General features: G+C 58.8%; 201 protein-coding genes, 4 tRNA genes and 5 pseudogenes (1 of these 210 running past the window's edge). 59 read left to right on the forward strand and 151 right to left on the reverse strand.

What is annotated here, in order from left to right; translation table 11 throughout:
• Positions 1-35, forward strand: the 3' portion of a protein-coding gene (gene htpX / locus ACM6IK_RS26015) for a protease HtpX (protein WP_007973520.1). The gene continues 856 nt to the left of window position 1, outside the view; 35 of the gene's 891 nt are visible here — the last part of the coding sequence; its start codon lies beyond the left edge, outside the window; its stop codon occupies positions 33-35.
• Between the two features lie 179 nt (positions 36-214).
• Here htpX and ACM6IK_RS26020 read toward each other — a convergent pair whose 3' ends face one another.
• Positions 215-871 (reverse strand): thiopurine S-methyltransferase, encoded by a 657-nt coding sequence (locus tag ACM6IK_RS26020; RefSeq protein WP_414876588.1) that lies wholly within the window; start codon positions 869-871, stop codon positions 215-217.
• Between the two features lie 102 nt (positions 872-973).
• Here ACM6IK_RS26020 and ACM6IK_RS26025 point away from each other — a divergent pair, with 102 nt between their 5' ends.
• Entirely contained in the window at positions 974-1,741 is a 768-nt protein-coding gene (locus ACM6IK_RS26025; RefSeq protein WP_414876589.1) for a DODA-type extradiol aromatic ring-opening family dioxygenase, read from the forward strand.
• Between the two features lie 133 nt (positions 1,742-1,874).
• Here ACM6IK_RS26025 and ACM6IK_RS26030 read toward each other — a convergent pair.
• Positions 1,875-3,582: pseudogene (locus tag ACM6IK_RS26030) on the reverse strand (DEAD/DEAH box helicase).
• A 388-nt stretch (positions 3,583-3,970) separates the two neighbouring features.
• On the opposite strand from ACM6IK_RS26030, the gene ACM6IK_RS26035 reads away from it, so the two are divergent.
• The gene (locus ACM6IK_RS26035; protein ID WP_414876590.1) at positions 3,971-4,762 is read left to right on the forward strand and encodes a crotonase/enoyl-CoA hydratase family protein; all 792 of its coding nucleotides are present in this window, start codon (positions 3,971-3,973) and stop codon (positions 4,760-4,762) included.
• Between the two features lie 106 nt (positions 4,763-4,868).
• On the opposite strand, the gene ACM6IK_RS26040 is transcribed toward ACM6IK_RS26035, so the two are convergent.
• Positions 4,869-5,624, reverse strand: a complete 756-nt coding sequence (locus tag ACM6IK_RS26040; RefSeq protein WP_218427722.1) for a spermidine synthase — start codon at positions 5,622-5,624, stop codon at positions 4,869-4,871.
• Between the two features lie 150 nt (positions 5,625-5,774).
• On the opposite strand from ACM6IK_RS26040, the gene ACM6IK_RS26045 reads away from it, so the two are divergent.
• Positions 5,775-7,121: a class II 3-deoxy-7-phosphoheptulonate synthase gene (locus ACM6IK_RS26045; RefSeq protein ID WP_108219634.1), complete on the forward strand. Its 1,347-nt coding sequence runs from the start codon at positions 5,775-5,777 to the stop codon at positions 7,119-7,121.
• A 136-nt stretch (positions 7,122-7,257) separates the two neighbouring features.
• Here the strand turns inward: ACM6IK_RS26045 and ACM6IK_RS26050 are convergent, their stop codons facing one another.
• Complete coding sequence (locus ACM6IK_RS26050) at positions 7,258-8,487, reverse strand: winged helix-turn-helix domain-containing protein (protein WP_414876591.1); 1,230 nt, start codon at positions 8,485-8,487, stop codon at positions 7,258-7,260.
• A 64-nt stretch (positions 8,488-8,551) separates the two neighbouring features.
• Positions 8,552-8,767 carry a DUF1127 domain-containing protein gene (locus tag ACM6IK_RS26055; protein ID WP_108219636.1) on the reverse strand — a complete coding sequence of 72 codons (216 nt, stop codon included), beginning with the start codon at positions 8,765-8,767 and terminating at the stop codon, positions 8,552-8,554.
• A 95-nt stretch (positions 8,768-8,862) separates the two neighbouring features.
• Between ACM6IK_RS26055 and ACM6IK_RS26060 the strand changes: the two genes are divergently transcribed.
• Complete coding sequence (locus ACM6IK_RS26060; RefSeq protein ID WP_108219637.1) at positions 8,863-9,717, forward strand: LysR substrate-binding domain-containing protein; 855 nt, start codon at positions 8,863-8,865, stop codon at positions 9,715-9,717.
• Here ACM6IK_RS26060 and ACM6IK_RS26065 read toward each other — a convergent pair.
• Positions 9,707-10,456 carry a sulfite exporter TauE/SafE family protein gene (locus ACM6IK_RS26065; RefSeq protein ID WP_414876592.1) on the reverse strand — a complete coding sequence of 250 codons (750 nt, stop codon included), beginning with the start codon at positions 10,454-10,456 and terminating at the stop codon, positions 9,707-9,709. The genes ACM6IK_RS26060 and ACM6IK_RS26065 overlap by 11 nt on opposite strands.
• A 111-nt stretch (positions 10,457-10,567) precedes the next feature.
• Between ACM6IK_RS26065 and ACM6IK_RS26070 the strand changes: the two genes are divergently transcribed.
• From ACM6IK_RS26070 to ACM6IK_RS26085, 4 genes are all read left to right on the forward strand, one after another.
• Positions 10,568-11,524 carry a LysR family transcriptional regulator gene (locus tag ACM6IK_RS26070; protein ID WP_414876593.1) on the forward strand — a complete coding sequence of 319 codons (957 nt, stop codon included), beginning with the start codon at positions 10,568-10,570 and terminating at the stop codon, positions 11,522-11,524.
• Positions 11,525-11,591: 67 nt separating this feature from the next.
• Entirely contained in the window at positions 11,592-12,053 is a 462-nt protein-coding gene (locus ACM6IK_RS26075) for a MarR family winged helix-turn-helix transcriptional regulator (RefSeq protein WP_008017203.1), read from the forward strand.
• Positions 12,054-12,413: 360 nt separating this feature from the next.
• On the forward strand, positions 12,414-12,833 hold the full coding sequence (locus ACM6IK_RS26080) for an organic hydroperoxide resistance protein (protein WP_414876594.1): 420 nt from the start codon (positions 12,414-12,416) through the stop codon (positions 12,831-12,833).
• A 34-nt stretch (positions 12,834-12,867) separates the two neighbouring features.
• Positions 12,868-13,881: an alpha/beta hydrolase fold domain-containing protein gene (locus ACM6IK_RS26085; RefSeq protein ID WP_414876595.1), complete on the forward strand. Its 1,014-nt coding sequence runs from the start codon at positions 12,868-12,870 to the stop codon at positions 13,879-13,881.
• A 186-nt stretch (positions 13,882-14,067) separates the two neighbouring features.
• Here ACM6IK_RS26085 and ACM6IK_RS26090 read toward each other — a convergent pair whose 3' ends face one another.
• Together ACM6IK_RS26090 and earP are read right to left on the reverse strand one after the other, a co-directional pair.
• The gene (locus tag ACM6IK_RS26090; RefSeq protein ID WP_007943632.1) at positions 14,068-14,637 is read right to left on the reverse strand and encodes an elongation factor P; all 570 of its coding nucleotides are present in this window, start codon (positions 14,635-14,637) and stop codon (positions 14,068-14,070) included.
• Positions 14,638-14,685: 48 nt separating this feature from the next.
• Positions 14,686-15,828, reverse strand: a complete 1,143-nt coding sequence (earP, locus tag ACM6IK_RS26095) for an elongation factor P maturation arginine rhamnosyltransferase EarP (RefSeq protein WP_414876596.1) — start codon at positions 15,826-15,828, stop codon at positions 14,686-14,688.
• A 124-nt stretch (positions 15,829-15,952) separates the two neighbouring features.
• On the opposite strand from earP, the gene ACM6IK_RS26100 reads away from it, so the two are divergent.
• Both ACM6IK_RS26100 and ACM6IK_RS26105 read left to right on the forward strand, forming a co-directional pair.
• On the forward strand, positions 15,953-16,363 hold the full coding sequence (locus ACM6IK_RS26100; RefSeq protein ID WP_414876597.1) for a hypothetical protein: 411 nt from the start codon (positions 15,953-15,955) through the stop codon (positions 16,361-16,363).
• Between the two features lie 2 nt (positions 16,364-16,365).
• Positions 16,366-16,848: a GreA/GreB family elongation factor gene (locus tag ACM6IK_RS26105; protein ID WP_108219643.1), complete on the forward strand. Its 483-nt coding sequence runs from the start codon at positions 16,366-16,368 to the stop codon at positions 16,846-16,848.
• Positions 16,849-16,864: 16 nt separating this feature from the next.
• Here ACM6IK_RS26105 and cysB read toward each other — a convergent pair whose 3' ends face one another.
• The 5 genes from cysB to ACM6IK_RS26130 all read right to left on the reverse strand — a co-directional run bounded on the left by cysB (position 16,865) and on the right by ACM6IK_RS26130 (position 20,818).
• Positions 16,865-17,839, reverse strand: coding sequence for an HTH-type transcriptional regulator CysB (gene cysB / locus ACM6IK_RS26110; protein WP_414876598.1), 975 nt, complete (start codon positions 17,837-17,839; stop codon positions 16,865-16,867).
• A gap of 112 nt (positions 17,840-17,951) precedes the next feature.
• Positions 17,952-18,455, reverse strand: coding sequence for a universal stress protein (locus tag ACM6IK_RS26115; protein WP_414876599.1), 504 nt, complete (start codon positions 18,453-18,455; stop codon positions 17,952-17,954).
• Positions 18,456-18,550: 95 nt separating this feature from the next.
• The gene (locus ACM6IK_RS26120; protein WP_110659447.1) at positions 18,551-19,456 is read right to left on the reverse strand and encodes a 5'-nucleotidase; all 906 of its coding nucleotides are present in this window, start codon (positions 19,454-19,456) and stop codon (positions 18,551-18,553) included.
• A gap of 25 nt (positions 19,457-19,481) precedes the next feature.
• Positions 19,482-20,435: a putative 2-dehydropantoate 2-reductase gene (locus tag ACM6IK_RS26125; protein WP_414876600.1), complete on the reverse strand. Its 954-nt coding sequence runs from the start codon at positions 20,433-20,435 to the stop codon at positions 19,482-19,484.
• Positions 20,432-20,818, reverse strand: coding sequence for a thioredoxin family protein (locus ACM6IK_RS26130; RefSeq protein WP_414876601.1), 387 nt, complete (start codon positions 20,816-20,818; stop codon positions 20,432-20,434). Before ACM6IK_RS26130 ends, ACM6IK_RS26125 begins: the two co-directional genes overlap by 4 nt.
• Here ACM6IK_RS26130 and ACM6IK_RS26135 point away from each other — a divergent pair.
• Both ACM6IK_RS26135 and ACM6IK_RS26140 read left to right on the forward strand, forming a co-directional pair.
• Entirely contained in the window at positions 20,817-21,260 is a 444-nt protein-coding gene (locus ACM6IK_RS26135; protein WP_414876602.1) for a PilZ domain-containing protein, read from the forward strand. The genes ACM6IK_RS26130 and ACM6IK_RS26135 overlap by 2 nt on opposite strands.
• A 187-nt stretch (positions 21,261-21,447) precedes the next feature.
• Positions 21,448-22,524, forward strand: a complete 1,077-nt coding sequence (locus ACM6IK_RS26140) for a 3-deoxy-7-phosphoheptulonate synthase (protein WP_007983549.1) — start codon at positions 21,448-21,450, stop codon at positions 22,522-22,524.
• Between the two features lie 71 nt (positions 22,525-22,595).
• Here the strand turns inward: ACM6IK_RS26140 and ACM6IK_RS26145 are convergent, their stop codons facing one another.
• The gene (locus ACM6IK_RS26145) at positions 22,596-22,883 is read right to left on the reverse strand and encodes a GNAT family N-acetyltransferase (RefSeq protein ID WP_057397257.1); all 288 of its coding nucleotides are present in this window, start codon (positions 22,881-22,883) and stop codon (positions 22,596-22,598) included.
• 638 nt (positions 22,884-23,521) lie between these two features.
• Between ACM6IK_RS26145 and oprI the strand changes: the two genes are divergently transcribed.
• Positions 23,522-23,773, forward strand: a complete 252-nt coding sequence (oprI, locus tag ACM6IK_RS26150) for an outer membrane lipoprotei OprI (protein WP_003199355.1) — start codon at positions 23,522-23,524, stop codon at positions 23,771-23,773.
• Between the two features lie 122 nt (positions 23,774-23,895).
• Here oprI and ACM6IK_RS26155 read toward each other — a convergent pair whose 3' ends face one another.
• From ACM6IK_RS26155 to ACM6IK_RS26165, 3 genes are all read right to left on the reverse strand, one after another.
• Entirely contained in the window at positions 23,896-24,870 is a 975-nt protein-coding gene (locus tag ACM6IK_RS26155; protein WP_414876603.1) for a L,D-transpeptidase family protein, read from the reverse strand.
• 1,117 nt (positions 24,871-25,987) lie between these two features.
• On the reverse strand, positions 25,988-26,281 hold the full coding sequence (locus tag ACM6IK_RS26160; protein WP_003226812.1) for a hypothetical protein: 294 nt from the start codon (positions 26,279-26,281) through the stop codon (positions 25,988-25,990).
• A 56-nt stretch (positions 26,282-26,337) separates the two neighbouring features.
• The gene (locus tag ACM6IK_RS26165) at positions 26,338-26,943 is read right to left on the reverse strand and encodes an arylesterase (protein WP_008049055.1); all 606 of its coding nucleotides are present in this window, start codon (positions 26,941-26,943) and stop codon (positions 26,338-26,340) included.
• Between the two features lie 10 nt (positions 26,944-26,953).
• Between ACM6IK_RS26165 and ACM6IK_RS26170 the strand changes: the two genes are divergently transcribed.
• From ACM6IK_RS26170 to greB, 3 genes are read left to right on the forward strand one after another with little or no spacing between them, the layout of a single operon-like run.
• Complete coding sequence (locus tag ACM6IK_RS26170) at positions 26,954-27,637, forward strand: ABC transporter ATP-binding protein (protein WP_414876604.1); 684 nt, start codon at positions 26,954-26,956, stop codon at positions 27,635-27,637.
• Positions 27,637-30,141 (forward strand): ABC transporter permease, encoded by a 2,505-nt coding sequence (locus ACM6IK_RS26175; protein ID WP_414876605.1) that lies wholly within the window; start codon positions 27,637-27,639, stop codon positions 30,139-30,141. The genes ACM6IK_RS26170 and ACM6IK_RS26175 overlap by 1 nt, the downstream gene beginning before the upstream one ends.
• Before the next feature lie 34 nt (positions 30,142-30,175).
• Positions 30,176-30,673 carry a transcription elongation factor GreB gene (greB, locus tag ACM6IK_RS26180; RefSeq protein WP_115947228.1) on the forward strand — a complete coding sequence of 166 codons (498 nt, stop codon included), beginning with the start codon at positions 30,176-30,178 and terminating at the stop codon, positions 30,671-30,673.
• Between the two features lie 3 nt (positions 30,674-30,676).
• On the opposite strand, the gene ACM6IK_RS26185 is transcribed toward greB, so the two are convergent.
• From ACM6IK_RS26185 to ACM6IK_RS26195, 3 genes are all read right to left on the reverse strand, one after another.
• Positions 30,677-30,985, reverse strand: a complete 309-nt coding sequence (locus ACM6IK_RS26185) for a hypothetical protein (RefSeq protein ID WP_008001428.1) — start codon at positions 30,983-30,985, stop codon at positions 30,677-30,679.
• 245 nt (positions 30,986-31,230) lie between these two features.
• On the reverse strand, positions 31,231-31,665 hold the full coding sequence (locus tag ACM6IK_RS26190) for a DoxX family protein (protein WP_115947229.1): 435 nt from the start codon (positions 31,663-31,665) through the stop codon (positions 31,231-31,233).
• Between the two features lie 103 nt (positions 31,666-31,768).
• Entirely contained in the window at positions 31,769-33,187 is a 1,419-nt protein-coding gene (locus tag ACM6IK_RS26195; protein WP_414876606.1) for a transglycosylase SLT domain-containing protein, read from the reverse strand.
• Positions 33,188-33,424: 237 nt separating this feature from the next.
• Between ACM6IK_RS26195 and ACM6IK_RS26200 the strand changes: the two genes are divergently transcribed.
• The 3 genes from ACM6IK_RS26200 to ACM6IK_RS26210 all read left to right on the forward strand — a co-directional run bounded on the left by ACM6IK_RS26200 (position 33,425) and on the right by ACM6IK_RS26210 (position 36,513).
• A complete protein-coding gene (locus tag ACM6IK_RS26200) occupies positions 33,425-34,234 on the forward strand; it encodes a TatD family hydrolase (RefSeq protein ID WP_414876607.1) in 810 nt (269 codons plus the stop codon).
• A gap of 202 nt (positions 34,235-34,436) precedes the next feature.
• Positions 34,437-35,918 carry a methyl-accepting chemotaxis protein gene (locus tag ACM6IK_RS26205; protein WP_414876608.1) on the forward strand — a complete coding sequence of 494 codons (1,482 nt, stop codon included), beginning with the start codon at positions 34,437-34,439 and terminating at the stop codon, positions 35,916-35,918.
• Between the two features lie 229 nt (positions 35,919-36,147).
• Complete coding sequence (locus ACM6IK_RS26210; RefSeq protein ID WP_414876609.1) at positions 36,148-36,513, forward strand: terminase; 366 nt, start codon at positions 36,148-36,150, stop codon at positions 36,511-36,513.
• Here the strand turns inward: ACM6IK_RS26210 and ACM6IK_RS26215 are convergent, their stop codons facing one another.
• The 3 genes from ACM6IK_RS26215 to ACM6IK_RS26225 form a co-directional block, all read right to left on the reverse strand.
• Positions 36,514-37,311, reverse strand: coding sequence for an acyl-CoA thioesterase (locus ACM6IK_RS26215; RefSeq protein ID WP_414876610.1), 798 nt, complete (start codon positions 37,309-37,311; stop codon positions 36,514-36,516).
• Positions 37,312-37,469: 158 nt separating this feature from the next.
• Positions 37,470-38,228 carry a CHAD domain-containing protein gene (locus ACM6IK_RS26220; protein ID WP_414876611.1) on the reverse strand — a complete coding sequence of 253 codons (759 nt, stop codon included), beginning with the start codon at positions 38,226-38,228 and terminating at the stop codon, positions 37,470-37,472.
• Between the two features lie 100 nt (positions 38,229-38,328).
• Positions 38,329-38,607, reverse strand: coding sequence for a hypothetical protein (locus tag ACM6IK_RS26225; RefSeq protein WP_008000319.1), 279 nt, complete (start codon positions 38,605-38,607; stop codon positions 38,329-38,331).
• Positions 38,608-38,828: 221 nt separating this feature from the next.
• On the opposite strand from ACM6IK_RS26225, the gene ACM6IK_RS26230 reads away from it, so the two are divergent.
• Positions 38,829-39,866, forward strand: a complete 1,038-nt coding sequence (locus tag ACM6IK_RS26230; protein ID WP_414876612.1) for a patatin-like phospholipase family protein — start codon at positions 38,829-38,831, stop codon at positions 39,864-39,866.
• Positions 39,867-40,037: 171 nt separating this feature from the next.
• On the opposite strand, the gene ACM6IK_RS26235 is transcribed toward ACM6IK_RS26230, so the two are convergent.
• The 6 genes from ACM6IK_RS26235 to kdpF form a co-directional block, all read right to left on the reverse strand.
• Entirely contained in the window at positions 40,038-40,727 is a 690-nt protein-coding gene (locus tag ACM6IK_RS26235; protein ID WP_414876613.1) for a response regulator, read from the reverse strand.
• Between the two features lie 48 nt (positions 40,728-40,775).
• Positions 40,776-43,427: a DUF4118 domain-containing protein gene (locus ACM6IK_RS26240; protein ID WP_414876614.1), complete on the reverse strand. Its 2,652-nt coding sequence runs from the start codon at positions 43,425-43,427 to the stop codon at positions 40,776-40,778.
• 130 nt (positions 43,428-43,557) lie between these two features.
• Positions 43,558-44,103, reverse strand: a complete 546-nt coding sequence (gene kdpC / locus ACM6IK_RS26245) for a potassium-transporting ATPase subunit KdpC (RefSeq protein ID WP_414876615.1) — start codon at positions 44,101-44,103, stop codon at positions 43,558-43,560.
• Between the two features lie 135 nt (positions 44,104-44,238).
• A complete protein-coding gene (kdpB, locus tag ACM6IK_RS26250) occupies positions 44,239-46,296 on the reverse strand; it encodes a potassium-transporting ATPase subunit KdpB (RefSeq protein WP_414876616.1) in 2,058 nt (685 codons plus the stop codon).
• Between the two features lie 10 nt (positions 46,297-46,306).
• Positions 46,307-48,001: a potassium-transporting ATPase subunit KdpA gene (kdpA, locus tag ACM6IK_RS26255; protein WP_414876617.1), complete on the reverse strand. Its 1,695-nt coding sequence runs from the start codon at positions 47,999-48,001 to the stop codon at positions 46,307-46,309.
• Positions 48,002-48,009: 8 nt separating this feature from the next.
• Positions 48,010-48,099 carry a K(+)-transporting ATPase subunit F gene (kdpF, locus tag ACM6IK_RS26260; protein ID WP_007899818.1) on the reverse strand — a complete coding sequence of 30 codons (90 nt, stop codon included), beginning with the start codon at positions 48,097-48,099 and terminating at the stop codon, positions 48,010-48,012.
• Positions 48,100-48,444: 345 nt separating this feature from the next.
• Here kdpF and rfbB point away from each other — a divergent pair, with 345 nt between their 5' ends.
• The 6 genes from rfbB (at position 48,445) to ACM6IK_RS26290 (ending at position 53,975) form a co-directional block, all read left to right on the forward strand.
• On the forward strand, positions 48,445-49,527 hold the full coding sequence (gene rfbB, locus ACM6IK_RS26265; RefSeq protein WP_414876618.1) for a dTDP-glucose 4,6-dehydratase: 1,083 nt from the start codon (positions 48,445-48,447) through the stop codon (positions 49,525-49,527).
• On the forward strand, positions 49,524-50,399 hold the full coding sequence (gene rfbA / locus ACM6IK_RS26270) for a glucose-1-phosphate thymidylyltransferase RfbA (protein WP_414876619.1): 876 nt from the start codon (positions 49,524-49,526) through the stop codon (positions 50,397-50,399). The genes rfbB and rfbA overlap by 4 nt, the downstream gene beginning before the upstream one ends.
• A gap of 46 nt (positions 50,400-50,445) precedes the next feature.
• A complete protein-coding gene (rfbD, locus tag ACM6IK_RS26275) occupies positions 50,446-51,315 on the forward strand; it encodes a dTDP-4-dehydrorhamnose reductase (RefSeq protein WP_414876620.1) in 870 nt (289 codons plus the stop codon).
• Between the two features lie 260 nt (positions 51,316-51,575).
• The gene (gene eat / locus ACM6IK_RS26280) at positions 51,576-52,940 is read left to right on the forward strand and encodes an ethanolamine permease (protein WP_414876621.1); all 1,365 of its coding nucleotides are present in this window, start codon (positions 51,576-51,578) and stop codon (positions 52,938-52,940) included.
• Between the two features lie 142 nt (positions 52,941-53,082).
• Entirely contained in the window at positions 53,083-53,250 is a 168-nt protein-coding gene (locus tag ACM6IK_RS26285) for a DUF2897 family protein (RefSeq protein ID WP_414876622.1), read from the forward strand.
• Between the two features lie 167 nt (positions 53,251-53,417).
• Positions 53,418-53,975 (forward strand): TetR/AcrR family transcriptional regulator, encoded by a 558-nt coding sequence (locus ACM6IK_RS26290; protein ID WP_414876623.1) that lies wholly within the window; start codon positions 53,418-53,420, stop codon positions 53,973-53,975.
• Here ACM6IK_RS26290 and fabF (ACM6IK_RS26295) read toward each other — a convergent pair.
• A complete protein-coding gene (fabF, locus tag ACM6IK_RS26295; RefSeq protein ID WP_414876624.1) occupies positions 53,972-55,246 on the reverse strand; it encodes a beta-ketoacyl-ACP synthase II in 1,275 nt (424 codons plus the stop codon). The two genes, ACM6IK_RS26290 and fabF (ACM6IK_RS26295), sit on opposite strands and share 4 nt — an antisense overlap.
• A 1,326-nt stretch (positions 55,247-56,572) precedes the next feature.
• On the opposite strand from fabF (ACM6IK_RS26295), the gene ACM6IK_RS26300 reads away from it, so the two are divergent.
• The 3 genes from ACM6IK_RS26300 to ACM6IK_RS26310 are packed head-to-tail and all read left to right on the forward strand — an operon-like array spanning position 56,573 to position 60,373.
• Entirely contained in the window at positions 56,573-57,922 is a 1,350-nt protein-coding gene (locus ACM6IK_RS26300) for a lipopolysaccharide biosynthesis protein (RefSeq protein WP_414876625.1), read from the forward strand.
• A gap of 10 nt (positions 57,923-57,932) precedes the next feature.
• Positions 57,933-58,844, forward strand: a complete 912-nt coding sequence (locus tag ACM6IK_RS26305; RefSeq protein ID WP_414876626.1) for a glycosyltransferase — start codon at positions 57,933-57,935, stop codon at positions 58,842-58,844.
• Positions 58,841-60,373, forward strand: coding sequence for a hypothetical protein (locus tag ACM6IK_RS26310; protein ID WP_414876627.1), 1,533 nt, complete (start codon positions 58,841-58,843; stop codon positions 60,371-60,373). Before ACM6IK_RS26305 ends, ACM6IK_RS26310 begins: the two co-directional genes overlap by 4 nt.
• Here the strand turns inward: ACM6IK_RS26310 and ACM6IK_RS26315 are convergent.
• The 7 genes and pseudogenes from ACM6IK_RS26315 to ACM6IK_RS26345 form a co-directional block, all read right to left on the reverse strand.
• The gene (locus ACM6IK_RS26315) at positions 60,370-61,488 is read right to left on the reverse strand and encodes a glycosyltransferase (RefSeq protein ID WP_414876628.1); all 1,119 of its coding nucleotides are present in this window, start codon (positions 61,486-61,488) and stop codon (positions 60,370-60,372) included. The genes ACM6IK_RS26310 and ACM6IK_RS26315 overlap by 4 nt on opposite strands.
• The gene (locus ACM6IK_RS26320) at positions 61,485-62,462 is read right to left on the reverse strand and encodes an NAD-dependent epimerase/dehydratase family protein (RefSeq protein WP_414876629.1); all 978 of its coding nucleotides are present in this window, start codon (positions 62,460-62,462) and stop codon (positions 61,485-61,487) included. Before ACM6IK_RS26320 ends, ACM6IK_RS26315 begins: the two co-directional genes overlap by 4 nt.
• A 166-nt stretch (positions 62,463-62,628) precedes the next feature.
• Positions 62,629-64,623, reverse strand: coding sequence for a polysaccharide biosynthesis protein (locus tag ACM6IK_RS26325; protein WP_414876630.1), 1,995 nt, complete (start codon positions 64,621-64,623; stop codon positions 62,629-62,631).
• A 183-nt stretch (positions 64,624-64,806) separates the two neighbouring features.
• A pseudogene (locus tag ACM6IK_RS26330) lies at positions 64,807-64,923 on the reverse strand (UDP-N-acetylglucosamine 2-epimerase (non-hydrolyzing)); the annotation flags it as partial.
• A gap of 638 nt (positions 64,924-65,561) precedes the next feature.
• Positions 65,562-65,801 carry a DUF1049 domain-containing protein gene (locus ACM6IK_RS26335; protein ID WP_414876631.1) on the reverse strand — a complete coding sequence of 80 codons (240 nt, stop codon included), beginning with the start codon at positions 65,799-65,801 and terminating at the stop codon, positions 65,562-65,564.
• A 27-nt stretch (positions 65,802-65,828) separates the two neighbouring features.
• A complete protein-coding gene (ihfB, locus tag ACM6IK_RS26340) occupies positions 65,829-66,125 on the reverse strand; it encodes an integration host factor subunit beta (RefSeq protein ID WP_108215432.1) in 297 nt (98 codons plus the stop codon).
• 145 nt (positions 66,126-66,270) lie between these two features.
• Positions 66,271-66,548 (reverse strand): annotated as a pseudogene (locus ACM6IK_RS26345) (hypothetical protein).
• Positions 66,549-66,745: 197 nt separating this feature from the next.
• On the opposite strand from ACM6IK_RS26345, the pseudogene ACM6IK_RS26350 reads away from it, so the two are divergent.
• A pseudogene (locus ACM6IK_RS26350) lies at positions 66,746-67,045 on the forward strand (group II intron reverse transcriptase/maturase); the annotation flags it as partial.
• Positions 67,046-67,846: 801 nt separating this feature from the next.
• Positions 67,847-69,217, forward strand: coding sequence for a hypothetical protein (locus ACM6IK_RS26355; RefSeq protein ID WP_414876632.1), 1,371 nt, complete (start codon positions 67,847-67,849; stop codon positions 69,215-69,217).
• A gap of 385 nt (positions 69,218-69,602) precedes the next feature.
• Here ACM6IK_RS26355 and ACM6IK_RS26360 read toward each other — a convergent pair whose 3' ends face one another.
• The 20 genes from ACM6IK_RS26360 to mtnA all read right to left on the reverse strand — a co-directional run bounded on the left by ACM6IK_RS26360 (position 69,603) and on the right by mtnA (position 92,998).
• On the reverse strand, positions 69,603-69,938 hold the full coding sequence (locus ACM6IK_RS26360; RefSeq protein WP_414876633.1) for a ComEA family DNA-binding protein: 336 nt from the start codon (positions 69,936-69,938) through the stop codon (positions 69,603-69,605).
• Positions 69,939-70,050: 112 nt separating this feature from the next.
• Positions 70,051-72,045 carry a polysaccharide biosynthesis protein gene (locus ACM6IK_RS26365; protein WP_414876634.1) on the reverse strand — a complete coding sequence of 665 codons (1,995 nt, stop codon included), beginning with the start codon at positions 72,043-72,045 and terminating at the stop codon, positions 70,051-70,053.
• 101 nt (positions 72,046-72,146) lie between these two features.
• Positions 72,147-73,172: an MraY family glycosyltransferase gene (locus ACM6IK_RS26370; protein WP_414876635.1), complete on the reverse strand. Its 1,026-nt coding sequence runs from the start codon at positions 73,170-73,172 to the stop codon at positions 72,147-72,149.
• Between the two features lie 64 nt (positions 73,173-73,236).
• Positions 73,237-74,199 (reverse strand): UDP-glucose 4-epimerase family protein, encoded by a 963-nt coding sequence (locus tag ACM6IK_RS26375; protein ID WP_414876636.1) that lies wholly within the window; start codon positions 74,197-74,199, stop codon positions 73,237-73,239.
• A gap of 19 nt (positions 74,200-74,218) precedes the next feature.
• Entirely contained in the window at positions 74,219-75,346 is a 1,128-nt protein-coding gene (gene wecB, locus ACM6IK_RS26380; RefSeq protein ID WP_414876637.1) for a non-hydrolyzing UDP-N-acetylglucosamine 2-epimerase, read from the reverse strand.
• Positions 75,339-76,349, reverse strand: a complete 1,011-nt coding sequence (locus ACM6IK_RS26385) for a polysaccharide biosynthesis protein (protein WP_414876638.1) — start codon at positions 76,347-76,349, stop codon at positions 75,339-75,341. Before ACM6IK_RS26385 ends, wecB begins: the two co-directional genes overlap by 8 nt.
• 33 nt (positions 76,350-76,382) lie before the next feature.
• The gene (locus ACM6IK_RS26390; protein WP_414876639.1) at positions 76,383-77,240 is read right to left on the reverse strand and encodes a dTDP-4-dehydrorhamnose reductase family protein; all 858 of its coding nucleotides are present in this window, start codon (positions 77,238-77,240) and stop codon (positions 76,383-76,385) included.
• Positions 77,237-78,481, reverse strand: coding sequence for a glycosyltransferase family 4 protein (locus ACM6IK_RS26395; RefSeq protein WP_414876640.1), 1,245 nt, complete (start codon positions 78,479-78,481; stop codon positions 77,237-77,239). Before ACM6IK_RS26395 ends, ACM6IK_RS26390 begins: the two co-directional genes overlap by 4 nt.
• A 3-nt stretch (positions 78,482-78,484) precedes the next feature.
• Positions 78,485-79,297, reverse strand: coding sequence for a glycosyltransferase (locus ACM6IK_RS26400; RefSeq protein ID WP_414876641.1), 813 nt, complete (start codon positions 79,295-79,297; stop codon positions 78,485-78,487).
• 50 nt (positions 79,298-79,347) lie between these two features.
• Positions 79,348-79,539: an asparagine synthase-related protein gene (locus tag ACM6IK_RS26405; protein WP_414876642.1), complete on the reverse strand. Its 192-nt coding sequence runs from the start codon at positions 79,537-79,539 to the stop codon at positions 79,348-79,350.
• Between the two features lie 11 nt (positions 79,540-79,550).
• A complete protein-coding gene (locus ACM6IK_RS26410) occupies positions 79,551-79,691 on the reverse strand; it encodes an asparagine synthase-related protein (RefSeq protein ID WP_414876643.1) in 141 nt (46 codons plus the stop codon).
• A gap of 370 nt (positions 79,692-80,061) precedes the next feature.
• Positions 80,062-80,343 (reverse strand): hypothetical protein, encoded by a 282-nt coding sequence (locus ACM6IK_RS26415; protein WP_414876644.1) that lies wholly within the window; start codon positions 80,341-80,343, stop codon positions 80,062-80,064.
• A gap of 209 nt (positions 80,344-80,552) precedes the next feature.
• On the reverse strand, positions 80,553-82,244 hold the full coding sequence (gene rpsA / locus ACM6IK_RS26420) for a 30S ribosomal protein S1 (protein WP_007973639.1): 1,692 nt from the start codon (positions 82,242-82,244) through the stop codon (positions 80,553-80,555).
• Positions 82,245-82,364: 120 nt separating this feature from the next.
• On the reverse strand, positions 82,365-83,054 hold the full coding sequence (gene cmk / locus ACM6IK_RS26425) for a (d)CMP kinase (protein ID WP_008049002.1): 690 nt from the start codon (positions 83,052-83,054) through the stop codon (positions 82,365-82,367).
• Positions 83,051-85,258 (reverse strand): bifunctional prephenate dehydrogenase/3-phosphoshikimate 1-carboxyvinyltransferase, encoded by a 2,208-nt coding sequence (locus ACM6IK_RS26430; RefSeq protein ID WP_414876740.1) that lies wholly within the window; start codon positions 85,256-85,258, stop codon positions 83,051-83,053. The genes cmk and ACM6IK_RS26430 overlap by 4 nt, the downstream gene beginning before the upstream one ends.
• A 28-nt stretch (positions 85,259-85,286) precedes the next feature.
• Positions 85,287-86,399 carry a histidinol-phosphate transaminase gene (gene hisC / locus ACM6IK_RS26435; RefSeq protein WP_414876645.1) on the reverse strand — a complete coding sequence of 371 codons (1,113 nt, stop codon included), beginning with the start codon at positions 86,397-86,399 and terminating at the stop codon, positions 85,287-85,289.
• A gap of 13 nt (positions 86,400-86,412) precedes the next feature.
• Complete coding sequence (gene pheA, locus ACM6IK_RS26440; protein WP_218427606.1) at positions 86,413-87,507, reverse strand: prephenate dehydratase; 1,095 nt, start codon at positions 87,505-87,507, stop codon at positions 86,413-86,415.
• Complete coding sequence (gene serC / locus ACM6IK_RS26445) at positions 87,507-88,592, reverse strand: 3-phosphoserine/phosphohydroxythreonine transaminase (RefSeq protein WP_414876646.1); 1,086 nt, start codon at positions 88,590-88,592, stop codon at positions 87,507-87,509. The genes pheA and serC overlap by 1 nt, the downstream gene beginning before the upstream one ends.
• A gap of 249 nt (positions 88,593-88,841) precedes the next feature.
• Complete coding sequence (gene gyrA, locus ACM6IK_RS26450; RefSeq protein WP_414876647.1) at positions 88,842-91,496, reverse strand: DNA gyrase subunit A; 2,655 nt, start codon at positions 91,494-91,496, stop codon at positions 88,842-88,844.
• Between the two features lie 425 nt (positions 91,497-91,921).
• Entirely contained in the window at positions 91,922-92,998 is a 1,077-nt protein-coding gene (gene mtnA / locus ACM6IK_RS26455; protein WP_414876648.1) for an S-methyl-5-thioribose-1-phosphate isomerase, read from the reverse strand.
• Between the two features lie 108 nt (positions 92,999-93,106).
• Between mtnA and ACM6IK_RS26460 the strand changes: the two genes are divergently transcribed.
• The 5 genes from ACM6IK_RS26460 (at position 93,107) to ACM6IK_RS26480 (ending at position 98,072) form a co-directional block, all read left to right on the forward strand.
• Positions 93,107-94,441: a TRZ/ATZ family hydrolase gene (locus ACM6IK_RS26460; RefSeq protein ID WP_414876649.1), complete on the forward strand. Its 1,335-nt coding sequence runs from the start codon at positions 93,107-93,109 to the stop codon at positions 94,439-94,441.
• A gap of 57 nt (positions 94,442-94,498) precedes the next feature.
• Positions 94,499-95,197, forward strand: a complete 699-nt coding sequence (gene ubiG, locus ACM6IK_RS26465) for a bifunctional 2-polyprenyl-6-hydroxyphenol methylase/3-demethylubiquinol 3-O-methyltransferase UbiG (protein ID WP_007985381.1) — start codon at positions 94,499-94,501, stop codon at positions 95,195-95,197.
• Positions 95,198-95,201: 4 nt separating this feature from the next.
• Complete coding sequence (gene mupP / locus ACM6IK_RS26470; protein ID WP_414876650.1) at positions 95,202-95,873, forward strand: N-acetylmuramic acid 6-phosphate phosphatase MupP; 672 nt, start codon at positions 95,202-95,204, stop codon at positions 95,871-95,873.
• Positions 95,874-96,040: 167 nt separating this feature from the next.
• Complete coding sequence (locus tag ACM6IK_RS26475; protein ID WP_414876651.1) at positions 96,041-96,781, forward strand: YciK family oxidoreductase; 741 nt, start codon at positions 96,041-96,043, stop codon at positions 96,779-96,781.
• 364 nt (positions 96,782-97,145) lie between these two features.
• A complete protein-coding gene (locus tag ACM6IK_RS26480; protein ID WP_414876652.1) occupies positions 97,146-98,072 on the forward strand; it encodes a GGDEF domain-containing protein in 927 nt (308 codons plus the stop codon).
• Between the two features lie 134 nt (positions 98,073-98,206).
• On the opposite strand, the gene ACM6IK_RS26485 is transcribed toward ACM6IK_RS26480, so the two are convergent.
• The 7 genes from ACM6IK_RS26485 to ACM6IK_RS26515 form a co-directional block, all read right to left on the reverse strand.
• On the reverse strand, positions 98,207-98,968 hold the full coding sequence (locus ACM6IK_RS26485; protein ID WP_414876741.1) for a TenA family transcriptional regulator: 762 nt from the start codon (positions 98,966-98,968) through the stop codon (positions 98,207-98,209).
• A 76-nt stretch (positions 98,969-99,044) separates the two neighbouring features.
• The gene (locus ACM6IK_RS26490) at positions 99,045-101,504 is read right to left on the reverse strand and encodes an EAL domain-containing protein (protein WP_414876653.1); all 2,460 of its coding nucleotides are present in this window, start codon (positions 101,502-101,504) and stop codon (positions 99,045-99,047) included.
• Positions 101,505-101,673: 169 nt separating this feature from the next.
• Positions 101,674-103,491, reverse strand: a complete 1,818-nt coding sequence (locus tag ACM6IK_RS26495; RefSeq protein WP_414876654.1) for an ABC transporter ATP-binding protein — start codon at positions 103,489-103,491, stop codon at positions 101,674-101,676.
• Positions 103,484-104,119: a DsbA family protein gene (locus tag ACM6IK_RS26500; RefSeq protein ID WP_414876655.1), complete on the reverse strand. Its 636-nt coding sequence runs from the start codon at positions 104,117-104,119 to the stop codon at positions 103,484-103,486. Before ACM6IK_RS26500 ends, ACM6IK_RS26495 begins: the two co-directional genes overlap by 8 nt.
• A 3-nt stretch (positions 104,120-104,122) precedes the next feature.
• Positions 104,123-105,064: a rhodanese-related sulfurtransferase gene (locus ACM6IK_RS26505; protein WP_414876656.1), complete on the reverse strand. Its 942-nt coding sequence runs from the start codon at positions 105,062-105,064 to the stop codon at positions 104,123-104,125.
• 102 nt (positions 105,065-105,166) lie between these two features.
• The gene (locus tag ACM6IK_RS26510; RefSeq protein WP_414876657.1) at positions 105,167-105,466 is read right to left on the reverse strand and encodes a BolA family protein; all 300 of its coding nucleotides are present in this window, start codon (positions 105,464-105,466) and stop codon (positions 105,167-105,169) included.
• A gap of 12 nt (positions 105,467-105,478) precedes the next feature.
• On the reverse strand, positions 105,479-106,003 hold the full coding sequence (locus ACM6IK_RS26515) for a DUF2059 domain-containing protein (RefSeq protein ID WP_414876658.1): 525 nt from the start codon (positions 106,001-106,003) through the stop codon (positions 105,479-105,481).
• Between the two features lie 192 nt (positions 106,004-106,195).
• Between ACM6IK_RS26515 and ACM6IK_RS26520 the strand changes: the two genes are divergently transcribed.
• Positions 106,196-107,590 (forward strand): class II fumarate hydratase, encoded by a 1,395-nt coding sequence (locus tag ACM6IK_RS26520; protein ID WP_414876659.1) that lies wholly within the window; start codon positions 106,196-106,198, stop codon positions 107,588-107,590.
• Positions 107,591-107,689: 99 nt separating this feature from the next.
• Here ACM6IK_RS26520 and ACM6IK_RS26525 read toward each other — a convergent pair whose 3' ends face one another.
• From ACM6IK_RS26525 to pap, 3 genes are all read right to left on the reverse strand, one after another.
• Complete coding sequence (locus ACM6IK_RS26525; protein WP_115947237.1) at positions 107,690-108,649, reverse strand: DMT family transporter; 960 nt, start codon at positions 108,647-108,649, stop codon at positions 107,690-107,692.
• Positions 108,650-108,912: 263 nt separating this feature from the next.
• Positions 108,913-110,097: a thiolase family protein gene (locus ACM6IK_RS26530; RefSeq protein ID WP_414876660.1), complete on the reverse strand. Its 1,185-nt coding sequence runs from the start codon at positions 110,095-110,097 to the stop codon at positions 108,913-108,915.
• A gap of 102 nt (positions 110,098-110,199) precedes the next feature.
• Entirely contained in the window at positions 110,200-111,723 is a 1,524-nt protein-coding gene (gene pap / locus ACM6IK_RS26535) for a polyphosphate:AMP phosphotransferase (RefSeq protein ID WP_414876661.1), read from the reverse strand.
• A 344-nt stretch (positions 111,724-112,067) separates the two neighbouring features.
• On the opposite strand from pap, the gene mnmC reads away from it, so the two are divergent.
• From mnmC to ACM6IK_RS26560, 5 genes are all read left to right on the forward strand, one after another.
• Positions 112,068-114,047 (forward strand): bifunctional tRNA (5-methylaminomethyl-2-thiouridine)(34)-methyltransferase MnmD/FAD-dependent 5-carboxymethylaminomethyl-2-thiouridine(34) oxidoreductase MnmC, encoded by a 1,980-nt coding sequence (gene mnmC / locus ACM6IK_RS26540; RefSeq protein ID WP_414876662.1) that lies wholly within the window; start codon positions 112,068-112,070, stop codon positions 114,045-114,047.
• Between the two features lie 170 nt (positions 114,048-114,217).
• The gene (locus ACM6IK_RS26545; RefSeq protein ID WP_414876663.1) at positions 114,218-115,990 is read left to right on the forward strand and encodes an N-acetylglutaminylglutamine amidotransferase; all 1,773 of its coding nucleotides are present in this window, start codon (positions 114,218-114,220) and stop codon (positions 115,988-115,990) included.
• 3 nt (positions 115,991-115,993) lie between these two features.
• Positions 115,994-117,742, forward strand: coding sequence for an N-acetylglutaminylglutamine synthetase (gene ngg, locus ACM6IK_RS26550; RefSeq protein ID WP_414876664.1), 1,749 nt, complete (start codon positions 115,994-115,996; stop codon positions 117,740-117,742).
• A gap of 121 nt (positions 117,743-117,863) precedes the next feature.
• Positions 117,864-119,054, forward strand: a complete 1,191-nt coding sequence (locus ACM6IK_RS26555) for an osmoprotectant NAGGN system M42 family peptidase (RefSeq protein WP_414876665.1) — start codon at positions 117,864-117,866, stop codon at positions 119,052-119,054.
• A gap of 200 nt (positions 119,055-119,254) precedes the next feature.
• Positions 119,255-119,482 carry a YheU family protein gene (locus ACM6IK_RS26560; protein WP_414876666.1) on the forward strand — a complete coding sequence of 76 codons (228 nt, stop codon included), beginning with the start codon at positions 119,255-119,257 and terminating at the stop codon, positions 119,480-119,482.
• 5 nt (positions 119,483-119,487) lie between these two features.
• Here the strand turns inward: ACM6IK_RS26560 and csrA are convergent, their stop codons facing one another.
• The 13 genes from csrA to ACM6IK_RS26625 form a co-directional block, all read right to left on the reverse strand.
• Complete coding sequence (csrA, locus tag ACM6IK_RS26565) at positions 119,488-119,673, reverse strand: carbon storage regulator CsrA (RefSeq protein WP_414876667.1); 186 nt, start codon at positions 119,671-119,673, stop codon at positions 119,488-119,490.
• A 153-nt stretch (positions 119,674-119,826) separates the two neighbouring features.
• Positions 119,827-120,159, reverse strand: a complete 333-nt coding sequence (locus tag ACM6IK_RS26570; RefSeq protein ID WP_008004345.1) for a YnfA family protein — start codon at positions 120,157-120,159, stop codon at positions 119,827-119,829.
• 64 nt (positions 120,160-120,223) lie between these two features.
• Positions 120,224-121,039, reverse strand: coding sequence for an SDR family oxidoreductase (locus tag ACM6IK_RS26575; RefSeq protein WP_414876668.1), 816 nt, complete (start codon positions 121,037-121,039; stop codon positions 120,224-120,226).
• A gap of 200 nt (positions 121,040-121,239) precedes the next feature.
• Entirely contained in the window at positions 121,240-123,333 is a 2,094-nt protein-coding gene (locus tag ACM6IK_RS26580) for an LTA synthase family protein (RefSeq protein ID WP_414876669.1), read from the reverse strand.
• A 337-nt stretch (positions 123,334-123,670) separates the two neighbouring features.
• Positions 123,671-124,276, reverse strand: a complete 606-nt coding sequence (locus tag ACM6IK_RS26585) for an START domain-containing protein (protein WP_414876670.1) — start codon at positions 124,274-124,276, stop codon at positions 123,671-123,673.
• 96 nt (positions 124,277-124,372) lie between these two features.
• Entirely contained in the window at positions 124,373-124,627 is a 255-nt protein-coding gene (locus tag ACM6IK_RS26590) for a YkgJ family cysteine cluster protein (RefSeq protein ID WP_108215386.1), read from the reverse strand.
• 166 nt (positions 124,628-124,793) lie between these two features.
• Positions 124,794-125,276: a translation initiation factor 2 gene (locus ACM6IK_RS26595; RefSeq protein WP_414876671.1), complete on the reverse strand. Its 483-nt coding sequence runs from the start codon at positions 125,274-125,276 to the stop codon at positions 124,794-124,796.
• 80 nt (positions 125,277-125,356) lie between these two features.
• The gene (locus ACM6IK_RS26600; protein ID WP_008050371.1) at positions 125,357-126,796 is read right to left on the reverse strand and encodes a PLP-dependent aminotransferase family protein; all 1,440 of its coding nucleotides are present in this window, start codon (positions 126,794-126,796) and stop codon (positions 125,357-125,359) included.
• 201 nt (positions 126,797-126,997) lie between these two features.
• On the reverse strand, positions 126,998-127,810 hold the full coding sequence (locus ACM6IK_RS26605; protein ID WP_108215384.1) for an OmpA family protein: 813 nt from the start codon (positions 127,808-127,810) through the stop codon (positions 126,998-127,000).
• Positions 127,807-128,163 carry a DUF4398 domain-containing protein gene (locus tag ACM6IK_RS26610; protein WP_414876672.1) on the reverse strand — a complete coding sequence of 119 codons (357 nt, stop codon included), beginning with the start codon at positions 128,161-128,163 and terminating at the stop codon, positions 127,807-127,809. Before ACM6IK_RS26610 ends, ACM6IK_RS26605 begins: the two co-directional genes overlap by 4 nt.
• Positions 128,164-128,172: 9 nt before the next feature.
• Positions 128,173-129,009 (reverse strand): substrate-binding periplasmic protein, encoded by an 837-nt coding sequence (locus tag ACM6IK_RS26615; protein ID WP_414876673.1) that lies wholly within the window; start codon positions 129,007-129,009, stop codon positions 128,173-128,175.
• 225 nt (positions 129,010-129,234) lie between these two features.
• Entirely contained in the window at positions 129,235-130,164 is a 930-nt protein-coding gene (locus tag ACM6IK_RS26620; protein ID WP_414876674.1) for an electron transfer flavoprotein subunit alpha/FixB family protein, read from the reverse strand.
• 16 nt (positions 130,165-130,180) lie between these two features.
• Positions 130,181-130,930: an electron transfer flavoprotein subunit beta/FixA family protein gene (locus tag ACM6IK_RS26625; protein ID WP_414876675.1), complete on the reverse strand. Its 750-nt coding sequence runs from the start codon at positions 130,928-130,930 to the stop codon at positions 130,181-130,183.
• A 548-nt stretch (positions 130,931-131,478) separates the two neighbouring features.
• On the opposite strand from ACM6IK_RS26625, the gene ACM6IK_RS26630 reads away from it, so the two are divergent.
• Positions 131,479-133,143, forward strand: coding sequence for an electron transfer flavoprotein-ubiquinone oxidoreductase (locus tag ACM6IK_RS26630; RefSeq protein ID WP_414876676.1), 1,665 nt, complete (start codon positions 131,479-131,481; stop codon positions 133,141-133,143).
• Between the two features lie 178 nt (positions 133,144-133,321).
• On the opposite strand, the gene ACM6IK_RS26635 is transcribed toward ACM6IK_RS26630, so the two are convergent.
• Entirely contained in the window at positions 133,322-134,212 is an 891-nt protein-coding gene (locus tag ACM6IK_RS26635; protein WP_414876677.1) for an AraC family transcriptional regulator N-terminal domain-containing protein, read from the reverse strand.
• Between the two features lie 178 nt (positions 134,213-134,390).
• Here ACM6IK_RS26635 and ACM6IK_RS26640 point away from each other — a divergent pair, with 178 nt between their 5' ends.
• Positions 134,391-135,443 carry an NAD(P)-dependent alcohol dehydrogenase gene (locus ACM6IK_RS26640; protein WP_414876678.1) on the forward strand — a complete coding sequence of 351 codons (1,053 nt, stop codon included), beginning with the start codon at positions 134,391-134,393 and terminating at the stop codon, positions 135,441-135,443.
• Here the strand turns inward: ACM6IK_RS26640 and ACM6IK_RS26645 are convergent.
• From ACM6IK_RS26645 to ACM6IK_RS26670, 6 genes are all read right to left on the reverse strand, one after another.
• Positions 135,440-136,243: an IclR family transcriptional regulator gene (locus ACM6IK_RS26645; RefSeq protein WP_414876679.1), complete on the reverse strand. Its 804-nt coding sequence runs from the start codon at positions 136,241-136,243 to the stop codon at positions 135,440-135,442. The genes ACM6IK_RS26640 and ACM6IK_RS26645 overlap by 4 nt on opposite strands.
• 60 nt (positions 136,244-136,303) lie before the next feature.
• Positions 136,304-137,614 (reverse strand): MFS transporter, encoded by a 1,311-nt coding sequence (locus ACM6IK_RS26650; protein ID WP_414876680.1) that lies wholly within the window; start codon positions 137,612-137,614, stop codon positions 136,304-136,306.
• A gap of 171 nt (positions 137,615-137,785) precedes the next feature.
• The gene (dgoD, locus tag ACM6IK_RS26655) at positions 137,786-138,934 is read right to left on the reverse strand and encodes a galactonate dehydratase (protein ID WP_414876681.1); all 1,149 of its coding nucleotides are present in this window, start codon (positions 138,932-138,934) and stop codon (positions 137,786-137,788) included.
• Positions 138,935-138,982: 48 nt separating this feature from the next.
• Positions 138,983-139,603 carry a 2-dehydro-3-deoxy-6-phosphogalactonate aldolase gene (locus ACM6IK_RS26660; protein ID WP_414876682.1) on the reverse strand — a complete coding sequence of 207 codons (621 nt, stop codon included), beginning with the start codon at positions 139,601-139,603 and terminating at the stop codon, positions 138,983-138,985.
• A gap of 19 nt (positions 139,604-139,622) precedes the next feature.
• The gene (locus ACM6IK_RS26665) at positions 139,623-140,615 is read right to left on the reverse strand and encodes a 2-dehydro-3-deoxygalactonokinase (protein ID WP_414876683.1); all 993 of its coding nucleotides are present in this window, start codon (positions 140,613-140,615) and stop codon (positions 139,623-139,625) included.
• 213 nt (positions 140,616-140,828) lie between these two features.
• Positions 140,829-141,311, reverse strand: coding sequence for a GNAT family N-acetyltransferase (locus ACM6IK_RS26670; protein ID WP_057400335.1), 483 nt, complete (start codon positions 141,309-141,311; stop codon positions 140,829-140,831).
• Between the two features lie 341 nt (positions 141,312-141,652).
• Between ACM6IK_RS26670 and ACM6IK_RS26675 the strand changes: the two genes are divergently transcribed.
• The 3 genes from ACM6IK_RS26675 (at position 141,653) to ACM6IK_RS26685 (ending at position 143,663) form a co-directional block, all read left to right on the forward strand.
• Complete coding sequence (locus ACM6IK_RS26675; RefSeq protein WP_414876684.1) at positions 141,653-142,858, forward strand: MFS transporter; 1,206 nt, start codon at positions 141,653-141,655, stop codon at positions 142,856-142,858.
• Positions 142,859-142,939: 81 nt separating this feature from the next.
• On the forward strand, positions 142,940-143,263 hold the full coding sequence (locus ACM6IK_RS26680; RefSeq protein ID WP_414876685.1) for a hypothetical protein: 324 nt from the start codon (positions 142,940-142,942) through the stop codon (positions 143,261-143,263).
• Positions 143,264-143,282: 19 nt separating this feature from the next.
• Entirely contained in the window at positions 143,283-143,663 is a 381-nt protein-coding gene (locus ACM6IK_RS26685) for a Rho termination factor N-terminal domain-containing protein (RefSeq protein ID WP_218427514.1), read from the forward strand.
• A 205-nt stretch (positions 143,664-143,868) separates the two neighbouring features.
• Here the strand turns inward: ACM6IK_RS26685 and araH are convergent, their stop codons facing one another.
• The 22 genes from araH to ACM6IK_RS26795 all read right to left on the reverse strand — a co-directional run bounded on the left by araH (position 143,869) and on the right by ACM6IK_RS26795 (position 163,994).
• Positions 143,869-144,837 (reverse strand): L-arabinose ABC transporter permease AraH, encoded by a 969-nt coding sequence (gene araH / locus ACM6IK_RS26690; RefSeq protein ID WP_218427512.1) that lies wholly within the window; start codon positions 144,835-144,837, stop codon positions 143,869-143,871.
• A gap of 12 nt (positions 144,838-144,849) precedes the next feature.
• A complete protein-coding gene (gene araG / locus ACM6IK_RS26695) occupies positions 144,850-146,388 on the reverse strand; it encodes an L-arabinose ABC transporter ATP-binding protein AraG (RefSeq protein WP_414876686.1) in 1,539 nt (512 codons plus the stop codon).
• A gap of 65 nt (positions 146,389-146,453) precedes the next feature.
• Positions 146,454-147,458 carry a substrate-binding domain-containing protein gene (locus ACM6IK_RS26700; RefSeq protein WP_414876687.1) on the reverse strand — a complete coding sequence of 335 codons (1,005 nt, stop codon included), beginning with the start codon at positions 147,456-147,458 and terminating at the stop codon, positions 146,454-146,456.
• A gap of 141 nt (positions 147,459-147,599) precedes the next feature.
• The gene (locus tag ACM6IK_RS26705; protein WP_414876688.1) at positions 147,600-148,418 is read right to left on the reverse strand and encodes an SDR family oxidoreductase; all 819 of its coding nucleotides are present in this window, start codon (positions 148,416-148,418) and stop codon (positions 147,600-147,602) included.
• A gap of 272 nt (positions 148,419-148,690) precedes the next feature.
• Entirely contained in the window at positions 148,691-149,566 is an 876-nt protein-coding gene (locus ACM6IK_RS26710; protein ID WP_414876689.1) for an SMP-30/gluconolactonase/LRE family protein, read from the reverse strand.
• A gap of 129 nt (positions 149,567-149,695) precedes the next feature.
• A complete protein-coding gene (locus tag ACM6IK_RS26715; RefSeq protein ID WP_056727210.1) occupies positions 149,696-150,412 on the reverse strand; it encodes a FadR/GntR family transcriptional regulator in 717 nt (238 codons plus the stop codon).
• 190 nt (positions 150,413-150,602) lie between these two features.
• Positions 150,603-151,163: a DUF1285 domain-containing protein gene (locus ACM6IK_RS26720; RefSeq protein ID WP_414876690.1), complete on the reverse strand. Its 561-nt coding sequence runs from the start codon at positions 151,161-151,163 to the stop codon at positions 150,603-150,605.
• 16 nt (positions 151,164-151,179) lie between these two features.
• Positions 151,180-151,788 carry a DUF4823 domain-containing protein gene (locus ACM6IK_RS26725; RefSeq protein ID WP_414876691.1) on the reverse strand — a complete coding sequence of 203 codons (609 nt, stop codon included), beginning with the start codon at positions 151,786-151,788 and terminating at the stop codon, positions 151,180-151,182.
• 184 nt (positions 151,789-151,972) lie between these two features.
• Positions 151,973-152,941: a GTP 3',8-cyclase MoaA gene (locus ACM6IK_RS26730; RefSeq protein ID WP_414876692.1), complete on the reverse strand. Its 969-nt coding sequence runs from the start codon at positions 152,939-152,941 to the stop codon at positions 151,973-151,975.
• A 137-nt stretch (positions 152,942-153,078) separates the two neighbouring features.
• Positions 153,079-153,717: a TetR/AcrR family transcriptional regulator gene (locus ACM6IK_RS26735; RefSeq protein ID WP_108215361.1), complete on the reverse strand. Its 639-nt coding sequence runs from the start codon at positions 153,715-153,717 to the stop codon at positions 153,079-153,081.
• Between the two features lie 387 nt (positions 153,718-154,104).
• Positions 154,105-154,893, reverse strand: a complete 789-nt coding sequence (locus ACM6IK_RS26740) for a TatD family hydrolase (RefSeq protein ID WP_414876693.1) — start codon at positions 154,891-154,893, stop codon at positions 154,105-154,107.
• A gap of 73 nt (positions 154,894-154,966) precedes the next feature.
• Entirely contained in the window at positions 154,967-155,953 is a 987-nt protein-coding gene (locus ACM6IK_RS26745) for a DNA polymerase III subunit delta' (protein WP_414876694.1), read from the reverse strand.
• On the reverse strand, positions 155,946-156,578 hold the full coding sequence (gene tmk / locus ACM6IK_RS26750; RefSeq protein WP_218427495.1) for a dTMP kinase: 633 nt from the start codon (positions 156,576-156,578) through the stop codon (positions 155,946-155,948). The genes ACM6IK_RS26745 and tmk overlap by 8 nt, the downstream gene beginning before the upstream one ends.
• A 19-nt stretch (positions 156,579-156,597) precedes the next feature.
• A complete protein-coding gene (gene mltG / locus ACM6IK_RS26755; protein ID WP_414876695.1) occupies positions 156,598-157,830 on the reverse strand; it encodes an endolytic transglycosylase MltG in 1,233 nt (410 codons plus the stop codon).
• A 3-nt stretch (positions 157,831-157,833) separates the two neighbouring features.
• Entirely contained in the window at positions 157,834-158,649 is an 816-nt protein-coding gene (pabC, locus tag ACM6IK_RS26760; protein WP_414876696.1) for an aminodeoxychorismate lyase, read from the reverse strand.
• Complete coding sequence (gene fabF / locus ACM6IK_RS26765; protein WP_108215355.1) at positions 158,649-159,893, reverse strand: beta-ketoacyl-ACP synthase II; 1,245 nt, start codon at positions 159,891-159,893, stop codon at positions 158,649-158,651. Before fabF (ACM6IK_RS26765) ends, pabC begins: the two co-directional genes overlap by 1 nt.
• A 108-nt stretch (positions 159,894-160,001) precedes the next feature.
• Positions 160,002-160,238 carry an acyl carrier protein gene (acpP, locus tag ACM6IK_RS26770; RefSeq protein ID WP_003175607.1) on the reverse strand — a complete coding sequence of 79 codons (237 nt, stop codon included), beginning with the start codon at positions 160,236-160,238 and terminating at the stop codon, positions 160,002-160,004.
• A 197-nt stretch (positions 160,239-160,435) separates the two neighbouring features.
• Complete coding sequence (fabG, locus tag ACM6IK_RS26775; RefSeq protein ID WP_007997043.1) at positions 160,436-161,176, reverse strand: 3-oxoacyl-ACP reductase FabG; 741 nt, start codon at positions 161,174-161,176, stop codon at positions 160,436-160,438.
• Positions 161,177-161,192: 16 nt separating this feature from the next.
• Entirely contained in the window at positions 161,193-162,131 is a 939-nt protein-coding gene (gene fabD, locus ACM6IK_RS26780) for an ACP S-malonyltransferase (RefSeq protein WP_414876697.1), read from the reverse strand.
• A gap of 124 nt (positions 162,132-162,255) precedes the next feature.
• Positions 162,256-163,266 carry a phosphate acyltransferase PlsX gene (plsX, locus tag ACM6IK_RS26785; protein ID WP_414876698.1) on the reverse strand — a complete coding sequence of 337 codons (1,011 nt, stop codon included), beginning with the start codon at positions 163,264-163,266 and terminating at the stop codon, positions 162,256-162,258.
• A 4-nt stretch (positions 163,267-163,270) separates the two neighbouring features.
• Positions 163,271-163,453 carry a 50S ribosomal protein L32 gene (rpmF, locus tag ACM6IK_RS26790; RefSeq protein ID WP_003179396.1) on the reverse strand — a complete coding sequence of 61 codons (183 nt, stop codon included), beginning with the start codon at positions 163,451-163,453 and terminating at the stop codon, positions 163,271-163,273.
• A 13-nt stretch (positions 163,454-163,466) separates the two neighbouring features.
• Complete coding sequence (locus ACM6IK_RS26795; protein ID WP_008050439.1) at positions 163,467-163,994, reverse strand: YceD family protein; 528 nt, start codon at positions 163,992-163,994, stop codon at positions 163,467-163,469.
• Between the two features lie 105 nt (positions 163,995-164,099).
• Here ACM6IK_RS26795 and ACM6IK_RS26800 point away from each other — a divergent pair, with 105 nt between their 5' ends.
• Positions 164,100-164,678: a Maf family protein gene (locus tag ACM6IK_RS26800; protein WP_414876699.1), complete on the forward strand. Its 579-nt coding sequence runs from the start codon at positions 164,100-164,102 to the stop codon at positions 164,676-164,678.
• A gap of 131 nt (positions 164,679-164,809) precedes the next feature.
• Here ACM6IK_RS26800 and ACM6IK_RS26805 read toward each other — a convergent pair whose 3' ends face one another.
• From ACM6IK_RS26805 to rluC, 3 genes are read right to left on the reverse strand one after another with little or no spacing between them, the layout of a single operon-like run.
• Positions 164,810-165,799, reverse strand: coding sequence for a S49 family peptidase (locus ACM6IK_RS26805; protein ID WP_414876700.1), 990 nt, complete (start codon positions 165,797-165,799; stop codon positions 164,810-164,812).
• A gap of 24 nt (positions 165,800-165,823) precedes the next feature.
• Positions 165,824-166,486 (reverse strand): HAD-IA family hydrolase, encoded by a 663-nt coding sequence (locus tag ACM6IK_RS26810; protein ID WP_414876701.1) that lies wholly within the window; start codon positions 166,484-166,486, stop codon positions 165,824-165,826.
• The gene (gene rluC, locus ACM6IK_RS26815) at positions 166,473-167,435 is read right to left on the reverse strand and encodes a 23S rRNA pseudouridine(955/2504/2580) synthase RluC (RefSeq protein WP_414876702.1); all 963 of its coding nucleotides are present in this window, start codon (positions 167,433-167,435) and stop codon (positions 166,473-166,475) included. Before rluC ends, ACM6IK_RS26810 begins: the two co-directional genes overlap by 14 nt.
• 702 nt (positions 167,436-168,137) lie before the next feature.
• Here rluC and rne point away from each other — a divergent pair.
• Positions 168,138-171,389, forward strand: a complete 3,252-nt coding sequence (rne, locus tag ACM6IK_RS26820; protein WP_414876703.1) for a ribonuclease E — start codon at positions 168,138-168,140, stop codon at positions 171,387-171,389.
• Between the two features lie 307 nt (positions 171,390-171,696).
• Positions 171,697-172,584: a LysR family transcriptional regulator gene (locus ACM6IK_RS26825; protein WP_414876704.1), complete on the forward strand. Its 888-nt coding sequence runs from the start codon at positions 171,697-171,699 to the stop codon at positions 172,582-172,584.
• 15 nt (positions 172,585-172,599) lie between these two features.
• On the opposite strand, the gene ACM6IK_RS26830 is transcribed toward ACM6IK_RS26825, so the two are convergent.
• From ACM6IK_RS26830 to ACM6IK_RS26900, 15 genes are all read right to left on the reverse strand, one after another.
• Positions 172,600-173,496, reverse strand: coding sequence for a hypothetical protein (locus tag ACM6IK_RS26830; protein WP_414876705.1), 897 nt, complete (start codon positions 173,494-173,496; stop codon positions 172,600-172,602).
• The gene (locus tag ACM6IK_RS26835; protein ID WP_414876706.1) at positions 173,496-174,413 is read right to left on the reverse strand and encodes a DMT family transporter; all 918 of its coding nucleotides are present in this window, start codon (positions 174,411-174,413) and stop codon (positions 173,496-173,498) included. The genes ACM6IK_RS26830 and ACM6IK_RS26835 overlap by 1 nt, the downstream gene beginning before the upstream one ends.
• An 11-nt stretch (positions 174,414-174,424) precedes the next feature.
• Complete coding sequence (locus tag ACM6IK_RS26840; RefSeq protein WP_414876707.1) at positions 174,425-175,567, reverse strand: acyltransferase; 1,143 nt, start codon at positions 175,565-175,567, stop codon at positions 174,425-174,427.
• 416 nt (positions 175,568-175,983) lie between these two features.
• A complete protein-coding gene (locus ACM6IK_RS26845; protein WP_414876708.1) occupies positions 175,984-176,574 on the reverse strand; it encodes a nucleotidyltransferase family protein in 591 nt (196 codons plus the stop codon).
• Positions 176,571-177,554 carry an XdhC family protein gene (locus ACM6IK_RS26850; protein ID WP_414876709.1) on the reverse strand — a complete coding sequence of 328 codons (984 nt, stop codon included), beginning with the start codon at positions 177,552-177,554 and terminating at the stop codon, positions 176,571-176,573. The genes ACM6IK_RS26845 and ACM6IK_RS26850 overlap by 4 nt, the downstream gene beginning before the upstream one ends.
• Complete coding sequence (locus tag ACM6IK_RS26855; protein ID WP_414876710.1) at positions 177,554-179,875, reverse strand: molybdopterin cofactor-binding domain-containing protein; 2,322 nt, start codon at positions 179,873-179,875, stop codon at positions 177,554-177,556. The genes ACM6IK_RS26850 and ACM6IK_RS26855 overlap by 1 nt, the downstream gene beginning before the upstream one ends.
• Positions 179,872-180,342, reverse strand: a complete 471-nt coding sequence (locus tag ACM6IK_RS26860) for a (2Fe-2S)-binding protein (protein ID WP_414876711.1) — start codon at positions 180,340-180,342, stop codon at positions 179,872-179,874. The genes ACM6IK_RS26855 and ACM6IK_RS26860 overlap by 4 nt, the downstream gene beginning before the upstream one ends.
• A 296-nt stretch (positions 180,343-180,638) precedes the next feature.
• The gene (gene murB / locus ACM6IK_RS26865) at positions 180,639-181,658 is read right to left on the reverse strand and encodes a UDP-N-acetylmuramate dehydrogenase (protein WP_414876712.1); all 1,020 of its coding nucleotides are present in this window, start codon (positions 181,656-181,658) and stop codon (positions 180,639-180,641) included.
• Entirely contained in the window at positions 181,655-182,119 is a 465-nt protein-coding gene (locus tag ACM6IK_RS26870; RefSeq protein WP_414876713.1) for a low molecular weight protein-tyrosine-phosphatase, read from the reverse strand. Before ACM6IK_RS26870 ends, murB begins: the two co-directional genes overlap by 4 nt.
• Positions 182,119-182,883 carry a 3-deoxy-manno-octulosonate cytidylyltransferase gene (gene kdsB, locus ACM6IK_RS26875; RefSeq protein WP_414876714.1) on the reverse strand — a complete coding sequence of 255 codons (765 nt, stop codon included), beginning with the start codon at positions 182,881-182,883 and terminating at the stop codon, positions 182,119-182,121. The genes ACM6IK_RS26870 and kdsB overlap by 1 nt, the downstream gene beginning before the upstream one ends.
• Entirely contained in the window at positions 182,880-183,065 is a 186-nt protein-coding gene (locus tag ACM6IK_RS26880; protein WP_003179363.1) for a Trm112 family protein, read from the reverse strand. The genes kdsB and ACM6IK_RS26880 overlap by 4 nt, the downstream gene beginning before the upstream one ends.
• A gap of 24 nt (positions 183,066-183,089) precedes the next feature.
• On the reverse strand, positions 183,090-184,100 hold the full coding sequence (gene lpxK, locus ACM6IK_RS26885) for a tetraacyldisaccharide 4'-kinase (RefSeq protein WP_414876715.1): 1,011 nt from the start codon (positions 184,098-184,100) through the stop codon (positions 183,090-183,092).
• Positions 184,100-184,528, reverse strand: coding sequence for an ExbD/TolR family protein (locus tag ACM6IK_RS26890; RefSeq protein WP_414876716.1), 429 nt, complete (start codon positions 184,526-184,528; stop codon positions 184,100-184,102). Before ACM6IK_RS26890 ends, lpxK begins: the two co-directional genes overlap by 1 nt.
• Positions 184,525-185,160 carry a MotA/TolQ/ExbB proton channel family protein gene (locus ACM6IK_RS26895; RefSeq protein ID WP_414876717.1) on the reverse strand — a complete coding sequence of 212 codons (636 nt, stop codon included), beginning with the start codon at positions 185,158-185,160 and terminating at the stop codon, positions 184,525-184,527. Before ACM6IK_RS26895 ends, ACM6IK_RS26890 begins: the two co-directional genes overlap by 4 nt.
• A 98-nt stretch (positions 185,161-185,258) precedes the next feature.
• Positions 185,259-187,493: a DNA internalization-related competence protein ComEC/Rec2 gene (locus tag ACM6IK_RS26900; protein WP_414876718.1), complete on the reverse strand. Its 2,235-nt coding sequence runs from the start codon at positions 187,491-187,493 to the stop codon at positions 185,259-185,261.
• A 134-nt stretch (positions 187,494-187,627) separates the two neighbouring features.
• On the opposite strand from ACM6IK_RS26900, the gene ACM6IK_RS26905 reads away from it, so the two are divergent.
• Positions 187,628-188,143, forward strand: a complete 516-nt coding sequence (locus ACM6IK_RS26905; protein ID WP_223530346.1) for a DUF2062 domain-containing protein — start codon at positions 187,628-187,630, stop codon at positions 188,141-188,143.
• Positions 188,144-188,313: 170 nt separating this feature from the next.
• Here the strand turns inward: ACM6IK_RS26905 and ACM6IK_RS26910 are convergent, their stop codons facing one another.
• From ACM6IK_RS26910 to ACM6IK_RS26925, 4 genes are all read right to left on the reverse strand, one after another.
• The gene (locus tag ACM6IK_RS26910) at positions 188,314-189,093 is read right to left on the reverse strand and encodes an ABC transporter permease (protein WP_008054107.1); all 780 of its coding nucleotides are present in this window, start codon (positions 189,091-189,093) and stop codon (positions 188,314-188,316) included.
• On the reverse strand, positions 189,090-190,022 hold the full coding sequence (locus ACM6IK_RS26915) for an ABC transporter ATP-binding protein (protein WP_223459634.1): 933 nt from the start codon (positions 190,020-190,022) through the stop codon (positions 189,090-189,092). The genes ACM6IK_RS26910 and ACM6IK_RS26915 overlap by 4 nt, the downstream gene beginning before the upstream one ends.
• A 133-nt stretch (positions 190,023-190,155) precedes the next feature.
• A complete protein-coding gene (locus ACM6IK_RS26920) occupies positions 190,156-190,779 on the reverse strand; it encodes a glutathione S-transferase family protein (RefSeq protein ID WP_414876719.1) in 624 nt (207 codons plus the stop codon).
• 43 nt (positions 190,780-190,822) lie between these two features.
• Positions 190,823-191,482, reverse strand: a complete 660-nt coding sequence (locus tag ACM6IK_RS26925; protein ID WP_108215329.1) for a transglutaminase-like domain-containing protein — start codon at positions 191,480-191,482, stop codon at positions 190,823-190,825.
• 204 nt (positions 191,483-191,686) lie between these two features.
• On the opposite strand from ACM6IK_RS26925, the gene ACM6IK_RS26930 reads away from it, so the two are divergent.
• From ACM6IK_RS26930 to ACM6IK_RS26950, 5 genes are all read left to right on the forward strand, one after another.
• Complete coding sequence (locus ACM6IK_RS26930) at positions 191,687-194,134, forward strand: acyl-CoA dehydrogenase (protein WP_414876720.1); 2,448 nt, start codon at positions 191,687-191,689, stop codon at positions 194,132-194,134.
• Between the two features lie 74 nt (positions 194,135-194,208).
• Entirely contained in the window at positions 194,209-194,616 is a 408-nt protein-coding gene (locus ACM6IK_RS26935) for a PA2817 family protein (protein ID WP_007991629.1), read from the forward strand.
• A gap of 566 nt (positions 194,617-195,182) precedes the next feature.
• On the forward strand, positions 195,183-196,406 hold the full coding sequence (locus tag ACM6IK_RS26940; RefSeq protein ID WP_414876721.1) for a type II and III secretion system protein family protein: 1,224 nt from the start codon (positions 195,183-195,185) through the stop codon (positions 196,404-196,406).
• Positions 196,407-196,525: 119 nt separating this feature from the next.
• Positions 196,526-197,239 (forward strand): tetratricopeptide repeat protein, encoded by a 714-nt coding sequence (locus tag ACM6IK_RS26945; RefSeq protein WP_414876722.1) that lies wholly within the window; start codon positions 196,526-196,528, stop codon positions 197,237-197,239.
• An 18-nt stretch (positions 197,240-197,257) separates the two neighbouring features.
• Entirely contained in the window at positions 197,258-197,527 is a 270-nt protein-coding gene (locus ACM6IK_RS26950) for a DUF3613 domain-containing protein (RefSeq protein WP_414876723.1), read from the forward strand.
• A 194-nt stretch (positions 197,528-197,721) separates the two neighbouring features.
• Here ACM6IK_RS26950 and ACM6IK_RS26955 read toward each other — a convergent pair whose 3' ends face one another.
• From ACM6IK_RS26955 to ACM6IK_RS27015, 13 genes are all read right to left on the reverse strand, one after another.
• A complete protein-coding gene (locus ACM6IK_RS26955; RefSeq protein ID WP_414876724.1) occupies positions 197,722-198,687 on the reverse strand; it encodes a type II secretion system F family protein in 966 nt (321 codons plus the stop codon).
• 29 nt (positions 198,688-198,716) lie between these two features.
• Positions 198,717-199,703 carry a type II secretion system F family protein gene (locus tag ACM6IK_RS26960; RefSeq protein WP_414876725.1) on the reverse strand — a complete coding sequence of 329 codons (987 nt, stop codon included), beginning with the start codon at positions 199,701-199,703 and terminating at the stop codon, positions 198,717-198,719.
• Positions 199,700-201,142: a CpaF family protein gene (locus ACM6IK_RS26965; RefSeq protein WP_414876726.1), complete on the reverse strand. Its 1,443-nt coding sequence runs from the start codon at positions 201,140-201,142 to the stop codon at positions 199,700-199,702. The genes ACM6IK_RS26960 and ACM6IK_RS26965 overlap by 4 nt, the downstream gene beginning before the upstream one ends.
• A gap of 3 nt (positions 201,143-201,145) precedes the next feature.
• Positions 201,146-202,366 carry an AAA family ATPase gene (locus tag ACM6IK_RS26970; RefSeq protein WP_414876727.1) on the reverse strand — a complete coding sequence of 407 codons (1,221 nt, stop codon included), beginning with the start codon at positions 202,364-202,366 and terminating at the stop codon, positions 201,146-201,148.
• Positions 202,360-202,854 carry a TadE/TadG family type IV pilus assembly protein gene (locus ACM6IK_RS26975; RefSeq protein WP_414876728.1) on the reverse strand — a complete coding sequence of 165 codons (495 nt, stop codon included), beginning with the start codon at positions 202,852-202,854 and terminating at the stop codon, positions 202,360-202,362. Before ACM6IK_RS26975 ends, ACM6IK_RS26970 begins: the two co-directional genes overlap by 7 nt.
• Positions 202,854-203,333 (reverse strand): TadE/TadG family type IV pilus assembly protein, encoded by a 480-nt coding sequence (locus tag ACM6IK_RS26980; RefSeq protein WP_414876729.1) that lies wholly within the window; start codon positions 203,331-203,333, stop codon positions 202,854-202,856. Before ACM6IK_RS26980 ends, ACM6IK_RS26975 begins: the two co-directional genes overlap by 1 nt.
• An 8-nt stretch (positions 203,334-203,341) precedes the next feature.
• A complete protein-coding gene (locus ACM6IK_RS26985) occupies positions 203,342-204,694 on the reverse strand; it encodes a Tad domain-containing protein (protein ID WP_414876730.1) in 1,353 nt (450 codons plus the stop codon).
• A gap of 67 nt (positions 204,695-204,761) precedes the next feature.
• Positions 204,762-205,571: a Flp pilus assembly protein CpaB gene (cpaB, locus tag ACM6IK_RS26990; protein WP_414876731.1), complete on the reverse strand. Its 810-nt coding sequence runs from the start codon at positions 205,569-205,571 to the stop codon at positions 204,762-204,764.
• 15 nt (positions 205,572-205,586) lie between these two features.
• Entirely contained in the window at positions 205,587-206,915 is a 1,329-nt protein-coding gene (locus ACM6IK_RS26995) for an AAA family ATPase (RefSeq protein ID WP_414876732.1), read from the reverse strand.
• A 15-nt stretch (positions 206,916-206,930) separates the two neighbouring features.
• Entirely contained in the window at positions 206,931-207,449 is a 519-nt protein-coding gene (locus ACM6IK_RS27000; protein WP_414876733.1) for an A24 family peptidase, read from the reverse strand.
• Between the two features lie 31 nt (positions 207,450-207,480).
• Positions 207,481-207,675 (reverse strand): Flp family type IVb pilin, encoded by a 195-nt coding sequence (locus ACM6IK_RS27005; RefSeq protein ID WP_414876742.1) that lies wholly within the window; start codon positions 207,673-207,675, stop codon positions 207,481-207,483.
• A 59-nt stretch (positions 207,676-207,734) separates the two neighbouring features.
• Positions 207,735-207,929 carry a Flp family type IVb pilin gene (locus ACM6IK_RS27010; protein ID WP_414876734.1) on the reverse strand — a complete coding sequence of 65 codons (195 nt, stop codon included), beginning with the start codon at positions 207,927-207,929 and terminating at the stop codon, positions 207,735-207,737.
• A 59-nt stretch (positions 207,930-207,988) separates the two neighbouring features.
• Entirely contained in the window at positions 207,989-208,183 is a 195-nt protein-coding gene (locus ACM6IK_RS27015) for a Flp family type IVb pilin (RefSeq protein ID WP_414876735.1), read from the reverse strand.
• A 409-nt stretch (positions 208,184-208,592) separates the two neighbouring features.
• On the opposite strand from ACM6IK_RS27015, the gene ACM6IK_RS27020 reads away from it, so the two are divergent.
• Positions 208,593-209,462: a helix-turn-helix domain-containing protein gene (locus ACM6IK_RS27020; protein WP_414876743.1), complete on the forward strand. Its 870-nt coding sequence runs from the start codon at positions 208,593-208,595 to the stop codon at positions 209,460-209,462.
• Positions 209,463-209,520: 58 nt separating this feature from the next.
• Here ACM6IK_RS27020 and ACM6IK_RS27025 read toward each other — a convergent pair.
• The 4 genes from ACM6IK_RS27025 to ACM6IK_RS27040 form a co-directional block, all read right to left on the reverse strand.
• Positions 209,521-209,596 (reverse strand) — tRNA-Gly (locus tag ACM6IK_RS27025).
• Positions 209,597-209,599: 3 nt separating this feature from the next.
• Positions 209,600-209,675, reverse strand: a tRNA-Glu gene (locus ACM6IK_RS27030).
• Between the two features lie 104 nt (positions 209,676-209,779).
• A tRNA-Gly gene (locus ACM6IK_RS27035) sits at positions 209,780-209,855 on the reverse strand.
• A 2-nt stretch (positions 209,856-209,857) separates the two neighbouring features.
• Positions 209,858-209,933: transfer RNA gene (locus ACM6IK_RS27040), tRNA-Glu, on the reverse strand.
• Between the two features lie 384 nt (positions 209,934-210,317).
• On the opposite strand from ACM6IK_RS27040, the gene ACM6IK_RS27045 reads away from it, so the two are divergent.
• Positions 210,318-211,076 carry a hypothetical protein gene (locus tag ACM6IK_RS27045; RefSeq protein WP_414876736.1) on the forward strand — a complete coding sequence of 253 codons (759 nt, stop codon included), beginning with the start codon at positions 210,318-210,320 and terminating at the stop codon, positions 211,074-211,076.
• A 184-nt stretch (positions 211,077-211,260) separates the two neighbouring features.
• Here the strand turns inward: ACM6IK_RS27045 and ACM6IK_RS27050 are convergent, their stop codons facing one another.
• From ACM6IK_RS27050 to ACM6IK_RS27060, 3 genes and pseudogenes are all read right to left on the reverse strand, one after another.
• The gene (locus ACM6IK_RS27050; RefSeq protein ID WP_414876744.1) at positions 211,261-212,142 is read right to left on the reverse strand and encodes a methyl-accepting chemotaxis protein; all 882 of its coding nucleotides are present in this window, start codon (positions 212,140-212,142) and stop codon (positions 211,261-211,263) included.
• Positions 212,122-213,225: pseudogene (locus ACM6IK_RS27055) on the reverse strand (HAMP domain-containing protein); the annotation flags it as partial. The gene ACM6IK_RS27050 and the pseudogene ACM6IK_RS27055, both read right to left, overlap by 21 nt.
• A gap of 108 nt (positions 213,226-213,333) precedes the next feature.
• Entirely contained in the window at positions 213,334-214,719 is a 1,386-nt protein-coding gene (locus ACM6IK_RS27060; protein ID WP_414876737.1) for a PLP-dependent aminotransferase family protein, read from the reverse strand.
• Positions 214,720-214,856: the final 137 nt, after the last annotated feature.

Here is a 214,856-nt window from a genome sequence, read left to right on the forward strand (position 1 = left end):
AGCGTATCGACGCACTGGCTCGTCGCCGGGGCTAAGAGGCTCTACCTTGAATAGAAAGGCCCGCAGCGATGCGGGCCTTTTTTTGTCTGCTAATTATTGGTATGTGTGAGGGCCTCATCGCGAGCAAGCTCGCTCCCACAAGGTTTTGTGAACGACGCAGGTCCCTTGTAAGAGCGAGCTTGCTCGCGATGAGGCCAGCAAAAACAACACAGTTTTACCGACTGGAAACCCGATACACCCGCTCCTCAAGCCGCGTGACACCCGCCTCCAGGAATTTCCCGCCTTCACTCAACACATCCTGATCTTCCAGGATCTTCAGCGTCCAGGAATCCCCGAACAACCGCCGCACCTCATCATCGAGTACAGCAAACGGCGGGCCGGGCATTTGCGCCTGGTCATAGTCCAGGGTAATCATCAGGCCAAGGGACTCCTTCGGCAGTATCCGCCTCAAATGGGCGGCGTAGCGCTCGCGCATTTCCGCTGGCAACGCGATCAACGCCGCGCGATCATAAAGCGCGGAGCAATCGGCAACATCGCCTGCCGTCAGCTCGAAGAAATCACCGCACCACAGCTCAATGGAACCTGCCCGATAAACCTTGAACGGCCCCTGCTCGCTGACAGCCGGATCAAAGCCATGTTCGCTGAAAAACTCCTCGACGGCTTTTTCCGACAGTTCGACTCCCAAGACCTCATGGCCTTGATGGGCGAGCCATAGCAAATCCAGGCTCTTTCCACATAACGGCACCAACACGCGCGCGCCTTCTTCAAGGCTTAACGCCGGCCAGAACCGCTTCAGATGAGGGTTCACCTGCGGCAGGTGAAAGCCGATCTGGTTCGCCGCCCACTTTTTGTGCCAAAACTCCGGCTGCATAAATAACCCCGAAAATTCGATCAAAACACCCTAAAACTTATATTAGATTTAGATTAATGATCTGACTGAAGATGTTGCATCTTAACTCTCAGGAGCTCATTCATGTTCCCCAGCCTGTACATTTCCCACGGCTCCCCCATGCTCGCCCTGGAACCCGGCGCCAGCGGGCCGGCACTCGCCCGCCTGGCCGCCGAGATACCGAAGCCAAAAGCCATCGTGATTGTTTCCGCACACTGGGAAAGCAATGAGCTGCTGGTCAGCGGCAATCCACAACCGGAAACCTGGCATGACTTCGGTGGCTTTCCCAAAGCCCTGTTCGAAGTGCAGTACCCAGCCCCAGGCGACCCACGACTCGCCGCAGAGGTTGCCGGGTTATTGAAAACCGCTGGCTTTCCAGCACGTATCGACAGCAATCGGCCTTTCGACCATGGCGTCTGGGTGCCTTTATCGCTGATGTATCCGCAGGCAGACATTCCGATTGTCCAGGTTTCGCTGCCCACCCGTGGCGGCCCCACCCTGCAGACCCGCGTTGGCCACGCGCTGGCCAGCCTGCGCGAGCACGGAGTCCTGCTGATCGGCTCAGGCAGTATCACCCACAACCTGCGGGAACTGGATTGGCATGCCGGCCCCGAGAGTGTTGAGCCCTGGGCCCTGGCGTTTCGCGACTGGATGATCGACAAACTCGCGGCGAACGACGAAGCCGCGCTGCACGACTATCGTGCGCAGGCGCCGAATGCCGTGCGCAACCATCCCAGCGACGAACACTTGTTACCGCTGTACTTTGCCCGGGCCGCCGGTGGGCCGTTCAGCATTGCCCATCAGGGGTTCACCATGGGTGCGCTGGGCATGGACATCTACCGATTCGGCTAGCCCATGGACCGAGTTGCTCCCTTCGCGAGCAGGCTCGCACAGGGCTCAAGCGTCGGCCACAAATCAGCAGGCAAAAAAAATCCCCGAACCAGTCGGGGATTTTTCATGTTCGATCAATCAGCCCGAAAGCGGATCAATCTTCGCGGTAGCGACGCAGCTTCAACTGCTTGCCGGCAACACGAGTGTCCTTCAGCTTGGTCAGCAACTTCTCAAGACCATCTTCCGGCAACTCGACGAGGCTGAAGCTGTCACGGACCTGGATGCGACCGATCGCTTCACGTGCCAGACCACCTTCGTTGAGGATGGCGCCCAGCAGGTTCTTGGCAGCGATACCGTCACGCGCGCCCAGCGCGGTACGGCAACGGGCACGACCTTCAGCCAGAGGTATCGGAGCGCGACGCTCGCGGTCACCACGCTCAGGACGATCACCGGAACGCTCTGGACGATCGCCACGCGGTGCGTTGTTCGGCACCAGTGGACGCTCTTTCTCGATTGCGGCCAGGTTCAGCGCCTGACCGTTGGTTGCCTTGCGCAGCAGGGCTGCGGCCAGGGCACGCGGGCTGCAACCGATGTCGGCGGTCAGGCGATCGAGCAGATCACCGTGAGTCGATTCGGAATCGGCCACCAGCGGCGACAGGCTGTTGGTCAGTTTCTTGATGCGCGCATCCAGAACGGCTTGAGCGTCCGGCAGGCGAACTTCAGCAACCTTTTGACCGGTTACACGCTCGATCACTTGCAGCATGCGGCGCTCACGCGGAGTCACCAGCAGCAGTGCACGACCTTCGCGACCGGCGCGGCCGGTACGGCCGATACGGTGAACGTAGGACTCCGGGTCGTACGGCATGTCAACGTTGAACACGTGAGTGATGCGCGGAACGTCCAGGCCACGGGCAGCAACGTCGGTCGCCACAACGATGTCCAGACGGCCATCCTTGAGGGAGTCGATCACGCGCTCACGCTGGTTCTGGGCGATGTCACCGTTCAGCGCAGCGGCTTTGTAGCCTTTGGCTTCCAGGGCACTGGCCAGGTCCAGGGTCGCTTGCTTGGTGCGCACGAACATGATCAGGGCGTCGAAATCTTCCACTTCCAGCAAGCTGAGAACGGCCGAAGTCTTCTGGTCAGCGTGAACCAGCAGGTGAGCCTGCTCGATCGCGGTAACGGTCTGGGTCTTGGTCTGGATCTTCACGTGTTGCGGATCGCGCAGGTGGCGTTCGGCAATGGCACGGATCGACTGCGGCAAGGTGGCCGAGAACAATACGGTCTGACGGGTTGCAGGCAGAGCCTTGAAGATAACTTCCAGGTCGTCCATGAAGCCCAGCTTGAGCATTTCGTCGGCTTCGTCGAGAACCAGGTGGTTCACGGTCGCCAGTACTTTTTCGTCGCGACGCAGGTGGTCGCACAGACGGCCCGGAGTGGCGACAACGATCTGTGCGCCATTACGGATTGCTTTCAGCTGTGGGCCCATCGGCGCGCCGCCGTAGACAGCCACAACAGTTACGCCCGGCATTTGCTTGGCGTAGGTTTCGAAAGCGGTTGCAACTTGTAGCGCCAACTCACGAGTTGGGGCCAGGATCAGGGCTTGCGGTTCGCGCTTTGCAGGATCGATGCGATGCAGGATCGGCAGGGCGAACGCAGCGGTTTTACCCGTACCGGTTTGCGCCTGACCAATCATGTCGTGACCGGCCATGATGATCGGGATCGATTGCTGCTGAATAGCCGATGGTTCTTCGTAGCCAGTCGCGGTGACGGCTGCAAGAATATTCGGATTAAGATTAAAAGCGGCGAAGCCGCCGGTTTCCTGGGTCATGGGTCTGCCTCTAAGTGCATCCGCAAAGACCCATGCTCCAAAGCTGCGCGTGCCGTGTTGAGACTCAAGAGTCGCCCTGGCAGCTTTGTCGGCGGGGATTTGCGAAAACGAATGAATGAAAAGAATCGTCAAGGGAGAGTCCGCAGTACGGACGTGCAGCCGAAGCTGACTTCGGGGAATTGCTCTACCTAAACGCGGCCCGGCTAAAGGCCGGCGCGCACTATACCGGAATTTGCCCAAAAAGGGAGCTTTTTTTATCGGAAATCCACCGGATACACCGTTGTGTCACAGGCTTTGCGAATAATCGATCAGCCGTCTACTTTTCAAAGGCCCGGCCTTGCGGGTGATGGCGCTAAAACGGTTCACCCTTTGCCGTGCAGACCGCCGGTCCGGCACGCCTTTCCCACCCCGAGGATCACTCCATGAATCAGCCCAGCTCCAGTCGAGTCAGCCGCGAACGGCATGGTCATGTGTTCATGATCGGTCTGGATCGGGTGGCCAAGCGCAACGCCTTCGATCTCGACCTGCTCAACGCATTGAGCCTGGCCTATGGCGAGTTCGAAGCCGACAGCGAGGCGCGCGTGGCGGTGGTGTTCGCTCATGGCGAGCACTTTACCGCCGGGCTCGACCTGGTCAATGCCAGCGTTACACTCGCCGAAGGCTGGCAGGTACCCGCTGGCGGCTGTGATCCGTGGGGGGTGTTCGCTGGCCCCAGGGTCAGCAAACCGGTAATCGTCGCCGCCCAGGGCTATTGCCTGACCATCGGCATCGAGTTGATGCTGGCCGCTGACATCAACCTGTGCGCCAGCAACACCCGGTTCGCGCAGATGGAAGTGCAACGCGGGCTCTTCCCGTTCGGCGGCGCCACCCTGCGCCTGCATCAAGTCTCCGGTTGGGGGAACGCCATGCGCTGGTTGTTGACCGGTGATGAATTCGACGCCCGTGATGCCTTGCACTTGGGATTGGTGCAGGAAGTCATGGCCAGTGAAGACTTGCTGCCCCGGGCGATTGAACTGGCCGAGCGGATCGCCCGGCAGGCGCCGCTCGGCGTTCAAGCGACGCTGATGTCTGCGCGACAGGCCCGGTATGAAGGGGAAACCGCTGCTGCACAAGCATTGCCTCTGCTAGTCAAGAAGTTGATGGCTAGCGAGGATGTCAAAGAAGGTGTGCGGTCGATGGTGGAGAAGCGGCCTGGAGTGTTCAAGGGGCTTTAGCCCTGTATTGCCAGCTAGAAAGCCATCGCGAGCAAGCTCGCTCCCACCGGGGATCGCAGTCAAATGCGGGAGCGAGCTTGCTCGCGATGGGGCCATCACTGACAATTCAGGTCGCCGGGCGAATGCACTTGATCAACGATTGCAACGAATACCCCAACCGTGGCCCCAGCGCTTCGGCGCGGGCGATCAGGCCGTCCATGTCCAGTTCCTGATCCAGCTCCGACGGCACGATCAGAATCACGTTGCCCTCCTTCACCGGCAGCTCCCAGTAATGTCGGTGGTACAAACCACGCAACAACGCGGCGCCCAAGGGTTTGCCATCGTCGGTAGCCCATTGATTAATGACCAGCCATCCCCCCGGATTCAATCGCTTCTGGCAGTTTTCCAGAAAGCTCCAGGCCAGGTGCCCGACACCCGGGCCGACATCGGTATAAAGGTCGACGAAAATCAGGTCGGCCGACTCAGCCGTGTCGAGCAGTTCCAGGGCATCGCCAACGCGAATGTACAGGCGCGGATCGTCATCCAGCCCCAGGTATTCAATGGCCAGACGCGGTACGTCCGGGCGCAGTTCGATGGCTTCGACATCTTCCAGCGGCAGGAACTTGAGGCAGGCCTGAGTCAGCGTACCGGCGCCGAGACCGAGAAACAGCGCACTTTCCGGTTGCTCGTGGCACAACGCGCCGATCAGCATCGCCCGGGTGTAGTCGTACTCGAGCCAGCTCGGATCGGCCGTGAACACGCAGCTTTGCTCGATGGCATCACCGAACTCGAGAAAACGGTAATCGGCCACTTCCAGCACACGAATCACGCCGAACTCGTCCTGTACCTCGGCGAGCAGATGCTCGACGCGCTCCTCAGTCATTTCATCTCCTGATCGTCACCGGGGCCGGTAACGCAATAACACCGCGTATAGAGAGCGGCAAAGGCGAGATTGTCGGCGAAGCGACGGGAACAGGTCACGCACTAATTTGCTGATAACATGCAGGTCCGAGCGAAAACACTAGAGACCGTGATGAGCCAACCCTGGAGCCCTGACAGCTGGCGCGCCCTGCCGATCCAGCAACAACCCCAATACCCCGACGCCGCGCATTTGCAGCAGGTCGAACAGACTCTGGCCAGCTATCCACCACTGGTGTTTGCCGGTGAAGCCCGGGAGTTGCGCCGTCAGTTTGCCGAGGTGACCCAAGGCCGCGCGTTTCTGTTGCAGGGTGGCGACTGCGCCGAAAGCTTCGCCGAATTCTCCGCGGCGAAAATCCGCGACACCTTCAAAGTGTTGTTGCAGATGGCGATCGTGATGACTTTTGCCGCCGGCTGCCCGGTGGTCAAGGTCGGGCGCATGGCCGGGCAGTTCGCCAAGCCCCGCTCGGCCAACGACGAAACCATCGATGGCGTGACCCTGCCTGCCTACCGTGGCGACATCGTCAACGGCATCGGTTTCGACGAAAAAAGCCGCGTGCCGGACCCGGAGCGCCTGCTGCAGTCCTATCACCAGTCCACTGCCACCTTGAACCTGTTGCGCGCGTTCGCCCAGGGCGGTTTTGCCGATCTGCATCAGGTGCACAAGTGGAACCTGGACTTCATTGCCAACTCGGCACTGGCAGAAAAGTACAGCCACCTTGCCGACCGCATCGATGAAACCCTGGCGTTCATGCGTGCCTGCGGCATGGACAGTTCGCCGCAATTGCGCGAAACAAGTTTCTTCACCGCCCACGAAGCGCTGCTGCTGAACTACGAAGAAGCCTTCGTGCGTCGCGACAGCCTGACCAACGATTACTACGACTGCTCGGCCCACATGCTGTGGATCGGCGACCGTACGCGCCAGCTCGACGGCGCCCACGTCGAATTCCTGCGCGGGGTGAACAACCCGATCGGGGTCAAGGTCGGCCCGAGCATGAACCCCGACGACCTGATTCGCTTGATCGACGTGCTCAACCCGGATAACGACCCGGGTCGCCTGAACCTGATCGCGCGGATGGGCGCGAACAAGGTCGGCGATCACTTGCCGCAGCTGATCCGCGCCGTCGAGCGGGAAGGCAAGCAGGTGCTGTGGAGTTCCGACCCGATGCACGGCAATACGATCAAGGCCAGCAGCGGCTACAAGACCCGCGACTTCGCGCAGATCCTTGGCGAAGTGAAGCAGTTCTTCCAGGTACACGAAGCCGAAGGCAGTTATGCCGGCGGTATCCATATCGAAATGACCGGGCAGAACGTCACCGAATGCATCGGTGGTGCACGGCCGATTACCGAGGACGGTTTGTCGGATCGCTACCACACCCATTGCGACCCGCGGATGAATGCCGATCAGTCGCTGGAGCTGGCGTTTTTGATTGCTGAAACTCTGAAGCAGGTTCGGCGCTAGTTTTTGCTTCTCCGATAGACCGCCATCGCGAGCAAGCTCGCTCCCACATTGACTGCGTCGCTCACAGATTTTGTGTGCGGTGCGGATCCTGTGGGAGCGAGCTTGCTCCGGGCGGCGCTCCGACGATGGCGTCAGATCAATCACCGCCAATTTGTGTGAATGCCACCCGCAACCTTGCCGCACTCGCCCGTGGGCAATTCAGTTGAACCTGCGCCAGTCCCAGCCAATCCGCCATCTGCCGCAGATTGACCGCCAGCGCCAGCATCCCCTCGTCATCCAGTCCCGCCTCCTCCTCATGCACCGCGTGCACCGCCAAACGTCCAGCCTCCCGCTCGGCGCGCAGATCGACTCGCGCGGCAATCCGCTCGTTGTGCAAAAAAGGCAGGACGTAATAGCCGTACACCCGTTTGTCCTGCGGCGTGTAGATCTCCAGCCGATAGCGAAAATCAAACAGCCGCTCGGTCCGGCTGCGCTCCCAGATCAGCGAATCGAACGGTGAGAGCAATGCACTGGCCGCGACTTTGCGCGGCACTTTTGGCTCGGGCAGACAATAGGCCGGTTGCCGCCAGCCCTCGACTTCGCAGGTCAGCAACTCACCGGCCTCGACCAACTCAGCCAATCGTGGGCGACTGTCCGCAGGGTTCAAGCGGAAATAGTCGCGCAAGTCCTTCTCCGTACCGACACCCAGGGCCGTTGCCGCATGCCGCAACAGGCCGCGCTGGGCTTCCTCTTCGCCCAGAATGGGTTGTGCAAGCACCGCCGAGGGAATCACCCGCTCCGGCAGATCGTAGAGCCTTTCGAATCCGCGCCGTCCGGCAACGGTCACTTCACCGGCAGCGAACAACCATTCCAGCGCATGCTTTTCCGCGCTCCAGTCCCACCAGGGACCGGCCCGTTCCTGACGGGTCGACAAACTCCCGGCACCCAGCGCGCCCTGCTGCTCAACAGAAGCCAGCACCCGACGAATCGTGTCTTGCTGTTCACGTCCAAAGCGCGCCAATTGCTGATAAATGTCTTCGCCACGGCTCGCACGCTGCATGCGCCAACACAGCAACGGGTACATGGAAAGAGGCAATAACGAGGCTTCATGGCCCCAGTACTCGAACAACGTACGGCGCCGGCCCTGACTCCAGGCGGCCTGGTCGAGTAAATCGGAAGAATAGTTACCGAGACGGGAAAACAGCGGAAGGTAGTGCGAACGCACCAACGCATTGACCGAATCGATCTGCAAAATGCCCAGCCGTTCGATCAGGCGATTGAGCGCAGCAGCCTTGATCGCCGCTGACGGCTGCCGCCCGTTGAACCCTTGGGCGGACAGCGCCAGACGCCGAGCCTGTTTGAGGGTAAAGGACAATGTTGCGGGCATGGGCGTCTCCTTGTCTGCTCGCAACCTACCTCACCGGTAAGGGGTTTGTGTAGTTTGGGACTCATCATTTATGCATCGGGTCATTCCAGAACGGTTTGATCGACTCGTTCTCCACATCCGCGCGGCTCATGCCGATGTCCTTGAGTGCTTCGTCGCTCAAGCTCGCCAGCATTTCGCGCTCGCGATGCAGTTCGTACCAGCGGCTGACCTTGTGCAGCAGATCGGATATCACGTGAATCGAGTGTTTTTCTGCACCGTGGAATTCATGTTGACCTTTCATCTTGTTGCCCTCCGTTTGGATGGCTCCAGTCTCGCGCCGGGTCTAAGATCAATCCAACGAATGTTTCTGATGTCACATATCTCGGAGATTGATGGATGTCTGCCTACCCGAGTATCGATACCGAAGTGTTGCGCACCTTCGTCGCCATCGCCGACCAGGGCGGCTTTACCCGCGCCGGTGAAATGGTCAACCGTACCCAGTCAGCCGTCAGCATGCAGATGAAACGGCTGGAAGAAGATGTGCTGCAGCGCCAGTTGTTCCAGCGCGACGGGCGGCAGGTGCGGCTGACGGCCGAAGGCCAGGTGTTGCTCGGCTATGCGCGGCGGATTCTCAAGCTGCACAGCGAAGTGTTCAACACCCTGCGCGAACCCGACATGGTCGGCACTGTGCGCATTGGCACGCCGGACGATTATGTGATGCGGTTCCTCCCGGGGATTCTGCGCCGATTTGCCCAGTCCTACCCGCTGATTCAGATCGAAGTGCACTGCGAATCATCCAAACAACTGCTGATGCGCCAGGACCTGGACCTGTCCATCGTGACCCGCGAACCGGGCAGCGAAATCGGGCAGTTGTTGCGCAAGGAGCGTTTTGTCTGGGCCGAGGCGCAATGCTATAGCGCCCATGAGCAGACGCCGCTGCCGCTGGCGATGTTCAACAGTGATTGCTTCTGCCGTCTGTGGGCCTGCAATGCACTCGATGCCATGGGTCGCGATTACCGGGTGGCGTACAACAGCGACAGCCTGTCGGCGATCATGGCGGTGGTCAGCGCCGGCCTGGCCGTCACCGCGCAACTTGAAAGCCTGATTACCACGGACATGCGCATCCTCGGTGAGGCCGAGGATCTGCCGCTGCTGCCCGAGGCCAGCATCATGCTCGTGCGCAACCTGCATAACCCATCGCCGATCACCGAGTGTCTGGCCGAGCACATTGTCGAAGGTTTCAAACCTTGAAGGCGAGCATCGCCGCACAGAACACCAGGAACCCGCAAAACAGCCCGCGCAGCAACCGCTCCGGCAATGCGTGGGCAACCTTCACGCCCCAACTGATGCTCATCAGCCCGCCGACCGCCAAGGGCAAGCCGATCACCCAACTGACCTGATGGTGCACGGCGTATGTCACCAGCGTCACCCCGGTGCTCGGCAAGGCCAGCGCCAACGACAACCCCTGCGCAACCACCTGGCTGGTGCCGAACAGACTGGTCAACACCGGAGTCGCCACCACCGCGCCCCCCACGCCGAACAACCCGCCCATCGTGCCGGATGCAGCGCCAAGCACGCCCAGCCAGGGCCATGAGTAGTTCATCTGCGAAGCCGGCGCAGCGCTGACGGCGAACAGGCGAAGCAAGTTGTAGGCCGCAAGTGCAATTAGAAACGCGACAAAACCTATGCGCATGGTTTGCGCATCAATGCCCACCGCCCAGATCGACCCGAGCCAGGCGAAGCAGAACCCCATGATGGCCAACGGTAGCGCGTGGCGCAGTTCGATCCGGTTGCGCTGATGATAGCGCCACAGCGCCAGCATCACGTTCGGCACCACCATCACCAGTGCAGTGCCTTGGGCAATCTGCTGATCGAGCCCGAACAGCACACCCAGCAGCGGAATGGCGATCAGGCCGCCGCCGATGCCAAACAACCCGCCGAGCGTGCCCAAGGCAGCGCCGAACACCAGATACATCAAGAACTCAATCACAGCATTTTCTCCGTTGCCGTCAGGCCCTTGATCCTACGCAGTTGCTTCTGGCGCGGAAACGCACAGCGACGCACAATGGTTGTGCCAAATTCGCACAAGCGCAAACCTGCCATGAACCCCAATCAACTGACCGACCAACTGGCTGTGTTCCTCGATGTGCTGGAAACCGGCAGTTTTTCTGCCGCCTCGCGCCGTCATCCGCTGACCCCTTCGGCCGTGGCACGGCGTATCGACAGCCTGGAAAACGCGGTCGGCAGCCAGTTGTTCATCCGTAGCACGCATGCGGTACGCGCCACCCCGGCGGGATTGGCCTTTGCCGAGCGAGCACGGCGGATCGTCGCCGAGTTGCGCCTGGCTCGAGCCGAGGCGGTGTCCCTGAGCAGCGTGCCGGAAGGTCTGATTCGTATCGATGCACCAGCAGCCTTTGGGCGTCGGCATCTGGCACCGGTGATTGCCGATTTCCTCATGCTGTATCCCGGGCTCGATGTGCAATTGCACTTGATCGACAGTTTCGTCGACATGCAGGGACAGAACCTCGGCAAGGTCGATCTGGTGCTGCGCGCCGGCCAATTGGCCGACACCCGACTGGTGGCCACGCCGCTGGCGAGCATCGTGCGTATCGCCTGCGCCAGCCCTGAATATTTGCGGTGTCGCGGCGTACCGACCGATCCGTCACAACTGAATGAACACGACGGACTCGATTGGGATGGCCTGGCCCCGCTGTTCGCCTGGCGCTTCGAGCGGGATGGGCAAATGCAGCTGCACCGGCCGGCGCGGGTCCGCATGAGCGCCAACAATGCCGAGGCGCTGGTCTGCGGCGCGCTGGCCGGACTGGGTATCGCGCACCTGCCAACCTGGCTGGCCAGCGAGTACCTGTTGCGGGGTGAGTTGCTGCCGTTGTTCTGCGAAAGCGGCCTGCCGAGACCTGAAAGCGCCGGCATCTATGCCTTGCGCCTGGAACAACAACCCAACTCCCGCAGTCGATTGTTGCTGGAGTACCTGAAAACCCGCTTCAGCCCGGTTCCACCCTGGGATCTACTGCTGCAAACCCATTTGCAACAGCACTGATCAAATTTATCTGGCGCATTAAAGATTCGCCCGCTAGATTCCTAAGATCACAGATCAAGGCTTCGACATGACCACCGAGCGCAACACCCCGGACAACTGCGACAACCTGCTGCTGGACAATCAGGCCTGCTTCGCCCTGCATTCCACTTCGCTGATGATGACCAAGGTCTACAAACCCTTGCTGCAAGCGCTGGGCCTGACCTACCCGCAATACCTGGCGATGATGGTGTTGTGGGAACGGGACGGTTTGACCGTAGGCGAAATCAGCACGCGGTTGCTGACCGATCCAGGCTCGTTGACGCCACTGCTCAAGCGCCTGGAAGCCGAAGGTTTGCTCAGCCGCACCCGCAGCCGCGAGGACGAGCGCGTGGTGATCGTCGAACTCACCGAGCAGGGCCGAGCCTTGCGCGACAAGGCCCGGGATATCCCCCAGTGCATCCTCGGCGCTAGCGGAATGACGCTGGAGCGCCTGCAGAACCTGCAAGCGGAGCTGCAAGAACTGCGTCGTCACCTGCAAGACAGCCTCTAGTCTCCAAACCACCACACATCCCTTGTGGGAGCGAGCTTGCTCGCGATGGCAATGTGACATTCAGCCTCTACTTTGACTGACACACCGTAATCGCGAGCAAGCTCGCTCCCACATTTGTTTTGTGCAGTATTGGAAAACCGGGTCCGCCACCTCCTCCTGATAAAAATCCCCACTCCCCCCCTCGATAGCTCTAGCTCAGCACTTCCAGCCAAAACGCCCTCGCTGCCTTTTCGTTTTTTTCAAATTTCTTTGAAAAATTATCTTGCGTGCTAAATTTTTGCGCGATACATTCATCTCGCACTTACTTAGCGCGCAAACATTTAGCGCAAAACAAACCAAACCCTGAACGAGGCTTTCACCATGCAAACTCTCTACACCGCAATCGCAACTTCCACCGGTGGCCGTGACGGTCGTGCGGTTTCCAGCGACAACGTCCTCGACGTCAAGCTCGCCACGCCGAAAGAACTCGGCGGTGCCGGCGGCGCAGCCACCAACCCTGAGCAACTGTTCGCCGCCGGCTACTCCGCCTGCTTCATCGGCGCCCTGAAATTCGTGGCCAGCCAGACCAGGCGCAGCATCCCGAACGACGCCTCGATCACCGCCCATGTCGGCATCGGCCAGATCCCCGGCGGCTTCGGTCTGGACATCGACCTGCACATCAGCCTGCCGGGGCTTGAACAAGCCGATGCACAAGCACTGGTCGACGCGGCCCACCAGGTCTGCCCGTACTCCAACGCCACCCGTGGCAACGTCGATGTGCGTCTGCACGTGACCGTCTAAGCGCTGACTACCCAGGCCCGAACAGGAAACGAACATGAACACTTTCAGCAAAGTCTTGACCGGCACCCTTCTCGCCTTGTCCATCAGCAACGCGTTTGCAGGTACCGGGGTTGAACACAACACCCAGGCATTCCTCGACGTTCTGAACGCCGGTACCGGCAAGCCGATGGAGCAAATGACGCCCGCCGAGGCCCGCGCCGTTCTGGTAGGCGCGCAGGCCGGGGTGAAGCTGACGCTGCCAAAAGCCGATGTCAGCCAGAAGACCATTCAAGTCGACGGCCAACCGATCAGCCTGACCATCGTCCGGCCGGCCGGGGTCAAGGGTGAGCTGCCGGTGTTCATGTTCTTCCACGGCGGTGGCTGGGTACTGGGAGATTTCCCGACCCACGAGCGGCTGGTACGTGACCTGGTGACGGGTTCGGGTGCAGCGGCTGTCTTCGTGAACTACACGCCGTCGCCGGAGGCGCATTACCCGGTGGCGATCAACCAGGCTTACGCCGCGACCCGTTGGGTGGCCGAGCACGGTAAAGAGATCAACGTCGATGGCAAACGCCTGGCGGTAGCCGGCAACAGTGTCGGCGGCAACATGGCGGCGGTGGTTGCGCTGATGGCCAAGGATAAGGGCACACCGGCGATCAAGTTCCAGGTGCTGCTGTGGCCGGTGACTGATGCCAACTTCGAAACGGCGTCCTACAACCAGTTTGCCGAGGGGCACTTCCTCACCAGGAACATGATGAAGTGGTTCTGGGACAACTACACCACCGACGCCAATCAACGGAACGAGATCTACGCCTCACCACTGCGCGCGACCACCGCCCAGTTGAAAGGACTGCCTCCAGCGCTGGTGCAGACCGCCGGAGCCGACGTGTTGCGCGACGAAGGTGAAGCCTACGCCCGTAAACTCGATGAAGCCGGTGTGCCGGTGACCTCGGTTCGCTACAACGGCCTGATCCACGACTACGGTTTGCTCAACGTGGTGAGCCAGGTGCCAGCGGTGCGTTCGGCGATGCTGCAGGCGTCTGAAGAGCTCAAGCAACACTTGAAATAACACCGCCCAACTGTAGGAGCGAGCCTGCTCGCGATGGACGCCCAGACAACGCGGGCATTCAGGAAGCTCGCGTTATCGTTAACGCCCATCGCGAGCAGGCTCGCTCCTACAGGAGAACTGGATGTTTCATCCAGGCACAAAAAAGCCCGACTCAATGGTCGGGCTTTTTCATTCCTCAAGCGGTGCTTATTTGGCACGGCCTTTGTAGGAACCGCCTTCGCGGGTATCGATCTCGATCATGTCGCCGATTTCGATGAAGTCAGCAACCGACAGCTCGGTACCGTTCTTCAGTTTGGCAGGCTTCATTACCTTGCCGGAAGTGTCGCCGCGAGCGGAACCTTCGGTGTAGTCAACCTGACGCACGATGGTGGTCGGCAGCTCTACGGAAACCAGACGCTCTTCGAAGAAGATCGCTTCGCAAACATCGGTCATGCCTTCTTCAACGAAAGGCAGAACGGCTTCGATGTCTTCAGCGTTCAGCTCGTACATGGTGTAGTCGGTGGTGTCCATGAACGTGTAGGTATCGCCGCTGATGAAGGACAGGGTCGCTTCTTTGCGGTCGAGGATTACGTCGTCCAGTTTGTCATCGGCGCTGTAAACGATCTCGGTCTTGTAACCGGTCAGCAGGTTCTTCAGCTTGGTCTTCATGATCGCGCTGTTACGACCGGACTTGGTGAATTCAGCTTTCTGAACCAGCCAAGGATCGTTTTCGAGACGAATCACGGTCCCGGGTTTCAGTTCTTTACCAGTTTTCATTGCGAATATCCGAATTTGGATGGGATTTACAAAAATCTAGGCCGCGTATCATATCCAATTTCCATAAAACTGTACCAGCGCCGTGGCAAGATCGGCCTGCAAGGCCTGCTCCAGACACCACGCCTCGGCGTGTTTTTCCAGCTCTGGCCAGTGTTTACGGGTGAATTGCCAGTGGTCGGTCATTTTCTCACCGGCGTTCCACGCGCGCCAGAGATCGCTGATCGCGTCCCGCGCAGGCTCAGAAAGCCCTTTTATATAGACTTCGAGGAAGGCCTCGAGTTTGTCCAGATGGATATCTTCTTCCTGCCGGTAGATGTGCCAGAGAAATGGTCGGCCGGCCCATTGAGCGCGCACAAAGGAGTCTTCGCCGCGCACGGCATTGAAATCGCAACACCACAGCAACAAGTCGTATTGGTCCTGGCGGACGAACGGCAGCACTTGCACGGTCAAGGCATCACGCACATGCACGGCACCGGCCGCCAAACCCTCCACACCGAGCCAACGTTCTACGTCGCCGAGAATCCGCCCTTCCGGTACCAGCAGATGAGTGGCCGTAGAATCGCCAGCCATCGCATCGAGCCAACTGGCCAGCCCGGTGTTTTCGTAGGCAAACAATGAGATCAACTGCGCACCGGGTGCAGGATCAATCCCCAAACCTTGCAGGAACTCTCTTTGAGCCTGCGGGTTTTGCTGAAATTGCCGACGACGCTCAAGCAACCCGCGCTCACGTAACAACCCCCCAGTGCCCTTCTGGAACCCCGGAAAGAAAAAGAACTTCTGCACGCTTTTGTACTTCACCGAGGGCAGACCGTGGCAGCCGATGACCCAGTCCTCGGCACTCAGGTAGTCGAGGTTCATCCACAGCGGCGTCTTTTCCCGTTCGGCCATGGCCTCCATATAGGCGCTCGGCAACTGGCAGGCAAATGCAGCAATCACCACATCGGCGGCTTCGGTCGGCTGCCACTCGGCCGGCCATTGGCGCACTTCGACGTCTTGCTGCCACTGCTGCGCAGCATGGATGTCGATTTCCGGGCACAGGCGCTCGAACGCTCGCAGATCATCGACCCACAGGCGCACCGCCACTCCATGCTCGGCCACCAGTTGCCGGGCCAGTCGCCAGGTCACGCCGATGTCGCCGAAGTTGTCGACCACGGTGCAAAAAATATCCCAGCGGGTTTTCATTTCAGGCATTGCGGGCTCCCGTTGGCAAAGGCGCCGATTGTCCGCATAAATTACCCCGTGCAGAAGAGCCGACGGCGATTATTCTTCATGCGACAATCGCCACTCGCCAGTGACCTTTCGCCAAGAGGCAACCATGCCCCACCGCCCCACTCCGCGCCGTTCTTTCCCGATCAGCCTCAACGCCCTGCAACTGACCGGCAGCATCGCCCTGGGCATATGGCTGGGATTCATTGCCATTGTGCTGACCTGCTGGCTCGCTTCGCGCCTGCTTTTCAGCGAACAATTGACATCTGTGGCGGCAGCTGTGGAACAACTGGCCAAACCACCGGTGGTGACTCAACCAGTGCCGGACATCGCGCCACAGAGCCCGCTGTTCGAGCAATATGAAGAAAACCTGCGCAAGAACGAGCAGCAGCAACGGCTCGATCAGGTGCGCAGCAGCGGTCGCAACCTGTCCAACCCAAGCTGCCAGTTCTGGCTGCAACAGGACCGGACTGCACCCAGCGAAAAAAGCCGCGCCAACGTCCAGCAATTCTGCGATTGATCATGAATAAGCATACCGTCCACCAACTGATTCTCGACAAGCTGCGAATCGATCTCGACATCTCTGAACGGGCCGCACAAACCGCCTACGAAACGGCGACCCATGAAGAAAACATCGCCGAGAACAAATACGACACCCTGGGGCTGGAAGCCTCCTATCTCGCGGCAGGGCAAGCCAGGCGGGTCGAGGAAATTCGCCAGTCACTGAGCCTCTGCCAGAACCTGGCCCTGCGCCCGTATGACGATCAGCGGGGCATCGAAGTGGGCGCGCTGCTCGGGCTCGAGGACGAAAAGGGGCGCGAACAATGGTTGTTTCTTGCCCCCGATGCAGCCGGATTGAAAGTCGATCTGGTGGGGCAACTGATAACCGTCATCACCCCGCGCTCACCGCTGGGCAAAAGCCTGCTGGGCAAGTTCGAGGGCGATGAGGTGGAGATTATGGTGGCGGGCGCTCGGCAACAGTTCGCTGTCACCGAGGTGATTTGACCGGCAGGAAACGCTATCAGTGAACGGGCAGTTCGACGCCGTCGAACAGCTCTTCCAGTTCCTGCTTGTTGTGGCATTGAATGGCCTTGGCCATGACTTCGCGGGTCAGGTGCGGCGCGAACTTCTCGATGAAGTCGCACATGAAACCCCGCAGGAAGGTGCCGCGACGGAAACCTATCTTGGTCACGCTGGACTCGAACAACTCACTGGCATCGAGCACGACCAGGTCGCTGTCGAGTTTGCTGTCGACGGCCATTCTCGCCACGATGCCCACGCCCAGACCCAGGCGAACGTAGGTCTTGATCACGTCGGCGTCGGCGGCGGTGAACACCACTTTCGGCGTCAGGCCACGATGGCTGAACGCTTCGTCGAGTTTCGAACGACCGGTAAACCCGAACACGTACGTCACGATCGGGTACTCGGCCAGCGCTTCGAGGGTCAGTTTCGACAGTTTGGTCAACGGATGCCCTTGAGGCACGACCACGCAACGGTTCCAGCGGTAGCACGGCATCATCACCAGATCACCGAACAGCTCGAGCGCTTCGGTGGCAATGGCGAAATCCACGGTGCCATCAGCGGCCATTTCGGCGATTTGCATCGGCGACCCCTGGTGCATGTGCAGGGCAACGTCCGGGTATTGCTTGATGAAATTGCTGATCACCGGCGGCAACGCATAACGCGCCTGGGTGTGAGTGGTGGCAATCGACAGGGTGCCTTTCTTCTCATTGGAGAATTCCTGGGCGATCTGCTTGATGCTTTCAACCTTGCGCAGAATCTCGCCAGCGGTGGTGATGATGCGCTCGCCGGCCGGGGTAACGCGGGTCAGGTGCTTGCCGCTGCGGGCGAAAACCTCGACGCCCAGTTCGTCTTCCAGCAGACGGATCTGTTTACTGATGCCCGGTTGAGAGGTGTAAAGACTTTGGGCTGTAGCGGAAACGTTGAGGTCGTGGTGCGCCACTTCCCAGATGTAGCGCAATTGTTGAAGCTTCATATGAATCCCTCAAAGCAGGTAGACGCCACGGGCATCAGCGACGGTATATAACTATATTAATGGTACGAAGAATAAATCTAGAACTTTTTTATCAAATTGCCATTATTCTGTTCTAGCGATCCCCTTGCCGACGACGTTGCATCAGCGGCACCAGATAGACCGGTACCTTGGACAGTTGCAGCACACGGGCGGCGGTTCGCCCCAGAGGCGTTTCCGCACCCGCACCGTGGCTGTGACTTCCTACGATCAACAAATCCACGGAGAGTTTCTGCGCCTGGTCCAGAATCACCTGCGATGGGTCGCCCTGCACCACCCGTACTGCCTGAATCCGCTCCAGATCGTGCTCCCCTTCATCCCCCAACTCCTCACGAAAACTGTCGAGCACCCGCTGCTCGATACTGGCAATCACTGTATTCAGGCCCTGGCTGTGAAATTCATTCAGCGCCTGTTCATCGAGATAACTTTCCAGCACCGACTCGGCAAACAACCCCATGGGTTCAACCGCATGCACCACATACAAATCGGCATTGAAGATCCGGGCCAGTTCCAGGGCATGCTGCATCACCACGGGCGCGTACAGGCCAAGGTCAGTGGCATACAGCATCGAACGAATCATATGACCTCCTCGACTGCCAACATGGCGGAGATTTGATTCAGCTTAGCAGTGCCTTGGCGACTGCGACGTGCGGCGCAACGCATTGAACGGCGGGCTTAAACCTTTTGCTCGTTGCTTATGCCATGGGGCACATGACCGGTGGCGACAACTTCACGGGCCAATTCGCAATGGCCCGCCTGATCGTCGAAAAACACATCGGCCGCGAAGGCTTCGAGAAAGGCTGACTTGGTCAGGCCGCCGAGGAACAGCGACTCGTCGAGACGGATGTCCCATTCGCGCAACGTGCGAATCACTCGCTCATGAGCCGGCGCCGATCGCGCCGTGACCAGCGCGGTGCGGATCGGACAGGCGTCCTCCGGGAACTCACGCTGCAACAGATTGAGGGCGGCGAGAAAGCCCTTGAACGGCCCACCGCGCAACGGCTCGCGGGCGGCCTCACGCTCGCTGGCCTGGAACGCCTCCAGACCACCGGCCTGATAAATGCGCTCCGACTCATCGGAAAACAGCACCGCGTCTCCGTCGAAGGCAATGCGTAACTCGTCGCTGGCCGCACGGCTGGCACCGCCCGACAGAATGGTCGCCGCGGCGAACCCAGCGTCCAGTGCATTGCGTACGTCTTCGGCGTGGGTCGAGAGAAACAGGTCGCAGCCAAAGGCCTTGAGGTAGGGATACGGACTGCGCCCGCCGACAAAGGCCGCGCGCGAGATTGCCAGGCCGTAATGGTCAATCGAGTTGAATACCCGCAACCCGGTGTCGGCGCTGTTGCGCGACACCAGAATCACCTCGACCCGGGCGCGGCCGAGGCTGTTGTTGAGGTTCAGGAGCTTCTGCACCAACGGGAAGGCATCGCCAGGCTCGAGGATTTCGTCTTCATGTTCGATCTGATATTGCCGGTAGGCTTCGACGCCACTCGACAGGTAGACCTTGTGGCTTTCGCTCAGGTCGAACAGCGCCCGCGAAGAAATCGCCAGCACCAGTTTGTCGTCAATTGCCTTTGGCATGCCTTTCCCCCTCAGGTCGGTCGACTCAGGTGTTGCGTCGATCAATGAAACTCAAACTGCGATACAAGGCCTCGGTGCGCGGCATCTCACACCCGGCTGCCTTTGCCGCGGCCAAAGGCCGGGCGTAGATCGCGGTCAGTTCCAGCGGTCGCTTGTGCAAATAATCGTGGTACATGCTCGGCCAGTAGTCGGGCATTTTTTCGGTCACCATGAACAAGTGCTCGGCATACCCTGCCGGTACACCGTGCCCGCACGCGACTGCGCCTTGCACCACTTCAGCCATCAGCGCCTTGATCAGTTCGCGACTGTCGGCATCGGCCATCAACGGTGTGGTGCTCGCTCCCAGCAACACCGAGAGACCGTTGTACGGGATATTCCAGACCAGTTTTTGCCAACGCGCCTGATACAAATTCGCCATGGCCTGGGAATCGAGGCCGGCGTTGCGAAACAGCCCGACACCCTCATCGACAATCGCAGTGCGTGCCGGCCCGTCGGCGGGACCGCTGTGATAACCAACGTGCACTGCGCCCAGCGCCTGATGGGTAATGACGCCCGGCGCCTCGCGATGGACGCAGATGTAGCAGAGCCCGCCGAGCACATGCAGCGAATCGGGGAGCAACTCACGCAGGCTGTCCTCGACGTCCAGACCATTTTGCAACAGCAGTACCCTGGCGTTCGGTGCCGCCGCTTGCAGGATGGCGGGTGCCAGGCCGGCATTGCTGGTGGTTTTCGCGCCCACCAGCAGCCAGTCGCAGGGCGGCATGTCTTCGGCGTTCGAATAAGCCTGCACCGGGTTCAGTTTCAGCGCACCGTGGGGCGCGCTATCGACTTGCAACCCATGCTCGGCCACGGCGCAAAATTCGCTGCGCAGCAGAAAATGCACATCAAAACCGGCACGCGCCAGCATCACCCCGTAGAAACCGCCGATTGCGCCGGTCCCGATAATGCCGATTCTCGGCCTGGCAACTGTCCCCATCATGGCAACTCCTCTGCTGTTCGACTCAACGCCTGGCGCACCGCCCGATTGAGCTCGGTGTCGGTCAGGCGGGATTTCAGTGCCCCAAAGAATTCGCCGTCGCATACGACAAACAGCGCCGGCAAGTGAAAGACCTGATAACGCTCGACCACCCCGCCGTTGTTGCCGGCATCGATCCAGCACAGTCGATCGACTGCCAGATCGAGTGTCGGCAATTGCTCACGGGCAAAACGGCAACCGGCGCAGCCGACACTGGTGAAAATGACCAGCGACACGCCGCTCATCGCCAGCAGCCGCTGGTCGGCGTCAAAATCGGTCAGTTCCAATTCGACCACTATACTGGGGGAAACAATGTCAGATGGCTGACACATGGAGTCTGTGTTCATGGGACGTTTTATTCCTCACCCTGACGATGTGCCCGTCGAACTAACGTTGCTGAAACCTGAGTGTATTTCGCGACGACAGCTGCACACTATCAGTCTCGGGGGCATGGCTTGCAATTATCACCGCGCGTGGCGCCACGGCACGGCGCTGGAGGTACGCATGCCAACCGTGAACCCGGACATGCGCTACCTGGGCTATGTCGCCTGGTGCCTGCGACGCAAGCGCGGTTATCTGGTGGGCATCGCCTTCGTTGATGAACAAACGCTGTTCAGCGCCCGGATGGGCGAGCAGGTGTGCCAGATCGAACACTACTGCCGCCTGCATGACGCCCACGACGACTTGCAGGATATCCAGGCCTTGGCCCTCGAATGGGTCCAGGAGCATGCCGACGAGTTTTCTCACGATTCGGTGCAAAAGGCTTTTGCCGAGTCTGTGCCGGATTAGGGGCATTGCCGAAAGGTTTGCCGGTCACGCTGAGGAAACTCACTGAGAATGGCCCCCAAACCGGTGTCTGCCCATTGTCGAGCCACGGTGTAACGCGCTAAGGTTCGGCTTCCCGACGCGCTTAATTTGCTGTGCTCCGCCGCGCGGGTTCGCTGGCGGCCGGCACCCGTGACCTGACGAGTAAACGATGGCTGATTTACCGATCAACGACCTAAACGTCGCCTCCAACGAGACGCTGATCACTCCCGATCAGCTCAAGCGCGATATTCCCCTGAGCGACGCCGCACTGCGCACCGTCACCAAGGGCCGCGAAGTCATTCGCAACATTCTGGATGGCACCGACCACCGCCTGTTCGTCGTCATCGGGCCTTGCTCGATCCACGACATCAAGGCCGCCCACGAGTATGCCGAGCGCCTGAAGGTTCTCGCTGCCGAAGTGTCCGATACCCTGTATCTGGTCATGCGCGTGTATTTCGAGAAGCCACGCACCACCGTCGGCTGGAAAGGCTTGATCAACGACCCGTATCTGGACGACTCTTTCAAGATCCAGGACGGCTTGCACATCGGTCGCCAGTTGCTGCTGGACCTGGCCGAAAAAGGCCTGCCGACCGCCACCGAAGCCCTCGACCCGATCTCCCCGCAATACTTGCAGGACCTGATCAGCTGGTCGGCCATCGGTGCGCGCACCACCGAATCCCAGACTCACCGTGAAATGGCCTCCGGCCTGTCCTCGGCCGTCGGCTTCAAGAACGGCACCGATGGCGGCCTCACCGTGGCGATCAACGCCTTGCAGTCGGTTTCCAGCCCGCACCGCTTCCTGGGCATCAACCAGGAAGGTGGCGTATCGATCGTGACCACCAAGGGCAATGCCTACGGTCACGTGGTGCTGCGCGGCGGCAACGGCAAGCCGAACTACGATTCGGTCAGCGTTGCGCTCTGCGAACAGGCGTTGAACAAGGCGAAGATCAAGCCGAACATCATGGTCGATTGCAGCCATGCCAACTCAAACAAGGATCCGGCCCTGCAACCGCTGGTGATGGAAAACGTCGCCAACCAGATCCTCGAAGGCAACAAATCGATCATCGGCCTGATGGTTGAAAGCCACCTGAACTGGGGCTGCCAGGCGATCCCGAAAGACCTCGCCGACCTGCAATACGGTGTGTCGATCACCGACGCCTGCATCGACTGGACCGCGACCGAAAACACCTTGCGCAGCATGCATGCCAAGCTCAAGGATGTATTGCCTAAACGCGATCGCAGCTGATCGCTTTTAGCGAACACACAAAAACGCCGGACTAAACCCGGCGTTTTTTTATGCGTTCGTTTTATTGAAGGTCACTGACTCAGCTTGGCCGCATGCCGCTGGTGACGCTCCATGTAGCGCTCGACGTAGGAACACGATGGAATGACGGTGTAGCCCATTTCCTCGGCATACTCCAGCGCCTTCTCGGTCAAGGCTGCCGCAATACCGCGACCACGCAACGCGTTGGGCACGAAGGTGCGATAGATATCCAGGGTTTGCTTCCCCAGATCCATGTAGGTCAGATAGGCACGATGACCGTCCACAATGGTCTCGAACTGATGACCAGCCTGGTCATGGTGGATGGACAACGCCTCGCTCATCACTACTCCTCGCGGGTCTGGAATTCCGACCCCTACCTTACCGATGTTTTTCCGACGAAGGAACATCTACGCCACCCCGTGCCTGAATGGACACCGAGAAGAGCTGCACCGATCTCGCGCTACCGAGCACGTACAAATAGTAGGCACCATTGACAGAAATGCTCAAGGTGCGCTCGTCATCATGCAGGTTGGCAGGTGCTGCTCCGGATCACGCAGGAATGGCTCGACCGAAGATCACTCCGGGTCGATAGCCTGAACATTGCCGGATGTTGAGACTTAAGACGAGCGCCCATTGTTAAAGTCACCTGAACATCGAGAAAGATATTGAGGGGCGCTACGCAAAAGCCGAACAAAAGTGTAGGCGAATCCATGTAGGCGGCTCTAGCCAGACTGGAAAAAGAGCGGTACACCCAAGGAACTTTTTCTCGCAAGCTGGCTCAGCCACGGGCCTTGCAGCTGGATGTTTTTTAATCAATTCAGTTAAAAGTTGCTCGAAAAAGAATCAACGCCTACAATTTTTTTTGCTTCTTGCGTCACGTCAGTTTTACTTACTACAAGTAATAGGTAGTATGTACGCCGGCTATTTCCTCAATCGGAGGAGATAGCTACTTAATAGAAAGTCCTTGAAGGGGAACACGATGAACAACGTTCTGAAATTCTCTGCTCTGGCTCTGGCCGCAGTTCTGGCTACCGGTTGCAGCAGCGCATCGAAAGAAACTGAAGCACGTCTGACCGCTACTGAAGACGCAGCTGCTCGCTCCCAGGCTCGTGCAGACGAAGCTTACCGTAAAGCTGATGAAGCTCTGGCTGCTGCTCAAAAAGCACAACAGACTGCTGACGAAGCTAACGAGCGTGCTCTGCGCATGCTGGACAAAGCTAGCCGCAAGTAATAGTCCTTCGGGATTGTTATCAAGCCGATCCATTTTTTGGGTCGGCTTTTTTATTGCCCGGCGTTTCTCCAGGCAATAAAAAACCCGTCGACGCGGTCCGCGCCGACGGGCTCTTTACAAGCTTACTGCATCGGGTCGACCGGAGTGCTCGACACCATCGGTGCGACGTTGTTGCCCGGCACGGCAATCTCCACCGGCAGGCCATCTTCAGCGGCAACCACATCACGCACCACATCCCAGTTCATGCGCAGGTTGTTAGTGATGTCTTCACGCTTGAGCATCGCGTTGATGACCGCGGTGTGCTTGTCGACCACCGACGGGTTGCCCTTGTCGTCCAGCGGCGTATGCGCCTCCAGATAGACCTTGCCGCCACTCAAGCCAAACTTGTACGGGTCGTTGATGATCCGCACCGACGTACCGACCGGTACCATGCCCGCCATTTCCAGCACGTTGTTGTTGAACATGCGGAAGCAACCGTGGCTGGTGCGCATGCCGATACCGAACTTCTTGTTCGAACCGTGGATCAGGTAGCCCGGTGTGCCCAGGGTGAACTTGAACGGCCCCAGCGGGTTGTCAGGGCCGGCCGGTACGACGTTGGGCAGCGGATCACCGTCGGCTGCGTGTTCGGCCTTGATCGAAGCCGGAGGCGTCCAGGTCGGGTTCGGCGTCTTGGCGGTGATGCTGGTGTGGGCAATCGGCGAGCCCCAGCCTTCACGACCGATACCCAGCGGGAACGTGTACACCACGTTTTTGCCTTTCGGGTAGTAGTAGAGGCGGTACTCGGCAAGGTTGATCACGATGCCTTCACGCGGGCCTGGTGGCAGGATGAAGCGGGTCGGCAGAATGATTTCCGTGCCGACGCCTGGCAACCAGGCATCGACACCCGGGTTGGCCGCGACCATTTCCGTGTAGCCCAGATCGTAGGCGGTACCAAGGTCGGCGAAAGTATCTTCGTACTTGGCCTTGATCACCTGCACCTGGCCGATGATGTCTTCACCGGGCGGTGGCAGGGGAAACTCCAATGCTGCAACGGGACCGGCCACCAAAAGGGCGGCAAGTGTCAGGCAGCGGGTGACGGCAGGAAAGCGCGACAACATCCGGAAAATCCTTCGCATGATCAACTGAGAGTATAAGAACGCGATTGTACACCGCTGTCCGTTATTTCGGGGAGATGGCCCGATTGCAGGTAATGCAAGGAGATTTTGCGATTGTCCTCGATCCCGTGTGGGGGTGAGCCTGCTTGCGATGGCTGTGTGCTGGGCGATGAGTGTTTTGTAGGTGTACATATCCGTTGCTGCGGTAACGGCCTCTGGCGGTTCCGCTCTTACAGCGGGTCACTTTGAAAAGCGCAAAGTAACCAAACGCTCTTGCCCCTGACATTCGGTGCCTCGCTTAGGCTCGGCATGCCCTCGCTCCGGTCCTGCTCCGTGGGCCCGCCGCGATCGGCCATCCATGGCCGTGCGCGGCTAACCCGGCATCCATGCCGGGTTGCCCACTGCTCAGAACCGGAACGAAGCCTCACGAGGGGGCGTACACCGCAACAGCGTCCGAGGCGGCCTACCGGCCGGCCTGTTCGCGGCTTCCGTTCGTCTGGGAGGTACCTGGTCGGCTGTCAGGCCGCTATCGCGAGCAAGCTCGCTCCCACAGGTACTCAGTACATCTGCAAGATTTCGGTCGACTGGCAGGCCGCCTTCGCGAGCAGGCTCGCTCCCACAGTTGGTCCGGGTATGTCTGCAAGAGATTGGTCGGCTGACAGGCCGTCATCGTCGGAACGCCGCCCGGACCAAGCTCGCTCCCACAGAAGAGCAAAGGCAGATCGGCGTACACCCACGCTCTTCACCACTCATCAGGCCGAGCGTTAGCTCGCCTGCAGCTTTTGATCTTGATCCACCCGCCCCCTCGGCAGGCTGAGTGGAGGTGTTCATCCGGGGATGGGCGCGCAGCGCCGTTCGACGCAGTCGAACTCATTGCATGTAGGTCGAAGCGAAGCCGACCGGAGGGCAATGCCCCCGGATGAATACCGCAGCGAAGGAACGCCGAGCCTCAGCGAGGGGCCGTACGTAAGGGGCGAGACTTTTTGGTTCCTTTTGTGTCGTTTGACAAAAGGGACTCGCCGTAAGGGCGAAACCCTAAGTCGCCGTTACCGCAGAAACGGATATGTACTCAGTCAACAAAGCAAAGGCCGGCTATCAGGCCGCCTCGACTCCCAGCGGATCAAAGCTCGAACCGCAACTCCGGCCAGATCGGCGACGTCCCCCGCTTCTGCGACTCAAGAATGGCCCGGCACAACGAACACAGACGCTGGTCCTGAAACACCCGGCGATCGACACTGGACCAGCGCGGCTGTGCCGGCAACAGGCTGCCACACAAGGTGCGATCCGCCGAACCGCCCAGCTCCAGTTGACGGGTTACCAGATGTACCCGAACTTCCTGGCAGGCGAACAGATCCAGCTGTTCGTCAGGCTCGATCAGTTGGTAGGCAAATAGTGACCAGGCAGGACGCGGCATCGGGGGCTCCAAATCGGGGGCGCCACCTTAGCCGAAAGCCTGCTTCTAGAAAAGTGTCATAACAGTGGTTTTAGAGTAGGCCAGACATTTTCCAGCAACTTGTCCTGGGCCCCGGCCGCCGGGTGTATGCCGTCGGCCTGCATCAAGTCCGGATGGCCGCCCACGCCATCGAGGAAAAACGGCACCAGCGGGATCTTTTTCTCGTCGGCCAGGTTGCTGTAGACCTCGGCGAACGCCTTGGTGTAACGCGCACCATAATTGGGTGGCAATTGCATGCCGAGCAGCAACACCTTGGCACCGCTGGCACGGGAGCTGTCGATCATCGAAGCAAGATTTTGTTGCAATTGAGTTGGCAGCATCCCGCGCAGGCCGTCATTGCCGCCCAACTCGAGGATCACCAGTTCCGGTTTATGCTCTGCAAGCAGCGCGGGCAGGCGCGCCTGGCCTCCGGCACTGGTGTCGCCACTGATGGACGCATTGATCACTTTATCGTCGAAACCTTCGCGCCTGAGCCGTTGCTCAAGCAGCGACACCCACCCCAGCCGGGTATCCAGCCCGAAACCGGCGCTGATACTATCGCCAACGATCAGGACTGTACCCGCCGCTGCGTTTTGGGCCATGCACATCAAGGCCAGGCCAGCACTCAAAAACCACACACGCATCGGACTCTCCATGGGCGCAAGCATTCTCATCGCGAAGGACCTTAGCAAAGTGGTCCCCAGCGCGGAAGGTGAACTGACCATCCTGCACCAACTCAGCCTGGAACTGAACCAGGGCGACAGCCTGGCCATCGTCGGCGCTTCGGGCTCCGGCAAGTCCACCCTGCTGGGCCTGCTCGCCGGCCTCGACCTGCCGAGCAGTGGCGAGGTCACTCTCGCCGGGCAAGGCCTGAGCAACCTCGATGAAGACCAGCGTGCGCGCATCCGCGCCGAGCACGTGGGTTTTGTCTTTCAATCGTTTCAGCTGCTCGACAGCCTCAATGCCCTGGAAAACGTCATGTTGCCACTGGAGCTCGATGGCCGCAAAGACGCCCGCGAACGCGCCACCCAATTGCTGCAGCGAGTGGGACTGGGCCAACGCCTGACTCACTCGCCGCGCCAGCTCTCCGGAGGCGAGCAACAGCGCGTGGCGATCGCCCGCGCGTTTGCCGCAGAGCCCGATGTGCTGTTCGCCGACGAACCGACCGGCAACCTCGACAGCCACACCGGCGAGCGCATCAGCGACTTGCTGTTCGAGCTTAACAAGGAGCGCGGCACGACCCTGGTGCTGGTGACTCACGATGAACGCCTGGCCCATCGCTGCCGGCGCCTGATCCGTCTTGAAGCCGGCCTGCTGGTCGCCCCCGTGGAGCCTTGATGGCACGTCTGCCGCTGTTGCGCCTGTTCAGCCTCGCCATCCGCCAATTGCTGCGCGACGCCCGTGCCGGTGAATTGCGCGTGTTGTTTTTCGCCTTGCTGGTGGCCGTGGCCGCCAGCACCGCCATCGGTTACTTTGGCGCGCGCCTGAACGGCGCCATGCTGCTGCGCGCTACCGAGTTTCTCGGTGCCGACCTGCTGCTCGAAGGCAGTTCGCCTGCGCGCCCCGAACAGATAAGAAGCGGCACCGAACTGGGTCTGGAACACGCTCAGGTGGTGGAGTTTTCCAGCGTCATCGCCACCGATAACGGCATTCAGCTGTCCAGCATCAAGGCGGCCGATGACACCTACCCGCTACGCGGCGAATTGAAAAGTGCACCCGCCCCCTTCGCCACGGAAACAGTCGGTGGCGGACCGCAACCCGGTGAAGCCTGGGTCGAGGCACGCCTGCTGACCGCCCTGGACCTGAAGATCGGCGATAGCATCGATGTCGGCATGAAAACCCTGAAACTGGCGCGGGTGCTGACTTACGAACCCGATCGCGCCGGCAATTTCTACAGCCTGACGCCGCGGGTGCTGATCAACCTCGACGACCTTGCGGCCACCGGCGTGGTGCAGCCCGGCAGCCGGGTCAGCTATCGCGAACTGTGGCGAGGCAACGCTCAGGCACTCGAGACCTATCGGCAACTGATCAAACCGGGGCTCGCCGCCAACCAGCGTTTGCAGGACGCCCGCGACGGCAATCGACAGATCGGTGGCGCCCTGGGCAAGGCCGAACGCTACCTGAACATGGCCAGCCTGGTGGCGGTATTGCTCTCCGGCGTGGCGGTGGCGCTGTCGGCAACCCGTTTCGCCACCCGCCGATTCGATGCCAGTGCCTTGCTGCGCTGCCTCGGGCTGTCGCGCCGGGAAACCATGGTGTTGTTCAGCCTGCAACTCACTGTGCTCGGGCTGCTGGCGAGCATCAGCGGCGCCCTCCTCGGCTGGCTCGCACAACTGGGATTGTTTGCCCTGCTGCATGACTTGCTGCCGACCGACGTGCCTCCGGGCGGGCTGTTTCCGGCCGTTGCCGGGATCGGCACAGGACTGGTGGCGCTGGCCGGTTTCGCCTTGCCGCCGCTGGCGGCCTTGGGCCGGGTTCCGCCATTGCGCGTGCTGCGTCGGGATATGCTGCCGATCCCTTCCAGCACCTGGATGGTCTACGGTGTAGCGCTGGGCGCCCTGGGCCTGATCATGTGGCGCCTGAGCCTGGACCTGGTGCTGACCTTTGCCCTGCTCGGCGGCGGCGTGATTGCAGCGCTGGTGCTGGGCGGCTTGTTGTTGCTGCTGCTGAAAAGTCTGCGGCGCATGCTCGCGCGTGCATCCTTGCCTTGGCGTCTTGGACTCGGGCAATTGCTGCGTCATCCGCTCGCTGCTGCGGGCCAGTCCCTGGCGTTTGGCCTGATTCTGCTGTCGATGGCGCTGATCGCCTTGCTACGTGGTGAGTTGCTGGATACCTGGCAAAACCAGTTGCCGAAAAACGCCCCCAATTACTTCGCCCTGAACATCCTGCCCGCCGATAAACAGGCCTTCACCGACCACCTGATCGCCGTGTCGGCGCAATCGGCACCATTGTACCCGGTGGTGCCGGGGCGCTTGATCAGCATCAACGGCGAGCCGGTGCAACAGATCGTCACCAAGGAATCGGCGGGTGATCGGGCGATTCAGCGCGACCTGAGCCTGACCTGGGCCGCGGACTTGCCGTCAGGTAACAAACTCACGGCCGGCAATTGGTGGAACGAACAAACACCGGACGATGTTCCCGGCGTGTCGGTAGAAGGCAAGGTCGCCGAAAGCCTGAAAATCAAGCTCGGCGACCACCTGATTTTCAGCGTTGGCGGGGTCAATCGCGAGGCGAAAGTCACCAGCCTGCGGGAGATCGACTGGGACAACTTCCAGCCGAACTTCTTCATGATCTTCCAGCCCGGCACCCTGAAGGATCTGCCGGCGACTTACCTGACCAGTTTCTACCTCGCACCCGGTCACGACCAGCAGATCGTCGACCTGTCCCGGGCGTTCCCGGCGGTGACGATCCTGCAGGTCGAAGCCTTGCTGGAGCAACTGCGCAGCATTCTCGCCCAAGTGACCCTGGCGGTGGAGTACGTGTTGTTGTTTGTGTTGGCAGCGGGGATGGCAGTGCTGTTCTCCGGCCTGCAAGCGACGCTGGATGAACGCATTCGCCAGGGCGCGTTGCTGCGTGCGCTGGGGGCGGAACGGCAATTGCTGGTCAAGGCGCGGCGCATCGAGTTCGGATTGCTGGGCGCAGTCAGTGGTTTGCTGGCGGCATTGGGATCGGAACTGGTGAGCCTGGTGCTCTACCGCTACGCCTTTGACCTGCCGTGGCATCCGCATCCATGGCTGATGTTGCTGCCACTGCTGGGTGCCGTGCTCATTGGAGGTGCCGGGGTGTTCGGCACCCGTCGGGCGTTGAACGCCAGCCCGCTGACAGTCCTGCGCGAGGGTTGATAGACTCCAGTCATCCTCACCACAAGAAGCTGTCATGAGCCGTTACCGCCCTCCCCGCACTGCCGGCACCGCGCTGATCACCCCCGAGGGTGAAGCGCGGATGCGCGCCGAGTTCCATGAGCTGTGGCATGTACGTCGGCCCCAGGTTACCCAGGCTGTCAGCGAAGCCGCGGCCCAGGGTGATCGCTCGGAGAACGCCGAATACACCTACGGCAAAAAGATGCTGCGAGAGATCGACAGCCGCGTGCGCTTTCTCACTAAACGCCTGGAAGCGCTGAAAGTCGTCAGCGAAAAACCCAGCGATCCGAACAAGGTCTATTTCGGCGCCTGGGTCACGATCGAAGACGAGGATGGCAAAGAGTCGCGCTACCGCATTGTCGGGCCCGATGAACTGGACCTCAAACTGGGCCTGATCAGCATTGATTCGCCGTTGGCCCGCGCCCTGATCGGCAAGGCACTGGACGCCGAAGTTCGAGTCCAGACACCGACCGGTGAGCAGTGTGTGTATATCGTGGCAATCGACTACCCATAAAACTCAACGGCGGGTGATCAGCCCTTGCCGGGCAACGCGGGTCAGTTGCCGGATCACTTCAGGAGCATCTTCAAGGCTGGGGGACTGAATCACTGCCAGATCGAAACTGTCATCAGCGAAACGAGCGAGCGATTCACCGTCTTCGACAAACTGGATCAGGAAGGCAGCGGGACCGCCGGTACGACGTGGCCAGCCATCGAGATAACGCAGGAGCGTCGGCTGATGTTTGCCGCCAAGCAGGATTTTTGGATTGCGCTGGGTGAGATGTGCCGTGATCGGCGCGGGACGTACAACGGGGTTTAGTGCATTCATTGTGTCGTGTCTCTGCCTCAAAAGTCTGCATGGCAGGTGAGAGGCAACACCGAACCAGCGCTTTAGCGGTATTTCGAAGCCTGTCCGGCTTCTATCGGCAACTGGATGAGTCACCTGGCGCCCCGCAAGTAGCTGTTTAAATCGGCGCATAGGCAACATCCTAGAGAAGCTGACTGGACAGTGTCAAGAATGACGCTCAACGAAAAGGCCCGCATGATGCGGGCCTTTTCGTTGAGCCAGAGCGGTCAGCCGGCGATGACACGGTCCGCCGAGAGTTTGCCCGCACCTTCGATCAATACCGCGATACTGCCACCGAGCAATGCCAGGGCGAATTCATAACCGTTGTTGGCCATGAACAGACCATTGCTGATGTGCACCGAGAAAATCGCCACCAGCGACAGGAAGATCAGGCCGAGCGCGGCCGGGCGAACCAGCAAGCCGACGATCAGGGCCAGGCCGGCGAAGAACTCGGTGCCGCCCGCCAGTGCTGCCATCAGGTAACCCGGCGTCAGTCCGAGGCTTTCCATGTACTGCGCGGTTCCAGCCAGACCATAGCCACCGAATGCCCCGAAGAGCTTCTGCGAACCGTGGGCGGCGAAGACGATACCGACAACGATACGCAGAACCGTCAGGCCGTAGCCAGCGCGGGTAGACAGTACCTTGTTGATCAGAGTGCTCATGCTGTTTCATTCCTTGTAAGTGTGTGTTGGTTGGCCGCTATATTAATCAGTTAATTGCATGTTAAAAGCGCAAAAAACCCACCATTACAATCAGATTAGTTGATCATTTGCGTGAAGCAACCTTTTGCTCCTGGGGCTCCAACGACTCTCGCTCCCGGTCAAATGCCAAGTAATACTTGTTCACGCTATTAACATAGCTGACAGGCCCCATACCCACTTGCTCCATGGCAACGCGTTCGACCTGGAAGAACCACTGGTTGGGATTCAATCCTCGCCGCCGGGCTTCTGCGCGCATGCCCTGAACCCGCTCCGGCCCGATGTTGTAGGCTGCCAGCACGAAGGCCATGCGTTCGCGTTCGTTGAGTTTCGGGCTGGCAAAAAACTTGCGCCGGATCATCGCCAGGTACTTGGCCCCGGCCTGCACATTGCCGTCTACGTCCTGAATATTGTTGACCCCCACCCGCTGCGCCGCAGCAGGCGTGATCTGCATCAGCCCGGTCGGGCCACCGCCACTGCGTGCTGTGGGCTGCAATGCTGATTCCTTGAAAGCCAACGCCGCCAGGTTCAGCCAGTCCATGCCCTGGGCATCGGCGTGTTTTTGCAGTACCGGGCGAAGTTTTTCCAGGCGCTGCCGGTCCGCCTTGGCCAGCGGATAGTGCACTTGATAGAGACGCCGATAGATCCGCAGGAACGCGGCGTCCTGGTCCGACGGTTTTTTGTAGGCAGTGAGGAAGCGATCGATGCTGGCCCGCAGCATCGAGGCATCACGGCGCACGAACCAGAACTCTTCCCCCGGATCGCTGATGAGTACCTGTTTGTCGAAACGCAGCCTGGGCAGGATCTTGCCCCAGCGTTCGGCAATCGGCTGCTCGACGATGGTCAGGTGGTAGATCCCGCCCTGCACCATCTCCAATACGTCCTCGACGGCAAGGCTCGGATCGACCCACTCGATTGTGACCGGTGGCAGTTTGTGCAGGGCAAGCTTTTGATTGATCTGGCTGACAGCATCCCCGGCAGCGCTGCCGGCGGGTAACGCCAGGGTCTTGCCGGAAAGCTGTTCAAGCCGGGTGTAGCGGCGCTCGCCCTTGATGCCCACCAGGACCAGCGGGATGTTGCTGGCAATCGGCTCACTGGTGCTGACGGCGAAACCCGCTTGCAGATCGAGCAACTCGCCTGGCGCCACCAGATCGCCCTCCCCGCGCTGCAATGCGCCGAGCAATTGATCCTTGGCCTTGGGAATGATCTTGAGGGTGATTTCCTGACCGTCACGGGCATAGCCATTGAGGTATTGCTCGAACGCTCTCAAGCGGTGATATTCGACCCCGATCGCCTGCCCCTGAACTTCGCCGGAACTGTTGCGGCTCTGGTTGACCAACACCCGCAGCACACGACTGCTGCGGATTTGCGCAAGGTCCCGTACCTCGCTGGCCGGTACGGCTTGCAGTGGCCCGGGCAGACGCGCGACTGCCGACATCGGCAGTAGCAGCGAACAGCACAGCAGCAAAACCGAGGGACGAATCATCCACTCTCCGGAAAGAATATGAGGCGCGCACCAATGACGAATGGCATCAAGCGCAGCGACAAAAACAGAGCGCCCAAGGCGCTGGCAACGTGCGCAAGACTGGCACAATGATGGCAAAACTACCAACCCGGTCTGGCCCGCGGTTCAAGAGACAGCGTTAACCCGTTGTAGTTCTTGGCTTTTCTTATAAATCCATGGCTCTGATATGCTTTCCGGCCTTTGGGCCGAGGTAGCACCATGCAACTCATCGATATCGGCGTCAACCTGACCAACGCCAGTTTTGCCGACAAACACCAGGCCGTACTCGACCGCGCCTATGCGGCCGGCGTGTGCCAACTGGTGCTGACGGGCACCAGTGTCGAGGGCAGTGAACAGGCTCTTGAGCTGTGCCAACAACTGGACGAAAGCGCTCAACGCCTGTTCGCCACCGCCGGTATTCACCCTCACTGCGCCAGCGACTGGAACGCCGACAGCGCCCGACGGTTGCGCAGTTTGCTCAAGGAGCCGAATGTGGTGGCTGTGGGCGAATGCGGGCTGGATTTCAACCGTGATTTCTCGCCGCGTCCACAGCAGGAGAAGGTCCTGGAAGAACACCTGGCCATGGCCGTCGAATTGCAGTTGCCGGTTTTCCTGCACGAACGCGATGCCAGCCAGCGTTTGCTGGAGATCCTGCACGACTTTCGCGATCAACTGCCGGCTGCCGTGGTGCACTGTTTCACCGGAGAACAGAAGGCACTGTTCAGCTATCTCGACCTTGACCTGCACATCGGCATTACCGGCTGGATCTGCGACGAACGCCGGGGCACGCATTTGCATCCGCTGGTCAAGGAGATCAAGCGCGGGCGCCTGATGCTCGAAAGCGACGCACCGTATCTGCTGCCGCGCAGCCTGCGCCCCAAGCCGAAAAACGGGCGAAACGAACCGGCATACCTGACCGAAGTATTGCGTGAAGTGGCGCTGCACCGCGCAGAAAGCCAGGAAGATCTGGCGGCGCATACCACCGCGTGCGCACGGGTGTTCTACGGCTTGCCATCAATCCCCCAGTAATCACAAATGTGGGAGCGAGCCTGCTCGCGAAAGCGGTCTGTCATTCAACTTGATGCTGGCAGACACGACGCCTTCGCGAGCAGGCTCGCTCCCACAGGGGGTAATGGTGCAGCCGTTGATCTGCATCAAGAATCAGCCACCTGAGTAGCGGCACAATGATGGCACCTTGCCAAAACTGTTTCCGCTATCAGAGAAGACCTCCATGGGTGCCTGGCTTAGCAATATTTCGCTGAAATACAAATTCTGGGCGGTCAATGCCGTCGCTTTCGTCACCACCCTGTTGCTGGTGCTATACGCGGTGCAGCTCGAACAGCAGGCCCGCAGTCATGCCAACCAGGCTTCGGCCCAGGCCCAGGCGCGACTGCTCGAAGCCTGGCCCGCAACGCAGCCGCTGCCCAACGCCGAAAACCTGCTGATGTACAGTCGCGGGCAGGCGCCCACGCTCGATGGGCAACCCGTGCCGGAACTGGCCGATGCGAATGGCTGGGTCGAAATCAACGCGATGCCGCTGTTCGGTGACAACCCGCTGATGGGCGCCGAAGTCTTTACCCGCATTGGTGGCCAGCAGGTGGCTGTGATTGCCCACGGCCCAAGTCTGAGCCAGGTGTTCCGCGAGCGCTTCGCCAACTACGCGTTGGCCGTGTTCATCCTGATGCTGGCAATGCTCGGCGCATCGCAGTTATTGATCCGCTTCCTGCTCAGCCAGCTCAACACCTTGAAGGACGTCATGTTGCACGTGGAGAAAACCGGCGACCTGTCGGCCCGCGTGCCGTTGGCTTGCAGTGACGAAGTCGGGCAGATGGCCAATGCTTTCAACGCCATGCAGGCCGGGTATCAACGAGTGGTCAATACTGTCGCCAGCACCGCCCGGCAACTGGATGATGGTGCCGCGCGGCTGGCGGCCAGCATGAATGAAGTGCGCCACGGCATGCTGGGCCAGCAAAGCGAAACCGATCAGGCGGCCACGGCGATCAATGAAATGACGGCCACGGTCTATCACATCGCCCAACATGCAGGTGCCACCCGTGACCTTTCGCAATCGGCCGATACCCTGGCCGGCAGCGGCCAGGAGGTCGTGACGCGGGTGCAGCGGTCGATCGCCGGACTGTCCACCGGCGTCCAGCAGACCGCCGAGATGATTCAACGCCTGGCCGAGGACAGCCAGAAGATCAACGGCGTGGTCAACGTGATTCACAGCATCGCCGAGCAGACCAACCTGCTGGCACTGAACGCCGCCATCGAAGCGGCCCGGGCCGGCGAGATGGGGCGCGGGTTTGCGGTGGTTGCCGATGAAGTGCGCAACCTCGCCAAACGCGTACAGGCCTCCACGGACGAAATCACGATCATGGTGTCGGCGTTGCAGGCCGGCACACGGGACGCGGTGGACTTCATGCAAGAGAGTTCGTTCAAGGCCGACGATTGCGTGCAACAGGCGCAAGAAGCCGGGGCAGCTTTAGCCGAGATCACCGGCGCGGTGGCGCAGATGCGTGAAAGCAATACGCAGATCGCGGTGGCGGCCGAGCAGCAGAGCCAGGTGGCGGAAGAGATGAACCGGGCGGTGGTGAGCATCCGTGACGTGACCGAGAACACGGTGCAGCAGACAGTGACTTCGGCGATCACCAGCAATGAATTGGCGGCGCTGGCCGGGGAGTTGAGCAAGGCCATCGGTCAGTTGAAACTTTGAGGGCCCTTTCGCGAGCAGGCTCGCTCCCACAAGGGATCTATGTATGCCCAGAATCTGATGGTCACCGTAGATCAATGTGGGAGCGAGCCTGCTCGCGAAGGCGTCAGAACTGGCACCATAAAGTCCAGTCATGGTACCTATCAAGCCAATAGCCAGCCTTGATTCGCCGCCAGCATTGACCGGGCCTATTCTTCCTACATGTGTTCAACATGGATCGAGGATCGGCATCATGGGCAAACGTCACCCCAACCTTCCCGCCTGGCAATGGCGAGCGTACCCGAACAATCATCAGCACCCGACCAATCTGGTGCTGCACCTGATCGCGGTGCCGTTGTTCATCGTGGCGTTTCTGCTGATCGTGTCCGGGGTGTTCAGCCTGAGCCTGGCGGACATCGCCATCGGCGTGATCGGTGTGATTGCGGCGCTGGCCTTGCAACGCCACGGCCACAGCCTGGAGACCCAGGCCTCCGAGCCGTTCAGTGACCGCAAAGATGCGATATCGCGCTTGTTGGTCGAGCAGTTCCTGACGTTTCCGCGGTTCTTCCTCAGCGGTGGCTGGTGGCGCGCCTGGCGTGAGCGCCACCGCCGTCACTGATCAGGCAAACACCGTCACCGTCTGTCGGCTCATGGCGATCAATCGGCCATCCGCGCTCCACATTTTCGCCGCGGCATGTCCGTAGCCGTCAGCGGCGTGCTCGGTTTCGACGAGGTATTTGCACCAGTCCAGGGTGTTCAGTTCCAGCAGCGGTTGCACGAATTCGATGGTCCAGGTCAGCGTGCTGCCCATCGCCGGCTTCTTCAAAAACGGCATCAGGGCCGGCGGCCAGGCGTCCACCAGCGCCAGGATGTGCGCCTCGCTCAAGGCCTCTTCCTTTACGTCACCGCGCAAACGCACCCAGCCGCCCATTTGCCGGGATGTACTACCGCTGAACGGCAGCCCGCCAACACTCCAGCGCATCGCCAGATGCCGCATGAATTCCGGGATGACGCCTTCGACAAAAGGCAATTCCTGGCACTCGTCCCAGTGCTTCATTTCAGGTGCCGGCTCAGCGGCCACCGCCACTTCCGAGGGGCGTGAGGCACCAAAACTGCCCTGGATCAATGTCACCACCTGCCCCTTCTGCATCACCCGGCCCAACACTTGGCTGACGGCCTTGCCTTCGCGCAGCACGTCGACTTCAAAACTGACCGGAACCTGGGGTTCGACCGGGCCGACAAAGGTGATTGCCAGCGAGCGCACCGGACGATCCGCTGGCACCCGGGCACGCATGGCTTCGTACTGCAGGGCGGCCACCAGGCCACCGAAACTGGCGCGCCCCTGGGCCCAGGAGGCCGGGATAGACAGCTCATGCGGCTGGCTACGGACAGCGTCGAGCAGTTCGGAAAAACGCATGAAAACCTCAGGGATCGGAAAAAGATCAAGGGATCTTACCCAGCCGGAGAAGGCTATACAGCACCCATTCCGGCCAAATTGACTGACAGATGAGCCGTGCTCGGTTCCAACACAAAATCCATACCTGACATTGAGCCCACAATGGATCTCCGGTGTTTTCAGGATTTGAAGCAATCGCGGCTCAGCTTTTCCAGCACAAGGTCCGCACGCTGTTCAGCCTCGGCCATGGTAGTTTTCCAGATCGCAACACAGGGCTGCAAATCCGCTTCCTGTTCAGCCATGGCCAGCCATTGCACGCAATCGTGCCAATCGCCCAGTGCGCTCTGGGCCGATTTCAACCGGGGCATGGCCGCTTTCGGCAAACGGTCCAGCTCGGGGTAAGCATCGATGCCATAGCGCACGCGCTTGATCAGCAGGCGCAGCCGATGACGGTCGTGGGCCGGGTCGTGCAGTGCCCCGTTGAGTTTTTCCCACTGCTTGCCCAGGCGTTTTTCGATGCGCTTGCGCAAGCCCTTAAGCAATCCCTGGCGCTGGGCGGCACGCAGAAAACGCGGAAATGCATCGAGGACGATCAGCAATTGCGCAAGTTCAGGGCTGGCCGCCACGGCCGGATAGGCCTCGGCCATTTGCGCCGTGCGTCGCCGCGCGGCTTGGGGTTGATGGTGCTGGAGCAGGTACGCCGCCAGCACCTCACGATCACGTAACGGTGTGGTCAGGTCGCCCACCCGGGAGGCGGCCGCTTCCAGTTGCTCGACACCGGGCTGTCCGCGCAAGGGGCGCAACAGGCTGCGTAACCGACGCATGGTTGTGCGCAGATCGTGTAACGCTTCAGGGTCTGTACGGTCTTTCAAGCGGGCCTGACAGGCCAGCAGACGAATTTCCAGGCCCAGGACACGAGCCACCAACCGATCGATCATGGGGGTTTACTCCGTAAACAGCGCCAGGCTGCAAGCTACGAGCTGCAAACCCGATGAGTCTTGCAGTTCATAGCTTAGAGCCTGCAGCTATTTTTCGCCTTCAACGCCCCGCGCGCGACTCACGAATATAGAAACGGGCCTTCTCGGCTTTAGTGGTGCAGCCTTCGAATCCCTCGAATTGCTGCTGGGTCTTGGCCGCGGTCAGCAGCGACAAGGCCTTGGAGTAGCTGACAGTGCCGGCGAAACCTTCGGCCTTGGCCAGGTCCAGTTCATGCCATGCAGCATCCAGGTTACTACCGCAACTGTCGCGATAAGCGGTTTTGCCGGCACAACCGGCGAGCGCCAAGGCAATCAATGGTACGCAGATCCAGGCTTTCATCACTCACTCCTTAAAGATAGGTCAACAGTCGTGCAGATAAGACGGTGCGGCACCTGAAAAGTGCCGTTGGTCCGCTGTGCAAACTATAGCGCTGACGAGAATAACCATGTGCCGCCATGGAGTGTCGAAAATACGACGCTCCCGCCCCATCGAACGACCATGGCGATTGAAGCATGACCCTCGATGGGTGCATTGTTGAACCATTCGAACGAGGGCGATTCATGAAAAAGCGTGTCGCGCTGGTATTGGGCTCGGGTGGAGCGCGGGGTTATGCGCATATTGGGGTCATTGAAGAGATCGAACGGCGCGGCTATGACATTGCCTGTATCGCCGGTTGCTCCATGGGCGCGGTGGTGGGCGGGATCTACGCCGCCGGCAAACTCAATGATTACCGTGACTGGATCGAGAGCCTGGATTATCTCGACGTCTTACGCCTGGTGGACGTCAGTTTTCGTCTGGGAGCGATTCGTGGCGAGAAAGTCTTCGGGCAGATCCGCAAGATCGTTGGCGAGATCAACATCGAAGACTTGCGTATCCCCTACACCGCGGTTGCCACCGACCTGACCAACCAGCAGGAAATCTGGTTCCAGGAAGGTTGCCTGCATCAGGCCATGCGCGCCTCGGCAGCGATTCCCAGCCTGTTTACCCCGGTGATGCAGGGCAACCGCATGCTGGTGGACGGCGGCATTCTCAACCCGCTGCCGATCGTGCCCGTCGTGTCGAGCCATTGCGATTTGATCATCGCGGTCAACCTCAACTCCACCAACCAGCGCCACTATCAATTGCCGGTCATCCAGCGTCCCGCCGCCTTCAAGACCCGCTTCGACAGCCTGATCAACTCCGTCGGCTCGAAGTTGCCGTTCCGGCGCAAACAGGCTGAACAATTGTTGGTTCTGGAACAGGAAGCCTTGAAGGCCGAAGGTGCGGACTTCAACCCGTGGATCGAATCCGCCGAGCCCGAGGCGCAGCAACCCACGGCAGCTCCGCAAACCAGCGGTGCACCCCGCTCTGCCACCGGTTCGTTCATCATCGACAACGTCGGACCGGCGTCCTTGCTGGATTTGATCAACCAGAGTTTCGAGGTGATGCAGACGTCGCTGGCGCAGTACAAGATTGCCGGGTATCCGCCGGACATCCTGATCAACGTGCCCAAACGCGTGTGTCGGTTTTTCGAGTTCTACAAGGCGCCGGAGCTGATCGCGCTGGGACGGGAGATTGCGCGGGATACGCTGGATCGGTATGAGAATGAGCAGAACTGAACGTCTGAAAGTTCTCGATCGAATGTAAGGGCCTCATCGCGAGCAAGCTCGCTCCCACAATGACCGCGTCGGTCAAAAATCATGTGTACGACGCAAACCCTGTAGGAGCGGCGGTGCGGCGATCCGACTTGCCCGCGAAAGCGCCAGATCAGTCACCACAAAAATTCAAAACTATTCACTCAACAACCGATACCCCACACCAGCCTCAGTGACGATGAACCTGGGTTGGGTCGGGTCATCCGCCAGTTTCTGGCGCAAGTGCCCGACCACGATGCGCAGGTAGTGAGTGTCTTCGGTGTGAGTCGGCCCCCAGATGTCCTTGAGCAATTGCTGCTGGGTGATCACCCGCCCGGGATGCCGCGCCAGTTGCGCCAGCACGGCGTATTCCTTGCGAGTCAGGGCGACTTCGACATCGTCGAGCATCACCCGGCGATACGCCAGGTCGACCGTCAACGGACCGAAGGTCAGCGCCGCTTGTTGAACCTCGCCGACGGGCGCCTGGCGCAACAACGCACGAATCCGTGCCAGGAATTCCTGAATGCCGAACGGCTTGGTCACGTAGTCATTGGCACCGCCATCCAGGGCTTCGACCTTCTGCCCTTCACCGGCGCGCACCGAGAGCACCAGCACCGGCACCGTCGACCACTCGCGAAAATCGCGCAATACCTGTTGGCCGTCCATGTCCGGCAAGCCGAGATCAAGCACCAGCAAGTCCGGTTTGTTCAACGCAGCTTGTACCAATCCTTCACTGCCGGTGCCGGCCTCCAGCACTTTATAGCCTTGGGAAACGAGGCTGATGCGCAGGAATTTGCGGATCTGCGGTTCGTCGTCGATGACCAAAATGGTCGCGGTCTGGCTCATGAATTCACATCAACACAAAGAAGTGGCAAGAGAGTAGCGCATGCACGATCAGGCTTCATTCTCGTATCCCGGCTGAGCCTGTAGCGGCAGGTGCAACGTGATGCAGGTGCCGCGCCCCTCGATACCGTCGGCAACGCTGATGCGCCCGCCATGAGCACCGACCATGCCCTGACAAATCGCCAACCCCAGCCCGGTACCCTGCCCGCCACGATCACCCCGCACCGCGGTGTAGAACATGTCGAAAATCTTCGCTCGCTCCTCCTCCGGAATCCCCGGTCCCTCATCGCTGACCGAGAAAAACAGCTCGCTGTCATCGGCCCCGGCGCGCAATTGCAAACGCCCGCGGTGCGGCGAAAACCGCGCGGCGTTTTCCAGTACGTTGACCAGTGCCTGTTCGATCAGCGCGGCATGGACGAACAGCAGCGGCAATTGCGCCGGTACTTCGGTACTGACCTGCAGCGACGCGAGTACCGCGCGCAAGCGATTGAGCGCACTGGCGACGATATCGGCCGGCGACACCCAGTCCCGCGCCAGCTTTAGCGCACCGTGGCCGAGCCGGGTCATGTCAAGCAGGTTTTGAATGTAGCGGTCGAGACGTTCGGCTTCATCGCGGGTGCCTTCGAGCAACTCACGTCGATCCTCCAGCGGGATCGCCTCACCCAGCGCCAGCAGGCTGTCGATACTGCCGCGCATGGACGTCAACGGTGTGCGCAAATCGTGGGACACCGAAGCCAGCAAGGCGCTACGCAACTGCTCGGTTTCGCCATGCAGCCGCGCCGCTTCCAGATCATCAGCCAGTTGCGCCCGGGCCAGCGCCTGGGCCAGCGGCTGGCTCAGCGCGGTCAACAAGCGTCGGCGCTGGCCGCTCAGGGTCTGGCCTTCCCTGGCGCATACGCCGAGCAACGCCAGCGGGCCGTCCTCCACCGATAACGGCCACCACCACCAGCGGCCGAACGGCAAGGTGCCGGTGCCCGCACCCGCCGGTTGATCGTGCTGCCAGGCCCAATCGGCAGCGGCACGTTCGGCTTCGGAGAACTCCAGCGGGCCACCGGTTTCGACTTTCCAGCCACTCTGCCCGTCGCGATTGAGCAGGCACAGTTGCACATCGCTCCATCCGTTGAGGTGTTGGGCAGCCGCGCTGACCACGGCCTGGCGGTCGGTGGCGGCGGTGAGCTTGCGTGACAGGTCGAGCAATTCGGTGGTCTCTTCCTGGGTATCGCGCAGGGCCTGCAATTGCCTGCGCTGGCGCGCCGCGAGGTTACCGGTGAGGGCCGCCATCAGCAGGAAGAACAGCAAGGTCAGCACGTCTTCTTCGCGCTGGATGCTGAAAGAGAAATTCGGTGGAATGAACAGGAAGTCATAGGTCAGAAACGATAGCGCCGCACAGGCCAGCGCCGGCCCGAGACTGCTGCGCACCGCCACCAGCAACACGGCGGCGAGGAACACCAGCGAGATGTTCGGCAACGGCAGAACACTCGCCACGGCCCACGCCAGGGCGCTGGCCAGAACCGTCGCCACCACCGCCAATGCGTAGTCGAACCAGACCAGTGAATGCATCGACCGCTGATGAGGTTGATGCGGTTGGTGATCGCTGTCGAGTACGTTGATTTCCAGTCCGCGCGCATTGCGCAGCAGCCGCGCCGCCAGCCCGCCCCCGAACAGACGCCGGCGCAAACGCGGCCGGGACTGACCGACCAGCACCAGGCTGGCGCGGCGTTCGGCGGCATGCTGGATCAGGGTCTTCGCCACTTCACCGGCGCGCAGCAACACCACTTCGCCGCCCAACCGTTCGGCCAGTTGCTGGGCGCTTTGCAGGCGCAGGCGCGACTGTTCGTCACGCACGCGGCCGTTGTCCACGTGCACCAGGCTCCAGGGCAGGTGCCGCCGCTGGGCCACGCGGCTGGCATGACGCACCAGACGCTCGGCCTGGACATCGCCGTCGACGCCTACCAGCAAACGCCCGCGTACGGCCGGCGCCGCTTGCCCCAACTGACGATACCCTTGGGCCAGATCGTTATCGACCTGAGCCGCCGCGGTTTGCATCGCCAGTTCGCGCAAGGCCGTGAGGTTGGTCTGGGAAAAGAACGCGTCGATGGCCGCCCGCGCCTGCTCCGGCACATAGACCTTGCCGTCGCGTAGTCGCTCCAGCAGCTCCCGTGGCGGCAAGTCGATCAACAATAGTTCGTAGGCTTCCTGCAACACCCAGTCCGGCAGGGTTTCGCGGACCTGCACGCCGGTGATGCCGCGCACTTGGTCGTTGAGACTTTCCAGATGCTGGACATTGACCGTGGTGTACACGTCTATGCCGGCGGCGAGCAGTTCCTGAATGTCCTGCCAGCGTTTTTCGTGACGGCTGCCGGGGGCATTGGTGTGCGCCAGTTCGTCGACCAGCACCAGTTTCGGTTTGGCTTTGATCAGACCGTCGAGGTCCATTTCTTCGAGCAACACGCCACGGTACTCGGAACGCACCAACGGCTGCTGCGGCAAGCCGCCGAGCAGGGCTTCGGTTTCGGCCCGGCCATGGGTTTCGACGACGCCGGCGATGACTTTCACCCCTTGGCGTAACTGGGTGTGGGCCGCTTGCAACATGGCGTAGGTTTTGCCGACACCCGGCGCGGCCCCGAGAAACACTTTGAGCCGGCCGCGGCCATCGCGGGGCAGGTCTGCTAACAGCGCGTCGGCGCGGCCGGAGTTGCTCATGCTTGGGGATCTCATTTTTCAGATGTTGATGTGGCGATGGTGAGGCCGTCTTCGCGAGCAGGCTCGCTCCCACAGGTGTACGCATTCCAATGTGGGAGCGAGCCTGCTCGCGAATGGCAGCGCCACCGACCTACAATTTTTCCAGCGCCAGATTCAACTCAAGCACATTTACCACCGGCGGGCCTACCAATGGCTGTTCGATGTGGGCGTCCAGCAGTTGTTGCAGTGTCGCTACCGGCAGGTTGCGCGCCGTCGCGACACGCGCCAGTTGATAGGCAATCGCTGCCGGTGGCAAGTGCGGATCCAGACCGCTGCCGGACGCAGTGACCAGCGCCAATGGCACCGGCCCCTGGCCTGGCACCAGCAACTTGCTGGCATCGTCTATCACCCGTGTGGCCAGGGCCGGGTTGCTCGGCGACAGGTTGCTGGCGCTGCTCGACACGGTGGCAAAGGCACCGGCCGAAGGACGCGGGTGGAACCAGGCGTCGCCAACGAAATCCTGGGCGATCAGCGAGGAACCGCGGATCTTGCCCTCGGCATCACGCACCAGGCTGCCGTTGGCCTGATCCGGGAACGCGATCTGGGCCACGCCGGTGACCACCAGTGGATAAGCGACGCCAGTGATCAGCGTCATCAGGACCAGCAAGCTCAGGGCCGGGCGTATCAATGTGGACATTTCAAAATCCTCGAATTCACAAGTCAGGTGCACCGTGGCGCATCCATCGCGAGCAAGCTCGCTCCCACAGGGTATGGGGTGCTTTTGTGGGAGCGAGCTTGCTCGCGATGGCGGCTTATCTGGCACACCAAGCAGTCAAACCAGATGCAACGCCGTCAACAGCATGTCGATGGCCTTGATACCCACGAACGGCACCAGAATCCCGCCCAGGCCGTAAATCAGCAGATTGCGTCGCAGCAACGCCGCCGCACTCGCCGCGTGAACCCGCACACCGCGCAGCGCCAGCGGAATCAGCATCACGATGATCAGGGCGTTGAACACAATCGCCGAGAGAATCGCGCTCTGCGGACTGCTCAGGTGCATCACGTTGAGCACGCCCAGTTGCGGGTAGATCGCGGCGAACAGCGCCGGCAGAATCGCGAAGTACTTGGCCACGTCGTTGGCGATGGAAAAGGTCGTCAGCGCACCGCGGGTCACCAGCAATTCCTTGCCGATCTGCACCACGTCCAGCAACTTGGTCGGGTCGCTGTCGAGGTCGACCATGTTCGCCGCTTCACGGGCTGCCTGCGTACCGTCGTTCATCGCCATGCCGACATCTGCCTGGGCCAGTGCCGGGGCGTCGTTGGCGCCGTCGCCGCACATGGCGACCAGGCGACCGTCGTTTTGTTCGTGACGAATGCGCGCCAGTTTTTTCTCCGGCGTGGCTTCGGCCAGCACATCGTCCACCCCTGCTTCAGCGGCGATGGCAGCGGCGGTCAACGGGTTGTCGCCGGTGACCATGACAGTACGGATTCCCAGCTTGCGCAGCTCGGCGAAACGCTCGCGGATACCGGGCTTGACCACGTCCTTGAGGTGGATCGCGCCAAGTAGCTTGCCATCGGCACACACCAGCAACGGAGTGCCACCGCTTTGGGCAATCTTGTCGATTTCACGGGACAAGGCCGGTGCCAGATCAGCACGCTCGAGGCCGACGAACGCCAGCAACGAGTCCACTGCGCCTTTGCGGTACACACGCCCCTGATAGTCGACACCGGAAAGGCGGGTTTCGGCACTGAATGGCACGGCTGTCAGCATCTGAGCGGATGGTTCCGGTTGCGGATGAATGCCACGCAGGTACTCGACGATCGACTTGCCTTCCGCGGTGTCGTCGGCCAGCGAAGCCAGCAATGCGCCTTCGGCCAGTTCCCTGGCAGTCACACCTGGTGCGGCATACACCGCCGAGCAACGACGGTTACCGAAGGTGATGGTGCCGGTCTTGTCCAGCAGCAGCACGTGCACGTCCCCCGCCGCTTCCACCGCACGACCGGACTTGGCGATCACGTTCAGCCGCACCAGGCGATCCATCCCGGCGATACCGATGGCCGACAGCAAGCCGCCGATGGTGGTCGGAATCAACGTGACCAACAGCGCCACCAGGAACACCAGCGGCAGGTTGCCATTGGCGAAGTGGGCGAACGGTTGCAGGGTCACGACCACCAGCAGGAAGATCAGGGTCAGGCCGATCAGCAGGATGTCGAGCGCCACTTCATTCGGGGTTTTCTGCCGTTTGGCGCCTTCGACCAGGGCAATCATGCGGTCCAGGGTCGACTCACCGGGGTTGGCGGTAATCTTCACCAACAGCCAGTCAGACACCAGCCGCGTGTTGCCGGTGACGGCCGAGCGGTCGCCACCGGACTCACGGATCACCGGCGCCGATTCACCGGTAATCGCCGCTTCGTTGACCGCCGCGATGCCTTCAATCACTTCGCCGTCACCGGGGATCATTTCCCCGGCTTCGACGCGCACCACATCGCCTTTGCGCAGGCTGGCGGCGGGCACCACCTGAAAGCTGCCGTTGCCGGTCTTGCGCCGGGCGCTGAGGCCTTCGCTACCGGCCTTGAGGCTGTCGGCGCGGGCCTTGCCGCGGCCTTCGGCCAGGGCTTCGGCGAAGTTGGCGAACAGCACGGTGAACCACAGCCACACCGCAATTTGCGCGGCGACGAAGGTCGGCACGGCCGTGTCGGGCACGAAGCACAGGACGGTCGTCAGGATCGCGGTCAGTTCGACCACCAGCATCACCGGCGCACGTTGCAACTGCCGTGGGTCGAGCTTGACGAAGGCTTGCAGCAGCGCCGGGCGCCAGAGGGCCGAGATTGCGGTTTTCGGTTGCTCCGCTGCCTTGACGGCGGCAGGCTTGATTGCAGGCATATTCATGATGGTTTCCTTAGAATCCCATGCTCAAATGTTCAGCGATTGGGCCCAGTGCCAAAGTCGGCAGGAAGGTCAAACCACCCACCAGCAAAATGGTCACGGTCAGCAGGGTCACGAACAGTGGGCCGTGGGTTGGGAAGCTGTTCTGCCCGATCGGCGCGGTTTTCTTCATCGCCAGGCTGCCGGCCAGGGCCAGAACCGGAAGGATGTAGCCGAAGCGACCGATCAACATGCCCAGGCCCAGCATCAGGTTGTGGAACGGGGTGTTGGCGCCGAAGCCACCGAAAGCCGAACCGTTGTTGGCACTGGCCGAGGTGTAGGCGTAGAGCAACTGACTGAATCCGTGAGGCCCCGGGTTGCTCACGGCGGCCACCGGACCTGGCAGGCTGGCGGCGATCGCGCCGAGCACCAGTACACCAATCGGCATGACCATCAGGGTCATCACCAGCAATTGCACTTCCCTGGCCTGCAGTTTCTTGCCGAGGTATTCCGGGGTGCGGCCGATCATCAGGCCGGCGAGGAACACCGCGATCAGCACGTTGAGCAACATGCCGTAGAGCCCGGCACCGACGCCGCCGAAGATCACTTCGCCGACCATCATGTTGACCAGTGCCACCATGCCGCTCAGCGGGTTGAGGCTGTCGTGCATGCCGTTGACCGAACCGTTGGACGCAGCCGTGGTGGTCACCGACCACAACACGGTGGCGGTGGTGCCGAAGCGCGCTTCCTTGCCTTCCAGCGGCGCGGCCTGCTCGACGGCGACGTTGTTCAACGCCGGGTTCGGTTGGTATTCAGCCCACAGCGAGGTCGCACCGCCGATCAGGAACAGCGCCAGCATGCAGGCGATGATCGCGCGGCTCTGGCGCAGGTCCTTCACGTAATGGCCAAAGGTGAAGACCAGCGCGACGGGGATCAGAATGATCGAGGTCATTTCAAACAGGTTGCTCCACGCCGTCGGGTTCTCGAACGGATGCGCCGAGTTGACGCCGAAGAAACCGCCACCGTTGGTGCCCAGTTGCTTGATCGCAATCTGACTGGCCGCCGGGCCCAGGGGAATGACCTGGTCGACGCCTTGCACCGTCACCGCATTCACATACTGCGCGAAGGTTTGCGGCACGCCCTGCCAGACCAGGTACAGCGCCAGCAGCAGGCACAGCGGCAGCAGGCCATAGAGGGTGGCGCGGGTCATATCGACCCAGAAGTTGCCAAGCGACGCCGTGGATTTGCGACCGATGCCGCGGCACAGCGCAACCAGTACGGCCAGACCGGTGGCGGCGCTGACGAAGTTCTGCACGGTGAGGCCGACCATTTGGCTCAAGTAGCTCAGGGACGCTTCGCCGCTGTAGGCCTGCCAGTTGGTGTTAGTCATGAAGCTGACGGCGGTGTTGAACGCCAGCGTCCACTCCTGGCCCGGCAGATTTTGCGGGTTCAGCGGCAAGTGGCCCTGGAGCAACAGGATCGCGAACAGCAACAGGAAACCCGCGAAGTTGAAGGCAATCAAGGCCAGGGCGTATTTCTGCCAGCTCTGTTCGGCTTGCGGATCGACGCCGGCCAAACGATAACAACCGTGTTCGACCGGACCGAGAATCGGCGTCAGCCAAGTACGCTGCCCCTCCATCACCTTGTAGTAGAAGCGCCCGAGAAATGGCGCCGGGACCAATACCAGGGCGAAAAACCCGAGGATCAGCCAATAGTCATAACTGTGCATAGCCGCTCCTAGTTCCGGTCCGCGCGCAGCAGCGCAACCAACAGATAAATGAACAGCCCCACTGCCAGCAGCAGCGACACCCCGTCCAGAACGCTCATGGAAGTTCTCCGTGTTACGGCGTATTGCCGCGTGTGGAGTCATTGTCGGAAAGGAGGCTGTAAAGGAACGAGATCGAAGGTGCGGGAGAGGCATAAAGAAAGCGTAAAGAGTGGATTAGCGCGGGGGGTTACAGGGTGCAGGAAGGCGCTCCGGTACGGAGAAAACCGGACGTGTTGTAATTAGTGCTCCAAATTGCGCGCGAGAGTAGTGAGTGACGGCTGCAAGTCATGGATAATCCAGCCTGATTGGCGCGACGCAACCCTATGGGGTCAAGAACTCTTGCACCTCCTCGCTCGCGCCTGCAAGCTACCGCCATTCGCATTACTGAAAAAGGCTGGCCCAACGTGCGTATCCTTATTACCGGCGGAGCCGGTTTCATAGGCTCGGCCCTTGTCCGCGAGCTGATTCGACACACTGAGCATGAAGTGCTCAATCTGGACAAACTGACCTATGCTGGCAATCTCGAATCGCTGACCAGCATTGCCAACGACACTCGCTACGAGTTCGTTCAGGCCGATATCGTTGATCAGGCGACCGTCGGTGCAGTGCTGGCGCGTTTCCAGCCTCACGCGATCATGCACCTGGCAGCAGAGTCCCACGTCGATCGTTCCATCGACGGGCCATCGGAATTCATCCAGACCAATATCGTCGGCACCTACAGCCTGCTCGAAGCCGCCCGCGCCTATTGGCAAGCCCTGCCAGAGCCTGAGAAAAGCGCCTTTCGCTTTCATCACATTTCCACTGACGAGGTTTACGGCGACCTGCACGGTGTCGACGATCTGTTTACGGAAACGACGCCCTACGCGCCGAGCTCGCCCTACTCCGCCAGCAAGGCAGCGTCCGACCACCTGGTCCGCGCCTGGCAGCGAACCTATGGCTTGCCGGTGTTGCTGACCAATTGCTCGAACAATTACGGGCCGTTCCACTTCCCCGAGAAACTGATTCCGCTGGTCATTCTCAATGCCTTGGCGGGCAAGCCGCTGCCGGTGTATGGCAATGGCCTGCAAGTGCGCGACTGGCTGTTCGTCGAAGATCACGCCCGGGCACTGCTCAAAGTGGTGACCGCCGGCACCGTCGGCGAGACCTACAACATAGGCGGGCACAATGAGCAAAAGAACATCGACGTGGTGCGGGGCATCTGCGCCCTGCTTGAAGAACTGGCACCGCACAAGCCCGATGGCGTCGCGCACTACGCCGACCTGATCACGTTCGTCCAGGATCGTCCTGGTCATGACTTACGTTATGCCATCGATGCCAGCAAGATTGAACGCGAGCTGGGCTGGGCGCCCGAAGAGACCTTCGAAACCGGCCTGCGCAAAACCGTTCAGTGGTACCTGGACAATATGCAATGGTGCCGACGTGTTCAAGACGGCAGCTATCAGGGTGAACGCCTTGGCGCCATCAATCCCAAGGAGCTGCTCGCATGATGAAAGGTATCGTTTTGGCGGGTGGCTCGGGCACGCGCCTGCACCCGATCACACTCGGCGTATCGAAACAGCTGTTGCCGGTCTACGACAAGCCAATGATCTACTATCCGGTGTCGGTGCTGATGCTGGCCGGCATCAAGGATATTCTGCTGATTTCCACCCCGCAGGATCTGCCGCAGTATCGCAATCTGCTGGGGGATGGCAGTCAGTTCGGGGTGAACTTCAGCTTTGCCGAGCAACCATCACCGGATGGTCTGGCCCAGGCTTTTCTGATTGGCGAAGAGTTCATTGGCGATGACCCTGTGTGTCTGATCCTGGGTGACAACATCTTCCATGGTCAGCACTTTGGCGAGCAATTGCAGAACGCGGCAAAACGCTCCTCCGGCGCCACCGTGTTCGGTTACTGGGTCAAAGACCCCGAGCGCTTCGGTGTCATCGATTTCGACAGCGACGGCCGTGCGCTTTCGATCGAAGAAAAACCGAAAAAACCGAAATCCAGTTATGCCGTTACCGGCCTGTATTTCTATGACAACGATGTGATCGAGATCGCCAAGGCGGTGAAACCTTCGCCTCGCGGCGAGCTGGAGATCACCGACGTCAACAATGCCTATCTGCAACGTGGCGATCTGCAGGTCGAGCGTTTTGGTCGAGGTTTCGCCTGGCTCGACACCGGTACCCACGATAGCCTGCTCGAAGCTTCTCAATACGTACAAACCATCGAACACCGCCAAGGCCTGAAAGTCGCCTGTCTCGAAGAGATAGCCTATGAAAACGACTGGATCAACCGCGAACAGTTGCTGGAGCGCGCCCGATACTTCGGCAAAACCGGATATGGCCAGTACCTGGCCAAACTGGCAGGGGAAGAGCAATGAGCCTGTGCGAACCCGATTTGCCCGGTAACGAGACGGGACTGCGCCCGTGAAAATACTCATCAATGGCCGGCACGGTCAGGTTTCACATGAGTTGCAACGGCGCCTGGGGGCTGTTGGCGAACTGATCGTATTGGGTCGCGATCAGCTCGATCTCGCGCAACCCGATCAGATTCGCCGTCAGGTGCAAAATCTCCGGCCCGACCTGATCATCAACGCTGCGGCCCATACAGCGGTTGATCTGGCAGAAAGTGAACCGCTATCAGCCTTTGCCATTAACGCGACCGCTCCCGGCATCCTCGCCGAAGAAGCGCTGGCTCTCGACATCCCGCTGATACATTACTCCACGGACTATGTATTCGACGGGAAGAAAGCCGGCCCTTACAACGAGGACGACACGCCCAATCCGCTCGGGGTGTATGGCAAGAGCAAACTGGCAGGTGAGCAGGCCATCAGGGACGTGCAAGGTAAACACCTGATCCTGCGCACAAGTTGGGTCTATTCAACTCATGGCCGTAACTTTCTGCTGACGATGCAACGTTTGCTGCAAGAGAAACCGGAGTTACGTGTAGTCGCCGATCAAATCGGAGCACCTACCTGGGCCGGCACAATCGCCAACAGCACCCTTGCCCTGATCGAACACTGGCAGGCGAACGAAGTTACCAACTGGGGGACCTATCACCTGACCGCTCAAGGTGAGACCTCCTGGTTTGGCTTCGCCCAGGCAATCGGCGAAGCACTGCGACAACAAGGCAAGCCCTGCGCCAACCTGATTCCGATCCCGTCCAGCGACTACCCGACACCCGCAGCCCGGCCGCTCAACTCGCGCCTGGATTGCAGTCGCTTGCAGCGCGATTGGGGTGTCAGTCAACCTGACTGGCAAACGGCGTTGCGCGAGTGCCTCACTCAGCAAACCTGAGCATCAACCGCTGCCCGCACCTGCATCGATATACGAAGTTTGCGCGCAGCAGCGGTGTCGGGTAGCGGGCATGCGGGCTTGCTCGCGAAAGCGGCATTTAAATCCGCAGCGCCCCTGACTGACGCACAAAATTCGCGCATCCTGCGGCGAACATCCCCGATACGACGCCTTTCATCCCATTACGACGCACCATCGTGAAATGGCACGCCCACTGCACTGGCCTCTCCCCGAGCTTTCCAAACCACTCAGGGAGCAAACGCATGAACACACAACTCAAACCCACGCTGGGCACCTTGCATCTGTGGGGCATTGCGGTCGGGCTGGTGATTTCCGGAGAATATTTCGGCTGGAGCTATGGCTGGGGCGTGGCCGGGACTTTAGGCTTTCTGCTGACCTCGTTCATGGTCGCCACCATGTACACCTGCTTCATCTTCAGTTTCACCGAACTGACCACCGCCATTCCTCACGCCGGCGGTCCCTTTGCCTACAGCCGTCGCGCCTTTGGCGAAAAAGGCGGGTTGATCGCCGGGCTGGCGACACTGATCGAATTCGTCTTCGCCCCGCCAGCGATTGCCCTGGCCATCGGCGCCTACCTCAATGTGCAGTTTCCAGCCCTGGACCCGAAACACGCAGCAGTCGGCGCCTATATCGTGTTCATGGGCCTCAACATCCTCGGCGTGAAACTGGCGGCGACCTTCGAGCTGGTGGTCTGCGTATTGGCGGTCGTCGAATTACTGGTGTTCATGGGCGTAGTCGCCCCGGCGTTCAGCTTCAGCAATTTCGCCCTCAATGGCTGGGCCGGTTCCGACGTGTTCGGCGCCCCGGCGATTGCCGGGATGTTCGCGGCGATCCCTTTTGCCATCTGGTTCTTCCTTGCCATCGAAGGCGCAGCCATGGCCGCCGAAGAAGCCAAGGACCCGAAACGCACGATTCCCAAGGCTTACATCAGCGGAATTTTGACCCTGGTGCTGCTGGCGATGGGGGTGATGTTCTTCGCCGGTGGCGTCGGCGACTGGCGCACCCTGTCAAACATCAACGACCCGCTGCCGCAGGCAATGAAAACCGTGGTCGGCGAAAGCTCGGGCTGGTTGCACATGCTGGTATGGATCGGCCTGTTCGGCCTGGTGGCGAGTTTCCATGGGATCATCCTTGGCTACTCGCGGCAGTTCTTCGCCCTCGCACGGGCCGGTTACCTGCCCGCGTCCCTGGCCAGATTGTCGCGCTTTCAAACCCCGCACCGGGCAATCATCGCCGGCGGTGTCATCGGCATTGCAGCCATCTACAGCGATGGCGTGATCAACCTCGGCGGCATGACACTGACCGCTGCGATGATCACCATGGCCGTGTTCGGCGCTATCGTGATGTACATCATGAGCATGCTCAGCCTGTTCAAACTGCGTAAAACCGAGCCGAACCTGGAACGCACCTTCCGTGCCCCTTGCTACCCGCTGGTGCCGTTCATTGCATTGATGCTGGCGGTGGTGTGTCTGATGGCGATGGCCTGGTTCAACACCTTGATCGGTCTGATCTTTCTGGGCTTCATGGTGGCAGGTTTCGTGTATTTCATGCTCACCGCACAATTGCGCGCCGACGCTCCGGCGGATGCGATGCTGACCGGACATTAAAAGCGTTCGAGTGAACCTTGAATAACAGGCATAGAATGGGAGTGACAGCAATGGAACTGCGATGAAACCCCATCACTCATAATGATATGTACGATCGGTTGGCGAACCCTCGCCAACCCGCCTGCTTTTCAAGGAGAGTCCTATGCCCTGGTATGCCTGGCTGATTCTGGTCGTTGCCATCGGCTCGATCGTTGGTGGTCTGATGCTGCTGCGCGACACTGCCAACAAGGTCGAACTGACCGAAGAGCAACGCAAGCGCGTCGCCGAACGCAATGCGCAAATGGACGCAAAGGAAGCGCAGGACCGCTGACTGAAAACCCCGCCTGTAACGGCGGGGTTTGTTTTTGTGTGGAATCTCCTTAAATCATGCTGCTTTGTAGCCATATCGAAGCATCTGCATGCTTTTTAGAAGTAGAAGTACAGTCACCATGCAATTTTCATTGGTTAATATGGGCCGCATTGATGCGGAGATATCAGATGCGTTATTCGCAGGACCATAAAGCCCAGACCCACCAACGCATAATCAGGGAAGCTTCAGCGCGATTTCGACGCGACGGTATCGGCGCAACCGGGCTGCAACCCTTGATGAAGGCACTGGGTTTGACCCATGGTGGCTTTTACTCACACTTCAAGTCCAAAGACGAACTGGTGGAGAAAGCCTTGCAAGAGGCTGGCGTACAGGTCGACCAGTTGTGCGCGCAAATCTTCGCCGAGGAACACCCACTCGAAACCTTCATCGACACCTACCTGTCCGAATGGCATCAAACCTCGCCTCACGAGGGCTGCCCGCTGCTGACCATTTCTTCGGAACTCGGGCTGCGAGGGCAACCGAGCCCAACCAGCGACGTCGTGCTCCAGGCGCGACTCGATCAGATCCAGCACACCCTCGACGGAGAGCGCAGCGCCGAGCGCAGCATCGTCATCATGTCGACGCTGGTCGGCGCCTTGCTGTTATCGCGCAGTGTCGCCGACGCCGAGTTTGCCCAACGGATCCTCGACGTCGCACGCGAACACCTCAAACACTCACAGGATTAACCCTGCCAACGCTTGAACAGCACACTGGCATTGACCCCGCCAAATCCGAAGCCGTTGGATAACGCGTATTCGATGGCCATCGGCCGCGCGCTGCCATGAACGATGTCGACACCTTCAGTGGCAGGGTCCGGGTTCTCGAAATTGAGAGTCGCCGGCACGATCTGGTCACGAATCGCCAGCAGCGTAAAGATCGCCTCGATCCCCCCCGCTGCACCAAGCAAATGCCCGGTCGCCGACTTGGTCGATGTCACGGCGATGCCGTTTTGCGCACCGAACAACGCCTTGATTGCCGCCAACTCACCCAGATCACCCACCGGAGTCGAGGTTGCATGAGCATTCAAATGCTGAACCTGAGCCGGTGAAACACCGGCCTGTGCCAATGCCAACGACATCGCTCGCCGCGCACCACTGCCGTCCTCGGGGCCCGCGGTCAGGTGATAGGCATCTGCGCTGGTGCCGTAGCCGACGAGTTCCGCCAGCGGCTGAGCGCCGCGAGCCAGCGCATGTTCCAGAGACTCGATGACCAGCAGCCCGGCCCCTTCTCCCATGACAAAGCCATCGCGACCACTGTCAAAAGGTCGCGAAGCGCGCTCAGGCGTTTCGTTGTAAGCGCTGGACAAGGCACGAGCAGCCGCAAACCCGGCAAGGCTGACCCGATCGATTGCTGCTTCCGCACCACCGCACACCGCGATATCCGCCTCACCCGCGCGAATCAGCCGCGCCGCATCGCCGATAGCCTGAACCCCGGCGGCACATGCCGTGACCGGCGCGCCTAATGGTCCCTTGAAGCCATGCTGGATCGACACATGACCTGCCGCGAGGTTGACCAGAAATGAAGGGATAGTGAATGGAGACAAACGTTTCGGACCACGACTATCGGTGGTGCGCACCGCGTCGGCAATCGCACCAAAACCACCTACGCCTGAACCGATGATGGTGGCCGTGCGCTCCTGGGCATTGGCGTCCAGCGCTTGCCAGCCGGCCTGCGCCAGTGCCTGACGCGCCGCTTCCATGGCGAACAGAATGAAGCGATCCATTTTCTTCTGTTCTTTGGGTGGGGTTGCGAGGTCCGGATCGAACCCTGCTTCCGGATCATCGGCCAGCGTCTGCACCGTCCCCCCAACCTTGGCCGGCAGATCGGCAACCACCTCTTGCGCAAGATTGCGCAGCCCGGAACGCCCGGCCAGCAGCCGCTCCCAGACCGCTTCGACACCGCACCCCAGCGGCGACACCAGGCCCATGCCCGTTACAACTATACGACGATGATTCATACCGCAATACCTCAGTCAATTAGGGGCGTTTCATTTGTAACTCGCAGCGCCTTTACTTTTGGAACGATTGGGGGCCATCACATGCCGTGCCGCAACATAAGGCATCTCGGTCGGCGGCATCAGGTAGCGAAGCAATGGTGATGAGGGCGGTGCCTTGGGACTGAATGGACGTCATGACTTGGCTCCTGGGAGATGCCAGAAGGATAGACAAGCGACTGAATCTCAGCCTGCCTGGACGAGCCGCGCATTTATTATACACATAATTTAATATGGTATATTACAGTCGTAATTTTTTATTGCCGACAGAAGTCAAAACCCGCTGCAGTCACCAAAAACTAAAAAAAAGCCGGTCAATGACCGGCCTCCAAGACTCATTTACAAGCTTAGTTCAACCGGGACTTCTCGCGATTCTTATCTGGAAGGGCCTTGTCGATACCCTTCACTTCGAACAACTCGTCGGACACAAACAGACCAATATTTTCGCGATACGCAACAATCGCCAGAGCCTTGGTCTCCCCCCTACACCGGTTAACTCACACCGCAGAGTCGGCGCATCGGCCCTGCCAAGATCCACTGTGCCGGATTGCACATTCGCTGAATGCCTTCCATCACCACCGCAACCTTGGCAGATCCGGATTCGCTGCAGGCTCTGCCTGGCGGTAAAAGAGGCGCTGGTAAGCAAAGCAAAACCTGGGAGTAGAAATAGCCCGCACGCATAAATGGCGCTCCATGACATCGGCTGAAGAAGCAGCATTTCTGAATGCTACTCCTCAAATCAGGCGCCGTGGGAGAATGTCAAGAATGCGTCTGTTGCGAAAAATGAAACAATCAAAGGTCGAGATGAAGGAACTTGGCCAAATAACAGTTGGTCACTGTAAACACTGGAGCTGACAGTACGATTCCAGCAGCTGCGTGAAGAGCGAAGAGCGTCTCAACAAAATTTACTTAAATCGTGAGTCACTTCGAATAAATTATCCAGCAATAGCGGGACATTAAATACAAACAGATATTTTAACTATAAAAGTCGCGTGTAACTTCTTGAGAAGATGCATCATCAATAGGTCAATGGCACGATTGTAACAAGGTAGCGCTTCGTGAAAAGGCAGTGAGTGGAACTGATTCCGCCCCTTTAGCGTTGCTAAAATAGCCCATTGATTGCCGAGTCACCAACCGTTGCATCTTCCAGGCAAGCAAGTTTGGTCAGCCGCGGCAGAAATCACAGCTTCCGCCGATCGGTTAGAACTGGAGGACCCTGGCTGTAGACAGGGGATTGAAAAAACGTGAAAATCGGCAGCTGCATTATGACCTGCTGCGAAATCTCAATAAATGACTGCGAAGAAAAATATCAGCGCTCTATCCTCTCCAGTGGCTGCGAGTGCTGCAGCCATCATCGGTCGATTTCTCCTGCTTGGTACGGGGGCCCTGACCGGAGTTCTACTGCCACTCACTATGAAGCAAGAGTCCGTGGGCTTGTTTTTTTTGTGCCAATCCATAATAGCAGCGCTTGCCACTTTGGGTCAGTTAGGTTTAAGCATTACAGCTCCGGCTATTATCTCCAGAGCCATCGGTGATAAAGACACTGCCAGGATAAAGCAAACTTTACGGCGCACTTTAATCATTGGATGCTCAGCGGCAAGTCTGTTCGCGGTTACTTTTTTGATAACTCTAACGATACTGGAAAACCTGTTGCACTCAGAGTTGACAGGCGCGCTGCAGAAATTAGCACCACTTATCTCAATCAGTATGATGTTAGCTGCCACGGTAACTTTACTATCCGAGCAACACCGGGTTTTAGGACACTTTGTTCAGGCGAGTTTCCTGGTAGTTGGTACTGGTGTCGCCAGCGCTGCCGCCGTCATTATTGCCTGGCAGTCAAAGATAACACTGTCATTGGACACCCTTCTCTTTTCGGGAGTTCTTGGTGTTTTATGTACCGCATTACTGGGTGGATATTCCCTGTGGCGCTGGCATAATACTCATGATGGGGAAACCAAAGAAACTGTAAGTTATTCCGAAATACTGTGGCAAACCATACCTAACCTTACCACCACAAGCGTGCTATTTATCATAGCTCAAGCAGACTTGTGGATCATTGTTTTCTTTGGCAGCACCGCTGACGTAGCAATCTATGGCCTGGCATCACGGCTTGCTATCTTGGTGATAATTCCCTTGGCAGTAGTCAATACAGTCATCGCACCATCAATTGGGCGTCTGTGGGTTCGACGAAAAAAACGTTACTTGCAAAAAGTGATGGGTATCGGTGCGGGTGTAGCAACAGGAATGGCAATTACGGGCTATCTATTATTTGCCATTCTAGGTCAACTCATTATTGCAATGGCTTGGCCAGAAGAGTATTCAGAAGCTTACTTTCTATTTATCATTCTCGGCTTCGCTCAAGTTATTCAGACCTTCGCTGGAACCGCCGGCATGGTCTTGGTCATGTTGCAAAAACAACATATTACCATGCGAATCTCTATTGTCAGCGGTGTACTGATGATCGCCGGAGGAAGTGTGGCATTCATATATTTCGGCATAATTGGATTAGCCATCGTTTATAGCTCGGGCAGTATTATTCAGTCAGCCCTGATGATTCATTATGTAAATCGAATATTCAACCTGAAAACAACTGCCAACTTTAAATCAACAATCAAATTCAGCCAATCCTATTTTCACTAAGAGAATCCACATGGACGATAAAATGACGACACTGCCGAAAGTCACTATTGTCATCCCCACGTACAATACTGCTCGATATTTGTTGGATGCAATTGATAGCGTCAAAAAACAAACCTATCAAAATATCGAGCTGATTGTGGTTGATGATGGATCAACCGATGACACTCCGAATTTGCTGAAGAATCATCCTATGCAGTTTTCGCATTTCAGACAAGAAAATGCTGGACAAAGCGCTGCCATGAATTTCGGATGGAAACAAAGTTCCGGCGATTTGTTGGGTTATCTAAGTGCTGATGACAGATTACACCCTACTGCAATCGAGACGATGGTCTCGCGAATGGCGTTGTCACCTGAAGCAGTATTGGCATACCCGGACTTTTGCGTAATCGACGAAGACTCAAATTACGTTAGAACCATTACAGCCCCCGAATATTCTGAAAATCTGCTCATTGCCAACTTCCAATGTTTACCTGGTCCAGGCGCGCTATTCAAACGGACAACATGGGCGCTAGTAGGCGACTGGAATACTGGGTTAAGAAACATTCCAGACATGGACTTTTTTCTGCGCTTTTGTCAACACGGCCCATTCATCCGCGTCCCAGAGGCACTCGCAGATTTTCGCATTCACTCGGGGTCAACTACCTATAACCCCTCCAGTGCGCAACGTTCAGACGAGCCAGTTACCGTTATTAAAGATTTTTATAATACAAATGGTTTACCCAAAAGGTTTCTTCGCTGGAAAAAAAGGGCTATGGCAAACGCCTATCTGCTGTCTGGATTCATGCACGGTTTCTCCGGCCGTTACCTCATCGGTTTAAAGCAGATGTTTCGGGCCGCAATACTAAGTCCCTCATCAATATTTTCTCGCAAGATGATCAGTTATGTAATCGGTATTTGTAGATCCGGATCGGTAAAAAAATGAACAGGACCTCAGAAGGCTATTTTGATAATAAAGCGACTACAACATGGATTGTCGCCACAGCGACTTTACTTAGCATATGGGCAGGTTTCTATTACCCAGGCATGATCGCTTTATTTGCAACCTATTGCACATTGAGCATTGCCATAATATATGCCACGATTAAAAATCGACCGAAAAGCTACTTCATATTTTTTCTATTTTCTTTTTTGATTTTAGGTTGCTGGGCAAAAATCACTTTACACTTGCTCATTGGAAACAATTTCATAGAGCCTATAGGAGGCTTTGATGAATCGCCAGCCGCATGGAACAACGCCATTGTAGTGTTGATCACAGCATTTAGCGCACTGCTTATCTGCTACTTCATTGTCGTGGCCGGCTTGCAAAAAAGAAAAGAACTGGAAACCAATATAAACACAAAGCCATTATCAACACTCTTGGGCATGGCAATCATCTTCACAATTGCCTCTCTAATTTTTAACTATTACTATTCAATTCTAAAAGTTGGATACGAACCAACTTTAAAACTGAATAGTTATATTTACGTAGTCTTTTCCTTCATGGTCGCCTGGGGAAACTCTATTGCTCTTTTCACCTTGGCTTACTGGTTGGTAAAAAGCGGAAAATTAACTCCGAACATGCTTTTTTATATCGTCATTATTGAGGGTGCACTGACATCAATTTCGATGGGCAGTCGTGCACAAATGATCCTTCATGTTTCGGCCCCTTTTATTGCTTACCTGATACAAGGGAGAAAATTAGAGTGGAACATATCAAAAATTGGCTGGATAAAGATTTTTTCGACGACCGCTTTATTGTTTGCATTTTCGATAATTTCCGTATCAGTCGACCGCCTTTCTTCATTTGCAAAGGCAGTACCTTATACAGAAAAAACCATCGTGAAAGGAAATCTGGAAGAATCCAGGACGTCGTTGAAATTATCCGAAAAAGCTTTAATACACGACGTCACCCCAGAACCATACGTCGCCCCGCATCAACTGTCACTCGAACTGAAGTTCAAACGAATCGCAAACGAATTGAGCAAGCTAATCGTAGACCGATGGATTGGCGCTGAAGGAGTTTTAGCAGTAACGAGTAATCATCACCTGAATTTAGATCTTTTTATCAGAGGCTTAAAAGAAGATCCAGCACAAGGCACACAAGCAATATATCAGCGAATATCCAATGCACAGTATGAAAGATTAGAAAATTTCACATTCATGACAATCCCTGGTCCAATAGCAGTACTGTATTACAGCGGCAATCATCTCGTGCTTTTTGCTGGCATGGCACTATTATTCTTCTTGGGTTATAGCATCGAGCTTGCCGCTAAACGGTTACTGAATAATGTTATGACAAGCGCTACTATTGGCGTTGGAATGGCATACTTGATAGTGCAAATTAATTTCCCCAGAGCGTTTCTATTTTTCGTGATTGAGATAACCGCTTTTCTTATAGGGTTAATTGTGCTGAGAAGGATACTAAATAAACAAAAGCATCCCATCAACTCTTTACATCAACAAGCACTTTAATTGTCCTGAATAAAACCTTCAAAATAATCGACCATATTAGTTACAATTACATGCCAACTATAATGGTCGATTATAAACGACTTAAGTCGTTGCCCTTTAAGCGTCAAATCGTCGATCTCTGAAAACATGACCTGCAGCCCTCTACCGATACCAGCGGCTGTCGGTTCGACTACTCTTCCCCCGTTGATCGTCTGTACTTCGTCAAAGCCACATGTATTTGTCAGTAATACCGGCAAACCTGTGATTCCTGCTTCCAGAGCAACAAGTGACATGGCTTCCGATCTGGAGGGAATGACAAGCATCAATGCATGTTGATAAGCTTCATTCCGCTGGGCTTCATTGAGAAATCCAATAAAATGAACCTGATGAGCTATTTCATGACCAATCAAAGAGGCCTCAAGCTCGGCTTGCATTCCGAAGTCTGGCCCGGCAAGCACTAAAGGATAATGGTGGGCCGCCTTTGTAGAGAGATAGGCTTTAATAAGCAAATCCGGGCCTTTGACAGGAGCAAGCCTACCCATAAATAAAATATACGGCTCTTCGGGCAGATTCTGCAGTGTACGTATTGGGGTTAACGCGGGCTCCGTCACCCCATTCGGAAACACCGGGATACGATCCGGCAAAAAGCCTGTAACTTCTGCAATTAGTACTCGCTCTAACTGAGTAATTGCAATAAACCCCGACGCCCTTTTTATAAGTGATTTACCCAACAATAAATGAAACAGCTTCTTAACTGGACTAGGCTTTCCGATGGAAGCAAACTCACCCGCGGGGCAAAGTACATAAGGAGTCCGCGCGATCCAGGCGAAGAAGCCGGTAATAATGCTCAACAAATTCCAATAGCCCATGATATGGATAATGTCAGCTGACTTCACCGCTTTCCACAGACGCATAAAATTGACCAATGGGATTGGAAAGTGTTGACCAACTTTTCCAGTAATGTAGGTTTTAACACCTCGATTATTAAATTCTGATTGCCAGGAGTCACCGGACATCGCGATGACTTCACAACGACAGCCTTTATCCGCAAGGGTATTGGCTAAGTGTCTTGTGCGTTCCGCAGTCCCTCCCCCACGCTGTGCATCAAGAGAGATATTAATCAATAAAACATTCATACCGTAGCCCTCAAGTGACTCAAGTAACCTTTAAGGCGTTGGGTGAACAGTGCAGAATCTGCCAATCCAAGTTGCAACAATCGATCTTCTTGGAAGCGACGCATTGGATCGGTATTACTAATCCCTCTGGCATTTAATACCAAACGCAGCACTCGCGAGGGGAGGTAAGGAATATGCAATACTGCAGTACGATTGAATACTTCCAGCAAACAATCCTGAAGATAAGCGAAATTATTATTAGCGTCAGCGTCTTCAGTCACTACAATAATTTCCCCCTGAATTATTGGTGCCGCCGTTGTAACAAACAATAAAACCTCGACTACTTTTTCAACGCTGACCAAATGCATTCGCCGTGCACCGTACAATGAACGGCGCAATGCGAGTTTCCAGCCAGGCGCACTCGAAACTTCCCTTACGAATGAAACAATATTTAATCCTCCGACACCAAATACCGCGCCAAGGCGCAAAATCAAGGTTTCGAAATGCTCGGCATTGACAGCGCTCACAAACTTTTCAGCAGCGGCATGCTCACGTTCATAAGGCGTGATAGGTACGATCTGTGAAGCCGAAGTACAAATGCTGTCCTGGCTTGCTCCAAAAACGTCAATACTTGAAACATGGATATAGCGTTTAACACGTGCATTGCCACAAGCGCGCAAAATATTCTTGATCGCTGACAAGAACCATCCGGCACCATCTGGCCGCAGCAAATTCAAAACAATGCTGCCGCAATTCAAAATTTTCTCTAACGACGCGCTATCTTCCAAGTCAAAATGTCGAACCTGTATAGGCGATTCTGTTAACCAATGCGGTTCCTTTCGATGGACCGCAAAAATAATTTCGAACTCTTTGCTGCAATCAACTAAAGAATTGAGTAAATGCTGTCCAACAAAGCCAGTTCCACCTATCACGACGATACGCTGCTCAATGGTTGCGTGGACTTGGCTTTCAGTATCACTTATCTCAAGATTCAAGATGACTCACTCCCTAAATACACAAACAATTCAGGCCCTAGTATTCGAACCAATGCCTTTAAAAATATAAAACAGCTTAAAAATATATAATACATCAATCCTGCAGGCCTATTCTGCCCAGCGCGAATCCCAGCTTACTTTCAGTAACATCCGTAATATAACCGGCTTAATGATCAAGACGTCGTTGCTCGTAAATCCAATCCACTATCTCTCCTTGAGGGGTGTATCCATGGACTGTTTCTCTCAATAATTGTCGAACGAGGGAGTAATCATCCTCATCAAGCGCTGCAAGCAAATGCGTCAGTTTGACCTTGAGGACATCCCAGTCCAAATAATCCTCGTGAGCACTCATGATCATCGAGTGTTGAGTTGCAACTACATTGTCACCAATCAGCAGTTCTTCGTAGAGTTTTTCTCCAGGGCGTAACCCAGTAAACTCAATGGAGATGTCACCGTGCGGATTTTTTTCTGAACGAACACTTAAACCAGACAGATGAATCATTCTCTCTGCCAGTTCAACAATTTTTACAGGCTCCCCCATATCCAGCACGAAAACATCACCTCCCATCCCCATAGAGCCCGCCTGAATAACCAGTTGCGCCGCCTCTGGAATGGTCATGAAGTAACGAGTGATTTTAGGGTGAGTAACTGTGAGCGGACCACCTGATTTTATTTGCTTGTGAAATAATGGTATCACCGAGCCGGAAGAACCTAAAACGTTTCCAAAACGAACCATCGTAAATCGGGTTCGATTGACTCTAGGTATGCTTGCAGTGTCACCAAATAGTACTGGTGCTGGTTCCTTGCTGAGAGCTTGAAGCGTCAGTTCGGCAAGACGCTTAGTGCTACCCATGATATTTGTAGGCCGAACAGCTTTATCCGTCGAAATCAATACAAAATTAGCCACATTTGCCTGGATTGCCGCTTGAGCCGCATTAAGTGTACCTATTACATTATTAAGTACACCCTCGGCAATATTATGTTCGACCATCGGAACGTGTTTATAAGCCGCAGCATGATAGACGGTCGCTACACGCCACGTTGACATTACATCTAAAATTTTAGCCTTATCACGAACCGATCCAAGAATCGGAAGAATTTTCGTAGACAACGACTCCCGAACAATTCGTTGCTCAAGCTCCGATAAAATACTGTAGAGATTAAACTCACTATGTTCGAGCAATAAGAGGACCGTAGGTTGCAATGACAATATTTGCCGACACAACTCAGAACCTATAGACCCACCAGCCCCGGTAACAAGTACGACCTGTTGCTTGATGCAATGTTCGAGTAATTCATGCTGGGCAGAAACCACATCACGCCCCAATAAATCGGCGATATCTACTTCTTGAATATCATCAACCTTTACGCGCCCGCTTGCCAAATCCATGAAACCTGGGACAGTACGAACATGAAGGGGGTATCTCTCCAGAAAACCAAGTATTTCTCGCCGACGCCCACGCGATGCGGAAGGTATCGCCAATAATATTTCCTGCACACCCGTAGCTTCAATCATTTCCTGGATATGCTTTGGTTTATAAACTTTCAGGCCAGAAATAACTCGACTGGCAATACCTCCATCGTCATCGATAAAGGCAACCGGACGCATGACTCGCCCCATTCGCAAAGCTGCAACAAGCTGATTTCCGGCAGCTCCTGCTCCATAAATAGCTACCTTAGGTAATCCATTATCCCTGTTAGTGAAAGGAACATGTTGAGCTGCAGAAAACCAATCACCGAGGAAATATTGACGCATAAACAGTCGAAGACCGCCGACCATGACCAAGCTTAGCCACCAATAATTAAAAATTATTGACCGCGGCACAATATTCTGATGATTGCTATACCAATACATAACAACGCCGAGAATTAACGATGACAAACTTACCGCTTTGATGATCGCAATAAGGGCATCATTACCAAAATAGCGCGTGACCGCACGATACATTCCAAATTGAAAAAAAAGTGGAATTGCTATAAACGGCGCGCTCAAAAAAAGCCAGAAATGCTGAGTGAACGGGTTGACCATCTCATCGATGCCTAATCGGACAACAAACCCCATCCATAGGGCTAGCCACACCAACGCAACATCAGCAGTAACCTGGATCAGTCGTTTACTGCGGCGCGGAAGACCTAATAACAAAGCCCGGAATCTATCCATAACCTCTTCGAACTCTCCTCCACACCTATTTTTATGACGCTTAGAATGCGTTTATTCCCGTACGGCCATCATTTTACACCAGTAAGGGTCGAACATCCGGGTCAGGTCTGAATTTTTCTTTCTCGCCCGGATGAAACACCCTGGCCAAGACGACCAATGGAAGATAAGCAATTATATGGCCCACAATGCCATATCGCCATCTTGGCCTGAGCGCACCAAAATGTGATTCAATTGCTTATCTGACTCAGCAACTGCACGACTCATTTTAATAAGTTCGGGTCGAGCATCAACCGGAGTCATAACCTTGGGCACTCAACTGCCTCTTAAAACGCTCTTTGATACCAGACACATCCAGAAGGACCGCCAATGCGAAACTATTATCAGGAGCCCAATCCAGTCCGGCGACTGACTCAACGATCACGCAGATCCCTCTCCTCGAAAGGCTGTCATGATTGGGCAACCGGCAGCAAGATGTGATGGGACTTTACAGAATAGTGCGTCCGACATATCCCCCCATCACTTAAACCGACCAACAAAACCGAGAAACTCTCAAATATTTCTGACATCCAGCCCACAGAACGCCGCGCCGACAATAACAAACCACCAAAATAGTTATTATTTTGTTCTGCCCCTGCATTCACTAAATGCACACCACCATTGCCAAAAGTTAATATCTTCTTCCAGCTTTAACAACCTGGCAGTATCTACCATCGCGCCCGCAAACTATGCGGCACAAATAGCCCAGAAAATACCACACCAAGTTACATCTTATAAAAAACAAAGCAAAGCCGACAGACGCGCCCCTCCTATATTACTGGGAAGCTGCGCTATCTACCGAATTGAAAAAAACTGCAGATATAGCAAACCGAAAACGATGATTTACCCGCCCCTCGAAAAACACCATTAAACCGTCAACCGAACACTCATCTCTTTATAATTTACTTGGCTGACGCCCGAGGCACCTTCCTGCCCCTAAGCAATAGCCAATACAACAGGGGTCCCAATACCATCCCTACCAACAGCGACAGCACTACAATTACCGACACGGGCAATGCAGGCCCCGTCCATCCAAGAAACACCATCGAAATGGTTTGTTGATTTTCCAGGACGAAGACCAAGACCACTAAAGTTAATAGCAACAACAAAACCGCAAGAATTACGCGTTTGATATTAGGCATTGGTAACAACCCAAACTTCATTTACTATCACGACACTTCCTCCTCATCCTCATTCACCCGATCACGCAACTCCTTGCCGGGCTTGAAATGCGGAACGAACTTGCCATCGAGACTGACAGACTGACCTGTTTTCGGATTACGCCCCACGCGCGGCGCGCGATAGTGCAATGAAAAACTGCCGAAGCCACGGATCTCGATGCGATCGCCGGTGGCCAGGCATTGGGACATTTGCTCAAGCATGGTCTTGATGGCCAGCTCCACATCCTTTGATGAGAGCAGTCCTTGATGGGTGACAATTCGTTCGATCAACTCCGACTTCGTCATATTTTTCCCTTCTTTTTCAAGCAGCTAGATCAGCGCTTCAAAGGTTTTAGCACGCCCGGACGATTTTGAACAGCCCATTGTATTGACCCCATCCTCTCTATGCGTGAGCGCCCGATACAGAAGCGGCGGCGCCCCGGCACCTTGCTCAGCTACAGATAACCAACATGGTCCGTGTCAATAAACCCGCAGGATTGAAGCCAAAAAAGTATTCTTCTTCATGCCTGGCATCGTCGGACCTGACCACCACCTTGTAACCTTCCTCCTTACATTCCCTGTCGGCACGCTTTTGACACCTCTCCACTCCGATCCCAGCCCCGAGCAATCGATCTCGACGTGACTGACTCCGCGTACCGCATGGGTCCTTGCACTAGTCGCACGACCCGCCAATATCAGTACGACAATCACGACAATGAGCCTCTCCATTCACATCTGTATGCCAGAACCTTCGCCCGACTGTCGTTCGCCTTCAGGCATAAGACTAGCTGTAAATAAACGACTGATCCGATTAAAGAAAGAGACAATCTGAAGAGCCTTGGGTTTCTGCAATCCTCCCCGGGAACCAATATCCTGTTCAACCCCATCAGTAGCTAGGGGCTTGTTGCGCGGGTTCTGGACTACTTTTGGAGCGGCGAGGCCATCGTTTCGTACGCTACGCCAATGATGCGAACATTTATGTGCGCAGCCGTCGTGCCGGCGAGCGAGTGATGGCCGGCGTCGAGCGGTTCTTGAGGCGGCGTCTGAAACTGACGCTGAACCGGGAAAAGAACCGGGTAGCCGGGTCAGGGATGTGTGACTACTTGGGCTACGGGATGAGCTGGCATCAACAGCCAAGGCTGAGAGTGGCGACGATGAGTCTGGGTCGCTTGCCCGAGCTCCGCGCAGAGCTACTGCGCGGAGCTCGGGGCCACAAGTTTGTATCATGCGAACAATGGGCTGGCAGGCGCGGTGGTGTACCTCGACAAGTATCAGACCTACTACAACGGAGCGGCATTGACCTCTTCTGGCAAGGTCGTAGCGCAGGCTCTCGCAGAATGAAAATTCACCGCGCAGCGGAAAGATCAACGCGGAGCTCGTCTACGCCGACGGTACCTATAAGGTCGGTCCTCCTTGCGATACGGAAAAGGTAGCTCTGGCTGCAGCCAAGAAGGCTGAAACGGAGAAGTAGCCCAAGCGATCCTGTGCCAGAGACGGCTGGTGTGCTGTCGCAGACCAGTCTCAAAGCTGATAGCATGCCGGCCTTATGAGTATATGTTCACCTAAAGGACGACTGGCAATGACTTTGGCCAAGGTAATACGCTGTGCATCGCCGAAGCGGATTACGTTGGCGGGGTTTGCCCTGGTTTAGATTTCTTCCTCTGCGCTGGGCTCGTCTTTGGTAGAGTAAGCAGCTGCAGCTTGGAAAACGGCAGATCAGGAAGCGAGAGATTGTAGTATCCCGGATATGGACCTGATTGATGCGGTCCCAAAATCCGCAAGAGACCAAGAGAGATGCCTGATCAAAGCAGGCTCGCGCTCTTGGACTCAGCAAAACCAATCTGACATGTCCTGTGCGACAGCTTCTCTGGATATAGTGGGGGTGATCAAGCTGGAAAGTTACGACAGGGTATGCATCGTGGAGCTCACCCGAGCTAAGCGAGACTCGATTGTGGCAAGCGCCAAGTAGATCCCGAGGGCCCAATACACTTGCCGGCTATCGGCTTAGCATTTCAAGGAAATCAAGAATGTATTCATCATTCATCAATCGTGGCCGTCCCTTGCTTGCCCCTGCTTTAGCGCTGTGTTCATGGATATCTTTGAATCCGTACTTTTTATGGGGCTCCAGCAGGCATATTGCATTTGCCGGACTAATAGCTGGCGTCATTGCGGTGCTCGCGTTTATCGCTGGTGATAGGCCACATAAAAGTGAAAAGATCGGCTTTGCCATGATGGCAATTTTTATAGTCTACATAAGCTTGCTCCCCAAAACGGACGGAAGCTTTACACGTTGGTATTTCGTTCTGCCGACTATGCTAGCGCTCTTCGTATTCGAAGACAGTCGGAGAGCCGATCTTATAAAAGCATTTTCGATTATCTTCGGGTTGAGCTTGTTGCCAGGTATTTTGGTATCGATTGGCTCCATTCTCGGGCTTCAAATCAGCTTTGATCACAAGCCGCTTCTAAACCCTGTAATGGCTACAGCGGGAGGCTATTATCTGAATGTGCCCGGTGTGCTATTGCTTGGGAATAACGTGATGTCTCTACCATGGGGCGGAGCGCTCTTCCGTTTGTGTGCGGTTTATGATGAGCCGGGGATGGTGGGTACCGTTTCAGCATTTCTGCTCGCAGCCCATAGGTTCCGGATCAGGTCCACAGCCACCATCCTACTTTTCGTAGGCGGGTTGCTCTCGTTTTCTTTGGCGTTTGCAGTGCTGACAGTCGCTGGTTTTGCTGCTCGGCTGGTGCTGACCCGATCCGCCAGAACCTTGGCGCCTCTCGCTCTGAGCGTAGTTGTGGGGCTGCTTGCCGCAGGAGTCATCAAGCCAGATTCTTTTCACACAGAAACGAATGCGAAAGGCCCTGGAGTTGAAGTCACTACATCGGCATCGGCGCCTAGCTTGACAAGACCATTGTCTTCTCCTCCGGAGCTGGTTGCTGGCCTTCCAGAGACGCAGGCATCGGACGCTTCGGTAGTGAAAAATACCACTGTATTACCGGCCTCAACCTTGCGTCAGACTCAATATATAAACAATAGATCGCTTCCTGAAATGCAAAAACTGATCAATGACTATTGGTCTTCAGGTTTTAAGACTCTTATGTTCGGGGTAAGCGCTGACGCTAGCGTAACGTTTGGTGGAGTCTCTCAAGTAGTAACGAGAATATTCACGGACTTTGGGATCATCGGAATGATCCTTTTTTCCGGCTCTATGATTTTGCTTGCTATCGCACTTCTGCGTAGAGCTGATTTTCCGATATGGGCATTACTGTTTTTCGCGCTGTTCCTGTTTAGTATATATCAGCGGCCAATTGTCTGGATGCCTTACGCGTTCACACTGTTCATTTGTTGCCCGGTATTAGCTGGAGTCGACGTAAAGAAACGAATCAGCGTTACTTAAACGTTATGACTTCATAACAGCATCAATCTCAACATAACCCGCTATGGCGGGTTTAATGAGATGGTCAGCCTGACCGAGAAGCCCTGCAGGTTTACGCTTGCAGGGCTTTTCTCGTTTTCGGCGGAGGATCTCTCATGAACACGATGACGCTTCTCGGTATCGACATTGGCAAACACAGTTTCCACCTGCATGGCCAGGACACCCAAGGCCATCAGGTTTTGCGCAAGAGGGGATGCCCGGACGCGTAGCGAAATACGCACCTTGGATATAGCGCATAAGAAAAATGCCCTCATCTTGCGATACGGGCATTTTCTTTAACTAGCCAGCAGATTGCCAGGCTTTCATACAGCCTGCAATGATCGGCCTTTTCCGTTCAATTACACACTTAGTTCAATTCGATCCTCTCGCGATTCTTGTCCAGAAGCGCTTTACCGATCCCCTTCACTTCCAGCAATTCATCTACCGACGCAAATGGTCCATTACTTTCACGATATGCAACAATCGCTTTGGCTTTGGCCTCGCCTATACCCGACAGTTCACGCTGCAGCGTTGCCGAATCGGCACTATTAAGATCGATTTTGCCCACTTGCTCCTTGGCGGCCACATCCAGTACCCGAGGTGCTTTGAGCATCTCGGGACTGCTCGCTGGAGCAGCGAAAGTAACGGCGGGAACACTGGTGAGAAGGGCAAAGACCAGAGAGTAAAAATAGCCTGTACGCATGATTGAAGCTCCATGACGGCGTTTGAGAAAGCAGCTTTTCCGAAGCTGCTCCTCAAACTTAGGCTATGGAATGGCACTGTCAAAAATATGTACATTGCAAAATATTAAACAATCAGGGCTCGAGACGCCGCTGCTGGTAGATCCAGTCGACGATTTCACCATCCGGGGAGTAGCCGCTAACCGTGTCGCGCAACAACTGGCGAACACGCGCATAATCGTCTTGATCAACGGCACGGAGCAATTCGCTCAGCTTGACCTTCAGCACATCCCAGGACAGGTAATCCTCGTTGGCAGTCATGATCATCGGGTGCTGAGTGGCAGCCACGTTGTCACCGATCAACAATTCCTCATAAAGTTTTTCACCCGGACGCAGCCCCGTGAACTCGATTGAGATGTCGCCATGCGGGTTTTTTTCCGAACGGACACTCAAACCAGATAAATGGATCATCTTCTCGGCGAGTTCGACAATCCTGACAGGCTCCCCCATATCTAAAACGAAAACATCACCGCCCTGCCCCATGGAACCCGCTTGAATAACCAGTTGTGCGGCTTCGGGAATGGTCATGAAGTATCGAGTGATCTTTGGGTGGGTGACCGTCAGCGGCCCCCCCGACTTGATCTGTTTGTGAAATAACGGAATAACCGAACCGGACGATCCCAGAACGTTTCCAAACCGAACCATCGTGAAGCGCGTCTTGTTCACCCGAGAAACGTTGGTCGTGTCACCAAACAATACCGGCGCCAACTCTCGACTGAGCGCCTGAAGCGTCAACTCGGAAAGACGCTTGGTACTGCCCATTACATTGGTAGGCCTCACGGCCTTGTCGGTCGAAATCAATACAAAGTTGGAGACACCTGCCTGAAGTGCGGCCTGGGCTGTATTGAGCGTGCCAATCACATTGTTGAGCAGACCTTCGGCAATATTATGCTCGACCATTGGCACGTGCTTGTAGGCTGCGGCGTGATACACCGTATCCACGTGCCAGGACTTCATCACATCGAGAAGTTTTTCCTGGTTGCGCACGGACCCCAGGATTGGCAAAAGACGGATCGATAATGACTCTCGTGCAATTCTCTGTTCCAGCTCGGACAATATGCTGTAGAGATTGAATTCGCTATGTTCAAACAATAAAAGTGTCGTGGGCCCGAGCTCCAGAATCTGACGGCAGAGTTCGGAGCCGATGGAGCCTCCGGCACCCGTGACCAGAACGGACTGCCCCTTGATGCAGTGCTCAAGTAACTCCCCTTGGGCCGGAACAGCGTCACGGCCGAGCAGGTCAGCAATGTCTACCTCCTGGATGTCGTCGACCTTGACCCTGCCACTGGCCAGATCCATGAACCCCGGGATACTCCGAACATGCAGAGGGAAACCTTCGAGAAAACCAAGAATCTCGCGGCGGCGACCACGATTGGACGACGGAATGGCAAGGAGAATTTCCTGAGCGCCCGTATTGTCGATCATTTGCTGGATATGTTTAGGCTTATAGACTTGCAGCCCTGAAATAACCCTGTCGGCAATCCCGCTATCATCATCGATAAAGGCAACAGGTCGCATGACCCTCCCCATTCGCAAGGCGGTAACGAGTTGATTGCCTGCGGCCCCGGCACCGTAAATCGCAACTTTTGGCAATCCGTCATCCCTGTTCGTGAACGGGACATGCTGAGCTGCGCTGAACCAATCACCCATAAAATACTGGCGCATGGCCAAGCGTAATCCCCCGATCATGATCAGACTCAACCACCAGTAGTTGAATATGATCGAGCGGGGAACGACGTTCTGATGATTGCTGTACCAGTAAACCAAGACGCCGAGGATCAGGGACGATAATGTGACGGCCTTGATAATGGCAATAAGTGCATCATTGCCGAAATACCGCATCACCGCGCGGTACATGCCAAAGCGGATGAACAAAGGAATTGCCACGACAGGCGCGCTGACAAAGAGCCAAACATGCTGAGTGAGGGGATTGATCATCTCGTCCAGCCCCAGACGCACAACAAACGCCATCCACAAGGCAAACCAGACCAGAAAAATATCAGTCAATACCTGCAAAATGCGCTTATGTCGTCTTGGCAGACTTAATAAATTTGCCCGAATCTTATCCATAACCCCTCTAAACACCTCTCGAAGCCCCTAGCATTGATACAACAACTACAGCTTTTGGTATCGCTTGTGGACCAGGCATTGCGTGATAGTCAGAGCAACCATCACGCATTACTCGCGACTTCCAACTCGCCAGCGTGGAATTTGAAAGCCAGTGCCACCAACGGCACATAGGCCAGAATCAATCCCGTCGCACCATCCAGGTACTGCATGACGACCAATATAGCGACCGGCAATAACCACAACAAATTGATAGCGGCTATTGCAACCGTGACCACACGATGGCTGCCGAATTTCCGTGAAGCGTACTGGTATCCATGGCTGCGATGAGCCTCATAGACCTTGTCACCACGCAACAGGCGGCGCAGCAAGGTAAAGGTAGCGTCAACAATGAAGACTCCCAACAGGATAAGCCATGCCCACAGAAACACCGGGGCAGTCCATGCGGCATGCAGGGCCAACACCGCCAGTACCATGCCTAGAAAACCACTCCCGGCATCGCCCATGAAAATACGCGCTGGCGGAAAATTCCAGACAAGGAAACCAAGTACGGCCATTGTCAGCACAAACGGGGGAATGGAGAGACTCGGATGGCCACCAATCCAATACACCAGACAAGCGCCGACACAAGCGCAAATTGCTTCGACACTCGCCAGACCATCAATACCATCCATAAAGTTATAGAGGTTGAGCATCCAGACCAGAAACAAAGCCCCGATGACATAACCAAACCATCCCAGGCTTATTTCGTAACCGAACACATTGATCGGGGCCATGCCGCCAATCCAGAACAATGCCCAGATGGCACCAGCGAAATGCGCCAGCAGGCGCCACCGGGCAGCAATGTGTCCGTGGTCGTCAAGAAACCCTATGACTGCAATCCACCCACCGGCTCCAAGTAGAGCCAACGCCATGGGCCAAGCCATGTCATCTACCCATACAAGTGCCGGTAACGCAATCAGAAAACTCAGGACGATGGCCACACCTCCACCGCGCGGTGTCGGGACCGAATGTGAACTTCGTGAATTCGGAATATCTATCAAACTGCGTGCCAAGGCATATTTGCGCAATGCACCCGTGGCCAAAAATGAAACACCAACCACAGCAGTCAACAACCAAATTGTGTTCAAAGATCAACTTCCTGAAACAGCCAAAATCAATTTTGCAATTGAACCAGCACTGCCATTAGCCAGCTTATCGCTGCCTATCCTTGTAGTAGTTCGCAGCCGATACCAGAGCTTCATCGACGCTGACGGGAGGAGACCAGCCCAGCAGCTTTCGAGTTTTGCTTATATCGACCTGCAACGACCCGCAAAGCCGTTGCGATAAAGCTTGCTTGCCTAAAAGCTGCGCCCCACGCTCAAGCAGCACACTCGGAACAGGCAACAACCGTGCAGGCTTGCCCAGTGCTTGCCCCATGCGCCTCAACAGCTGCGTAGTGGACAGATCTTCCCCGTCACTAACAAGGAAAATCTGATTAGCTGCAGCCGGGTGGCGAATACAGGTCGCTATTAAATCAACAAGATTGTCGAGCGCGACCAGACTGCGTCGGTTATGGATAGCCCCGAATGGCAGCGGCACCCCTTTGTCCAGCCAGCGCATCATGCTCAGGAAATTAGCCCTTACACCCGGGCCGTAAACGAGCACGGGACGAATAATCACGACCTCCATCCCTGAATCGTTCGCGATTTCGAACAACCCTTGCTCGGCCTCCATTTTTGAAACGCCATAGGGGTCCGCTGGTGCGGGTGGAGCATCTGCAAGATAGGGTTCATTGAGGGACGTACCCTCACCATTCACCTTGATCGAGCTGATGAACACAAAACGTCGAACCCCCTGGTCAGCTGCCTGCCGGGCAAGATTGAGTGTGCCTTCGACATTTACTTTGCGAAACGCCACAAGCGGATCGGACTCGGTGTCATTCATCACATGGACACGCGCCGCGCTGTGAATGACGACCTCCACCCGATCCAGCGCTTGGGACCAATCGGCATCACTTTCGAGCCCGACGGTTTGAATAGTTGTAACGCGCGCCGGACAGTCAGGCAGGGCATGCCCGCGAATGGCGGCCACCGGCTCCAGATCTTCAGAAGCCGCTAATCGGCCCAGGACTGCACGACCTACGAAACCGGTGGCACCCGTCAACAAAACACGCATTTTCAAACCTCGACGCCGCTCAGGGTTTCGACCAGACCGTACGGTTGATGTAGTCGGTATAACTCAATACGACCCGAACCACCTGCTTGGACACTGGACCCGCCTGGTAATCCCTGACCACAGGGATGACGCGCCGATCACGATCATGCTGACTGGTCACCACACGTACGGCATCAAGAACACCATCCACTTTCAGGCCACTCATAATGAGTGTCCCTTCGTCCATCCCCTCCGGACGCTCATGTGCATTACGGATGGTAATGGCAGGCAAGTTCAGCAGAGAGGCTTCTTCTGTGATGGTGCCACTATCGGACAGGACGCAAAATGCCGACATCTGTAGCTTGATGTAGTCAAGCAGACCGAACGGCTTGGAAAAGCGGATCAACGGGTGATCCAGCGATTCGCCTATCGCCTCCAGACGCTTGCGGGTGCGGGGGTGAGTGGAGACGATGATCGGAAACTTATACTCGTCAGCCAAGGCTCGCAGCGTCTTGAGCAAATCCCGGAGGTTTTCCGGCGTATCGACGTTTTCCTCTCGGTGAGCACTGATGATGAAGAATTTATCCTGCTCCAGCCCTTCTCGAACCAGCACGTCGGAGGTGAGAATTTTCGGCATGTAGTAGTCGAGCACTTCCTCCATATGCGAACCGGTCTTGATGATGGTTTCAGGACGAATGCCTTCAGCGATCAGATAACGCCGAGCATGCTCGGTCAGAACCATATTGATATCGCTCAGGTGATCGAGCACCTTGCGATTCAGTTCCTCGGGAACTCGCTGATCAAAACAGCGATTGCCGGCTTCCATATGGAATACCGGTATCTTGCGGCGCTTGGCGGCAATGACGGCTAGACAGGTATTGGTATCGCCATAGAGCAGAAGCGCGTCCGGCTTTTCAACCTCAAATACTTCATCCGCCTTCGAAATCACCTCGGCGATGGTCTTGGCAGCCGTATCACCGGCGGCGCCCAGAAAGTAATCAGGCTTTCGAATTTCAAGATCATCGAAAAATACCTGATTCAATTCGAAGTCATAGTTTTGGCCGGAGTGGACCAACACATGATTGACTTGCTTATCCAGCTCCGCAATAACACGGCTCATCTTGATAAGTTCTGGTCGCGTGCCGACCAGCGTCATGACCTTAAGCATCAAGTTTCTCCTGAATGTATTCCAGATTCAAAAGAACTTTCTTTACGCCTTCAACATCGAGACGTTCCGTATTATGCGAGGTGTAATCTTCAAGATCGGAAATCTCCTGCTCACCCTCGACAAAGAACTTCTTGTAGTTCAGGTCGCGATTGTCAGCCGGGATTCGATAGTAACGCCCCATGTCTTCGGCTTTGGCCATTTCTTCACGGGAAATCAGCGACTCATAGAGTTTTTCGCCATGACGGGTGCCAATGACCTTGACAGTATTATCGCGAGAGAACAGCTCCTTGAGCGCTTGCGCCAGGTCCGCGACTGTCGAGGCAGGTGCTTTCTGAACGAAAATATCGCCTTGCTCGGCATGCTCGAAAGCGTGCAGCACCAGGTCGACAGAGTCCTCCAGCGACATCAGAAAGCGGGTCATGTTCGGATCGGTGACAGTCAGCGGTTCGTCATTTTGCAATTGGTTGATAAATAAAGGAATCACTGACCCGCGCGAGGCCATTACATTGCCGTAACGAGTCGCGCAGATCACAGGTCCCGATGCCGGAATCATACGCGACCTGGCCACCATCAGTTTTTCAGCCATGGCCTTGGAAATACCCATGGCATTGATTGGATAAACAGCCTTGTCGGTACTTAGCACGACAACGCGCTTGACACCCGAAGCAATCGCCGCATTCAGAACGTTTTCGGTACCGATGACGTTAGTACGCACGGCTTCCATAGGGTAGAACTCGCAGGAAGGCACCTGCTTCAATGCGGCCGCGTGAAAAATGTAATCCACGCCGACCATCGCCTGATCAAGGCTATCGCGATCGCGAACATCACCGATATAGAACTTCACCTTGTCGTTCGACAGGGCAATGCGCATATCTTCCTGTTTTTTTTCATCGCGGCTGAATACGCGAATTTCTTTTACGTCAGTATCAAGAAAACGCTTCAATACTGTATGACCAAATGACCCTGTACCGCCCGTGATCATCAAAATTTTATTATCAAACATAACTACCGTCCAAAACTTGATTGTATTTAATGATCAACGCGTTGCGCGCATTGATTTGACCAATTCCAACCATGAAGGTGGAGCATAACCGGTCGCGGATTGGAATTTTGATGAGTCCAGCGAACGATTGATAGAAAGATCACTGTCAGCGACGATCTCGATTTCCTTCTCATAAACTTCTGCCACCAATTTCAGCAGAGACAATTTATCAATAGGTGCCACCGACACATGATAAAGGCCCTTGAGCTCCGGGTTCGGGATCACATAATCTCGAATGACACGGGCCAGCTCCACGGTAGGAAGCCCCGAAAAAATGGCCTTTTCGTAGCCCTTGACGACCCCGTTCTGGGACAGAAACCAATCCACCAGCGAGTATTGGCTTCCCAGTTCGTGACCGATGATTGAAGTCCGGAGGGTGACTGCATTCGGCTGGGCATGAAGCTCGCCAATGTACTTGGACTTGCCGTAGAGATCCTCCGCATCGGAGATATCCTCTTCAGTGTAAAGCCCTTTGCGTCCGGAAAACACGCAGTCGGTACTGATGTGAATCAAGCGAGCGCCAGACAGTTCACACAACTTGGCAATGCGATGCGGCAACATGGCATTGATGGGAAGCGCTGAAAGGGGATCCTTGGCATCGGCCAGCTGCTTGATCAGGCCGACGCAGTTGATGACGACATCAGGCTTGACCCGAGCCAGCACCGAAACCAGCGAGTCCTGGTCCAACACGTCTACATTGCTGATTAACGAACTGCGAGTTTCGTCTGAAAAGTATTTTGCGCCACCCGGGTTACGTAAAGTGCCCCACACCTCAAAGCGTGGGTTTCCATGGAATTGCCTGAACACCGTGCTACCCAGCATCCCGGTGACCCCTAACACTAGAACTTTCATTTTGAGCTACCTTTCAATTCATTGATCCTGGTACAGAGGATTTCGACGAGACGCTGGCTTTGACGCTCCATTTCGAAATGCTCGAGGTAGTACGCCCTGCCCGACTGCCCCAATGACTCCCGTTCATCCGAACTCATGTGGAAAAGTTGCTCAATGCACTTGGCCATGCCTTCGGCATCTTGTGCCGGGCTCGTCAGGCCTGCATTGGCCTCTTGAATGATCCGAGCCCCTTCACCATCCAGTGCGGCGACAATCGGCCTTCCCGCTGCCAGGTAAGCCTGGACTTTACTGGGAATGGTATAGGAGAACGCTTCATCTTGCTTCAACGTCACCAACAATCCAGTGGCACGACTGAAAAAATTTGGCATTTCACTTGCCGGAAACCGACCGGCGAGGACCAGGTTGTCCAATGATCGGGATTTTTTCTGGCTTTCGATCCAGCTCAGCATGCTACCGCTGCCGACCAACACAATTCGGAGTTTGGGAAGATGTCGAAGCCTGTCTGCTACCTCAACCAAGGTTTCGACCGATTGTGCGGTCCCCAGATTGCCAGCAAAAACGAGACAGAAATGGTTTTCGAGCTCCGCAAGCAGCGGTGCAGGAATCCGGGTCTCTTCCGAGCCTGACGGAGTATCCTGATAGCAATTTGGGTAATACACGACCTTGCCGGGATCAGCATAACGAGCAACCGGCTCCCGGAATGCCCTCGACTGAACGAGTAAAGTGTCAACGCAGGCGTAAATGCCTCTGACGACCCACCCTACCACGCGCAAGAGCGATTTATTCCGGATGAATCCCGTCGCACTCAAGCTCTCTGGCCAGAGATCCTGGACCCATACTGCCAGATGACTCTTGAGTTTCCATTTCAAATAGATGGCAGGAATAACTGACGTAATCGGGGAAGGTGCAAACACAAAGATTGCGTCATAACGCTCACCCTTTACAGCGTCCGGATAAAATTTCAGTCCATTTACGATATAGGACAAATAATTCAGTACCAGGTTTTTTGCGCCCGAAGAGCCGCGAGGTCTAAGCGGCGCACGGCATACGCTAACGCTCGTTTCGTAACTTTCTTCCTGATATCCGCAAGCCTGGTAACCGTCGAACACAGCACCATCCGGATAATTCGGCTTGCCGGTAAGAACTTTTACAACGTGCCCCTGGGCAGACAAGCTCTTGACCAGGTCATTGATAATAAAAGATTCCGGCCAGAAATACTGTGACACTACGAGAACTTTCATTTATCAAACACCCATTTCGTGTAACTTAGCCAACACCAGCAACTCGGACCACTTTTTTCTTGAGGCGCCTCCCCATTCAAACTTATCACTTTGCGCGGCTGTCGCAACGGCCAACTTTTTCAAGAGCTCGGAATTTGTTAAAACTTCTGTCAGTACCTGGCCTATGCCTTGGGAATCAAACGGCGGAAAACAAACTGCTGCGTCCGCTGCAAACTCCGGCATAGGCATAACATTAGAACAAATCATCGGCCGACCTGAAACGAGCACATCAAGAGGGATGTTTGGGCCGTTCTCGCACGACGAGGAAAAGAGATTCAGTTGAGCGCGGTGATACAGTGGGAGAAGTTCCTGATAAGGAGTAGCGCCCAGTAGCAGGACCCGATCTTCCAGGCCTGGCGTTGCAATCAGAGCCTTTAGGCGCTCAGTTTCTGGCAGAGTTGTTTTCCCGACAAGAATCAGCGAAAGCCTTTCGCAAAGCTCCCTGGATAGCTCACCGCAAGCACTGAGCACCTGAAAATGGTGTTTGCAACCTTCAAATCTCGACACATATAAAACGCACTCTTTCCCGGATAAAAAGTCCGAACGAATGGCACTTTTACCGCATGCCAAAAACACAGAGCCAACTCCATGATGGATAGCAATGGAGCTTTCAGACTTACTGAGCGACTCGATGATACTTCGCGCATAGCTTGAAATAAATATCATCAGACCAGCTTCAGATATACTCTTGAGCATAATGAGACTCAACAACCAGTTTCTGAGTCGTTGTAACCCCAGCGATAAACTTTTTCGTACGCGCAAATCAAATGGAATCATGCTTCGAAACATCGTCGCAACCTTGTAACTTGCTAGTGCACGAGCGCCCACTACTTTCCCTGAACAAAACAGCACGGCAGTCCCTCTATCACTTCTCTCAGTGGTCCATGCATCCATTGCGCCAGCGGCATAGAGAAGCCCGCCCCTGATCTATCAAAGAACGAGGTAGGTACATATCTCTCAAGCAGTTCGCGAAGCGGCCATTTCTCGACGCCATTTTTGATCAACTGCTCTGAAGACAAAAAAACGCCGGTTACGCGACTCGATGATCGAGCAAGGGTGCCCGGGTTTCGAGACTCACGCTCATGGCACCACGGTCGACCTTTACCAGCAGATCATCCGGCAAGCACTGAGAAACATCCCATCGGCGCATTTCTTCGATGTAATCGTCCATCGACTCCCAAGAGGCGTCGCCCTGATCTTGACCGTCAATACCCGGCACCACATTGCCTGCAGGTTGCCATTACGACTACATTTGCGCCAGAAAACCTCAACAACTAAAGCCAAAACAGCAATGAGTTCCCGTCTCAACGAACGCGCGCAGGATACCGCATCATCGCATCAGCTGAACACCAGAAAAAAAACTCCAATAAAATCAACGTTCAACTTACCACCGCCCTAGTACTGATCCTCAAGGCATAAGCAGACTTTAGAGGTTTTAGTACGCCGGCATGATTTTGAACAGCCCGAGTTTTGCCATCCATTCCCCCCAGCCCAAAAATGCTTGATTTCTGAAAGGCGCAAGACCTCTGACGATTACCATCTCATCGACAAATCACCAACATAGTGCGCGTCAGGAAACCTGCCGGGTTGAATCCAAAGAGGAAGCTTTCCTCCTCTTCCTTGACATCATCAGATCTCGCTACAACTTTGTAGCCTGCCCCTCTGCACTCTTTGGCCGCACGCTTGTAACACTTATCCCATCTCGAACCGAGCCCCGAACACTCGACCTCTATGCCGCTGACCCCGCGCACTACGTGAGTTTTGGCATTGGTGGCACAACCCGCTAGCGCCAACACTGCTACTGCGACAAAGAGCTTGTTCATTCACGTCCTTTTGCCAGAACGCCCACCGGGCGATCATTAGTCTCAGGTTAAAGACTAGCTGCAAATAAGCGCTTGATCCGACTAAAAAATCGGACATTTTTCAGCACCTTTGGTTCACGACTCAATCAGCTACAGCCGAGCAAAATTCACCAAACCCCAGGCACAAAAAAGGGCGACCGAAGTCGCCCTTTTTTACAGAAAGTCAGAACTTAGTTCTGTTTTTCCATTTGTGCACGCAGCAGGTCACCCAGGGTGGTGGCCACAGGAGCGTCAGTAGCTACTGGCTTGTCGCGCAGGCTCTGAATTGCTTCTTTCTCGTCTTCAACGTCTTTCGACTTGATCGAGAGCTGAATTACACGGCTCTTGCGGTCAACGCTGATGATCTTGGCTTCTACTTCTTCGCCTTCTTTCAGAACGTTGCGCGCGTCTTCAACGCGGTCACGGCTGATTTCAGAGGCTTTCAGAGTCGCTTCGATATCGTCGGCCAGAGTGATGATGGCGCCTTTAGCGTCAACTTCCTTCACGATGCCTTTAACGATGGCGCCTTTGTCGTTCTCTTGAACGTACTCGGAGAACGGATCGCTTTCCAGTTGCTTGATACCCAGGGAGATGCGCTCGCGCTCTGGGTCAACCGACAGGATAACGGTGTCCAGCTCGTCGCCCTTCTTGAAGCGGCGAACGGCTTCTTCGCCCACTTCGTTCCAGGAGATGTCGGACAGGTGAACCAGACCGTCGATGCCGCCGTCCAGACCAATGAAGATACCGAAATCGGTGATCGACTTGATGGTGCCGGAGATTTTATCGCCCTTGTTGAACTGGCCAGAGAAGTCTTCCCATGGGTTGGACTTGCACTGCTTGATGCCCAGGGAGATACGACGACGCTCTTCGTCGATGTCCAGAACCATGACTTCCACTTCGTCGCCGACTTGTACGACTTTCGAAGGGTGGATGTTCTTGTTGGTCCAGTCCATTTCGGAAACGTGTACCAGACCTTCAACGCCTTCTTCCAGCTCAGCGAAGCAGCCGTAGTCGGTCAGGTTGGTTACACGCGCGGTAACGCGAGTGCTTTCCGGGTAACGGGCTTTGATAGCAACCCACGGATCTTCGCCCAGTTGCTTGAGGCCCAGGGAAACACGATTGCGCTCGCGATCGTACTTCAGAACCTTGACATCGATCTCGTCGCCAACGTTGACGATTTCGGAAGGATGCTTGATACGCTTCCAGGCCATGTCGGTAATGTGCAGCAGGCCATCGACGCCACCCAGATCGACGAATGCGCCGTAATCGGTGAGGTTCTTGACGATACCTTTGACTTGCTGGCCTTCCTGCAGGGATTCCAGCAGAGCTTCGCGCTCGGCGGAGTTCTCGGCTTCCAGGACACTGCGACGGGAAACGACAACGTTGTTGCGCTTCTGGTCCAGCTTGATGACCTTGAATTCCAGCTCTTTGCCTTCCAGGTGCGTGGTGTCGCGCACTGGACGGACGTCAACCAGAGAACCTGGCAGGAACGCACGGATGCCGTTAACGTCGACAGTGAAGCCGCCTTTAACCTTACCGTTGATAACGCCCTTGACCACTTCTTCGGCTGCGAAGGCTGCTTCCAGAACAATCCAGCATTCAGCGCGCTTGGCTTTTTCACGGGACAGCTTGGTTTCACCAAAGCCGTCTTCAACCGAGTCCAGAGCAACGTGAACTTCGTCACCGACGTTGATGTTCAGTTCGCCAGCGTCGTTGTAGAACTGCTCAAGCGGGATGAGTGCTTCAGACTTCAGGCCAGCGTGAACGGTTACCCAGCGAGCCTGGTAATCGATATCAACGATAACACCGGTGATGATGGAGCCTGCCTGAAGGTTCAGGGTTTTTAGGCTTTCTTCAAAGAGTTCCGCAAAGCTTTCGCTCATTTTAATTCCTGTTGATGAGGGCGAAGAATACGCCCATCTCCACACCCCAGACGGTGTGGGTTAGTTTCATTTAAAAGAAGCCACCGCAGGACTATGACTGGTCCCCTGCGGCCTTCTTGGTCACCCGGCGATATCGCGAATGGCGATCTCGCTCATGATGCGTTCCAGCACCTGGTCGATGGATAATTCCGTGGAATCCAGCTGTATGGCGTCAGCCGCCGGTTTGAGCGGGGCTACCGCTCGCTGGGTGTCACGCTCATCGCGTGCACGTATCTCATCTAGCAGACTCGACAGACTAACACCCTCGACTTTGCCCTTCAACTGCAAATATCGACGGCGTGCCCGCTCCTCCGCGCTGGCGGTCAGAAAAATCTTCAGCGGCGCATCAGGAAAAACCACGGTGCCCATATCGCGACCATCCGCCACAAGACCCGGCGCCTCCTGAAAAGCTCGCTGGCGCTGCAGCAACGCCTCGCGTACAGCAGGCAGCGCAGCCACCTGGGACGCGCCGGAACCGACGCTTTCGGTGCGAATGACATCGCTGACTTCGTCACCTTCCAGAATGATGCGCTGCAACTGACCGTCCGTCGCCGCGATGAACTGCACATCCAGATGAGCGGCGAGTTTCTTCAGCAGCTCTTCATTGGTCAGGTCGACACCATGGTTATGCGCGGCAAAGGCCAGCAATCGGTACAACGCACCGGAGTCCAGCAGGTTCCAGCCCAGGCGCTTGGCCAGAATCCCGGCGACCGTGCCCTTGCCCGAGCCGCTTGGCCCATCGATGGTGATGACCGGTGCAATGCTGATCACGACTGCGCCTCTTGTGCCACGCGAATACCGACCTGTGCACACAGCGCCAGGAAGTTCGGGAACGACGTCGCGACGTTGGCGCAATCATGAATGCGGATCGGCGCACTGGCGCGCAACGAAGCAACGCTGAACGCCATGGCAATACGGTGATCACCATGACCGTGCACTTCACCGCCGCCGATCTGGCCGCCGTCGATGATGATGCCATCCGGGGTTGGTTCGCACTTGACGCCCAGCGACAGCAAACCATCTGCCATGACCTGGATGCGATCCGACTCCTTGACCCGCAGCTCTTCGGCGCCACGCAACACAGTGCGCCCTTCAGCGCATGCGGCGGCCACGAACAGCACCGGGAACTCGTCGATCGCCAGCGGAACCAGCGCTTCGGGAATCTCGATACCTTTGAGTTTAGCTGCACGCACGCGCAAGTCAGCCACCGGTTCGCCACCCACTTCACGCTGGTTTTCCAGGGTAATATCGGCGCCCATCAGGCGCAGGATGTCGATCACACCGGTACGGGTCGGGTTGATGCCGACGTGTTCGAGCACCAGCTCCGAACCTTCGGCGATCGATGCCGCCACCAGGAAGAACGCGGAAGACGAGATATCGCCCGGCACTTCAATGTGGGTCGCGGTCAGTTTGCTGCCGGATTCGACCGATGCAGTCGCACCGTTGACCGAAACCGGGTAGCCGAAGCCGCGCAACATGCGCTCGGTATGGTCGCGGGTCGGCGCAGGCTCGGTAACCGTGGTCTTGCCTTCGGCATACAGGCCGGCCAACAGCAGGCAGGACTTAACCTGGGCACTGGCCATCGGCATGGTGTAGGTCAGACCCTTGAGCTTGTTGCCACCACGAATGATCATCGGCGGACGACCCTCAGCAGCGGTTTCGATCACGGCGCCCATTTCACGCAGCGGATTGGCCACGCGATTCATCGGGCGCTTGGACAGCGAAGCGTCCCCGGTCAGGGTGCTGTCGAAGTTCTGCGCAGCCAGCAGGCCGGACAGCAGACGCATCGAAGTACCGGAGTTACCCAGGTAGATCGGGCCCGGTGCCGGCTTCAGACCATGCAGGCCAACGCCGTAAATGGTCACGCGACCGTGGTGCGGACCTTCGATGACCACGCCCATGTCACGGAATGCCTGCAAGGTCGCCAGGGCATCTTCACCCTCGAGGAAACCTTCGACTTCGGTGACGCCTTCAGCCAGGGAACCGAGCATGATCGAACGGTGGGAAATCGATTTGTCACCTGGTACGCGAATCCGACCGGACAGGCGGCCACCAGGTTGAGCCAGGAAAATCAGATCGTTGGAATTCATAGCGTCCACATAGGCCCTGCGGGCCAGGATTTTACTGAAATGCTCGCGGGCAACCCGGGCGCGAGTGAAAACGCCCAACAATTGGTGCCCATCCCCTGCATCGACCGCGTCGCGCAAGGCGTCGAGATCGCTGCGAAATGTATCGAGTGTGCGCAGGACAGCTTCGCGGTTGGCGAGGAAGATGTCGTGCCACATGACCGGGTCGCTTCCGGCGATTCTTGTGAAATCGCGGAAACCGCCCGCAGCGTAACGGAAGATCTCAAGATTTTCATTGCGTTTGGCCAGTGAGTCGACCAAACCGAACGCCAGCAAGTGCGGCAGATGACTGGTCGCCGCCAAGACTTCGTCGTGACGCTCGACCTGCATGTGCTCGACATCGGCGCCCAATTCGCACCACAAACGGTCGACCACCGCCAGGGCTGCCGGATCGGTTTGCGCCAGCGGTGTGAGGATCACTTTGTGGCGACGAAACAGCTCGGCGTTGGAGGCTTCCACGCCGCTCTGCTCGGAACCGGCAATCGGATGGCCCGGCACGAACCGCACCGGCATGCAGCCGAACGCCTCGGTGGCCGCACGCACCACATTGCCCTTGGCGCTGCCGACATCGGTCAGGATCGCTTGCCCCAGATCCATGCCCGCCAAACGCGCGAGCACCTTTTCCATGGCCAGGATCGGCACCGCCAGCTGAATGACGTCGGCACCCTGACAAGCAATGCCCAGGTCTTCCTCACAGCGATCCACCACACCCAATTCGACCGCGAGTTTGCGCGATTGCAGATCGAGATCGACCCCGACCACTTCGCGGCATATGCCGCTCTCACGCAACCCCTTGGCAAACGAACCGCCGATCAACCCAAGACCGACCACCACCAGGCGACCGATCACAGGTTCAGCAGATTGCAGCGCAGTGACATCAACCACGAGCCAGAACCTTGGTCAGCGCCTCAAGGAAGCGGCTGTTCTCTGCCGGCAAACCAATGGTGACGCGCAGGTGATTCGGCATGCCGTAGTTCGCCACCGGACGCACGATCACGCCTTCACGCAGCAAGCCCTGGAACACCGGGGCCGCAACCTGACCGAGATCGACGCAAATGAAATTGCCCCTGGACGCAATCCAGCTCAGCCCCAGCTCACGAAATCCGGCTTCCAGTTGCTGCATGCCAGACTCGTTCAACTGACGGCTTTGCGCCAGATACTCTTCGTCCTTCAACGCCGCACAGGCCGCGGCCAGCGCCAGGCTGTTGACGTTGAACGGCTGGCGTACACGGTTCAGCACGTCCGCGACCACCGCCGTGGACAAGCCATAACCCACGCGCAGCGCCGCCAGGCCATAGGCCTTGGAGAAGGTGCGGGAAACCAGCAGATTCGGATAAGCCGCCAGGAAGTCCAGGCCGTCCGGCAGATCGCTGCCTTCGGCGTACTCGATGTAGGCCTCGTCCAGCACCACCAGCACATGCTCCGGAACATCCTGCAGGAATTCGTCCAGCGCCTCGGCGTCGAACCAGGTTCCGGTCGGGTTGTTCGGGTTGGCGATGAACACCACACGGGTATTGGCATCGATCGCCGCCAGCATGGCAGGCAGGTCATGCCCCCAATCCTTGGCCGGAACCACCTTGGCCTGCGCGCCGACCGCCTGAGTGGCAATCGGGTAGACAGCGAACGCATGCTCGCTGAATACGGCATTCAGGCCCGGTGCCAGATAGGCGCGCGCCACCAGCTCAAGAATGTCGTTGGAGCCATTACCCAGCGTCACTTGATTGAGCTCGACACGGCACTGCTCGGCCAGCAGGGTCTTGAGCGCAAAACCGTTGCCGTCCGGATAGCGGGTCAGCTCGACCAGCGCATCGCGGATGGCCGCCAGCGCCTTGGGGCCGGCGCCCAGCGGGTTTTCGTTGCTCGCCAGTTTGACGATGCTGGCTGGATCGAGATTGAGCTCGCGAGCCAGTTCATCCACGGGCTTGCCCGGAACGTAAGGCGAAAGTTGTTGCACGCCCGGCTGCGCCAGAGCGAGGAAATTGCCACTCATTTGCTACCGCCCCTTAGAGAACTGCTTTCGGGTAGGAACCCAGCACTTTGAGTGCCACTGCTTCCTGACTGATCTTTTCCAGCACACTTTTGACCAGCGGGTCGCGGTGGTGGCCGACGAAGTCGATGAAAAACACGTAGGTCCACTTGCCGCTGCGCGACGGACGAGTCTCGATTCGCGTCAGGTCGATGCCATTGTCGTGGAACGGCACCAGCAACTCGTGCAGCGCCCCCGGTTTGTTGCTCATGGAAACGATGATAGAGGTCTTGTCGTCGCCAGTCGGCGGCACTTCCTGATTACCGATCATCAGGAAGCGCGTGGAGTTATCCGGGCGGTCCTCGATCTTCTCGGCCAATCGCGTCAGCCCGTACAGGCCAGCCGCCATGTCACCGGCAATCGCCGCCGAGTTCCACTCACCCTTGACCCGCTTGGCCGCCTCGGCGTTGCTCGACACCGCCACGCGCTCGACATTCGGGTAGTGGGCGTCCAGCCACTTGCGGCACTGGGCCAGTGACTGGGCGTGGGAGTAGATACGGCTGATGCTGTCGGTCTTGGTGTTTTCACCGACCAACAGGTGATGGTGGATACGCAGCTCGACTTCGCCGCAGATCACCATGTCGTGTTCAAGGAAGCTGTCGAGGGTGTGATTGACCGCGCCTTCGGTGGAGTTTTCCACCGGCACCACGCCGAAGTTCACTGCACCGGCCGCCACTTCACGGAACACTTCGTCGATCGCCGCCATCGGCTTGCTGATCACCGCATGACCGAAGTGCTTCATGGCCGCTGCCTGGGTGAAGGTGCCTTCAGGGCCGAGGTAAGCCACTTTCAGCGGCTGCTCGAGCGCCAGGCACGAAGACATGATTTCACGGAACAACCGCGCCATCTCTTCGTTGCCCAGCGGCCCCTGGTTACGCTCCATGACACGCTTGAGCACCTGAGCTTCGCGCTCAGGACGATAGAACACCGGCACTTCGCCTTCGGCCAGCGAGGCCATCTTTACTCGCGCGACTTCCTGGGCGCAGCGCGCACGCTCACTGATCAGCTCCAGGACCTTTTCGTCCAGGGCATCAATGCGCAGGCGCAGTGCCTTGAGTTCTTGCTCAGACATTAGCCGTGTTCCTTCTCGAACTCTGCCATATACGAAATCAGCGCATTGACGGCGTTGATGTCGACGGCGTTATAGATGGAGGCGCGCATGCCGCCCACGGAACGGTGCCCCTTGAGGTTCAACAGGCCACGCTCGTCGGCACCCGCCAGGAACGGCTTGTCCAGACGATCATCCGCCAGGCGGAACGGCACGTTCATCCACGAGCGGTCCGACTTGTTGATCGGGTTGCTGTACAGGCCGCTGGCATCGATGAAGCTGTACAGCGTGCGCTGCTTGACTTCGTTGAGCTTGCCGATGGCCTCGACGCCGCCCTGCTCTTTCAGCCACTCGAACACCAGGCCGGACAGGTACCAGGCCAGGGTCGGCGGGGTGTTGTACATCGAACCGTTATCGGCCGCGACCTTGTAGTTGAGCATAGTCGGGCACAGGGAACGGGCGTGGCCCAGCAGGTCTTCGCGAACGATGTTCACGACGATGCCGCTCGGACCGATGTTTTTCTGGGCGCCGGCGTAGATCATGCCGAAACGTGAAACATCCACCGGACGCGACAGGATGTCCGAAGACATGTCGGCGACCAGCGGTACATCACCGGTTTCCGGAATCCATTGGAATTCCAGACCGCCGATGGTTTCGTTCGGCGCGTAGTGAACATAGGCCGCGTCTTTCGACAGCGTCCATTCGTTCTGGCCCGGGATGGCGAAATAGTCGTAAGGCTTGGCGGTGCCGGCAACGTTGACGTGGCCGTAGCGCGAAGCTTCTTCGATGGCTTTCTGCGACCAGATACCGGTGTCGATATAGTCGGCCGAGCCGTTTTCCGGCAACAGGTTCAGAGGAATCTGAGCAAATTGCTGGCTGGCGCCGCCCTGCAGAAACAGCACTTTATAGTTCGAGGGGATATTCAGCAGATCACGCAGATCCTGCTCGGCCTTTGTGGCAATGGACACGAACTCATCACTGCGATGGCTCATTTCCATGACCGACAGGCCCTTGCCGTGCCAGTCGAGGAGTTCACCCTGGGCGCGCTGCAGGACAGCTTCGGGAAGCGCCGCGGGACCGGCACAGAAGTTATAGGCTCTCTTGCTCACATCCAATCTCGCTCTGATTTGGTGGTATTACGCAATAAATCGCATTATCAGCAGACACCGGCCCCCTGCTGAAACAGAGATTTGTGGGAGCGAGCCTGCTCGCGATTGCATCACCGCGATATTTCAGACGTACCGCGGCGCCTGCATCGCGAGCAGGCTCGCTCCCACAAGGGATCTCCAGTGGTGTCGATATTTCGTTACGGACAAACAACAAGGGGGCGAATTTTCATCCGCCCCCTGCTTACCCGCTTATTCCTGTGGTTCTTCGTCAGCGGCGGCGTCGAGTTGCTGGTCTTCGGCAACGTCGTCGATCACGACCTCACCGACAAACCCTTCACTCTCTTCACCTTCCAGCTCTTCGCCCTCGACTTCCGACGGCTCCTGAACCCGCTCCAGACCGACCAGCGTTTCATCGTTGGCCAGTTTGATCAGGGTCACGCCCTGGGTGTTACGACCCAGGCTGGACACTTCGTCGACACGGGTGCGCACCAGAGTGCCCTGGTCGGAAATCAGCATGATTTCCTCGCCGTCGAGCACCTGCACCGCGCCGACCAGACGGCCGTTACGCTCGTTGCTGACCATGGCGATAACGCCCTGACCGCCACGCTTGTACTCAGGGAACTCGGTGATCGCCGTGCGCTTGCCGTAGCCACGCGCCGAAGCGGTGAGGATCTGGCTGCCTTCTTCCGGGATCAGCATGGAAATCAGCTTCTGGCCTTCCGGCAGACGCATGCCGCGCACACCGCGGGCGGTACGGCCCATGGCGCGAACGTCGGATTCCTTGAAGCGGGTGACCTTGCCGCCATCGGAGAACAGCATGACTTCACGCTCGCCATCGGTGATGGCTGCGCTGATCAGTACGTCGCCTTCGTCCAGTTCCAGCGCGATCAGGCCGACGCTGCGTTGACGGCTGAAGGATTCCAGTGGGGTCTTCTTCACGGTGCCGTTGGCGGTGGCCATGAAGATGTAGTGACCTTCGGTGTATTCCTCGACCGGCAGCATGGTGGTGATGTACTCACCATCATCCAGCGGCAGCAGGTTGACCAGCGGACGACCACGGGCAGCGCGGGACGCTTCAGGGATTTCGTAGGTTTTCAGCCAGTACACCTTGCCCTTGCTGGAGAACAGCAGCAGCGTGGTGTGACTGTTGGCAACCAGCAGGTGAGCGATGTAGTCCTCATCCTTGACGCCGGTCGCCGACTTGCCTTTACCGCCACGACGCTGGGCCTGGTACGCAGCCAGCGGCTGGGTCTTGGCGTAGCCACCGTGGGAAATGGTCACGACGCGCTCTTCTTCCGGGATCATGTCGCCCAGGGTCAGGTCGAGACGGGCATCGAGGATTTCGGTACGACGCACGTCGCCGTATTCGGCGCGAATCACTTCCAGCTCTTCGCGGATCACTTCCATCAGGCGCGTGGCGCTGTTGAGGATGCGGATCAGCTCGCCGATCTGGTTGAGGATCTCTTGATACTCGGCCAGCAGCTTTTCGTGTTCAAGACCGGTCAGGCGGTGCAGACGCAGTTCCAGAATGGCTTGCGCCTGCTCTGGCGACAGGAAGTACTTGCCGTCGCGCAGACCGTATTGCGGATCGAGGTTTTCCGGACGGCACGAATCGGCGCCGGCACGTTCCACCATTGCCACCACGGCCGAGGATTCCCAAGGGGTGCTGATCAGCGCTTCCTTGGCTTCCGAGGGCGTTGGCGACGCCTTGATCAGGGCGATGACCGGGTCGATGTTCGACAGGGCAACCGCTTGACCTTCAAGGATGTGACCACGTTCGCGCGCCTTGCGCAGTTCGAACACGGTACGACGGGTCACCACTTCGCGACGGTGACGGACGAAGGCTTCCAGCAGATCCTTGAGGTTCAGGATCCGTGGACGGCCGTCGATCAGCGCGACGATGTTGATACCGAATACCGCTTGCAACTGGGTCTGGGCATAGAGGTTGTTGAGGATGACCTCAGGCACTTCGCCGCGACGCAGTTCGATCACGACGCGCATACCGTCCTTGTCGGACTCGTCGCGCAGTTCGGTGATGCCTTCAAGCTTCTTCTCTTTGACCAGTTCGGCGATCTTCTCGATCAGACGCGCTTTGTTCAGCTGGTAAGGGAGCTCGGTGATGACGATCTGCTGGCGGCCACCGACCTTGTCGATGTCTTCGATCATCGAGCGGGCGCGCATGTAAATGCGGCCGCGACCGGTGCGGTAGGCTTCGATGATACCGGCGCGACCGTTGATGATCGCAGCGGTCGGGAAGTCCGGACCGGGAATGTATTGCATCAGTTCATCGACGGTCAGCTCGGGGTTGTCGATGAGCGCCAGGCAACCGTCGATGACTTCACCGAGGTTGTGCGGCGGAATGTTGGTCGCCATGCCCACGGCGATACCGCTGGAGCCGTTGACCAGCAGGTTGGGAATACGGGTCGGCATGACCGCCGGGATCATTTCGGTGCCGTCGTAGTTCGGCACCCAGTCCACGGTTTCTTTATGCAGGTCAGCCAGCAGCTCGTGCGCCAGCTTGGTCATGCGCACTTCGGTGTATCGCATGGCCGCGGCGTTGTCGCCGTCCACCGAACCGAAGTTGCCCTGGCCGTCTACCAGCAGGTAGCGCAGGGAGAATGGCTGCGCCATCCGAACGATGGTGTCGTACACCGCGGTATCACCGTGCGGGTGATACTTACCGATCACGTCACCGACAACACGGGCAGATTTCTTGTACGGCTTGTTGAAGTCGTTGCCCAGCTCGCTCATCGCGAACAGCACGCGCCGGTGCACGGGCTTCAAGCCATCGCGCGCATCCGGCAGTGCCCGCCCGACAATTACGCTCATCGCGTAGTCGAGGTAGGACTGCTTCAGCTCGTCTTCGATATTGACCGGGAGGATTTCTTTGGCCAGTTCGCCCATGAGAAGCCTGATTCCTTTTTCTGGTGAAACTTCGTCAGGACCAACGAAGCTCGCCGCTGCAGGCTCAGTGCCATGCATTGGCTTACGACAAATCAACGAGTTATGCCATGGATCTGCGCAGTGAAGGTCACCCCGCGGGGCGACCCTGGAAACCGCCGGATGTTATCACAAGAGCCGCCACGCACCTATCCCCCAGATGCGCATGGAGAGTAGTTAGTTGACCGGTGACAGGCTTGAAGGGGACGAGAGAGGCTTAGAGCCTTATTGATTAGAGATTTTCGGGCTGAATTGGGATTGTTTGGTGGCCGTAAGGGCCTCTTCGCGAGCAAGCCCGCTCCCACATTTGACCGAGCTCTCCAGCTAGACACGGTCGAGTGTGGGAGCGGGCTTGCTCGCGAAGGCGATTTATCAGGCGCCAAATACCTTTAATGCAGACGCTTGCGGCACATCAACTGCGCCATTTTCGCGGTATCCGGGCGCTCGACGATGCCTTTTTCGGTGACGATCGCATCGATCAGGTCCGCCGGCGTCACGTCGAACACCGGGTTAAAGGCATCGACATCAGCCCCGACGCGCTTGCCGCCGACCTCCAGCAACTCGCGACCATCACGCTCTTCAATCGGAATGTCATCGCCGCTGGCCAGGTTCATGTCGATGGTCGAACTCGGCGCCACCACCATGAAGCGCACGCCGTGGTGCATGGCGTTGACCGCCAGTTGATAGGTGCCGATCTTGTTGGCCACGTCGCCATTGGCGGTGATCCGGTCAGCGCCGACGATGACCCAGGTAGGGCCTTTGGTCTTCATGATATGCGCCGCAGCGGAATCGACATTGAGGGTCACGGGAATGCCTTCGTTGGACAGTTCCCACGCGGTCAGCCGCGAGCCCTGCAACCATGGGCGGGTTTCGTCGACATACACCCGCTCGACCATACCCTCGATGAAAGCTCCACGAATCACCCCCAGCGCCGTACCAAAGCCGCCCGTAGCCAGCGCGCCGGTGTTGCAGTGGGTCAGGATCGCCTGGGCGTTGCCCTGATGCTTGCGGATCAGGTCCACACCCAATTGCGCCATGGTCAGGTTGGCTTCGCGATCACTTTCATGAATGGCGATGGCCTCGGCCTCCAGCACCGCCAGCGGATCGGCATTGTCTTTCAGGCGATCAAGCCGGTCGTGCATGCGGCCCAGCGCCCAGAACAGGTTGACGGCGGTAGGACGGGAATCGGCCAACAGCATGAAATCCTCTTCCAGCGCAGCGTACCAGTCACCCCCTTCGGCAATCCGGGCACGAGCTGCCAGTACGATGCCATAAGCCGCACTGATACCGATCGCCGGCGCACCGCGCACCACCATCGAGCGAATGGCCTCGGCCACGCCAGCAGCACTGGTGTAGGCAATCCAGGTTTCCTCGAACGGCAAAATACGCTGATCCAGCAGATGGAGAGCGCCATCACGCCAATCGATGGCCTTTACCTTTTCCGCAGCCAACAGTCGATCGCGCATCCCTCACCCCGCACTCATGAACAAAAGCCGCCGATTATAGCGATCCCCCCGCGAAGACGCTCGGGTATACTTCGCCATCCTATACAAAAGCACTGGAACCGACCCTCGATGCCGAACACTGCCGCTGCGCTCGACCTGTTATTGCTGCCGACCTGGCTGGTACCCGTCGAACCCGCTGGTGTTGTCCTCAAGGAGCATGGCGTGGGCATCCGCGATGGGCGCATCGTGTTTATCGGTCCACGTTCTGCCGCACTGAAGCTTAACGCAACCGAAATCCGTGAGTTGCCCGACATGTTGCTCAGCCCCGGCCTGATCAATGCCCACGGGCACGCGGCGATGACACTGTTCCGTGGCCTGGCCGATGACCTGCCACTGATGACCTGGCTGGAAAACCATATCTGGCCCGCCGAGACCAAATGGGTCGATGAAGATTTCGTGCGCGACGGCACCGACCTTGCCATCGCCGAGCAAATCAAAGGCGGCATCACTTGTTTCTCTGACATGTATTTCTTCCCCAAGGTTGCCAGCGAGCGCGTGCACAACAGCGGTATTCGCGCACAAATCGCGATTCCGATCCTCGATTTCCCGATTCCCGGCGCCGGCACAGCGGACGAAGCCATTCGACAGGGCGTTGAGCTGTTTGGCGATCTCAAGCACCACGAACGCATCAAAATCACCTTCGGCCCCCATGCTCCCTACACCGTAGGCGACGAAAACCTGGAAAAAATCCGGATGATCGCCGAGGAGCTGGACGCTTCGATCCACATGCACGTGCATGAGACCGCCTTCGAAGTACAGCAATCGGTGGAGCAGCACGGCGAACGACCACTGGCCCGACTGGCGCGCCTGGGTTTGCTGGGGCCGCGCTTTCAGGCGGTTCACATGACCCAGATCAGCGAGGAAGACCTGGCGCTGCTGGTAGAAAGCAACAGCAGTGTGATTCATTGCCCGGAGTCGAACCTGAAGCTGGCCAGCGGGTTCTGCCCGGTCGAGCGTTTGTGGCAGGCTGGGGTCAATGTCGCGGTCGGCACCGATGGCGCGGCCAGCAACAATGACCTGGACCTGCTCGGCGAAACCCGCACCGCGGCCTTGCTGGCCAAGGCTGTCGCCGGCTCGGCGACCGCGCTGGATGCCCATCGTGCCTTGCGCATGGCCACCCTCAACGGGGCCCGGGCACTGGGCATCGAGGCCGAAACCGGCTCACTGGAAATCGGCAAAGCCGCGGACATGGTCGCGTTCGACCTCTCCGGTCTGGCCCAGCAACCGGTCTACGACCCGGTTTCGCAGCTTATATACGCCACCGGGCGGGACTGCGTGAAACACCTTTGGGTTGCGGGCAAGCAGTTGCTCGACGACCGTCGCCTGACACGCCTGGATGAACAACAGCTAAGTACTGTCGCGAAGGCCTGGGGCCAACGCATCAGCGGCCGCACCGAATCGTAAGCACCCTGGAGTACAACCCGGGGCAACAGGATTTTTCAAGTTTTAGAGGACTAGACCATGAGCAACGTCGACTACGCCGAAATCGCCAAATTCGAAGCCCTGGCCCATCGCTGGTGGGACCGCGAAAGCGAATTCAAACCGCTTCACGACATCAACCCGCTGCGGGTCAACTGGATTGACGAACGCGTCAACCTGGCCGGCAAGAAGGTCCTCGACGTCGGTTGCGGCGGCGGCATCCTCAGCGAAGCCATGGCTCAGCGCGGCGCGACCGTGATGGGTATCGACATGGGTGAAGCGCCGTTGGCCGTCGCGCAGTTGCATCAGCTGGAGTCGGGCGTCAACGTCGAATACCGGCAGATCACCGCCGAAGCCCTGGCCGAGGAAATGCCCGAGCAGTTCGACGTGGTCACCTGCCTGGAAATGCTTGAGCACGTGCCGGACCCGTCGTCGGTCATCCGCGCCTGCTTCCGCATGGTCAAGCCCGGCGGCCAGGTGTTTTTCTCCACCATCAACCGCAACCCGAAAGCGTACCTGTTCGCCATCGTCGGCGCCGAATACATCATGAAGTTGCTGCCACGCGGCACCCACGACTTCAAGAAATTCATCCGCCCTTCCGAACTCGGCGCCTGGAGCCGCATGGCCGGCCTGACCGTCAAGGACATCATCGGCCTGACCTACAACCCGCTGACCAAGCACTACAAACTGGCGGCCGACGTGGACGTCAACTACATGATCCAGACCCTGCGCGAGGAGTAAGCCGATGCCAATCAGAGCAGTTCTTTTCGACATGGACGGCACCCTGCTCGACACCGCGCCGGACTTCATTGCGATCTGTCAGGCGATGCGTGCCGACCGCGGCTTGCCGCCGATGAACGACAAGCATATCCGCGACGAGATTTCCGGCGGCGCCCGCGCAATGGTCGCAGTGACCTTCGCCATGGACCCGGAATCGCCGGGGTTCGAAGCGTTGCGCCTGGAGTTCCTGGAGCGCTACCTCGTGGGTTGCGCCGTTCATAGCAAGCTGTTCGACGGCATGGCTCAATTGCTTGCCGACATCGAGAAAGCCAACCTCGTCTGGGGCGTGGTCACCAACAAGCCACTGCGATTCGCCGAGCGGATCATGCAACAGCTGGGGCTGGCCGAGCGTTCGGCACTGCTGATCTGCCCCGATCACGTGAAAAACAGCAAACCGGATCCCGAGCCGCTGATTCTGGCCTGCAAGATGCTCGAACTGGACCCGGCCAGCGTGCTGTTCGTAGGTGATGACTTGCGCGACATCGAATCAGGCCGCGATGCCGGCACCAAGACTGCTGCGGTGACCTTCGGCTATATCCACCCGGACGATAATCCGCGGCATTGGGGTGCGGATGTGGTGGTCGACCATCCGTTGGAGTTGCGCAAGGTGCTCGATAGCGCGCTTTGCAGCTGCTAAGTCGAATCGCTTTTTTGTAGGAGCGAGCTTGCTCGCGAAAAACCTGAGAACGCCGCAGGGTGTCAGGCTTTACGCGAAATCGTTGACGACCATCGTCGGAACGCCGCCCGGAGCTAGCTCGCTCCTACAGGGACAGCGCCTGTCTTCTGATTTGTTGAGGTTTTTTTATGTTTGATTATTCCGCCCGCCCCGAACTGCTCAAGGATCGGGTCATTCTGGTCACCGGCGCAGGACGCGGTATTGGCGCCGCAGCGGCAAAAACCTACGCGGCCCACGGCGCAACCGTGCTGCTGCTGGGCAAGACCGAAGCCAACCTGACTCAGGTCTACGACGAAATCGAAGCCGCCGGCCATCCACAACCGGCGGTGATCCCGTTCAACCTCGAAACCGCCCTGCCCCATCAATACGATGAGCTGGCGGCGATGATCGAAAGCGAATTCGGGCATCTCGACGGCCTGCTGCACAATGCTTCGATCATCGGCCCGCGCACGCCGATCGAGCAGCTGTCCGGCGAAAACTTCATGCGGGTCATGCAAATCAACGTCAATGCCATGTTCATGCTCACCAGCACTCTGCTGCCGCTGCTCAAGCTGTCGCAAGATGCCTCGGTGGTGTTTACGTCCAGCAGCGTCGGCCGCAAGGGACGTGCGTACTGGGGCGCTTACGGCGTCTCCAAATTCGCCACTGAAGGCCTGATGCAAACCCTGGCCGACGAAGTCGATACCGTGGCTCCGGTACGCTCCAACAGCATCAACCCGGGCGCTACCCGCACCAGCATGCGCGCCCAGGCTTACCCAGGTGAAAATCCGCTGAACAACCCGACGCCCGAGGAGATCATGCCGGTCTACCTTTACCTGATGGGCCCGGACAGCACCGGTATCAACGGCCAGGCGTTCAACGCCCAGTAGCGACCGTACGTCGCTTTTCGGTGCCGCGCCGTTTTCCTGTCGCGGCACTCGAATACACGCAGGCGCCTGTCAAACAAACGTCACACGCTGCGCTACATAGGCAACAGAAAAACAACAACCCATTGATTTAACACAATTTTTATTCAGATGAACCGAATGGCACGACTTTCGCTCTAAATTTGCTCAGACACGAAACGTGAAAGCAGACGGGACGAAGCTTGAGTGCAGCGATTACTTATCTTCTACAAAGCAGATTAAACTTGTGCGAAATGTCCTACGGGACTGACGGACCAGTACGACGCGCAGCCTAAGCCGCTCTCACCCTGCTTGTAAGACAGCCTTACCGCTTAGGGGCGCACGCCTTATGAAACCACCTTCCCAGACCAACGCAATTGACTTCGATAGCGCCAAATTGCAGCGCCTGGGCTTTGGTCAGCAGCCGCCTCTTCTGGCAAGGCCGGCCAGTCTTGCGCAATTGCGCCAGCAACTGAACCTGCAGCTGCAAACCAGTCTGGAGCCACAGCGCATTCTTGGGACGTTCTATCGCGAGATTCAGCGATTGGTGCCGCTGGACGCTTTGTGCTACCTGCACAAGAGCAGTGACTTGCGTCTGGAGTTCGGCCAACGCGGTCACCACTCCATCAGTTACAGCCTCAGCCACGAAGGCGAACATCTGGGTGAGCTGATTTTCCGCCGCAATCAGCGTTTCACCGAACAGGAACAGGGCAATCTCGAATCACTGCTGGCCGCGCTGCTTTTCCCGATGCGCAACGCACTGCTTTACCGTACCGCCACCCAAAGCGCACTGCGCGACCCGCTGACGGGCACCGGCAACCGCATCGCCATGGACCAGACGCTGCAAAGGGAAATCGAACTATCCCGGCGCCATCTGCAACCGTTATCGGTGCTGATGCTGGACATCGATCATTTCAAGCAAGTCAATGATACCCACGGCCACAGCACAGGCGATGACGTGCTCAAGGCGGTCGCTGCCTCGATCAAAAAGCAGCTGCGCAACGTGGACATGGTGTTCCGTTATGGCGGTGAAGAATTCCTGATCCTGCTGTCGAACACCAGCCGCGAGGCGGCGGCCATGGTCGGTGAGCGGCTGCGTTTTGCAGTGCAGTCGCAAGAGTACCTGGCCGATAGTCATATGATCGTGCTGACAGTCAGCCTCGGCTGCTCGACACTGTTACCCGGCGAGTCTGCCGAAAGCCTGTTGCGACGGGCAGACAGCGCATTGTATGTAGCCAAGCGCGAAGGTCGTAACCGGTTGGAGATGGCGGGCTGATTTTTCAGCCACGACACAAACCAATGTGGGAGCGAGCCTCGCGAATGGGATCTGACCTTCAACGATGATGTTGACTGACAGTCCGTATTCGCGAGCAGGCTCGCTCCCACAGTTTTTTTCAAACAGCGATTGAATCAGCCTTCGGCCAATGCCATCCGCTCACGCGCAACCGGTACCCGCTCTGCGTGCTCCAACTGCATGCAACGCTCGAGAAACAGGTACATGTAGTCGTAGCTCTTGCAAACAGCCTGACGCAACTCCACCTGCAGGGATTTGCTCGGGCTGGTGCCCGCCAATGTGCAGATGATTTCCAGGGCTTCCCATGGATGGGCATCGTCGTACTGGGCATGCATCTTCAGCCACTTCATCGCCCGCTTGCGATCTTCCTCGGGGAACGAGGCGGCGTAGATACCGTTGGAACAAACGACCGCCGACCATTCCCCGGTCGCCCCTTCGATGGCGTAGTTGGTAGCGGCAATCGCAACGATCAGCGAGTCGGCTGAACTGGTGTGCCAGCACCAATGGCTCAAGGCGTGAAGCTCCGGTGCAACCTGCTGTGCCTGCAGGTCTTCCAGGCTGACACCGTGCGCGCGGCTCCAGTGCACCCAGTAATCGGCGTGGTTCAATTCGACGCGGATATTACGCATCAGCCAGCGACGGGCCATGTCTTCGCCGGGATGACGGGCAAAGCGTGTCTTGGTGAGGTTTTGTGCCATATACAACGCGAACTGTTCGACCACCGGCCAGCCACCGATCAGGTATTGGCGCATGGTCTTTGCACTGAGTTTGTTGTCTCGCATGCGTTGGTACAGTTCATGTTCGACAACCCGGCGCTTGCTCTCGCTGCAATCCTGGATCAGGCGTTGAGCCCAGGCAGGGTAACTTGCAGCTTCCATGAGCGGGCCGGTTCGGTTGAATGTGTCGATCACTGTCGAGCTCCTTTTGATTGTGATTGTAAGACCGGCAGGAGTTTCAACGGAACGTGCCAGGGGCCTTGAACAACAGCGGCTGAGGCCTGGCGGGACGACTTAGCAGGCTATCAAAGGTAAACAAATGCGGGCGTTCAATCACATACCCTTGAGCGTAATCCACCCCAATCTCCAGCAATGCCTGCTCGATCTGGGGCGTTTCGACAAACTCGGCAATCGTGCGCTTACCCATGACATGACCGATGTGATTGATCACTTCGACCATGGCGCGGTTGATCGGGTCGTCCAGCATATCCTTTACGAAACTCCCATCGATCTTCAGGAAGTCTACAGGCAAATGTTTCAGGTAAGCGAATGAGGACATTCCGGCACAAAAATCATCCAGTGAAAAATAGCATCCTAAGCCTTTGAGTTCATTAATGAATCGAATGGCGCTGCCAAGATTTGAAATAGCACTGGTTTCAGTAATTTCAAAACAAATCATTTCAGGCGGAATCGAATACGTCACAAACTGTTCGCGCAGGAAGTCCAGGAACGCCTCATCCCCGATCGTCGTACCTGACAGATTGATCGCACACATGGCCAGCGGCCCACGGTGTGGCTCGGCCCGGCATTGGGCAATGATCTTGAACACATTCTGCACAACCCAACGATCCAGCGAACTCATCAGGCCATAGCGTTCAGCTGCCGGAATGAAGCTGTCGGGCAAGATCATCCGCCCGGCCTCGTCATGCAATCGCAGCAGAATCTCAATGTGCCCGCCGCCCTGTTCGACATGGCCCAAGGGGGCAATTTCCTGGGCGTACAGGCAGAAGCGGTCCTCCTCCAGCGCCATGTGCAAACGCTGCACCCAAGCCATTTCGCCGAAGCGCAGGGACAATTCCGAGTCATCCGGATGATAGACCTGGACCCGGTTCCGGCCCTTTTCCTTGGCCATGTAGCACGCCATGTCGGCAGCACGCAGCGAGGCTTCGAGCGTCGTCGGATTCTGCGCAACATGGACCAGCCCGATACTGACAGTGGTCACGAAAGGCCGGCCCTTCCAGACAAAATGCAGATTCTGCACAGTCTGACGCAGGCTCTCGGCAATTTTCTCCGCCGCTTCCGGTGCGCAGTTTTCCAGCAGGATACCGAACTCGTCGCCGCCAAGGCGCGCCAAGGTATCGCCTTCGCGCAACCCGGATTGCAACAAGGCACAGATATGCCGCAACAGCTCGTCGCCCGCCGCGTGACCGCAGGTATCGTTGACCAGCTTGAACTGATCCAGATCGAGGAACATCAGGGCATGACGACCCGAATGGCGGGTCAGGTTATGCAGCGCCTGTTCCAGGCGATATTCGAATTCGCGGCGATTGGCAAGCCCGGTCAAGGCGTCGTGGGTCGCCTGCCACGACAGATTGGCGATGTATTGCCGCTCCTGGGTCATGTCATGCAGCACCAGCACCGTGCCGCTGACTTTGCCGGCATTGCGGATCGGCGCCCCCACCAGGGTGACCGACACCGTGCTGCCGTCCAGGCGTTGAATCAACTTGGAGTGCTCACTGCCGCCACTGAGTTGGCCACTCAGAATATGCTCGATCAGGGTGAAACCGTCGGTTTGCGCATTTTCATCCAGCAGGTTGAACAGCGCCGCCAGCGGCAACCCTGTCGCCTGCTCGGCCTTCCAGTGGGTCAATGCCTCGGCCGCCGGATTCATGTAGGCAATCGCACCGGAAACATCCGTGGTGATCACGCCGTCGCCAATCGATTGCAGAGTGATCTGCGCCCGTTCTTTCTCCAGTTGCAGCGCATCGGCGAAGGCATGGCGCTGTTTGAGCAGTTTATGGGTACGCATCAAGGCCAATACAATCAAGCCCAGGGCGGTGGCAAGGTTGATCACCAGCAACAGTCGCAGGATCATCCGCGAGCCTTCGCCCAAGGCATCGCTGAAGGCCTTCGCCGCCGGTGTCACACTTTCGTTGATGACGAATATCTGACCCTTCCAGCGCTTGATATCGGCATCGGTGGCCTGCCTGTCGGTGATGCGCTGATGCATCTCCTGCGCAATGGCATCGAGTTGCACCAGATACGCGTCGCCCACCATCCAAAGGTCGATGGCTTTCTGGTGGTAACTGAAGTGCCGGAAATTCAGGTACAGCCAGATCACACTGGTGATGTCATCCGGATGGTTGCCGCCCTTGAGGATCGCTACACGTGCCGCCTTGATGTCCGGCGGCCGATGATCCAGCGCCACACGCAATTCATGCCCGCCCTGAGGCACGGAAATGGCGTTCTGGTATTTATGAAAAATCGCTTCGTCGCCGTTGTCGGCATAGAGATTGAGGTAGTAGATGGCGTCTTTCTGGCCCTTGGACCACAGGCTCTCACCGGCGACATAACCGCGAACAGCCGACAGTACATAAAGGCTGACACCGCCCAAGAGGGCCTGAAACACCACTACGGCGATAAATGGCCAGACGATGCCTAACAGCCGTGGCGTTCCGAGAGTCCGCTTTTGATTCATGAGGTCCCTTGCGTTAGCACTGCTCGCTCGTCTTCCGGACGAAATCGCTACAGCTAGACTAGGTTGCGATCCCGGTCCCGGCAAGCGACAAGCTTTGCCCGGGGGGAACATCGCGACCGCTGAATTCGGTCGCGATCATGTTTTTTTATCGTATTGAATCGGCGGCTCGCTACAACTGCTGCAAATGCCCATACAGCTTGGCGTATAACCCACCATCGGCGATCAGTTGCTGGTGGTCGCCGTCCTCGGCAATTTGTCCGCCGTCGAACACCAGCACACGATCCGCTTGTTTTACCGCCGAAAGACGGTGGGCAATGATCAACGTGGTGCGGTTGCTCAGGAACCGCGCCAGTGCCTGGTGCAGGTTGTATTCGGTGGCGGCATCGAGCGCCGAGGTGGCTTCGTCGAGGATCACCACCTTGGGCTCGGCCAGGATCATCCGGGCGATGGCCAGGCGTTGGCGCTGCCCGCCGGATAAACGCACGCCGGAGCGCCCGACGATGCTGTCCAGGGCATTGGGCAAATCCCGGACCGTAGCGTGCAACTGGGCGATTTCCAGTGCCTGCCAGCAGGCCTCGTCACTACGTTCGCGGCCCATGGTCAGGTTGGCGCGGATGGTGTCGTTGAACAGCGCCGGATGTTGCAGGACCACGGCGACATTTTCCCGCACGGTTTCCAGGCCGATCTCTTGCTGAGTTGAACCACCGAAGCGAATGGTGCCGGCCAACGGCGTATACAAGCCCAGCAGCAGTTGCACCAGCGTGCTCTTGCCGCCACCACTGGCACCGACGATTGCGACCTTTTCGCCGGGGGCGATGGACAGGTTCATCTGGTTCAACACCAGTTCATCACCGTAGCCGAAACTCAACCCCCGTACTTCCAGCCCGACCGTCTCGCGACCACTGAACGGGTCGACTCCACCCGAGTACTCGGGCTCATCGTCACGGGACAGCAGTTCGTTGATCCGCGACAGCGCACCATCGGCTGCGTAGTAGGCATATTGCAGGTTCAGCAGTTGTTCCACCGGACCGATCATGAACCACAGGTAGCTGAACACCGCGAGCATCTGGCCGATTGAAAGGTCGGAAAACAGTACGGTAAGCATCGCCGCAGCACGGAAAATATCGATGCCGAACTGGAACAGCAAGCCGCTGGCGCGGTTCGACGCATCGGTTTTCCATTGCGAGTTCACCGCATAGTCGCGCACGTCCCGGGCGCGCTGCCCCAAGCGACCAAGGAAAAACCCCTGGCGGTTACCGGCGCGAACTTCCTGGATCGCATCCAGCGTTTCGGTCAGCGCCTGGGTGAAGCGCGAAGTGCTGTCGTTCTCGAGTTTCTTCAGGTGCTTGACCCGCTTGCCCAATTGCACCGTGGCGTAGATCACCAGGGGGTTGAACAGCAGAATCAGCAGCGCCAGTTTCCAGTGCATCCACATCAGGATGGAGGCGGTGCCCACCAGCGTCAGCATGGCCACGAGGAAACGGCTGAGGGTTTCACCGACGAACTTGTCCAGGGTGTCCAGGTCGGTGACCAGATGCGTGGTCACTGAGCCGCTGCCCAGGCTTTCGTATTCACCCAGCGAGATACGCTTGAGCCGTTCGATCAGGCGTATGCGAATGCGATAGACGATGTCCTTGGCCAGTCCGGCGAACAATTTCGCCTGCACTACGTTGAACATCAACGCCGCGCAGCGCAGGGTCAGGGTCACCAGCAGCATCAGTCCGATGTAGCCCGCGGCTTTCTGCCAGCCGTCGGGCAGCGCGAGGTTCATGATCTTCAGCGCCGCATCGCCGTGCCCCAGCAACACCTCGTCCACCAGCAATGGCAGGAGCAAGGGAATCGGCACGCTGCACAAGGTCGCCAGCACGGCCACGCCGTTGGCGATCCACAGGGATTTCTTGTGATGCAGGGCCAGGCGACGGATTTCCGCCCAGCTCAGACGGTCGACACGTTTAGCGGGTGCAACATCATCGGGCAGGTCATGCACAGGCAGCACGCTCCAGCCAGCGGCCGAGCAGCGCAGACAACTCGCTCAATGGCTGATAGCCGTTGGTCAACAGCGCCAGTTGGCCGTTACGCTCAGCCAGCAGGGTGGGGAAACCGGCAATGCCCAGGTCCTGGACCCAGGTAAAATCAGCTGCCGTCGCGGAGTGCATATCGGCGCGGTCAAATGCGGCGGCGAATTCGATGCGCGGCAGACCGGCCTGTTCGGCCAGTTCCACCAGAACGCTGGCGCGGGTGACGTCGCGTCCTTCGGCATAAAATGCGTGCTGAATCAGCCCGAGCAGTTTCCAGGCACAATCCGGCGCCAGTGTGCGCGCCGTCACCAGCGCCCGGCAGGCAGGCTCGGTATCGTAGACAAAGCCATCAGGTAATGCGCCTTCAAGCTTGAAGGGCTGGCCGGTGGCCTCGGTGACCGCCTGCCAGTGCTCAAGGATATAGCGCCGGGTACTCGGCTCCAGCGCGGCACCACTGCCAGTGCGCAGACCGCCCACAATCAGGTGCACGTCCACGCCTGCGGTTTGCGCCTGCTCGACCAGTGCGTTGGCCACTGGGGCAAACCCCCAGCACCAGGAACACATCGGGTCCATCACATAGAGCAGGCGCGCGGACATGATTCAGGCCTCGGAAGATGCTTGCTTGTAGTTGTAGCCGATCGGGTGAGGCTGGTTTCGAGCCTTGGCCAGCTCGATCTGCTTCTGCCGGTCGATCGCACTGCGACGGGTCTTCTCACTCAGCTTATCCCAGCAATGCGGACAGCTGATGCCCGCTACGTAATGCTCGGACGCGCGGTCTTCCACGCTGACCGGCGTGCGGCAGGCATGACATTGATCGTAGTCGCCTTCGCTGAGGTCGTGACGAACGGTGACGCGGTTGTCGAACACGAAGCAGTCGCCCTGCCACTTGGTTTCTTCCTGCGGCACCTCTTCGAGGTACTTGAGGATGCCGCCCTTGAGGTGAAAGACCTCACCGTAGCCCTCGCCGAGCATGTAGCTCGAGGCCTTCTCGCAGCGGATGCCACCGGTGCAGAACATCGCGACCTTCTTGTGCACGGCCGGGTCGAAGTTGGCTTTGATGTAATCGGGAAATTCGCGAAAACTGGTGGTTTTCGGGTCGATGGCACCTTCGAAGGTACCGATCGAGACTTCGTAATCGTTACGGGTGTCGATCAACAGCACTTCAGGGTCGCTGATCAGCGCGTTCCAGTCCTGCGGATCGACATAGGTGCCGACCTTTTTGTTCGGGTCCACGCCTTCCACGCCGAGGGTGACGATTTCTTTCTTGAGTTTGACTTTGGTGCGATAGAACGGCTGATCGTCGCAGTACGACTCTTTGTGATCGATGTCGTCCATTCGCGGGTCGTTCTTGAGCCAGGCCATCAGCCCGTCGATGCCTTCGCGGCTGCCGGACACGGTGCCGTTGATGCCTTCTTCGGCGATCAGCAGCGTGCCTTTGATGCCGTTGTCGACCATCGCTTGCAACAGGGGCTCGCGCAGGGCGACGTAATCTTCCAGGGTGACGAACTTATACAGTGCCGCCACGACAATCTGTTGTGTCATGGGTAAATCTCCAGGTGGCTACCCTCGTAAGGGGTGAACCGGATGCGAAAAAAAACGCGCCGGGTTAGCGGCGCGTTGGGCATTCTAACAAAAAACCGGGGTTTAGTGTTTGCTGCCGCCGGCACAGGTCGGCGAGGCCGGGGCCGCGTCGATCCGGGCCCATTCCTCTGGCGTGTAGGTATGCAGCGCCAACGCATGGAACTCGCCCATCAGCTCGCCGAGCGTGCCGTAGACCTTCTGGTGGCGCTTGACCCGGTTCAAGCCTTCGAACTGCGCGCTGACCACCACAGCCTTGAAATGGGTCGAAAGCCCACGGCTGTGCATATGGCTCTCATCCAGCACTTGCAGATGCTCGGGCTGAAGCAGGGCCAGTGTCGATTCGATGCGTTGTTGCATGGTCATACCGAACTCCGCTCAAGGCTTTTTCTTGGCTGGCGCAGCCGCGTCTTTCGGCGTCAGCTCGGCGGTCATGTCAGCCAACAGCTTGTTGACCACCGGCACCGCGCTTTCCAGCTTGGCCTGGGTCATCTGGGCCGATTGCTGGGTCAGCTGGGGCATTTTTTCCAGGACTTTCTTGCCCAGTGGCGACTGGTAGAACGCAACCAGGTCCTTGAGCTCGGATTCGGTGAAGTTGGTGGTGTAGAGCTTGACCATGTCCGGTTTCAGCTTGTTCCAGCCAATGGCCTGGTCCAGAGCGGCGTTGGCCTTGGCCTGGTAGGTTTCCAGCACGGCCTTTTTCGACTCAGGGGCTTTGGTCTGTTCGAAACGCTGGGCAAACATCTGCTGTACTTGCATGTACACCGGGGTGCCCAGTTTGTCAGCGTGCGCCAGGGTCAGGAAAGCCTCGGCACTGGCGTTATGGCTGGCGGTGTCGGCAAGAACCTGGCCGCTGGCGCAGACCAAAGCAACGGCGGTACAGATGGCACGAAGACGAGTCATCGAGTGTCCTTTTCTAGCTGGCGAGGTAAAACCCCAAGGGCGTCCATTCTGCGCCTAAAAAAGTCTGTCGCTCAACCCCAAGCCTTGTCGCGCCTGATTTAGAGGGCTTCAATGGTTGAAATCGAGACAGATGGAACCCCGGCCGTCGATCACGGCCTAAACTGCGCAATCGGACCTACAGGAGTGAGCAAGATGAGCCGTATCGAAACCGACAGCCTCGGCGAGGTTGAAGTCCCGGATGAAGCCTACTGGGGCGCTCAGACGCAACGCTCGCTGATCAACTTCGCCATTGGCAACGAACGCATGCCGCTGGCGGTGTTGCATGCCCTGGCGCTGATCAAGAAAGCCGCGGCACGGGTCAACGATCGCAACGGCGACGTGCCCGCCGACATCGCCCGCCTGATCGAGCAGGCAGCCGACGAAGTGCTCGGCGGCGACCACGACGACCAGTTTCCGCTGGTGGTCTGGCAAACCGGCAGTGGCACCCAGAGCAACATGAACGTCAACGAAGTGATCGCCGGTCGCGCCAACGAGCTGGCGGGCAACCTGCGCGGCGGCAAGTCCCCGGTGCACCCCAACGATCACGTCAATCGCTCCCAGAGTTCCAACGACTGCTTCCCCACCGCCATGCACATCGCAGCCGCCCAGGCGGTGCGACAGCACTTGCTGCCGGCGATCAGCGAACTGTCCGGTGGGCTGGCCGAGCTGGCCGCCCGCCACATGAAACTGGTCAAGACCGGTCGTACCCACATGATGGATGCGACTCCGATCAGCTTCGGTCAGGAAATCTCGGCGTTCATCGCGCAACTCGATTACGCCGAACGGGCGATCCGCAGCGCCCTGCCCGCGGTCTGCGAGCTGGCCCAGGGCGGAACGGCCGTCGGCACCGGGCTCAACTCACCCCACGGCTTCGGTGAGGCCATCGCCGCAGAATTGGCCGCCCTCTCCGGCTTGCCGTTTATCACCGCACCGAACAAGTTCGCCGCACTGGCCGGCCATGAGCCGCTGACCACGCTGTCCGGCGCGTTGAAAACCCTCGCCGTGACCCTGATGAAAATCGCCAACGATCTGCGCCTGTTGGGTTCCGGTCCCCGCGCCGGCTTCGCCGAAGTGAAGCTGCCGGCCAATGAACCGGGTAGCTCGATCATGCCTGGCAAGGTCAACCCGACCCAGTGCGAAGCCTTGTCGATGCTGGCCTGCCAGGTGCTGGGCAACGACGTCGCCATCGGCTTTGCCGCCAGTCAGGGCCACTTGCAGCTGAACGTGTTCAAACCGGTGATCATCCACAACCTGCTGCAATCGATCCGTTTACTGGGCGATGGCTGCAGCAACTTCCAGCAACATTGCGTGGCCGGTCTGGAGCCGGATGCGCAAAAGATGGCTGAACACCTGGAACGAGGCCTGATGCTGGTGACGGCGCTCAACCCGCACATTGGCTATGACAAATCGGCGGAAATCGCCAAGAAGGCCTACAGCGAAGGGCTGACCTTGCGCGAGGCGGCGTTGCAGCTCGGGTATCTGACTGACGAAGAGTTCGATGCGTGGGTCAGGCCGGAGAATATGCTGGAGGCTGGGGCCAAGGGCTGAATTTTGCGCTGATTGAAAGTCCGTCTTCGCGAGCAGGCTCGCTCCCACACTGGATCTCTGTGGGAGCGAGCCTGCTCGCGAAGGGCGCGATGAAGATTTTCAGCCAACGACCATTTTGGCTTTTCTGGCCTTCAACCCGGCAATCAACGAAGGCCCCAACGCCACCAGCGCCGACCCCAGCACCACCAGCACCGCGCCGCCATATCCCAGACCATTGATCGTCTCGGCATGCACATAGTCGGGCCACAACCACGCAGCCATGGCAACCGCCACAAAGGTTACCAGCGGCGTGATGGCCAGCGTTGCGCTGACCCGGGAGGCTTCCCAATGGGCCAGGGCCTCGGCAAACGCACCGTAGGCAATCAGGGTGTTGAGGCAGCACGCCAGCAGCAACCAACCCTGCAACGGGTTCAATTGCAACGCTTCGAGCGGATGCACCCACGGCGTCAACAGCAGCGCGCAAAACAGGTAGATCACCATCATCACCTGCAGCGAATTCCACACCGTCAGCAATTGCTTCTGCCCCAGGGCATAGAAGGTCCAGACCGTGGACGCCAACAGCACCAGCAGCACACCGGCGGTGTAGTCGGTCAGCGACGTGAGCAATTCACTCAAGCGCTGGTTGAAAAACAGCGCAAAACCGATCAGCAGTACCAACAGCCCGATCCCCTGCCCCAGACTGAAACGCTCCTTGAACACAAACAGACTGGCGATCAGCAGCATGATCGGGCCCATCTGCACCACCAGTTGCGCCGTGCCGGGGCTGAGCAGGTTCAGGCCCATCAGATACAGCACATAGTTACCGACCAGGCCGAGCACCGCCATCAGTACCAGCCAGCCACCACGAGGACCGAGCACTTTGCGGCTGGGCAGACGCCTGGTGGCCGCCAGATAAATGAACAGGCAGCCGCCAGACACCAACAGCCGAAACCAGGTCACCGTCACCGGGTCCATCACCAGCAGCACTTGCTTGAGCTTGATCGGCAGGATTCCCCACAACAACGCGGTCAACAAGGCCAGGAACAGACCGTAACCCCAGCGACCCGATGAAATGTGCATGTGAACCCCAACGCCAACTGACAGGAGCCGCCATTCTAGGCCCGCAGCGGTGGCGTACACAGGCACAGTTTGGGTCTGGCCGCGGATGAAACTGTGCAGGTCGTAATCTTCAGGTGATGTTTTTTGACCGTGGCGCCCCCATCGCGAGCAAGCTCGCTCCCACAGGTTTTGCGGCGCACACAATATTTGTGATCGCCGCTAAACACTGTGGGAGCGAGCCTGCTCGCGATGGCTATCTAACTGACAACGAGAAACATCGAGGCTTAACGCACCGCCTCAAACAACCCCGTAGCTCCCATCCCGCCCCCCACGCACATGGTGACGATGCCGTAACGCAGATCGCGTCGCTGCAATTCACGAACCAGATGCCCGACCTGACGCGAACCGGTCATGCCGAACGGGTGACCGATGGAAATCGAGCCGCCATTGACGTTGTACCGGGCGTTGTCGATTTCCAGTCGGTTGCGGCTGTACAGGCACTGCGAGGCGAAGGCTTCGTTGAGTTCCCACAGGTCGATGTCGTCAATCCGCAAGCCTTTGGCCTTGAGCAGTTTCGGTACCGAAAACACCGGGCCGATGCCCATCTCGTCCGGCGCGCAACCGGCCACGGTAAAACCGCGAAAGAACGCTTTCGGCTTGAGCCCCAGTTCCAGCGCTTTTTCCAGGCTCATCACCAGGGTCATTGACGCGCCGTCAGACAGTTGGGACGAGTTGCCGGCCGTGACCGAGCCATCTTCGGCGAACACCGGTTTCAACCCGGACAGACTTTCCAGGGTGGTGTCCGGGCGGTTGCAGTCATCACGATCAACGACACCGTCGACGATCTGCACCTGACCGGTGCTTTTGTCTTCGACGCGATACTTCACCGCCATCGGCACGATTTCATCAGAGAACAGCCCGGCGGCCTGCGCCTCTGCGGTACGCTGCTGGCTTTGCAGCGCATACAGGTCCTGCTCTTCACGACTGACGCTGTACCGACGCGCGACAATTTCAGCCGTCTGGCCCATCGGGAAGTAAATGCCCGGCACCTGCTCCTTGAGCAGCGGGTTGATCAGGTTGTCGGTGTTGACGCTCTTCATGGTCAGGCTGATGGACTCGACGCCACCGGCGACGATGATGTCGCTGCAACCCGAAGCGATCTGGTTGGCGGCAATGGCGATCGCCTGCAAACCCGAGGAACAGAAGCGGTTGAGGGTCATGCCGGCCGTGCCGATGCCCAGGCGCGACAGCACCGCGACATTGCGCCCGATATTGAAACCCTGGGCGCCTTCGTTGGAACCGGCGCCAACGATGCAGTCCTCGACGCTCGCCGGATCGATACCGGTGCGCGCCAACAGTGCATCGACACAGTGTGCCGCCATGTCGTCCGGGCGGGTCATGTTGAATTTACCGCGAAAGGATTTGGCCAGGCCGGTCCGCACGCTGTCGACGATCACCACTTCACGCATGACATACCTCATTGTTGTTATCGGTTGAGAGTGGACCGAGCATAAGTCCAGCTCTTCACCGACCGCGACAATCATTCACCTCGCGTATGCGTAACCATCGCTTCAATCCTTGTCCTTACGCTTCTTGTTCTCACGCCGGTCGGATTTTTCGAAAGCCTCTTCCAGTGCCCGGTTGATGGTGCGCAAGACTTTGACCCGCGCCCAGCGCTTGTCGTTGGCTTCCACCAGGGTCCATGGCGCAATCTCGGTGCTGGTACGGTCGACCATGTCGCCAACCGCCGCACGATAGTCATCCCACTTTTCACGGTTGCGCCAGTCATCATCAGTGATCTTGAAGCGTTTGAAGGGAATTTTTTCGCGCTCTTCGAAGCGCTCCAGTTGCGTTTGCTTATCGATGGACAGCCAGAACTTGACCACGATCACCCCGGCATCGGTGAGCTGCTCTTCGAAATCGTTGATTTCACCGTAGGCACGCAGCCAGTCTGCCGGGCTGCAAAAACCTTCAATGCGCTCCACCAACACCCGGCCATACCAGGAGCGGTCGAACACGGTGAACTTGCCCCGGGCCGGCAGGTGCCGCCAGAAGCGCCACAGATAGGGCTGTGCCCGTTCTTCTTCGGTGGGCGCGGCAATCGGCACGATGCTGTACTGGCGCGGATCAAGCGCTGCCGCCACCCGACGGATCGCCCCGCCCTTGCCCGCCGCGTCGTTGCCCTCGAACACCGCCACCAGTGCATGGCGACGCATGCGTTTGTCACGCATCAGCCCGGAAAACCGCGCCTGCTCGGTGATCAGCTGTTCTTCGTAATCATCCTTGTCCAGGTTCAGGGTCAGGTCCAGGCTGTCGAGCAGGTTCACTTGATCGACACTGGGGAACACTGGCGCGGCGCTGACTTTTTCCGGGTGGATCGTCGGTCGCTGCAATGCGCCGTGCAAGCCCGCAAGCAGAATCCTCCCCACGGCCAGACTGCGATAATGCGCATCCGCCCCGGCGATTACATGCCACGGCGCATAGTCACGGCTGGTGCGGCGCAGCACCCGCTCACCATATTTCACGAACCTGTCGTAGGTTTGCGACTGTTGCCAGTCCAGCGGGCTGATACGCCAGCTGTGTAGCGGGTCGTCAGCCAGCGCCTTGAGGCGTGCCTTCATTTGCTTTTTGGAGAGGTGAAACCAGAACTTGAAAATCAACGCACCTTCATCGCAGAGCATCTTTTCCAGGCGCTCGGCGCCGTTGATCGCCTGGTCGAGGCGCGGATCCTTGAACTCGCCATGGACCCGCCCCTGCAGCATCTGGCTGTACCAGTTGCCGAAGAAAATCCCCATGCGCCCCTTGGCCGGCAGCATCCGCCAGTACCGCCAGGCCGGTGGTCGCGCCAGCTCTTCGTCAGTTTGCTGATCGAAGGTGCGCACCTCGATCAGGCGCGGATCCATCCATTCGTTGAGCACCTTGATCGTCTCGCCCTTGCCCGCACCTTCGATGCCATTGATCAAAATGATCACCGGAAAGCGGCGTTGCTGCTTCAATTCGAATTGCGCTTCGAGCAACGCTTCGCGCAGGGCCGGGACTTCGGCGTCATAGGTGTCTTTGTCGATGGCGTGACCGATTTCAGCAGATTCAAACATGAGCGGCTCCCTTGCAGATGTGAGCAAGACTAGCGGACGGACCTCTCTTGCGCGGAAGAAATCCAATCATGGGGCAGATACGAAACCTGTGGCGAGGGGGCTTGCCCCCGTTGGGTTGCGAAGCAGCCCCCAAACCAAGCGACTACTTTGTGCCAGGTAGCCCGAGTCTGCCGACTTGACGACTGCTTCGCAGCCGAACGGGGGCAAGCCCCCTCGCCACAAAAGCACATCGCCCTTCGCCCGACCTGGAAGTTTCGCTGATCCAGAGATTGCAAGCTTGCTCTGGATCAAGCACCACGCCATCGATCGGATAGAATGACGGCCTTGCCGTTGCCGAGCCTGCCATGAAACCTGAACTGCCCCACGCCCAGCTCGACTGGGATGACCACGGTCGTCCATATTCGCGAGTGTTCGACGATGTGTATTTCTCCGACCAGTCGGGGCTGGACGAAACCCGCTATGTCTTTATCGAGCAGAACCGCTTGGCGGAACGCTTCGCTGCGTTGCCGGAGGGCGCACGCCTGGTCATCGGTGAAACGGGCTTTGGCACGGGACTGAATTTTCTGTGTGCCTGGCAGGTGTTCGAACAACACGCGGCGGCCGGAGTGCGGTTGCATTTTGTCAGCGTCGAGAAGTACCCGTTGAGCCCGGCCGACTTGCAACGTGCCCTGGCGCTGTGGCCGGAACTCAAGGTGTTTGCCGATCAATTGCTGGCGCAGTACGTGGCGATCCATCAGGGTTTTCAGCGCCTGACGCTGGATAACGGTCGCGTGACCCTGACATTGCTGATCGGCGACGCATTGGAGCAGCTGCCTCAACTCGATGCCCGAATCGACGCCTGGTTCCTCGACGGTTTCGCTCCGGCGAAGAACCCCGACATGTGGACTGCCGAACTGTTTGCCGAACTCGCACGCCTGGCCGCCCCCGGTGCTTCCATCAGCACCTTCACCAGTACCGGTTGGGTGCGGCGCCTGCTCAACGCCGCCGGTTTCAAGATGAAACGCACCCCAGGCATCGGCCACAAATGGGAAATCCTGCGCGGCGAGTTCCTCGGCTGGCCCCAGGACGTGCCCGCCCCGGCGCCCGATAAACCCTGGTTTGCCCGCCCGGCTCCACTGACCGACGAACGCCAGGCACTGGTGATCGGGGCCGGGCTGGCCGGTTGCGCCAGCGCCGCCAGCCTCGCCGCGCGGGGCTGGCAAGTGACAGTGCTGGAGCGCCACGACGCCATCGCCCAGGAAGCCTCGGGCAACCCACAGGGCGTGCTGTACCTGAAGTTATCGGCCCATGGCACGGCGCTGTCGCAAATGATCGTCAGCGGATTCGGCTACACCCGACGACAGCTCGAACACTTGCAACGGGGTCGCGATTGGGACGATTGCGGCGTGTTGCAACTGGCCTTCGATGCCAAGGAAGCCGAGCGTCAGGTGCAATTGGCGCAGGCGTTTGCGGCAGACTTGCTGCACCTGCTGGATCAACCCGAGGCACAGGCCGTGGCCGGTATCGGGTTGGCACACGGGGGCCTGTTCTATCCCGAAGGCGGCTGGGTCCACCCACCGGCGCTGTGCCAGTGGCAGGCCGCTCATCCGAACGTTCAGGTGCATGTGCATCATGATGTGCTCGAACTGCGCAAGGCCGATGGCCAGTGGCAGGCCTGGGATGGCGAACGCCTGCTCGCCAGCGCCCCCGTGGTGGTGCTCGCCGGCGCAGCCGAAATCCGGCGATTCCCCGAGAGTGCCGAGCTACCGCTCAAACGCATTCGCGGGCAAATCACCCGCCTGGCGCAAACCCCGCAAAGCCAGGCCCTGAGCACCGTGGTGTGTGCCGAAGGCTATGTCGCCCCCGCGCGCTTGGGCGAACACACACTGGGGGCCAGTTTCGATTTCAAGAGCGACGACCTGACGCCGACCACGGCCGAACACTTGGGCAACCTGGCCATGCTCGAAGAGATTTCCCACGATCTGGTCGAGCGTCTACAGGCCGATAAACTGACGCCTGAAAGTCTCCAGGGTCGCGCTGCATTTCGCTGCACCAGCCCCGACTATTTGCCGATCGTCGGCCCATTGGCCGACCTCCAGGCGTTCGCTCAAGCGTATGCCGCGCTGGGCAAGGATGCCCGACAAGTGCCGGACGTCGAATGCCCATGGCTTGACGGTTTGTACATCAACAGCGGCCACGGCTCGCGCGGCCTGATCACCGCGCCGCTGTCCGGAGAACTGCTGGCGGCCTGGCTGGACAACGAACCCCTGCCATTGCCCAGAAGCGTGGCCGAAGCCTGCCATCCCAACCGATTTGCCTTGCGGCGCCTGATCCGGGGCAAGTAGTCGATACAGCAGTCGACGTCGCACTTACGGGGCGATTCGGCCGTGGTCTGTCACACATATAACTCATCGGTCTAAAACTCCCCTTACCGAGGAGGGTCACTTTCTGAGTACCCGCCGTTTTGGCGGGGTATCGATTGACCCTCCCCAACGGAAAAACCGGTAAGGAATTTATGTGCGGATTAGCTGGCGAGTTACGTTTTGATCATCAACCTGCAGACCTTGCAGCCGTTGAACGAATCACCCATCACCTGGCCCCTCGCGGCCCCGACGCTTGGGGTTTTCATAGCCAGGGGCCGGTTGCCCTGGGCCATCGGCGCCTGAAAATCATGGACCTGTCGGACGGCTCGGCGCAGCCGATGATCGACCCGCAACTGGGCTTGTCCCTGGCCTTCAACGGGGCGATCTACAACTTTCCGGAACTGCGCGCGGAACTGGAAAGCCTGGGTTACGCCTTCTATTCCGGTGGCGACACCGAAGTGTTGCTCAAGGGCTATCACGCCTGGGGCGAAGCGCTGCTGCCGAAACTCAACGGCATGTTTGCCTTTGCCGTTTGGGAGCGCGATGCCCAACGCCTGTTCATCGCTCGCGACCGACTCGGCGTGAAACCACTGTACCTGTCGCGTACCGACCAGCGCCTGCGCTTCGCCTCGGCGCTGCCGGCATTGCTCAAGGGTGGCGACATCAACCCGATCCTCGATCCGGTGGCGCTCAATCACTATCTGAATTTCCACGCCGTGGTCCCGGCACCACGCACCTTGCTGGCGGGGATTGAAAAATTGCCGCCAGCCACCTGGATGTGCATCGAAGCCGATGGTCGCACCGAGCAGAAAACCTGGTGGACTCTACCCTACGGCCCTCACGCCGATGAGACGGATCTGACCCTCGAAGACTGGCGCGACCGTGTGCTCGACAGCACCCGCGAAGCGGTAGCGATTCGTCAGCGCGCGGCGGTCGATGTCGGCGTGCTGCTGTCCGGTGGGGTCGATTCCAGCCTGCTGGTGGGCCTGTTGCGGGAAGTCGGCGTGGACAATCTGTCGACCTTCTCCATCGGCTTCCAGGATGCCGGCGGCGAACGCGGCGACGAGTTCCAGTATTCGGACCTGATCGCCCAACACTACGGCACGCAGCACCATCAACTGCGCATAGACGAAAAGGAAATCATTGAACAACTGCCCGCCGCCTTCCGCGCCATGAGTGAGCCGATGGTCAGCCATGACTGCATCGCTTTCTACCTGTTGTCCCGGGAAGTGGCCAAACATTGCAAGGTGGTGCAAAGCGGCCAGGGCGCCGACGAACTGTTCGCCGGTTACCACTGGTATCCGCAAGTGGACGGCGCGAGTGATCCGTCTGCAGCGTACCGCGAAGCGTTTTTCGACCGCAGCTACGACGACTACGCCGCCACCGTGCAACCGAAATGGCTGACCGCGAATGACGCCGCCGGTGACTTCGTCAAAACCCATTTCGCCCAACCCGGTGCCGATGCGGCGGTGGACAAGGCCTTGCGCCTGGACAGCACGGTGATGCTGGTGGACGACCCGGTCAAACGCGTCGACAACATGACCATGGCCTGGGGCCTGGAAGCGCGCACGCCGTTTCTCGACTATCGCCTGGTGGAACTGTCGGCACGAATTCCCGGGCGCTTCAAACTGCCGGACGGCGGCAAGCAAGTCTTGAAAGAAGCCGCGAGACAAGTGATTCCCAGTGAAGTGATCGACCGCAAGAAAGGTTACTTCCCGGTGCCGGGCCTCAAGCATTTGCAGGGCGATACGCTGGAGTGGGTGCGCGAGTTGCTGCTCGATCCCAGCCAGGATCGCGGCCTGTTCAATCCCGCGATGCTCGACCTTCTGCTGACTGACCCACAGGGACAATTGACGCCGTTGCACGGCTCAAAGCTGTGGCAACTGGCGGCCCTCAACCTGTGGCTCAGCGAACAAGGAGTCTGACCGATGAAACCTCATGCCACAGCGATCAGCCAACGCCTGTTGCGCGGCCAGTCGCCCTCCTACGAACGCTTGCAGGCACGCCTGGCCGAAGACCGCAGTGCGCTCGGCGCGGCACCGATTGCCGTGCATTGCGGCTGGGGCCGCTTGCTGATCGGGCATACCTTCGCCGATGCCGCGAGCCTCGCCGGGGAGTTGCTCAACGAGCGGCCCGGCGAGCGGGACATTGCCCTGTACGTCGCCGCGCCCCAGCAAGTGCTGGGGCTGGAGCCAACGCAGCTGTTTCTCGACCCGTCCGATACCTTGCGCCTGTGGTTCAGCGATTACCGTCAGGCAACCCGGGTGTTTCGCGGTTTCCGCATTCGCCGCGCGCAAAGCGAAGCCGACTGGCAGGCGATCAATCAGCTGTATCAGGCGCGCGGCATGCTGCCGATCGACGCCACCCTGCTCACTCCGCGTCACCTGGGCGGCCCGATGTACTGGCTGGCCGAAGACGAGGACAGCGGCGCGGTCATCGGTAGCGTCATGGGCCTCAACCACCACAAGGCCTTCAACGATCCCGAACACGGCAGCAGCCTGTGGTGCCTGGCGGTCGACCCGCACTGTGCGCGACCGGGTGTCGGAGAGGTGCTGGTGCGGCATCTGATCGAGCACTTCATGAGTCGCGGGCTCGCCTACCTCGACCTGTCCGTGCTGCACAATAACCGACAGGCGAAAAACCTTTACGCCAAGCTCGGTTTTCGCAACCTGACGACCTTCGCCATCAAGCGCAAGAACGGCATCAATCAGCCGCTGTTTCTCGGGCCCGGTCCAGAAGCCGCATTCAACCCCTACGCGCGGATCATCGTCGAGGAAGCACACCGTCGTGGCATTGATGTGCACGTCGATGACGCCGACGCCGGGATGTTCACCCTCAGCCATGGCGGGCGCCGGGTACGCTGTCGAGAATCCCTGAGCGACCTGACCAGCGCCGTCAGCATGACCCTGTGCCAGGACAAAAGCCTGACCCACAAAGTGCTCAAGGCAGCGGGGTTGAACCTGCCGGCGCAGCAATTGGCGGGTAACGCCGATGACAATCTGGCATTCCTCGATGAACACCGGCGCGTGGTGGTCAAGCCACTGGATGGTGAGCAGGGGCAAGGGGTGGCGGTGGATTTGCGCACCCTCGAGGAGGTGCAGCAAGCCATAGAAACCGCTCGCCACTTCGACAGCCGCGTGCTGCTGGAAAGTTTCCACGAAGGCCTGGACCTGCGCATTGTGGTGATCGGTTTTGAAGTGGTCGCCGCCGCCATTCGCCGGCCGGCCGAAGTGGTCGGCGACGGCCAGCACTCCATCGGTGCATTGATCGAAGCCCAGAGCCGGCGGCGACAAGCGGCCACGGGTGGCGAAAGCAAGATCCCGCAGGACCAGGAAACCCGGCGCACCTTGCGTGCCGCCGGATACGACTACAGCAGCATTCTGCCGGCCGGTGAGCATCTGTTCGTACGACGTACGGCGAATCTTCATACAGGCGGTGTTCTTGAGGATGTAACGGCGATCCTGCATCCAACGCTGGTGGACGCCGCCGTGCGGGCCGCGCGGGCGCTGGACATCCCCATGGTCGGGCTCGACCTGATGGTGTCCGCCGCTGACCAGCCGGAGTATGTATTTATCGAAGCCAACGAACGGGCCGGCCTGGCCAATCACGAACCGCAGCCCACGGCGGAGCGGTTTGTGGATCTGTTGTTTCCGCATAGTCAGCCGGTGGTCTCTTAGTGATGTGTTGCCTGGGCTAGCCCCTTCGCTGTAGGAGCGAGCTTGCTCGCGAAGGGGCCAGCCCAGGAAACAAAAATCCCTCATCGAAACCATCGATGCGTTCAACTCATCAGGAGTTTCCATGACCAGCAAAATCCCCGAACCGGACCTCGGTTACCTGCAAAAAGTCCTGCTGGAAATGCTCGCCATTCCCAGCCCCACCGGGTTCACCGACACCATCGTGCGCTACGTCGCCGAGCGCCTTGAAGAAATGGGCATTCCCTTCGAACTGACCCGGCGCGGCACCATTCGCGCTACGCTCAAGGGCAAGAAGAACAGCCCCGACCGCGCTGTTTCCGCCCACCTGGACACCATCGGCGCGGCGGTGCGGGCGGTGAAGGACAACGGCCGCCTGGCCCTCGCGCCGCTCGGCTGCTGGTCCAGCCGCTTTGCCGAAGGCAGCCGGGTCAGCCTGTTTACCGACAATGGCGTGATTCGCGGCAGCGTCTTGCCGCTGATGGCGTCCGGGCACGCGTTCAATACTGCCGTGGATGAGATGCCGATCAGTTGGGATCACATCGAGTTGCGCCTGGATGCCTACTGCGCCACCCGTGCCGACTGCGAGTCGCTGGGCATCAGCGTCGGCGATTTCGTCGCCTTCGACCCGCTGCCGGAGTTCACCGAAACCGGCCACATCAGCGCCCGCCACCTCGACGACAAAGCCGGGGTGGCCGCGCTGCTGGCGGCGCTCAAGGCCATTGTCGACAGTGGCCAAGAGTTGATGATCGACTGCCATCCGCTGTTCACCATCACTGAGGAAACCGGCAGCGGCGCCGCGGCGGCGTTACCCTGGGACGTCAGTGAATTCGTCGGCATCGACATCGCACCGGTCGCGCCAGGCCAACACTCCAGCGAGCATGCGGTGAGCATCGCGATGCAGGATTCCGGCGGGCCGTATGACTACCATCTGTCGCGCCACCTCCTGCGCCTGGCCTGCGACAACGAGTTGCCGGCACGCCGCGACCTGTTCCGCTACTACTTCAGCGACGCCCATTCAGCGGTCACCGCCGGCCACGACATTCGCACCGCCCTGCTCGCCTTCGGCTGCGACGCCACCCACGGTTACGAACGCACCCACATCGACAGCCTCGCCGCCCTGAGCCGCCTGCTCGGTGCATACATCCTCAGCCCGCCCGTGTTTGCCAGCGATGCGCAACCGGCCAAGGGCTCACTGGACCGCTTCAGCCATCAGCTTGAACATGACACCCAGATGGAAAGCGATACGCGGGTGCCTTCGGTGGACAGCCTGGTGGGGCAGCGGTCGGAGAACTGATCCGGGTTCTTCTTCACCAGGTAAACCGCCTTCGCGAGCAGGCTCGCTCCCACATTCGCCCGCATTCTTATGGAAGAACCGGGTCAACTGTGGGAGCGAGCCTGCTCGCGATAGCGTCAGACCAGACAACACAAGATCCCGGGCTGGCCGTCCTCGGCCATTCGCCGTAGCATCCCGCCATTGATCCAACCGAGGTGCCTATGCTGATTCCCTACGACCAACTTCAAGTCGACACCCTGACCCGCCTGATCGAGGATTTCGTGACCCGCGACGGCACGGACAATGGTGACGACACGCCACTGGAAACCCGCGTACTGCGCGTGCGCCAGGCCTTGACCAAGGGCCAGGCACTGATTGTCTTCGACCCGGAAAGTGAACAATGCCAACTGATGCTCAAGCACGACGTGCCCAAGCAGCTGTTTGACTGAGGCCTTCAGCGCTCCTTGGTTTTCGCCAGTTTTTTCTGGATGCGTTCGTAGATTTCGCAGCGGTGCACATTGACGTCCTGAGGCGCTTCAACGCCAAAGCGCACGTTGCTTCCGTTGATCGCGAGAACACGCACGGTAATGTTGTCACCGATGGAAATGGTTTCGCCCACAATGCGAGTGAGTACGAGCATGAGGAGTGTCCTTCAGGGGTTACTGGCCCTTGAAGATGCCCGGCCCGCTGCACGCCTACAATGCTCCGACAGAAAACCAGACCGGACTGACAGCCATGACGCACTACGCTTACGGAAAGGTCTGACAATCCGGCTGATTGTAGGGCCGATCTGTCAGGACGCGGAGAATCGCGGCCCGAACAGGATGATGCTCGCGCCGATCACACACAACGCCACGCCAAGCCAGTCCGAACCCAGCGGACGAATCCGCTCGACCACGGCCAACCAGCCGATTGACGCAATGATGTAGATGCCGCCGTAAGCGGCGTAGGCGCGGCCGGCGTAGGTGGCTTCGATACGGGTCAGCAGCAGGGCGAACAGGGTCAGGCTGAGGAGCGCCGGCACCACCCACCACATGCTTTTACCCTGGCGCAGCCACATCCAGAAGGCGAAGCAACCGGCAATTTCGAACAGCGCGGCGAGGAAAAACCACAGGTAATTGAGCATGCAAGCGTCTCGCGAGGATGGCCGATGGCGGCCACCCTAACCACAGCGTTGCCTGCGGGCAAGATCAGCTTGCGGATTGCCTGGCCTTGGCGCGCATTTTGTCGGCCATGACGGTCATTTCGTTGTAGAGCTGTTGAGGGTTCTTCTGCTTGAGCGCCCAGGCCATGCGCCCCTGTTCGTGGGGCAGGATCATGAACTCGCCGGCGGCGACCTGCCGGTAGATGTAGTCGGCGATGTCAGCGGCGCTGATCGGCGAGCTTTCCAGCAACTTGCCGACCTGGGCTTTCATGGCCGGGGTCGGACCGCGAAAGGAGTCCAGCAGGTTGGTCTGGAAGAACGATGGACACACCACATGCACGCCGACTTCCTGATGCGCCAGTTCGATCAACAGACTTTCGGACAACGCCACCACGCCCGCCTTGGCCACGTTGTAGTTGCTCATCGCCGGGCCCTGCATCAACGCGGCCATGGACGCGATGTTGATGATCTTGCCTTTGCTTTTTTCCAGCAGCGGCAGGAAAGCCTTGCAGCCCTTGACCACGCCCATCAGGTTGATCGCGATCTGCCAGTCCCAGTCCTCCAGGGACAACTCGCTGAAAAATCCGCCAGACGCCACACCCGCGTTATTGACGATGACATCGATGCCGCCGAGCTTGACTTCGCAGGCCTGGGCGAACGCCGTCAACTGGCTGTAATCGCGTACGTCACAGCGCTGGATGAAACCGTCGCCACCGGCTTCACGGACCAGCTTCAGGGTTTCCTGCAAACCAGGCTCGCTGACGTCCGACAACGCCAGTTGCCAGCCTTCACGCGCCCAGCGCAACGCGATTTCGCGACCCAGGCCAGAGCCTGCACCAGTGATCATCATGCGATTTTGCATAGCGAACAGCCTTGTTGTTCTCGGAAGATGCACCGAGTGTAGCGAAGGATATTGCCCGCTCCACGCTCCATCAGATTGCTGAATGGCCCGAGCAAACCGCGGGAGCCTTTGAGGTAACTAATGCAACAAAAAAAAAGATAGAGACCCGCCAGGCAAAAAAAAGAGGCTCTTGAAGAGCCTCTTTTCCATTGCGTCACAACTTACTGCGGCGTGCCGTGAACTACACCGGCGGTGTTGTCCAGCAGACTCTTGGTCGCGGTTTGCAGGAACGCTTCGAGCTTGAGCTTCAACTCAGCGGTACCCGGTGCATCCGCAATGATCTCGGCATGCGGCGTAGCGCCCATTTCGTACTGATACAACTTTGGCGTCATGTCCTTTTCCTTCGGCAGTACAAGGATCCGGTCGTCGCTGAGGATGGCCGTGGTCTGCTCGTTACCCGAAGGTTTGATCACACCAAAACCCTTATCGCCTTCAGGCAAGTTGAGCAGGTCGCGGCCCCAGCATTGCTGGCGAGTTTCGCCGCCCAGGCGGCCCATGATGGTCGGCACGATGTCGATCTGGGTGCCCACGGTATGGTCACGCTGACCGAACTTCTCCTGGATGCCCGGCGCGATCATCAACATCGGCACGTTGAAGCGGCCCAGGTCCATTTCAGTGATCTGCTGTTCGTTGCCGAAACCGTGGTCACCGACGATGACGAACAGGGTTTCCTTGAAGTACGGCTCCTTGCGGGCCTTTTCAAAGAACTGGCCCAGCGCCCAGTCCGCGTAACGCATAGCGGTCAAGTGCTCGTTCAGGCTGCCGCGATTGGTCACGCGCTCGACCGGCAATGGCGTCGGCAAGGCGTAAGGTGTGTGGTTGGACAGGGTTTGCAGCAAGGCATAGAACGGTTTGCCGTTTTCCCGCGCCTTGAGCTCTTGCAGGCTGCGATCGAACATATCCTGGTCGGACACGCCCCATGTCGGGTCAGAGAACACCGGGTTAACGAAATCGTTACGGCCGATGAAGTTGGTCATGCCCTGGTTGCTAAAGAAACCCGACTGGTTGTCCCAGGCGAAATCGCCGTTGTAGACGTACACGTCGTCAAAGTGACGGGCACTGAGCAACTGCGGCAGGCCAGATAGCTTGTGGCTGCCTTCCGGGGTCTGCATCAGGTATTCGAAACCCGGCAGGTTCGGGAAGCAACCCATGGTGGCGAACATGCCCTGGTGGGTATGAGTACCGTTGGAGAAGAAGCGGTCGAACAGCAGGCCTTCCTTCGACAGCTTGTCGAGGTACGGCGTGATGTTGCCCGGCCCGCCCAAAGCCCCCACCGAGTGACCGGCCATGCTTTCCATCAGGATCACGACGACGTTCTTGATCGGCAAGGTCTTGTCGGTCGGCGGCGTGTAGTCACGACGTACGGCGGCCATGTCGGCGTCTACCAGTTTCTCGTCGGGCAGCACCAGCATGTCACGCACGACTTGCTGGGCTTGCTCTTGAGGCAGGGTGGCCTTCCAGATGTTGTCGCGATCTTCGGACATCCGGCTCTTCGCTGCGGCAACCAACTGCAGGGTGCCGTTGAGACCCAGCTGGTTGGCGAAGTTCGAATTGGTGGTATAGACGTCACCCCAGCGCAATGGCGGGCCTTGACGCAGAGTACCGCGGGCGGCGACCACGCAAACCAGCAGGCACACCACGAATACCGCGATACGTGCGTACCACGGCGCAACCTGACGCGTGCCGATACTGCCGCCACTGAACGGGCCACGAGGGCGGGTCGCACGATCGGCGCCCATGAATGCCAGGCTCAGGATCCAGGTGCCCACGGCCCATGCCAACAGGTAACGGACCACCGGAAAACCGTACCAGAGCATGCTCATCACGGTTTTCGGATCTTCCTTGACGTACTGGAAGACCAGGCCGTTGAGGCGCTGGTGGAACTCACGATAGAAGTCCATCTCCATCAGGCCCAGGAACAACGCAATGCTGGAGACAATCGTCAGCCAGAAACGGAACAGCCCGCGCGCCGCCATGGCCCGGACGCTGAACAAGGCCAGCAGCAACGGAATACTGAGATAGACCACCAGACGCAGGTCGAAACGCAGACCGTTGGCGAATGCCTCGAGGAAGGTCGAGGCCGGTGTGTCGAGGATCATCGAGCGGTTGTAAACCAGCAGCGCGACGCGCAGCAGGCTGAACATGACCATCATGACCAGGGCACACAACAGCGTGTAGGCCAGATGCGATTTGACGGTCGGTTGCAGCAGGCGACTAGAAGCTCGCTGCTGATTCAGGGCGTCCGGGATTGCCATGTCGTTTTAGGACCCATTGGAAGTTGAAGTTTCAAAAATACAGCTGCGCCTTGCCCTCTTTTCGGCCCGTACCAGGCCCGGGGGTTTGCGCGGTGCGCAAATGTTGCACGATCAACGGCAGCATTGCCATTGATAACTACCCTCATCCCGACTGTTTCATCCCGCACTCAGGAATACGCAGCGTGCTGCGCAAGAACCGGCGAATTGTCTTGGAGACTGGGTGAAAATTTCGTGCAACGCACATTCGGAAACAAATTAAAGCGTCCGCCCCCGTCAAAAACGCAAACGCCCCGAACCGGTCGGGGCGCTACGAAGTCACCTTGAAAGAACGACAGCGTTACTTCTCGGCGCGTTCCTTGAGGGCTTTCAAGGTATTGAACGGGGCATCCACCACAAACTTGTTGGCCACCATCGACGGCACGCTGCCGCCCGGCTCGGTGTGCACCTGATAGGTCACTTCGACCTGGTCGCCCTTGGGCACGAACTTCCAGAAACCGTCGACCTTGGCGACCCGGACGAAGCCTTTTTCTTCAGGAATGTATTTTGGTACGCCTTCGAGCTTGCGGGTCAGGCTGCCATCAGCCCCTTCGGTGGTGGTGACGTGCAACACCGAATCACGTGGAGTAACCGGCCACGGGGTGTTGAACTGAGTGTAGGTCCAGCTCTGGTCGCCTTCGTGCTTGAGCAGCTTCTGGGTTTTGCATTCGTGAATCCAGGCGCAGGCTCCGGACACGTCTTCCTGCAACGCGCGCAGCTTGGCGATGGTGGTCCTCATCAGCGTGACGCCCTGGTAGGCCTTGTAGTCGGAGCCGGCCACCTCACTCAGGGAGATCTTGATGCCGTCTTCGTCTTTTTTGACTTTCCAGTCTTCGGCCTGAGCCACCGAGGTAGCCAGCACAACCGTCAAACCACACAGCACAGCCATACGATGCAGCGAACCCATAGTCTTATTCCTTATTGTTGAAGTTCCGTTCGTTGGGCTTGCACCTGCGATCACCTTCAGGTTTTTCGGAGGTGATCGCAGGTGCAAGCCCACACATCACGCCGCCGTCATTTGTTCCCACCAGCCAATCAACCGGATCGCTTCTTCGCTGCTGCTTCCACACACCTCGGGGTCGGCCTCGAAGGCAGAACACACCGCCGGCCGTTCCGGCTGGCCGAAAATATTGCACAGGTTATCGGAGGAAAGTTGCAGGCAACGCTCCCCTGCGGCTTTGCCGTTGGGCATACCGGGAATCGGTGAACTGATGGAAGGGGCAATGCAACAAGCGCCACAGCCCTCACGGCATTTCATGACGACAAGCTCCTCGCGACGAGCAATGTATAAAAGGACGGGGCACAGAGTACCCGTTTAAACAGTTGTTTTAAATTACCTGCGAGCGGGTTTTTCAATGCAAACCAGCATGACCGACCAGTCGCCGACAAAGCGTCTGGTCTGCGGTTCGCGGATCCTGGTGAGGTTACTGCTTGAACTCGAAGTCCAGTGCCGCGCCTTCGACATCGCGGCGCTCCTCCTTTCGCAGTTGCAGCTGCATTTCATTGCTGAGCAGGCGGCCGTTGAGCTGGAACGGGCTGCTGTCGCTTTTGTCACCGAACATCGGGGGTAACAGCGGTTCGCGCCTGATCAACGGCACCGTTCCGACCGGCTTGAGTTCCTGGACCATATCCTTGGGCAGGCTCAGGTCCAACGTGGCGGATGGAAGCTCGGTCTTGACCACTTCGCTGGCCGGTTTCGATTTGGAGGCAATGGGCGGGCGCTTTTTCACGGGCGTCGCCGGTTTCTCGGCCGGCGAGGCTTTTTTCACAGGTTCAGGTTGTATCGGTGCGACCTGGAAACTGCCGGAGGCCTCCTGATCCTGCTCGGTAGCCGCTACGACGAATGCCGGCTGAATACTCGCAAACAGGCAGAGCAAAAGCCAGGCGGCAGGAAAGGTCGGTTTCATGTATCCCACGGTGGGTGCAAACGGCAGAGGTGCACATGCTCGCCTGTTGCAGCCCACAAGACAAGCACCGTAGCAGCCTGTTACAAACCGCCCGCCATCTCCTGGCAGAGCTGGGTGGCCAGCATGCCCAAGGTCATCAACGCGCGCTCGGCTTCACGGTTCCACGGGATACCGCAATTGAGGCGAATGCAGTGATTGAACTGCTCGGTATTACTGAAGATCAGCCCCGGTGCAATACTGATGCCCTGCTGCAATGCCCGCACGTGCAACTCCTGGGTGTTGACCCGTCCCGGCAGACTGACCCACAGAATGAAGCCGCCGGTAGGCCGGGTCATCTGCGTGCCTTCCGGGAAATACTGCTGCACGGCCAGCTGGAAGGCACTGAGGTTCTTGCGGTATTCCTGACGGATGAAGCGCAAATGCCGGTCGTACCCGCCATTTTCCAGGTAAGCGGCGATGCCCATCTGGGTCACGCTGCACGCAGAATGCGTACTGAAGGTCTGCAAGCGCTGGATTTCCTGCTGATACTTGCCGGCAATCATCCAGCCGATCCGCACGCCAGGCGACAGGGTTTTAGAGAAGCTTGAGCAATAGATCACCCGGTCCAGCCGATCGTAGGCCTTGAGGGACTTGGTGCGCCCTTGCTCGAACATCAGCTCGCCGTAGATATCGTCTTCGACAATCTGGATATCGAAGTCCGACGCCAGGCGCAGCAATTGTTTCTGCCGCTCCTCCGGCATGGTGCCGCCCAATGGATTGCTCAGTCGCGTGGTCAGCACCAACGCCTTGATCGACCATTGGTTGGCCGCCAGTTGCAGGGCTTCCAGGCTCATGCCCGTGGCCGGATCGCTGGGGATCTCGATGACCTTGAGGCCCAACAGATCGGCCAGTTGCAGCAACCCGTAATAGGTCGGCGACTCGGCCGCAATCAGATCGCCCGGACGGGTCAGCACGCGCAAGGACATCTGCAGGGCATCGACGCAGCCGTGAGTAATCACCACTTCCGACGGATCGACCACCACGCCGGCATCGCGCATGCGGATCGCCACCTGTCGGCGCAACGGCTCGAAACCGGGGCTGAACATGTAGCTGAAGGCCCGCGGGCTATGGAAACGGGTGACTTTGGCCAATTGCTGATGCAGTGCCCGCACCGGCAAATAATCGACACTCGGCACTGCAGCGCCCAGCGGGAAGACCCCTTCACGACGGGATTCGACCAGGACTTGTTGAATGATGCTACTGCGGGTGACCAGGCCGGGGCGCTCTACCCGGGCGATGTCCGGCGTCGGTGCGGTGAGTGCCGGCGTCTGGTGCACGTAGTACCCCGACTGCGGCCGGGCGCGGATCAACCCCTGATCCTCGAGATTGGCATACGCCTGCAACACCGTCGCATGGCTGACATTGAGCTGCGAGCTCATCTTGCGCACCGAAGGCACGCGCTCCCCCGGCTGATAGACCCCACGGCGGATGTCTTCGGCCAGTTGTTGAGCAATACGTTGATAGAGCAAAAGATTGGTCATGACGCAGCACTCGATTTCACGGGCATTTTATTCTTGTGTGAAACAATACCGGAACAGTTTAGAAGTGTACGGGGACAGTTGCCACAATAGTCGACCATACAGTGCAGTGTCAGCAAAATCTGTACTGTTTTATGCGTTAATCGGCAGTCATAAAAAACCCGGCGCTGCATGGCAGGCCGGGTTGCAGGAGCTGGAGCTGCCTTACCGGGCAGCGCCGAGCTGGCCCTTTTCGTCGGAAAACACAATTTCAACCCGACGGTTCTGCGCCCGACCCCGTTCCGACGCATTCGCGTCCACAGGATACTCGTCGCCATAACCCTCGACCTGGATACGCTTGTCGTCGATGCCCAGGTCCATCAACACGTCAGCCACCGATTGTGCGCGGTCGCGGGACAGCTTGAGGTTTTCCTGCTTGCCCCCGGTACTGTCCGTATAACCTTCGATCCGTACCACGCGCTTGGGGTTGAGTTGCAGGAACTGCACGATCTTCAACACCACACGGTTGGCCGAAGGTTTCAATTCCGCTTCGCCGGTGTCGAACAGCATGTCGCCCAATGTCATCACCAGGCCACGGTCGGTCTGGGTGGTCGTCAATGCCAGGATCTGCTCTTCGAGCCATTTGCCTTGCTGCTGCACGCTGAACAGTTTGGATTCACGCAGTGCCAATTGCAGGCGCTGCCGCTCCAGTTCGAGTTTCGCCGCTTGCTCTTCATTGAGCGCCTGATCGGTGTGTTCCCGGGCAATGGCACTATAGCGCTGGCTCAGATAGGCGTAATGCACCACGTCCGAACCGCTACCCCAATAGCTGGACAGGCGATCGGCACGAGCCAGGGACTCCCCGGCGCGAATCACGTCCTTGGGGGCGATTCGCAGCACATTGGAGTCTTCCTTGACCTTCTGAAAATCGGTTCCAGCCTGCTGCAATGCGGTCTCGCTGTGCTGGCTGGCGCAACCAGACAGGCTCGCGCAGCCTGCCAGGATCAAACCGCCGAGGGCTTTGCTCTTGAGGCTCATTCGGCATCTCCCAGTTGCTTTTGCAGGCGGGCGATGCGGGTGTTCAGCACGTTCAACTGCTCCTCGCTCTTGGCCTTCAACACCTTGGCTTCAGCCAGGCGCGCATCGAGTTCGGCCTGTTCGGCCCGCATGCGTGCATTCTTGAAGGATTGATCGGTCATGTTGCCCTTGGCGCGGTTGTACTTGTCTTCGGCCAGTTTCATTTCCGGCACATCGTCGGCGGTGGCGCCCACGGCCCTGGCCTGTTCGAGTGCCTGTTCGGTCAGGCGCATTTGTTCATTCGGCGCAGGATCGGTTGCACAACCCGCCAGGGCGGCAAGGGCCACGGCAGCGAAAAGAGGTCGAATACTCACTGAAAATCCTTACTGTTTTGGGGCACTGACGGGTTGTTGCGAGGGTTGCTGCGGTTGTGAGCGTTGTGCCTTCCAACGCTCGATATTGCGCATCAGCACGGCTTCCGTCAGTCCGGACGCGGGCAATTCTGTCATCTTTTTGGCCAACTGTCCGCGCAACCACGGATCGTTGCAGGCCGAGTCATGGGAAATCGCCAGGTACAGGCCTGGCTTGTCGACCGGTTGCGCGCGAGTGACCAAATCACCGGCCATGCCCAGTGTCTGTGCGGTCGCCATGCCCGAGTAACGTCCTGCCAGCACAAACTCGACCTCGCCCAACAGCAGTTTCTGAAAGGCCTGGGTCAGGTTGGACGTGTGCGTGAGGGTTAACTGCTGTCCGGCAAAGGTGCTGAATTGCGGAGTCAATCGAGCCTTTTCCGACACGGCACCGCTATGGCCGTGCAGATCTTGTGCTTCGTTATAGATCAGCGTCGAGTCCTTGCGCGTCCAGACCAGATAGTCGTTTTCCAGCACAGGTGGATGGATGTAATCCAGGGATTCCAGCTCACTGACGGTCAACGTTGCGTCCGCCAGCATGTCCATGCGCCCGCTGCGCACTTCGTCCAGGGCCTGGGCGCGTTTGCCGGCATACAGCAGTTCGACCTTGAGCCCCAGCTCCCCCGCCACTTGCTGCAGCAAATCGGCACTGGCACCGATCAGGCGTTCGGGATTCTGCGGGTCTTGCCACAGATACGGTGGGGCGTCCGGGCTGCCGGTCACCACCAGGCGCTCGCATTTGCCTGCAGCGACAGACAGCGTCGGCAATAACGCCAATCCCAGTAAGCTCCACGCAAGTCGCAGATCCATGGCAATTCACTCCACTTGGATGTAACACCTGTAGGAGCGAGCTCGCTCGCGATGGTCGTTAACGATGACGCGTTCATTCTGGATAAACGCGGCGCCCTTGAACTCATCGCGAGCAAGCTCGCTCCTACAGGTATTGCGTTATCGGTGTGTCCCGGGATTACGTGAAGAACCCCAAAAAAAAAGCCCGACCAAAAGGCCGGGCTCTTTATAAGTGAAGCAGCCGGATTAGACCAGCTTCTCGAACTCAGGGATGGCTTCGAACAGGTCTGCCACCAGGCCATAATCGGCCACCTGGAAGATCGGCGCTTCTTCGTCCTTGTTGATCGCAACGATCACTTTGGAGTCTTTCATGCCGGCCAGGTGCTGGATCGCGCCGGAGATACCGACGGCGATGTACAGCTGTGGCGCAACGATCTTGCCGGTCTGACCGACCTGCATGTCGTTGGGTACAAAACCTGCGTCGACCGCGGCGCGCGATGCACCGACGGCAGCGCCCAGCTTGTCGGCCAGGGCGTACAGGTGTTTGAAGTTGTCGCCGTTCTGCATGCCACGGCCGCCGGAAACGACGATCTTGGCAGCGGTCAGTTCCGGACGATCGGACTTGGCCAGTTCTTCGCCAACGAAGCTGGAGATGCCAGCGTCATGAGCAGCAGCAATGGCTTCAACAGTAGCAGAACCGCCTTCAGCGGCAACCGGGTCGAAACCGGTGGCACGCACGGTGATCACTTTCACTGCAGCGCTCGATTGAACGGTAGCGATGGCGTTACCGGCGTAGATCGGGCGCTTGAAGGTATCGGCGCTTTCTACCGAGATGATCTCGGAGATCTGGTCAACGTCCAGTGCAGCGGCGACCCGCGGCAGGATGTTTTTGCCGTTGGAAGTAGCGGCAGCCAGGATGTGGCTGTAGCCCTTGCCCAACTCTGCAACCAGAGGTGCAACGTTTTCCGGCAGCTGGTGAGCGTAGGCAGCGTTGTCGGCCACCAGCACTTTGCTCACGCCAGCGATTTTCGCAGCGGCTTCTGCCAAGGCGCCAACGCCCTGACCTGCAACCAGTACGTGCACGTCGCCACCGATTTTGGCGGCGGCAGCAACGGTGTTCAGCGTAGCCGGGGCCACTGCTTTGCCGTCGTGTTCAGCGATTACCAAGATAGTCATGATTCGGCTCCTTAACTCAAAGCACCTTCGCTTCGTTTTTCAGTTTCTCGACCAGTTCAGCCACCGACTTGACCTTGATACCCGCGCTGCGTGCAGCCGGCGCTTCGACTTTCACGGTCTTGTTGGTGGAGGCGGTGGAAACGCCCAAAGCGTCTGGAGTCAGCACTTCGAGAGGCTTCTTCTTGGCTTTCATGATGTTTGGCAGAGACGCATAGCGCGGCTCGTTCAAACGCAGGTCGGTGGTGACGATGGCCGGCAGTTTCAGGGAAACTGTCTGCGCGCCACCGTCGATTTCGCGGGTCACGGCTACGCTGTCGCCGCTGATTTCGACTTTCGAAGCGAACGTGCCCTGACCGTAGCCGCTCAATGCAGCGAGCATCTGGCCAGTCTGGTTGTTGTCGCTGTCGATGGCCTGTTTGCCAAGGATCACCAGCTGAGGCTGTTCCTTGTCGACAACGGCCTTCAACAGTTTGGCAACAGCCAGGGAAGTCAGGTCTTCGGCGTTTTCTACGAGGATGGCGCGGTCGGCACCCAGAGCCAGCGCGGTGCGCAGTTGCTCTTGAGCGGTGGACGGGCCGACGGAGACGACGACGATTTCAGTCGCAACACCTTTCTCTTTCAGGCGTACGGCTTCTTCCACGGCGATCTCGCAGAACGGGTTCATCGACATCTTGACGTTGGCAAGATCGACGCCGGAATTGTCCGCCTTGACGCGAACCTTGACGTTGTAATCCACAACGCGTTTGACAGCTACAAGAACCTTCATGGATTCCTCGTTACTCTCCGGTGAAAAGAAAGTCGCCTAGGCGAACCTGGCGGTTGATGCTCATCGGGCGCAAGGGCACCTCCAAAAACGCCGGCAAAGCGGTCAAGTGACCATCGCTCATGATCTGGATGACCGTCCGTCAGTGGTGACTGACGAGTCATTCAACATCGCGGCGTGTAAACTGCGCATCAACCCCGCGCAGCGCATCACTCTCTACTGCCATCGCCCTGTCTTTAGAGGTGCTCTTGAAACCAACAGTCAGCCTACGGCGAGCGCAAAACCGCCCGTATCTTGACCGGAACGCCTATTCCGGTCAATACGCCAAAATGGCCGTTCATAAGGCGCGTGACTTTGATTTCTCTGGCTTTGAGCCAATTCAAACAAACGTTTGTATTGGACGCTGAGAGTGGTGTAGATATAATGCGCCACCCAAAGAGAAAGGTGGTCAATCGATTGTCCGCTCTCGGCGTTGCGCCGGGATTCATGGATGCGACACTGAACCTCCAAATTAGAAAAAAAACTGTTGAGCCTTGAGTAGGAGATAACCTGTGGAACGCGAATACATGGAATTCGACGTTGTCATCGTCGGTGCCGGCCCCGCGGGTCTTTCCGCCGCCTGCCGCTTGAAGCAGAAGGCCGCCGAAGCCGGTAAGGAAATCAGCGTCTGCGTGGTCGAAAAAGGCTCCGAAGTCGGTGCTCACATTCTGTCCGGTGCCGTGTTCGAACCACGGGCCCTGAACGAACTGTTCCCGGACTGGAAAGAACTCGGCGCGCCGCTGAACACCCCCGTCACCCGCGACGACATTTTCGTTCTGAAGAACGCTGAGAGCGCGCAAAAAATTCCAGACTTCTTTGTGCCCAAGACCATGCACAACGAAGGCAACTACATCATCTCCCTGGGCAACCTGTGCCGCTGGCTGGCCCAGCAGGCCGAGAACCTGGGCGTTGAGATCTACCCAGGCTTCGCCGCTCAGGAAGCGCTGATCGACGAAAACGGCGTGGTGCGCGGGATCATCACCGGCGACCTGGGCGTCGACCGCGAAGGTAACCCGAAGGAAGGCCTGTACACCCCGGGCATGGAACTGCGTGGCAAGTACACGCTGTTCGCCGAAGGTTGCCGTGGCCACATCGGCAAGCAGCTGATCAAGCGTTTCAACCTGGACACTGACGCGGATGCCCAGCACTACGGCATCGGCCTGAAAGAAATCTGGGAAGTAGACCCGGCCAAGCACCAGCCTGGCCTGGTGGTGCACACCGCCGGTTGGCCGATGGACATCATGGGCACCGAGAACACCGGTGGCTCGTTCCTCTATCACCTGGAAAACAACCAGGTAGTGGTTGGCCTGATCGTCGACCTGTCCTACAGCAACACCTACCTGTCGCCGTTCGACGAGTTCCAGCGCCTCAAGCATCACCCGGTGCTCAAGCAGTACCTGGAAGGCGGCAAGCGCATCAGCTACGGTGCCCGCGCGATCAGCAAGGGCGGCCTGAACTCGCTGCCGAAAATGGTGTTCAAGGGCGGCGCGCTGATCGGTTGCGACCTCGGCACCCTGAACTTCGCCAAGATCAAAGGCAGCCACACCGCGATGAAGTCCGGCATGCTCGCGGCTGATTCGGTGGCTGACGCGCTGTTCGCCGAAAAGGACGGCAGCGAAGAACTGACCACCTACGTCGACGCCTTCAAGAAGAGCTGGCTCTACGAAGAACTGTTCGCCAGTCGCAACTTCGGCCCGGCGATCCACAAATTTGGCGCTATCGTCGGTGGCGGTTTCAACTGGCTCGACCAGAACATCTTCGGCGGCAAACTGCCGTTCACCCTGCACGACACCAAGCCGGATTACGCTTGCCTGAAGCTGGCGGCCGACTGCAAGAAGATCGACTACCCGAAACCGGACGGCAAGATCAGCTTCGACAAACTCAGCTCGGTGTTCATCTCCGGTACCAACCACGAAGAAGAGCAGCCGTGCCATCTCAAGCTGGCCGATGCGAGCATCCCGATCAGCAAGAACCTGCCGCTGTACGATGAGCCTGCCCAGCGGTACTGCCCGGCCGGCGTATACGAAGTGATCACCAAGGAGGACGGCGAGAAGCGCTTCCAGATCAACGCCCAGAACTGCGTTCACTGCAAGACCTGTGACATCAAGGATCCTGCACAGAACATCACCTGGGTGACGCCTGAAGGCGCCGGCGGCCCGACTTACCCGAACATGTAAGCCGAACCACGACCATCAAGGCTCCCGAAACGGGGGCCTTTTTGTTGCGTGCGATTCAGGACATAACACCGTCCCCCTGTGGGAGCGAGCTTGCTCGCGATGGCGGCGTGTCAGTCAACATCGATGCTGAATGAAACTCCGTCATCGCGAGCAAGCTCCCACAGGGGATTGGCGGTGGTCAGGCTGCGCGCTCTTCCCCCGGATTACGCTCGAAGTAGCGCTTGTACTCGCGACTGAACTGCGACGTGCTCTGATACCCCACCCGATGCGCCACCTGCGCCACGCCCAGCCCCTCGCCCAGCAACAACTGCTGCGCCTTGAGCAAACGCAATCGCTTCAGATACTGCACAGGCGACAACAAGGTGCTGCGCTTGAAATGCTCGTGAAAGGTTGACGCACTCATGTTGGCGCAACTGGCCAGAGTCTCGACATTCAGCGGTTCGGTGTAATGCGCATGCAGATGACTGAGGGATGCCGCGATCCGGGCAAATTGCCCTTGCTGCTCAACCAACGCCCGCAATACATCGGCTTGCGGACCGCGCAATGCAACGAACAGCAACTCGCGCAAGCGCGCTTGCCCCATGATCTGGCACTCCAGCGGATCGTGCAGGCAGCGTAACAGTCGCTCGACACAACCACGCATCGCATCATCGAGCACCGCCGAGGTCATGGACTCAGGTGTTTGCGCCAGAATATGCCGCCCCGGCGCCAAGCCCATTGCCAATACCAGCTCGCCCAGCATCACCCGGTCGATCGCGACAGAAACGCCCAGCATTGGCCCGTCCGGCGCGGCAAAGGTTTCACACTCGAAGGGCACCGGCAGCGCTTGAATCAGATAGTGCCCTGCCCCGTACTCAAGGGTTCGCGGCCCCAGGTACGCCAGTTTGCTGCCCTGGGCGATGATCACCAGGCTCGGCTCATAGATCTGCGGCCCACGGGCCACATCGCAACTGGCCCGAAGAACCTGCACGCCCGGCAATGCAGTCGGGACGAAACCGTTGCGAGTGGACAGCGGCTCGATCAGCGAAACCAGGCTGGCATTGGCATCAAGATGACGGGTCAACTGCATGAAAAAAACTTCGAAAAAAGGGATGAAAGCATCATCGCAGGTCTGATCGCCAATGGAATCGCTCAAGGAGCGATGCCGGAGGAATAGGCATGACACCCGGAGGAATCGCCATGGCCGCTACCGGGTTCGGCGCCCAGAATGCGCCACCTCACCCGTCAGCGCTTTTGCGAGGTTCACCATGTACACCGCCATCGGATACGCCGCCCAGTCGGCCACCGCTCCCCTCGCCCCTGTGAAATTCGAACGCCGCAGCCCACGGGCCGACGACGTTGCCATCGAGATTCTCTACTGCGGCGTCTGCCATTCAGACATCCATCAGGCCCGCAACGAGTGGGGTATTGCCGTTTACCCGCTGATGCCTGGTCACGAAATCGTAGGCAAAGTGACCGCCGTCGGTGCGAATGTCACCCAACACAAAGTCGGCGATCTGGTCGGTGTCGGCTGCATGGTCGATTCATGCCGCCATTGCGAAGCTTGCCAGGCCAACCTGGAGCAATATTGCCTCGAAGGCCCGACCATGACCTACGCAACCCCGGACCGCGTGGATGGCAGCAACACCATGGGCGGCTACTCCGACAGCATCGTGGTCAGCGAGCACTTTGTGGTACGCATCCCCGAGAAACTGAACCTGGCCAGTGCCGCACCGATTCTGTGCGCCGGTATCACCACTTATTCGCCACTCAAGCACTACGGCGTGAAAGCCGGTGACAAGGTCGGGATTCTGGGCATGGGCGGCCTCGGCCACATGGGCATCAAGTTCGCCAAGGCGATGGGCGCCGAAGTGACGCTGTTCACCCGTTCGGCAAGCAAGGCCGAAGAGGCTCGCCGCCAGGGCGCGGACCATGTGATCGTGTCCACCGATGACGCCCGGATGCAGGCCGCCGCCGGTCACTTCGACTTCCTGCTCGACACCATTCCGGTGCAGCACGACCTCAACCCCTACCTCGACACCCTGCGTTTCGACGGCGTGCATATTCTGGTGGGGTTGATCGAACCCGTAGAGCCGCCAGTGCATGCGGCCAAACTGGTCCTGGGCCGCCGGGTATTGGCCGGCTCGCTGATCGGCGGCATCGCCGAAACCCAGGAAGTGCTGGATTTCTGCGCCGAGCACAACATCACCTGCGACATCGAAATGCTCGACATCCGTCAGATCAACGAGGCTTACGCCCGCATGATCGCCGGTGACGTGAAGTACCGCTTCGTCATCGACATGGCGACCCTCAAGGTTTAAACCTTAAGACCCAACTCCGCCGACAGCCGGGTCGTGACCCCTTTGATCAGGGGAATCAGCTCGGCCATTTTTTCCAGCGGCATGTACGGCACGGTGCTGGCGATGCTGATGCCGGCGACGATACGTTTGCTGGCATCGCGAATCGGCGCCGCCACGCAACGGATCGACGGTTCGTTGTCTTCCAGGTCGAAGGCGTAGCCGCCGGCCACATACTCGACCATGCGCTGCTCGAACTGCTCCCAGGATTGCTCCGGGTGCTGTGGCCAGAATTGATTTTTCCCACCCACCGGAAGACTGACTTCGTACAGGCGCTGCCACTCTTGCGGTGAATCATCGAGCATCAGTGCCTTGCCGATCCCGGTGCGCGCCAACGGCATGCGATGGCCGACCCGTGAACGCATTTCCGGGCCATTGCGCCCCGGATTCTTGTGCAGGTACAGCACTTCGTCGCCTTCGCGAATCGCCAGGTGAATGGTGTCGCCGGTCAACGCCGACAACTCGTCCAGATACGGCCCGGCCAGGGTCACCAGCGGCAACTCTTCACGCGCCTGGAACCCCAGTTCGATCAGTTTCGGCCCCAGCAGATAACCGACTTGCGGCACCACCCGCAGATAACGCTCGTCCACCAGGCAACTGGCCAGGCGATGGGTGGTGCTGCGTGTGGTGCCGATCAGCCGGGCGATTTCCTTGAGATCGCGGGCGCCGCTGGCCACGGCGTGAACCACACCCAGACCGCGAAGCAGGGTCTGGGTGCCGGTCGGTGCGGCGTCCTTGGCAACTTTTGGGGCGTCTTCCTGCATATCCAGCCTTTACCGTTGAGCGAGTGAACGGGCGGCATTATGGTCGCCCGCGTGCCACGACTACAACTTGATACGCTCGACCTTGCCCACCAGCAAGATGTAGGACAGCGCGCCAATCAATGCCAGCACCGAGATGTAGGTGATCGCCGGGGCAAAAGAATCTCCCGTGGCGAGGAACCCGATCACGATAGGCGTGGCAATCGCCGACAGGTTACCGATGAAGTTGAACACCCCACCGGTCAACCCGAGCAGGCGCGCCGGGGCGAGCGTCGACACCAGCGACCAGGTGATCGAAGCCAGTCCGTTGCCGAAGAATGCCAGCGCGAGGAAGGCAATCACCAGCGGCGTCGACTCGACGAAGTTGGCACCGATGATCGAGGTGGAAATCAACAAACCGCTGATGATCGGCAACTTGCGGGCAAAACCCACCGTGCAGCCGCGACGGATCAAAAAGTCAGAGAAGAAACCGGAACACAGCACGCCGACAAAGGCCGCGAGAAACGGCAGCGACGCCAACAGGCCGGACTTGATGAAGTCCATCCCGCGGTATTTCACCAGGTAGGTCGGGAACCAGGTCAGGAAAAACCACAGCGTCGAATTGAGGCAGAACTGCCCGAGGTAAATGCCCCAGAGTTTGCGCTGGGTCAGGACAATGCCCAGGTCGGTCCAGCTGAATTTGGCCTTGACCTTGGCCTGTTCGGCCTGGATATCCACCAGCCCGCCGCCCTGGCGGATCAAATCGATTTCCGCGTCATTGGCGCCTTTGAAATCCCGCGGCTCGCGATACACCGCGTACCAGATCACCGCCCACACAATGCCCACCGCACCGGTGGCGACGAACACCATGTGCCAGCCGAATTCGTGCTGAAGCCACGCCAGTACCGGCGTCAGGAAGGCCAGGCCGACGAATTGCCCGGAGGTGTAAAAACCAATCGCTGTGGCACGCTCGCGCTCGGGAAACCAGGTGGTGACCACGCGGCTGTTGATCGGATACGCCGGCGCTTCCAGCGCACCGACCGCCATACGCAATACAAACAGCGCGATGAAGCTGGCGGCGAAGCCGAGCATCACCGTGGCCACCGACCACAGCAGCAAGGCGACGCTGTACAGAATCCGTGGTGGCACACGATCCACCAGCCAGCCACCGGGAATTTGCATGGCGGCGTAGGTCCAGCCGAAGGCAGAGAAGATCAGGCCGACGTGGATTGGATCGATGCCCAGGTCACTGGTCAAGGCCGGGGCGGCAATCGACAGGTTACTGCGGTCCAGGTAGTTGATCACCACGGTGATGAACAACAGCACCATGATGAAAAAACGCTTGCGGCTGGGCGTCACCAACGACGCCTGCCCGGTGAGGGTTTGCGGTTGCATGGGGGGTGCCTCTTCTTATGTTTATTGAGGTCGTTCTAAAGACTGACGCAGATCCCTTGTAGGAGTGAGCCTGCTCGCGATAGCGGTGTGTCATTCAGCATTGATGTCGACTGACACACCTTCGCGAGCAGGCTCGCTCCTACAGGGGATTTGTGGTGGATCAGAGATCACTCACCACTCGGCAAAACTGCCATCGGCATGGCGCCAGATCGGGTTGCGCCAGCGGTGGCCGATGGCCGCGCGTTCGATCACGTATTCCTCGTTGATCTCGATACCCAGGCCCGGGCCGTTCGGGATCTTCACGAAGCCTTGGTCGTAGTCGAACACCCGTGGGTCTTTGACGTAGTCGAGCAGGTCGTTGCTCTCGTTGTAATGGATGCCCAGGCTCTGCTCCTGGATGAATGCGTTGTAGCAAACGGCGTCCAGTTGCAGGCAAGCCGCCAGGGCAATCGGGCCCAGCGGGCAATGCAGCGCCAGCGCGACGTCATAGGCTTCGGCCATGTTGGCAATCTTGCGGGTTTCGGTGATGCCACCGGCGTGGGACGCATCTGGCTGGATGATGTCGACGTAGCCTTCGCTGAGCACGCGCTTGAAATCCCAGCGCGAGAACAGCCGCTCACCCAAGGCGATCGGCGTGCTGGTCAGCGGCGCGAGCTCTTTGAGCGCCTCGTAGTTTTCGCTGAGCACCGGTTCTTCGATGAACATCAGCTTGTACGGATCGAGTTCCTTCATCAGCACCTTGGCCATGGGCTTGTGCACCCGGCCATGGAAGTCCACGCCGATGCCGACGTTCGGGCCGACGGCATCGCGCACGGCAGCGACATTGGCCAGGGCCTGGTCGACCTTGTCGAAGGTGTCGAGGAATTGCAGTTCTTCGGTGCCGTTCATTTTCACCGCGGTGAAACCACGCTCCACCGCTTCTTTCGCCGCCCGTGCCGTGTCTGCCGGACGGTCGCCGCCGATCCACGAATACACACGAATCTTGTCCCGCACCTGACCGCCCAACAGGTCGCTGACCGACACGCCCAGCGCCTTGCCCTTGATGTCCCACAAAGCCTGGTCGATACCGGCCAGGGCGCTCATGTGGATCGCGCCGCCACGGTAGAAGCCGCCGCGATAGAGCACGGTCCAGATATCTTCGATGTTGCGCGGGTCTTTGCCGATCAGGTAGTCGGACAACTCTTCAACGGCAGCGGCAACGGTGTGGGCGCGGCCTTCGACCACGGGCTCGCCCCAACCGGTGACGCCTTCGTCGGTTTCGACCTTGAGGAAGCACCAGCGCGGCGGAACGATGAAGGTGGTCAGTTTGGTGATTTTCATCTGTTTGTCTCTCTTGTTAGATGCAGCGCTCGCAGCGCCCAAAAAGTCTTAGCGAAGGGCCTTCCACGCAGCGACATAGGCCTTGGCATTGGCCGCCACTTGTTCCGCCGTCATGCCCGGTTTGAACAGACCGGAGCCGAGGCCGAAGCCTTTGACGCCAGCGTCGATAAACACCTGCATGTTGTCCGGCGTGATGCCGCCGACCGGCGCCAGAATCGTTCCCTCCGGCAGCACGGCCAGCCAGGCTTTGACGACCGCCGGCCCCATCTGCTCGGCCGGGAACATCTTCAGCACATCCGCGCCTTCAGCCAGTGCCGCGAAGGCTTCGGTCGGCGTAGCGACACCCGGCGACAGGTAAAGTCCCGCCGCTTTCGCCGCGCGCAAGACCTTCGGATCGCTATGGGGCATGACGATCACCTGGCCGCCCGCGGCTTTCACTTGCTCGACCTGCTCCGGCGTCAACACCGTGCCGGCACCGATCAGGCAATCGGCGGGCAAGATGCTGCGCAGGATGCGGATACTTTCGTACGGCTCAGGGGAATTGAGCGGCACTTCGATGACGCGAAATCCGGCGGCGTACAGGACTTCGCCGATGGCGGCCGCTTCCTGCGGGCGCAGGCCGCGCAGGATCGCGATCAGTCCGTTTTGCGCCAAGGCTTGTTTGAGCATGTCAGGTCTCCAGTCAGGTTTAACGGGATGCGGTGCGCGTGACCAGGCCGGCAGCCAGCGCCAGTTGCCACAATCCGCGTTCGGTGGCCTGTTCGGCCAGGGTCACCCGGGCAAAACCGCAGGCGTCGAGCGCACGGCTGTAGCGGGCACAGAGTTGGGTGTTGCCAATGAGGATGATCGAAGGCAGGTGCACGCTGTTGCGCCGGCGCCGCTGGACGCTGGCCAGGGCCGCCAACTCATGGCCGATCAGCAGACCGGACAGGTAGTCCGCCTGAGCGCTGGCGCTCAATTCGCCGGTCAGCCCGAGACTGCGGGCGCTGAACATCGTCGACAGCGGACCGGTTTCACCGTCCGCCGACAACGCGACCTGCACACCACGATCAAACGCATCGCCATCGAAGGATCCGCCACGCTGATGGGTGCGTCCGAGAATGCTGTGCTCGCTGAGCACGGCGAACACTTCGCCGGTCATGAACGTATCGAAATGCACGATGCAGCCGTCGGCCACTTCCACCCATTTCGAATGGCTGCCCGGCAGGCCGATCAGCAGATCAGCGCCCGCCTCGCTCGTCAGGTTTTGCAGCACACCGAGCACCTGGGTTTCTTCGCCGCGCATCACGTTCGGCAAAGGCGAACGCTCGATGACGCCGGGCACGATGTGCACATCGATGCCGCGCAGGCTGCGCACGGTTTGCAAGGATGTACCGAGAGTGGCGACGTTTGCCGGCGTGTCGCGGTAGGCCGCTTCGCGCCAGCCCTGGGCGCTGCCGACCATGCCGCAGGCAATCACCGGCAAGTCCGGCTGGGCATCGAGCCAGTCACCGCAGGCCTCGTCGAACGCCAGTTCAAAGCCGTCGGCGCATTCCCGGCCGCCAATGATTCGCGGCGCTTTCGGTAGCTGCATGATCCCCGACGACAGCGAACGCTGTTCGAGGACCAAGCCACCTTCAGCCAGTTTGTAAGCACGTAATGAGGTTGTCCCCCAGTCGAGCGCGATCAATTGCGCCTGCATCGCTTCACCTGTTTTGGTTTTTGGCAGTGAGTGAGCGGGACTATAAACCTGTGCCGGGATAAATCTCAATATATAAATATCAATCCCACATTATGAGACTAGGCAAAAAAAGATCGCAACCTTCGGCAGCTCCTACACGGGATCGTCCGCCGCGGTTTGGCGGTGTACATCGATCCGTAGGAGCTGCCGAAGGCTGCGATCTTTTAAGAAGTTTCAGTTACCCGCTGCGAAATCCCGCAACACCGCTCCATCCATCCGATAGCGAACCCACTCCTCCTGCGGCTGCGCCCCCAGGGACTTGTAGAATTCGATGGCCGGGGTATTCCACTCCAGCACGCTCCACTCGAAACGACCGCAGTCGTTGGCGCAGGCGATTTTCGCCAGATGCCGCAGCAGGGTTTTGCCCGCGCCTCCGCCGCGCTGTTGCGGGGTGATGTAGAGGTCTTCGAGGTACAGGCAATTGCTGCCAAGCCAGGTGGAATAGCTGAAGAAGAACACCGCGAAACCGATGGGTGCACCGTCGCGCAGGCAGATCAGGCCATGGGCGGTGGCGCCTTCGCTGAACAGGCTGCGCTCGATGTCGGCAACACTGGCAATGACTTCATGGCGGGCACGCTCGTAGTCGGCCAGTTCAGTGATGAACGCGAGGATTTGCGGTGCGTCACTGGGGGTCGCCGGGCGGATTTCGATCGTCATGGACGTGCCTTGTCAAAAGTGGAAAACGCCATACTAAGTCGGCGCGGTACTTGTGGCGAGGGGGCTTGCCTGTGGCGAAGGGGCTTGCCCCCGTTGGCCTGCGAAGCAGGCCCTTCCTCAGCGATTGCACTCCACCTGAAAGACTCCAGTGTTTTTATTGGGGTTGCTGCGCAACCCAACGGGGGCAAGCCCCCTCGCCACAAAAGCTGGATCGCCACAACAGTGCAAATGCGTTACTCCGGTCAACACTAACCCTGGCATCGATAACCTCGGACCTAACATTCGGGCACTGCGTGATTAGATAGCCGCGCTGCTCATTTATCCGGCCAAGGAACCGCGTCATGTCTACCGCAACGCCCCCGGTTTCAAGCAAGCTGTTCGGCCTGTTTTGCCTCGCCAGTTACCTGTTGTCGTTGTCCTACGGTTCGACGTTTTTGCTCTCATTGCTGATCGCTTCTCGCGGCGGCAACGAACACGACGCCGGCAGTGTGATTTCGGCGGCGATGCTCAGCACCTTTGCGGCGGTGATTGTTTCCGGCCATTTGTCCGATTTGCTCGGTGCCGCCCGCTCGGTAGCGCTGTTCGGTGTTTTGCTGGTAGCGGCCAGCCTGGGCTTCGCCCTGACCCCGGGCTTTGGCCATCTGTTGTTGTTTTTCGGCCTGCTGCTGGGACTGGGCTGGGGCGTGTTCTACACCCTGGGGCCGATCATCGTGGCAAGCCTGGTGACACCCGCACAGCGTGCCAAATACTTCGCCCTGCTGTCGGGCAGCATGATGACCGGGATTGGTAGTGGTCCGTTGCTCGGCCGCGCGGCGAGCGCCCTCGGTTATCCGGTGACCGCGGCGTTTTACCTGGCGGCACTGGCCAGCCTGATCGGTGTACTGCTGTTCTGGCGACTGGACCGGCAATTGAAACAGGCCCCCGCGCAATCTGGCAGCGTGTCGCGGATTTCCTGGCGTGCAGCGGCTCAGGTGCTGTCGTCCAGGGCCGTTTTCCCGATCATCATGGTCGGTCTCGGCGGCTGCGTTTTCGGTGGTCTGTCGAGCTTTCAAACCAGTTATGCGGCGGCGCACTCGCTCGACTACTCGTTGTTCTTCCTCGGTTTCATGAGCGCGGCGATCAGCGGCCGCATGCTGGTTGCCGGCTTCGTGGTCAAGCGCGATCCATTGCGTGCGTCGTGCCTGCTTTCGGGGTTGATGCTGACGTCGATCGTGATGTTCGGTTTTGTCGTCGACAGCAGCTTCAGCTACCTGCTCGCGGCGGTGATGCTCGGGATCGGTTACGGCCTGACCTACTCGGTGATCAACGGCCTGGCCGCCAATGAAGCGCCGAACGGCACCACCGCGCAATCCTTGTTGTTGTTCAGCCTGTCGTACTTCATCGGCGTATTCGGCTTTCCTTTGCTGGCCGGGAAAATCATCGTCGAACAAGGCATGACCACGCTGTTGCTCACGGTGCTGGCGGTGGCTGCGCTCAACTGGATGATCACCGTGGGCCGTTTGATCCGGCGTAGGGCCACAGCGGTCAGGGCATTGGAACAGGCCTGAGCCGTTCGTCGCTGACAATGCACCCATCCGGATCGAGGGCGGACTAATCAGGTAAGGACTCTACCCGTTGGAGACAACACCATGATCCTGTCCAGGTTGACCGCTCTCGCCCTCGCCGCCCTGCTGTCTTCTGCCGCGTTCGCCGGGACCATCGGCTCGAGCACCGGCCCGACCAACCCGGTGGAAAAGCCCAGGGCACCGGCGATCCAGAGTGCTCCCGGCATGAACACCGATGGCACGACGATCGACCACAACCTCCCGCCAGCCACCGGCACCGACCCGCGAACCCAGGGCAATGACACGGGTCGTCCGCGCGGGACGAACCTGCCGGACAAAAAAACACCCGGCAGTGGCGGCCTCGGTTCAAGCACCACCGAGGACGAGGAAAGCAACATGAGCCAGTAATCAAGCCAGGAGAAATCCCATGCCTCGTGGAAGCAAAACCAAATACACGGCCGAGCAAAAACGCAAGGCGCAACACATCGAAGACAGTTACGAAAGCAAAGGCCTTTCAAAGGATGAAGCCGAAGCCCGCGCCTGGGCGACCGTGAACAAACAGTCCGGCGGCGGCGAACGGGCCGGTGGATCAGGGCGCAAGAAACCGGCCAGGGCAAAGTCGGCAGATCGCAAGGAGTCGGCGCGTCGAGCGGTGGCCACTCGTAAGGGGCACTCACGCGATAGCGCTGTATCCAGAGAGGCCCAGACGGTCGATAGCTTGAGGAAGGAAGCCCGGGCCAAGGGTATTCCCGGGCGGTCCTCGATGCGCAAGAAAGAGCTGATCGAGGCGTTGCGCAAGGCGGGTTAAGGCCAACTGTTTTGTGTTGAAGCTGATGGCCTCATCGCGAGCAAGCTCGCTCCCACAGTTGACCGGGTTGTTCAGACGAACGCGGTCCCCTGTGGGAGCGAGCTTGCTCGCGAAGGCGGTCTGTCAGGCACCATGGATATTGAATGTGCCGGCCTCATCGTCGGATCGCCGCCCGGAGCAAGCTCGCTCCCACGGATAGTGGATGTCAGCGCTGTTTCAGGCGGTCGATCACCACCGCCAACAGCAGAATCGAACCCCGAATCACATACTGATAAAACGTATCGATGTTCTTCAGGTTCATCGCATTCTCGATGATCGCCAGAATCAGTACCCCGGCAATCACGTGCCGGATCATGCCGATCCCGCCACTCAGCGAAACCCCGCCCAACACACAGGCCGAGATCACCGTCAGCTCGAAACCCTGGCCGATCATCGGTTGGCCGGAGGTCATGCGCGACGCCAGGATCACCCCGGCCAACGCACCGATCACGCCATGCACGGCAAAGATGATGATCTTGGTCCGGTCGACATTCACACCGGCCAGCAACGCCGCTTCCTGGTTGCCGCCGATGGCCATGGTGTTGCGCCCATAGGTGGTGTAGTTCAGCAGCCAGCCGAAGAACAGGAAACAGACGATGGTGATCAGGATCGGTACCGGCACGCCGAACAACTGGCCGTTACCGAAGACGAAGAACGATTCCTGGGACACCCCCACCGCTTTCCCGTTGGCGAAGATGTAGGCCAGGCCACGCACGATCTGCATGGTCGCCAGCGTGGTGATCAGCGCGTTGACCCGTAATTTGGCGATGACGATGCCGTTGATCAGCCCGACGATCAGGCCCATCACGAGCGCCGCACAGACTCCGAGAAACACGCTGTCGGTGTCGCGCATCACCACCGCCGCGACTACTCCGGCGCAGGCAATCACCGAGCCCACCGACAAGTCGAAATGCCCGGACGCCAGGCAATACAACATGGTGCACGCCGCGATCCCGGTGGTGGAAATCGCCAGGCCCAGGCCGCGCATATTCAGCGGTGACAGGAAGTTGTCGATCAGCAAGGTGCAGGCGACAAAGATGCCGACCGCCGCCAGCAGCATTACCCAGTCATCGAGAAAACGCCGCATATCCAGCGGTTTGCGCGTGGTTGGCAGGGTGTTGTTTTGGGTTGTCATCATAGTCACCTCTCAGTTCGCCACGCCGTCGGCGCGTTGGCGCGGCAAAGCCAGTTGCAGCAGGTTGGATTCGTTGGCCTGTTCGCGGCTCAGCTCGCCACGCAGGGCGCCTTCGCACAGCACCAGGATGCGGTCGGAAATGCCCATGACTTCCATCAAGTCGCTGGACACCACAATCACCGCGATCCCCTCGGCCGCCAGGTTATGGATGATCTGGTAGATCTCGGCCTTGGCACCGATGTCGATGCCGCGGGTGGGTTCGTCAAGCAGCAGCACTTTCATCGGCATCGACAGCCAGCGGCCGAGAATGGCCTTCTGCTGATTCCCGCCGGAAAGAAACCTGATCTGCTGCCCGGCGTGGGGCGTCTTCACCTTGAGCGCCTTGATCTGCTGGTCGGCGTTGTCCTTCTCCCACAGGCCACGCAACAGGCAGCCGAAGGTGGCATGGGCGCCGCGTGCGCTGATGTTGATGTTCTCGGCGACGCTGGCCAGCGGCAGGATGCCTTCCTTCTTGCGGTCCTCGGGGCACAACAGGATCCCGGCGGCAATCGCGTCCCTGGGTGAACGCAGCTTCAGTTCATGGCCACGAAGCTTCAGCTGTCCGGCGCTGTTGCGCGCCAGGCCGCTGAGCAGGCGCAACAGCTCGGTGCGACCGGCACCGACCAGCCCGAACAGCCCGAGGATTTCGCCTTTGTGCACCTCGAAACTCACCGGCTCACGCAACCCCGGCCCAAGCAAACCGTCGACCTTGAGCGCCACCGCGCCGCGCTGACGGGGGCGGTAATCATAGATGTCCTGAATGTCACGACCGACCATGCAGGTGACCAGTTGATCGTGGGTCAGCTGGCTCATGTCCTCGAACGTGCGCACGTACCGCCCGTCCTTGAACACCGTCACCGCGTTGCAGATGCGGAACACTTCTTCCATGCGGTGGGAGACATAGAGCACCACTTTGCCCTCGTCCCGCAGCCGGCCGATGATCGCCATCAAGCGCTCGATCTCCCGCGCCGAAAGGCTGCTGGTGGGTTCGTCGAAGGCAATCACATGGGCGCCACGGGACAACGCCTTGGCGATCTCCACCAGTTGCCGCTGACCGAGGGACAGGCGCCCGACTTTCTCTTGCGGGTCGATTTCATCGGCCAGGCCTTTGAGACAGGCCAGTGCCTGCTGGCGCAGGGCACCGCGGTTGATCAGGCCGAAACTGGCCGGCAGATGCCCCAGAAACAGGTTCTCCGCCACGGTCATTTCCGGCACCAGATGCAGCTCCTGATGGATCACCGCGACGCCACTGCCGATGCTGTCGGCGGTGGACTTGAAGTCCATCGCCCGTTCGCCGATCTGCAAGGCACCGCTGCTGGGCGTATAGGCCCCGCCGAGGATTTTCAGCAGCGTCGACTTGCCGGCACCGTTCTCGCCCATCAAGGCATGAACCTGCCCTGGATGGGCGACGAAGCTGATGTTGTCCAGCGCCTTCACCCCGGGAAAGGTCTTGCCGATCCCGTTGAAGCGCAAGCTGCCGCTGTGTTGTTGTGTATTTGTTTGCGCGTGCATAACCCACCTCTTCAATCCGCTCAGGCAGCCCCGTCGCCGAGGCCGCCGCTGAAATCAAACGGCTGTCAGTTCCACAGGCCGATCTTTTCCAGTTCCTGCTTGAAGTTGTCGCGAGTGATCAGCGTCACGTCGTCCATGGCGGTGAATTTCGCCGGTTCAGTGCCGGTGGTGACCCACTCGTACATCATGCTCGCGGTGTTGTAGCCCTCGATGTGCGGGCTTGGCAGCATCGAGCCGTAGAAGCCGCTGTCGGGTTTCTTCAGCTCGCCGATGGCGTCGGTACCGTTGATACCGATGCCGATCACGTTGGCCGCAGCGAAACCCGCGCTCTCGGTGGCGCGCACGCCGCCCAGGACGGTGTTGTCGTTCATGCCACCAATGATCAGGTTCTTCGCTGCACCCGGCAGTTTCACCAGGGCGGAGTTGGTGGCGTCCATACTGCCTGGCACATCGAGGGTTTTCAGGGCCGCGAACAGGATGTGGTCTTTCGGCATGCCGGCGTCTTCGAGTGCCTTGACCGAGCCGTCGGTGCGCTTCTTGCCGGTGTCGAGTTCGTTGTAGGTGTTGATCACCGCATAGGTGTCTTTCCAGTCCCAGCCGCGCTTCTTCGCCTCGGTGGCCATGGCGTTGCCCTGCTTCTGGCCGACTTCGAACGCGGCCATGCCCAGGTACGGCACATCCTCCATGAACTTGCCGCTGGCATCGACGAAACGGTCATCGACGGCAATCACTTTCAGCCCGTTGAGTTTGGCCTTGGCCATGATCGCAGGTCCCAGGGACACGTCCGGCGGGCAGATCACGAAGCCTTTGGCGCCGTTGGCCGCGAGGCTGTCGATGGCAGAAAGGGTTTTCTCACCGTCCGGCACGGCGATCTTGATCAGGGTGAAGCCCTTCTCTTTCCCGGCCTTTTCGGCAAAGGCCCATTCGGTCTGGAACCAGGGCTCCTCCGCTTGCTTGACCAGGAAACCGATTTTCACTTGCTCGGCCGCCAGCAGCGTGCTGCTCAGGCTGAACGCCGAGACCGCCAGCGCGGCACAGCACAGGGAACGGATAGCATGACGACGATTCATAAGCTGACTCCTTGTTATTGTTCTTGAGCGTTCTTTGAAAGCGTTCTTTATAAACAAAGGACGGTAAAACCGTACTGCCAATAGTCATATCGTATGATCATTGGATTTCAGGCGTAGTAATGCGCCTGAAAGCCCAATGACTCAGTCGTGGTACATCACCGAGCGCCCGCCATCGATAGTGATGCACGAGGCATTGATGAACGGCGCTTCATCGCTGGCCAGGAACACGGCGGTCATTGCCACTTCGATCGGCTGACCGATGCGACGCGGCGGGTGCAGGTCAAACGCGCGCTGGCGTTCGGCGTGGGGGTCGGCGAAACCGTTCCAGTAATCGATGTTGATCTGGGTTTCGATATAGCCCGGCGCAATGGCATTGACGCGGATGCCCTTGGCCGCATATTCGATGCCCAGCGCGCGGGTCAGGCCGAGCAGGCCATGCTTGGCCACCGGGTACGGGAAGCAGCCCGGAATGATGTGGGAGGAATGGGTGGAGGCAATGTTGATGATGCTGCCGATGCCCTGTTCGATCATCTGCGGCAGCACCGCCTTGCAACCGTACCAGGCGCCATCGAGGTCAATGGCAAAGCAGCGATGCCAGTCTTCTTCGGTCATTTCCAGCGGATCACGGAACACGTTGACCCCGGCGCAGTTGACCAGCACATCGATCCGGCCGTGCAGGTCGATCGCCAGCCGGGCCATGGCGTGTAAATCCTGTTGACGCGACACGTCGGCCTTGATCGCTACCACATCGGCGCCTTTGTCCCGCCAATGCGCCGCGACCTTCTCGACTTTCTCGGCCTGAATGTCGCTGACGATCAACCTGGCCTGCTGGGACGCGAAGGTCGCCACAATCGCTTCGCCAATGCCCTGGGCGGCACCGGTCAGCAACACGACCTTGTTTTTCAGGCGTTCGCCCTTGGGCGGTTCGGGTACCGGTGGCAATGACAATGGTTCAGCCATGGATCAAGACTCCTGTTCGAAAACACGACGAAAACCGGGCATCTGTCGATGTCCGGTCAAAAGGCATTGAGGAAGAAACAGCCGAGGGCGAAAACGTTTCAGCTCGGAAACGGTCTGAGGCACTGTCTGCGCAAGGAGCACGGGGAAACTTCGCTGCATCACTTCACCTGTTTTGTTTTTTTAAGTGTGAGTGCATGAAACTGGTGAGGCCGACTATAAACCCGGCTCGCGATAAATCTCAATATATATATTCACATCCCATATTTTGGGATTTATCCAGCAAACCGTGTGCAATGCTTTCCAGGCACATCCACCGGAATCGACAACACGGCCCCATCCAACGGATGGCCCAGCGGACTTGCCGCACTGGTGATGTACAGGGTTGTCAGGTTTTCACCGCCGAACACACAGCTGGTGGGACGACTGACCGGCAGCTCGATGATCCGATCGACGTTGCCGTCCGGGCTCAACCTGAGCAGGCAGCTGCCGTCCCAACGGGCATTCCAGATAAATCCTTCGGCATCCATCGCCGAACCGTCCGGGCCGCCACGCCTATGCGGACCAAACCAGACCTGCGGCGCATCGAGGGCGCCGTCGGTACGGATGAAATGTCGATACAAGGTGCCGTCGAGGCTGTCGCCGAAATACACGCTGGTGGCGTCATCGCTCCACAGCAGCGTGTTGGGAATGCCCAGATTGCGCAGCAATGGCGCAACCCGCCCGGCACGATCGATGCGGAACAGTCCACCGGAACGACGGACGATGAGCAGGTCTTCGCCGTGTTCTCCGATATTGTTTTGCATGGTGCCGAGCCAGAGCCGGCCCTGGGTGTCGCAGCGGGCTTCGTTGGGGCGGTTGCCCGGTTGCGGATCGGCCACGCAGAACAACGTCAGGCGCGGGTCCAGGCCAGGAGAGTCGAGATCGAGCCGATAAACCCCGCTGCTCAATGTCACCAGCGCATCGCCGCTTTCACAGGGGATGAAGGCCGACACATGTTCCGGCATCTGCCAGATCTGCACGTTGGCGCCGATCAACCGCAGTGCCTGTTTGCCCGCGATATCCACCCAATACAGCGCCTGGCTCGGCGCATCCCAGAACGGGCCTTCGCCCAGTTTCGCCCGATGTTCGGTCACCGCAGTCCACGCCATGGAACCTCCTGCATTGTTCTTGTTTCGGGGGGTGTAGGAGCTAGCTTGCTCGCGAAGGTGTGCCAGTCGACCTCGTGGTAGCTGATACACCTTCGCGAGCAAGCTAGCTCCTACAGTAGCCCTTCGTTTTCAGCTGGCTTTTTTATCGGCCATGACTTGTGGGTAGTAACGCTTGATCGCAAGGTCGGCGTTATCGATCAGGGTCATGCAGGCCCAGACACCCCGGGCGGTATCACGGGCCGCGATAGCCTCGGCCAGGTCCCGGTGAATCGGCAAGGTGCGACGCAGTTCATCCGGGTCGGCGGCGGACACTTCAAAGGCCACCGCCAGCAACGCGCCGAGGGCGGGAACCATCTGTTCGATGAATTGATTGTGGCTGGCAGCGAGGATGCACTCGTGGAAGAACTGGTCGGCACGGTTGTAATCGATGCCGCTGTCCACCGCCCGTTCCAGCGCGTTGCAGGCCAACAGGATCGCGTTCACCTGTTCGCCGGTTGCGCGCTCGCAGGCCCAGCGCACGGCCATCGGTTCGATGGTGCGGCGCAGGTCGAGCAGATCGTCGACGAAGTTTTCCGGCAAGCCGCTGCGCGACAACCAGCCGACGACTTGTGGATCGAAGAGGTTCCAGCGCCGCACCGGCAACACCCGCGTGCCGACCTTCGGGCCGACTTCGAGCATGCCTTTGGCAACCAGGGTTTTGATCGCTTCGCGGATGACCGTGCGACTCACGCCGAGTTGTTCGCCGAGGTCGGCTTCGACCTTGAGTGACTCACCGGGCTTGACCTGCCCCGTGGCGAGCCAGCATCCCAGCCAATCAACGGTCGAAGCATGAAAGCTGCTGGACATGGACACCTCAAAGCCGTACGTGATGGAAGCTCACGCTAATCATCGTACGATTGGGTGTCAATTTGATTTTTTGAATATTCGGAAAACCCTGTGGGAGCGGGCTTGCTCGCGAAGGCGTCGTCTCAGAAACAGTGATGTTGACTGACACTCCGCTTTCGCGAGCAAGCCCGCTCCCACAAGTTGTTATGCGTCAGGGTTCGAGGCCGATGGGGAAGAACTCGCCGCCACTCCATACACCGAGCCAGCGCTGGCCGTCGATCTCGCGGCTCACTGCAAGCTCCACCAATTGATAGAACACGTTGCGATGGATCAAGGCTTCAAGATTGCTGCGCACATGCACATAAGGGGCCGGTTCCTGCGTTACCGGATCGATGACCACGCGCATCGGGTGCTCGGCACCGGCCTCGGTGGTTTCATCGACGTTGGTGATAAAGCGCAACACCTGCGCCTCGCCCTCGCCTTCCACGTCCACCGCAATCGCCACGAACGGCGCATCGTCGACCTTGATGCCGACCTTTTCGACCGGCGTGATCAGGAAATAATCATCGCCGTCGCGGCGAATGATGGTGGAGAACAGCTTGACCATCGGCTTGCGCCCGATCGGCGTGCCCAGGTAATACCAGGTGCCGTCGCGGGCGATGCGCATGTCGATGTCGCCGCAGAAATCGGGATTCCACAGGTGCACCGGCGGCAAGCCTTTGGTCTTGGGGATTTGCCCCAGCAGGTCGTTGGCTTTTTGCGGGCCACTCATGGTGTTCTCCTTGGCATTACTGGTCGCTGAGCCCCAGCAGGCTGCGCGCGTATTGCTCCAGCGGCGGGCCCATCAGGTCTTCGGGTTTTTTATCGTGGAACGTCAGTAAACCGCCACGACTCTTGATGGTCGCAGTATCAATCAAATACTGGGTGCTGGTCTCGATCAACATGACCTGAATCATACCGCTATCGATGCCGAGACGATCCAGGGCTTCCTGGTCCAGCCACTCGTCCGAGTTGCCGATACGGTCGTCAGACTTGGCAAATCGGGTGTAGAGCAGATAGTGCGCACCGGCGGCACGGGCTTCGCCCATGGCCTGGTCGAGACCTTCCGGCGTACGGGCACGGCGGACCATCGGGAAGTATTCGACGAAGCCATCGAACGCGACTTCGGCAATCACGTTGGGCCGTGGGTAAACGTCGCTGCCTGGGGGCATGAAAGCACCCTGGGCGATGTAGACGAACGAGTCCGGTTGAATGCGCAGATTGTTTACGCGACGACTGTCGCTGTGATCGAGTAACCCCGCATCGCTCATATGGTAACGAGTCCCTTCGGCCATATCGCTGACGTTCATGCAGCCACCAAGTGCCAAAACGGCCAGCAGCAAAACCAGGCTACGCATCCTATCCTCCAGAGACCGGTGTCGGAAAACCGGCGAATGGCCGTAGGATGCAGCTTTTGCGCCAGCTCATGAACATTGTTGACTGATCTATCGCCATCGCGAGCAAGCTCGCTCCCACAAGGATTTATGCGATACCTGTGGGAGCGACGGTGCGGCGATCCGACCTGCTCGCGATGACGGACGATCAGCCGCCAATAATCTTCATGACAGTCGCACCACCAGAGAACGCCACTTCCTGCTTGTCGCCCAAGGCTTTCACCAAGAGCCTCTGCAAGGCCGGCAGTGCTTGATGGCGCGGCTTGTCCAGCAGGTCGCCGATGTAATGGCGATTGCTCGACGACAGGCAGCCATGCAGCCACCCGGTGGAGGATAAACGCAAGCGTGAACAGGTCCGGCAGAACGGCACACTTTCATTGGCGATCACGCCGAAATAGCCTTGTCCCGGAATTTCATAGCGAACGGCCGTTGCATCGACCGGGGCATCGGCTTGCAGATATTCATAGCGCTCGCCGATCAGGCTCAACAACTGCTTGAGGCTGACGAACTGTTGCAGAAAGGCATTGGAATCGCTGGCCAGGTGCCCCATGCGCATCAGCTCGATGAAGCGCAGTTCATAACCACGCTCCAGACAGTAGTCGAGCAGCGGCATCACTTGATCGAGGTTCTGCCCGCGCAGCGGCACCATGTTGACCTTGATCTTCATGCCGGCCGCACTGGCCTCGTTCATGCCGTTGAGCACGGTGGCCAGGTCGCCGCCCCGGGCAATGGCACGGAACGCACTGGCGTCGAGGGTATCGAGGGAAACGTTGAGGCGTCGAATGCCGGCGTTCACCAGCAGTGGCAGTTTCTTCGCCAGCAACTGGCCATTGGTGGTCAGACTGATGTCTTCCAGGCCCATCTGCCCGACCGCCGTCATGAACGCTTCGAGTTTCGGGCTGACCAGCGGCTCGCCGCCGGTAATACGCAGACGCTCGATCCCCGCCGCTTCAATCAGATAAGCCACACCACGCGCCATGGCTTCGGCCGACAGCTCATCCTGCGCAGCCACCAGCCGCTTGCCATTGGGCACACAGTAGGTACAGGCGTAATTGCAGGCTGAGGTCAGGCTGATTCGCAAGTTGCGAAAACGCCTGCCTTGACGGTCAACGATCATGGTCACTCCGGCGGAAGAATATTCGGCCGCTAAAACTTGACCCAGAAATCAAGTTTTAGCAAGTCCTCTACCTGAGTATATTCCTGCGGCACTGCGCCAAGTAGCGAAATCATGGCGCAATAAGGCAACTGAATGGCTCAGCTGCCGGGAGTGTCGGTGTCGCGCTTGCGCTTGTTACCCATGCGCACGCCGATGTCCATCAGGAACTGGAAGAAACCTTCCTGATCTTCCAGCACATTGCTCCAGAACGGCGAGTGATACAGCGCGACAGCTCCGTGCACCAACGCCCAGGCCGCGCAGTAATGGAAGTAAGGCGGTACATCTTCCAGCTTGCCTTCACTGATCCGGCCTTTGATCAGCAGGGTCAGGCGTTCGAAATTCGAGGCACGGATCTTGTGCAGCTCCTCGATCATCTCCGGCACCTGGTTACCCTTGACCACTTTTTCTTCGAGGCGGTCGAACAGGCGATAGCGTTGTGGATCGCGCATGCGGAATTCGAAGTACGCCCGGGACAGGGCTTCCTTGTCCTTGTCGACATCGGCCGAATGCAGCAGTGTGTTCAAATCACGCTCGTAGTCGAGCATCAGGCGCAGATAGATTTCCGCCTTGGACTTGAAGTGCTTGTAGATCGTGCCTTTGCCGATACCGACGGCATCAGCGATCATCTCGACGGTGACACTGTCTTCACCCTGTTCGAGGAACAGCTTGAGCGCGGTATCGAGAATTTCCTGCTCGCGGCGGCGAAACTCACGGACCTTACGAGGTTCTTTATGCATAAGAAAAGGTCTGTCGGGGTCAAAATTCGAAGCCGCGTATTATGCCTAACTTGCGCCAAAATGCACGGATCATCCGACCATATCTGCGCTTTCTGGTCATTTCGCGTACGTTTGCAGGGTGATGAGAACTCTTCCGAAGCGCACGTATTCCAAATTTGTTTAAAAACCCGGGCTGCCAAACTGGACGAGGCGCAATCCTGATCAATACTTGAACTGTCGGCGGGGCATCTCCCCCAAGTGTCACGCCGATATTGGTACCAACGGACCGCGTACCATTGTTTTACTCCTAATGGTCTTAACCCGGATTCACCCCCCAGAACCCGGGTTTTTTTTGCCTGCGATTTAACCTTGTGGGAGCGAGCCTGCTCGCGAAAGCGGATTCGAACCCTAAACCGATTTCACATGCGCCAACGGAAACAACCGCTTGAAGTTCTCAGTGGTTTGCTCGGCAAACCGCTCGTAGGGCTCTCCACGCAACATTGCCAGAAATTCCGCAACTTCACGCACATACTGCGGCAGGTTTGGCTTGCCGCGATAGGGTATCGGCGCCAGGTACGGCGAGTCGGTTTCCACCAGCAATCGGTCGGCCGGCACCTTGCTGGCCACATCGCGCAACGCGTCGGCATTGCGGAATGTGACAATCCCGGACAGGGAAATGTAATAGCCCATGTCCAGCGCGGCCTTCGCCATCTCCCAGTCTTCGGTAAAGCAATGCAATACGCCCGCCTGGGGCAGTGCCGCTTCACGCAGCAAGTCCAGGGTATCGGTGCGCGCGCCACGGGTGTGGATGATCACCGGTTTGCCGGTCTGCTGCGCCGCTTGCAGGTGCAGGCGAAAGGATTCCTGCTGCAACTGCGCCGCTTCCGGCTCGTAGTGATAATCGAGGCCGGTTTCGCCGATGGCGACCACCCGCGGGTGATTGAGCTCCTGCAACAGCCAGTCCAGCGCCGGCGCGGCACCCGGCGGTACATCCAGAGGGTGCACACCCACCGAGCAGTCGACGTCGTCATAACGTTCGGCCAGGGCCTTGACGTCGGCCGCGTTGTCCGCGCTGACACCGATACACAGAAAGTGCCCTACCCCGCGCTGTCGGGCCGCCTCAAGGGCGGCATCCAGGGAGCCGTCGTGGGCGGCCAGGTCGAGGCGATCAAGGTGACAATGGGAATCTACGAGCATAAAAGGGCTGCAACTTACATCGAATGAGTGGGACGGTCGGATGTTCTGATACTCGGAGTCTAGGCGCGGACAGTCATCTTTGGCCAGGCAACGACGCCCATTGCACCAGCAATGCCTCCAGCAACAAGGCCGGATTGAGGTTGGCCTTGCTCAAGACTTTCTGTCGCTGGGCGAGGATCCAGTCCTGGATATCGAGGACTTTGCCCTGGGCGCTTTTCTGCGCCAGGTATTGCACGACCTTGCGCATGTCGGCAAGGCCCAGGCCGGCTTCGTCCTGGGTCAACTGATAGCGCAGGATCAGGCTCGACCAATCGCAGAACCAATCGAACAGGCGCAACATCGGAATGTTTTTCCACTCTTCGGCCAGTTGCGTCGGCGACTGCTGTTGCTTGAGGAGTTTTTTCACCCCTTCCACCACTTGCATACGTTGCTCACGCACGCCCTGGGCCTGAAGATTGACCGCCGCCAGTGGCGAACCGGCGGCCAGTGTCAGCAGTTCGATGCGCTCTTCTTCGGAACACTCCGGCAACGCCTGGGCCAGCCACTTCAAGCTCATGGCCTCGCCCGGCAGCGGACAGGCCTGTTGCACGCAGCGACTCTTGATGGTTGGCAACAGGCGGCTCGGCTGATGGCTGACCAGCAACAAAACCGTATCGCCGGACGGTTCTTCAAGGCTTTTGAGCAAGGCGTTGGCGGCATTGATGTTCATCGACTCGGCCGGCTCGATCAATACCACCTTGCGCCCGCCCAACTGCGCAGTCTGCACCACGAAACCAACCAGATCGCGAACCTGATCGACCTTGATCGCCTTGTCGGCTTCTTCCGGTTCCAGGATGTAGTTATCCGGGTGGCTGCCAGCCTTGAGCAGCAGACAGGATTTGCATTCACCACAGGCTTGCAGCGCACTCGGGCGCTGGCACAGCAAGCTGGCCATCAGGCGCTCGGCCAGTGCCCGCTTGCCGATCCCGGCCGGGCCATGCAGCAGGTAGGCATGCGCATGCTGGGCGCGACCAGCCAGGTGCTGCCAGAGGGTTTCCTGCCACGGATAGGCCTCAGCCACGGCTCAACTCCAGCAAGCGCGGCAGCAAGGCATCCAGCGATTGCTGAACCTGTGCCAACGGTTGGGCAGCATCGACCAGCACATAACGCGCCGGATCCGCCTCGGCCCGCTTGAGGAAGGCTTTGCGTACGGCATCGAAAAAGGTCCGGCCTTCGCGTTCGAAGCGATCCAGACGACCGCGAGCACTGGCGCGGGCCAGACCCACCTCGACAGGCAGATCGAAAATCAGCGTCAGGTGCGGGCGCAGATCGCCCTGGACGAAGGTTTCCAGGGCCGCGATGCGCTCCAGCGACAAGCCACGGCCGCCGCCCTGGTAGGCGTATGTCGAATCGGTAAAACGATCACACAAGACCACGGCACCGCGAGCCAGCGCCGGGCGAATCACCTCGGCCAGATGCTGGGCTCGCGCCGCGAACACCAGCAGCAACTCGGTATCCGGGTTCATGACTTCGTCGACCGGGGCCAGCAGCACTTCACGGATGCGCTCGGCCAACGGCGTGCCACCCGGCTCCCGGGTCAGCACCACCTCGATGCCGGCGGCGCGCAGGCGCTCGGCCAGGTATTCGCGGTTGGTGCTCTTGCCAGCGCCTTCCGGGCCTTCCAGAGTAATAAACAAGCCAGTCACAGGCAGTCCTTAGTCAGAGTCATTGCGGGCTTTTCGGTGCGTTGGCATCGAGTTCCGGCACTTCAGGGGCTGGCGCAGGATCTTGCGCCGGCACTTGCGGCAGCGCCTCGGGAGCCGTGTTCGGTGAAGCGGCCGGGATCGGAGTCAACCCTTGCGAAGACTTGGCCTCTTGCGTACCGGTTTGCTCAGCCTCGGTTGGCGGCGTCTCGGGCGCGGAGGCAGGCGCCGGGCTGGAGCGGTAATCGGCGCGACGCTTGAGCTGGAACTCCTTCACAGCATTGTTGTGAGCGTCCAGGTCGTCGGAGAACACGTGAGTGCCATCACCGCGCGCCACGAAGTATAGGCTGTTGCCCTCCACCGGATTGAGTGCCGCATGGATGGCTTCGCGACCGACCATGGAAATCGGCGTCGGCGGCAGGCCCGCATTCATGTAGGTGTTATAGGGCGTTGATTCCTTGAGGTGAGCCCGGGTCAGCTTGCCGTTGTAGCGGTCGCCCAGGCCGTAGATCACCGTCGGATCGGTCTGCAGCAGCATGCCCATCGCCATGCGTCGTACGAACACGCCGGCAATTTGCCCGCGCTCCTGCGGTACCCCGGTTTCCTTTTCCACCAGCGAGGCCATGATCAGCGCCTGGTAGGGTTCGGTGTACGGCACATCGGAAGAGCGCTGTTCCCACTCCTTGGCGAGCACTTCGTCGAGGCGCTCGTAAGCGGTTTTCAGCAGTTCGATATCGGTCATGCCGCGCACGTAGCGATAAGTGTCAGGGAAGAAGCGCCCTTCCGGGAAAATCCCGCTGTGGCCGAGCTTGTCCATGACCTGGCTGTCGCTCAAACCGTCGAGGCTATGGTCGAGTTTCTCTTCTTTGGCCAGCGCTGCGCGGACCTGACGGAAATTCCAGCCTTCGACCAGGGTCAGGCTGTACTGAACCATTTCCCCGCGTTTCCACAGGTCGATCAGACCTTCGACGGTCATGCCCGGCTTCATGCGGTATTCACCGCTGTGCAGGGGTTGCTTGGCGAGGTTGAAGCGCCAATATACCCGCAGCCAGAATGCGTCCTTGATGACGCCATTGGCTTCGAGTCGGTAGAAGGTGCGGGTCGGCGTGGTGCCCTTGGGCACATCCAGCAATTGTTCCTGGGCGACGTTCAGCGGCTGTACCAGCGCCGAATGAATTTTCCAGGCTGAAGCACCCAACAGCAGCCCCGCCAGAACCAGTCCGGTTTCCAGCAGCAGCAAGAATTTACGTCTCACGTATCAAGCATCCAGTAGCGCACGGGCAATGGTTTGGAGTTTACGTGTGAGTGGCCCAACCGGCCAGTGAAGAGCAGCACAGGCGCGCACCGGCCAAACGCCATACACGCTGTTGCAGATAAATACTTCATCAGCCCATTGCAGTTGTTCGAGGGGAATGTCGGTGATTTGCGTGGGGATTCCCAGCGACCTGGCCTGAAACAATATTTCGCCACGCATCACGCCGGCCACGCCGCAGCGCTTGAGGTCGGCGGTGACGAGTACACCATCACGCACCAGGAACAAATTGCTGAACACGCCCTCAATCACGCGCCCGGCCTGATCGAGCATCAAGCCTTCGGCATGCTCGGTGTCCTGCCATTCGGCACGGGCGAGGACTTGTTCAAGACGGTTCAGGTGCTTGAGACCGGCCAGTAATGGCTGTCTGGACAATCGCGTGGCGCAAGGAAACAGACGCACACCCTGCTCGCCATGCACGGCAGGGTAAGCCGCGGGTGGATTGCCTTGCAGAATGCGTCGAGCCTGAGCCGAAGGATCCGGGGCGTAACCGCGCAGACCATCGCCACGCGTGAGGATGAGCTTGAGCACTCCGTCACCCAGTGCCGCGGCGTAGGCCAGCAGTTCGCTGCGGATCAACGCCTGATCGGTGGCAAGCGCCAGACGCGCACAGCCGTCCGCCAGACGCGACAGATGCCGGTCCAGCAATACGGGCTGCCCGTTGCGCACGGCGATGGTCTCGAACAGACCATCGCCATAAGCCAGGCCGCGATCCTTCAGCGACAAAGCGTCAGCCGGCTGACCGTCGACCCAGCTGTCCATCAGCCTGCGAACCGGCGGAACACCAGCGAGCCGTTGGTGCCGCCAAAACCGAAAGAGTTGGAAACGACCACATCGATATCCATGTTGCGCGCCGTGTGCGGCACGAAATCGAGGTCGCAGCCTTCGTCCGGCTCATCGAGGTTGATGGTCGGCGGCGCTACCTGGCCGTTGATCGCCAGCACGCTGAAGATTGCCTCGACCGCGCCCGCCGCACCCAACAGGTGACCGGTCATGGACTTGGTGGAACTGACGGCCAGCTTGTAGGCGTGATCGCCGAACACCGACTTGATCGCATTGACTTCGGCCAGGTCGCCCGCGGGAGTCGAAGTGCCGTGGGCGTTGATGTACTGCACTTGATCGCCATTGATTTTGGCATCGCGCAGCGCATTGGTGACGCAACGAGCAGCACCGGCGCCATCGGCTGGCGGCGAGGTCATGTGGTAGGCATCGCCACTGGTGCCGAAACCGATCAGCTCGGCGTAGATGGTCGCGCCACGGGCCTTGGCGTGTTCCAGCTCTTCCAGAACCAGCGCACCGGCACCGTTGGACAGCACGAAGCCATCACGGCCCTTGTCCCATGGACGGCTGGCGCGGGTCGGCTCGTCGTTGCGGGTCGACAGCGCGCGGGATGCACCGAAGCCGCCCATGCCCAGACCGCAGGCTGCCATCTCGGCGCCACCGGCAATCATCACGTCGGCTTCGTCGTACATGATGTTGCGGGCCGCCATGCCAATGCAGTGGGTACCGGTGGTACAGGCCGTGGCGATGGCGTAGTTGGGTCCCTGTGCCCCCAGATGGATCGACAGGAAACCGGAAATCATATTGATGATCGAGCCTGGCACGAAGAACGGAGAGATCCGTCGTGGGCCGGTCTCGTGCAGGGTGCGGGCGGTTTCTTCGATATTGGTCAGACCGCCAATACCCGAGCCCATGGCCACACCGATGCGCTCACGGTTGGCGTCGGTGACTTCCAGGCCGGCGTTGCGTACCGCCTGAAAACCTGCGGCCAGACCGTATTGAATGAACAGGTCGAGCTTGCGGGCTTCCTTGACCGACAGGTATTCCTCGACATTGAAGCCCTTTACCGAGCCGCCAAAACGGGTGGAATAGGCAGAAAGGTCGGCGTGTTCGATCAGACCAATGCCACTGCGGCCAGCCAGAATGCCCTGCCAGCTGCTTGGCACATCCGTGCCCAGTGGCGACAACATACCCATACCGGTGACTACGACGCGTCTACGCGACACAGCACTCTCCTTTTTCAAATGACGACTTTGCATCATGCCTAAAGAAAAAACCGCACGCCGTGATGGCAGTGCGGTTTTTCCACGACAGCGAGCAACGATTACGAACTATTACGCCTGGTGGCTAGTAACGTAATCGATTGCAGCTTGTACGGTAGTGATCTTCTCGGCTTCTTCGTCAGGGATTTCGGTCTCGAATTCCTCTTCCAGAGCCATCACCAGCTCAACGGTGTCAAGGGAGTCGGCACCCAGGTCTTCTACGAAGGAAGCAGTGTTGACCACTTCTTCTTCTTTAACGCCCAGTTGCTCAGCAACGATTTTCTTGACGCGCTCTTCGATGGTGCTCATACCTTGTTTTCACTCCTAATGGACAAATTCAGGCAGCTGGCCAGTGGGTAAGTGTATAGAAAGACTTTTCAGCTTTTCAACTGAAAGCTTCACTCCTCAAACCCGGTGACCCTATGCCGATAAAATAGATTGCAGCTTTATAACGGATTTTAGACAGCTCGTATGACATTTTTTTGAAGCAATCCGTCACATTTGAATTACATGTACATCCCGCCGTTCACCGGGATTGTAGCTCCGGTAACGTAAGCCGCACCGTCCGACGCAAGAAAAGCGACCACGGACGCGATCTCTTGAGCCTGCCCCAGACGACCCAGCGGAATCTGCGTCTGCAAGGCTTCACGCTGCGCCTCGGGCAATTCACGGGTCATATCGGTATCGATGAACCCTGGGGCCACCGAGTTTACCGTAATCGAACGCGAACCGACTTCACGCGCCAGTGCACGGCTGAAACCTTCCAGGCCGGCCTTGGCGGCAGCGTAGTTTACTTGGCCTGCGTTGCCCATGGCACCCACAACCGAACCAATACTGATAATTCGGCCCCAACGGGCTTTGGTCATGCCGCGCAAAACGCCCTTGGACAGGCGGAACAGACTGTTCAGGTTGGTATCGACAACGTCATGCCACTCGTCGTCTTTCATGCGCATCATCAGGTTATCGCGGGTGATGCCGGCATTGTTGACCAGGATCGCCGGCGCACCGAACTGCTCCTGAATGCTCGCCAGAACAGCCGCCACGGACTCGTCGCTAGTGACGTTGAGTTCCAGGCCAGTACCTTGAATACCGTTTTCCTTCAGGGTCGCGGCAATGCGCTCGGCACCCGACGCGGAGGTCGCGGTACCCACAACGATGGCGCCCTGACGACCCAGTTCCAGGGCGATGGCCTGGCCGATGCCACGGCTCGCACCGGTGACCAGTGCAACTTTACCTTGCAGACTCATGCAAGCTTCTCCTGATTCAGGCCAGCGCTGCACGGGCGGCAGCGAAAGCGTCTGGGGTATTGAGATTGGATGTCGACACGCCTTCGGCGCAGCGTTTGTTCAGACCGGCCAGTACTTTGCCCGGGCCGCACTCGACCAGGCTGGTCGCGCCCTTGGCTGCCAGCGCCTGTACGGATTCGACCCAGCGTACTGGCTTGTACAGCTGTTCGAGCAGATCACGCTTGAGGGTTTCCAGATCGGCCGGCACCTGGGCACTGACGTTCTGTACCACAGGAATCTGCGGTGCCTGCCAGTCGATAGCGGCGATCGATTCGGCGAAACGCTCGGCGGCCGGGCGCATCAGCTCGCAATGGGACGGCACGCTGACCGGCAATGGCATGGCGCGCTTGGCGCCACGTGCCTTGCAGCCTTCGATGGCGCGCTCGACGGCGGCCTTGGCACCGGCGATGACCACCTGGCCCGGTGAGTTGAAATTCACCGCGCTGACTACTTCGCCTTGCGCCGCTTCGGCACAGGCTGCCAGTACGTCGGCATCGTCCAGGCCCAGGATGGCAGCCATACCGCCTTGTCCGGCCGGCACGGCTTCCTGCATCAGCTGGCCACGACGTTCGACGAGCTTCACGGCATCGCCCAGGCTCAGACTGCCTGCCGCGACCAGCGCGCTGTATTCACCCAGGCTGTGCCCGGCAACGTATGCCGGGCGCGCACCACCTTCGGCCAGCCATAGACGCCACAGGGCGATCGAGGCAGTCAGAATGGCCGGCTGGGTTTTATCGGTTTGATTGAGTTGCTCTTCCGGCCCTTGCTGGGTCAGTGCCCACAGGTCGTAACCCAGTGCTTCGGAAGCTTCTTTGAATGTTTCGAGAACAACCGGATGTTGCGCGCCCAGCTCGGCCAGCATGCCGAGGGACTGCGAACCCTGTCCCGGAAAGACGAATGCGAGGGAAGCAGACATGTAACAAGCCCCTAATGATCTTGTCGTCGGAGAATTGGCGTCCCGCTTGGGGGCGCAAGAAACTGACAGTTGGATGGCCCATCGAACCAACCGGTCACATTTAAGCATTGTCCGACGAAAACGCCTAAAGCAATAAATCCTCCAGACGGCCGTGAATGCGCTCGGGCAGGTTTTCCTGAATTTCGATCAGTGCGCGCTGAATGGCGCTTTGAAAACCCAGCACTCCGGCAGAACCGTGGCTCTTCACCACGATCCCCTGCAATCCGAGAAAGCTCGCGCCGTTATGCCGGGCAGGTGCCAGATCGGCCTGCAGACGCTTCATCAAAGGCAGCGCCAGCGCGCCGACCATGCGAGAGGCTACGTTCTTTCTGAACAACGCCTCGATGCGCCCGGCGATCATGGTCGCCAGGCCTTCGCTGGATTTGAGCAGGATGTTGCCGACGAAACCGTCACACACCACCACATCCGCCTCACCGCGGTACAAACCATCACCCTCGACGAAACCGATGTAATTGATGCCGCGAGCGGCCTGTAACAAAGTGGCGGCCAGCTTGACCTGCTGGTTGCCCTTGATGTCTTCGGTGCCGATATTCAGCAACGCCACCCGTGGACGCTCGATGCCCAGCGTTTGCGCAGCAACCGAGCCCATGACCGCAAACTGCAGCAGATGCTCGGCACTGCAGTCGACGTTGGCACCCAGGTCGAGCAATTGGCAGTAACCCTTCTGCGTCGGAATCGCCGCCACCATGGCCGGACGATCAATACCCGGCAAGGTCTTGAGCACGAACCGCGACAACGCCATCAACGCCCCGGTATTGCCGGCGCTGACACAGGCCTGGACTTTGCCGTCGCGCAATAACTCCAGAGCTACCCGCATCGACGAGTCAGGTTTGCCACGCAAGGCCTGGGTGGGTTTTTCGTCCATGGTAATGACTTCGCTCGCCGGGGCAATCGACAGGCGCGCGCGATCCACAGCCGAATGGCCAGCGATCAATTCTTCAAGCAGGGAGGGTTGACCAACGAGGGTCAGGTGCAGCGAGGGTGTGGCAGACAGGCAAGCAAGGCTGGCCTGAACAATGCTGCGGGGACCGAAGTCCCCGCCCATTGCGTCAATCGCGATGACTTGAGCGGACAAGTGATTACTCGTCAGCGCCCTTGTCGATCACTTTACGGCCACGGTATACGCCTTCTGGCGATACGTGGTGACGCAGGTGAACTTCACCGGTGGTTTTTTCTACAGACAGGGTGCTAGCCTCGAGAGCGTCGTGCGAACGGCGCATGTCACGGGCAGAGCGGGATTTTTTGTTCTGCTGAACAGCCATAATTGATTAACTCCTAAACGTTTGGGTCACGCTTTAACTGCGCCAATACACTGAACGGGTTGGACCGCGTTACCTCGTCCTCGCTCGGTTCGGGCTCATCGAGACCCGCCGGCTGCTGGCATTCTTCCGGATGATGAGCAGGCACAATGGGCAAGGCGAGCAGAAGCTCCTCCTCGATCAGTGACTGCAGATCCAAAGGATCTTCGCCCAGTTCCAGCACGTCATAACCTTTCGGCAACGACTGGGTATTCGCACCCTCCTTCACCACGGCGTAACTGCATTCGCTGTGGATCGGCAGGGTGACCAGCTCAAGACAACGCTGGCAAACCATTTTGACTTCAGTGTCGATAAAGCTGTGGATGACCACAGATTTACGTTCATCTCGTTCAAAAACGAATTTAGCCTGCACCGTACCGACATTGTCGGAAAGCGGGTCGCAGAGTCTCTCCAAATCGGCCAGCAGCATTTCACCTTGAAGGGTGGTGCCACGATCAGCCAATTTGCGCGGGTCAACGTGAGGTGGAATCGGGTCATTCAACATAGGCGCAGCATTATAGGGATGCACCCGCCCATGTCAAAGGAAATTCAGCCCTGTCCGTCACTTGCAAGCCTCGCTAGAATTCGCACCTGCCTTCTGGAGATGCGCATGCTGCCTTTATTACTCGCTTCTGGCTCGGTCTATCGCCGGGAATTGCTGGCCCGCTTGCAGTTGCCTTTCACGTGCAGCTCGCCGGATATCGACGAAAGCCATCGCCCTGGCGAATCCGCCATCGAGCTGGTCAAGCGCCTCGCCGAAGAGAAAGCGCGCGCCCTGGCCGACAGCCATACCGCTCATCTGATAATCGGCTCCGATCAGGTCGCCGTACTGGGAGAGCGGATTATCGGAAAGCCCCACAGCTTCGAAAAGGCCCGTGAACAACTTTTGGCCGCCAGCGGTGCCCACGTGACATTCCTGACCGGCCTGGCCCTGCTCAACAGCCAGACCGGACACTGCCAGGTCGATTGCGTGCCGTTCACCGTACACATGCGCACACTCGACGCGACCCGCATCGAACGCTACCTGCACGCCGAGCAACCCTACGACTGCGCAGGCAGCTTCAAGGCCGAAGGGTTGGGGGTGAGCCTGTTTCAAAGCACGGAAGGCCCTGACGCCACCAGCCTCGTCGGCCTGCCACTGATTCGTTTGACCGACATGCTCCTGACCGAAGGCGTGCAAATCCCGTAGGAGCCGGCTTGCTGGCGAACCGGGCGACGCGGTGTGTCAGACATGCCGCCTTCGCTGGCAAGCCAGCTCCTACAGTTCGTGCAAAGGCAAAAAAAACCGGCCAGCGCCGGTTTTTTTGTGCAATCAGAAACTCAGCGCAGCGACGGACCGTTAAAACCCATCCACATCGCCAAATGCTCAGCCACGCTGGCACCGAGCTTTTTCGAGAAGCGATCGAACGGCGACTCCTGAACGGTGAAGTCCACCAGCTCTTTCTCGCCGATCACATCCCGCGCAACCGAACTGGCATTACCCAACCCATCGATCAACCCCAGCGGCAGCGCCTGCTCGCCGGACCAGACCAGGCCGGAGAACAGCTCCGGATGCTCCTTGTCCTTCAGGCGATCGCCACGCCCCTGCTTGACGCTGCTGATGAACTGCTTGTGAGTCGTATCGAGCACGCCCTGCCAGAAGGCGGTTTCTTCCGGCTTTTGCGGCAGGAACGGATCGAGGAACGATTTGTGTTCGCCTGCGGTGTAAGTGCGCCGCTCGACGCCCAGTTTCTCCATGGTGCCGACAAAACCATAACCGGCCGCCGTCACACCGATGGAGCCGACCAGGCTCGCCTTGTCGGCGTAGATCTGATCTGCCGCGCTGGCGATGTAGTAAGCGCCGGAAGCCCCGAGGTCGGAAATGACCGCATACAGCTTGATGTCCGGGTGCAGGCCGCGCAGACGGCGGATCTCGTCATAGACATAACCCGACTGCACCGGACTGCCGCCCGGGCTGTTGATGCGCAGGATGACGCCCTTGACCTTCTTGTCCTCGAAAGCCGCGCGCAGGCTGCCAACGATATTGTCTGCGCTGGCGGGCTCCTTGTCGGCAATCATGCCTGTCACATCGATCAACGCCGTGTAATTGGCACTGAGGGTAGCGGCCTTCTCCATATCCATCAGCGGCGAAAACAGGGCAATGGCACCGAACAGATACACAAAAGTCAGTGATTTGAAGAATATCCCCCAGCGACGGGACCGGCGCTGCTCCTGTATGCCGGCCAGCAGCGTCTTTTCCAGCAGCTTCCAGCTCTTGTCGTCACCGCTCTCTGCGCTCGCCTTGGCGGGCGCCTTCCATTCGTCGGTCATGCCATCCACCCCAAAAACAACCGGTTAAGCCCGCTGACTCAGCCAGGCATGCAATTCTGAAAAACGGTCAATGGCCAGCCGCGGCTCATACAGCTTCAACGCATCGATCGATTGAGCGCCATAGCTGACAGCCACCGACCCCATGCCGGCGTTGCGTGCCATCTGCAAATCAAAGGACGAATCACCGACCATCAACGCTTGTTCCGGGCGAACCTCGCAATGCGCGAGAATCTGCTCGAGCATCAGTGGATGGGGCTTGCTGGCGGTCTCGTCGGCCGCGCGGGTGATATCGAAGTAATTCTCCCAGCCATGGGACTTCAACACCCGGTCCAGCCCACGGCGGGCCTTGCCGGTCGCCACGGCCAGATGATAACCCTCGGCACGAAATGCCTCGAGCGACTCGACCACACCCTCGAACAGCGGCGAAGGCACAGCTTCCGACGCAATGTAATGTTCGGCATAGTGCTCGCGGAACGCGATCAGCTCGCCATCATCAATCTCGGGGTACAGGGTGCGAATCGCTTCCGGCAAGCCCAGGCCGATGATGCCTTTGACGGCAAAATCATCGCGCAGCTCAAATCCGGAGCGCTGCGAGGCAACGTGCATAGCCTCGACAATCCGGCCAATGGAATCGGCCAGCGTGCCGTCCCAATCGAAGATCAGCAGCTTGTAATCAGATGGGCGCACTCAATCGCTCCACGGTTTTGGCCCACATCTCGTCGACCGGCGCTTGCAGCTTCAGTTCGCCGCCATCAGGCAACGGCACAGTCAGCATGTAGGCATGCAGGAACAGGCGCTTGCCGCCCAGATCGCGGATTTCCTTGCTGAAACCTTCGTCGCCATACTTGGTGTCGCCAGCGATGCAATGCCCGGCGTGCAGGGTGTGGACACGGATCTGGTGAGTCCGGCCGGTAATCGGTTTGGCCTCGATCATGGTGGCAAAGTCGCCGAAGCGGCGCAGGACCTTGAACACGGTCACGGACTCCTTCCCCTCCTCCTCGTCGACCTCGACCATGCGCTCGCCGGAACGCAGATTGCTCTTGCCCAGCGACGCACGGACTTGCTTGATCGAGCTCGCCCAGTTACCACGGACCAGCGCCATGTAGCGCTTGTCGACGCCATCACCGCGCAACGCAGTGTGCAAGTGGCGCAACATGCTGCGCTTCTTGGCGATCATCAACAGGCCGGAGGTATCACGGTCGAGACGGTGAACCAGCTCGAGCTCCTTGCAATCGGGGCGCAACTGACGAAAGGCTTCGATCACCCCGAAAGTCAGGCCGCTACCGCCGTGCACAGCAATGCCCGCAGGCTTGTTGATCACGATCAGGGCCTTGTCTTCGAAGACAATCGAGGCTTCGAGTCGCTGCAGCAACCCCTGCGCCAGTGGTACCGGCTCGTCGCGCTCGGGCACTCGAACCGGCGGCACGCGCACGATATCGCCCGCCTGCAGCTTGTACTCGGGCTTGATCCGACCTTTGTTCACACGCACTTCGCCTTTGCGCAAAATGCGGTAAATCAAGGTCTTGGGCACGCCTTTGAGTCGGGCGAGAAGGAAATTATCAATACGTTGGCCGGCATATTCCGGCGAGACCTCAAGCAGTTGTACGCTTGGAGTCGGGGGGGTAGTCGTCGTCATGCCGCGGATGATAACAATTTTTTATGGAATTGAAGCACTTAATCATTGCTGCTATAGTCGCGAACGTCGCCAAAAGCGGCCTGGACAGCGGACCAACGGTCAAAAACCGGCCCTGACCAACGCAATTCACCAGGACGCGAGGCCGTCCTACGCGGCTTTCGCTACGTAACGGTGGAGTTTGCAGGTGTAACGAGCGCAGGTGACATGAGGCCTGAATCACGCCACAAAGCAGAGTTTTCCACTCGTTTTGCGAGCCATATTCACGGCCAGTTCACAAAGTGCAGTCAGCTGCGAATGACCCCGAGCGAAGGCATCGGAAACAACGCCTAAATTAGCCATGATGCGTGACCTCCCCTTTCGGAGCTCACGGTAAATGCCAACCCGCTGCGGATTCTGCGCGCGGCAGCACCCGAATTATCAGGGATACGTGTAGGGTGGAGATGCACAACCGCCGGACTGTGTAGCAACAGGCTTTCTCAAGACGCTTCATCTCGTCCACAGCCGCTGGTTGATTCCTCCTCCTGACTGAGTGCTTAAGTAGCCACAGCAAGCAGGACGCGTACGTCGCGATGAAGGCCCACATTGGCCGGACTTCGCTGGACACGGGAAATGGCCAACCACTCCCGACGCACCTGACACCGACCGTGAGAAGTCGTGTGTGCCGAACGCCGTTTCCGGCAGCCCGGAAACCGACGGTACTACATGAAAAGAATGCTGATTAACGCAACTCAACCCGAAGAGTTGCGTGTTGCACTGGTAGATGGCCAGCGCCTCTACGACCTGGACATCGAATCCGGTGCACGCGAGCAGAAGAAGGCCAACATCTATAAAGGCCGGATTACTCGCATCGAACCAAGCCTCGAGGCTGCCTTTGTCGATTTCGGCTCTGAGCGCCACGGCTTCCTGCCCCTCAAAGAAATCTCCCGCGAATACTTCAAGAAAGCCCCGGAAGGTCGCGTCAACATCAAGGACGTCCTGAGCGAAGGCCAGGAAGTCATCGTTCAGGTCGAAAAAGAAGAGCGTGGCAACAAGGGCGCCGCCCTGACCACCTTCATCAGCCTGGCCGGTCGTTACCTGGTGCTGATGCCGAACAACCCGCGTGCCGGCGGTATCTCCCGTCGCATCGAAGGCGAAGAGCGCAACGAACTGCGTGAAGCCCTGAACGGCCTGGTTGCCCCGGCCGACATGGGCCTGATCGTGCGCACTGCCGGCCTGGGTCGCAGCAGCGAAGAAATGCAGTGGGACCTCGACTACCTGCTGCAACTCTGGACCGCCATCAAAGAAGCGTCGCTGGACCGTTCCGCGCCATTCCTGATCTACCAGGAAAGCAACGTGATCATCCGCGCGATCCGCGACTACCTGCGCCAGGACATCGGCGAAGTGCTGATCGACAGCGTTGAAGCCCAGGACGAAGCCCTGACCTTCATCCGCCAGGTGATGCCGCAGTACGCCAGCAAGATCAAGCTGTACGAAGACAGCGTTCCGCTGTTCAACCGTTTCCAGATCGAAAGCCAGATCGAAACCGCTTTTCAGCGCGTCGTCGAACTGCCTTCCGGCGGCTCCATCGTTATCGATCCGACCGAAGCCCTGGTGTCCATCGACATCAACTCGGCGCGCGCCACCAAAGGCAGCGACATCGAAGAAACCGCCCTGCAAACCAACCTTGAAGCGGCCGAAGAAATCGCCCGTCAGTTGCGCCTGCGCGATATCGGCGGCCTGATCGTCATCGACTTCATCGACATGACCCCTGCCAAGAACCAGCGCGCCGTGGAAGAGAAAGTCCGCGAATGCCTGGAAGCCGACCGCGCTCGCGTGCAAGTCGGTCGCATCTCGCGCTTCGGCCTGCTGGAAATGTCCCGTCAGCGCCTGCGTCCGTCCCTGGGCGAAAGCAGCGGCATCGTCTGCCCGCGTTGCAACGGCACCGGCATCATCCGTGACGTTGAATCGCTGTCCCTGGCGATCCTGCGCCTGATCGAAGAAGAAGCCCTGAAAGACCGTACCGCCGAAGTTCGTGCACAAGTGCCGATCCCGGTGGCTGCGTTCCTGCTCAACGAAAAACGCAACTCGATCACCAAGATCGAACTGCGCACCCGTGCCCGCATCGTCATCCTGCCGAACGATCACCTCGAGACGCCGCACTTCGAAGTGCAGCGCCTGCGTGATGACAGCCCGGAAGCCGCGACCAACCAGTCCAGCTACGAAATCGCCGCTGCCGCTGCTGAAGTGGAAGAAGTCCAGCCTGCCGCTGCGACCCGCACCCTGGTTCGCCAGGAAGCAGCGGTCAAGACGGCGCCGGCCCGCGCCAACGCTCCGGTTCCGACCGAAGTAGCCCCGCCAGCCCCGGCTCCGGCTCCGGCTGCCGTACCAGAGCCAAGCCTGTTCAAAGGCCTGGTGAAGTCGCTGGTCAGCCTGTTCGCCACCAAGGAAGAGCCAGTCGCGCCGGTTGTGGTTGAAAAGCCTGCCGCCGAGCGTCCGGCCCGCAACGAAGAGCGTCGCAACGGTCGCCAGCAAAGCCGTAACCGCAACGTTCGCCGCGATGAAGATCGCAAGCCCCGCGAAGAACGTGCACCACGTGAAGAACGCGCACCGCGTGAAGAGCGCCAGCCACGCGAAGTTCGCGAGCCTCGCGAGTCCCGTGAAGAAACGCCGGCAGTCGCCCGCGAAGAACGCGCACCACGCGCTCCTCGTGAAGAACGTGCACCGCGCGCTCCGCGTGAAGATCGCAAGCCACGTGGCGAGCGCGAAGAGCGCGTTCGTGAACTGCGCGAGCCTCTGGATGCCGCTCCGGCTGCTCCAGCCGCTGCTACCGCTGCTACCGCTGCTACCGCTGCTACCGCTGAAGAGCGTCCGGCTCGCCAGCCACGTGAAGAACGCGCGCCACGCCCTCCGCGTGAAGAGCGTCAGCCACGTGCCGAACAAGCTGCCGCAGCCGAAGCCGAAGAAGAACTGACCACCAACGAAGAGCAACTGCAGGAAGACGGACTGGAAAGCGCCGAGGGCGATCGTCCACGTCGCCGCTCCCGTGGCCAGCGTCGTCGCAGCAACCGTCGCGAGCGTCAGCGTGACGCCAACGGCAACGTGATCGAAGGTTCGGAAGAGTCCGAGTCCGGCGAAAACGCCGAAGCACCAAGCGTTGCCGATCTGGCCGCCGGCCTGGCTGTCACCGCAGCCGTCGCCAGCAGCGTGATCAGCGCGCCAGCCGAAGCACAGGCCAACGAGCAAGCCGAACGCGCCACTGCCGCGACCCTGGAAACAGCTCCGGTTGAAGCGCCAGCCGTTGAAGCGACCACCCCGGTCGAGTTCACTGCGTCACCGGAAATCGAAGTAGCACCAGCGCCTGAGGCACAGCCTTCCGTTGAAGCGGCTGCCGAGCCGGCTCCAGCGGTTGAAGTACCTGACGTGGTTGCAGAAGCCGTCGTCGAAACCGTGACTGAAACCGTTCGCGAAGTGCGTGAAGAGCAAACGGCGTTCAACTGGGTGGCCGAACCAGCCGTCGCTGAAACACCAGCGCCTGCTGCCGAGACCCAAGTGGCTGAAGCCATGGTTTCCGAGCCGGTGGTTGCCGCCGCGCAGCCGGCTCCAGCGCCAGTCGTTGAAGCACCGGTCGTTGCCGAAGCACCTGCTCCGGTAGTCGAAGCTCCTGTCAGCGCCCTGACGCCAAGTGGCCGTGCGCCTAACGACCCACGCGAAGTGCGTCGTCGCAAGCGTGAAGAAGAGCGTCTGCAGAAGGAAGCCGAACTGGCTGCCGCTGCTGCTCCGGCTGAAACGGCTGTCGCTGCCGAGCCTGCACCGGTTGCTGCTGAAGTGGTTGAGGCAGCGCCTGCCCCGGCCGCTGAAGTGGCTGCCGAGCCGGCTGAGTCGGTGATCCACGAAGCACCGCGCTCCGTTCAGGAAGCGGTAGAGCAACACGAGCAAGCCGAGGAAAAAGAACACGAGACTAAACCTCTCGTCTGATTCCATCGGCCACTGAAAAGCCCCGCCTGGTGATCCCAGGCGGGGCTTTTTTTGCTTATATGTCCCGTCCTGAATAAGGTTTACACCTGTTTCAGGACCAGACAATAGAAACAGCAGCCTGTCGCTACTTGGCAACGATTTATTGCCGAGGCGATTGCGTTCCTCGCTAAACACCCGCTTAAATATTTGTAAGCAAGTATTACGAAAGGGCAGTGCAACGTGCAGAATAGAGCGGTGCAGGGCCCGAAGTGGGTCCTGCCACGGCCCGAAAGCCTTCGGCCCGTTATGGAGCAAAGAGTGCGTGACTATGGAAATTGCTGAACTGGACGCTTTCAAAGCGATTGTTGACTACGGCAGCGTCACACAAGCAGCGATCAGGTTAAACCGCGCTCAATCCAGTATTTCCTTCCGCATCAAGACACTCGAATCACGGCTCGATACCAAGCTGTTCGAACGCTCCGGTCGCGGTATCACGATGACGGCGCCGGGCAAGGAGCTCTATGCCTACGCCTCACAAATCCTCGAACTGGTTGCTCGCGCTCAAGCCAGCCTGAGCCAGACAAAAACCGAAACACGGGTGCGTTTGGGTGTCATCGAAAACCTCACTATTACTCGTCAGAACCTGTTGCAAAGCATCGTTGCCAATCCTGACGGGCTGGCAGTGGACGTCAGCATTGGTAATACACAGTCGCTGCTCAAGGATCTTGAGGCCGGCAAGCTCGACGCAGTGATTGTCGGCGCAGGCTTTGCACCTTCGCACTATCGCCGGGTAACGCTGTTCAACGATCCGCTGGCCTTGATCTACAGCGCAGCACACCCCACCATCCAGGACCTGAAAGCGTTCAGTGGCCAAGTGTTCCTGGTCAACAGCCGGCGCAGCGCTTCGCAACGTAATCTCGACGAACTATTCATGATGGGCAATATCACCCCGGAAAAAATCATCGAGTGTGGCTCTTATCCGCTGTTGTTTTCTAATGTGATCAACGGCGTGGGCGTTGCCCTGGTGCCGTTGTCACTAGTCGATTCGTGCTGCCGCAGTGAACAGGTGCAAACGTATTTCCTGAGTGGTTCATATGCCTCGCTGACCACCGAATTCGTGTTTTTCGATTACCCTGGCAAACCAGCCCCCAGAGCGCTGGCGCAATGGGTGCTGGAATTCGAAAAACCGGCCTGCTTACCGCTGACGGAAGGGTAACGGGCCGGGGCCCCGTCAGCAGTTACACGATTGCCGCACCACCTCGTCCTCGAAGAGGTTGGACAGTTGCAGTCCATCCTCCTGGCTGCTCGCCCGAATGACATCATCGTGCTGCAACTCGAAGGCATCCTTGTCGGTGCTTAATGAAGCACCGAGCAAAACATAGTGAACCGTACCGGGCTCGCAAAGCTCTTCATGCTGGAACAACAGGGCTTCGAGTTCACGTTTGGCAAACATCAACTGATCCAGCCCCAATAGCGACTGTTTGTCCCACACGGTTTCACCACGCCGAACAATCGAACTCCTCACCACTGAGTAGCGCGGTGGTTCTGCGATCACCAGTTCGTGGCACAACGCGGTATTGCGCAACTTGGAGAGACCGGCCAGCCCGGGTTGAGTGTGACGCAGCACCGGGTCAGAAAAATCCACTGCCAAGGTGTAACCGATATAGCGGGGGGTTCGGCAGTCGTCGATGAGGTACACACAGGCGTACTCGATCTCGATTCCCGAGCCACTGGCATGACACGGTGATTTGATCGCCCGGGAAGCGGCCACCAACCCTTTGCCATTGCCTTTGTAGTACCAGTCCGGCGAGGACCGCTGAGGCATGGGCAGACCATTGACCGAGCGATGCGTGTAACCAAAACCGCTCACCATGCACCCGGCATCCCGTACGGGCCGCAGCGGCACGTTAAAGGTCATCAATGAAAGCGCTTCAAGCGGCACCGCTACCAAGGCCAAATTGCTTTTGAAGTGCTCCCAGGATTGCTTGCTACGCACGTATCGCACAGCCAACGCCTGAGAACTTTCGGCATCTTCGACATGCCAGACCAAAGCTGTTGCCCCCTTGCCCTGCACAATCCCCACCCACCGCACACCGTGTCGGTCGACCGAATCGATGATTCTGTCCATCAAGCCGCCTCCGTGCGCAGTACCACCGGTGCCCGCCTTTTAATGGAACAGAGGATCACCCCAAATACGATCAGCACCAGACTGACCAGGTGATAGGCGTGCAGTTGCACGTCGAGGAACAGAATACTGAATAGCCCGCCGGACAGTGGCACCAAGTGAGTGAAGATCTCACCGCGGGTGGCACCGATTTCACCGATCCCTTTGCTCCAGAACAAGTACGACAGCCAGGACGGGAAGATCACCAGATACGCCAGGCCCAGCCACGGTGCAGCGCCCTGCCCCAGGTTGAACGTCAGATCAGGGTGCAACGCCCAAATACCCAGGCTGAACGGAATCAGACACAGCGCCCCCACCACCGCGCAATACGTCACGAACGCATTGCCGGCGATGGTTTTTGGCTTTGTTCGCAAAAAGGAGCAATAGACAGCCCAACTGGCAGCCGAGGCCATGGTCCAGAAATCGCCTTTGTTGAAGCCTTCCAGGAAGCTCAAATCGGACAGATGCCCCATCGTCACCAGCCAGAACACACCCACCGTACTGATGACCACCCCAAGCATGTTCGACCTGGAGATGAAATCACCGAAAACAAAACGGTTGAGGGCCAGTACCAGACACGGCGTGGCCGACAGGTAAATCGCCGCATTCAACGAACTGGTGTATTGCAAACCGATATATAAGGTCAGCGGAAATATAACTTGGCCACAGACCGCCAGCATAACCAGGGTCAACCATGACTTACGCGCGGCCGGCAAACTGGCGATGACGGCTTTATAGTTAATCAGCAGTAATAAAGCGCTGGTAATCAGCCATCGAAGTTGCGACAGCATCACCGGATCAACATCCACCACCATCAACTTTCCGACGACATAGTTACCACCCCAGAACACGGCAGCGAGTGACAGTAATAAGTACGGCATTGACGCCTCCGTTAGATCTTCTTCATTAACATGAAAGAGGCACCGTCGAACTCGACTTCCCCTTGCAGATGAAACAAGTCTTGATACACAGACAGTTGCGCCTGCAACACATCAGTGATAGGCACCAACAACAGTGCTTGCGTCGCCAGCACCCGGGCCAGTTCATTGACATAGACTCGGCAAGGCTCGGCCTCGACAGGCGAACTGTTGGCGACTATCAGTGAGTAACCCAATCGACGGCGATAGTGAAAGTCGCCGGCCGAGGCGAATGGCAACCTCGAAAAATCCAGATCGGCGCGCAACCTGAGCTGCTTATGGCCGTGGTCCTGAGCCCACTGCAAGTGATGGGCAAACGGCTGCCGGGAACTGGAAATGACATCCAGGCTGTGCTGGCCGAACGCTTGAAGCTGAACGTTATCGGATGGGGCAATCAGCAATACGGACTTTTTGCCCGGCGTGTCGAGATACTTCGCCAGTGGCGCCGGCAATGTCGGCGTATCGCGCTTCGGGCTGTCACGGTAGATCATCAACCAGTCCGAATTGATCGCGGCCCAATCGCTGACTTGCAGCGTCTGCTCGATCGACGGCTGGTAGGTTTCCATGAGGTGAGCCTTGAACGGCAGGTATTGCAGGACCTTTCCCTGATCGCCAACGATGGAATAGTCGCCGACCCAAGTATTGAGGAAGGAACGGATTCCGACAATGCTCGCCTTGCCCAGGTAATCCGCGTTCCAGCCCACAATTGCTTCACGCCCGACCCACGCGTCATCGCACAGTCGCACCGGTGGCAGGCGCGTCATCGCGACAGTCCGCGAGCCGATGGAGAGCCGGCCATACGGGTCATGGTCCTGACGCAGTAACTGGCTTCCCGGCGATAGCCAGACACCATCGCCTATATCGACATCGCCGCCGGCATTGACCGCAGCGTTACGACCAAAACGCACATACTGTCCAATCTTGATCGAAGGCAGCTCCTGCGCCGAGTGATCGAGTTGATGATCGGCATGGGGGTGGCTGAAATACGCACCGTTTTCAAAATGAGTGGGCGAAATCAGGTGTTCTCCGACCTGCTCCTTGACAATCAGCGGTGAGCCACTGGTATTGACCGAAAAGTGCTCCGGGGATAAACCGAAGTCGTCACCCAGTTCTTTCAAACGTTCTCCAAAAGTGACCCCGAACTTGATTTCGTCGCGATGACAACTAATTTCTTGCGACGCTTTTCTAAGTTGTCGAAGTGTTTTGACATAACGCGGAACAGGTTGAAAAACATCTGCAGAACTTAATGCCCGCTCCAAGGCTCCCAACTCCCGAATATCACTGTCCAGCTCCAAAGGACTGACACTGACCGACGCATCCATATAGTGCTTCATCATGTAGGCTCTTTTTTCTAATGAGTACTGACCGGATGTTCGCCCCCAACGGTGAACACCACACGCCACATGATCGTATGTCGGATAGAACCCGCTGAATAACGAGTTTTATATCTGGCACCCATCGATAAATACGAATGGGCGAAAGGAAGAGCCGATTATTCCGAGGAAAGTGCGGAATGCAATTCCGCTGACAACCGTTATTGAAAAACCAGCGCCTCAGGCACATCCACATCCCACAACACCCCGGGATCCTCCACCGCCACCTCGACCACCCTCGCCTGGGCGAACAGCGACTTGGCGCCTTGATCACCGGTCAACGCCATCAATCCCGGACCGAAGCTTCGCCCGAACCCCACCGGATGCCCATATTGCCCCTCATGCACCGGCACGCTGATCGCAACCTCCGCAATGGCTGCGACGACCTGTTCAACGCTGGATGGCAGGATAAACGGCATATCCCCCAGCACTATCAGCCAGCCATTGAGCTCCTTGCAGGCAGCGACCCCGGCGGCAATGCTGTCACCCATTCCCGTCGATTCGATCAGTACAATCTCGCAACCATAGGCCTGAGCCATGCGAATCACTTGCGGGCGGTCAGCAGTGGTCACCAGTACGCGCTTGTCCAGAGCGACCGGCAGGTTGACCAATGTGTGCTCGATGACGGACCGCACAGCACCGTCACGACCGGTGCAATCGGCCAGCAATTTGTCCTTTTCGGCGCCCGCCACCTGACGAAACCGGCTGCCCTGCCCCGCCGCCAGTACGATGACGCCAATGGACTCGCTCATACCCTCTCCTGCCAGACTTTCTTCTGCTTCAGTTCGACGCCGTTTTTGACCGCCACGATTTCCGCCATGAGCGACAAGGCAATTTCCGCTGGATTATGGCTGCCAATGTGCAAACCGATCGGACCATGCAAGCGGTCAATCGCCGTTTGCGACAAGCCCAGTTGAGCCAGGTTTTCCCGGCGCTTCTGGCTGTTGACCCGCGACCCCAGCGCCCCGACGTAAAAAGCCCTGGAATCCAGGGCCGTGAGCAGCGCCATGTCGTCCAGGCGCGGATCATGGGTCAAGGCCACGATGGCCGTGCGTTCATCGGTCTCGATATTCAACACCGCCTCATCCGGCATGCCCGAAACGAATCGTCCGTGCTGCTCCTCCCAGCCGTAGACGAACTCGCTACGCGGATCGCAAATCAACACCTCGAAATCCAGCAACCGGGCCATTTCCGCCACATAGCGCGACAACTGCCCCGCGCCGATCAGCAGCAAGCGCCAGCGCGGGCCATAGATCGCCCGCAAGGTCTGTCCGTCGAACGTCAACACGTCAGCTTTATTGGCCGGCTGCAAAAGCACCTCGCCGGTGGCCAGGTTCAGTTCACGGGCAACGATTTCATGGGCTTCGCAACGGGCGAGCAATTGCTCGACCCAAGCCCCATCGTCGATACGCTCCTCGGTCAAGCGCAAGGTGCCACCGCAGGGCAAGCCGAAACGTGCGGCTTCCTCGCGGGTCACGCCGTAGGTGATCAGTTGCACCGGCGGCCCGTCAAGCGCAAGGCGCCCGTCGTGCAGCCGGGCGATCAAGTCATCTTCGACACACCCGCCCGAGACCGAACCGATCACCATGCCATCTTCACGCAAGGCCAACATGGCGCCGGGTGCCCGGGGTGCAGTGCCCCAGGTTTCGACCACGCTGTACAACATTACCCGCTGACCGGCGCGATGCCATTGCAACACGCTGCGCAGGACGTTCAGATCGACGCTGTCCATCAGGCTCCGGCCTTCTGCCAGCCCGACAGCTGATAACGAACCGGCAGGCTGCGGATGCGTTTGCCAGTGGCCGCAAAGATCGCATTGCACAGCGCGGGCGCGATCGGTGGTACGCCCGGCTCACCGACACCGCCCAATGGCACATCGCCCGGCGGCGTCACCAGATGCACGGCCACTTCTTTCGGCGCCAGGGACATGCGTGCCACTTCGTACATATGGAAGTTATCCTGCTGGACCTTGCCGTCCTTGAAGCTTATTTCCCCCAGCACCGCATTACCCAGGCCCATGACGCAGGCGCCTTCGAACTGCGCGCGAATCCGCTCGGGGTTGATCTGCGGCCCGCAATCGACAGCAATGTCGGCCTTGTGCACCAGCAGCGTACCGTCGTCTTTGACTTCCACCTCGATCACCGCCGCCACATACGTCACGAAGCTGTAATGCACCGCCAGTCCCAGACCGCGGCCCTTGGGCAACTCGCGCCCCCAACCGGCGGCTTTGGCGGCGGTCTCCAGTACCGTGCGCAGGCGCGCAGTGTCGATCGGATAACGCTCGGGGGATTCGCCGTAGTTCCACTCTTCACTCAAGGTGCGCGGATCGATCTGACGGTCCGGACCGAGCAGTCTGATCTGGTACTTCAGCGGGTCCTCCCCGGCCTTGTGCGCCAGCTCATCGACAAAACTCTGGATCGCGAAACCATGGGGAATGTTCGACACCGAGCGATACCAGCCGACGCGGGTGTGCACCGTTGCTTCGGGGTTCTCCAGGCGGATGTTGGGGATCGCATACGCCATGTTCGTGAATCCCATGCCCAATTCGAACGCCGCCTCATGGTTCATGCCCGGTGCAAACAACGCGGTGATGCTCGGGGCCACCGTGCGGTGCAACCAGCCGGATGGCAGGCCATCCTTGTTCAGGCTCGCCTTGAGGTATTCGGCCGATACGGTGTGGAAGTAGGAACAATGGATGTCGTCTTCGCGGGTCCATTGCACCCGCACCGCTTTGCCGGGGAATTCCTTGGCGAGGATGGCGGCTTCGATGATGAAGTCAGGCTTGGACTTGCGCCCGAACCCGCCCCCGAGCAAGGTCACGTTGAACGTGACCTTGTCGAACGGCAGGCCCAGGCGTTCACCGATCCGTTCCCGGGTGACCTGCGGCGCCTGGCTTGGCCCCCAGGCTTCGCAGGCACCGTCCGTGAACCGCGCAATGGCGACCATCGGTTCCATCGGCGACTGTGACAAATGCGGCAAGTAGTAGGAAGCTTCCAGGGTGCTGCCGGCGCTGGCCATGGCCTTGTCGATGTTGCCGGTATTGCGCACCACCTTGCCGGGCTTGAGCGAGGCCGCTTCAAGTTCCTTGCGATAGGCGATCGAGTCGTAGCTGGCATTGGGGCCGTCGTCCCACTCGATTATCAGCGCCTCGCGGCCCTTGATCGCCGCCCAGGTATTGCTCGCCACCACGGCGATCCCGCCGAGCGGTTGAAATTCCGAAGGCAACGGACGGCTTTCGATCTGCACCACCTTGACCACACCGGGGACTTTCATCGCCGCGCTGCCATCGAAGCTTTTGACTTTGCCGCCATACACCGCGGGCCGCGCAATGGTGGCATACAGCATGCCGTCGAAATGCACGTCGGCGCCGTACACCGCACGACCGTTGACGATGTCTTCACCGTCGATGGCCTTGGTGCCTTCCTTGCCGATGTAACGGAACTCAACAGGTTGCTTGAGCTTCAGGCTGTCGCGAGCCGGAACCGGCAAGGCGCCCGCAGCAGAGGCCAGGGCGCCATATCCGAGCTCACGGCCGGACGGCTCATGGACGACCTTGTGCAGTTGCGCATGGCATTCACCGACCGGCACTTTCCATTGTGCGGCGGCGGCCTGTTCGAGCATGGTCCGCGCGGCGGCACCGCAGCGACGCATCGGCTCGTACCAGTGACGCATGCTGCGCGAACCGTCGGTGTCCTGGTTGCCGAAGCGCACTTCGTCGCCGGGGGCCTGCTGCACCTTGACCATCGCCCAGTCGGCTTCCAGTTCATCGGCCACCACCATGGTCAAGCTGGTGCGCACGCCCTGGCCCATCTCCGAGCGGTTGCAGATCACAGTCACCGTGCCATCGGCGGCGATGCTCACATAAACTTTCGGATCGTCGACCCAGCCATGGGGCATGCCGTCGGCGCCGAATTTTTTTTCTTTCTCTTTGGCAAACGCATCCTGCCAGCCCCAGCTCGCGGCGACGACCAATACACCAGCAGCGCTGACGCCTTTGATAAAACCACGCCGACTGAGGTTGCTCAGGGCGAAATCATTCGGTAACCGGCTCATGCCTTGGCCTCCTTCAGGTCAGTGGAGGCCTGGCGGATCGCGGTCTTGATCCTGTTGTAGGTGCCGCAGCGGCAGATGTTGCCGACCATGGCTTCTTCGATCTGCTCGTCGCTCGGGTTCGGATGGGTCTTGAGCAGCGCCGTCGCCGACATGATCTGCCCGCCCTGGCAGAAGCCGCATTGGGCGACTGCCGTGTCGAGCCAGGCTTGCTGCACGACTTTGCCGATCGGATCGGCGTGCAGGTTATCGATGGTGCTGACATTCTGTCCGACCACTGAACCGATGGGCGTGATGCAGCTGCGGGCCGGAGCCCCTTCGATATGAATGGTACAGGCCCCGCACAGGCCCATGCCGCAGCCGAACTTGGTGCCGTTGTAGCCAGCCACGTCACGGATCGCCCAGAGCAGCGGCATGTCCTCGGTGACGTCGAGTTGATGGTCTTGACCATTGAGCTTCAGGGTAATCATGGGCACGCCCGCATGGATCTTCAGTTATGGGGTCGAGCAATCTGCCGCTGGATTTCGGTGGGTCGCACGCAGATCGACTCAGGCTAATGGGCTCTCTTGTGCGGACGCAAACGGTCTGCACCGGGCCTTTGGTGGAGCAAGAGTGTGCATCGTTAGCTGACTAAGTTAACCGAGCATTAACAAAAAAGCCCTGCACGATAAACATCGTGCAGGGCTTTTTGATCCGTCCTGGAAGCTTAGGGGGCGTTCTCAACTAGTTTTCCCGTCGTGAAAACTAGTTGAGAACGCCCCCTAACTCAATAGCGGTTCGGCTCCATTTCCAGATCGACATGGAAACGCTCGAAAATGTCTTTCTGGATGCGCTGCGCCAGGTTCAGCAATTGCAGGCCCGTTGCGCCGCCATAGTTGACCAGCACCAGCGCCTGCAATTTATGCACGCCAGCGTCAGCCTCACGGAAACCCTTCCACCCCGCCCGTTCGATCAACCAGCCAGCGGCCAGTTTCATTCGACCGTCGGGTTGCGCATAGGCCACCAGGTCCGGGTACTCACCCTTGAGCCGCTCAGCCAGCGCCGCCGACACCAAAGGGTTCTTGAAGAAGCTGCCGGCATTGCCGAGTACGGCCGGGTCCGGGAGCTTTTCGTTGCGGATGCTGCAAATGGCCTGGCTGACATCGCTGGCGGTCGGATGCTCGATGCCTTGTTCGGTCAGGCGCTGACGCACCGGGCCGTACTCCAGATGCAGATGCGCAGCGCGATCGAGGGCGAAACGCACACGCAAGATCAACCAGCGACCCGGTTCCTGTTTGAACAGGCTGTCGCGGTAAGCGAAGTTGCACTCTTGCAATGTGAAGTCACGCAGTTCGCCACTCTGGCGATCGAGGGCGGTCAAGCCGGCGAACACGTCTTTGATCTCGACCCCGTAAGCGCCAATGTTCTGCATCGGTGCCGCGCCGACAGTGCCGGGAATCAGGCTGAGGTTTTCCAGGCCGGACAACCCCAGCGCCAGCGTGTGCTGCACAAATGGATGCCAGGGCTCGCCCGCCTCGGCTTCGATCACCACTTTGCTGCCATCATCGCTGATCACGCGAATCCCGCACGTGGCCATGCGCAGCACCAGTGAATCGATATCCGCCGTCAGCAGCAGGTTGCTGCCACCGCCAATCACCAGCACCGGAACCTCGTGTTCCAGCCCATAGGCCAGGGCTTCACGCACATCGGCGTCGCTATGGGCCTCAGCGAACAGCAAAGCCTCAACGTCAACGCCAAAGCTGTTGAACGGCTTGAGCGAAACCTGCGATTGAACCTGCAAACTCATAACCGTCCCTTCAATTCGATCACCAGTAAATCACTGGCGTGCTCGATCAGGTCAAGCACCTGCTCGAAGCCTTGCTCACCGTCGTAGTACGGGTCCGGCACTTCATCGACTGGCGACTGGTAACGGCGCAGGAACAGGTCCAGCTCGGCCTTGCCCTTGGCCGGTTGCAAGGCCTCGAGGTTGCGCAGGTTGCTGTTGTCCATCGCCAGGATCAAGTCGTAGGTGGCGAAATCGGCGCGGCTGACTTGCCGGGCGCGCTGGGTGGACAAGTCATAACCACGCAGCTGCGCCGCGGCCTGACTGCGCTTGTCCGGCGCCTTGCCGACATGCCAGTCACCGGTGCCGGCGGAAGCGACTTCGACCCGCTCAGCCAGACCCGCTTCACGCAATTTGTGCCGCAGCACGCCTTCGGCCGTGGGAGAGCGGCAGATGTTGCCCAGGCAGACAAACAGAACCCGCATCACGCCTCCAGCAGGCGACGAACGCGCTCGAGGTCTTCAATGGTATCGACACCGGCTGGCAGCGCGATCAGTGCGTCGGCCACATGGATCCGCACGCCGTGCCACAGGGCACGCAGCTGTTCCAGGCACTCGGTGTTTTCCAGCCAGCATGGACCCCAGCTGACGAAATCCTGCAGGAAACCGGCGCGGTAGGCATAGATGCCGATGTGGCGGCGATATGGCACACCTTCCGGCAACTGCTCACGGTTCACGGCGAACGCATCCCGCGCCCAGGGCAAGGTGGCGCGACTGAACGTCAGCGCCAGGCCATTGAGGTCGCTGACGACCTTGACCACGTTGGGATTGAACAGGGTGTCCACGTCTTCGATCGGCTCGGCCAGGGTGGCCATGCGCGCTTCGGCGTGGGCCGCCAGGTTGGCGGCAACCTGATCGATCACGCTCGGCGGGATCAGCGGTTCGTCGCCCTGGACATTGACCACGATGGCGTCGGGCGCCAGGCCCAGTTTCATCGCGACTTCGGCCAGGCGATCAGTGCCGGAGTTGTGGTCTTCACGGGTCAGTACCACTTCGGCGCCGAAGCTCTTGCAGGCCTCGATAATGCGCGCGTCGTCGGTGGCAACCACCACTCGCTCGGCACTGCTTTTGCTCGCCTGTTCCCAGACGTGCTGGATCATCGGCTTGCCGGCGATCAGCAGCAGCGGCTTGCCCGGCAGGCGGGTGGAGGCGAAACGCGACGGAATGACGACGGTAAAGGCTGTGGTCATTTATCCAGGCGCTCGTCGGTGGTCAGGGTGCGCGCTTCGGATTCGAGCATCACCGGGATGCCGTCGCGAATCGGGTAGGCCAGGCCTGCGCCCTTGCTGATCAGCTCGGTCTTGTCGGCGCTGAGCTTGAGCGGGCCTTTGCAGACCGGGCAAGCGAGGATATCGAGCAATTTGGTGTCCATGAGCATTCCCTGGAAAAAACGGAGTTAAGGCAACAAACGAGCCGGCAGCAGGCGCATCAGCTGTGTGTCGAACCAGGCCACGAAGGCCGGCGACGGCACGGCATCGACCGCCAGGTACCACCAGTCGGCGGCGGCAAAGGCACGGCATTTCACCGCGTCTTTTTCCGTCATCACCAACGGCAACGACGGCGTGAAATTCAACGCCTGCACGCTGTATTCGGCGTGGTCGGCAAACGCATGTGGAACCGGCTTCCAGTGTAGCGTTTCGAGGGTCTTGAAGAAACGTTGCGGATTGCCGATGCCGGCCACCGCGTGCAGGGCCTGGCCGCTGGGGAAGTGGTCGAGGGGACGCCGTTCGCCGCTGCGCAGATTGACCAGCGCGGTGGATTGCAATTGAAAGGCAAACCCATCATCGCGGTCAGTCGCGGCACCGTTGTAGAGGACCGCGTCGACGCTTTGCAGGCGCTCGACCGGTTCACGCAATGGTCCGGCAGGCAGGCAACGGCGGTTGCCCAGGCCGCGAGCGGCGTCGATCAACACCAGTTCCAGGTCGCGGGCCATGCGGTAGTGCTGCATGCCGTCGTCAGACAGGATCAGGTCCAGCGGCTGACTGGCCAGCAACGCTTTGACGGCGTTGCTGCGATTGGGGTCGATCATCAGCGGCACACCCGTGCGCTGGACGATCAACAACGGCTCGTCACCCGCGATGTCGGCGCTTTGTTCGGCTTCAACTCGCCAAGGCAATTGCGGCGGTTTGGCGCCGTAGCCGCGGCTGACCACGCCGACCCGCAGGCCGCTGCGCTGGCAGTGCTCGATCATCCATAGAATCAGCGGCGTCTTGCCGGTGCCCCCCACGGTGATGTTGCCCACCACAATCAGCGGCACGGGTGGCAGATAGATCTGCCCCTCACCCGCCAAAAAGCGCTTGCGCTTGTTCATGACCACGCGCCGGTACAGCCACTCCAGTGGCTGCAACAGCTTCAGGGCCGGATGACCTGCGTACCACGCGGCCAGCAATCGATCGGACATGGCCATCAGGACGCGGGGGGCGCCGCTTCGATGGTGGTCATGCGCAAATGGCTGAATCCGAGTTTGCCGGCGGCGTCCATGGCAGTCACCACGGACTGATGCTGAGTCTTGCCGTCAGCGCTGATGGACAGCGGTCGGTTAGTGTCGCCGTTGGCTTCTTTTTGCAGCGCGTCCATCAACGAGGCCAGGTCACTTTTGGGCAGGATCTGGTTGTTCACCGAGTACACACCGTCGGCGCTGATGGCGATCTCCAAAGGCTTGCTCTGATCGTCGGCGGGTGTGCCGCTGACGGCTTCCGGCAGATCGACGCGCAACTGGGTTTCACGGGTAAAGGTGGTGGTCACCACGAAAAACAGCAGCAGGACAAACACCACGTCGATCAGCGACACGAGGTTGATGTCCACGTTCTCCCGTTGCTTGCGGCGGAATTTCACGCTTTGCCCTCGGCCAGATCAACGTCACGGTCGCCCTGCACCACTTCAACCAGCTTGATCGCTTCCTGCTCCATGCCCACGACGAGCTCATCAATGCGCCGTTGCAGAAACCGGTGGAAGAACACCGCCGGAATACCGACGATCAGGCCCGAAGCCGTGGTAATCAAAGCTTTGGAAATACCGCCGGCCAGCACTGCGGCGTTGGTCGTCATGCCCGTGCCCATGAACGAACTGAAGATATCGATCATGCCCAACACGGTACCCAGCAGACCCAGCAACGGTGCCATGGCGGCGATGGTGCCTAGCGCGTTGATGTAGTGCTCCAGCTCGTGGATCACCCGGGCAGCGGCCTCTTCGATGCACTCCTTCATGATCTCGCGACCATGCCTGGAGTTGGCCAGACCGGCCGCCAGGATCTCGCCCAAAGGCGAATTGGCGCGCAGTTCCTTGAGTTTTTCCTTATTGAGCTGTTTGTCCTTGATCCAGACCCAGACCTGCCCGAGCAAATGCTCCGGGGTCACGCGGCTGGCACGCAGCGTCCAGAGACGCTCGGCGACGATGGCCATGGCCGCGATGGAACTCAGAATGATCGGCAGCATCATCCAGCCGCCGGATTTGACCAATTCCCACACAGTGACAGTCCCCTCGAAAAAGTGCGTCACTCTAACATAGGGGGTGCAAGCACCGAAGACCGTGATGCCGCATCCGGTCGGGCTTCGATAATGCCCGGTCATTGCTCCGAGGGCGACGGATCGCGCCAGAAACGCCGTTCCTGGCGCATTGACCACGGCGGCTCGAAGCGCCCCAGTTGCAGACGAATGGCACCCTGTTCGACGCTGTCGTAGATCGCCATTCCACGTTTTTGATAACGCGCGATGACCGTGGGATGCGGATGGCCAAACGAATTGCCCTGCCCGCGAGAGATCAGCGCACCTTTTGGTTGCAGGGCATCCAGCAGGGCGCTGGACGACGAACTGCGACTACCGTGGTGTGGCGCTTGCAACCAATCGGTGGGCAGGGCCAACGGACTGTCCAGCAGGGCTCTCTCGGCGGCGGCATCAATGTCGCCACTCAACAGCAACCGTTCGCCATTGGCCTCGATCAGCAGGACACAGGAGTTCTGGTTGCTGTCGCCGGCCAATGGCCAGTGCCAAAGCCGGAAATCGACTTCATCCCAGGTCCATTGCCGACCGCTGTCACAACGCTCGGCCTGCAACTCCACCGGCAAGTCCGACGGTTCACCACTGACCACCTGTTTCACCGGCAAGCCCTTGGCAATTGCCCGGGCACCGCCGGCATGATCGGCATGGGCGTGGCTGATCAGCATCAGGTCGAGGCCCTTCACCCCCAGTTTGCGCAACGCCGGCAGCACCACCCGCTCCCCCTGGTCGAGTTCACCGAAACGCGGTCCGGCGTCATACAGCATCGTGTGATGCCGAGTGCGCACCAGGATCGCCAGCCCCTGACCGACATCCAGTTGCCAGACTTCGGCCATGCCTTCCGGCAACATCGGCCTGGGCGAAAAAACCAGCATCAACAGCATGGGCCAGCCTAACGGGCGCATCGGTACGCCTCGCGGCAGCAATAGCAAGAAGGCGCCAATGGCACCGATTACCCAGGCCCATAGCGGGACTGCCGCGGGCACCCACGCCGGAACCTGACCGGAGACGAGCCCCAATCCCCTGAACCACCCATCGATCAGGCCGCCCGCCAGCCACAGCAATTTTTCACCCACGTAAGGCACTGGCAGCAACAGCGTCCCGAGCAACGCCGGTGGCAGTACCACCAGGCTGATCCAGGGCACCGCGAACAAATTGGCCAGCGGCCCGCTGAGACTGATGGGCAACCCCAGTGCCAGTAACAACGGGCACAGCCCGATTGCAATCAGCCACTGGGCGCGGGTCCAGGATTGCCACCAACGCCATGGCCCCAACCGACCGCCGAAGGTCAATATCAAGACCGCCACGGCCGCGAAGGACAGCCAGAAACCAGGCTGAAGACTCGCCAGCGGCTCCAGCAGCAAAATGCCGTTGAGGGCCAGCAACAGCGGCCACCCTGCACCGAGATGACGGAACCGTAGACGCCACAACAACACCAGACCGATCATCACGCAGGCCCGTCGCACCGGCACCCCGAAACCGGCCAGCATCCCGTAACCGAGCGCAGCGGCGAATGCCAGGCCACACGCCCAGGGCAACCATGGCAGACGGTTCGGCCATAACCCAAAGCGGGCCAGGCCGGCGATCAGCAGATACACAACGCCCGCCAGCATTCCGATGTGCTGCCCGGAAATCACCAACAGATGCACCGTGCCGGTGTCCTGCAATACCTGCCAGTCTTCGCGACCCAGCCCGGCACCGTCCCCGAGCACCAATGCCGTCAACGCGCCGCTTCGCCCTTGGGCATCCACCGCCAGCAAACGCTGACGGATTGCATCGCGCCAGGCCCATAGGGCTGGCGCAAGGCGTTCGCCCTGCTTGACCGTGCCGGTCGCCCCGATGCGTTGTGCCAGCAACCAGGCCTGGTAGTCGAAGGCCTGCGGATTGAGGAGCCCGACCGGACGCTTCAGCTTGACTGCCAGGCGCCAGCGCTCGCCACTGTTCACCGGCGGCCCGTCATACCAGGCCAGACGCATTTGCTGCGGCAGCCGGGTACGTCGGGACTGGATGTCGGTCAATTCGAAACGCACGACACCGTCATCATGCCGGGGCAAGCCTGTGATCCGACCTTCGACCCAGCGGGTTTCTCCGTCCAGGGACGGCGGCAACCGGTCGTCCAGCGCCCACTGCGCATTCACGCAGGCCCAACTCAAACCGAACAGGTAAAACGCCACCGGATACGTCCTGAACGGCAGCAACATCAAACCCGCTACCGGCATCGCCAGCCACAACCAGACCGGCGGCAATGCCGGTAAAAAACGCAAGGTCAGCAGACCCAACGCCAGCACCATCATCCCTGTGCGCATAAGCCCGTCCTTGAGAGTACCCTCAAGGCTTAGCCCGCCCGTTGCATGGGCGTCGTCAATAATTGTCACAAAGTCTGAATGGGCAGTTCCTGGAATCCAGACATACTTGCCGCCTTGACCGACCGAGAAGCCTTATGCCCCGGCGCTTATTCAAACGTTACATGCCAGACCCGATGAGCATCAGGGAACACAAGTCCTTACGCTTTCTCGGCACGCTGTTGCATGACCCGAACCTGTGGCACCTCAATCGCCACTCCGTTGCCCGCGCCATGGCCGTGGGCCTGTTCGCCGCGTTCCTGCCGATCCCGCTGCAGATGCTGCTGGCGGCCATCCTCGCCATCATCGTACGCGGCAACATGCCGATTGCCGTGAGCCTGGTCTGGCTGACCAACCCGATCACCATGCCCGCCGTGTTCTTTTGCACCTACCAGACCGGCGCCTGGCTGATGGACGTCCCCGCCCGGCAGTTGCCGGACTCGCTGAGCTGGGAGTGGATCAGCGGCGAAATCTCGACCTTGTGGCAACCGTTTCTATTGGGTTCGGTGGTAACCGGGCTGGTACTCGGGGCACTGGCCTACTTCCTGGTAATGATGTATTGGCGCTGGTGGGTGGCCAGGCAATGGAAGCGGCGCAAGAAGAGCCGGATGTGAGAAGGCAAAACGGCCTCCACTTTGGGAGGCCGTTTTTTTGCGGTGTATGGGCCGACGCCATCGCGAGCAAGCTCGCTCCCACAGGGTCTCTGGTGTGAGTGGGATTTATGCCACCCCAAAAGATCCTTGTGGGAGCGAGCTTGCTCGCGATGCAAACGACTCGGTCGTCCTCAGGTACGCATCCCGCGTCCACTCACCAGCAACCGTGCACTACCGAGATACAACACCACGGTCGCAACCAGCATGAAGGCGATCGCCACGCTGATGCGAATATCCGAAACGCCGAGGATGCCGTAACGGAACGCGTTGACCATGTGCAGCACCGGGTTGGCCAGGGACACGGTCTGCCAGAACGGCGGCAGCAAGGTGATCGAGTAGAAGACCCCGCCCAGGTAGGTCAGTGGCGTCAGCACGAAAGTCGGGATGATCGAAATGTCATCGAAGTTGCGCGCAAACACGGCGTTGATGAAGCCCAGCAGCGAGAAGATCGTCGCGGTCAGCACCACCACCAGAATGGTCACGCCCAGGTGATGCACCTGCAAATGGGTGAAGAACAGCGACAGCAAGGTCACGATGATCCCCACCATCAAGCCACGCAGCACGCCGCCCAGGGTGTAGCCGATCAGAATGGTGTGCGGCGACAGCGGCGAGACCATCAGTTCTTCGATGGACCGCTGGAACTTGCTGCCGAAGAAACTCGACACCACGTTGCCGTAGGAGTTGGTGATCACCGACATCATGATCAGCCCCGGCACGATGTACTCCATGTAAGTGAAGCCACCCATGTCGCCGATTTGCCGACCGATCAGATTACCGAAGATCACGAAGTACAGAACCATGGTGATGGCCGGCGGCAGCAGGGTCTGCGGCCAGATCCGGGTGAAACGCCGGACTTCACGGTAAACGATGGTGTTGAGGGCAACGAGGTTGGGGCGCAGCTCGGAACTCATACCGCCACCTTCGACAGATTTTTCTCCACCAGGGACACGAACAACTCCTCGAGGCGATTGGTTTTGTTGCGCAGGCTCAGCACTTCGATGTTCTGCTGCGCCAACTGGGTGAACAGCGCGGTGATGCCCATGGACTTGTCCACCTGGACTTCCAGGGTGTGACTGTCGATCAGCTTGGCCGGGTAACCGAGCAACTGCGGCGCTACTTGCAAGGTGTTTTTCATATCCAGCAGGAAGGTTTCGACATGCAGTTGGCTGAGCAACTGCTTCATGCTGGTGTTCTCGACGATGGTGCCGTGGTCGATGATGCCGATGTTGCGGCACAACTGCTCAGCCTCTTCCAGGTAGTGGGTGGTGAGGATGATGGTGATGCCTTTCTGGTTCAGCTCGGTGAGGAAGCTCCACATCGAGCGACGCAGTTCGATGTCCACCCCGGCAGTCGGTTCGTCGAGGATCAGCAGGCGCGGTTCATGCACCAGCGCGCGGGCGATCATCAGGCGCCGCTTCATGCCGCCGGACAGCGAACGCGACGGCACGTCCTTCTTGTCCCACAGGCCGAGCTGGGTCAGGTACTGTTCGGCGCGTTCCTTGGCGATTTTCGCCGGGATGCCGTAGTAGCCGGCCTGGGTCACGACGATGTCGAAGGTCTTTTCGAACTGGTTGAAGTTGAATTCCTGGGGCACCACGCCGATGCAGCGTTTGAGCTGCGCAGGATTTTTGTCCAGATCGTGACCGAAGATATTCACCGTACCGCTGGTCTTGTTCACCAGGGTCGAGAGAATCCCGATGGTCGTGGATTTGCCGGCGCCGTTCGGGCCGAGCAAGGCGAAGAAGTCACCTTCGGCGACATCCAGATCGATACCACTCAGGGCCTGGAAACCGTTGCCGTAGGTTTTGGTTAGCTGCCGGATGGACAGAGCGGAACTCATATCTGATTTACGCACCAAGAAGGGGAAAAAGGGTCAGGTAAGGGCGGGCGGCGCGCATTGCAACCACGTCGCATCAGCGCAATGGTGCTTGTCGCCGCCACACAAGTACAGTCAAGCGTGTCGATAGTGAGTATTAAGTCAACGCGGTCATGACGGCCTTTTGATACGCCGGACGCTGCTTCAACCGCGCGTACCAGGCCTGCAGATGCGGCTGTGGCGCACGCTCGATCGGCATCTCGAACCAGGCATAAATGAAACTGCCCAGGGGAATATCGCCCATGCCGATTTCGTCTCCGGACAGATAAGGCTTGCTCGCCAACGCCTGATCGGCCATCGCCAGCAGCGTGTCGCATTCCTTGATCGCCGCCTCGATGGCGGGCCAGTCCTGCTGGTCTGCCGGGGTACGCAGCACACCCCAGAACACGGTACGGAACGGGCCGGCAAAGCTTGAGGTGGTCCAGTCCATCCATTTGTCGGCGCTGGCACGGGCTTGCAGATCCGCCGGATACCAGGCCGTGCCGTCGGCGTGACGGGCCATCAGATAACGCACGATGGCGTTGGATTCCCACAGCACGAAGCCATCGTCCTCGATCACCGGAACCCGACCGTTGGGGTTCATCGCGCGGTACTCGGGCGTATCGACGACACCAAAGGCGCCACCGGCATCGATAGCCTCGTAGGCCAGTCCCAGTTCTTCGGCGGCCCACAATGGCTTTCTGACATTCGATGAGTTTTTCCGACCCCAGATCTTCAGCATGAGCGCCTCTTTTTCGGTAAGTGGGCAGGCAGCATACGCCGGATCAGGCGCGACTCAAATCGCTCTGCATATCACCCAACAGCGGTTGCTGCTGCTCACCGAACAGGTGCGGATAGCATTTTTCCAGGTGTTCGAAAAAGAACGCTTCAGGTACGTCGGCGAATTGGCCGTGATCGACCAGGTACTCCATCAGCTTCGCGCCATCGCGGTTGAAGGGATGAAAAACGCTGTCGTTGATCCCGTCGAATTCCAGCGGCGCCACATTGAACAGGTCGCAGAGTTTGCGGTTGAACGCTGGCGTCGCCTTGACCCAGCGACCCTGTAAATAGAACTCGGTGTAGCCGTGCATGGCGAACATGTCGCTCTTGAGCAATTCAAGCAGCCGTGGCGTCGATAAATGATTGCGTACATCCGCCAGGCCGATCCGCGCGGGAATCCCGCAATGCCGCGCCGCACCGGCCAGCAACGTGGCCTTGGGCACGCAGTAACTCTCCCCGGCCGCCAACGCATAACTGCCGCACAGGGTCTGCGGATCGCGGCTGAATGTGTACGGGTTGTAGCGCACTGCTTCGCGTACGGCGTAATAGAGACTGATCGCCTGCGCAAGCGGATCGCGACTGGCGCCACGGTGTTTTTCGGCGAACTCCACCACGGACGGGTGGTCACTATCGATGAAGCGGCCGGGACTCAGATACTCGTGCATGAGAACAACCTCCAGGGGAAGTCCCGAGTCTAGCGAGCGCTTGAGCACAGAGATAACGACGTTTCGGCCAAACATGGGCGCTTTGTCGCTCGCTCAATGAACGCTTTTCCCACGATTCCAATCACATCGCTGTGACCTGCCTGTTTTACGGATGCCGTCTAAGCTCTGTGGGCTGGTTCGCCATGGTTTCACGGAGGAATGAATATGCTGCTGTTGTGGATACTGGTTCTGTTGGTCGGGATTGCTTATTTGGCTCACCGCCGCATCGCCCCGCTGCCCGCCCTGGTCATCGTGGCCGTCTATGCCGTGGCAATGGGCGCTTTCAGCCGCGCGCCGGGCTGGTTGCTGCTGGTTTTCTGGGTGTTGATCGCCGCTGTCGCCGCGCCCTTGCTGCTGCCCGACCTGCGCCGCAAATTGTTCAGCGCGCCGATATTCAACTGGTTCCAGAAAACCCTGCCACCCATGTCGCAAACAGAGCGCGACGCCATCGACGCCGGCACGGTCTGGTGGGATGGCGAACTGTTCAGTGGCCGTCCGGACTGGAGCAAACTGCTGTCCTATCCCAAAGCGCAATTGAACGAAGAGGAACAGGCTTTCATCGACGGGCCGACCGAAACACTCTGCACCATGGTCAATGAATGGCAGCTCAGTCAAACCATGGACCTGCCGCCCGACGTCTGGACCTACATAAAGGACAACGGCTTTTTCGCCCTGATCATCCCCAGGGAATTTGGCGGCAAGGGCTTCTCCGCTTATGCCCACTCGCAAGTGGCGATGAAACTGGCGAGCCACAGTGGCGACCTCGTCACCACCGTGATGGTCCCCAACTCCCTCGGCCCGGCCGAACTGTTGCTGCATTACGGTACCGACGAACAACGCAATCACTACCTGCCACGCCTGGCACGCGGCGACGATATCCCGTGCTTTGCACTGACCGGCCCGCTGGCCGGTTCCGACGCTGGCGGCATGCCGGACTCGGGAGTGATCTGCAAAGGAGAATGGCAGGGTCAGGAAGTCCTCGGCCTGCGCCTGAACTGGGAAAAGCGTTACATCACCCTCGGCCCGGTGGCCACCCTCCTCGGCCTGGCCTTCAAGGCCTACGACCCGGATCACCTGCTAGGTGATCAGGAGGACTTGGGCATCAGCCTGGCACTGATTCCAACCGACCTGCCCGGTGTCGAGATCGGCCGCCGACATCTGCCGTTGGGCGCCGCGTTCATGAATGGCCCGAATTCAGGCAAGGACGTGTTCATCCCGCTGGAGTTCCTCATCGGTGGCCAGGAAATGCTCGGCAAAGGCTGGATGATGCTGATGAATTGCCTGTCGGTCGGGCGTTCGATTTCCCTGCCGGCGGTGGGCACTGGCATGGCCAAGTTCACCAGCCTGGTGACGGGCCAATACGCTCAGGTTCGCGAGCAGTTCAACATGCCGATTGGCGCTTTCGAAGGCATTCAGGAAGCCATGGCGCGCATTGGCGGCAACACCTGGATGATGGACGCCGCCCGCATGCTGACCGCCAATGCGGTCGACCTGGGCGAGAAACCGTCGGTGCTGTCGGCGATTCTCAAGTACCACCTGACCGAGCGCGGCCGCGACTGCCTCAGCGATGCCATGGATGTGCACGGCGGCAAGGCAATCATCATGGGGCCGAACAACTACCTCGGTCGCAAATGGAACTGTGCGCCGATTTTCATCACCGTGGAAGGCGCGAACATTCTCTCGCGCAACCTGATCATCTTCGGCCAGGGTGCAATTCGCTGCCACCCCTTCGTCCTCAAGGAAATGGCCCTTGCCGACCGTGAAGACAAGGATCAGGCGCTCACAGAGTTCGATGGCCTGCTGCTCAAGCACATCGGTTTCGCCGTGGGCAACGCCGCCAGCACGCTGGTGTTGAATCTCGGTTTCGGGCACCTGGAACACACGCCGGGCGACAAACTCAGCCAGGGTTACTTCCGCGCTCTCAATCGTCAGGCCGCTGCTTTCGCCCTGCTCGCCGACCTCAGCATGATGCTGCTGGGGGGAGAGTTGAAACGCCGGGAACGGCTGTCCGCACGGCTGGGTGACGTGCTGAGCAACCTTTACCTGGCCTCTGCCGCGCTCAAGCGCTACAACGACCTCGACTCACCGCAGTACATGGCGCCACTGCTGGCCTGGGCCATGGAAGAAAGCCTGAGCCAGGCCGAACGCGCCATGGATGAGCTGCTGAATAACTTCCCGAACAAAGTCGTCGGCTGCCTGTTGCGGGTGATCGTGTTCCCGTTCGGTCGCCGGCACAAAGGGCCATCGGACAAACTCGGTGCCGAAGTCGCTGCATTGATTGGCCGCGCCAAGGGCGACCCTGCCCTGGAGGAATTGCTTCTGGGTTGCTATCGCCCACAAGCGAGCGACGATCCGGTCGGTGCATTGCAACACGCCTGCAATCTGTTGAGCGCCGCACAGCCACTGCAGAAAAAGCTGCATGTGGCACTCAAGAGTGGTCAGGTCAAACCGCTGGCCGGCGAGTCGGTGATCGATGCCGCCCTCGAGGCCGGCGTGTTGCAGCCGATGGAAGCCCAAACCCTGCGTGAAGCCGAAGCGGCCCGGCGCAAAGTGATCGACGTCGATGACTTTGACCAAAAGGCTTTGGCACTGGCCAAGGGAAAAGTCCGCTGATCCCTTCTGGCATGTAAAAACGGGCGCGGGCGCTTTATACTCCCGCGCCCGTTTTGCTCTTGAGGACTTATCTCGTGTCCAACATCGTTGCCGATCATCTCGTTTTACTCGACCACCTGCGCAGCATCCTGGTCGCCGTAGGTGAGGCCGAGCAGGTTCCCGAAGAAAGCCATGCCTTGTTCCTTGAGCGCTTCGACGAATTGCTGGCGTCACTGCCTATCGATCCGATCGAAAGCCAATACCTGGGCCAGGACATCCTGACTCAAGTCATTTCCCGTTACCCGCAAATCGCCCACCTGATTCCACGGGATCTGCTGTGGTATTTCGCCGGTGATTGCCTGCACTACTTGTCCGATGAAGAGATCGACCTGTATCAGGCACTGGAAGAGCGCCGCTTCGAAGCCGAACAGAACGACGAACCTTTCGACTGGAACCAGGAAAAACAGCTGCTGGCGTTGTCGAACCAGGACAGCAAGCACTGATCTTCTATCAGTGAAGCCAAAGGCCCGCCTGCTTGAGCATGCGGGCCTTTTTTGTTTATTGCCTTCAGCGCCCCCCTGTCCGAACCTCTCGCCCCCCCCTGGCTCCAGCCTTTGCACCAATGCTTTTCTTTAAATTCATGGCACTTTGGTTTGATTGAACTACCTTCAAACAATAAGAAATCACGGCTTGATTTTCCACGTCAGCTTCAGTGATCAGACAGCGAACTGGCAAAAGGAGTTACCTCACCATGATCCTGGCAGGCGTTTTCCGGCTCTGTACCTACATTGCCGACTACTTTGCAGGGGAACCAGGTCGCCCCATAGGCGCAAGTCTCGCTCTGGCGGGCAGTCCAGGCAGGCGGATCACTCAATACCGTTTTTGCGAAGCTCGCTCGCTGACCAGCCCGGTCAGCGAATGGCGCCCGCTCGTGTGTAGCACGCAAGGAATAACGCCAAGGCCCTGGATAAATGGTCTGGTGCATTGGGGGGGATAGCCCGATCCCCGTGAAGTGATCCGAGACGACTCAGTCCGCCTAAAGACGGCCTATCAGGTGAGGATGTACTTAATGAGCTTTCGTAGCGAGCCCGCTTTCAAGCGAATTATCCATGGTCTGTTCTGGATGGGCCTCAGCGTGGAGGCGGCTCAGGCCGCGCCGGCCAATTGCCCGCAACTGGACAATTGGCCGACAACCTACGAGGTCGGTCAGGGGCTGCAGAGTGAACTGCGCAGCCCCGTTGCGGTCACGCAACTGGCGGTGGGTGACCCGAAAATTGCCGATGTGCAACCCAGCGGCAGCAACGCGTTCATACTCACGGGCCTTGCGCCGGGGACCACCAGCCTGATGGTCTGGACCGCCTGTTCGAAAACGCCGCGCCAAAGCATGGTGTTCGTCAAGGGTAAAGCCACAGCGGCGCTGACCAGCGCGCCGTCGGTGCCCTCCGACGACGTGCTGCTGCCGAGCCAGGTGCAGACCGATATCCGCTTCGTTGAAGTCAGCCGGACCAAGCTCAAGGAAGCCTCCGCCTCGATTTTCGGCGTCCGCGGCAACTTCCTGTTCGGCTCGCCGCGAACCTTGCCCACCATCGGCGGCATTGTCACCCCGTCGGTACCGGTGAGAAACGACCAGTTCAACCTCACGTTTGCTACCGGCAGTACCCTGGTGGCACTCAACGCGCTGGAGGGCAGCGGTTTCGCCTATACCCTGGCGCGGCCAAGCCTGGTAGCGCTCAGCGGGCAAAGCGCGAGCTTCCTGGCCGGTGGTGAAATACCGATTCCGGTGCCCAGTTCAGGCAGCGATAACGTGTTCATCGAGTACAAGGAATTCGGTATCCGCCTGACCCTGACGCCAACCATCATCGGGAAAAACCGTATCGCGCTGAAGGTGGCGCCGGAAGTCAGTGAACTGGACTTCACCAACGCCGTGAGCATCGCCGGCACGGTCGTCCCGGCCCTGACCGTGCGCCGTACCGATACCAGCATTTCCCTGGCCGACGGCGAAAGCTTCGTCATCAGCGGCCTGATCAGCTCCCGCAACACTTCCCAGGTGAACAAATTTCCGGGGCTGGGCGATATCCCGGTTCTGGGCGCGTTTTTCCGCGACAACACCATCAACCGTGAAGAGCGCGAACTGCTGATGATCGTCACCCCGCATCTGGTCCAGCCACTGGCGGCCAATGCACAACTGCCGTCATTGCCTGGCGAGCAGCTGCGCAATTACGACCCGAACTTCTACCGCATGTTTTTCCTGGAAAATGGCGACTTCGACAGTCGTAGCGGGCTCTCGCCATGAACCGGAGCCGGAACCAGACGGGCCTCGCCCTCACGCCTGACGGTGACTTTGCACGCTTGCCGGGCCAGCCTTATTGCCATTGGCCAGGCGTTCAACCTGTTGTAGCCAGGGGACCTTCGATGAAAGCAGTCATTGCAATAGCGGCGACATTAATGCTTGCCGGTTGTGCCAGCAACGGCATGCCTTCGCGACCGGCCAGCTGTGCCAAGCCCGATTCGGAGCAAGAACTGGCCCTGAACCTGGCCGACAGCATGGCCGACGAAGGCCGTTTGTATGCCAGCCTGGCGAATCTGGAAGGAATGCCCGATAGCCTGGTCCAGGTTCGCCTGCGCAAGGCTCGGGTGCTGCGCTTGATGGGGCGTAGCGGCGACGCGCAGCCCTTGTACGAAAGCTTGCTCGGCACCTGTCTGGCGGCTGAAGGGGAACTTGGCCTGGGCCAGTTGGCCGCCGCCAAAAATGATAACGCCAGCGCTGCCACTCACCTTGAGCGTGCGGTGCAGATGGCTCCCACCGACGACAGGATGCGCAATGACCTGGGGGTCGTCTACCTCAATCAGCACCGGATCCCTGAAGCACGCTTCGAGTTCATGACTGCCATGGAGCTCAAGCAGGCAAACACACTGGCGGCACTCAATATGGTGACGCTGCTGATCTACCAGGATAACTGGAAATCGGCCGCCGAACTCGTGACCCGCGCCGACTTGAGCCCCAAGCAAGTCGTAGAGGCTCAAACCCGCGCGGAAAAACTCAAGGCCTCCGCCAATAAAGGGGTGGCTACCGATGGCAATCGCAAGGCCGAGGTAGCCGATGCCTCTTCCAGTGCGAACAAGTAGAACGTACGAGGAGTCGAGATGAATACCAAACGGCTGTTGATCCTGTGCACGGCTTGCCTGTCCACCACTGCCTGGGCTATCGAGCCGGGCCCCTCTTCGCCGTATCAACAAGGCACCGAACAGTGGTTGCAGCTGCAGATTCGCGGTGTGGTTGCCTCCCCACACTTGCAAACCGCTTCGGCCACCGAACGCGACCTGGCCATGCAGCGCTGGCTGAATAGCTTCAACTTCCCGATTCCGCAATTTTATGACCAGGATACAGCGGGTCAAATGACTATTGGCAACTGAGGCATATCGATGGGTGATCAGCCTCTGGCGTAGTCCAGAGTGGCCTGGCTGCAAAGCCGGGCTCAATCACGAGTGCAGGAAAATACAGTCCAGGTACTACGAGGTGGAGCAAGCGATTGGAGTGAATGCACTCCGTTCGCCTGCTCCGTTCTTATGCAGTACAGCCACCTTGTTCGACAGCAAGCCACTCCTGCTCACTTACCGAATACTCTGAATACCCCGATCAAGGCTGGGCCGATAGCGACCAAAAAGAAGCTCGGCCATAGACAGAAAATCAGCGGGAATATCAGCTTGGTACCGACTTTCGCCCCCAGCTCTTCGGCGGCCTGCGTACGCCGGTCACGGAACTCATCGGCATAGATGCGCAAGGTGTCGGCCACGCTGGTACCGAAGCGGATACTCTGCGCCAACAGGCTGACCAGCCCTTGTACGTCATCCAGGCCAGTGCGTACGGCCAGTTGCTTGAGCGCCTCGGTACTGGAAATGCCCGCGCGGATTTGCGCATTGACCAGCGCCAGTTCTTCAGCCAGTTCGACCTGACTGACCGACATCTCCTCAGCCACCCGTTCGATGGTCGTGGGCAAGGCCAGGCCCGACTCCACGCACACCACCATCAGATCCAGCGCATCCGGAAACGCTGCACGCAGCCGACCTTGTCGCAACTGCTTGCGCTTGGCGACATACAGTGCTGGCAGCAACCATCCGATACCGGCCACCAAGACCACCAACAGCAGCCCCATGATCAGGGAAACCTTGGGAATCATCGGCAACAGCAGCAACGCAATACCGATCAATAACAGCGGCAACATCAAGCGCACTGCCCAGTACATCTGCACCGCCGACGAGGAGCGGTATCCCGCATGCATCAACAGGGTCTGGGTGACGGAAGTCTGAGCCGATCCGGTCGAGGCAAAGCGCTGGCCGACCCGCTCCAGCAACAGTTGCAGGTTACCCGGGGCTTCCTGCCCGGTCGTGTTGCCTAAATGACCACGCTTGATCAGCGCCAGGCGACGCTGCACCGGGTCCTGAAGACCCTGCATCAGCAATATCACGGCGACGACCACAAGCCCCGTACTCAAACCGATCGCGCCAAGGAACAACAGGCGCGCCAGCTCCTCGTTCCCCGTGACCCGACTGAACAACCCGAGCAAAAAATCCATGACCTGTACCTCCCGGTAGCGAATACTGCTCAAACCTGAATCCGGATGATTTTGCGTATCCAGAAAATCCCGATCAACATGGCGCAGAACGCCCCGATGATCAGCTTGTGACCTAGGGGATCATTAATCAGCACAGGCAGGTATTTGGGGCTGGTGACGATGATCGCGATCGCCAGTACGAAGGGAATCGCCACCAGTACCCAGGCCGACATGCGCCCTTCCGCCGACAGGGTTTTGACTTTGCGCTGAAAGCGGAAGCGCCCGCGAATCAGCCGACTCAGACGCTCCAGCACCTCGGTCAGATTGCCGCCGGTCTCGCGATGGATCAGGATCGAGGTCACCAGCATCATCACCGTCATGCTCGGCATCCTCTCCAGTAGGCCGAGCATGGCCCGGCGTACATCATTGCCATAGTTGATATCGGAGAAGGTCAGGCCAAACTCATGAGCCACCGGCCCCTTGTGCTCCTCGGCCACCAAACGCAGGGTTTCGTTGAAGGGGTGCCCGGCGCGCAGAGCGCGACACATGGCATCCAGCGCATCCGGCAGGCCTTCCTCGAACGCCGCGAAACGCTTGCCACGGTCGCGAGAAATTTTCAGTATGGGTAACCAGAAGAGCGCGAAACCTGCCACCAGCGCCATCCACCAGACTGACCAAACCATCCAGATCAAGATACCCGCCCAGACACCCAGCACCAGCCCGAGCAGCAATACCCGATAGGCCCGGTACTCGTGCCCGGACTGCTCGATCATCTGCGTCAATGTTTCCATAAAGGGCAGCTGCTCAAGCCTGGCCTCCAGGGGCGACAAACGCGTCAGGTACTTCTGCCGCAATACCGTTTGCATGTTGGGCAAATTATTGGCTTTCTCCATGACGTGCAGGCGGCCGCGGATGCGCTTGCGCATCTTGCCTGCCTCGCCGAATACCGGCACCGCCACGCCCTGGGACAGGAGGAAGACGGCGATAAACACCATGCCGAGGAACATCAGAATGTATTCACCAGGAACCTGGTTCATGATTGCCGCGCCTCCATCCACTCAGGCCTGAACATCGTCAGCGGCAACTCGATGCCGCGCTTGGCCAGCACATCGCGGAAGGCGGGGATCATGCCGCTGGGCCGATAATCACCCAGCACTTCGCCGTTTTCGCCCATGCCATGGCGCACGAAGGAGAAGATTTCGGTCATGGTGATGATCTCGCCTTCCATGCCGTTGATTTCCTGCACGCTGACCAGGCGGCGCTTGCCGTCCTCTTGGCGTTCCAGCTGGATCACCACTCCGATGGCCGAAGCGATCTGTTGGCGCATGGCCTTGATCGGGAAGGTCGCCCCGGTCATCGACACCATGTTCTCGATCCGCCCCAACGCGTCGCGCGCGGTGTTGGCGTGGATCGTGGTCAGCGAGCCATCGTGGCCGGTGTTCATCGCGGTCAGCATGTCCAGCGCCTCGACGCCGCGCACTTCGCCGATCACGATGCGGTCCGGCCGCATCCGCAGGCTGTTGCGCACCAACTCCCGCTGGCTCACCTCGCCACGCCCCTCGATGTTCGAAGGCCGGGTTTCCAGGCGCACCACGTGGGGCTGCTGCAGTTGCAGTTCGGCCGAGTCCTCGATGGTGACGATCCGCTCGTTGTGCGGAATGAAACTGGACAGGACATTGAGCATGGTGGTCTTGCCGCTGCCGGTACCGCCGGAAATCAACACGTTCAAGCGCCCACGGACAATCGCCTTGAGCAGCAGGGCAATGGCCGGGGTCAACGTCCCCACCTGGATCAGGCTGTCGGTATTGAGCAGGTCCACCGCAAAGCGCCGGATCGACACGCTCGGGCCATCGATGGCCAGCGGCGGGATAATCGCGTTGACCCGCGAACCGTCCTTGAGCCGGGCGTCCACCAAGGGCGAAGACTCGTCGATACGCCGCCCCAGGCTGGAGACGATGCGATCGATGATGTTCAGCAAATGCCGATCATCGCGAAAGCGCACATCGGTGCGTTGCAGTTTGCCAAAGCGCTCGACATAGACCGAGGCATGGCCGTTGACCAGAATGTCGGACACGCTGTGGTCAGCCAGCAACGGTTCCAGGGGGCCAAGGCCAAGCACCTCGTCGGTGATCTGCTTGATGATCAACTGGCGGCTGGACGTACTCACCGGTGCCGAATGCTCATCGAGCAGGCGCTGGCAAATTTCGCGAATTTGCCGCGCGGCCTCAGCCTGTTCAAGGGAGTCCAGCAAGGACAGGTCCATGACCTTGAGCAACTGCTGGTAGATCTTTTCTCGCCACTCTGCCTCCACCGGGGTGACCTGACTTTTGGTTTCGTAAAGAACATCCGGTGTTGCACGTTCCCACGCCATTACTTCCTCTGCCGGATCCAGCTGGTCGTCACCCGGCTGGTTAGCCTGCGACGAGGCGGATTTAGCGGATTGTTTGCGCAAGCGGTTACGAAAGTCGCTGATCATGGGTCACCCCCCGAAAAAACGGTTGAAGGCGCGTTTGAGCACACCTTTTTTTCCAGCCATCTGCTTGCCGACCAGGTCATCGGCCACGTTGCACAGGGCAACGGTGATTGCTGCCTTCGGCGCATGCAGAGCCAACGGCACGCCCGTGTTCTGACTCTGGCTGACCAGGTTGAAGTCGTTGGGTAACTTCGCCAGATTCGTGCAGCGCAGCGCCTCGCCGATATCTTTGAGGCTGACCGCTGCCGCCTTGTCATAGCGGTTGACCACTATCTGCAATTGATCCCCTCGCACGCCCAGGTCTTCACGAAGAATCCGCACCAGGGAACTGGCATCGCGCAGATGGCTGACACTCTGCTGCACCACCACGTACACCCGATCCACCTGTTCCAGCACGGAGCCGGTGAGGTGGTCGATTTGCCGTGGCAGATCGATCACTACCCAGTCATAGCTGGCGCGGGCCAACTGCATCAGAGTGTCAAGTTGCTCGGGTTGAGCATCCTGCGGCAGACACAGCTCACCGGCCCGGCCACCCAGCACATGCAAGGTCGGGCTGAAGTGGCTGCAAAAACCCCGTAGCGCGACGCTGTCCATGCCGTCGATCTGATGCAACACCTCCAGATGGCTGTGCGCCTGCGCCACATCCAGGTAATGCGTCACGCTGCCAAATTGCAGGTCCATGTCCAGCAACAGGGTACTACCACCTTTCATGCTGAGCTGCTGAGCCAGGTTGCAGGCCAGCATGGTGCCGCCGGATCCGCCCTTGGCGCTGATCACGGCGAGCAATTTCCCTTCTGTCCCACTGCCGGTCCGAACCTCCATGACCAGCCGATTCAAGGCGACGACCAGTTCTGTCTCGGCGACGGGCTCCGGCAGCACGTCACGGGCGCCGGCCTGCATTGCCAGGCGCATGGCTTCCTGTTCACTCAGCAGCCCGCACACCAACATCGGCGGACGTTCATGGGCCGGGCGCTGCAACAGTGCCGCCAGCTCTTCGCGCCACAGGTGGCTGACACGCAACAGCAACAGATCGGGCATCCGGTCCAGACCGTAGAGCGGGTCGACATGCCCATTGCTCACCAGGCGAGTACTCACCTCCAGGCTGGGCATGCGTTGGCAGACGCTCTGCAGGTCGCGCAACGACGTGGCATCACGGCTGCTGATCAGCAACCTGAGCCCGGCTTTGCCGGTCGAACTGGAGAGAGGAGTGTCCTTGGTATTCAGCATGGCGTGATCTCCCCGGAATCGGAATGACGCCCGAGGCTTTCGCGTGGCAACGTTGCCCTGAATGTAGGCAAGGTAATGGGCACGCCGAACCCGGGAATGAACAGTTTGAAAACGAAGTTTTGCAGACTCAGCTGGACATAGCGGATGGCACGAAAACCATTGACGCTGACCAGGTCGGCGGGGTTGGCCACCAGAGCACCGTTCACGTCCAGATAGGTCAACGTCAGGTGGGTGGTGGCCAGATCGCCGATCAGCTGGCTATTACCTGCGTCGGTCGCGGTATTGAAGATAGCCCGCCGCAACACCACCGGATCGCTGATATTGCACACCGCCGCCAGGCGCGTACCGCGGCGCACGGCTTCATCCAGCGCATTGACCGTGAAGTACAGGCGGCCTATTTCCACCACGCCGAACAACAGTGTGAACACCAGCAGACCAATGAAGGCGAACTCCACCGTATAGGTGCCATGCATGTTTTTTCTGTTCATCACAGGGCCCTCATCACGGTAGTGGCGACCAGCGGAATGCTCAGCGCAATCTGATTACCAAAAAAGCCGGGAATTGATCCGGCGCATTTGCCACCGCCAATCACCGGGCAGAACGTGTAAGTGATGGTGACCCGCACATGGTCGATGCCCACTGCTGCGACGTCCACGTTGCCAATTGTCAGGTCTGACACCACAGCAATTCCGGTGTCGACAGGCACGCCAAACACCGCAACGTTTTTCGTCTGGGCCTGCAGCGTAGGGCTTAGAGCGACCTTGCCAAGCGTCGAGTCCCAGGCCTGACTGGCGACGAAACGGTCGGCATCGCGGCTAGCCTGCAGCAGCAGGTTGTACTGATAGAGCATGCGGCCGAACTCACCGAAGGCCAGCAACAGCAGCAGCAACACCGGCAGGACCAGAGTGAACTCCACAATGGCCAAGCCTTGCTGGCGCTGCCGATGTTTAAATCCGTGAAGTCTCATAACGCCTCCTACGAGTCAGTGCTCGGAGTGCCGCTGCCGTTGAGATAGGTTTTGTAGAGCTGAATGATCTGCGGGCCGGAAGAGGTTGACGGTGAGGGGCCGGCCACGTTGTCGCCCTCGCACGTCTTCACGAACTGACCGAAGATCTGCGAATCCGTGCCGCCGCCATCCATGGGCTGCACCACAAAATAGCAACCAAAACCGAGGACGGGGATCGAGGTTGAACCGCCTTGTTTACCGGTACAGTCGCCCACCACGACTTTCAGCATCCGGCGCTCGAACACCCCATTGCCCTGACAACCAGCCCCCCCCGCCACACACGCGGCCACGCTCGCACGCCAGTCGTTGTAGTCCAGTATCGAGTTGCTGCCCGCCGTGAGATTGCCGTTGTTCGAGGTGACGGCTTGCCCCTGGTACGTCGTTTGTGGAGGGTTGACTGAGTCGTCGTAAGCGATCGCGGGGGTGCTGGACGTCGTCACCAGATCCGGCGGATAGGCCGAGGCACTGACCTGCCCCTGATAGATGCCGAAGCGCGTATTCAGGCCTTGAGAGGTAGGGCCGACCTTGTTGCCAGGCGCAGTCTGGACATTTTGCCCCACATTGCGACAGACCTTGCCACCTCCGGCCAGATCCTCCTTGACCTGACTGCCGCCCGAGCCAAAATCGATCAACTGAAAGTTGCCTGGACCAATGGGCGAAGAATTGCCGGAAGCTGTCTTCAATACCTGCAAATCACCAAACTGGAAGCCCCAGAACATGCCGGCGCCCGGGTTGTATTGAGTCGAGTCGCCACAGACCATCAAAGGTGCGAGATCGCAGGGGCTGGTAGGGCTGGGCCCAGCGGTGGCAATCGCCGCCACCGCTTTGGTTCCCAGGCCACCAGGGCCGAATGCCTGGGCGAAGTTCCAGAAAAATCCCGTCAGGTTATAGCTCGGTACCGATACCCGAACGTATTTGGCATCCGTCGGCCCGGGAAAGGCGAACGGACCATAGACGCTGCTTGCCAGTTCCACCACTGCAAATGCACCGGCGTTGCCGCCGACCGCTGTGGCCAATTCGTTGTTGCCCGTGGCATTGGCATTTTGTATCAGCGTATTGAGCGCGGCGGTGCGTGTTGCGTTAGCCGCGGTGACACTGTTGATACCACCCTCCACCTGACTCAGGGTTTTGGCGCCACTCAGGGCGGCGGCGTCCACCACATTCTGCAAGCGCGTTTTGTTCAGCATCATATGCCCGCCGTCCAAAGCCAACGCCGCCATCATGGCCATCGCTGCCAACGAGATCACCATCAATACACTCACCGATCCTTCCTGGCGCCTTGGCGTCGAAGTGAACGGCCGCTGAATACGAAGATTCATCATCAAGCCCTCGATTGCCGATACGGATCGACTCCGCCAATATCGTGGAGCTGGCACCTGTTGTGCCCGGTCAGTGAATTTTGACTACGTTGGCTTCGATCCCGCGAATAATGGTGACGGCACTGCCACCCTCTCCATTACCACGCGGCACTACGCGCTTTGGCTCTGTGGCGGTAGCCACCGCCATGGCCGGTGCGGCAGGCGCAACGGCCGCGGTTTTCTTCTCGAGGTTCAGTGGGTTACGCAGCGCCAGTTGCAACTTGCCTTCCGTCTGCGCCGTGACCAGGGCTTCCGCTTCAGCCGCCGACATCTCCAGCGTCACGGCGCGCACCACCACCGGTTGGGTCTTGTCGGTCCCCGCGGTCTGATCCACCGCCAACACCCGCAGGTTCTCGAGGATGGTCCTGGAGGAGGCGCTGTTACTGCCGGCATTGGTGGTTTTGGTCGCCAGTACATCGACCCGGTTACCCGGCAACAGGAATCCGCCGACGCCGACCACATCGTCCACCCGTACCGATATGGCGCGTTTGTCCGGGGCAATCAAAGAGGCCAGGGTGCTGCCCCCCAGGTGCTCGCTCAGACGCGCACCGCGCACGATGTCGCCCCGCAGAATGTCGAACGTGGCGATCTTGCCCACGGCTTTTTCGCTGGCATCGAAGGCATCGTCCGGAATCGTATCCATGGGCATGCGTACGGTCGTGAGTTGCTGGGCCTCGACCATCTGCCCGAATGGAATCTCTACCGTGGCGACCACCACGCTTCGCAGATGGTCATCCGGGCTGGCATTGAGCCGCGCGCTCAGCCAGGAGTCGGCCATCCATGCAGCGCCAAGGCCCATGGCCAGAGAAACGCCTATCAGGGTCAGCGTACGAGAGCTCATGTCAGTATCTCCGTATCAAAGAAAGTCGAGCTGGACGAAGTAGTTGTGCCAGGCCCATTCCAACTCTTTCGGCGACAGTGGTCCGGAACCGCCGATATAACGCTGGCGATCGAGTGCCATGTTCAGGAGATCTCGGGGATGGCAGGGCACCAGAGGCATGCCTTCACTTGCATAAAGCCTTTGCAGCGCATAACGCACCAGCAGCGGGTCATAGGAAATGCCCAGACGCTCGCTTTCCATACGCCAGATCTTTTCGTACTGCTCCGGCTTCAGGTAACCGAACTGCAGCTTGTAGCCAATCCGGCGCAGGAAGGCCTCATCGGCCAGTTCCAGGGGATTGAGGTTGGTGGAAAACACCAGAATCAGATCGAACGGCAACTCGCAATGCCGACCGCCGCCCAGGTTGAGGAAGTCGCGTTTCTCTTCCATCGGGACGATCCAGCGATTGAACAGCTCGGCGGGGGCCATGCGCTGGCGCCCCATGTCGTCGATGATGAACAGGCCATTGCTGGCCTTGAGCTGCAAGGCGGCCTGGTATTGACGGGTGAAGGGGTCATAACGAACGTCCAGCTGTTCCATGCTCAACTCGCCGCCCGTGATGACGATCGGGCGTTTGCAGCGCAGCAGTCGACGGTCGATCCCTTCGTTGAGCATCAGATTGTTCGGTTGAGCGTTTTCATCGAGCCGCTGATGCACCTGCGGGTCATAGATCTCGATCACCGACTCGTTGATGACGATGGCATATGGGACCCAGATGGCCTCGGCGAACAGACGGATCAGCCGACTGCTGACATAAGTCTTGCCGGTACCCGCAGGGCCATAAATCATGATCGCGCGCCCGGAATTCATCGCCACACCCAACTGATCGAGCATCTCCTCCGTGAGCACTACGCCGGCCAGAGCATTGCGCATATCGTCGGCGTTGATGCGACCATGGTGAATGGTCTGCAGTTTGATCAGGGAGCGGTAGGTACTCACCGGGAAGGGTGCCGCACCGATATAACCACTGCGCGACAGGGCATCGCGGGCGACACTGCGACCCCGTTCGGTCAGGCCATAACGCAACATCTGCCCGCCCGTTTGACTCGCTTGGCCAAGCACTTCGACACGGCCATCCTTGCGCAGAAATGCCAGGACCTCTTCAAGTACCGCACCGGTCAACGCCAGGCGGTCTACCAGCCGCGACATGTCCAGCACACCGGCATCGAACAAATGCTTGCACACCAACTCGCCGAGAAAACTGTCGGTCAGACCAGTTTCGCGGATAGTGCAGGGCTGAGGCGCCAACCGTTGCACCGCGTTCCGATCGCAGGGGTAGGCGCCACTATCGACAATTACATGCATGACTAGCCTCCTGGGCTACGGGCCGATCAACAGCCAATAGCCACTGGCCAGGGTTCCGAGCAAAATTGCAACGGAGTATGGGAAAGGCTTTCCGGCCACTTCATCTACCGCCGGAACCAAGTAGGTTCGCGCCCTTAATATCAACCAGTAGCGTGCAAAGGTTTGCGGCAGCTGGCCACGAAAAAGGATGATCAAAAAACCGCACAAACCACCAGCCATCAGACTGAAAAGCGCCGTCCACAACGCGTCATACGGTGTAAAAAAACATCCGACCATGGCCATCAACTTAACGTCCCCGGCGGCCATACCGCCCAGGGCGTACATGGGTAGAAACACTGCAAAGCCGATCAGCATGGCCAGCGCAGCATTACCAAACCCCTCAATTCCACTGGCGTAAGCCTGACTGGTCAAACCCAAAACAAGTCCCAAAAGAACCAGCAGGTTGGGGATGCGGTGGCGACGAAGGTCGCTCACCACCGCAATACCTAACAGCCCTAACAGAACAATTGATGTAAACATCTGCTCAATAGGCATCGCCGCATCCCTCCCACTGGAAATAGACTTACTAGCACGCCCCACCGGAGACCATACAAGTAGCTAGCCTACCGAGCTGCGTGGTAATGGCGCCGCCCAAGGTGGTAAACGCAGCGGCAACCGCCAGGGTTATTAGCCCGCCGGCCACCGCATATTCCACAATGGTCAGGCCATCTTCGTCTTTGACGAACTTCACTAGCGAAGCCTTGATCGTTTGCATGATCATTTTGCCCACCTCACTCGAAAGTTGTTTTTTCTGCTGCATCTCTCTCACAGGGAATAGACTTACTTGCACGCCCCACCGGCCATACAAGTAGCTAGAAAACCGAGCTGTTTGGTAATGGCGTTGCCCAAGGTGGTAAACGCAGCGGCAACCGCCAGGGTTATTAGCCCGCCGGCCACCGCATATTCCACAATGGTCAGACCATCTTCGTCTTTGACGAACTTCACTACCGAAGCCTTGATTGTTTGCAGGATCATTTTGCCCACCTCACTCGAATGTTGTTTTTTCTGCTGCATATCTCTCACAGGGAATAGACTTACTTGCACGCCCCACCGGCCATACAAGTAGCTAGAAAACCGAGCTGTTTGGTAATGGCGGTGCCCAAGGAGGTAAACGCAGTGGCAACCGCCAGGGTTATTAGCCCGCCGGCCACCGCATATTCCACAATGGTCAGGCCATCTTCGTCTTTGGCGAACTTCACTACCGAAGCCTTGATTGTTTGCATGATCATTTTGCCCACCTCACTCGAAGTTGTTTTCCGGAGGCAGTACGTTCTGTGCTGCCTGATGCAACCCTAGTCAGGGTGCAGGCATAGGCGTTAGGAGGATTTTGCACATCGCTAGGACTTTTTTGCGGGGCGGCCAAATACGCAGCATTGGCTTTTGCAGAAGTAACAGGTGGGGGTAAACAAGGCACTGAAACGCAAAGACAATTGTCACTGATTCACAAGCGACAAACGGTTCGAGCCGGGTTTGTCGATAACACACCAACAAACACTCGGCCGGGGCTGCCTTCCAGGTAACCCATAGAGCGAATAGAACTAAAAATCGCCTTCCCTATCAGGATTAAATCTGCAAAGTGATGGCACCTTGGCAATACTCCTTAACAAAGTGAGTCACCCAGAACCCCAGAGTAGAGACATGACGTCCAATTTGACCAAAAGGCCATCGCTCCTGTGGTTCGATCTGACTCATGATCGGTCCACGAAAGAACTCGCCGCGCAGTTCGAGGACTCCTGCGACTGCAAACTGGCGAAAAATTCCGTGTTGCCCATCGGCGAACATGCAGACATGATCTGCGTCCATTTTGATCGCCCCGACACGCCAGGCTTGCGGCTGTTGCTGGAGATCAAACACACCACCCCCACCATCCCGATCACCATGTTCACCGTGCAGCACTCGGAGGAACTGGCTGTATGGGCCATGCGCTCCAGCGTCTGGGAATACATGGTGCTCCCGCTCTCTAGCACCGAAAGGAAGCGTTACCTGACGGCGGTGGTGCAGCTCTGCGAGCTGCGTCGAAATACCAACGGCCGGGGCAACTCATCGCAAATCGACCACTCCCCGACCCTGCCGGAAAGCATCCGGCTGACCTCAGGACACCAAAAGCACCAGGCGCTGAGCAATGTCATGCTGTACATCGAACAGCACTTTCGAGACAGCATCGATCAGAGGGAATTGGCGCAGCGTTGCGGCATGACGACATTTCGCTTCAGCCGCTTGTTCAAGGAAGCCAATGGGCTTGGCTTCACGGATTACATCCTGGACAAGCGCATGAACTTCGCCAAAGATCTGCTCGACAACAGCCAGATGCCGATTACCAGCATCGGCTATGAGGCCGGCTTCAAGGATCCTTCCTACTTTGCTCGTGCCTTCAAGCAGTTCGCCAACTGCACGCCCAGCGAATACCGCGTGGCACGCCAAATCAAAGCGGCTGCCGCTGCGCAACCGGTGCAGGATGAAAAAACCATTGAAGCGCTCGAAAGCCTGGTACAGAGCCTCAGCGGTTGATCCGGTTTTTTACGCGCAAACGAAAACGCCGCTCAATGAGCGGCGTTTTCGTTAAATATGGAGCGGGAAACGAGACTCGAACTCGCGACCCCGACCTTGGCAAGGTCGTGCTCTACCAACTGAGCTATTCCCGCAAATGGCGTCCCCTAGGGGACTCGAACCCCTGTTACCGCCGTGAAAGGGCGGTGTCCTAGGCCACTAGACGAAGGGGACACGCTACCCGGAACACATGGTGTGTGTTTCGGTGTCCAGAGCCGCATCCGAAGACTTGGTTCTGGTTTCACTCAGCCCTGCCCGAAAGCAACGCTGTTTAAAATTGGAGCGGGAAACGAGACTCGAACTCGCGACCCCGACCTTGGCAAGGTCGTGCTCTACCAACTGAGCTATTCCCGCATTGGCGTCCCCTAGGGGACTCGAACCCCTGTTACCGCCGTGAAAGGGCGGTGTCCTAGGCCACTAGACGAAGGGGACACACGTACAACATTCACTCCCTGCTTCGTTTCGCTGTGTGCTTTACGCTGCAAGTGGCGCGCATTCTATGGATGGATTGAGAGGTCGTCAACCCCCTGATATAAATTTATTTAAATCAATGACTTCACCCTGCTTTTGGGAGCCGTTGCGGTTTTCCGCTGCCCGGCGTTTGACGCCTATATTCCGGCACCCGCCAAGACGTTATAGTTCACCCAATGATGGCACTTTGTATATCTGGTGCCATCATTTATAGAAACGGGGCTGCGGCCGATATAAGCACAAGCATGTCCGATCCAACCCGTCGTGCGGGCCTGGGCGCTCAAATGCCAAGCCACCCGACTCGCACGCGTAACCTATAAAGAGGTCTTACCGGTGACGCCACTCATGATCACCCTGCTCGTCGTAGCCGGGATCGCCCTGTTGATCGCCATTGGTTACATGAACCATGTGCTGGAAAACAACAAGCTGGAAAAGACCCGTACCAAGATCGAGCTCAACGATCGCCTGCGTCGCTGCGGCGAAATCACCGAGACGTTCCCCGGCCAGCTGATGACCCCGGCACTCAAGCTGCTGCTCGCCCGCCTGGAACTGAACGTCTGCCAGCGCTTGCTCAACCTGGAAAAATCCAGCGCCAACCTCAAGGCTCGGATCGTCGAACTGGAAGCCCTTGTCGGCCAGGGTGAATCCATCCCGGTCAACAATCCGCCAGCACCGATCCAGACCGAAGCCAAGGCCAAGGATGTACGCTTCCTGCTCGAAGCCCTGCATGGCCAGATCACCCGTGCGGCACAGGATGGCTTCCTGGCCCCCAACGAGGCCAAACGCTGGATCCGTGAAGTGCGCCACATCCTCGTGCTGCTGCACATCGAGTTCTTCAACAACCTCGGCCAGCACTCCCTGCAACAGAACCAGCCCGGACAGGCTCGCCTGGCATTCGAACGCGGCGTGCAGTACCTGCGCAAACAACAGGAGCCACAGGTTTACGCCGAGCAACTGGAATACCTGGAAAAGCTCCTGGCCCGCGCCAATGACCAGGTCATGGATCGCATTGCGCCGGTCGAAGGCGAAGTCAACCAGTTGACCGAAGGCTTGAAAGACGTCGAGGCCGACGCGGACTGGAAAAAGAAAGCGATCTACGACTGATCAGCGAAAACCACTGTAACTGTAGGAGCGAGCTTGCTCCGGGCGGCGTTCCGACGATGGACTCCAGATCGCCGCGTTAAACCAGTAAGCGCGCGTTATCTTTAACGACCATCGCGAGCAAGCTCGCTCCTACAGGAAGCATTAATCGAAAAGTTGCCTTTTTGGGGCCAGGCCGATGATCATTTCAAAGCCTGAAATGCCCCACCATCCCCTTCAGCTCAACCCCCAGTTGCGCCAACTCAATACTGGACGCTGCATTGCCCTGCATCGCCAGCGATGACTGGTCGGCACTGGCGCGAATACTGGTGACACTGCGGTTGATCTCTTCGGCCACCGAGCTCTGTTCCTCGGCTGCCGCCGCGATCTGCTGGTTCATCTGCTGGATCAAGGATACCGCCGCGGCAATACTGCCCAGCGCACTCTCGGTCTGCAAGGCGTCGCTGACCGCCAGCTTCACCAACTCGCCACTGCTCTGGATCTGCTGCACCGACGACTGCGCCGCCGAGCGCAAAGCGCTGACCAGGCGTTCGATTTCCTCGGTCGATTGCTGGGTTCGCTTGGCCAACGCGCGCACTTCGTCGGCCACCACCGCAAAGCCCCTGCCCTGCTCACCGGCCCGGGCGGCCTCGATCGCCGCGTTCAATGCCAGCAGATTGGTCTGCTCCGCCACGCTTTTGATCACACTCAACACCGTGCCGATATTGTGGATTTGCGCACTCAGGCTTTCGATGCTCGAACTGGCCGAGGTAGCCGAATCCGCCAACTGCTCGATCCGTGCCATGCTCTGGCGCACCACCTGCTGGCCACTTTCAACCTTGTCGTCTGCCGTTTGCGCGGCCAGTGCCGCCTCTTCCGCATTACGCGCGACATCATGCACCGTGGCCGTCATCTGATTCATCGCGGTGGCGACCTGTTCGGTTTCCTCCTTCTGCGAACTGACCTCAAGATTGGTCTGTTCCGTCACCGCCGACAGCGATTGGGCGGAAGTCGCCAACTGTTCGATACCCGACTGCAAGCCGCTGACAATATGGCTGAGCCCCGCGCCCATTTGCTGCATTGCCTGCATCAACTGACCGATTTCGTCGCGGCGGGTCACGTCGATGGTCGCGCTCAAATCCCCCGAGGCAATCTGCTGCGCCACATGAATCACACTGCGCAGCGGTGCCACGATCAAGCGGGTGATGAACCATGCGGCAACCAGCCCAACCAACAAGGCCAGGGCGGAAGAGCCAATGATCAGCAGCGAGTTCTTTTTCAGTTCAGCCTGCATCGCCTGATCTTGCGCGACATAAGCCTGATCCACTCGCTCGACCACTTGGGCTGCGCGTTGATGCAATTGCTGATAAACGGTTTTTTCCTGTTCCAGCAGGCCGGTGTACTCGGCGAGCTTGTCACTGAAACTGGCGATATGACCCATTACCTCATTGAGGACGGTCTGGTAACCCTCATCCTTGACCGCGCTCTTGAGCTGCTCGGCCTGGGTCAATGCCTGGCTGGCCTGTTCGATCTTGCCCTGCCCGGCGCTGTCGTCGCCTTTGCGGCTTTGATCCAGACGCACGCGCGCTTCATTCATGGCTTGCAGCATCAGGCGTGAAACCTGGCTGACCTGACTGGCCTGCTCGAGGAATTGCGCACCGTCCTTGCCTTCGGAATCCTTCAGGGTATAGGCGCCGTCATCAGCGAGCCCGGACTGCAATACATCAAGATTATTGGCCACGCTGGACACCGACCAACTGGCCATTTCCAGCGCCAGGTCCTTGGTCTGGGTGAGCGAGACAAACTCGTCGAAGACCTTGCGATAGGCGCCCAAGGACTGTTCGACATCGTTCATCACCGGCACGTTGTCCGCAGACGCGGCCTTGAGCTGGCCGGCCAGGGCGATCAGGCCGTCGACGCCCTCGTGCAGGGCGTCGACGGTTTTCGGATTGCCGTGCAAGGCGTATTCCTGCTCCAGCAGCCGCATCTTGAGCAAACCGCTGTTGAGCGATGACATTTTCTTGAGCCCGTCGAAGCGCTGACTGATGGTTTGCAGGGACCACACGCCAATGCCCGCCACCAGCGCAGTCAACAACAGCACCAGGACAAACCCGATACCCAGTTTTTTCGCCATACCGAGGTTGGCAAAACGTCCTTGCACGGCCGAATTCATTGCACTTAGTCCCCTGCCATAGTCTGTAGACGCAGATTCGCAACGGGCCAGTAGCAACACAAGGCTCTGCTGCCGGAATAATGGCAAAAAGCTACATCAACGTCGTTTTCAGAACGCTGGAGGTCGATCCCCGGCAGTGGCCTGGAAGAGCGCACGGGCACGCGGGTCGCAGGCATAGGCCACGTTGATACGCTGCCAGTCACTGGCCTCACCCGAGGGGGTGAAGGCGGTCTTCGATGACAGCAGTACACCCAGGCGCCGTGCCTGGATCCGCACCCGATCGTCGTCGGACATTCGTGATCGAGCCCAGATGAACAAGCCTCCCGCCGGTTTGCCGAAAACCTCCCATTCGGCATCTTCAAGCAACTGCAACACCGCCAGCCGGTTGCTGTTCAAGCGTTGGCGTTGACGCTGCACCAGTTTGCCGTAGGCACCGTTAGCCAACAGGCACGCCAGCACCGACTCGCAAAATCGTGAGGCGCCCATGCCAGTGATCATCTTGACCTCGGCCAGACGCGTAATGACTTCAGAACCGGCCACCACGAAACCGACCCGCAACGAGCTGCTGAGTGTCTTGGAATAGCTGCCCACGTAAATCACGTTGTCGTCCAGCGCAGCCAGTCGCGTACCGGAACCACTGTGCAAATCCGCATAAACGTCGTCTTCGATCACCTGCACACCAAAAGTCCTGGCCAGCTGCAGCACGCGGCGCGCCACCGTCGGTGCAAGGCTGCTGCCGGTCGGGTTGTGATAGAAGCTATTGATGACCAGCCCCTGAGGCCGGTGTTTGACCAGCACCGATTCGAGCACGTCCACGTCCGGCCCGCGCGGTGTTCGCGGCACTCCGACCATGTGGATGCCGTGCAGCCTGAGCAGATCGAACAGCACCGGATAACCCGGACTTTCCACGACCACACAGTCACCGGCCTTGAACAGTGTCCGCACAATCAGGTCGAGCCCCTGACTGGCACCCGTCGTGGTCATGATCCGGTTGTCCTGCCCCCGGATATCCAACTGCCTGAGGCGTCTGAGTATCTGTTGTCGCAAGGCAGGCAATCCCAGCGGCGTGCCGTAGTTGAACAGGCTGGCCGTATCGGTACGACTGACTTGCCGAATCGCGTAACTCAGATCGTCGGTCTCGCGCCAGCTTTCAGGCAGCCCGCCACAGCCCAGCCTCAACTCACTCGACCAGGCCCCGTATTCGGGCTCCGCCCCGTCGAACCACGCAGGCTCGTGCCTGGTAACCGCAGCCAATGCCGGGTCGGCAACCCTATAGCCGGCGCCATGACCGGACACCAGCATTCCCTGCGTCACCAGGCGTTCGCAGGCCTGCGTGACGCTTACCTGACTGAGCAAATTGATCCGCGCAATCTGTCGCACCGAAGGCAGGCGCGTACCAGGTGACACCCTGCTGGAACGAAGCCAGCAGGTCAGCGCGTCAACAATTTGCTGTACGACGGGCACCAGCGCCTGTCGGTCGATTCTCAACTCCATGAACAAGCAAACTCCTGTTGATTTTGCGAGCAGCAGTTAATCACAGGAGTGTTCGAATACATGTGAGACAACGCCGCCAAAACCCATTGCTCTAATTACTTGAAACACATTGCCTGGCCCTTTAACGGAACCAAAAA

The sequence above is a fragment of the Pseudomonas sp. IT-196MI5 genome (assembly GCF_949767415.1).
Lineage (GTDB): Bacteria > Pseudomonadota > Gammaproteobacteria > Pseudomonadales > Pseudomonadaceae > Aquipseudomonas.

Excerpts from the sequence above, each read along its gene's own strand:
- ACM6IK_RS26685 (WP_218427514.1), top strand. The coding sequence starts at position 143,283 with ATGCCTCGTGGAAGCAAAACCAAATACACGGCCGAGCAAAAACGCAAG.
- ACM6IK_RS26850 (WP_414876709.1), bottom strand. The coding sequence starts at position 177,554 with ATGGACAGCGTCGATCTGAACGTCCTGCGCAGCGTGTTGCAATGGCAT.
- ACM6IK_RS26960 (WP_414876725.1), bottom strand. The coding sequence starts at position 199,703 with ATGAACCAGGTTCCTGGTGAATACATTCTGATGTTCCTCGGCATGGTG.
- cysB (WP_414876598.1), bottom strand. The coding sequence starts at position 17,839 with ATGAAGCTTCAACAATTGCGCTACATCTGGGAAGTGGCGCACCACGAC.
- ACM6IK_RS26680 (WP_414876685.1), top strand. The coding sequence starts at position 142,940 with ATGATCCTGTCCAGGTTGACCGCTCTCGCCCTCGCCGCCCTGCTGTCT.
- ACM6IK_RS26940 (WP_414876721.1), top strand. The coding sequence starts at position 195,183 with ATGAGCTTTCGTAGCGAGCCCGCTTTCAAGCGAATTATCCATGGTCTG.
- ACM6IK_RS26560 (WP_414876666.1), top strand. The coding sequence starts at position 119,255 with ATGCTGATTCCCTACGACCAACTTCAAGTCGACACCCTGACCCGCCTG.
- pabC (WP_414876696.1), bottom strand. The coding sequence starts at position 158,649 with ATGGACAGCTGGGTCGACGGTCAGCCGGCTGACGCTTTGTCGCTGAAG.
- ACM6IK_RS26845 (WP_414876708.1), bottom strand. The coding sequence starts at position 176,574 with ATGAGCGAGTCCATTGGCGTCATCGTACTGGCGGCGGGGCAGGGCAGC.
- ACM6IK_RS26100 (WP_414876597.1), top strand. The coding sequence starts at position 15,953 with ATGCCCCACCGCCCCACTCCGCGCCGTTCTTTCCCGATCAGCCTCAAC.
- ACM6IK_RS26400 (WP_414876641.1), bottom strand. The coding sequence starts at position 79,297 with ATGATTCCATTTGATTTGCGCGTACGAAAAAGTTTATCGCTGGGGTTA.
- mtnA (WP_414876648.1), bottom strand. The coding sequence starts at position 92,998 with ATGCGCGATCGACTGTTGGCTGCGGAAAAGGTAAAGGCCATCGATTGG.
- ACM6IK_RS26980 (WP_414876729.1), bottom strand. The coding sequence starts at position 203,333 with ATGAGACTTCACGGATTTAAACATCGGCAGCGCCAGCAAGGCTTGGCC.
- ACM6IK_RS26860 (WP_414876711.1), bottom strand. The coding sequence starts at position 180,342 with ATGATTACCCTGAAGCTCAATGGTCAAGACCATCAACTCGACGTCACC.
- ACM6IK_RS26130 (WP_414876601.1), bottom strand. The coding sequence starts at position 20,818 with ATGAACACAGACTCCATGTGTCAGCCATCTGACATTGTTTCCCCCAGT.
- ACM6IK_RS26660 (WP_414876682.1), bottom strand. The coding sequence starts at position 139,603 with ATGCTCAAACAAGCCTTGGCGCAAAACGGACTGATCGCGATCCTGCGC.
- ACM6IK_RS26555 (WP_414876665.1), top strand. The coding sequence starts at position 117,864 with ATGACCAGCAAAATCCCCGAACCGGACCTCGGTTACCTGCAAAAAGTC.
- ACM6IK_RS26045 (WP_108219634.1), top strand. The coding sequence starts at position 5,775 with ATGAGCCAACCCTGGAGCCCTGACAGCTGGCGCGCCCTGCCGATCCAG.
- ACM6IK_RS26955 (WP_414876724.1), bottom strand. The coding sequence starts at position 198,687 with ATGGATTTTTTGCTCGGGTTGTTCAGTCGGGTCACGGGGAACGAGGAG.
- ACM6IK_RS26115 (WP_414876599.1), bottom strand. The coding sequence starts at position 18,455 with ATGATTCGTTCGATGCTGTATGCCACTGACCTTGGCCTGTACGCGCCC.
- ACM6IK_RS26050 (WP_414876591.1), bottom strand. The coding sequence starts at position 8,487 with ATGCCCGCAACATTGTCCTTTACCCTCAAACAGGCTCGGCGTCTGGCG.
- ACM6IK_RS26645 (WP_414876679.1), bottom strand. The coding sequence starts at position 136,243 with ATGCAGGAAGACGCCCCAAAAGTTGCCAAGGACGCCGCACCGACCGGC.
- ACM6IK_RS26415 (WP_414876644.1), bottom strand. The coding sequence starts at position 80,343 with ATGAACAAGCTCTTTGTCGCAGTAGCAGTGTTGGCGCTAGCGGGTTGT.
- ACM6IK_RS26595 (WP_414876671.1), bottom strand. The coding sequence starts at position 125,276 with ATGAAACCGACCTTTCCTGCCGCCTGGCTTTTGCTCTGCCTGTTTGCG.
- ACM6IK_RS26880 (WP_003179363.1), bottom strand. The coding sequence starts at position 183,065 with ATGGACACCAAATTGCTCGATATCCTCGCTTGCCCGGTCTGCAAAGGC.
- pheA (WP_218427606.1), bottom strand. The coding sequence starts at position 87,507 with ATGTCTGAGCAAGAACTCAAGGCACTGCGCCTGCGCATTGATGCCCTG.
- ACM6IK_RS27015 (WP_414876735.1), bottom strand. The coding sequence starts at position 208,183 with ATGATCATGCAAACAATCAAGGCTTCGGTAGTGAAGTTCGCCAAAGAC.
- ACM6IK_RS26225 (WP_008000319.1), bottom strand. The coding sequence starts at position 38,607 with ATGAAAGCCTGGATCTGCGTACCATTGATTGCCTTGGCGCTCGCCGGT.
- ACM6IK_RS27005 (WP_414876742.1), bottom strand. The coding sequence starts at position 207,675 with ATGATCATGCAAACGATCAAGGCTTCGCTAGTGAAGTTCGTCAAAGAC.
- ACM6IK_RS26625 (WP_414876675.1), bottom strand. The coding sequence starts at position 130,930 with ATGAAGGTTCTTGTAGCTGTCAAACGCGTTGTGGATTACAACGTCAAG.
- araG (WP_414876686.1), bottom strand. The coding sequence starts at position 146,388 with ATGCACGCGCAAACAAATACACAACAACACAGCGGCAGCTTGCGCTTC.
- ACM6IK_RS26975 (WP_414876728.1), bottom strand. The coding sequence starts at position 202,854 with ATGAACAGAAAAAACATGCATGGCACCTATACGGTGGAGTTCGCCTTC.
- ACM6IK_RS26475 (WP_414876651.1), top strand. The coding sequence starts at position 96,041 with ATGTTTGATTATTCCGCCCGCCCCGAACTGCTCAAGGATCGGGTCATT.
- ACM6IK_RS26665 (WP_414876683.1), bottom strand. The coding sequence starts at position 140,615 with ATGCAGGCGCAATTGATCGCGCTCGACTGGGGGACAACCTCATTACGT.
- ACM6IK_RS26205 (WP_414876608.1), top strand. The coding sequence starts at position 34,437 with ATGGGTGCCTGGCTTAGCAATATTTCGCTGAAATACAAATTCTGGGCG.
- ACM6IK_RS27060 (WP_414876737.1), bottom strand. The coding sequence starts at position 214,719 with ATGGAGTTGAGAATCGACCGACAGGCGCTGGTGCCCGTCGTACAGCAA.
- kdsB (WP_414876714.1), bottom strand. The coding sequence starts at position 182,883 with ATGACCACAGCCTTTACCGTCGTCATTCCGTCGCGTTTCGCCTCCACC.
- earP (WP_414876596.1), bottom strand. The coding sequence starts at position 15,828 with ATGCCTGAAATGAAAACCCGCTGGGATATTTTTTGCACCGTGGTCGAC.
- ACM6IK_RS26285 (WP_414876622.1), top strand. The coding sequence starts at position 53,083 with ATGCCCTGGTATGCCTGGCTGATTCTGGTCGTTGCCATCGGCTCGATC.
- dgoD (WP_414876681.1), bottom strand. The coding sequence starts at position 138,934 with ATGAAAATCACCAAACTGACCACCTTCATCGTTCCGCCGCGCTGGTGC.
- ACM6IK_RS26220 (WP_414876611.1), bottom strand. The coding sequence starts at position 38,228 with ATGATCGATCGGTTGGTGGCTCGTGTCCTGGGCCTGGAAATTCGTCTG.
- ACM6IK_RS26355 (WP_414876632.1), top strand. The coding sequence starts at position 67,847 with ATGTATTCATCATTCATCAATCGTGGCCGTCCCTTGCTTGCCCCTGCT.
- ACM6IK_RS26945 (WP_414876722.1), top strand. The coding sequence starts at position 196,526 with ATGAAAGCAGTCATTGCAATAGCGGCGACATTAATGCTTGCCGGTTGT.
- ACM6IK_RS26240 (WP_414876614.1), bottom strand. The coding sequence starts at position 43,427 with ATGAGCAACTCCGGCCGCGCCGACGCGCTGTTAGCAGACCTGCCCCGC.
- wecB (WP_414876637.1), bottom strand. The coding sequence starts at position 75,346 with ATGCTTAAGGTCATGACGCTGGTCGGCACGCGACCAGAACTTATCAAG.
- ACM6IK_RS26375 (WP_414876636.1), bottom strand. The coding sequence starts at position 74,199 with ATGCGTGTTTTGTTGACGGGTGCCACCGGTTTCGTAGGTCGTGCAGTC.
- ACM6IK_RS26825 (WP_414876704.1), top strand. The coding sequence starts at position 171,697 with ATGGAAATTGCTGAACTGGACGCTTTCAAAGCGATTGTTGACTACGGC.
- ACM6IK_RS26300 (WP_414876625.1), top strand. The coding sequence starts at position 56,573 with ATGACTGCGAAGAAAAATATCAGCGCTCTATCCTCTCCAGTGGCTGCG.
- kdpB (WP_414876616.1), bottom strand. The coding sequence starts at position 46,296 with ATGAATATGCCTGCAATCAAGCCTGCCGCCGTCAAGGCAGCGGAGCAA.
- ACM6IK_RS26615 (WP_414876673.1), bottom strand. The coding sequence starts at position 129,009 with ATGGATCTGCGACTTGCGTGGAGCTTACTGGGATTGGCGTTATTGCCG.
- ACM6IK_RS26175 (WP_414876605.1), top strand. The coding sequence starts at position 27,637 with ATGGCACGTCTGCCGCTGTTGCGCCTGTTCAGCCTCGCCATCCGCCAA.
- greB (WP_115947228.1), top strand. The coding sequence starts at position 30,176 with ATGAGCCGTTACCGCCCTCCCCGCACTGCCGGCACCGCGCTGATCACC.
- ACM6IK_RS26570 (WP_008004345.1), bottom strand. The coding sequence starts at position 120,159 with ATGCTCAATTACCTGTGGTTTTTCCTCGCCGCGCTGTTCGAAATTGCC.
- ACM6IK_RS26315 (WP_414876628.1), bottom strand. The coding sequence starts at position 61,488 with ATGAATGTTTTATTGATTAATATCTCTCTTGATGCACAGCGTGGGGGA.
- ACM6IK_RS26385 (WP_414876638.1), bottom strand. The coding sequence starts at position 76,349 with ATGTTTGATAATAAAATTTTGATGATCACGGGCGGTACAGGGTCATTT.
- ACM6IK_RS26620 (WP_414876674.1), bottom strand. The coding sequence starts at position 130,164 with ATGACTATCTTGGTAATCGCTGAACACGACGGCAAAGCAGTGGCCCCG.
- araH (WP_218427512.1), bottom strand. The coding sequence starts at position 144,837 with ATGACAACCCAAAACAACACCCTGCCAACCACGCGCAAACCGCTGGAT.
- rne (WP_414876703.1), top strand. The coding sequence starts at position 168,138 with ATGAAAAGAATGCTGATTAACGCAACTCAACCCGAAGAGTTGCGTGTT.
- ACM6IK_RS26730 (WP_414876692.1), bottom strand. The coding sequence starts at position 152,941 with ATGATCGTTGACCGTCAAGGCAGGCGTTTTCGCAACTTGCGAATCAGC.
- ACM6IK_RS26530 (WP_414876660.1), bottom strand. The coding sequence starts at position 110,097 with ATGCGTGAAGTGGTGATCGTCGACAGCGTGCGGACCGGCCTGGCCAAA.
- ACM6IK_RS26870 (WP_414876713.1), bottom strand. The coding sequence starts at position 182,119 with ATGCGGGTTCTGTTTGTCTGCCTGGGCAACATCTGCCGCTCTCCCACG.
- ACM6IK_RS26185 (WP_008001428.1), bottom strand. The coding sequence starts at position 30,985 with ATGAATGCACTAAACCCCGTTGTACGTCCCGCGCCGATCACGGCACAT.
- ACM6IK_RS26500 (WP_414876655.1), bottom strand. The coding sequence starts at position 104,119 with ATGTCCGCGCGCCTGCTCTATGTGATGGACCCGATGTGTTCCTGGTGC.
- fabG (WP_007997043.1), bottom strand. The coding sequence starts at position 161,176 with ATGAGTCTGCAAGGTAAAGTTGCACTGGTCACCGGTGCGAGCCGTGGC.
- ACM6IK_RS26105 (WP_108219643.1), top strand. The coding sequence starts at position 16,366 with ATGAATAAGCATACCGTCCACCAACTGATTCTCGACAAGCTGCGAATC.
- ACM6IK_RS26830 (WP_414876705.1), bottom strand. The coding sequence starts at position 173,496 with ATGGACAGAATCATCGATTCGGTCGACCGACACGGTGTGCGGTGGGTG.
- fabF (WP_414876624.1), bottom strand. The coding sequence starts at position 55,246 with ATGAATCATCGTCGTATAGTTGTAACGGGCATGGGCCTGGTGTCGCCG.
- ACM6IK_RS26200 (WP_414876607.1), top strand. The coding sequence starts at position 33,425 with ATGCAACTCATCGATATCGGCGTCAACCTGACCAACGCCAGTTTTGCC.
- ACM6IK_RS26995 (WP_414876732.1), bottom strand. The coding sequence starts at position 206,915 with ATGCATGTAATTGTCGATAGTGGCGCCTACCCCTGCGATCGGAACGCG.
- rpmF (WP_003179396.1), bottom strand. The coding sequence starts at position 163,453 with ATGGCTGTTCAGCAGAACAAAAAATCCCGCTCTGCCCGTGACATGCGC.
- kdpF (WP_007899818.1), bottom strand. The coding sequence starts at position 48,099 with ATGAGCGTTCTGGACGGGGTGTCGCTGCTGCTGGCAGTGGGGCTGTTC.
- ACM6IK_RS26235 (WP_414876613.1), bottom strand. The coding sequence starts at position 40,727 with ATGAGCCAGACCGCGACCATTTTGGTCATCGACGACGAACCGCAGATC.
- ubiG (WP_007985381.1), top strand. The coding sequence starts at position 94,499 with ATGAGCAACGTCGACTACGCCGAAATCGCCAAATTCGAAGCCCTGGCC.
- ACM6IK_RS26170 (WP_414876604.1), top strand. The coding sequence starts at position 26,954 with ATGGGCGCAAGCATTCTCATCGCGAAGGACCTTAGCAAAGTGGTCCCC.
- ACM6IK_RS26800 (WP_414876699.1), top strand. The coding sequence starts at position 164,100 with ATGCTGCCTTTATTACTCGCTTCTGGCTCGGTCTATCGCCGGGAATTG.
- ACM6IK_RS26210 (WP_414876609.1), top strand. The coding sequence starts at position 36,148 with ATGGGCAAACGTCACCCCAACCTTCCCGCCTGGCAATGGCGAGCGTAC.
- hisC (WP_414876645.1), bottom strand. The coding sequence starts at position 86,399 with ATGAGTGGCAATTTCCTCGCTCTGGCGCAGCCGGGCGTGCAACAACTT.
- ACM6IK_RS26545 (WP_414876663.1), top strand. The coding sequence starts at position 114,218 with ATGTGCGGATTAGCTGGCGAGTTACGTTTTGATCATCAACCTGCAGAC.
- ACM6IK_RS26970 (WP_414876727.1), bottom strand. The coding sequence starts at position 202,366 with ATGCTGAATACCAAGGACACTCCTCTCTCCAGTTCGACCGGCAAAGCC.
- ACM6IK_RS26195 (WP_414876606.1), bottom strand. The coding sequence starts at position 33,187 with ATGATTCGTCCCTCGGTTTTGCTGCTGTGCTGTTCGCTGCTACTGCCG.
- ACM6IK_RS26965 (WP_414876726.1), bottom strand. The coding sequence starts at position 201,142 with ATGATCAGCGACTTTCGTAACCGCTTGCGCAAACAATCCGCTAAATCC.
- pap (WP_414876661.1), bottom strand. The coding sequence starts at position 111,723 with ATGTTTGAATCTGCTGAAATCGGTCACGCCATCGACAAAGACACCTAT.
- ACM6IK_RS26740 (WP_414876693.1), bottom strand. The coding sequence starts at position 154,893 with ATGCTCGTAGATTCCCATTGTCACCTTGATCGCCTCGACCTGGCCGCC.
- ACM6IK_RS26635 (WP_414876677.1), bottom strand. The coding sequence starts at position 134,212 with ATGCAGTTGACCCGTCATCTTGATGCCAATGCCAGCCTGGTTTCGCTG.
- ACM6IK_RS26520 (WP_414876659.1), top strand. The coding sequence starts at position 106,196 with ATGAGCCGTATCGAAACCGACAGCCTCGGCGAGGTTGAAGTCCCGGAT.
- ACM6IK_RS26925 (WP_108215329.1), bottom strand. The coding sequence starts at position 191,482 with ATGCACGAGTATCTGAGTCCCGGCCGCTTCATCGATAGTGACCACCCG.
- ACM6IK_RS26025 (WP_414876589.1), top strand. The coding sequence starts at position 974 with ATGTTCCCCAGCCTGTACATTTCCCACGGCTCCCCCATGCTCGCCCTG.
- ngg (WP_414876664.1), top strand. The coding sequence starts at position 115,994 with ATGAAACCTCATGCCACAGCGATCAGCCAACGCCTGTTGCGCGGCCAG.
- csrA (WP_414876667.1), bottom strand. The coding sequence starts at position 119,673 with ATGCTCGTACTCACTCGCATTGTGGGCGAAACCATTTCCATCGGTGAC.
- acpP (WP_003175607.1), bottom strand. The coding sequence starts at position 160,238 with ATGAGCACCATCGAAGAGCGCGTCAAGAAAATCGTTGCTGAGCAACTG.
- ACM6IK_RS26735 (WP_108215361.1), bottom strand. The coding sequence starts at position 153,717 with ATGCATAAAGAACCTCGTAAGGTCCGTGAGTTTCGCCGCCGCGAGCAG.
- fabD (WP_414876697.1), bottom strand. The coding sequence starts at position 162,131 with ATGTCTGCTTCCCTCGCATTCGTCTTTCCGGGACAGGGTTCGCAGTCC.
- ACM6IK_RS26905 (WP_223530346.1), top strand. The coding sequence starts at position 187,628 with ATGCCCCGGCGCTTATTCAAACGTTACATGCCAGACCCGATGAGCATC.
- ACM6IK_RS27050 (WP_414876744.1), bottom strand. The coding sequence starts at position 212,142 with ATGCAGGCAATGCAGCAAATGGGCGCGGGGCTCAGCCATATTGTCAGC.
- ACM6IK_RS26700 (WP_414876687.1), bottom strand. The coding sequence starts at position 147,458 with ATGAATCGTCGTCATGCTATCCGTTCCCTGTGCTGTGCCGCGCTGGCG.
- ACM6IK_RS26230 (WP_414876612.1), top strand. The coding sequence starts at position 38,829 with ATGAAAAAGCGTGTCGCGCTGGTATTGGGCTCGGGTGGAGCGCGGGGT.
- ACM6IK_RS26145 (WP_057397257.1), bottom strand. The coding sequence starts at position 22,883 with ATGAGCGAGGCGTTGTCCATCCACCATGACCAGGCTGGTCATCAGTTC.
- ACM6IK_RS26140 (WP_007983549.1), top strand. The coding sequence starts at position 21,448 with ATGGCTGATTTACCGATCAACGACCTAAACGTCGCCTCCAACGAGACG.
- ACM6IK_RS26725 (WP_414876691.1), bottom strand. The coding sequence starts at position 151,788 with ATGCGTAGCCTGGTTTTGCTGCTGGCCGTTTTGGCACTTGGTGGCTGC.
- ACM6IK_RS26600 (WP_008050371.1), bottom strand. The coding sequence starts at position 126,796 with ATGACCAATCTTTTGCTCTATCAACGTATTGCTCAACAACTGGCCGAA.
- ACM6IK_RS26125 (WP_414876600.1), bottom strand. The coding sequence starts at position 20,435 with ATGATGGGGACAGTTGCCAGGCCGAGAATCGGCATTATCGGGACCGGC.
- ACM6IK_RS26805 (WP_414876700.1), bottom strand. The coding sequence starts at position 165,799 with ATGACCGACGAATGGAAGGCGCCCGCCAAGGCGAGCGCAGAGAGCGGT.
- ACM6IK_RS26055 (WP_108219636.1), bottom strand. The coding sequence starts at position 8,767 with ATGAAAGGTCAACATGAATTCCACGGTGCAGAAAAACACTCGATTCAC.
- ACM6IK_RS26290 (WP_414876623.1), top strand. The coding sequence starts at position 53,418 with ATGCGTTATTCGCAGGACCATAAAGCCCAGACCCACCAACGCATAATC.
- ACM6IK_RS26075 (WP_008017203.1), top strand. The coding sequence starts at position 11,592 with ATGACCACCGAGCGCAACACCCCGGACAACTGCGACAACCTGCTGCTG.
- ACM6IK_RS26090 (WP_007943632.1), bottom strand. The coding sequence starts at position 14,637 with ATGAAAACTGGTAAAGAACTGAAACCCGGGACCGTGATTCGTCTCGAA.
- ACM6IK_RS26020 (WP_414876588.1), bottom strand. The coding sequence starts at position 871 with ATGCAGCCGGAGTTTTGGCACAAAAAGTGGGCGGCGAACCAGATCGGC.
- rpsA (WP_007973639.1), bottom strand. The coding sequence starts at position 82,244 with ATGAGCGAAAGCTTTGCGGAACTCTTTGAAGAAAGCCTAAAAACCCTG.
- ACM6IK_RS26360 (WP_414876633.1), bottom strand. The coding sequence starts at position 69,938 with ATGCGTACAGGCTATTTTTACTCTCTGGTCTTTGCCCTTCTCACCAGT.
- ACM6IK_RS26720 (WP_414876690.1), bottom strand. The coding sequence starts at position 151,163 with ATGAGTGGCCCGCAAAAAGCCAACGACCTGCTGGGGCAAATCCCCAAG.
- ACM6IK_RS26040 (WP_218427722.1), bottom strand. The coding sequence starts at position 5,624 with ATGACTGAGGAGCGCGTCGAGCATCTGCTCGCCGAGGTACAGGACGAG.
- ACM6IK_RS26305 (WP_414876626.1), top strand. The coding sequence starts at position 57,933 with ATGGACGATAAAATGACGACACTGCCGAAAGTCACTATTGTCATCCCC.
- mnmC (WP_414876662.1), top strand. The coding sequence starts at position 112,068 with ATGAAACCTGAACTGCCCCACGCCCAGCTCGACTGGGATGACCACGGT.
- ACM6IK_RS26160 (WP_003226812.1), bottom strand. The coding sequence starts at position 26,281 with ATGCCGCGTCCTGCCTGGTCACTATTTGCCTACCAACTGATCGAGCCT.
- ACM6IK_RS26190 (WP_115947229.1), bottom strand. The coding sequence starts at position 31,665 with ATGAGCACTCTGATCAACAAGGTACTGTCTACCCGCGCTGGCTACGGC.
- ACM6IK_RS26035 (WP_414876590.1), top strand. The coding sequence starts at position 3,971 with ATGAATCAGCCCAGCTCCAGTCGAGTCAGCCGCGAACGGCATGGTCAT.
- ACM6IK_RS26950 (WP_414876723.1), top strand. The coding sequence starts at position 197,258 with ATGAATACCAAACGGCTGTTGATCCTGTGCACGGCTTGCCTGTCCACC.
- ACM6IK_RS26135 (WP_414876602.1), top strand. The coding sequence starts at position 20,817 with ATGGGACGTTTTATTCCTCACCCTGACGATGTGCCCGTCGAACTAACG.
- ACM6IK_RS26460 (WP_414876649.1), top strand. The coding sequence starts at position 93,107 with ATGCCGAACACTGCCGCTGCGCTCGACCTGTTATTGCTGCCGACCTGG.
- ACM6IK_RS26575 (WP_414876668.1), bottom strand. The coding sequence starts at position 121,039 with ATGCAAAATCGCATGATGATCACTGGTGCAGGCTCTGGCCTGGGTCGC.
- gyrA (WP_414876647.1), bottom strand. The coding sequence starts at position 91,496 with ATGGGCGAACTGGCCAAAGAAATCCTCCCGGTCAATATCGAAGACGAG.
- ACM6IK_RS26410 (WP_414876643.1), bottom strand. The coding sequence starts at position 79,691 with ATGGACGATTACATCGAAGAAATGCGCCGATGGGATGTTTCTCAGTGC.
- ACM6IK_RS26920 (WP_414876719.1), bottom strand. The coding sequence starts at position 190,779 with ATGCTGAAGATCTGGGGTCGGAAAAACTCATCGAATGTCAGAAAGCCA.
- ACM6IK_RS26310 (WP_414876627.1), top strand. The coding sequence starts at position 58,841 with ATGAACAGGACCTCAGAAGGCTATTTTGATAATAAAGCGACTACAACA.
- kdpA (WP_414876617.1), bottom strand. The coding sequence starts at position 48,001 with ATGCACAGTTATGACTATTGGCTGATCCTCGGGTTTTTCGCCCTGGTA.
- kdpC (WP_414876615.1), bottom strand. The coding sequence starts at position 44,103 with ATGTCCACATTGATACGCCCGGCCCTGAGCTTGCTGGTCCTGATGACG.
- ACM6IK_RS26080 (WP_414876594.1), top strand. The coding sequence starts at position 12,414 with ATGCAAACTCTCTACACCGCAATCGCAACTTCCACCGGTGGCCGTGAC.
- ACM6IK_RS26215 (WP_414876610.1), bottom strand. The coding sequence starts at position 37,311 with ATGCGTTTTTCCGAACTGCTCGACGCTGTCCGTAGCCAGCCGCATGAG.
- ACM6IK_RS26085 (WP_414876595.1), top strand. The coding sequence starts at position 12,868 with ATGAACACTTTCAGCAAAGTCTTGACCGGCACCCTTCTCGCCTTGTCC.
- ACM6IK_RS26855 (WP_414876710.1), bottom strand. The coding sequence starts at position 179,875 with ATGAGCCGGTTACCGAATGATTTCGCCCTGAGCAACCTCAGTCGGCGT.
- rluC (WP_414876702.1), bottom strand. The coding sequence starts at position 167,435 with ATGACGACGACTACCCCCCCGACTCCAAGCGTACAACTGCTTGAGGTC.
- ACM6IK_RS26155 (WP_414876603.1), bottom strand. The coding sequence starts at position 24,870 with ATGTTGTCGCGCTTTCCTGCCGTCACCCGCTGCCTGACACTTGCCGCC.
- ACM6IK_RS26910 (WP_008054107.1), bottom strand. The coding sequence starts at position 189,093 with ATGAGTTCCGAGCTGCGCCCCAACCTCGTTGCCCTCAACACCATCGTT.
- ACM6IK_RS26365 (WP_414876634.1), bottom strand. The coding sequence starts at position 72,045 with ATGGATAAGATTCGGGCAAATTTATTAAGTCTGCCAAGACGACATAAG.
- ACM6IK_RS27045 (WP_414876736.1), top strand. The coding sequence starts at position 210,318 with ATGATCACCCTGCTCGTCGTAGCCGGGATCGCCCTGTTGATCGCCATT.
- ACM6IK_RS26710 (WP_414876689.1), bottom strand. The coding sequence starts at position 149,566 with ATGGCGTGGACTGCGGTGACCGAACATCGGGCGAAACTGGGCGAAGGC.
- ACM6IK_RS26070 (WP_414876593.1), top strand. The coding sequence starts at position 10,568 with ATGAACCCCAATCAACTGACCGACCAACTGGCTGTGTTCCTCGATGTG.
- ACM6IK_RS26900 (WP_414876718.1), bottom strand. The coding sequence starts at position 187,493 with ATGCGCACAGGGATGATGGTGCTGGCGTTGGGTCTGCTGACCTTGCGT.
- ACM6IK_RS26640 (WP_414876678.1), top strand. The coding sequence starts at position 134,391 with ATGTACACCGCCATCGGATACGCCGCCCAGTCGGCCACCGCTCCCCTC.
- cpaB (WP_414876731.1), bottom strand. The coding sequence starts at position 205,571 with ATGAGCTCTCGTACGCTGACCCTGATAGGCGTTTCTCTGGCCATGGGC.
- mupP (WP_414876650.1), top strand. The coding sequence starts at position 95,202 with ATGCCAATCAGAGCAGTTCTTTTCGACATGGACGGCACCCTGCTCGAC.
- lpxK (WP_414876715.1), bottom strand. The coding sequence starts at position 184,100 with ATGGCCATGTCCGATCGATTGCTGGCCGCGTGGTACGCAGGTCATCCG.
- ACM6IK_RS26165 (WP_008049055.1), bottom strand. The coding sequence starts at position 26,943 with ATGCGTGTGTGGTTTTTGAGTGCTGGCCTGGCCTTGATGTGCATGGCC.
- ACM6IK_RS26675 (WP_414876684.1), top strand. The coding sequence starts at position 141,653 with ATGTCTACCGCAACGCCCCCGGTTTCAAGCAAGCTGTTCGGCCTGTTT.
- ACM6IK_RS26985 (WP_414876730.1), bottom strand. The coding sequence starts at position 204,694 with ATGATGAATCTTCGTATTCAGCGGCCGTTCACTTCGACGCCAAGGCGC.
- ACM6IK_RS26485 (WP_414876741.1), bottom strand. The coding sequence starts at position 98,968 with ATGGAAGCTGCAAGTTACCCTGCCTGGGCTCAACGCCTGATCCAGGAT.
- ACM6IK_RS26795 (WP_008050439.1), bottom strand. The coding sequence starts at position 163,994 with ATGTTGAATGACCCGATTCCACCTCACGTTGACCCGCGCAAATTGGCT.
- ACM6IK_RS26325 (WP_414876630.1), bottom strand. The coding sequence starts at position 64,623 with ATGGATAGATTCCGGGCTTTGTTATTAGGTCTTCCGCGCCGCAGTAAA.
- ACM6IK_RS26510 (WP_414876657.1), bottom strand. The coding sequence starts at position 105,466 with ATGACCATGCAACAACGCATCGAATCGACACTGGCCCTGCTTCAGCCC.
- ACM6IK_RS26580 (WP_414876669.1), bottom strand. The coding sequence starts at position 123,333 with ATGGCAATCCCGGACGCCCTGAATCAGCAGCGAGCTTCTAGTCGCCTG.
- ACM6IK_RS26480 (WP_414876652.1), top strand. The coding sequence starts at position 97,146 with ATGAAACCACCTTCCCAGACCAACGCAATTGACTTCGATAGCGCCAAA.
- ACM6IK_RS26585 (WP_414876670.1), bottom strand. The coding sequence starts at position 124,276 with ATGGGTTCGCTGCATCGTATGGCTGTGCTGTGTGGTTTGACGGTTGTG.
- ACM6IK_RS26060 (WP_108219637.1), top strand. The coding sequence starts at position 8,863 with ATGTCTGCCTACCCGAGTATCGATACCGAAGTGTTGCGCACCTTCGTC.
- ACM6IK_RS26505 (WP_414876656.1), bottom strand. The coding sequence starts at position 105,064 with ATGACACAACAGATTGTCGTGGCGGCACTGTATAAGTTCGTCACCCTG.
- ACM6IK_RS26915 (WP_223459634.1), bottom strand. The coding sequence starts at position 190,022 with ATGAGTTCCGCTCTGTCCATCCGGCAGCTAACCAAAACCTACGGCAAC.
- ACM6IK_RS26605 (WP_108215384.1), bottom strand. The coding sequence starts at position 127,810 with ATGAGCCTCAAGAGCAAAGCCCTCGGCGGTTTGATCCTGGCAGGCTGC.
- ACM6IK_RS27010 (WP_414876734.1), bottom strand. The coding sequence starts at position 207,929 with ATGATCCTGCAAACAATCAAGGCTTCGGTAGTGAAGTTCGTCAAAGAC.
- ACM6IK_RS26705 (WP_414876688.1), bottom strand. The coding sequence starts at position 148,418 with ATGGCTGAACCATTGTCATTGCCACCGGTACCCGAACCGCCCAAGGGC.
- ACM6IK_RS26835 (WP_414876706.1), bottom strand. The coding sequence starts at position 174,413 with ATGCCGTACTTATTACTGTCACTCGCTGCCGTGTTCTGGGGTGGTAAC.
- ACM6IK_RS26525 (WP_115947237.1), bottom strand. The coding sequence starts at position 108,649 with ATGCACATTTCATCGGGTCGCTGGGGTTACGGTCTGTTCCTGGCCTTG.
- ACM6IK_RS26390 (WP_414876639.1), bottom strand. The coding sequence starts at position 77,240 with ATGAAAGTTCTAGTGTTAGGGGTCACCGGGATGCTGGGTAGCACGGTG.
- ACM6IK_RS26335 (WP_414876631.1), bottom strand. The coding sequence starts at position 65,801 with ATGCCTAATATCAAACGCGTAATTCTTGCGGTTTTGTTGTTGCTATTA.
- ACM6IK_RS26515 (WP_414876658.1), bottom strand. The coding sequence starts at position 106,003 with ATGACTCGTCTTCGTGCCATCTGTACCGCCGTTGCTTTGGTCTGCGCC.
- murB (WP_414876712.1), bottom strand. The coding sequence starts at position 181,658 with ATGAGTTTGCAGGTTCAATCGCAGGTTTCGCTCAAGCCGTTCAACAGC.
- oprI (WP_003199355.1), top strand. The coding sequence starts at position 23,522 with ATGAACAACGTTCTGAAATTCTCTGCTCTGGCTCTGGCCGCAGTTCTG.
- ACM6IK_RS26395 (WP_414876640.1), bottom strand. The coding sequence starts at position 78,481 with ATGAAAGTTCTCGTAGTGTCACAGTATTTCTGGCCGGAATCTTTTATT.
- ACM6IK_RS26650 (WP_414876680.1), bottom strand. The coding sequence starts at position 137,614 with ATGCAACCGCAAACCCTCACCGGGCAGGCGTCGTTGGTGACGCCCAGC.
- ACM6IK_RS26930 (WP_414876720.1), top strand. The coding sequence starts at position 191,687 with ATGCTGCTGTTGTGGATACTGGTTCTGTTGGTCGGGATTGCTTATTTG.
- ACM6IK_RS26715 (WP_056727210.1), bottom strand. The coding sequence starts at position 150,412 with ATGTCCAGCAGCTTTCATGCTTCGACCGTTGATTGGCTGGGATGCTGG.
- ACM6IK_RS26490 (WP_414876653.1), bottom strand. The coding sequence starts at position 101,504 with ATGAATCAAAAGCGGACTCTCGGAACGCCACGGCTGTTAGGCATCGTC.
- ACM6IK_RS26590 (WP_108215386.1), bottom strand. The coding sequence starts at position 124,627 with ATGAAATGCCGTGAGGGCTGTGGCGCTTGTTGCATTGCCCCTTCCATC.
- eat (WP_414876621.1), top strand. The coding sequence starts at position 51,576 with ATGAACACACAACTCAAACCCACGCTGGGCACCTTGCATCTGTGGGGC.
- ACM6IK_RS27020 (WP_414876743.1), top strand. The coding sequence starts at position 208,593 with ATGACGTCCAATTTGACCAAAAGGCCATCGCTCCTGTGGTTCGATCTG.
- ACM6IK_RS27000 (WP_414876733.1), bottom strand. The coding sequence starts at position 207,449 with ATGCCTATTGAGCAGATGTTTACATCAATTGTTCTGTTAGGGCTGTTA.
- ihfB (WP_108215432.1), bottom strand. The coding sequence starts at position 66,125 with ATGACGAAGTCGGAGTTGATCGAACGAATTGTCACCCATCAAGGACTG.
- ACM6IK_RS26670 (WP_057400335.1), bottom strand. The coding sequence starts at position 141,311 with ATGACGATCGAAATCCGCCCGGCGACCCCCAGTGACGCACCGCAAATC.
- ACM6IK_RS26120 (WP_110659447.1), bottom strand. The coding sequence starts at position 19,456 with ATGCCAAAGGCAATTGACGACAAACTGGTGCTGGCGATTTCTTCGCGG.
- rfbA (WP_414876619.1), top strand. The coding sequence starts at position 49,524 with ATGATGAAAGGTATCGTTTTGGCGGGTGGCTCGGGCACGCGCCTGCAC.